A 230,686-nucleotide genomic window follows, 5' to 3' on the forward strand; every position below is an offset into this window, starting at 1 on the left:
GGCAAAAACCAGCGATCGCATTCACTTCGACGAAGCATGGTACGGCTATGCGCGCTTCAACCCGATTTATTGCGATCACTACGCGATGCGCGGCGAGCCAGGCGACCATAACGGTCCGACCGTGTTTGCCACCCACTCCACACACAAACTACTGAATGCGCTTTCACAAGCTTCCTACATTCACGTCCGTGAAGGCCGTGGCGCGGTGAATTTCTCCCGCTTCAACCAGGCATATATGATGCATGCCACCACCTCTCCGTTATATGCCATCTGCGCATCCAACGATGTGGCGGTATCGATGATGGACGGTAACAGCGGCCTGTCCCTGACTCAAGAGGTGATTGACGAAGCGGTTGATTTCCGTCAGGCGATGGCGCGTCTTTATAAAGAGTTTACCGATGAAGGCGACTGGTTCTTTAAACCGTGGAATAAAGACGTCGTCACCGATCCACAAACCGGTAAAACGTATGACTTCGCCGACGCGCCGGCAAAACTGCTGGCAACCGACCAGAACTGCTGGGTCATGCGCCCCGGGGAAACCTGGCACGGCTTTAAAGACCTGCCGGATAACTGGAGTATGCTGGACCCGATTAAAGTCAGTATCCTGGCGCCGGGTATGGGCGACGATGGCGAACTGGAAGCATCCGGCGTACCTGCTGCGCTGGTCACAGCATGGCTTGGCCGCCACGGTATCGTGCCGACCCGCACCACCGACTTTCAGATTATGTTCCTGTTCTCCATGGGGGTAACTCGCGGGAAATGGGGAACGCTGATCAACACGCTGTGCTCCTTCAAACATCATTACGACGCGAATACGCCGCTGGCGCAGGTGATGCCGGAACTGGTGCAGGATTATCCTGACACTTACGCGAACATGGGTATTCATGACCTGGGCGATAAAATGTTTGCCTGGCTACGTGAAAATAACCCGGGCGCCCGTCTCAATGCCGCCTATTCCACCCTGCCGGTTGCGGAGATTACCCCGCGCGACGCCTACAACGCGATTGTGAACGACAATATTGAAATGGTGGCGATTGAAAATCTACCGGGTCGCATTGCGGCGAACTCCGTTATTCCTTACCCGCCAGGAATCCCGATGCTGCTCTCCGGTGAAAACTTTGGCGATGAAAACAGTCCGCAGGTGGGTTACTTACGCTCACTGCAATCCTGGGATCATCACTTCCCTGGCTTTGAGCATGAAACCGAAGGCACGGAAATTATTGATGGCGTATATCACGTTATGTGCGTGAAAGCCTAATCACAAAGAGTCTTTTTTTTGAGGATGGCATGTATTCCCTGAGTATTGCTGCAAAACAATAATACTGTCATACCTTTTTGTGCGGGCCCCATCCCGCGCTTTTTTTATACAAAAATGACAAGTTGCCACTCGCGTACAACTTTTTGTACACCCTAATTCATCGTACAAATATTGTAATATTATTCAGGAAAGTTATTTTAGTGCAGTTTCAATTCATCACACAATTGACTCAGTCCCCGTTATCTCTCCCGTTTGGCGAGATCCGGTCTTTTATGTTCATATTCCAGGAGTTCGGGTATGAGGATTTGCAGCAACGAGCCTTGCATAGTGTTATTAACCGAAAAAGATACATGGTTACGAGTAAATGGTAAGGAGCCAATCAGTTTAAAAGCGAATCATATGGCCATTCTGGCTTGTGAAAATAACGTTATTGACATTTCATCATTAAATAGCGTGCTAGTAATACAAGTGAGTCGCAATAATATTAAAGACTATTTACAATTCCTGAATAAAGATCTCTCACACCTTCCCGTCTGGCAACGCAACGCCGATCCCTTATTGACCGCCAACTGTCTGACGCCGGATATCTTCAGGGTCGCCGCCCGCTACAGCGCGATGGAAGCACCGGATGAAATTGTTAGTGAACGTACCCGTGCGCTCCTTTTCACCGTTTTATCCCGCTTTCTTGACCACAAAAAATTTATTTCTTTGTTAATGCACATGCTGCGCAGCCGCATCAGTGACAGCGTTTACCACATCATTCAGAGCGATATTCATAAAGACTGGAATCTGAGCGCCGTTGCCAGCTGCCTGTGCCTGAGTCCAAGCTTGTTAAAGAAAAAGCTCAAAAACGAGAATACCAGTTATAGCCAAATAATCACGACCTGCCGAATGCGTTATGCCGTAAACCAATTATTAATGGACGGAAAGAATATCTCTCAAGTCTCACAGCTGTGTGGGTATAACAGCACATCGTACTTTATTTCCGTGTTTAAAGAGTTTTATGGTATGACCCCCCTGCATTATGTTAGCCAACATCGGGAACGATCGGCTGCCTAATTTTTCTACACTCAACGATAAGACACGATAATAACAGCATTGGCGATAACCCGTCTCCGATATAATTCAGCGGCATTCTGAGGGGGTATGATACGACGTAATTTATCGTAACGAAGTCACCTTTTCAGGAGTCCAAATTATGTCTTCGGATGCTGATGCTCACAAAGTGGGCCTAATCCCCGTCACCTTAATGGTATCGGGGAATATTATGGGTTCAGGGGTATTCTTACTCCCTGCCAACCTGGCGGCCACTGGCGGGATTGCAATCTACGGATGGCTGGTCACTATCATCGGCGCCCTGGCGCTGTCGATGGTTTATGCCAAAATGTCGTCCTTAGATCCCAGTCCCGGCGGTTCCTATGCCTACGCACGCCGCTGCTTCGGGCCGTTTTTGGGCTATCAAACGAACGTGCTGTACTGGCTGGCATGCTGGATCGGTAATATCGCGATGGTCGTTATCGGCGTCGGCTATCTGAGCTATTTCTTCCCGATTCTGAAAGATCCGCTGGTATTAACGCTTACCTGCGTCGCGGTGCTGTGGATTTTTGTTCTGCTGAACATCGTAGGGCCGAAAATGATTACCCGCGTACAGGCCGTCGCCACCGTACTGGCGCTGGTGCCTATCGTAGGGATTGCGGTCTTCGGCTGGTTCTGGTTTAAAGGCGAAACCTATATGGCGGCCTGGAACGTGAGCGGCATGAATACCTTCGGCGCAATTCAAAGCACGTTGAACGTTACGCTGTGGTCATTCATCGGGGTAGAAAGCGCCTCCGTTGCGGCCGGGGTGGTCAAAAACCCGAAACGCAATGTGCCTATCGCCACCATCGGCGGGGTACTGATCGCCGCCGTCTGCTATGTGCTCTCCACAACGGCGATTATGGGGATGATCCCCAACGCGGCGCTGCGCGTGTCGGCATCGCCTTTCGGTGACGCGGCGCGTATGGCGCTGGGCGATACCGCAGGGGCTATTGTTTCCTTCTGTGCGGCAGCAGGTTGCCTGGGCTCTCTCGGCGGCTGGACGCTGCTTGCCGGTCAAACCGCAAAAGCGGCGGCGGACGATGGTCTCTTCCCGCCAATCTTCGCACGGGTTAATAAAGCCGGTACGCCAGTGGCTGGGTTGCTTATCGTCGGCGTGCTGATGACTATCTTCCAGTTCAGCAGTATGTCGCCGAACGCCGCGAAAGAGTTTGGTCTGGTCTCCTCCGTGTCGGTTATCTTCACCCTGGTGCCTTATCTTTACACCTGTGCCGCGCTGTTGCTATTGGGCCACGGTCACTTTGGTAAAGCGCGCCCGCTGTATCTGCTGATTACCTTCGTCGCGTTTGTGTATTGCATCTGGGCGGTCATCGGTTCCGGCGCCAAAGAAGTGATGTGGTCGTTCGTCACGTTGATGGTGATCACCGCGCTGTATGCGTTGAACTACAACCGCATTCACAAAAACCCGTATCCGCTGGATGCGCCGGTTAAACAGGATTGACCACGTGTAGTTAATGTTATCGCAACAGGCCGGATAGCGCAGGTTATCCGGCCACCACCAACATTAAGTTCTTAAGGTTCACTTAATTTTACTTTGTCACGATTAGCGTCACCGAATCGATGGACGCATCAACATGTTAAAGCGCTTTCTTAAAAGACCTGTTCTTGGGCAAATCGCCTGGCTTCTGCTTTTTTCCTTTTATATTGCCGTCTGCCTGAACATTGCGTTCTACAAGCAGGTACTACAAGACCTACCGTTAAACTCGCTGCGCAATGTGCTGGTGTTTATTTCCATGCCGGTCGTCGCGTTTAGCGTGGTCAATAGTGTGCTGACGCTGGCCTCATTTATTTGGCTAAACCGACTGCTGGCCTGCGTTTTTATTCTGGTCGGCGCTGCCGCGCAGTATTTTATTTTGACTTACGGCATCATCATCGATCGCTCCATGATCGCCAATATGATGGATACCACGCCCGCGGAAACCTTTGCGCTGATGACGCCGCAAATGGTGCTGACGCTGGGATTAAGCGGCATTCTGGCAGCCGTGATTGCCTTCTGGGTCAAAATCCGTCCGGCGACGCCGCGCTTACGGAGCGGGCTTTACCGCCTGGCCAGCGTCCTGATCTCTATTTTATTAGTTATTCTGGTCGCCGCCTTTTTCTATAAAGATTACGCCTCGCTATTTCGAAATAATAAACAGTTGATCAAAGCGTTAAGCCCATCGAACAGTATTGTCGCCAGTTGGTCATGGTATTCGCATCAACGGCTGGCGAATTTGCCGCTGGTACGCATTGGCGAGGATGCCCATCGCAATCCATTAATGCTGAAAGGCGATCGCAAAAACCTGACGATTCTCATCGTTGGCGAAACCTCGCGCGGCGATGATTTCTCTCTTGGCGGCTATCCGCGCGACACCAATCCGCGGCTGGCGAAAGACGATGTGATCTACTTCCCGCATACCACCTCTTGCGGTACGGCGACCGCGATCTCCGTTCCCTGCATGTTTTCTGATATGCCGCGCAAACATTATGACGAAGAGCTGGCGCATCACCAGGAAGGGCTGCTGGATATTATCCAGCGCGCGGGGATTAACGTACTGTGGAATGATAATGACGGCGGCTGTAAAGGCGCATGCGATCGCGTTCCGCATCAAAATGTCACCGAGCTAAACCTGCCCGGACAGTGTATCGACGGCGAGTGCTACGATGAAGTGTTATTTCACGGTCTGGAAGACTATATCGACCATTTGAAAGGCGATGGCGTTATTGTATTACATACCATCGGCAGCCACGGCCCAACCTATTACAACCGTTATCCACCGCAGTTTAAAAAATTTACCCCAACCTGTGACACGAACGAAATTCAGAACTGTTCCCAACAGCAGTTGATCAACACCTATGATAATACTGTGCTGTACGTGGACTATATTGTGGATAAAGCCATTAACCTGCTGAAATCCCATCAGGATAAATTCACAACCAGCCTGGTCTATCTTTCCGATCACGGCGAATCATTGGGTGAAAATGGCGTTTATTTACACGGTCTGCCGTATTCCATTGCGCCGGATACGCAAAAACATGTCCCGATGCTCATTTGGCTTTCTAAAGATTATCAACAGCGTTATCAGGTGGATCAGGCCTGCCTGCAAAAACGGGCGAGCACGCTGGATTATTCACAGGACAATCTTTTCTCAACCATGCTGGGATTAACCGGCGTACAAACGACGTATTACCAGGCCGCAGATGATATTCTGCAACCGTGCAGGAGACTAAGCGAATGAAGATACTGATTGTTGAAGACGACACGCTATTATTACAGGGGTTAATACTCGCCGCGCAAACCGAAGGCTATGCGTGTGATGGCGTTTCGACAGCGCGTGCCGCCGAGCATAGTCTGGAGTCTGGTCATTACAGTCTGATGGTGCTGGATTTAGGGCTGCCCGATGAGGATGGCCTGCATTTCCTGACGCGAATCCGACAGAAAAAATACACCCTGCCGGTACTCATTCTGACCGCCCGCGATACGCTCAACGACCGCATTAGCGGGCTGGATGTCGGCGCAGATGATTATCTGGTAAAACCCTTCGCCCTGGAGGAGCTGCACGCTCGCATCCGCGCGTTGCTGCGCCGCCATAATAACCAGGGTGAAAGTGAACTGACGGTTGGCAATCTGACGCTCAATATAGGCCGCCATCAGGCATGGAGGGATGGACAGGAACTGACCCTGACGCCTAAGGAGTACGCGCTGCTCTCACGATTGATGCTCAAGGCAGGCAGTCCGGTGCACCGGGAAATTCTTTATAACGATATCTACAACTGGGATAACGAACCCTCGACCAACACTCTGGAAGTGCATATACATAATTTGCGCGACAAAGTCGGCAAGTCGCGCATTCGCACGGTTCGCGGGTTTGGCTACATGCTGGTTGCCACTGAGGAAAGCTAAGTGAGCCTGATGCGTTTTCAGCGAAGAGCGATGACCCTTCGCCAGCGTTTAACGCTGACAATTGGTCTTATTCTGCTGGTGTTCCAGCTAATCAGTACCTTCTGGTTATGGCATGAAAGCACTGAGCAAATCCAACTGTTCGAGCAGGCGCTGCGGGATAATCGCAATAACGATCGCCATATCATGCACGAAATTCGCGAGGCGGTCGCCAGCCTGATCGTCCCCGGCGTATTTATGGTTAGCCTGACGCTGCTAATTTGTTACCAGGCGGTACGGCGTATTACCCGTCCGCTCGCCGAACTGCAAAAAGAGCTGGAAGCGCGGACGGCGGATAATCTGGCGCCAATCGCCATTCACAGCTCCACGCTTGAGATTGAGTCCGTCGTCTCGGCGATCAATCAACTGGTTACGCGTTTGACCACCACGCTCGACAATGAACGCCTTTTTACCGCCGATGTGGCCCATGAGCTACGCACGCCGCTGTCGGGGGTGCGTTTGCATCTGGAATTATTGTCAAAAACCCACAATGTTGATGTCGCGCCGCTTATCGCCCGTCTTGACCAGATGATGGATAGCGTCTCCCAGCTTCTGCAACTGGCGCGCGTGGGTCAGTCATTCTCTTCCGGGAATTATCAGGAAGTAAAACTGCTGGAAGATGTGATCCTCCCTTCCTACGATGAGCTGAACACCATGCTGGAAACGCGCCAGCAAACTCTGTTGCTGCCGGAAAGTGCGGCGGACGTGGTAGTGCGCGGTGACGCGACGTTACTGCGTATGCTGCTGCGAAATCTGGTGGAAAACGCGCATCGCTATAGCCCTGAAGGAACCCATATCACTATCCACATTAGCGCCGACCCCGACGCTATTATGGCGGTCGAAGACGAGGGGCCGGGTATTGATGAAAGCAAATGCGGGAAGCTAAGCGAAGCGTTCGTGCGGATGGACAGCCGTTATGGCGGAATTGGCCTGGGGCTGAGTATCGTCAGCCGCATCACCCAGCTACATCAGGGACAGTTTTTCCTGCAAAACCGTATGGAAAGAACAGGCACCCGTGCCTGGGTGCTGTTGAAAAAGGCATAACAGGCGTTTAATACGTCGTGACCCACACATAGATAAAACTGCTGACAATCAGCATACTACACAGGGTCGTCAAACTTTTATAAATATAGCTTTTCATGACGCTCTCCTCCAAAGGTATGGAGGAGAGTATGCCCGCGAGAGATTAAGCGAACCTTAAGCGCGAAATTTATTCATCGATACGCGGATGTTGCTGTACCAGACGCGAACGTTTGACCTGCAGCTCCGCAATTTCCTGATCGATGTCGTCGATTTTCTGCTCAATATTATCGTAATGCTCGCCCAGAATTTCCTTCGCTTCCTGAATGTCCGACGCCGCTGGCGTTGCGCCTTTTAGCGGACGATTGGCCGTCTCTTTCATGGAAATACCGGTAATCAAGCCTATCACCGCGATGACCATCAAATAATACGCCGGCATCATCAGATCCTGCGAGCTTTCCACCAGCCAGGCCGCCAGCGTTGGCGTCAGACCGGCAATCAATACAGAGATATTAAAAGCCGCCGCCAGCGCGCTGTAACGAATATGCGTCGGAAACATCGCCGGCAATGTCGAGGCCATCACCCCGGTAAAGCAGTTCAGAATCACCGCCAGCATCAACAAACCGGCAAAAATCAGGCCAATAACGTTACTGTTAATCAGGATGAAGGCCGGGATCGCCAGCGCGAACAGCGCAATGCTGCCCATAATCACAAACGGACGACGACCGAAACGGTCGCTCAGCAGCCCCATCACCGGCTGCACAAACAGCATCCCGATCATAATGGCGATGATAATCAACACGCCGTGATCTTCAGAATAGTGCAGGTTATGCGACAGGTAGCTCGGCATGTAGGTGAGCAGCATGTAGTAGGTCACGTTGGTGGCAATCACCAGACCGATACATGACAACAGGCTACGCCAGTGTTTGGTGGCGATCTCTTTAAAGGAGACTTTCGGCCCATCCTGCAACCCTTCGCGGTCGCCCTGCTCCAGTTTATCCACGTGCTGCTGAAACGCTGGCGTCTCCTCCAGCGCATGGCGTAAGTAGAGACCAATAATCCCCAATGGCAGGGCGATAAAGAACGGAATACGCCAACCCCACTCAAGGAAATTCTCCTCGCCGACAATCGTTGAGATCAAGACCACCACGCCCGCGCCCAGCACGAACCCGGCGATGGAACCAAAATCCAGCCAGCTTCCCATAAATCCGCGTTTACGATCCGGCGAATATTCCGCGACAAAGATCGACGCGCCGGTATATTCCCCGCCAACCGAGAAGCCCTGCGCCATTTTACACAGCAACAACAGTATTGGCGCCCAGATACCGATCGTCGCGTAAGAGGGGATTAACCCGATACAGAAGGTACTGATCGACATAATCACAATCGTGATCGCCAGGATCTTCTGGCGCCCGTATTTATCGCCGAGCATACCAAAGAATAACCCGCCGAGCGGACGAATCAGGAAGGGAACGGAAAACGTGGCCAGCGCGGCAATCATCTGGACGCTGGGATCGGCGCCGGGGAAAAAGACTTTACCCAACGCGTAGGCAACAAATCCATAAACACCAAAATCAAACCACTCCATCGCGTTGCCCAGCGAGGCGGCGGTAATCGCTTTGCGAAGTTTACCATCATCAATGATGGTCACATCGCCCAGTGTAATCGGTTTTATTTTTTTCCTTTTCAGCATAGCTGTCCTCATAGGCTAAGCCCTGTAGCGCTATATACGGCGGGCACTGGCATACCGCGCCAGCGTCGCCGTCGAGCGGAGGGAGGGGCGCGAACGCTATCCCTCATACAAGCGTAGCAGGTTTACTTACACTGTCCGGTTACGGACTGTACAACCGAACCTGTTGACGCCTGAATGGGCAGTTAATGACCTTTTTACCCTAACAGGGTTTAAATATGTGATCAACTTCACACATATATGTCAATTTGGTCAAAAGGTGTAAACAAGGACGCCCTAATGCGCTGTGGTGGCAGTAAAAAAGCGGTTATTCGAGTGTAAACCATTGCTGACTGGCGTGGCGCAGCCCCTTTTATAAAAGCGGCAATAGTCCCGACAACACTAAGGATTTTGTGTATAATTGCGGCCTTTTTCGGCGATCTGCCATTTTTGGGCGCGTTTGCCCCCGCTGACTTTTTGAGGATACCAACATGTCATTACCCCACTGCCCGCAATGTAACTCCGAATATACCTACGAAGATAACGGCATGTTCATCTGCCCGGAATGCGCTCACGAATGGAACGATGCGGAACCCGCTCAGGAGAGCGATGAGCTGATTGTCAAAGACGCCAACGGCAACCTGCTGGCGGACGGCGATAGCGTCACCATCGTGAAAGATCTGAAAGTAAAAGGCAGCTCTTCCATGCTGAAAATCGGCACCAAAGTGAAGAACATTCGTCTGGTTGAAGGCGACCATAACATCGACTGCAAAATCGATGGTTTTGGCCCGATGAAACTGAAATCCGAGTTCGTGAAAAAGAACTGATTTACCGCGTCATTGCCCGGTAGCGCCTCGCTTACCGGGCCTGAGCGGCCCTGCCACCGACAATATTGTGCCAATTTCGAACTACACTTAACGAGCATCTCTTACCTGAGGTAACCATCATGCCGTTAAGTCCCTATCTCTCTTTTGCCGGCAACTGTGCCGACGCCATCGCGTATTATCAACAAACGTTAGGCGCAGAACTGCTTTATAAACTCAGCTTCGGTGAAATGCCCCCCTCGGCGGCGGATAACGAAGAGGGCTGCCCGTCAGGAATGCGCTTTCCCGATACTGCTATCGCCCACGCCAACATGCGCATTGCGGGCAGCGATATCATGATGAGTGATGCCAGCGCGTCGGGAACGGCGCATTATTCCGGCTTTACGCTGGTGCTTGATACCCAGGATGTAGCAGAAGGGAAGCGCTGGTTTGATAACCTTGCCGCACAAGGGCAAATCGAAATGGACTGGCAGGAGACTTTCTGGGCGCAGGGTTTCGGCAAGGTCAGCGATCGTTTCGGGGTGCCGTGGATGATTAACGTGGTTAAACATCAGCCTGCCACCTAACTCCCCGGGAGGCTCGCCCTCCCCCTTGCCATCAGAGTGATCTTTGGCTGCACGTTATCCGCCGTTTAGCTGCCATAGAATAAATAATGACGGTAGTTTGCTACAGTCTGGCGAAAGATGGTTGATCCTGATGAAGCGTCGGGAGGACATTATGCCAGTCTGTGAATTACGCCACGCGACAACAGAGGATACCGATTCTGTTTACGCGCTTATCTGTGAGTTACTTAAAAATGAGCTTGATTATCAGGCTTTCAGGGATGGATTCGCCGCTAATTTACTGGACCCCAACGTTCATTATCGTTTAGCGCTGCGCAACGGAGAGGTGGTCGGCATGATCAGCCTGCATATGCAGTTTCATCTCCATCATGCCAACTGGATTGGCGAAATTCAGGAGCTGGTGGTATTACCGCCGATGCGGGGACAAAAAATTGGCAGTCAGCTTCTGGCCTGGGCAGAAGAAGAAGCACGTCAGGCGGGTGCGGAGCTAACGGAGCTTTCCACAAATATTAAACGCCGCGATGCACACCGTTTTTATCTTCGCGAAGGTTACAAGCAAAGTCATTTCCGGTTTACGAAAGCATTGTGATCTGGCAACCGTCATCAGGAGATAAGGCATAACGTAATCAGCCGTCACCGGGTGAAGTAGCGGAGCCATCTCAATTCTACTGTCGACAAGCCTGGATAAAGGTTAAACGGGCTGACTCGCTTCTTTAACAAAAATGGCCCTTTTAAGTTGTAGAAATGTAAATTTATTGTCAACGAACTACACTTTTCTCTTTGGCATCACCGGGAGGGTTGCCTGAAAATCCCGGGATGAGGTTTTCTTAGAAGGACAGTGACGTTATGTTCGCAGCAATCATTATCGGTATTTTTATTATCAGCGTCATTTATGCGCATTCACGCGGGGTGGAAAAACAAAAACTTTCCCGTCAGCTCTTTGACCACTCGACGTTTATGGCGCCGATCAATATGTTCATGACTCGCTTCTCAACGTTACCGGCAAAGCAGCCGTACTTTGATACCACGGCATTTCCAGAGCTGCAGAAGCTGACGGAAAACTGGCAGGTGATTCGTGAAGAGGCGCTACGGCTTCAGCATCACATAAAAGCCGCGCAGTCCAATAACGACGCCGGATTCAACACCTTTTTCAAGCGCGGCTGGAAACGGTTTTACCTTAAATGGTATTCCGATGCCCACCCGTCGGCGGAAACGTTATGCCCGATAACGACAAAGCTGGTCAACAGCATCCCCTCTATTAAAGCGGCGATGTTCGCCGAGTTGCCTCCCGGGGCCTATCTGGGAAAACATCGCGACCCCTATGCCGGTTCAGTACGTTACCATCTTGGATTAAGCACACCGAATGACGACCGCTGTTTTATTGAAGTTGATCGACAGCGCCATAGCTGGCGCGACGGCGAAGCCGTCATCTTCGACGAAACCTACGTTCATTGGGCGGAAAATAAAACTGAGCAGACGCGTATTATCCTCTTTTGCGATATTGAGCGTCCAATGAAATGGCGCTGGGCGCAGAGCGTAAACCACTGGGTCGGCGCATCGTTGATGTCCGCCGCCAGTTCGCCAAACGACGAGAACGATCGCACCGGTGCGATTAATCGCATCTTTAAATACGTTCACGCAGCACGCGATGCCGGGCAACGGCTGAAAAAGAAAAACCGCACTCTCTATTACGCGCTGAAATATCTCGTTATTGCCGCTATTTTTGCCGCGATAATCCTTTTCAGCCTCCTCTGAAGCCGGGCCGCGGTATGGCACTGCCTGCCGCGGCCTGTTCTATCCTGGCGTTAGTCTCAACGCGTTCCCTGGCCTTGAGTCTATCCATCCGGGTAATTTCCACTTCAGGCAGAGCAGATTGCCGGATGGCGGCTCCGCCTTATCTGGCCTGCGCTCCGCGTTTCTCCCCATAATAAATGTCATGCGGTATTTTCTTTCGACACGTCAAAACTGACGATAGCCTGTTTTTCGTCAGGGTTTTGAGCAAAATTCGCCCGTAATATCAGGGAAAGCCCATACTAAAAAAGTGGCATAAAACATGCATACTGAGGGCGACAGCGCGTATGCGCGATTTGATTAACTGGAGCGAAACCGATGAAAAAAGTCGTCACGGTTTGCCCGTATTGCGCATCAGGTTGCAAAATCAATCTGGTGGTCGATAACGGCAAAATCGTCCGGGCTGAGGCGGCGCAGGGGAAAACCAACCAGGGTACCCTGTGTCTGAAGGGCTACTACGGCTGGGATTTTATTAATGATACCCAGATCCTGACCCCGCGCCTGAAAACCCCAATGATCCGTCGCCAGCGTGGCGGCAAACTGGAATCTGTTTCCTGGGATGAAGCGCTCAATTACGTCGCTGAACGTTTGAGCGCCATCAAAGCGAAGTACGGTCCGGATGCAATCCAGACAACCGGCTCCTCTCGCGGTACCGGAAATGAAACCAACTATGTAATGCAAAAATTCGCACGCGCCGTTATTGGTACCAATAACGTTGACTGCTGCGCTCGCGTCTGACACGGCCCATCGGTTGCAGGTCTGCACCAATCGGTCGGTAACGGCGCAATGAGTAATGCGATCAACGAAATTGATAACACTGATTTAGTGTTCGTCTTCGGGTATAACCCGGCGGATTCCCACCCTATCGTGGCGAATCATGTGATTAACGCTAAACGCAACGGGGCGAAAATTATCGTCTGCGATCCGCGCAAAATTGAAACCGCGCGCATTGCCGACATGCATATCGCGTTGAAAAACGGCTCGAATATCGCGCTGCTCAACGCCATGGGGCATGTCATTATTGAAGAAAACCTGTACGACAAAGCGTTTGTCGCCAGCCGTACCGAAGGTTTTGAAGAGTACAGTAAGATTGTCGAAGGCTATACGCCGGAGTCCGTCGAAGAGATCACTGGCGTGAGCGCACAGGAAATTCGTCAGGCGGCGCGGATGTATGCCAGCGCGAAAAGCGCAGCGATCTTGTGGGGTATGGGCGTCACCCAGTTCTATCAGGGTGTGGAAACCGTGCGTTCACTGACCAGCCTCGCGATGCTGACCGGCAACCTCGGCAAGCCAAGCGCGGGCGTTAACCCGGTTCGCGGCCAGAACAACGTTCAGGGCGCGTGCGATATGGGCGCGCTCCCGGATACTTATCCGGGCTACCAGTACGTTAAGTTCCCGGAAAACCGCGAGAAGTTCGCTAAAGCCTGGGGCGTAGAAAGTCTGCCTGCGCATACCGGCTATCGCATCAGCGAGCTGCCGCACCGTGCGGCGCATGGCGAAGTGCGCGCGGCGTACATTATGGGTGAAGATCCGCTGCAAACCGATGCGGAACTCTCTGCAGTACGTAAAGCGTTTGAGGATCTGGAACTGGTCATCGTGCAGGATATCTTCATGACCAAAACCGCGTCGGCGGCGGATGTGATTTTACCCTCTACCTCCTGGGGCGAGCATGAAGGCGTCTTCTCTGCGGCTGACCGTGGCTTCCAGCGCTTCTTTAAAGCCGTTGAGCCGAAGTGGGACCTGAAAACCGACTGGCAGATTATCAGTGAAATCGCCACCCGGATGGGCTATCCGATGCACTACAACAACACCCAGGAGATCTGGGATGAGTTGCGTCATCTGTGCCCGGATTTCTACGGCGCCACTTACGAGAAAATGGGCGAGCTGGGCTATATCCAGTGGCCATGCCGCGACACGTCGGATGCCGATCAGGGAACCTCGTACCTCTTTAAAGAGAAGTTCGATACCCCCAACGGTCTGGCGCAGTTCTTCACCTGCGACTGGGTAGCGCCTATCGATAAACTCACCGAAGAGTACCCGATGGTACTGTCGACGGTGCGCGAAGTCGGCCACTACTCCTGCCGCTCAATGACCGGTAACTGTGCGGCGCTGGCCGCGCTGGCCGATGAACCGGGCTATGCGCAAATCAATACCGCCGACGCCGCGCGTCTGGGCATTGAAGATGAAGCGCTGGTGTGGGTTCATTCGCGCAAAGGTAAAATCATCACCCGCGCGCAGGTCAGCGATCGCCCGAACAAAGGGGCGATTTACATGACCTACCAGTGGTGGATTGGCGCCTGTAACGAGCTGGTGACTGAAAACCTGAGCCCGATTACCAAAACGCCGGAGTACAAATACTGCGCCGTACGCGTTGAGCCGATCGCCGATCAGCGAGCCGCCGAGCAGTATGTGATTGATGAGTACAACAAGCTGAAAACCCGCCTGCGCGAAAGCGCAATGGGTTGATCTGCCGGATGGCGGCATCAGAATGCTTTATTCGGCCTGCGTCTACTGTAGGCCTGATTAGATGCATTAGCATCGCCATCAGGCATTTTCCCTATAACAGCCTCCGCCCGGAGGCTGTTTTTTTATCCATACGATCTCTTTATACTGTCTTTTCCGTACCCTAAATAAAATTCAAAATGAAACTACTTCTTGCATTGATGTTGTTTATGACATTCTTTGCCCATGCCGCAGATCCTGAGCCGGGTAGCCAGTATTTGCAGGCAGCAGAGGCAGGTGACAAACGCGCACAATATTTTCTGGCCGACAGTTGGTTGAGCTATGGCGATTTGAACAAAGCTGAATACTGGGCGCAAAAAGCCGCCGACAGTGGCGACGCCGACGCCTGCGCGCTACTGGCGCAAATCAAAATCACTAATCCGGTAAGCCTGGATTATCCCGACGCGAAAAAGCTGGCTGAAAAGGCGGCTAACGCGGGCAGTAAAGCGGGCGAAATTACGCTGGCGCGGATCCTGGTCAACACCCAGGCCGGGCGCCCGGACTACCCAAAAGCCATCTCGCTGCTGCAAAAGGCCTCTGAAGATCTGGATAACGACTCCGCGGTGGATGCGCAAATGTTGCTTGGCCTGATTTACGCCAACGGCGTGGGCATTGCCGCCGATGATGAAAAAGCCGCCTGGTATTTCAAACGCAGTTCCGCCATTTCCCGTACCGGCTATTCAGAATACTGGGCGGGAATGATGTTTTTAAACGGTGAACCGGGCTTTATTGAAAAGAACAAGCAGAAGGCGTTGCACTGGTTGAATCTAAGCTGTCTGGAAGGGTTTGATACCGGTTGCGAAGAGTTCGAAACGCTAACAAATGGCTGATGTTTATTGCCGGATGAACGTAGTCGTTATAGGCCTGATAAGCGTAGCGCCATCAGGCAACCCGGAGCAGGTTGCCGGATGGCAGCGTGAACGCCTTATCCGGCCTTGTATCCTGAACAGATAGCTGATTAGCTGTCAGCTATCTGAAACGGGAGAAGCTTGTATCCGGCCTGAAGACTCTGAGCTTCCGATGTAGCTTAAGCCTCCCGTTTCACCTTTCACGTCACTCAAAATCCGAACGGTAACCAGAAGCGTTGACTTCGTATGTACAAGGCTGGAATGGCGTGTTGGCTCAGGTGAAAGGAGGTGTTCTGTGTGTACTCTCGGTATTGATGTCAGTAAAAATAAAATCGATCTTTGTCTGCTTACTGCCGGCCCCGGCGGTAAAAAAAAGCACAAGGTTCTGACTAACGAACCCGCCGTTGCCCGTAAAGTTATCGACTGGCTGAACGCACAAAAATGTGTTCCTGAAAGCGTGACTGTCGTACTGGAAGCGACGGGTATTTACCATGAAAATCTGGCGTATGGCCTGCATGAGGCCGGTGTCAGCGTCTGCATGGCCAACCCCTGTCGTGTCCGCGAATTTGCCCACGGGATGGATATCCTCAACAAGAATGATGCTGTCGATGCCTTCGTGCTGGCCTGTTATGGCGAGCTGAAGTCCCCGGCTGTCTGGGTTCCTCCTTCGCCTGAAGTACGTAAGCTGAGGGCATTGCTGCGCCAGCGGGATGCGCTGAGAGAGGATGTACAGCGTACGGTGAACCGGCTGGAAAAAGCGAATTCCACATCCACACCACAGGAGGTCATCCGTTCACTTGAGCGAACAAAGAGCTGGCTGAACGAGGAACTGGCCCGGATAGAGAAGCTGATAACCGATCATACGGATAACGATCCGGGGCTGAAGGCTGATCTCGAGTTACTGAAATCAATCAAGGGAGTGAAAGATCAGGTCGGGCGGGAGATGCTGGCGTTGCTGAAAGACGGGACGTTCAAAAGCGCCTCACAGGTGGCGGCCTATCTGGGACTGACACCGGTAGAGAAAACGTCGGGGAGCTCAGTGCGTGGCAGACCACATATGTCAAAAACAGGACCGTCAGGAGTGCGGGCTAAGCTGTACGTTGCAGCGCTGACCGCGAGCCGCTGGAACAAACAGGCGAAGGCTATCTATGAAAGGCTGGTCGCAAAGGGCAAGGCGAAGAAAGCCGCGCTGGGAGCTGTGATGCGCAAACTGGTACATTTATGCTTCGGCGTGTTGAAAACGCGGCTTCCGTGGGATGAAAATTATGTAGCTACCGCTTGACGTTCAAGACGGTAGCTACATTCTCTTTCTCTGTAGGCTGGATAAGCAAAGCGCCATCCGGCAATCCGTTATTGGGCGGTCTTATCAAATTTGCCCAGTACGTCGCGCTCATAGGCCAGCGCTTTTTTACGGTCAAACTTGTGTTCCCACTTGGCGATCACCAGCACCGCCAGCGCATTCCCCACCACATTTAGCGCAGTACGCGCCATGTCGAGGATACGGTCGACACCGGCGATAAACGCCAGCCCTTCCAGCGGAATGCCCACGCTGCCCAGCGTCGCCAGTAACACCACGAAGGAAACGCCAGGCACGCCGGCAATCCCTTTCGACGTCACCATCAGCGTCAGCACCAGTACAATTTCCTGCCACAGCGACAGGTCGATACCGTATAGCTGCGCGATAAAAATGGCGGCGATGCTCTGGTATAACGTGGAGCCGTCGAGGTTAAATGAGTAACCGGTCGGTACCACGAAACTGGTGATAGAGGCTGGCGCGCCGTAAGCTTCCATCTTCTCGATAATGCGCGGCAGTACGCTCTCGGAGCTGGCGGTCGAGTACGCCAGAATCAATTCATCTTTCAGAATGCGAATCAGAATCCAGATACTTAACCCGCACAGGCGCGCCACGATGCCCAGCACTACAAGCGCAAAGAAGATAATGGCAAAGTGTACCAGCAGCACCAGTTTCGCCAGCGGCCACAGCGACGCGAAACCAAAATTCGCCACCGTGACGGCGATCAGCGCAAAAACGCCCACTGGCGCATAGCGCATCACCATATGGGTGACTTTAAACATGGTCTCAGAGATGGAACGAAATACCGTCACCAGCGGTTCGCGGTGCGTTGCCGGCAGGGATGACAACCCCAGCCCAAACAGGACCGAGAAAAAGATAATTGGCAGCATATCCCCTTTGGCCATCGATGCGATGATATTGGTCGGCACCAGCGACAGTATCGTCCCCATCAGCCCATGCGCATGACTTTGTACTTCCGCCGTGGTGTTCTGGTATTTCGAAATATCGACGGTCGCCAGTTGCGACATATCAATGCCTGAGCCTGGCTGAAAGACATTCGCCAGCGTAATGCCGAGGATAATCGCCACCGTGGTGATCAGTTCAAAATAGAGAATGGTTTTGGCGCCGATACGGCCTAGCTGTTTCGCATCGCCAACGCCGGCGATGCCGACAATCAGAGTCGAGATCACGATCGGCACGACGATCATTTTAATCAGGTGGATAAAGATATCGCCAGCAGGCGACAGCAGGTTGGCAATCAGCCATTCACGACTGTCACTGTGATAATGCAGATAGCTGCCCAACAGAATGCCCAGCACCATAGCCAGCAAAATTTGCCAGGCCAGGCTGACTTTCAAATTTTTCATAACAACAGACTTCCTCGATGAAGCGTTGCTCTCCGCCGAAAGCATGAGAGCAATACATACTGAAAGGGTATGATTTGTGTTGCGTTGGTTTGTAGAGTTTTTTAACGCGCATAATCAGTATCATTTGCATAGCGTCTTGCGCAACCCTTTCATAACAGGGCTTTTGGCTGTTTTTATGCATAATAACGCGAGTTTATGGCGTTAATGATGAATAACTATTTGTTATGGAAAGTTTTTTACTTCGTCAAAAACGAATAATACACTGAGGTAATTAATTTTTACTTGTGTCTCATTCGCCGTTTTTTTAAACAGCACACATGACAAAAGTCACAAAAAAGAAAAAATTATTTCTGCCGATTTTGTAACAATTTAGCCAAATTAATGGCCTCTACCAGCTGCGCGCGATTCACTCGCGGCGAGTTAGCATCCAGTAAGGTTTGCCACAGCGACACGGCTTGCGCATAATCCGCCTGCATAAACGCATCCGCCGCCAGCAGCATCTGCGCGGTCACTTCTGTCGCATCCAGCGCTAACGCTTTATTAATCATTTCACGCGTCGCAGGCGTCATATGTTGCCCGGCCTGGTAATACAGCACCGTTGCCAGCGCGGCGAAAAGCTGCGCGTTATCGCCTCGCAGACGCAACGCCTGACGATATGCCAGCAGCGCATTGTCATACGCATTGCGATAGAGATAATACTCGCCCAGCCGCGCCCATTGCTCGCTATCCTGCGGATTGGCGCGGATTTTTTCTTGCAGCCTGGAAAGCTGCGCCTCTGGCGTTTGCGGGTTCGTAAAGTCACGTAGCGGATCGGCCAGACGCTGTTGCTCGCTACGCACAGCCTGCCATTTCGGCGTCAACAGATAGCCGCCGATACAGGCAGCCACCATCAATACCGCCGCAGCCGCCAGGCGCTTTACGGGCATGGGACGTAACGGCGCAGTGGAGTGTTCAGACTGGCTCATTGTTCCCCCTCTTCTGCGTGCTGACGCTTTCTCACCCGCCAGACCACCACGCCCACCAGCAATAACAGCAGGCACGGCAGCGCCCACAACAGCAGCGTTTGCTCATTCAACGGCGGGTTGTAGCGCACGAAATCACCATAACGCTCGGTCATCCAGGCGGTGATTTCCGCTTCGCTTTTACCTTCGGCCACCATGCTGTAAACCTGATGGCGCATACTGACCGCCACGGGCGCATTGGATTCCAGCAAATTCTGGTTCTGACACTGCGGACAGCGCAGTTGACCGGCAATAGACAGCGCTTTTTCCTGCTGTTGCGGATTGTCAAAGCGCCAGGTATCCACCACCTGGGCGTTGGTGGCGAAGGTGATTAAAAACAGGACGATCGTTAAGAGTAAAAACTTTCTGCCGGATGGCGCTACGCTTATCCGGCCTACGGTTTGCGCATCCTGTAGGCCGGATAAGGCGTTTACGCCGCCATCCGGCAACGCTGTGAGTAATTTACGCATCACGCTTCCTCCCCCGCCATCCGCTCAGCAGCGCGCCACACACCATCAACAATCCCCCTCCCCAGATCCAGCGCACGCCGGTCTGCACGTATAAGCGCATGGCGTAACGGTCCGCTCCGGTTTTTTCGCCCATCACCGCGTACCAGTCATGTAGCAGGTTCCAGTGAATCCCCGGCTCCATCATTTGCTGGCGCCGCGCGACATAAAAGCGCCTTTCAGGCTGCAGGCTGCCAATGCGTTTTTCATTCCGCCACAACGCGATCAGCGCTTTTTCACTGGTGTAGTTGCCTTTGGCTTCCAGATCCAGACGCTCGAAACGAAAGGTATAGCCCGCCAGCACCACCTGCTGACCGGGGCTGAGGTTAAGGCTGATTTCATGCCGACTGCCGCTGGAAACCATGATCCCGGCGGCGAAGATAAATACGCCCGTATGCGCCAGCAACGCCGGAAGCTGACAACGCACAGAGACTTTGCGGCTTCTGATTGTCGCCAGCACGATAACCACCAGCATCAGCAGGCCAAACGGCAGCGTGACGCGATTAAAATAGGGCGCGCCCACCGAAAGCCTTCCCCAGCCCATCAAACCATAAATCATGGGGTAGAGCGTCCCGATTAGTACGATCAACAAGACGGCGCTAAAGAGCAGCAGCGTCGCCAGAATGAGCGTTTCGCACTTTCCGCCGCCCAAACGCGTCGCCGGATACGGCTCCCGCGCCCGCCAGCCGTACAGAGCAAGCGATGCCAGACTTAACGCGGCAAAAAGGATAAACAGCGGCACCGCTCGCACATTATCTAACGCAAAAGCATGGACGGAGAGCAGAATGCCGGAACGCACAATCAGCGTTCCCAGCAACGAGAGGATCAGCGTCAGTATCGCCAGCAGCAACGACCAGTGACGGAAGCCCCCGCGCTGGCGGCTGACATACAGACTGTGCAGCAACGCGCTGGCGGCAAGCCACGGCAACAATGAGGCATTTTCCACCGGGTCCCAGAACCACCAGCCGCCCCAGCCCAGTTCGCAATACGCCCACCACGATCCGAGAATGATCCCCAGCGTCAGAGCGCACCAACCGGGTAACGCCCAGCGCCAGCACACCCAGGCGGTTGCGGCGTTAAAGCCGCCGCATAGTAGCGAAGCCAGCGCTACGCTCGCCGCGGTCATCAGGCCGCCATAACCCAGATAGAGCAGCGGCGGATGTAAGATCAGCCCCAGATGTTGCAGCATGGGATTAAGGTCGCGCCCTTCCATGGCGGGAGGGAAAATACGCAGGAACGGATCGGACCACAGCACAATAAATAGCAGCAGCGAAGCCATAATGAGGGACAAGATGCTCAGGGTCAGCGGAAAAAGCGCGTCAGATTCATGCCGGGAGCGCCAGGCGAATAGCGCCGTCCACCCCGAAAGAAGCAGCGCCCACAGCAGGAGCGAGCCTTCATGACCGCCCCATACCGCCGCCAGTTTCAGCCCCCATGACAACTGACTATGGCTATGCTGCGCAACATAAACGACCGAAAAATCGCTGGTCAGAAAACAGCTAAACAGAATCGCAAACGCCAGTAGCAGCAGCGTGAACGCCGTCCACGCGCCGCAGGTCGTCAGGCGCATGACGCCACGCCAATGCTGCGCCATCCCGCACCACGTCGCCAGCGGGGTCAACACGTTGACCCCGAGACTCAACAACAGCGCCAGAAATCCGGCTTCAGGAAGGAAGATGTCCAGATTATGCAACCGTTAGCTGTCCCGCATAAAGAATGAAAAAGCGCAGCAGCAGCACGCCGGTCAAACTGGCGCCGCAAACGGCCAGCACGCCGTGAAACGTGACGCTACGATTTGCCCAGGGCTTCAGCAGCAGCGGGATAATCAATCCCAGCCCTACGACGCCGAGCCAGAACCACCAGCTCCAGAATCCGCCGCCCAGCGCCGCCGCCAGCGCGCGCATTTTGCCGTCATCGCCCAGCGCCAGCCCGATAAAAAAGGCCGCCAGCAGGAAGATCTCCAGCCATACCACTGGGGTTTCCATGCGATGTACAAAGCGCGCCTCGGTGCTGTGCGGGTTGCTACGATGGCGTAACGCCATAGCGATCAGCGCCACCGCCGCGCCGGAGGAGATGCCGGAGAACAGGAATAGTACCGGCAGGATCGGGTTATTCAGGAACGGGTAGGATTTCAGCGCCGACAGCAGAAAGCCGGTGTACGCCCCGAGCAGAACCGCCAGTACCAGCATTAACGTCTCCAGCGCGCGATGAAACGGCGCGATCAGCGTCAGCACTTTCTGCACGATCCCTGACCGCGGCAGCCAACGCTGTTGCAGGGCAATCACCTCTTTTTCAAAGATTTTTGCCAGCCACAGCACTAACACCACCATGTAGAGCTGGAACAGCATCACCCCCATCGACATCACCGAGGTAAAGCTGTAGTGGAACATCAGCTTCCAGAAGGTCCACGGACGCGTCAGGTGGAAGACCAGAATCAGCAGACCAAGAATAATCGCCCCCGGCCCTAACACCAGCGTAGTGCGCAGCAGCGTGCTGTCCGAACCGCCCGCCTCCGGATGGAAGCGGCGCAGCAGAATCGCCAACGTAACCAGTCCGGCGGAGATGCCAATCAGGAACAGATAGATGGCGATGGGCCAGTCCCACACCAGTGATGCAAAATGAAATGCAGAAGCGGATGTCATTGGCTCACCTCCCCATAGTTAAAGGGAACGCGGTAGACCTTCGGTTTTGTGCCCAGCGCCAGCTTGTAGCGGTAGGTGGTTTTCTGCCGCAACAAACGGGAGATATCGCTGTTGGGATCGTCCAGATTACCAAATGTCAGCGCCTTCGTCGGACATGACTCAACGCAGGCGGGCTGTTTGCCCGCTTTCAGGTTGGTTTTCCGGCAGAAATCGCACTTATCCGCCGTCTTACTGACCGGATGGATAAAGCGCACGCGGTAGGGACACGCGGCAATGCAGTACTGGCAGCCGACGCAAAGGTCCGGGTTCACGTCGACAATACCGCTGGCGGCATCGCGGAATGATGCGCCGGTCGGGCAGACGTCAACGCAGGGGGCATGGTCGCAATGCTGGCACGAGTGGCGGAAGAAGCGATATTTCACATCAGGAAACGTCCCCTGCGGCTCGCTGCGAATAATCGTCAGGCGCGATACGCCTTCCGGCACGTTGTTGACTTCCCGACAGGCATCCATGCAGGCCGTGCAGCCGATGCATAATGACTCATCGTGTACCATGCCATAACGCACGCCGTTAATATTCAACGTGTTCGCTACAACGCGTCCTGCCATCCCACTGACCGCCGCCAGCGCGCCGACACGGGTAATAAATTGACGTCGGGTGCAACTCATGGCTGCTCCTTAAGCAACGGAACGGACGCCGGATTAAAGTGCGGGTTAGTACGCTGATCGCTATGGCAATCCACGCATATTTTGATCCGCCCTTTCTCGCTTAGCGTCTGCATCGTGTCTTGCTGCGGATGCAGGGAATGGCAACTGGCGCAGGTCACTTTAGTAACATGAACATCGTGCGGCCAGAACGCTTTTTGCAGTTGTTCAGGCAAGTGGCAGGACATACAGACGCTGTTCTGCTGCTCTACCGTATACATCGGGTCGTTAAAACGCATCACATCTTTCACCCCTTCACGGTGGTGAAGCGACGGTTGACCGTGGCAGTTGGTACAGGTTATCGGCAATTTATTGTTCGGGTTGATAGCGCCCGTATGTTTACCGTGCATACCTTCGGTGTCCGGCTTGTGACAGTCCAGACAGGCAGCATCCGGATTACGCTGCTGGGTGACCGTCCAGCGTTGATCCGACTCCTGCGGCGTTGGCGTGGCAGTGATTCCACTCAGGCTCCAGAACAGGCCTGACGCCAGCACCCCAGCAGTTAATAACGAACGTAATACGCTCATATTCACTCCATTACATAATGCCTGATGGCGCGCAGCTTTAAGGCCTACAAGACTTCTGTAGGCCGGATAAAGCGCTTGCGCTGTCATCCGGCAAATTTGTCACATGTGAGGTTATTGGCTTAACAGACCGTTTTTACGCGCCTGATCTTCCCACTGCGGTACGACCGTTTTCAGGAAGTCCTGCTTCTCCGCGTTGATTTGTTGCATATTCAAACCAATCGCTTTCTGCGCCTTCTCTTTCGTCGAAATATCCGGCAGCGGAATTTCATGGGTAATGCCTTTGGTCGCCAGCAGTCGCGCCAGTTTAGTACGGGCATCCGCGGCTTTATCCATCGCACTGCCTAACATCCGTAGACCTTCTTCCGGGGCATGCATATGAATACCGTGTGACGCAATCGCCAGATCCCAGCGCCACTGCGCGTGGCGAATATCGTTCAGAATCGGTTTCATTTCCGCGTCTGTCGCCCCCGCATCCCATGCGGCTTTCGCTTCGAAGTGCGCATGTACCAGCTGATCTTCAACCTTGATTTTCAGGTCATGAATCGCCTGTTTACGCTCGGCGACCACTTTTTGCAGGGACGCTTTGTCCTGGGTGTGGCAGTTGGCGCAGGTTTGCGCGAAATTGTCGAACGGGTTGCCGATTTTATGGTCGGTGTAGAGCTTGCCTTCGGCGTTCTGTACTTTCGGCATGTGACAGTCGATACAGGTCACGTTGTTCTTACCGTGAATGCCCGCGCTCCAGGTTTCATATTCCGGGTGCTGCGCTTTGAGCATTGGGGTTTTCGACAGCGAGTTAGTCCAGTCAGAGAAGGCGATGGCGTCGTAGTATTGCTCCATATTTTCGACCTTCATGCCCTCATCCCACGGGAACTTAACGGCTTTGTTTTTACCGTCAAAGTAGTACTCCACGTGGCACTGGCCGCAAACCATCGATTGCTGATCAAACCGTCCTGCTTTATCAAACGGTTTGCCGATAGCCTCCATCGCCCGTTCAGCATAGGGGCGCGACAACGTTAACGCTGGCTTCCCCTGGGCGAAATCGTCCGACGCGGTGTTATGACAGTCGGCACAGCCCAAATCGTTGACAATTTCCGGGCCGCCGCGCGCCCATTTGCCATGGAAGTAGCCGTCTTCGCCTTCTTGTTGGATAAGGCGCGCGACATCGGGGCTTTTACAACTCCAGCAGGCCATCGGCAGCGGGCCGTCTTCCGCCGTTTTTGGCGCGCCGGTACGCAGTGTTTCGCGCACGTCAGTTACCGCATACGCGTGGCCGCGTGGTTTGTTGTAATCACGGGAGAAGGGATAGCCCGCCCACAGGATCACCAGACGAGGGTCTTCCGCCAGCGCAACTTCACGGGCAGACTGTTCTGACGTCGCTTTCCATGACTGATATTGGTCGGGGTGTTGAGGCGCGAACATTTCATTTTTCGCTTCAACAGTAACGGTTTTTGCGGATTCAGGCGTTTGCTCAGCGTAAACAGAGGTAATGAAGAAAAAAGGAAATATAAGGCTGAAGAAACGGCGTGCGCGTAGTGTTTTCCTTGCCATAGAGGTCTCATCCAGATTGCGCCATTATCTTTAATGGCGATTTTTTATCGTTTTCCATAACAGCAACCGCACAAATACTGTTATTACATTGCTCTCCTCTATGTGTAACAAATAACCACACTTAAAATGTTGTCTTTAATCAATTGTAAGTGTATGTAAAATACCACTTTAGAGTTAGTAACCTGGACAAAACTCCCTCTCTTTTCTGATTTCCGGACACGGATCACTTTTTTAAAAAATTTCATATAACGTCATGTTATCCCGAAAATTTATCTAATTTTGCGGGACACAATCAAAAAATAGATTGCTGCTTATTTGCACAGTTCCCTTTTTGCGTGATCTGTCGCCCAAATACTAAACAAAACTTATTAAGACCCTACATTTAACGTTTATGCGACATATTATTAACATCCTACAAGGAGAACAACAGCATGAGCCAAACACATAAACACGCCATTCCCGCCAACATTGCGGATCGTTGCCTGATAAATCCAGAGCAGTATGAGACTAAATATAAACAGTCTATTAACGACCCCGATACGTTTTGGGGCGAACAGGGAAAAATTCTCGATTGGATCACGCCGTACCAAAAAGTGAAAAACACCTCCTTTGCGCCAGGCAATGTGTCGATTAAATGGTACGAGGACGGCACGCTGAATCTGGCGGCGAACTGTCTTGACCGCCATTTGCAGGAAAATGGCGATCGCACCGCCATTATCTGGGAAGGCGATGACGCGTCGCAGAGTAAACATATCTCTTATCGCGAACTGCATCGCGATGTCTGCCGTTTCGCGAATACACTGCTGGATCTGGGCATTAAAAAAGGCGATGTGGTAGCGATTTATATGCCGATGGTGCCGGAAGCGGCGGTGGCAATGTTGGCCTGCGCCCGCATCGGTGCGGTGCATTCGGTGATCTTCGGGGGCTTCTCGCCGGAAGCCGTCGCCGGACGCATTATCGACTCCAGCTCGCGGCTGGTGATCACCGCTGACGAAGGTGTACGTGCCGGACGCAGTATCCCGCTGAAAAAGAATGTCGATGACGCGCTGAAAAACCCGAATGTCACTAGCGTTGAGCATGTGATCGTCCTGAAGCGCACCGGCAGCGACATTGACTGGCAAGAAGGCCGCGACCTGTGGTGGCGCGATTTGATTGAAAAAGCCAGCCCTGAGCACCAGCCTGAAGCGATGAATGCCGAAGATCCGCTGTTTATCCTTTATACCTCCGGCTCCACCGGCAAGCCGAAAGGCGTGCTGCACACCACCGGCGGCTATCTGGTCTACGCCGCGACCACCTTTAAGTATGTCTTTGATTATCACCCTGGCGATATTTACTGGTGTACCGCCGATGTGGGTTGGGTGACGGGGCACAGCTATCTGTTGTATGGCCCGCTGGCCTGCGGCGCGACCACCTTAATGTTTGAAGGCGTGCCGAATTGGCCAACGCCCGCTCGCATGTGCCAGGTGGTCGACAAACACCAGGTCAACATTCTTTATACCGCCCCGACGGCTATCCGCGCGCTGATGGCGGAAGGCGATAAAGCCATTGAAGGCACCGACCGTTCTTCACTGCGCATTCTGGGTTCCGTCGGCGAGCCGATCAATCCCGAAGCGTGGGAATGGTACTGGAAGAAGATCGGCAAGGAAAAATGTCCGGTCGTCGACACCTGGTGGCAGACTGAAACAGGCGGTTTTATGATCACGCCGCTACCAGGCGCTATCGAACTGAAAGCCGGTTCCGCCACCCGTCCTTTCTTTGGCGTACAGCCTGCGCTGGTGGATAACGAAGGCCATCCGCAAGAAGGCGCGACGGAAGGCAATCTGGTCATCACCGATTCCTGGCCGGGCCAGGCGCGCACTCTGTTCGGCGATCATGAACGTTTTGAGCAGACCTATTTCTCTACCTTTAAGAATATGTATTTCAGCGGCGACGGCGCTCGTCGCGATGAAGACGGCTATTACTGGATCACCGGTCGCGTGGATGACGTGTTAAACGTCTCCGGCCACCGTCTGGGTACGGCGGAAATCGAATCGGCGCTGGTGGCGCATCCGAAGATCGCCGAAGCGGCGGTGGTGGGTATTCCACACGCTATCAAAGGCCAGGCGATTTACGCTTATGTGACGCTCAACCACGGCGAGGAGCCGTCGCCAGAACTGTACGCGGAGGTGCGCAACTGGGTACGTAAAGAGATTGGCCCACTGGCGACGCCGGACGTGCTGCACTGGACCGACTCACTGCCAAAAACCCGTTCCGGCAAAATTATGCGCCGCATTTTGCGCAAAATCGCGGCGGGCGATACCAGCAATCTGGGCGATACCTCGACTCTCGCCGATCCTGGCGTGGTGGAGAAACTGCTCGAAGAGAAGCAGGCCATCGCGATGCCGTCATAACCATAAATGCCGGATGGCAACGCGAACGCGTTTTATCCGGCCTACGACCCTACCCCTGCCCTCTCTCAAACCGGGAGAGGGAAATATAAAAAACCCTCCCCCAAAGGATTTCGTGTTACAGGAAGGCGGCAAGCGAGCACACCCTCAGCAGCATAGTTCAAGTTCACTATGTGGCTGGGGCGCGCGAGTGCGGCCAACGCGCCTGTAGCGCGAAAGACGCAGGGGGACCTCTGGAGAGCTCTGTGATGAATGACCAAATTTATCAGCGGATAGAAGACAGTGCGCGTTTCAGGGAATTAGTTGAAAAACGGCAACGGTTTGCCACGATTCTGTCGGTTATCATGCTGGCGGTTTATATCAGCTTTATTTTACTGATCGCCTTCGCGCCTGGCTGGCTGGGCACGCCTCTACATGCGGGAACCAGCGTCACCCGAGGAATTCCCATTGGCGTCGGGGTGATTGTGATTTCTTTTGTGTTGACCGGAATTTATATCTGGCGGGCGAATGGCGAATTCGATCGTCTTAATAACGCCGTACTGCATGAGGTGAAAGCATTATGAAGAGAGTTCTGACGGCGCTCGCCGCCGCACTCCCCTTCGCCGCTCATGCGGCGGATGCCATTAGCGGCGCGGTTGAACGCCAGCCCACCAACTGGCAGGCGATTATCATGTTTTTGATTTTCGTCGTGTTTACGCTCGGTATTACCTACTGGGCCTCTAAACGCGTACGTTCCCGTAGCGACTACTACACCGCAGGCGGCAATATCACCGGATTCCAGAACGGCCTGGCGATTGCCGGCGACTATATGTCCGCCGCGTCATTTCTCGGCATTTCCGCGCTGGTGTTTACCTCCGGTTATGACGGGCTGATCTATTCGCTGGGCTTTCTTGTCGGCTGGCCAATCATCCTGTTTTTGATTGCCGAGCGCCTGCGTAATCTGGGACGTTATACTTTTGCTGACGTTGCCTCTTATCGCCTGAAACAGGGGCCAATCCGTATTCTTTCGGCCTGTGGCTCCCTGGTAGTGGTGGCGCTTTATCTCATCGCCCAAATGGTCGGCGCCGGTAAACTGATTGAACTGCTGTTCGGCCTCAACTATCACATCGCCGTGGTGCTGGTCGGCGTGCTGATGATGATGTACGTGCTGTTCGGCGGGATGCTGGCGACAACGTGGGTGCAAATTATCAAAGCCGTCCTGTTGCTGTTTGGCGCCAGTTTTATGGCCTTTATGGTGATGAAACACGTCGGCTTTAGCTTCAATAATCTGTTTACCGAAGCCATGGCGGTACACCCGAAAGGCACGGCGATTATGAGCCCAGGAGGGTTGGTGCAAGATCCGATTTCGGCGTTGTCGTTGGGTCTGGGACTGATGTTTGGTACGGCAGGCTTGCCGCACATCCTGATGCGCTTCTTCACTGTTAGCGATGCTCGTGAAGCACGTAAGAGCGTGTTCTACGCCACCGGTTTTATGGGTTATTTCTACATCCTGACCTTTATTATCGGCTTCGGCGCTATCATGCTGGTGGGGGCAAATCCCGCCTATAAAGATGCCGCGGGCGCGCTGATTGGCGGCAATAACATGGCGGCGGTACATCTGGCCAACGCAGTAGGCGGTAACCTGTTCCTCGGCTTTATTTCGGCAGTGGCGTTTGCCACCATTCTGGCGGTGGTCGCCGGTCTGACGCTGGCTGGCGCATCGGCGGTGTCGCATGATTTGTACGCCAACGTGTTCCGCAAAGGCGCAACCGAACGTGAAGAGCTGAAGGTGTCGAAAATCACCGTCCTGGTGCTGGGCGTGATCGCCATTATCCTCGGCGTCCTGTTTGAAAATCAGAACATCGCCTTTATGGTGGGCCTGGCGTTTGCTATCGCCGCGAGCTGCAACTTCCCCATCATTCTGCTTTCCATGTACTGGTCAAAACTGACCACGCGCGGCGCTATGCTGGGCGGCTGGTTAGGTTTACTGACAGCGGTGGTGCTGATGATTCTTGGCCCTACCATTTGGGTGCAGATCCTCGGCCACGAAAAAGCGATCTTCCCGTATGAGTATCCGGCGCTGTTCTCTATCAGCGTGGCGTTCCTGGGGATCTGGTTCTTCTCGGCCACCGATAACTCGGCAGAAGGCAACCGTGAACGTGAGCAGTTCCGCGCTCAGTTTATCCGCTCCCAAACGGGATTCGGCGTACAACAAGGGCGTGCGCATTAATCTTACCGTTTCCTCCGGCCCTGTGGGTCGGAGGAAAATCAGAACATCACCCTCGCCACCAGCGGGGCTGCCAGCACCATCACCACGCCGGACAGCATCATGACCAGACTGGCGACGACGCCCTCCTGCTGACCAAGTTCATAGGAACGCGCCGTGCCCGCCCCATGTGACGCCGCGCCGAATCCTGCCCCTTTTGCCATGCCTTCCCGGATAGAGAGACGCAAAAATAGCGCGTCGCCGACCGCCATGCCAAACACGCCAGTGACGACCACGAACAGCGCCACCAGATCTGGCTGCCCGCCCAGGGGTTCTGCCGCCGCCAGCGCAAATGGAGTGGTAACGGAACGTACCGCCAGACTACGCTGAATCTCATCCGATAACGTGAACAGACGCGCCAGCCAAACGGAACTGGTGACCGCCACCACCGTCGCCGTCACTACGCCCGCGGTGAGCGACATCCAGTGACGTTTGATAATCGCGAGGTTATCGTACACCGGCACCGCAAAGGCAATGGTCGCCGGGCCGAGCAGCCACAATAGCCAGTGCGATTCACCAATATAGTTTTGCCAGGAGATATGACCGAACACCAGCATTAACACCAGCAGTGCCGGCGTCAACACTAATGGCATCAACGGCAGTTTGCGAAAACGGCGATACAGACGCTTATTGGCGAAGTAAATTCCCAGCGTAATCACCAGGCACAGTACGCTTAACTGAACGTTATTCACGGTTTAGCCTGCTCATCTCATAGCGATACACTTTATCCACCACCCACGCCGTCGCACCGAGTACCATTAAGGTACTGATCGCTATCACCGAGAAGATGCGCCAGCCGTCCACCAGTAACAGATGGGCATAGTTCACTACCGCCACGACGGCGGGAACAAAGAATAACAGCATCTCCGCCAGCAGCCAGCGTGCGCCTGCGCGTACCCAGCTAAGCGGAATAATCCGGCAAACGATCAGCGCCAGCATAAGCACCATGCCGACCAGATTCGCGGGCAACGGCAGGTGTAGCCAGGAGACAAGATATTGGGAAAAAATGAATAAACCTGCATAGAGCAGTACCTGAACCGGTACCTGGAGTCGTTGCACAACGGCAGGCGTAACGCGGCTTATCGCCACAGCCATGAGGGAATGTCCTGAAAAATAATACGGAGCGCCAGTATAGAGAACCTCCGTCACGGGCAGAAATGAATTAAAATCATTGCAGGCATAGTCGGAAGGAATAATCATGGATATCAGAACGCTGCGTTATTTTGTCGAGGTGGTGCGCCAGCAAAGTTTCACCCGCGCAGCGGAGAAGTTATTTGTCACCCAGCCCACCATTAGCAAGATGCTGAAAAATCTTGAAGATGAGCTTAACTGTACGCTACTGATCCGCGACGGACGTAAGTTATTGCTGACCGATACCGGACGCGTGGTGTTTGAACGCGGTCTGGCGATCCTCGCTGAGTTTCGCCAGTTAGAGGCCGAGTTGAGCGATATTAACCATCTCAATAAGGGCGTGCTGCGGCTGGGTATCCCCCCGATGGTCGGCATGTTGATGGCCGGGCCAATCAGTTTGTTTCGACAACGCTACCCAGGCGTTGAACTCAAAATTTCGGAGTTTGGCGGCCTGACGGTACAGCAGGCGGTAATGAATGGCGAGCTGGACGTTGCGATGACCGCGCTCCCGGTGGAAGAAGCGAGCGGGCTAACGACATTATCGCTGTTCAGTCATCCGCTGTGCGTGCTGGTTCCCCGTTCAGGTCAGTGGACAACCTGCGACTCCATCGCGCCTGAAGCTCTGGCGGAGCATCCTCTTCTTATCTATAACGAAGACTTTGCCCTGAGCCGCCAGTTGATGACCTTATTTAGCCAGCATGACGTAAAACCACGGATTGCCGTGCGCAGCGGTCAATGGGATTTTCTCGCCGCTATGGTGCAAGCGGGCGTCGGCATCGCCATTTTGCCGGAACCGATTTGTCAGCGTCTGGATAAGGCCACACTGCGCTGGCTACCGCTGGAAAGCGATCTCCGCTGGCAGTTGGGCATGATTTGGCGCGAGGGCGTGTATCTGTCGCACAGTGCCCGGGCATGGTTAACCTGTTGCGAAGGGTTTTGGCTGAAACAACCGTAAACCATGGGTTAAAACCCTTGCCGGATGGCGGCGCAAGCACCTTATCCGGCCTACTTGTAGGCCCGGTAAGCATGGCGCCACCGGGCCACAAGGACTACTGATTTTCTATCAGTAGCGCTTCCATCAAATCCAGGTCGTGCAGCAGCTTTTGCAATGTTTCATTGCTGATTTCTCGCGTGGCGCGCAGATGATACAACTCGGCGCGTTCGGAACGCAGCGCCGCCAGACGGAAACGTCGCTCCAGGTTTTCTTCCTGTATGGAGCTTTCGACATCGTTTCGCCCATCGGCACGGCGACGCAAGTTACCAATGACACGCGAGCTTACTTCAGTAAGCAACTGATTATCGATGTTTTCTTCGGTATCCGCCGCCAGACGCTCTTCCATTTTCTGAATGGCGACAATCGCCACTTCCGCCGTCGCCGCGCGGGCGATACGCTCCTCTTTCAACTGTTGCGCATGATCGGCGACTTCCAGATGTTGCAACAGCAGCGGCAGCATGATCACGCCGACAAATAACGAGAACAGAATGACGCCAGCCGCCAGGAATACCAGTTCATAACGCGCCGGAAATCCGCTGCCATCCGGCAAAAGTAACGGTATAGAGAGCACACCAGCCAGGGTGATCGCCCCACGAACGCCAGCGAAGGAAGCAATCAGAATTTCACGCGACGTCCAGCTGGCGAACTCCATCGGTTTCTTCTTCAAAAAGCGCAGGCTGAACTTTTTCATGGTCCACAGCCAGCCGAAGCGAACCAGCATCAATGCTGCATAAATCAGCACGATATCGGTAAAGAGCATCCAGGTTTCGACATTCGGGTCAGCTTCCGCCGCCGCCAGCGAAGATTCCAGAATACCCGGCAATTGCAGTCCCAACAGCAGAAAGACCATACCGTTAAAGACAAATTCCAGCATCGCCCAGGTACTGTTCGCGCGCAAACGCATTGCCAGCGGCGCGCGGCGCATTACGCCAGAACGGGTGATGGTCATCCCGGCGGCAACCGCGGCCAGGATGCCTGAGACGCCAATATGTTCGGCAATCAGGTAAGACGCGAAGGGCAGCAGAAACAGCAGGACAATTTGCGTCGCGGGCTCATCGCCGCCCCAGCGGCTCAAAAAACGCAGCGAGCGGCCATACAGCCAACTGACCACAAAACCCGCCAGAATACCGCCGATAGCGACCTTAAAAAATTCCAGCGTCGCGCCGCCGACGGTAAAGACCATCGTCCCCATCGCCACCGCGACGGCGAATTTCAGCGATACCAGACCGGAGGCGTCGTTCATTAACGCCTCTCCCTGCAGAATGCCCATGATTTTTTTCGGGATGCGCCCCTCGCCCACAATTCCGGAGAGCGCTACCGCATCGGTCGGCGACAGCACGGCGGCCAGCGCAAAGGCGGGGATCAGCGGAATGCCGGGCACCAGCCAATAAATCAGGAAGCCGATTCCCACGACCGTTACCAGGACCAGCGCCAGCGCCAGCCCGAAAATCTCTCGTCCATGCTCAAGAAATTCACGGGTCGGCGTCTTCCAGCCATCCGCAAACAGCAGCGGCGGAATAAACAGCACCAGGAAGAGTTCCGGGTCGAATTCCACATGCAAACCAAACGTCGGCCACGCCAACAGCGCGCCAATGGCGATCTGCATAAGGGGTAAAGGAAGCTGGAAGGGTAATACACGCGTAAATACCCCCGACAGCGAGACCACAAGGGTCATGATGAGTATTGTGAAGAAAATTTCCATGCGTTCCCTGTTTGCGATGTTTTTTATGATGGAGAAAGGCATCATGCCTCGGTTTCACCTTCTTCAGATTAACGCAAAAGGTAACGTGATGTGTCCTGAAAATGAAAACGGGCGACCAACGCCGCCCGTTTTTCAGAATGAAGGCAGAACTAGATAGCCCAGCCGCCGGCATAAAAAGCGACCAGCGCGATCGCAATGACGACAGTTCCGATATTCAGCTTACGCCATTCGCCGGAAACCAGACGCCCGACGACCAGTGTGGCAAAGCCGATCATAATCCCGGTGACGATGTTACAGGTCAGTACAATAAATACGGCCGTTACCAGCCCCGCCATCGCATCGACGAAATCAGCAAAATCGATTTTCGCCACGTTACTCAGCATCAGCAGACCGACATACATGAGCGCCGGGGCAGTTGCGTAGACGGGAACGAGATAAGAGAGCGGCGAAAGAAACAGGATCAGCAAAAACAGCACGCCCACGGTAATCGCCGTCAGGCCCGTTTTACCGCCCGCCGCCGTACCGGCCGCAGACTCGATATACACCGCGGCTGGCGCCGCCCCGACCAGGCCGGAGAAAACGCTACTCAGGGAGTCGGTGGTTAGCGCTTTGCCGCCATCGATAATTTGTCCGTCTTTGTCCAGCAGGTTAGCCTGCCCTGCGACCGCACGGATCGTTCCGGTCGCATCAAACACCGCCGTCATCACCAGCGCCAGTACGCTTGGCAGAACGACAGGGTTTAACGCGCCCATAATATCCAGGCTGCCGATCAGTGAGTTGCCGTTTTCATCGCTCAACGAAGGCATGGCGAAAATGCCGGAAAAATGGACGTTAGGATCGAAGAGCAAACCCACAATAGAAATGCCAATAATGGTCAACAGAATGCCGCCGGGGACTTTCAGCTTTTCCAGACCGAGAATAACAGCCAGACCCACAAGCGACATAATCACCGGGAAGGTATCGAAATCGCCCAGCGCGACCGGCAGGCCATCCAGCGGGTTTTTAATGACCAGGCCGACGCCGTTGGCGGCAATCAGCAACAAAAACAGGCCAATACCGATACCGGTTCCGTGGGCCACGCCCTGCGGCAAGTTACGCAAAATCCAGCTACGAATGCCGGTAGCGGAGATAATGGTAAACAGTACGCCCATCAGGAATACGGCGCCAAGCGCGACCGGGACGCTAATATGCTGCCCCAGGACCAGGCTAAACGCGGTAAACGCCGTCAACGAGATAGCGCAACCGATAGCCAGCGGCAGATTCGCCCATAGCCCCATAACAATAGAGCCGACGCCTGCGACCAGGCAGGTCGCTACAAAGACGGCGGCAGGCGGGAACCCGGCTTTACCCAGCATCCCTGGCACCACGATGACGGAGTAAACCATCGCGAGAAACGTGGTTAAGCCAGCAACGACTTCCTGGCGAACGGTGCTCCCGCGTTGTGAAATTTTAAACCAGGCGTCGAGTGAACCGCCGGTACGCGCTGAAGGCGTAGACATAGAAAACATCCCCTGAGAATTTATTATTCGTCGGTATACGTGGGAGGTAATCCACTAACAGCGCAACGTTATCTCCTTGTGCTACATTTACGACAACCGGGGCGCCGCAAAAAAGCAAACGTTTAGCTCCACGTATACAAAACGGGTGGCAAAAAAAAGCAAACGATTATCCAGCGATCATCAACGCTTTTTCAACTGAACTTTGCCGCTTTTTATGCTTTTCTGCTTAATATGCTCAATAAATCGCCAGACGATGCGCAAACGTTATCGTCCCTGCGCAATCCAGCAACAATTTTTCGCATCGCTGTTAGCAAATACGTTGCGCAATCTGCTCACAAAAACGCCATTATCCGCCGGGAATGGTAAACGGACCGCCCTGCTGAATCGCTCGCTGCCAGGCTGGACGCATTTCTACCCGCGCTTTCCATGCGTTGATATGGTCGAGATGAGCGATTCCGCCTCGGGCAAGCAGCGCAAATAGCGGGAAGCTCATCTGGATATCCGCCATACTTAACTGCTCTCCGGCAAACCAGGGGTGATTTGCCAGATGCCCGTCAATAAAGCGCGCATGGGTTTCCAGTTGCGGATTGAGGTACGTTTTTTGCGCGCCCTTACCGATAACGCCGCCCAACGTTCGCAGGCCCAATGGTACCGGCGGTTTACCCAGAGAGGTAAAGAGCAGTCTCATCAATAGCAAGGGCATGAGCGAACCTTCAGCGTAATGTAGCCAGAATCGATAGTGTTGTTTTCCCTGCGCATCCGCAGGCTTAAAGCGTCCGATACTGTCGTAAGTGTCCTGCAAATATTCCAGGATGGCGCCCGATTCCGCAATAACCATACCGTGATCTTCGATAACCGGAGACTTGCCCAGCGGATGCACTTTTTTCAATGCCGGCGGCGCCAGCATGGTCTTTTCACGCTGGTAACGCACAATCTGGTAAGGCAACGCCAGCTCTTCCAGCGCCCAGAGGATACGCTGCGAACGAGACTGATTTAAATGGTGCACCGTCAGCATGGCTGTCTCCTGTAAGGTATGCCAACTAACTATAGAAAATTATGGCAGTTGCCGTAAAAATTTCGGCTAAAAAATCAGCATTTCGCTGGCGAACAGGGCGTCGTCGCTTACACTTACAGTATCAACACAAACCGGAACCTCCACCACGTGCTCGATATGAGGGGTGTTGACGTCGGGGGAAACCCTCCTGTAATCAGCGGGATAGAGCGAAAGACAAAGACCGGAAACAAACTAAAGCGCCCTTAGCGGCGCTTTAGTTTTAGGTGAACTCAGCCCGATGGCCGAGTGCATGTTAATCATCTTCAAGCAGCCGGGCACCCGTCCCGTGTTCGCCGAGCCTGTCGCCTGGATTTCGCAGCGGACAGTCGCTACGCGATAAACAGCCGCAGCCGATACAACCGTCCAGCTCATCGCGCAACGCCACCAGCGTATGAATACGTCGGTCTAACTCTTCGCGCCACTGCGAGGAGAGCTGCTTCCACTCTTTCGCGCTTAACGTATGTCCTTCCGGCAAGATACCAAACGCGTCGCCGATAGTTGCCAGCGGGATGCCGATACGCTGGGCGATCTTGATAATCGCGACATAACGCAACACGTCACGCTTGTATCGCCGTTGGTTACCGCTATTACGGATACTGGTAATTAGCCCTTTGCTTTCATAGAAGTGCAGGGCGGACACAGCAACACCGCTACGTTTCGCAACTTCCCCCGGCGTCAGTAAGGCTTTTAAACGGGGAGATTTTTTTTCCATAAATCGCTTTACCTCAAGTTAACTTGAGGAATTATACTCGCCCGCAGACAAAACGACGAATCGAATACTGTTTAAGAGGCAACAATATGTCGCATCAGCAGATAATTCAGACCCTTATCGAATGGATTGATGAACATATCGACCAACCGCTAAACATTGATGTGGTGGCAAAAAAATCGGGCTACTCCAAGTGGTATTTGCAGCGGATGTTTCGTACGGTAACGCATCAAACATTAGGCGAGTATATTCGCCAGCGCCGTCTCCTGTTGGCGGCCGTTGAGCTACGAACGACCGAGCGCCCGATTTTTGATATCGCGATGGACCTGGGCTATGTATCGCAGCAAACCTTCTCGCGTGTATTCCGCCGCGAGTTCGATCGCACTCCCAGCGATTACCGTCACCGCCTGTAGGGCGTCTGCCCGCGTATCGTCAGAGGCGCGGGCGTTTGTTGTAGCCAGGCGATGAATTCCTGCGGCGGTAACGCCTTCGCAAAGTGCCATCCCTGACAATACTGAACGCCGCGTTTTAGCAACCAGCTAACCTGTTCAGCCGTTTCAACCCCCTCCGCAATGATTTTTAGCCGCAAACTTTGCGCCATTTCAATAATATGTTCCACAATCAAATGGCTGGCGCTATTAGTGGTTAGCGTGTCGACAAAAGATTTATCAATTTTTAAAAGGTCGACATTTAATGAGTACAGGTTATGCAAGTTCGAATAGCCGGTACCAAAGTCATCAATTGCCACCTCGTATCCCGCCTGGCGAAACGCCTGAATAATCGGCGTCATTTTAGGCACATCAATAAATCCGCGCTCAGTCACTTCAACCTTTATCTGTTGCGCAAGCACTGAATGCTGACGCGTTTTTTCATGAATCATCACAATTAGTCGGGAAGAGAGAAAATCGGCGGCAGAGAGATTGATAGAGACATAAAGATGCGGGTGCGCGGCCAGAAAACCACCTAAATCATTAAATACCTCTTCGACGACATAATCGGTGATCTGCTCAATCATCCCCTCTTTTTCCGCCAGCGGAATAAATTCGCACGGGCTCATCACCGGACCGTGATAGCCCGGCCAACGCAATAGCGCTTCGGCACCTACACATGTCCCGTTTCGGATATCAATGATCGGCTGATAATGAAGGCAAAGCTGGTGCCTGGTAATGGCCCGTTGCAGCAATCGACGCGGTGAGTAATATGCCTGCCGGGATCGTGACCACATAAATAAGATGATAATGCTACAGATGATCCCTAACGGTAGCGTTAACGTAAGCTGATGAAAGAGGTTCTGGTAAAAGCGTTGCTTTGAGGTTGAAACAATCGCGGCAACCGGTCGTTTTGCTGATTTTACCAGAGTATAAAAACGCTCACCCTGTTGGAACACAGGTTCACTCCGTCGTACCAAAGGTAATAGCTGATCAGCCTGCGCCTGTTCACTCAGGGAGAAAAAGGTGTTGGTCACCGTATCATACATTCCCCAGGCCAACGCCGGATCGTCTGACATCACCTCGCTATAAGATAAGGGATTGATAACCGCGACATAGTTTCCCCGCTGCATATATGTCATTTTATAACCGTTGAAAAAAGGCGTATCACGATAGTAATAAATAGCGATGTCAGGCTTTCGTTTATAGTCAGCGCGGGGAATAAAATAAGGACTTGTTGGCGTCATAACCGTAGAGCATAGAAAGCGCTGGCCCTTAGCATAAATCAACTCATTAATGTACAAACGACCGCGGATAATATTCAGCATTCGCTGTTGATGGGCTGGCGTACAGGCTTGCCCCTGATATTGTTCAGCGGCATCGCGGGCTAAATCTGCTTGCAGGATAACCCGCTCCGTTTTATCTAATACCAACTGCGCAAATGAATGTAACTGATTTCTGGTTTCAGAGACTGCCCGGATATGAGCAAACCAGATCGCCAGCAATACAGGAAGTAACACCACAATGATCGTTCCGAGAAATCTCAACACCTTGCGTCGTGTGCTTTGACTCATTTTCAGCCTATTTCCCTGCATTATTTGTGACTATTGTTGGCAAAATAAGACGTGAACCAAACGGAGGTTTACGGTGCATGAATTTATCAATATTAGCAACAGACTTTTACCGATCAACATTTACCATTAATAACTACGCGCAATCTCTTTCGCATACCAGGCAGGACACTAAATATTTTTGATAATATCAGATTTATACCTAAGTAAACGATGGGGTATACATCTTTACTCCTTTCTTTTGATAAATAACTTGATATTTTTATCAGGTCTGAATTTCACGAAAAAAATAAAAGGGTAGTAATAATACATCTTTGCTTTCCGGCAGTTTCTCTACGGACGCGTAGAAGTCACACAAAAAATACGGTTATAAAACGCACAAAAAATACATTGCCGATCTGGCGAGCAAGCTTGTTTTTGTGATATAGTTCACAAAAACAATGAAATAGAAACAATGTTTCATTCGATGTTGATGTAACGTCCGTTGATAGCCAGAATGTCCCACGTTTCCCGGGAACAACGCCGAGCTGTCCTGGACAAAGGTCTATTCAGAGGAAATGTTTCATGGCTGCCATAACCACTGGTGTCGTTCTTCTCCGCTGGCAACTGCTGAGCGCCGTGCTCATGTTTTTAGCCAGCACGCTCAATATCCGTTTCCGTAAATCAGATTATGTTGGTCTGGCGGTGATCAGTAGCGGTCTGGGCGTGGTATCCGCCTGCTGGTTTGCCACCGGCTTACTCGGTATTACCATGATGGATCTCGCTGCGATCTGGCATAACATTGAAGCCGTAATGGTCGAAACGATGAGCCAGACCCCGCCAGAATGGCCGATGGTGCTGACCTGATACGCTATCGCTGCCGCTGAAGCCGCCCACCGGTTATCTCAACGCGGAATCGCGCGCCAGGGGTAGCCTTGCGAACCATCACGTCCCTCGCATTGCCGTTGATGAGGGCCGCCAGGTGTGGTTATCCAAAAATGGCAAGTGGAATAGCCCTAACAGAATCGAGCTAAACTTATTGAAGACATTGCCGACTTGTTAAATGACAAAAAAGACCCGTTTGTGCAACGGGTCTTTTTTATTAAGCAGTACCACCTGATAACAGCGACAAGCGCTGCTTATTTTACATTAATAATTTATCCGGAGAACAATCACGGATTATTTTTCCACCTTTCATTACCAGAACCCGGTCAAAATACTTTATCAGATATCGACGATGCGTCACCATGATCAACGTTTTCCCATGAATAAACTCATCTAAGTTATCAAAAATTTGCTTCTCGGTATTCTCATCCAGATTTGATGTTGGTTCATCCCATAAAAAGACGCTGGCGTTACTGCTCAGACTACGTGCTAATAATAACTGCTGCTGCTGTCCGGATGACAGGTTTTTAGCCATAAAATTCACCGGAAACTTCAGCCCCATAGGATGTTGCAAGATAAAACCACAGTTCGCCAGATGAAGCGCCTTGAGTACCCGGCCCCTGTCGTTTTGCGGTTTTAACGCGAAATTACTTTCAATGGTTCCGGTGAATAAAACATCATGTGTCGTCACCACACTTAAATGCTGAGAAAAAAAGTTCTGCGATAAATGTCCTAAGTTATATCCATCATATAAGATGGCACCGTCTGTTGGCGAAAGGTAGCCAGATAGCATTCCCAGTAATGAGCTTTTTCCTGCTCCGCATTCGCCTACCACCGCGACACGTTGCCCCGCAGGTATGTCTATAGACAGTCGGTTAATAATCATCGGAGATTGAGCATCATACTGATAACTCACGCCCCGGATAGAGATATCGCCATTGCACTTTGATATGGACTGTAATGCCGGTGTTTTTTCTGCCTGATCTTCATCAAAAAAAGAAAGCAGATCCTTACCGGTTTTTTCTGCTGATAAAATAGAGATTAATGTAGAAGAAAAATTCGAAATGATCCCGGAGATACGACCAGAGACAATGACAGATGAAACAATTGCGCCAGTGGTAACATCCCCCTTAATTACCATAAAAAAGGCTATTACCATAATGGTTATTTGGGTAATAGATGACATACTACCCAATATAGATTGATAGATAAGATTTAATTTCCTTATCTTCAGGTTAAGATACGACTGTTCATTTGATGTATTAACCCAATCAAAAAGTAAACCTTGATTATTTAAGGTATGGATCATTTTAATAGATAAGAAAACTTCTGAGATAAAAATATTCCTGTTCTTCTGTCCTTCTTTTTGTTTGTTCATTAACTCATTAGTATAATGGTGGTTAACGATGGAAATAATAATAGAGACGATAAACATGGTAACAGGTACAATAACGACCAGACCTAAATTTACATATATAACAATGAGAAATATAATAAATATTGGAATATCGGCTATACGTTGAAAGATCGAGTTTAATAAAACGGGTTTAATTTTCTGAAACTCATTCCATAGCACAAATGCTGATGACATGGATCTGCCATTTTTCTTTTTACTATAAAGTACCGCTTCAAGAAATGCGATATCAATATCGACGTCATCCTGCCTTGCTGTGATAGACTGATAAATATCTTTCGAAGTACGAAGGATAAACTCAAAAACAATAAATACAGCAACAATTATAGCCACGCCAAATAACGATGAAACCGAAGCGCTTGGAACAAGCTTATCATAGAACAGATTACTAAATACTGGGATAGTTAACGCAAAAATTGCCATAAAAAGAGATGAAAAGAAGTATTTAGTATAAAAAATTTTGTTCATCGATAAAGAGTTTTTTATGATATTTTTTACTCTTATACTATCAACAACTTTATTTAAAGGTAGTATACTAAATGCAGATAACTCTTTTAAATATTCATCTTCAATTTCAACATAACAGAGTTCACCGCGCGCGTTTACCAACTTTATTTTTTGCCCGCCGCTCACACACACCATCCACTTCATTTCTGGTGTTAATAGTAAAATCGGCATAGGCTCATTTAGTAAATCCTCACCATTATTAAATAATATATCCTGTAGAGAAAGCCCTAACGACAAAAAGAAATTCTTCATTTGTATAGAGTCATCAGTGTTATTTCTGTCGTACTTTTTAAATCTTAAATTTATATCATCCTCTTTGATGTCAATTTTTATGTTGAATTTTTTAGACACTATAGATAATGCCGTTTCCGCACTTAAATAATAAGGTTCTAGTTTTTTATCCATAAGTAAACCCCCTCACCCAAAGGTGAGGGGCCTCCGTTATTATGCGTGTTCTTCTTGATTATCTACAGGTAGCGTAACTTCATTAACGGCGAAAACATCAATAGCGCCGTTATTGTTGTGCCCTACAGAACTCGTGGAAGGGGAATCATTAATATCATCCTCGGTCTTTCCTCTTGCATTCATTGCGTTCACAATATCCGCCGAGGAGTGATCGACTGAGAATGTTTTTTCCTTAATCAGGAAATCATCGTCCTTATCAATGAATTTCACGTCCATAGTATATTCACCATCTTCCAAAGATAGCGGAACTTCGAATATTGCTTTCTGGTTAGTTATCGGCAGAGTAAACTCTTCTCCTTCAAACATAACACTGACATTAACAATATTCTCAGGTACTGATATTTCAAAAGAAGGTGTCTGACTAATTGAACGATCTATTTCATCCCCAGAGTTAGCGTTTAACAATGTAATACTATAGGCCGTCTCCTTCACCACGCTTTCTTCCGCCGCAGACGGCACTGTACGAAGATGCGTATCGCTTTCGGCATTCACTGTTTCAGACTCCGGTGGAGTAACCGCTGTTGGCGTGGCGTCATCGCTCGCATCGTCATGCTGGCTATCCGCTGTTACCGTCACCGTTGAGTCAACCGTCACCGCTAGCGAAGCAGATTGCTGTGAGTTCCCCGCGCGATCCACCACCGTCACGCTCAGCGTGTAGGTACCATCATTCCAGGCGGCTGGCGGCGTGAAGGTCCAGCCATCCGCGCCTTGCGTCGCCTGATAGGTGTCTGTCACGCCGTTATGCGTCACGTTTACGGTCACCCCGGTCACATCAGCATCAATATGCTGCAGCGTGAACTTAGGCTGGGTGTGATTCGTCACGTTATCGCTGTCTGAAACGCCATTGTCTTCACCTGCTGCCAACGCAATCTCCGGCACCGTCAGCGTACTGTCGATCGTAACGGTAATGGGTAACGAGTTTTTCTGATTACCCGCGGCATCGCTTGCGATTACCGATATCGTATAGGAACCATCAGCTAACGGTGTACCTGGCGTAAAGAACCAAACGCCATCGGCATTTTTTTCAGCATTATATACTGTCCCATTGATATCGACCTGAACGACCACAACATCGCTTTCCAGATTCCCGATAATAAAGGTAGGTTGCTTATCGCGCGTAATATTATCGCCCACCGTACCACTGTCTGAGTCTGGAGATAATGAAATAACGGGAACCTCTTTCATGATATCGAGAGGGACATCATCACTCCGGTTACCAATCGCATCCACACTCGTAATGGTAAACTTCCCTTCCGATGGATACGGGATCGCCATACTCCATTTACCATTATCAGGAACGGTTAACGTATAAGTATTCCCATTACTATCGGTTATTATTAGCTGAGATTTGGCTTCCGCCGTTCCCTGCATAATAATTAGATCGTTGACAATGTCTGAATAAGTTACGACCGGAGCGTTTGGCGGCGTTCGATCAATAAATATTTCATGTACCTCTTCCTTACGGTTGCCTGCGTGATCCTCAATACTCAAAGTGATATCGTATTTCCCTTCCGGAAGCTGATCGGTCGATAATTCCCACTGCCCATTAGCCGCAACGACAGCGGTTGCCAGCGTGACCCCTGCCACGATTAATGATACCGTAGCGCCAATTTCCCCCATACCTCTCATGGTAATAGTGGAGCTATTACTCCACCAGTCCGTTTTCGATGATGATTTATTGTCATCAAGCTCGCTGGTAAATACCTGGATATGCGTATCGACCCAAATGGAATACTTTTCCTGATTTACGTTACCAGCACGGTCCGTAGATTTAACAGTGATATCCAGTTGGCCTTCTGTGAAATAAAGCGGGTTCACCGGCATCTGCCAGTGGCCTTTTTCATTAACCCAAACTTCCCCCACATTTAAGCCATTAATGATGATTTCTATTTTGCTATTGGGCTCGGCACTGCCACTAAACAATAAGTTACGCGTCGTGTCCGTTATATATATTTTGCCATCACTACCGGTCATCTCTGCTAACGTTTGTCCACCGATAGAATCAATGGCGACAGGCGTCGTATTAAAGGTATCGATAGTAAAGTTTAGCGTTTTCGAGGTAGCCGTGTTGCCTGCTTTATCGGTGATAACATAATAAATGCTATGGGAACCATCGCCCAACGGTGACTCAGGTCGATAAACTTGATTTCTGTCCGTCACCGTGATCGTATCGACTAACACCCCATCAATGAAAATCTGAACACTCTGGTTCATTTCTCCAAAAATACTAAACGTAGGCCGGGTCTGACTCGTTATACTATCATTACTGAAAATACCGTTATCAGAACCTGCCACCATAGCAGGATTATCGATAAACGTACTGGTATCTATCGTGACGAGTAAGCGAGGCGATTCTGCCGTATTACCTGCCGGGTCTTCGGCAACCACACGGATAGAATATTCACCATCTTTTAACGCATTATCAAACTGATAGGACCAGGTTCCATCTTCAAGCACAAGCACATTTGCCACGATCTTTTCATCCACATAAATATGGATTGTGGCTCCCGCTTCTGCGGTGCCAACTAACACTGGCTTGTTGTGATTAGTAATCAGATCGTCAAGTGAACCAGAGTTGCTCGCATCTTCAAGGTTGAGCGTTGGGAAGTCGGTTGATGAATCGACATCCACACTGTAATTCTTGCTTACTTGAGTGTTGCCAGCAACGTCAGTAATGCTGAAATGAATATTAAACGTACCATCATCTTGCAGCAGTATCGGCGCGCGCCATGAGCCATCAGCCTCAACCATAACAACGTTGACTAATTTACCATCGACAAAGATGCTGACCTGAGAACCAGCCTCCCCGACGCCTGAGACTGACAACGCCCGGTTATTAGAGAGGGCCGGTAATGAATCTTCATCAATATCAAAGACAGCAATTTGAGAATCGATTGTCACGGTCGTAATCGCAGATTCAACCCGGTTACCAGCAGTATCCGTAGCAACAAATTGCACCTGATACTCGCCGTCGGCGCTATTTGCCGGCATGGTATAGCTAATATTACCTGACGAACTCGCCTCTACTGTGCCTTGTAACACACCATTAATATAAACCTGTACCGTCGCGCCGGGATCGGTCATGGCAACCAGTACCGGAGACTTATTATTGGTAATCAGATCATATTTATCACCGCTATTAGTATCCCGACTTAATGAAATATCGCTGATTTCAATCTGCGTATCATGTTCTATCAGAATATCTTTTTGTTGGCTGTTGCCCGCTTTATCTTCCGATACCACGACAAAGGCATTACTACCTTCACGCAGATCTAATTCTGCGCTCCATCGACCATCATTGCCTACCACCAGGGTAGCAATAACCACTCCCTGCGGATTCCTGATGGTCAAAGTACTTCCGGCTTCGGCAGTACCATCGATGGTGACATGAGATTTATTGGTGATCCAGTCGCCAACTTTGCCACTGTCATCAGCTTCGCGTAATACCACGGTTAACGGCGAAATTACCGTATCCAGTATCACATTCTGCGGACCAAACTCTCTGATATTGCCGGCAACGTCTTCAACTTTAAACGTTAATTCATAATTACCGTCATTACCCAAAGCGGGTAATACTACGCCCCAGTGTCCTGCGCCTGTCGTATAAGCAATCGCTTTTTCAACGCCATTCACAAAGATAGTGATTTTGCTGTTTGGCTCACTGGTGCCGCCAATCTCCGGCGTCACCGTGTTGATATATCCGCCCTCATGCATTCCAGATATATTCCATACCAGTTCAGCAACCTCGGTATCGATAGTGACATCAACGGCGGTGGAACGCAGTTCGCTATTATCGCGAGGGTTGACGATACCCACCTGGACGACATAATGGCCATCTTTCATTTCCGATAACTGGAAAGTATATCGGCCCGCTGTATCCGCTGTCGCCTCGCCGACCTTCACGCCATCCACATAAATACTCACAATCGTATTAGGTAACGTGCTCCCAATCAGGGTCGGCGTTTTATTATTCGTCGTAAAGTCTCCTAAGGCACCACTATCGCTCTCCTCGCTGAGCTTTATGGTTGGAGGCGTGACATCAATAACAGGTATTACTACAGGAAAGTCGACCTGCGACGATTCATTACCCGCTTTATCTTTGGCAACAATGCTCACAACATAGGAGCCTGGCGCTAATACTGATGGCGGCGTCCAACTCCATTCACCATTCGCATTGGCGTTTGCCGAGCCGACCACTTTCCCATCCCACTGAATCATAATCGTCGAGAACGCTTCGGCGAGCCCTTTGAACTCAGGACGCAGGCTGGTTGCCTCATACTGATCATCAATAGATGGATCCGAAAGGCGAATGGTGGGATCGATCGTAACCGTATCGATAGTGAATCTTTCCTGCGTTTGCGCAGTATTTCCCGCGACATCTGTTGCGACGACGTTGATGGTATACATGCCATCCGGCAGTATATTCGGCGTCACACTCCAGTTGCCATCGGCGCCAACCGTAATCGTGTGTTTTAAAACCTCCCGACCTGACTTATCGTCAACAATGGTAATCACCAGTTTCGCATTGGGCTCTGCAGTACCTTCGAATTTGGGATTTTGCTTATTCGTAAGGTTATCGCTATTGGAGCTGCCGGTATCAGACGCTGGCTCCATTCTGACACTGACGCTTGTCGTGGTATCAATGGTAAAGGGCAGCTTAGTTTCAGAAGTATTTCCGGCAATATCTCTGAAGACAACAACGGCTTCATATACGCCATCGTTTAACGCAACGGGAACCTGAAATTCCCAGAGGTTATTGCCATTTGCCGTAACCGGATAAGAAACGCCGTTAATTCTGATTACCACAGTATCAATATCGGCGGGTACATTGCCAATAACGAAACGTGGTTTAGTGACACTCGTAATATTATCAACAGCGCTTTCGCCAGTATCATCCGCGTCCAGCAAATCAATACTGGGATCAGAAACAATAGTGTCTATTGTGAATGATACCTCTTTGCTAATTTTATTACCTGCGATATCTTCAGCCACTATTTCTATTTTGTAAGTTCCATCCACTAACGGTGTATCAGGGGTAAACAGCCATTTATTACCTGCTCCCTGAGTCAGGGTGCTGGATTTCCCGTTTAAAATTACCGTCACGCTCTGCAACTGTTCTCTGGCTGAAATTTCAAAACGTGGAGAGGTAATATTCGTAATACCATCCGTAGAATCCTTTCCGGCGTCGTCCAGCATCACGACGCTCAGGCCGTCAATCTGCGTATCCACGGTAAAGCCCAGCGTGGAATTTGCCGTATTCCCTGCCCGATCCGTCGCCTGGACATGGAGAGTATAATGACCATCAGGCAATGCGCTACCTGCAGTAAATTGCCACTGCCCGGCCGCATTTTTACTGATGGGCGTCCAGTTTACGCCATCGAAAGAAACCAGCACCGATGTCACATCATCAGGCGTTGCAATTTCAAAAGAGGGACGGGTAGCATTGGTGACATTATCGTGATCGTTGACGCCGCTATCTGTTGTTAACGTAACACTGTCAATCTGAACCTGCGTGTCGATTTCAATCTTCAGTTCGGCCGATGTTTTGGTATTACCAGCAATATCCGTTACGGTAACAGAGATCGTATGCTGACCGTCAGACAGCGGTTGATCCGGCGTAAAGGTTAAATTCCCCCCTTTGTTTTCAATGGTGTAATCCCGACCATCAAGATGAACCACAATGTGTGATACATCATTATCGACATTACCGATAATAAACACCGGTTTGTTAATCCTGGTAAGATTATCATTAGTATCATCACCAGTATCATGGGTGGGATCGAGTACAATTGTCGGCTCTCGCAGAGTCGTATCAATCGTAAACTGCAGCGTTTCTTGCGCAACGTTGCCGGCGATATCAGTCACATCAACCAAGAGAGTGTGTTGCCCATCAGGTAATGCCGAACCGACATTAAATATCCAGCGACCATCCCCTCCTTTTGTGAGTTCAATCCAATTAGCGGCGTTATCGATTTTAACGCGCACATGGGTAATATCATCAGCGGTAACAATACTAAACTGCGGCTTGTCGACTTTGGTAATGTTATCTACATCGCTATCACCGCTATCTGTAACCAACGTGACGCTTTCAATTTCAGCCGTCGTATCTATCACAACAGGTAATGGTTTCGATGTCGCGGTATTTCCGGCCTTATCTTCAACCGTAACGGTAATATTATAAGAACCATCCGGAATGGCATTGCCTGGTGTAAATTGCCAACCAGCCCCAACCTTAGTCGCGTTATAATCATGACCATCAATCGTCACCACGACTTTGATAACATCGGGGTCAACATTACCAATCGTAAAGGTGGGTCGTGAAATATTAGTAATATTATCGGCTGTATTCGCTCCGGTATCTTGTCCTGCGTCTAAAGCAATAGTCGGAACCTGTATATTAGTATCGATATTAAATACTAAATCTTTATTCGCAATATTACCTGCCTCATCCGTGGCCTCTACGCGAAGGGTATATGTGCCGTCAACCAGAGTATTCGGGCTGTCAAAAATCCACTGTCCGTCGGCATTTTTGCGTATCACATTCCAGTTAGCGCCACCATCCAGGGTTACGCGTACCTGGACGACATCACCGGGAACGTCAATTCTGAATGACGGTTTGGCAACATTCGTTAATTGATCATTCTGCACGCCAGTATCATTAAGCAATACGATATTGTTAATGGTTGTCGTGGTATCAATACGTACCTCTAACGGCGCAGATTCTTTTACATTCCCCGCCAGATCTTCCACCACAACGGCTAACTGATATGAGCCATCAGCCCAGCTCGCAGAAGGCGTAAAGCGCCATTGACCATTGGTGAATACCGCCGCTTCCTCGTGCGTTTTACCGTTGTAAGTTACTTTGACCATCACGCGCGTAACGTCAGAATCAATCTGGCGTATGTCGAACACAGGCCGATCGTGATTGGTGAGGCGATCGCCAACAGTACCGCTATCTTCGCCGGCCGCCAGCTCAATCACCGGCGTAGTCAACGTACCGTCTATCGTCACCTTTAAAGGCGCGGATGTTTGCTGATTACCGGCCACATCTGTTACCGTCACGGTGAATGTGTAGCTACCGTCCGCCAAAGCAGAATCCGGTCGATAGCGCCAGCCGTCGGCTGATTCGGTGAGTACCACCGTTTTAAACGTGCCGTTATGCTCAATACTCAATTCCACGTGTCGAACATCTTTATCGATACTCCCCAACACAAATACCGGCTGAGTGACGCTGGTCAGATTATCGTTCTTATTCTGTCCGGTATCCTGATCGGGCGCTAGCTCAATGGTTGGCGTCAACAACGTGATGTCGATAGTGAAATCGAGCGTCCCCGTCATCTTATTACCCGCACCGTCAGTCACTTCCACGATCAGGGTATGCTGTCCCTCTGGCATATCCGTCGGCCAGGTGTAATCCCAAATGCCAGCCGTCGAACTCTTGATTGCAGTAACCCAGGTCGTGCCGCCGTCAATACTCAGAAGAACCTTTTCCACATCATCCGGTACCGAGATCTGGAACTGCGGACGCACATGTTTTGTCACATTATCGCCAGGGACGCCGCTATCGTTGACTAATTCAATATGATCAATGGCTATTTGCGTATCCACTGTCACCGTCAGCGGCGTAGACGGACGCGTATTTCCCGCCCGATCCTCCACTGTCACCGTCAGCGTATAATCACCGTCGCCCCACGGCGCTGGCGGTGTAAAGCTCCATCCTCCAGCCCCCTGTGTCGCGGTAAACGAGGTTGTCGTTCCATTATGCGTGACGCTGACTGTAACGTTGATAACATCCGAATCGATATTCTGCAGAATAAAAGTCGGCCGGGTGCGATTGGTCATATCATCGCCAGGCGTACCGGTATCATCCGTACTATCCAGCGCAATGGTCGGCGTCGACAACCGGGTGTCGATGAAAAATTCAAGCGTTTGCGTCGCCGTATTGCCCGCTCTGTCGGTGACCATGACGGTTAGGGTGTGTTTTCCATCGCCCATATCCGTTGGCCAGGTATAGCCCCAGACGCCTTCGATACCCTGCGTCGCGCTCACCCAGTTTGCGCCCCCATCAATGCTCAGTTGCACAGAATTCACATCCGCCGGCACCGTGATCTCAAACTGCGGACGGGTGCTATTAGTTAGATTGTCATCAGGCACGCCATGATCATTGACCAATGTAATATCAGTAATGCTGGTTTGCGTATCTACCGTCACTATCAGCGGCGTGGACTGACGAACGTTTCCTGCGTTATCCGTTACCTCTACCGTCAGTGTATAGCTACCGTCCGCCCAGTCAGCATCTGGCGTAAAGCGCCACTGTCCTCCAACCTGGGTTAGTGTCACTTCCTGGCTATTGCCGCCCTGTGTGATCCGCAAAATGACCGATTGCGCATCGGAGTCAATATTGCCAATGGTAAAGCCCGGTCTTTTGACGCTCGTAATATGATCGCCAATGGCACCTGTATCGTCCCTGCTATCCATAGCGATGGTAGGCGTTGACAGCCGGGTATCAATGGTAAAATCGAGCGTCTGCGTCGTCTTATTTCCCGCCTTATCGGTCGCTTCTACCGTCAGGGTATGTAGCCCGTCGGTCACATCTTTCGGCCAGGTGTAATCCCAGGTCCCTGCCGTGCCCTGTGTTGCACGAACCCACGTATTACCGCCGTCGATACTCAGACGTACCTCGTTGACATCCCCTGGCACCGTGACGCGGAAGTGTGGACGAACGTCATTGGTCAGGTTGTCGCCGGGAATACCGTTATCATTAACCAGTTCAATAACATCAATGGTGATTTGGGTATCAACCGTGACCGTCAGCGGCGCTGAGTATTTTACGTTCCCTGCATCATCCTCCACCCTCACCGTCAGCGTATAGTCGCCATCTGCCCATGTGCCGGTCGGTGTCACGCTCCAGATGCCGGTCGCGCCTTTGGTGGCCGTCAGCACTTCTTTCGTGCCGCCATGCTGCACCTCAACCGTGACATACCGCGCGTCTGCGTCAATATTGCCCAGTATAAACGTCGGCTTATTCGCGTTGGTCAGGTTATCGCCTTTTGTTCCGCTGTCGTCCGTGCTGTCCAGCACGATAGTCGGTTCTGACAGCATGGTATCGATGATGAAGTCCAGTTTCTGCGTCGTCTGGTTTCCCGCCTTGTCGGTCGCCTCCACTGTCAGGGTATGTTTCCCCTCTCCCACATCAGCCAGCCAGGTATAATCCCAGACGCCCGGCGTCGCGCTCTGGGTAGCGTTGAACCACGTCTTGCCGCCGTCAATGCTCAGGCGTACCTCGTTAACATCCGTCGGTACCTTCACCTGGAAGTGCGGACGCACGTTATTAGTCAGATTATCGTCAGGAATACCGCTGTCATTGACCAGTTCAATGTTATTAATGGCGATTTGCGTGTCCACCGTCACCGTCAGTGATGCAGAATGGCTGGTGTTCCCCGCTTTATCTTCGACTGACACACTCAGGGTATAATCGCCCGCTCCCCATGATGTCGGCGGCGTAAAGGTCCATCCGCCTGCGTCTTTAGTCGCGTCAAATGTGGTGGTGACGCCGCCATGCTCTACGCTGACCGTAACGCGAACGGCATCATCATCAATATGTTGCAGGTTAAATGTCGGCTGGGTGCGATTGGTCATGTTATCGCCCTGGATGCCGGTGTCGTCCGCGCTATCCAGTACGATGACCGGCGTCGACAGCGTGGTATCAATAGTGAAGTGGAGTGTCTCCGTCACCGTATTACCCGCATTGTCAGTCGCTTTCACATTCAGCGTATAGTCGCCATCCGGCACGGTGCCCGGCCAGGTATAATTCCAGACGCCCGGCGTCGCGCTCTGTGTCGCCTTAACCCAGGTCACGCCACCGTCAATGCTCAGACTGACTTCGTTAACGTCCCCCGGTACCGTCACGCGGAACTGCGGATGGGCGTCGTTAGTCATATTATCGCCGGGAATACCGTTATCATTAACCAGTTCAATAACATCAATGGTGATTTGGGTATCAACAGTGACCGTTAGCGACGCTGAGTGTTTTTCGTTCCCCGCCTCATCTTCCACCCTCACTGTCAGCGTATAGTCGCCATCTGCCCATGTGCCGGTCGGTGTTACGCTCCAGTTGCCGGTCGCGCCTTTGGTGGCCGTCAGCACCTCTTTCGTGCCGCCATGCTGTACCTCAACCGTGACATACCGCGCGTCTGCGTCAATATTGCCCAGTAAAAACGTCGGCTTATTTACGTTGGTCAGGTTATCGCCTTTTGTTCCGCTGTCGTCCGTGCTGTCCAGCACGATAGTCGGTTCTGACAGTAGGGTATCGATGATGAAGTCCAGTTGCTGCGTCGTTTTGTTTCCCGCCTTGTCGGTCGCCTCCACTGTCAGGGTATGCTTACCCTCTCCCACATCAGCCAGCCAGGTATAATCCCAGACGCCCGGCGTCGCGCTCTGGGTAGCGTTGAACCACGTCTTACCGCCGTCAATGCTCAGGCGCACCACGTTGACATCCGTCGGTACCGTCACCTGGAAGTGCGGACGCACATTATTAGTCAGATTATCGTCGGGAATACCGCTGTCATTGACCAGTTCAATATGGTCAATGGTGATTTGCGTATCGATGGTGACCGTCAACGGCGCTGAGTGGCGAATATTACCCGCCTCATCTTTCACCGTTACCGTCAGCGTATAGTCGCCATCAGTCCACGCGCTGCCGGGTACAAAACGCCACTGCCCGTTAGTCTGCGTCAGCTCCACCTCCTCGCTGTGACCATCGCGCATCACCTGCACGACGACCTGAGTCACGTCAGAATCAATACCGCCGATAATAAAACCCGGCGTTTTAACGTTAGTCTTATTATCGTTGGCGGTGCCGCTATCATCTGCGCTATCCAGCGTGATGGTCGGTGTCGACAATGTGGTATCAATGATAAAATTGAGCGTTTCCGTCGCCGTGTTGCCTGCAACATCGGTTGCTTTCACTGTCAGGGTATACGTATTTTCGACCAGATCTGTCGGCCATATATACTCCCAAACGCCGTCAGACGTCAGCGTTGCGTTAACCCAGTTGATGCCGCCATCAAGACTCAGTTGCACAGAGTTCACGTCCGTCGGTACCGTAATATGAAACTGTGGACGTGCTTCATTGGTCAGGTTATCCCCGACAATACCCGTGTCATTAAGAAGCTCAATGCGATCAATAGACGTTTGCGTATCGATAGTCACCGTCAGCGGCGCAGAATAATTTGTATTACCCGCCTTATCTTCTACCTTTACCGTCAACGTATAGTCGCCATCGGTCCAGGCTGCGCCCGGCGTAAAGCGCCACACACCGCCGTTCTTAATCAACTCTATCTGTTGGTTCTTACCATCATGCGCCACCGTCACCACCACTTTGGTCACGTCGGCGTCGATATTACCGAGGGTAAAGCCTGGCATCTTAACGTTGGTGATGTTATCGCCAGCGGCGCTATCATCCGCACTGTCCAGGGTAATCGTCGGTTCTGACAGAATGGTATCGATGGTGAAGTCCAGTTTCTGCGTCGTTTTGTTTCCCGCCTTGTCGGACGCTTCCACCATCAGGGTGTGAGGGCCGTTAGCCACATTCGTCAGCCAGGTGTAATCCCAGACGCCCGACGTCGCGCTCTGCGTGGCGTCAAACCACGTTTTGCCGCCATCAATGCTCAGTCTTACACCGTTAACATCCGCCGGTACTGTCACCTGAAAGTGCGGGCGCGCTTCATTGGTCAGATTATCGTCGGGGATACCGCTGTCGTTAACCAGTTCAATACGGTCAATGGCGATATGCGTGTCTACTGTCACCGTCAACGGCGCGGACTGCTTCACATTTCCGGCCCTATCTTCTACCTTCACCGTCAGGATATAGTCGCCGTCCGCCCAGTCGCTGGTCGGCGCAAAGCGCCACTGTCCGCCGGTCTGAACCAGTGGCACCTCCTGTTTAATGCCATTGTGCATTACCTCCACTATCACCCGGCTGACATCGGTATCAATATTGTTGAGGGTAAAGCCCGGCGTTTTAACATTGGTGATATTATCGCCCGCGATGCCGCTGTCATCTGCGCTGTCCAGCGAGAGGGTCGGCACAGACAGAGTGGTATCGATGGTGAAATCAAGTTCCTGCGTCGTCTTGTTTCCCGCCTTGTCGGTCGCCTCTACCGTCAGGGTATAGCCTCCGTCGGCCACATCATCCGGCCAGATATAATCCCAGACGCCCGGCGTCGCGCTCTGGGTCGCGTTGAACCACGTCTTGCCGCCGTCAATGCTCAGGCGCACCACGTTGACATCCGTCGGTACCGTCACCTGGAAGTGCGGACGCACATTATTAGTCAGATTATCGTTGGGAATACCGCTGTCATTGACCAGTTCAATGTTATTAATGGCGATTTGCGTGTCCACCGTCACCGTCAACGATGCAGAATGGCTGGTGTTCCCCGCTTTATCTTCGACTGACACACTCAGGGTATAATCACCATCCGCCCACGCCCCTGTCGGCGTAAAGCTCCATCCGCCTGTGCCTTTCGTGGCGTCAAATGTGGTGGTGACGCCGCCATGCTCCACGCTGACCGTAACGCGAACGGCATCATCATCAATATGCTGCAGGGCAAATGTCGGCTGGGTGCTATTCGTCATGTTATCGCCCTGGATGCCGGTGTCGTCCGCGCTATCCAGTACGATGACCGGCACTGACAGCGTGGTATCCACCGCGAAATCGATGGTCTTCGTCACTGTATTGCCTGCTTTATCAGTCGCTTCCACCGTTAGCGTGTATTGACCATCTGCCAGGTCTGTCGGCCAGATATACTCCCAGCTTCCTGCCACGCCCGGAGTTGCCTGAACCCACGAATTACCACCGTCAATGCTCAGACGGACTTCATTGACATCCGTAGGTACCGTCACACGAAAGTGGGGACGGTCGTCGTTGGTCATATTGTCGCCTTTCACGCCGCTATCGTTGACCAGTTCCACCCCATCAATGGCGATTTGGGTATCGATAACGACCGTCAGCGGCGCTGAATAGCTGGTATTTCCTGCCTTATCTTCTACTTTCACCGTTAACGTGTAGCTGCCATCCGCCCACGTATTCCCTGGTGTAAATAACCAACTACCATTGAGGTGGGAAAGTTCGATCTCTTCGCTCACGCCATTGTGCATCACCTGTACGACGACCCGATGCGCATCGGCATCAACACCGGAAATAGCAAAACCTGGCTTATTGATATTGGTCAGGTTATCGCCTGTCACCCCCGTATCATCCTTAGAAAGCAGGGAAATCACCGGCGTTGATACTGTGGTATCGATAGTAAAATCGAATACCGCGCTGTTCGCTTTATTACCCGCAATGTCCTCAACCTTGACATAAACCTGATGCAAGCCTTCCGTTAAATCTGAAGTAAAGGTATAGGCCCATGAACCATCAGGTTGTTGCGTGGCAACACCGATCTGCGTATCAGACGCGGCATCCCATACCTGAACGCTGATAATGTCCGGATCAATATCTTTTAGGTGCAAGGTAGGGTTAACGATATTCGTTAAATTATCATCTGCGATTCCCGAATCTGAATCCGGGCTCAATGAAACTATCGGTATTGAAATAGCAGTATCAACGCTAATTAAGAAAGGATCCGAATGCGCAATGTTGCCAGCGATATCTTCAACTGAAGCGGTTATTCTATGATCGCCATCAACCAAACCTTGATCGGCTTTCAGGGTATACTCCCATCTGCCATCTTTATTTGTTCTGACCTCAGCGATTAGTGCGCCATCAACATAGAGTTTAACCGTTGAATAGGGTGCAGCGGTCCCTGTCAGTGCAGGATTCTTTTCATTAATAATATGGTCTGTATTATCAACCCCCGTATCGTTGACCAACTCTATTGTTGGTTTTTGCGTTTGCGTTACGATTTGGAAATTATACGCTGATGAGGAGGCAGTATTACCGGCAATATCTTCTACCTTTACCGTTACGTCATGCGAGCCATCAGATAACGCTGTGGTAAATTGAAAATTCCATACACCATCATCGCCAGCAATAGCCTCACCACTTAACACACCGTCAACATAGATGGAAACCTTAGCATTAGCTTCAGCCATCCCGGTAAACAACGGCGTATTAATTTTAGTAATCATATCGCCTTTAACGCCAGAGTCAGCGCTATCATGCAACATAACAGTAGGGATCGGCGTAAAGCTATCAATGGTAAGCTGATAATCTACAGATGACGTTCTTCCTAAAGGATCGATGGATTCAACCGTAATCTTATAAACATTGTCAGACAGATTTCGGGAAATATCAAAATTCCAGTTACCGTCTGCATCCGCAGTCGTCACGCCTATCGTTTTACCATCAATAAGGATATTTACGGTAGCAAACCTATCCGCTGTTCCCAGTAATGTCAGAGCATTATGTTTATTGGTAATCCAGTCGCCTTTTGCACCGGAATCATCACTGGCATCGAGTTCCGCTTTTGGAGGTACAACTTCAGTTTGAATAGTAAAAGAATATTTAACAGTAGAGGATTTATTGCCGGCGGCATCCTGAGAAATGATTTCAATATCATAGGCGCCCTGAAGAAATTTATTACTAAACTGATAATTCCAGGTCCCGTTTGAATCAACCTCAATGCTGTCATATAATTTACCATCTCGCATCAATAAGATGGTAGACTTTGGCTCTGCCGTACCGACTAAAGCCGGTAAATCATTCCCTGATAAAATTATACCATTCGGCAAAACAACATAATCCTCCAAAGAAACCGTCGGAGGTACAGGGGCAATAGTATCAATAACGTAACTAAAGGAAAAATCCTTTTTGTTGCCAGCAACATCTTCAACAGTGAACGTAAGATTGTTAATCCCTTCCACTGAGTCGGAAGTGAAATTGAACGTCCATTCGCCCTTGTCATTCGCTTTAAAAATAACCTCTTCGCCAGTCTCACTATTTATGACACTGATAATAGCATTTGGCTCAGTTTTACCTGTAAAGGTTGGGCGAGTATTGTTAGTAACGTTATCTCCGACAATACCGCTATCATTCGTCGTTTCAATCTCAGCGCTGAAATAGCTGATACGGGTATCAATAGTAAAAGGCAGATTTGCCGTCGCTGAGGTATGCCCGGCAATATCAGTAGCAGTTGCTGTTATATTGTATTCGCCATCCTTGAGCGGCGTAGTAAGCGTATAGCTCCATGTCCCATCTTTAGCAACAATGACCTCACCAAGATGTTTAAGTCCAAGATAAATAGAGACTGTAGAACCGGGTTCCGCCACACCAATAAATGTTGGCAGGGTGCTATTTGTAATGTTGTCATTTTTAATGCCGGAATCACTACTATCATCCAGCTCAATCGTCGGCTTTTCCGGAGGAATGGTGTCGGTTATGATACTATCCGTCGTTTCGTTTTTATTACCTGCTTTATCCACGGCAACGACTTTTATACTATTTTCGCCCTCAGATAATTCATTATCTTTAAATTCATAACTCCAGTTTCCATCTTTATCGACATCAACGCTGGCAACCAGTTTATTATCTACATAAATGTCAACCTTAGCATTCTCTTCCGCCGTACCAACAATTGAAGGCGTCAAGGTCGGCGTTAAGCCCTTATGACCGGACACACTACTTTCAGGCGAAAGTTCAAATGTTGGTTTATCGGTAACGGAATCGATAGTAATGACAAGTTTGGCGCTACCGCTCCCATCAGCAGTCTTGGCCTCTGCCTCCAGATTGTATGTTCCATCAGTCAATGTTTCAGGCGCTGTGAAGGTGAAGTTACCCAAACTATCCGCTACAGCCTGACCGACAGCAATACCATTAATTTTAATAATAACCGTGGCATTGGGAGCAGTGCTACCTACAAACTGAGGTTTGGTAAAATTAGTTATACTATCATCTTTGCTACCGCTGTTACTCTCGGCCGCAAGCGCTAATGTGACTTTAAGCGGCTCTTTAACAGACTCGGCATCGAGCTTATTTTCCTCATTTTTACTGCTATTACTTTTGCCAGTACTGGTATTTTTATTAATAGGTTGAGGAAGAACTTTTTCAGCATCGTTCTGTTTAGAAGCCTGCGTTGCTTTAGCCTGTGTATTTTGCTGGGAAGCATCGCTTTGCTGAGCCAGATTATCTTTTGCTACATTGTCAGCCAAAAAGTTTTGCAGCATTTCTTCAATTTGCTTTGACGAGTTCTGTACTTCAAACGCTTCATTGAGCGCTTTTTCTGCTGCCTCCTTAGCTTTCTCTGCTTCTTCCTTCGCCTTATCAGCTTCTTTCTTTGCGTTTTCAGCATCGTCAAGCTGCTTTTTTAATTCCTCTTCTTCCTTCTTATTTCGTCGTTTGCCATTACCTTTCTTTTCTACCTGAGCAGAATCAACCAATGAGCTGTCAATTCTCTCCAGTTGAATATCTTTTAAATCTACGCTGCCCAGAATTTTAGCGCCGGTAATAGTCTTATCTTTAAATTTAACAGCGAGGTTATTGCCTTTGATACTTGAATAAAGGGCGCCATTGACAATGATCACTGAACCACGCGGCGTGGTAATGTTCATGTCTGGCCCGGAAAGAGAAACTTTTGCGCCTTTGGCATTACCCAAAGAAGATAAATCAATTACAGAATTTTGATCGGCAAAAAACTTTTGTATGCTTTTATTTCCCATAATATTATATTCACTCTCAAGGTGTATCTAATCGTTTAGTATTAACTGGTTCTGAAAAGGCTTTGTCCACGCCTTTCATCAAGGGAGATAACAGGTATTCCATAATGCTGTGTTTTCCGGTAATTACACTGGCGTCAACAGTCATACCTGGTTTTAACCACCGTAAATCATCTTCATTAACATCGAATGCAATAATTACTTTATAATAACGCTGAATTGTTCCTCCGGTATTTTCCTCATAGGAATCAGGGCTAATATTATCGATAGTCGCATTATACGATTTTATCTTTGGTTGGATAATTGACTACACATCCAGTTTAACGGCTTCATCTACATATATTTGGTCACGGTATTTGGGTAATATTTTCACATCGGCCAGCATAGTCCTTACTTTTGGTTTTATTTCAAAAAGTAAGTCCGCCGCCTGAATCACACCACCATGAGTAGTGGCACTTTTATTGATTTTATAAATTACACCGTCAACCGGTGAATAGATATCCTCCTCATTTATCTGCTTCTCTATTACTTTTAATGTAGAGTTAACAACCTCAAGTTCCTGAAGATTTTTAGATATTATTTTAGATAAAGATAGTCGCAATTCATTATTAAGCGCCTCAATATCATTAACAACCAACTCAATATCATCTTTTTTTAAAGTGATGCTACTTTCAATATCATTAATTTCAGACTTAACTTTTATATACGCCTGTTTCTTGTTAAGAAAATTGGTATATGGGCTAATTCCTTTTTTTACCAGTGGGGAAAGAATATTTATTTCTTCGGCAAGCAATGCGAGTTCTTTTTCTTTCGAACTCAGCTTCTCTTGTAATCCGCTAATCTCAGAATCAAGAGAGGTTTTTTTTAACTCTTTAGCTCTTATCTGACTATGCACTAATTCAATATTCGCTTTTACCTCTTTATTGCTTAAAGAACGGGTGCCATCCAGGGTAATCAACCCACTCTCATTTTCTTTATCAAGAATGAAAGATATTTCGTTAACATCTTTATCCAGATACCCTTTTTGAGTTCTATACCTTTGATATTCTTTTTGCAGATCAAGGTTAACGACCTTTGCAAGGAGTTCTCCTTTTTTTACAGTATCACCCTCGGCTACATAAATATCTTGTATCGTCCCTCCTTTAGAAAGAGATATTAACTGAGCATTATCTTTAGTAGTGATAACGCCCTGACCATGAACCACTGAATTAATTTCTATAAAGTAGGTAAGGATAATAATTAAGATCGTCAAAGAAATAATTATCATCATGAGATGATCGCTTTGTCTTCTATTCATTTCATTACATTTAACTCACTTTCAGTATTTCCTTTTAAATAATCCATTAAATGAAAAATCAATGAGAGTTGCTGTAGCTTTAAAATATACAGGCTATATTTGCTGTCGATCATGCTTACATATGCCTGAAATGCTTCATTACGGCTTGAAATTAAATCAAGCAAACTTTTTTGCCCTAACTGAAACTCCTGCTCATATAATTCAGTAAGCTGTAACGCGTTTGTATGTGAACGTTCCGCCACTGAGTAAGTCTCTTTTGCAGCGGCGTATCTTGAAAGTTGTGAATCAATGTTATAACGCGTTTTAATCAAAAAATCGTCAATTTGCAGCTTAGCCTGCGAGTAACTTGCCACCATTTTTCTTTCCTGGGCTGAATTTCTGAACCCATTAAAAATGTTGAAACTGACATTGATACCCGTTTTAAATTCATCTTCATAATCACTTTTTTTGGCACTACCGCTCGGGTTATTCTGTACATAGCTGGAAACAAGATCTACAGTCGGAAAATAGGATGATTTTGCGGCATTAATATCTTCGGTCGCGGCTTTTCGGGTATTGACAAGCATCTTATAGTCATCGTTGTATTTCATCACCATGTCCATAAGTTTTTCAGGGCTTTCGACAAAGATATATTTTTTGAAGAGGTTGAATTTTTCATCGCTTTGAATCTGAACTGGCGATAAATTCAGACCAGTCATATTCTGCATTTTATACATTTCATCATCCAACATCGACTGATACATAATGCTTCTGGTATTTAATGCATCGATAGATACTTGTACTTTACGCATATCAGATTGCATCGCTACACCGGAAGATACCAGCAACGAAAAAGTTTCCAGCATCTTTTTATAAAACTCTTTCTCCAGATTTACGCCATCAATCATTTCACGATATTTACTGATGTTGTAATAGGTTGTCACAACCTCCTGAGACACTATATTCTTTGTTTTTTCATAGTCAGTTTTACTATTATCTCTTTCATATTCAGATTTCCTGATATTAGCCCCCCTCACTCCAAAATCCGTTATTCGGTATGATAAAGACACCTTATTTTCAACGTTCCTCTCGGTACCTGATGACTCTTTCCTGTTATTATTAAGGCCAGATGTTAGATCCAGGGTAGGATAAAGTGCTGCCCGTGAAAGATCTAAGTCACTGTTTTTCTTTTCAGTCTCATAATATGAAACAGCAACAGAGGGCTGATGCGTTAATGCGGCATTAACTAAATCTCTTAGAGGAATGACCGGAAGCTCGCTGGCGTATGTGCTTTGTGTAATAAAAGCAGTCGTCAGAAAAAACATCTTAATCTTCATTTTTTTCCTCCTTGTTTAACAAACGTTGCTTTACTATTTCCTGATGCATAGATGTTATTTTTTCCATTAATGGCATATAGGTATCACGGTAGCTAACCATTTCAGCACTAATCTCTTTAGTATTGGCAATAATCTTTTTATCAGTAGCCGATAGATCGGATAGCGCTAAATGAACATTATTCATATCCTCATCCATTTCTTTTCTCAGCCCATCGAGAGTATGGGAAATATCGGCACTGCCAGCGGCAATATCGTTTATGGTCTTACCATGTGAAAGAGATTCCTGATAGCATTTATCAACTGATGCCATTATTGAATCATTCTTTTTATCTATAATATTTTGTATTGTACTCATTGCCTCCAGTCGTGCATTATTATCAGCAAGCAGGATATTACCTTCAGATAAACGCGAGGTAATTGTTATTACACCGTCAGATAATTTTTTGAGATTTTCGTTACTGCTTACCAGATAACCATCAATCAGCGTAGAAATTTGTTCCAGTTTTGCTGAGTTATCCAATAGTCGGTTTTGCAAAGTGACAAAGCTATCTGATAGCATCTCTCGTTTCTTTTCTTCATCCTGCGTCCGTAAGTTTTCAACTGTCAGGTAGTTATCAAAAAACGCTTTAAACAACTCTTTAAATTCTACAAGCGTCTCTGATTCAACCCGCAGGCTTCGCTGTTTATTATTGGATCTGTTGCTTATGATTTTTAATTTTTTGATTTCCGTAGAAACAAGGGAATAGGAGCTGCGAACAAAAACACTTTGTGAGGTCAGGAGTATGGCGCAAACAACACCATAGATAGAAGATACAAATGCGGTATTCATCCCTTTCAATGGTTCAGAAAGCGACGCTACCATTGTCACGATCATATTGAGTGTATTACTTGCATTATCACCGCCAACATCTGATGGCGAGCTCAATAAGTTCCCGATTGAACCAATCGTAATAGACAGACCCGCAAACGTCCCCAACAGGCCAACAAGCGTCGACACATTGCTACAGCTCATAATAAATGACAATCGTTGATTACGGGCGGTAGACACATTGTCATCTAATTCCATCAGTAAATTGAAATCACACTGTTTGGGCTCCCCGGCAAACAAAACCTGATTGAGGTTAGAAAGAATGCTATTTTTTCTACTGGCGTCCTGAGCTATTAATATGTCTTTTGCTGAAATATTTTTAAGAATAGTGAATAATGCACACAAAGAACCTGTAATATAAATGGCAATAATGACTCCATTGTAAATTGCAGAAACCATGAAGTTATCAAAAACATACTCTCTTATACCGGGAAAAGATAAAGCGAAAAAAGGGAGTATGGCAAGGAAAAAACAGACAAACAAATAGCGGTAATGATTTATATATTTCACTCTGACACCTTTTTATTAATAGTCGTGATAATAGCTTTACTCGTTGTACTTGATGCTGCGGAGTTAACACTCATGTCAATAACTACATCAGGATATATTTTCTTAATCTCTTTCATCAAAATAATTCCCCGTTCATATCCCAGTCGTAGAGAGTCAGAGAAAGAGATGTCTACCTGAGGAATAACCATTTCTATCAATAAATTACTATTGATTTTGTCTTCTAACCAAGCCTTTATTTTATAAGTGTCCTCTTCTGAAAAGCTTCTCAGCCTGCCATGATACGTAATAACAAGCTCATTTTTTGTAGACGTTATATCAGTTTTCTGACCATCGGCGATATCGTATACTCCAACCTCCTTACCTGACATTGTAGTCATTCCGTCCGACACATCTTGGGTATTCACTTCCTTATTAACTATTTCATTAGCATTTGAATTGTCATTGGCTCCGTTATTTTGAGCAGTAGATTTAGTCTTATTCTCTATATTTGCTTTATAAACTTTAATTGAGTTGTCATACATAATAATCATATTATTAAGTGCAAACACCAACATAAGAAATATAAAAATGCACAATACCGTAGAGAATGTATCAACAAAACTAGGCCACGGATTACTTTCGTCTTCCATGTTGTCTCCTGATATTACATTGTGAATAAAATGTTTTTGTGGATTAGAAAGGATAAAGGATGCTCAACTTATTCAGAAAGTGAACGCTACCGCCCTTGGCTTCCTGCTACCAATACGCTTTATAGAGTTCAGTTTTCTTACATCTCGTAATCAGAAAAATAAAAACAACGACGCCATTTTTATGCGCCCACAACAAAGATGAGTGCTTTAATTAAAAACACTCTTCATTTTTTTAATTAGGTAGACATCAATTATTGCACTAACTATATCTTCCCCAATAATAGGTATCGCATAAGCTCTCAGCTCATAAATAAAAAATAGTCATCAGCAAATTAAAACCACCCGCCGATAAATAGATTTGTTAGCTAATCATTGAAACTCTAAATCATTTTAAGGACATATTTCTTTTTAATACTCGTTATAACCATACGTATTTAATAAATTTGCCTCCAGAGGATAAAATGAATTTTCACAATTAAAACATAGGGTCATAAGGACTTCAATATAACTTAAATCATTGAAAATATAATAAGTGGGGAGTAAAAAATCAGAATTGCGTAAAAAAATACACAAATAAAACCATTTTTTATATAAAGCCAGCTATAAGTAACAATTTTATCTTCAGCAATTAAAAATAAAGCAAGATACACATATCATATTTGAGCTCATCACAAGCTAAAGCAAACATTTAATTAACTATTGATAATACCGACCATTCTCTACCGTTATTTTATAATATCTTTTTGTTGTCAAAAAATGGCTATAAATTATATATTTTGCAGATGAGATTTCTCTTTCATATTTAAGACAATCCGGGTTATTGCAGTACATTTATGAACTTCGGCTGGATAATGATGTGCCGAGGCGAGTCGGCCAGAGGCGATAAGCGACATTTTTCCGTAAGTCATTCCGTGAGATATGCGCTTCTCTTTTTTGAAAGGGATACTAAGACAATAATACCAGGTAAGAAAATGCCTGGTTTACACCAGGCATTTCAGCAGACGAGAACTATAGCGAAAATGCAAATAACGCTTTGAGTTTTTTACCAAAAATCAGAACGGAATGTCGTCGTCAAAATCCATTGGCGGTTCGTTAGACGGCGCTGGCGCGGATTGCTGTGGACGCGACTGCGCGCCGCCGCTGAACTGGTTACCGCCCTGCGGCTGCTGAGGTTGTTGCGGCTGACCCCAACCCCCCTGCTGCTGACCGCCTGCCGGTGCGCCGCCGCCCTGGCGACCACCCAGCATCTGCATCACGCCGCCGATCTGCGGAACGTTAATTTCAGTCGTATAGCGTTCCTGGCCACTCTGATCGGTCCACTTGCGGGTACGCAATTGACCTTCGATATACACCTGAGAACCTTTACGCAGATATTCGCCGGCCACTTCCGCCAGTTTGCCGAACATCACCACCCGGTGCCATTCAGTCTGCTCTTTCATTTCGCCGGTCTGCTTATCGCGCCAGGATTCAGAAGTAGCCAGCGTTAAGTTGGCGACAGCGCCGCCACTCGGCATATAGCGTACTTCCGGGTCCTGGCCCAGATTACCAACGAGAATCACCTTGTTTACGCCTCTGCTGGCCATAATTGAGTCTCCTGAATACGTTTCATAAATAGTGTAAACGCGTGAGTGTACCATTTCCACGTAGCATTTTAATAGCTGCGATGCAGGTTCCAGGTCACTCGCGCGAACCTCATATTGTTGCATACTTTAGCTGAAGATGCATTCCAATACTGTATATTCAAACAGGTTAAATTGTGTCATAATTAGCCGTTTCTGCCGTTTGTCCTTCAAACAAACCAGGCATCCGAGTCTCTACCGGGAAAGGTGAATGGATAAGATCGAAGTTCGGGGCGCCCGCACCCATAATCTCAAAAATATTAACCTCGTCATCCCCCGCGACAAACTGATTGTCGTGACCGGGCTTTCGGGTTCAGGCAAATCCTCACTGGCTTTCGACACTCTGTATGCCGAAGGGCAGCGTCGTTACGTTGAATCGCTCTCCGCTTACGCGCGGCAGTTTTTGTCGCTCATGGAAAAACCGGATGTCGACCATATTGAGGGGCTATCGCCCGCGATCTCAATTGAACAGAAATCGACATCGCACAACCCGCGCTCTACGGTGGGTACTATTACCGAGATCCACGACTACCTGCGCCTGCTGTTTGCCCGCGTGGGCGAGCCGCGTTGTCCGGATCATGACGTGCCGCTGGCGGCGCAAACCGTTAGCCAGATGGTCGATAACGTGCTGTCACAGCCGGAAGGCAAACGTCTGATGCTGCTCGCGCCGATTATTAAAGAGCGTAAAGGCGAACACACCAAAACGCTGGAAAATCTGGCAAGCCAGGGTTACATTCGCGCCCGTATTGACGGCGAAGTCTGCGATCTCTCCGATCCGCCGAAGCTGGAGCTACAAAAGAAACATACCATTGAGGTGGTGATCGATCGCTTCAAAGTTCGCAACGATCTTTCCCAACGCCTGGCGGAGTCGTTCGAAACGGCGCTGGAATTATCCGGCGGCACGGCGGTTGTTGCCGATATGGACGATGAGAAAGCGGAGGAGCTTCTGTTCTCCGCCAATTTTGCCTGCCCGATTTGCGGCTACAGTATGCGCGAGCTGGAACCGCGTTTGTTCTCGTTCAACAACCCGGCAGGCGCCTGCCCGACCTGTGACGGCCTCGGCGTTCAGCAATATTTCGATCCGGACCGCGTGATCCAGAATCCCGACCTGTCGCTGGCAGGCGGCGCGATTCGTGGTTGGGATCGTCGCAATTTTTACTACTTTCAAATGCTCAAGTCGCTGGCGGAACACTATAAGTTCGACGTAGATGCGCCGTGGGCAAGCCTCAGCGCCAACGTACATAAAGTCGTGCTGTACGGTTCCGGCAAAGAGAACATTGAATTTAAATATATGAACGATCGCGGCGATACTTCCGTGCGCCGCCATCCGTTCGAAGGCGTGCTGCATAATATGGAGCGCCGTTATAAAGAGACGGAATCCAGCGCGGTGCGCGAAGAGCTGGCGAAGTTCATCAGTAATCGCCCCTGCGCCAGCTGTGAAGGCACGCGACTGAATCGCGAAGCGCGCCATGTATTTGTGGAAAATACGCCGCTGCCTGCTATTTCCGATATGAGCATTGGCCATGCGATGGATTTTTTCACTAATCTCAAGCTTTCCGGGCAACGAGCGAAAATCGCCGAAAAAGTGCTAAAAGAGATCGGCGATCGCCTCAAGTTTCTGGTGAACGTCGGCCTGAACTATCTCACGCTCTCCCGCTCGGCAGAGACGCTTTCCGGCGGCGAAGCCCAGCGTATTCGTCTGGCGAGCCAGATAGGCGCCGGGTTAGTCGGCGTGATGTATGTACTGGATGAACCGTCCATCGGTCTGCACCAGCGCGATAACGAACGGCTGCTGGGTACGCTGATTCATCTGCGCAATCTTGGCAATACCGTGATTGTGGTGGAACACGATGAAGACGCCATTCGCGCCGCCGACCATGTGATCGATATTGGCCCCGGCGCGGGCGTTCACGGCGGCGAGGTGGTGGCGGAAGGCCCGCTGGAAGCCATTATGGCGGTACCGGAATCACTGACCGGCCAGTACATGAGCGGTAAACGCAAAATTGAAGTGCCGAAACAACGCGTGCCGGCAAATCCAGAAAAAGTGCTCAAACTCACCGGCGCACGCGGCAACAACCTGAAAGATGTGACCCTTACGCTACCGGTAGGGCTGTTTACCTGTATCACCGGCGTCTCGGGCTCCGGTAAATCGACGCTGATTAACGACACGCTGTTCCCCATCGCCCAGCGTCAGTTAAACGGGGCGACTATCGCCGAACCGGCGCCGTATCGGGATATTCAGGGGCTGGAACATTTCGATAAAGTGATCGATATCGACCAGAGCCCGATCGGGCGCACCCCGCGTTCCAACCCGGCGACCTATACGGGCGTCTTTACCCCGGTTCGCGAACTTTTTGCTGGCGTGCCGGAATCTCGCTCGCGCGGCTATACGCCAGGGCGATTCAGCTTCAACGTGCGCGGCGGTCGCTGCGAAGCGTGCCAGGGCGATGGCGTCATTAAAGTCGAAATGCACTTTCTGCCGGATATTTACGTGCCGTGCGACCAGTGCAAAGGCAAGCGCTATAACCGGGAAACGCTGGAGATTAAGTACAAAGGCAAGACCATCCACGAAGTGCTGGATATGACCATTGAAGAAGCGCGTGAGTTCTTTGATGCGGTTCCGGCGCTGGCGCGTAAGCTGCAGACGCTGATGGACGTAGGGCTGACCTATATCCGTCTTGGTCAGTCGGCGACAACGCTTTCCGGCGGCGAGGCCCAGCGCGTGAAGCTGGCGCGCGAACTGTCGAAGCGCGGCACCGGGCAGACGCTGTATATTCTCGACGAGCCGACCACCGGCCTGCACTTTGCCGATATTCAGCAGTTGCTTGACGTTCTGCATCAGTTACGCGATCAGGGCAACACCATCGTGGTGATCGAACACAACCTGGACGTCATTAAAACGGCGGACTGGATTGTCGACCTCGGCCCGGAAGGCGGCAGCGGCGGCGGCGAAATTCTCGTCGCCGGTACGCCGGAAACCGTGGCGGAGTGCGAGGCGTCGCATACCGCCCGCTTCCTTAAACCTATGCTCAAATAACCTTCACGCCGCTTTCCGATTCGCCGGGAAGCGGCATCATTTTTCCTCATCCCACCTCATTGTATCCGTGTTGAGCATTTGTGATTTGCGTGCCGCCTCGCTCTGACATGTGATAGCGCAAACGGTCTGTTATGGAAAACACCATGAAGTTGCCCTACGCAATCACACTACTGCTGTGTCTGTTTTTATCCGCCTGTACGCTGCCTGACCGCTTTAGCGCCGTGGCTTTTCAACAACTGACGCTATTACAAGCGCGCTCAACCCGCTTCCTGCAGGACGCGGCGCGAATACCGTGGCAAAAAGAGACACTGCTCAAGGATGACCGCGATATCCGCCAGACATTTTTTCAGGCTGAGCGGGTCGCCCGTCAAGGTGGGGATAAACACCGACTCGATAATCTGGCGCTGCTGAAAAATCACTATTTGCGTCTTTATGCGCGGGTTATACAACGTAAGCAACCACTTACTTACATCCAGGCTGAGAGATACCAACAGCAAAATAATCAGGTCTGGAAATTAGCCATACAGGGTGAGTGCCTGCATTGGGGCGCCCGCTGTACTCAGGGAGAAGAAAATGGCGTCTATTAACGAAATACATTACCTGATGACCACCGCCCGGGCCGAACATCCTGTAGCCTCCTCGGCGATTGCCGAGTTTATCCAGACGTATAAGCAGGCAAGAGAAGACAGCGACGACGGTATCCGCGAGTCCGCCGCGTTTATCGCCCGCGCGCTTCAGGAACATGCTCGCGGCTGGCTGGACGACGACGATATGATTATTCTGCTGGAAGGACAGCGGGACCTCGCCAGGCTACGCGCCAATAATGCGCAAATCGCCCTCGGCAGCCGTATCCGGTCTACGGTCATCCGCCTCATTGATATCGCCCTGGCGTTGTTGGTCGGCGCGCTATAATCAGGACTGCGGCAACTGCTTGCGTTTATCTTCCGGCAGCGCATTTACCGCCTGTTGATAAGAGGCATCGACCAGATAATAGAGTTGTGAATCGGGCAGCGATCCGTCCAGATAGACCGTGCTCCAGTGCGCTTTATTAAGGTGCCGACTCGGTCGTACATCGCTGTGCTGCTGGCGTAACAACTCTGCCAGTTCCGGGCTGGTTTTGAGAGAGGCTGCCGGGCGCCCATCAACTTCTTTTACCATCGCGAAAAGTACATCTTCCACTTTAATTTGCGTCGCTTTCCAGTCGCTGTGAACGCTCTGCTCTGCGCCATGTTTTGCCATGCAGTATTGCAGTAATTCCGAAATGGTCATTATCATTCCCCTTGTAGTGTCGCGATGATTTTACGTGGACCGCCGTGAATACGGTGCTCTCCCAACCAGATACCTTGCCATGTTCCTAACTGTAAACGCCCCTGGCGTACAGGCAGCAGCAACGAGACGCCCAATACTGACGACTTAATATGCGAAGGCATGTCATCCGCGCCTTCGTAGTCATGTTCATACGCCGCATTATCGGGAACGGTTTTCAGGAAATGGCGCTCCATATCAGCGCGCACGGTGGGATCGCAGTTTTCGTTTAGCGTCAGCGAGGCCGAGGTATGTAGCAACAACAGATGCAGCAAACCCGTTTCGACAGGCGGTAAGCCAGACAATTTATCGATAATTTCATCTGTTATCAGATGAAACCCGCGCGGCTTCTCGCTCAGTGTAATGGTGCGCTGATACCACATAGGCTGCTCCTTCCTAAAAACAAACGTCTCCTGAATAGTGTGCAGCAAGTCTGGAAAAGGTAAAAGCCAGCGGGGCAAGTTTGTGCAAAAATCATGCAAAAAAGGAGAGCCTGTCGCTCTCCTGATTTTTAGTACTCCGAGTTGACAATGACTTCCTCGCCAAACGCTCCTGCCTGCGGCAGCGGTTTGTAGGTGGAGTTAGCCGCGCGCAGGATGCGAATACCGCGGATACCACAATCACGAGCCGCGGTAATATCGTTATCCGAATCGCCGTAGAAGATACGCATGTTCTTCTCCTGCAGCCACTGGACTTTCGTATTTTGTCCCGGTTTATCGCCGGCGAAAATCACCGGATTCATATTCGCCGCCGGAATATGGAAGTTATCCGCCAGCGTTTTCGACACGGTTTCCGTTTTCGTCTGACTACGACCAGTGACAAAGTAAATACTGTCGCCACGGCGAACATGCATATCAATGAGCTGTCGGGCCACTTCTTTTGGAATACTGAACTCATCCCAGCCGTTGTTCATTTTTTCCCAAAAGGCCGGATTTTTCAGATAATCGTCGCTGTCCGGGGAATAGGTTTTCTTTCCGCGCCAGAATCCGGGGCTGGAAAATAACACGGTGTCGTCAATATCAAAGCCGACCGCCATCGGCGGGCGTCCGGTGAGGCTGTTTTCAATCTGGGCGACAGAGACCCAATGGACAGGCGCTTGTTCCGCGAGTTTTGCAACATTAGTGCCCGGATTGAGCGTCGAAGGGGAAGATACTAACGCATTCGCGGAATGGTTTAGCGTAAACAATAAACAGACGGCGCTCAGCGCCAGGGTTATTTTTTTCATGCTTTTCCCTTAAAATTCAAAATATTATAATTATTAAGATGAGTCTTTGCTCAAAAAACTATCTGACCATAACGCCAGTAACGGTCAAAAGGAAGGATTATCTGCGGTTTTGTTACGAAAAAAGAGGATGATCACAACAGCTATTGTCAGGCCGGAGGGCACTGTTATCGCCGTCCGGCCTGAATATTACATGACAGCGGCAAATGCCTTCGCCACGCGGTGTACATTTGAAGCATTAAGCCCGGCGACACACATGCGGCCACTGGCAATCAGGTAAACGCCAAACTCATCTCGCAACCGCTCGACCTGCTCCTCGCTTAACCCGGTATAGCTGAACATACCGCGCTGCTGTAACAAGTAATCAAAGTTGCGGTCAGGCATCTCCGCCTTCAGCTCTTTCACCAGCGTCTGGCGCATCGATATAATGCGGGTACGCATCGCGTCGACTTCCGCCAGCCAGCTCGCTTTTAACGCCTCATCGCCCAGGACCGTAGCGACCACCTGAGCGCCGAAACACGGCGGACTGGAGTAAATTCGGCGCACCGTCGCTTTTAGCTGTCCCAGAACCCGCGCGGCAATTTCAGCATCTTCACACACCACGGACAGGCCGCCGACGCGCTCGCCGTACAGCGAGAAAATCTTCGAAAAAGAGTTACTGACTAACGCAGGTAACCCGGCGCTGGCAATGGCGCGAATAGCGTAAGCATCCTCGTCCATGCCTGCGCCAAACCCCTGATAGGCAATATCAAGGAACGGAATCAGATCGCGCGCTTTCACTATTTCAATCACCGCATCCCATTGCGAAGGCGTTAAATCCGCCCCGGTCGGGTTGTGACAACAGGGGTGCAGCAACACGATACTGCGCGCAGGTAACGTATTCAGCGTGGCCAGCAGATCGTTAAAACGGATGCCGTTAGTCGCGTCGTCATACCAGGGGTAAGTACTCACTTCGAATCCTGCCCCGGCAAATATCGCAATATGGTTTTCCCAGGTGGGGTCGCTCACCCATACGCCTGCGTCGGGGAAATAACGCTTAAGGAAATCCGCGCCTACTTTCAGCGCGCCGGAGCCGCCTAATGTCTGGATAGTGGCCACGCGCTGTTGCTGAAGAATCGGGTGATCGGCGCCAAAGAGCAAAGGCGCGATAGTATGGCGATAAGTATTGAGTCCTTCCATCGGCAGGTACAGCGAAGCGCCATGCGGCTGCGCGTTAAGCCGGGCTTCGGCTTCGGCCACCGTTTTAAGCTGTGGGATAATCCCGTCTTCGTTGTAATACAGGCCAATGCTCAGATTCACTTTGTCGTGACGGGAGTCGTCCTTAAAACGCTCCATCAGTGAAAGAATCGGATCGCCGGCATAGGCGTCAACTTTTTGAAACACGCGATGGTTCTCCAGGTTTACAGATGGCAGGAAATAACACAATAAACCGGAAGGACGAGAAGATCGAGAGGATGTTGTGGTGGATGCGCATATTACCGGATGGCGGCGTGAACGTCTTATCCGGCCTGCAGCCCATGCGCGATACAAGCCGGATAAGCGCAAGCGCCACCCGGCCCGCCGCGCATTTAATCAATATACTTCATCGCCACCCTTGAGGTCAGGCGCGTGATAAGTTCGTAAGCACTTACTTTTGTCATTTCAGCGATACGTTCAACCGGCAGACCTTCACCCCATAAGACCACCGGATCGCCCGCGTTATCCTGCGCGTTTGGCCCCAAATCTACGCAAATCATATCCATCGCCACCCGCCCGACAATCGGAACTTCACGACCATTGACCAGTACTGGCGTACCGGAAGGCGCCGCTCGTGGGTAGCCATCGCCATAACCCATCGCCACCACGCCCAGGCGCGTGTCGCGCTCACTCACCCATGTCCCGCCGTAGCCCACCGGTTCGCCCGCTTTGTGGTCACGCACCGCGATCAAACTGGAGGTTAAGGACATCACCGGCTGAAAACCAAAATCCGGCCCCCAGGGTTTGTGTTCCAGCGGCGATACGCCATACAAAATTATGCCCGGACGCGCCCAGTCAAAGTGAGACTGCGGCCACAGCAGAATACCGCCAGACGCGGCAATAGAGCGCTGCCCGGGTTTACCCCGACAGAAGGCATTAAAAATGTCGAGCTGATGTTCGGTAGCGCCGCATTCCGGCTCATCCGCACGGGCAAAATGGCTGACGATATTCACCGGCTGGCGTACATTTTTACAGTGCGTCAGACGCTGGTAGAACGCCTCCGCCTCTTCGGGACGCACGCCGAGACGATGCATACCGGTATCCAGCTTCATCCAGACCGTTACCGGCTCCGCCAGCTCCACCGCCTCCAGGGCGGCAAGCTGCTCTTGATTATGTACGGCGGTATGCAGACATTGCGCGGAAATGGTCGGCAAATCGGCGGCGTCGAAAAAACCCTCCAGCAGCAGGATAGGCTGCGTGATCCCGCCCGCTCGCAGACGTAGAGCCTCTTCAAGACGCGCCACGCCAAAAGCGTCAGCATCAGGGAGCGTTCGCGCGGTCTCCAGAAGACCGTGTCCATAAGCGTTCGCTTTCACCACCGCAACCAGCTTACTGGCAGGCGCCAGTTCACGCAGACGTTGCAGGTTGTGTCGCAGAGCGCGGCGGTTAATGACGACTGTTGCCGCTTGCATTTGAATTCCTTGTTAAAAGAATGACGGAGAGTTACTCATCATCGTATTGCGGTCCCGCATAGTTATCGAAGCGCGACCACTGACCATTGAACGTCAGACGAACCGTACCGATAGGACCGTTACGTTGCTTACCAATAATAATTTCAGCAATGCCTTTTAAGTCGCTGTTCTCGTGATAAACCTCATCACGGTAGATAAACATAATTAAGTCGGCATCCTGTTCAATAGAGCCGGATTCACGCAGGTCGGAGTTCACCGGACGTTTATCCGCGCGTTGTTCCAGGGAGCGGTTAAGCTGCGATAGCGCCACGACCGGCACCTGGAGTTCCTTCGCCAGCGCTTTCAACGAGCGGGAAATTTCGGCGATTTCCAGAGTACGGTTATCAGAAAGCGACGGCACACGCATCAATTGCAGGTAGTCGATCATAATCAGACTTAACCCGCCATGTTCGCGGAAAATACGCCGCGCGCGCGAACGGACTTCTGTCGGCGTAAGACCTGAGGAGTCGTCAATATACATATTGCGTTTCTCCAGCAGAATGCCCATCGTGCCGGAGATTCGCGCCCAGTCTTCATCATCGAGTTGACCGGTACGAATACGTGTCTGATCGACGCGGGACAGCGAGGCCAGCATACGCATCATGATCTGTTCGCCGGGCATCTCCAGACTAAAGATCAGTACCGGCTTATCTTGCAACATCGCCGCATTTTCGCAGAGGTTCATCGCAAAAGTGGTTTTACCCATGGAGGGGCGCGCCGCAACGATAATCAAATCCGAACGCTGTAACCCTGCCGTCTTTTTATTGAGATCCTGATAGCCGGTATCCACGCCTGTAACGCCATCGTGCGGTTGCTGGAACAACTGCTCAATACGCGCCACGGTAGCGTCGAGGATCTGGTCGATGCTTTTCGGACCTTCGTCTTTGTTGGCCCGGTTTTCCGCGATCTGGAAGACGCGCGACTCCGCCAGATCCAGCAGTTCGTCGCTATTGCGCCCCTGTGGATCGTAACCGGCATCCGCAATTTCATGCGCCACCGCGATCATATCGCGGACCACGGCGCGTTCGCGCACAATGTCCGCATAAGCACTGATGTTCGCCGCGCTTGGCGTATTTTTAGACAACTCCGCCAGATAGGCGAAGCCGCCGACGCTGTCCAGTTGGCCCTGCCGCTCCAGCGATTCCGCGAGCGTAATCAGGTCGATAGGACTGCCGCTTTCCTGCAAGCGCCCCATCTCCGTAAAGATATGGCGATGCGGGCGGGTATAGAAATCTTCCGCCACCACGCGCTCGGCCACATCGTCCCAGCGCTCGTTATCCAGCATTAAACCGCCCAACACCGACTGTTCCGCTTCAATCGAGTGCGGCGGCACTTTTATCCCGGCAACCTGCGGATCGCGGTCGCGGGCATCAGTCTGTGGTTTGTTGAAGGGTTTATTTCCTGCCATAGTGAATGGAGTTACCGAGATAGTGATTGGGTCGAAAGATTACCACATTTCTTTTGGAGGAAGCATGGCAACGCGTATTGAATTTCACAAGCATGGTGGTCCGGAAGTGCTTCAGACCGTGGAGTTTACGCCAACGGAACCGGCGGAACACGAAATCCAGGTTGAGAACAAAGCCATTGGTATCAACTTCATCGACACCTATATCCGTAGCGGACTCTATCCGCCCCCGTCGTTGCCTGCGGGCCTGGGAACCGAAGCTGCGGGTGTGGTCAGTAAAGTCGGCAACGGCGTGGAGCACATTCGCGTCGGCGATCGCGTCGTCTACGCGCAGTCAACGCTCGGCGCTTACAGTTCTGTCCATAACGTCCCCGCAGATAAAGCCGCGATTTTACCTGACGCCATTTCCTTCGAACAGGCGGCAGCCTCTTTTCTCAAGGGATTGACCGTTTTTTACCTGTTGCGCAAAACCTATGAAGTGAAACCCGACGAACCCTTCCTGTTTCATGCCGCTGCGGGCGGCGTCGGTCTGATCGCCTGCCAATGGGCAAAAGCGCTGGGCGCGAAGCTTATCGGTACCGTCGGTAGCGCGCAAAAAGCGCAGCGGGCGCTGGACGCCGGTGCCTGGCAGGTAATTAATTACCGTGAGGAGAGCATTGTCGAACGGGTAAAAGAGATCACCGGCGGCAAAAAAGTCCGCGTGGTCTATGACTCCGTGGGGAAAGATACCTGGGAAGCCTCACTGGACTGCCTGCAACGACGGGGACTGATGGTCAGTTTCGGCAATGCGTCCGGCCCCGTCACTGGCGTGAATTTAGGTATTCTGAATCAGAAAGGTTCCCTGTATGCCACGCGACCTTCACTACAGGGGTATATTACGACACGTGAAGAACTGACCGAAGCCAGCAATGAATTGTTCTCATTGATCGCCAGCGGCGTGATTAAAGTTGATGTGGCTGAAAATCAACGCTATGCGTTAAAAGATGCCCGTCGCGCGCATGAGGTACTGGAAAGCCGGGCCACACAGGGCTCAAGCCTGCTGATTCCGTAATAGCTCTGCAAAGAAATTGGGCTTCCACCCGGGAAGCCCTTTCTTTTTTTGTTCGGCTGTATGTAGGGTACAGCGCGATGAATTCGTTACCTGCGCAATCATGACAGATTTAATAATCGATTCCTATTTGCTTGTGAGGGCAAAGTTCCAGGTTGTGACGAACCGCTCAATACCTTAGTAAAACCGACGGTTATTGCGCTGATACTGTGGGATTTTTGGCGTTTTTACTGCTTTGATCACCCACACCACAGCCACCGCCAGCAGTAGCCACGGTAACAGCTTGATCATCAGGGCGAACATTCCACCCAGGAACATGACGGCAGTCGCTACAACCAGCGCGGCCAGAATGCCCAGCAAGGAGACGCCCGTCACCATTAACATCAGAAAAAAGCCAAGCACAAAAAGTAGTTCCAGCATAGTCGCTCCCCATAAAGATGGCATTGCCCGGCGGCACGGCGCTTACCGGGTTTGGTCAGGTAAGCTATTACAAAAATCATGCCAATATTTATGTTTTTGATATATAAAGAAAACGCCCTGCAAGACTGCACAGAGCGTGGTGAGATTGACTAATTTTTGGCGAACTTTTAACGCTTGTCTGCTACCAGTTTTAGCGCCTGCTCCAGTACAGCAACATCCGCGCCAGCTTTATGGGCGTTTTCGCTCAGATAGCGACGCCACTGCCGCGCGCCGGGGATGCCCTGGAACAACCCCAGCATATGGCGAGTGATATGCCCCAGATACGCTCCCTGGCTCAATTCACGCTCAATATAGGGATACATCGCGCGAACCACCGTAACCGGGTCGGCATCGGTGGTATCGGCGCCGAAAATCTCCCGATCTACCGCGGCCAGTATACCCGGATTCTGATAAGCTTCGCGGCCAACCATGACGCCATCCATATGGCGCAGGTGTTCCTTCGCCTCTTCCAGCGATTTGATGCCGCCGTTAATGGACATGGTCAGGTGCGGAAAATCCCGCTTTAGCTGGTATACGCGCGGGTAATCCAGCGGCGGGATCTCACGATTTTCTTTCGGGCTTAAGCCAGAAAGCCAGGCTTTGCGCGCATGGATAATAAACATCTCGCATTCGCCCCGACCGGAAACCGTATCGATGAAATCACACAGAAACGCATAACTGTCCTGATCGTCAATACCAATGCGGGTTTTTACCGTTACCGGAATCGAGACGACATCACGCATGGCTTTAACACAATCGGCGACCAGTTGCGCATTGCCCATCAAACAGGCGCCAAACATACCATTTTGTACGCGATCGGAGGGGCACCCCACGTTGAGGTTAATTTCATCGTAGCCACGCGCTTCCGCCAGCTTTGCACAATGCGCAAGCTGAGCCGGATCGCTTCCACCAAGCTGTAGAGCGACCGGATGCTCTTCTTCGCTATAAGCCAGATAGTCACCCTTACCGTGAATAATCGCGCCCGTGGTCACCATTTCGGTGTAGAGCAGCGTCTGGCGAGACAGCAAACGCAGGAAATAGCGGCAATGTCTGTCCGTCCAGTCGAGCATAGGCGCGATGGAGAAGCGATAAGCAGGGAAAGCGGAGGACTGGGTTTCAGGCTGCATGGCGAATAAATAAGCATCCGGTTAAAAAAGGGGCGTTACTATAGCATAACGCTAAACCGGAGGCGTAGCGCCTCCGGTGAAAGCACCTCAGAATGTCATCGTAAGCTGCGCGCCTGCCCCCCAGGTTTCATCTTCGCCGTACAGTCCCATTAAATCGAGATGCACACGGTTAAAGGGTGCAAAGCCAAGACCGCCGGTAACCACATTGCTATCGTTATTTTTCACATCCGCACGATACCCTGCGCGCACCGCCAGCCATGACAACGGTCGAACTTCAGCGCCGACACCCACGTACTGTGAATTGTCTTCGCTCTTAAAGCCTTTCGTTTCCGTCAGATCGCCATCGGCGCTTACGGTCAGCAAATCGTTATGCCATGCGATGCCCGCGGTAACCAGGGGGCGGATTTGGTATGTATCTTTGTAGTTGGTGGTTTCTCCCGTCATACCATTAGTGATGTAAATATCTTTCGTATCGATATCGCGAGATACCAGATTTTGCCCGCTCAGCCCCAACGTCCAGTTTTCACCGATATCGGCAGCAAGCCCCGCATCAATGTTAAAACCCGTATCGTCATTGCGATAACGGCTGCTATTCCAGTCGCTACTGTCGTAGTTATAAATTGAGGTGGTGTAGTTATAGAGCCAGGTTTTTTGCAGTTTTGGCGTAACGCCAATGGAAACAGGCACCTCGCCCACCACAAACTGCTTCGCCAGTGCAATACCGTAGTCAGACACAATCGCTACCCGCCCCGACGCGGTAGAGTTTAAATGCTTTGTAATTTCGTCAGACCCCAGCAAAGCAGCGCGTCCTGCTTCACGAAGCGCGACACGTTCATCATGCTGGATATCGCGCAGATACTGAATATCGTTCTGATCAATGGACGAACTCACGCGCCCATGCGCATAACCTTTGGCGATAAACGCCACGGAAAGCGTTTGCCCTGGAATACTTACCGCCAACCCGGCGCCGGCATTGGCGCGGGCGGTTTTTCCGTTGAGATATTCCAGCTCATCGGCCAGGTCGCGCGCGGCGCCCTGAAATTGATTCAGCACGCCTCGCGGATTGAGCAGAATTTGCCCCAACGTAAGGTTATCGACGACCTCATCGTAGTAATCCACTTTATCGCTGATATCGTCAATTTCATCCTGGAGATTGTCTTTATCCGTAATCTGGACGCCGACCGCAGGAAGGACAACAGTGATATTGTCTTCCGGTTTGGCTTTTGCCAGTAACGCCGGATTTAACAGTACTCCGCTGCCATAATTCGCGGACGCGACGCCCGTCCCGCCCATTGCGTCATTACGCGCTTCCGTCCAGGTATTGGCGGCGCCCGCCTGCTTTGCCATAAAAAGCGAGACCGCGATAGCAATCAGTGAAAGTTTGACGTTTTTGTTCACAGTTAGCCCATCTTATTATCAGGTGAAGTAATCCCTCCGCCACGCTTTACCGGACAGAGGCGAACTATTGCTGTGAAATAGTGATGTTAAATCCTGTTGTTATAATATCGACCCTCATTAGGTATAGATGAGAATACTGGCGCGGAAAAGCTTAGCAGGCGATATATTGTCGCGGGGTAATTTCAGAGTTTTAAGCAGCTCGTGGTAAAGTAACGGATTAGACTTTCATGCCATTCGAGGTGCTACATGGAAAAGACCACAACGCAAGAGTTACTGGCGCAAGCTGAAAAACTCTGCGCGCAGCGCAACGTGCGCCTGACGCCTCAGCGCCTCGAAGTGCTGCGCCTGATGAGTCTGCAACAGGGTGCCATCAGCGCATACGATTTGCTCGATTTGCTGCGCGAAACGGAACCACAGGCCAAACCGCCCACCATCTACCGCGCGCTGGATTTTTTGCTCGAACAGGGTTTTGTCCATAAAGTGGAATCCACCAATAGTTACGTGGTTTGCCACCTGTTCGACCAGCCAACGCACAGCTCGGCCATGTTTATCTGCGATCGTTGCGGCGTGGTGAAGGAAGAGTGTGCCGAGGGCGTGGAAGACATCATGCATACGCTGGCGGCTAAAATGGGCTTTGCGCTACGACATAACGTTATTGAGGCGCACGGTCTGTGCCCTGCGTGCGTAGAAGTGGAAGCGTGTCGCCATCCGGGCGACTGTGGTCACGATCACTCGGTGCTGGTGAAGAAAAAACCGCGTTAGCCTGAACGGAAAAACGGGCGGCAGTAGAGAGGGGCACGCCCGCATTCATAAGCAAACAGGGGGAAGCACATCCATGTACTCCTGGTAGGGGAAAACATATTACCAGCGATAGTTGTTACGGGTTTCCCAGTCAACAACCTCTTTTTCCGCCTGATCTTTCTGGTAACCGTAACGCTCCTGGATTTTACCTACCAGTTGGTCGCGTTTACCTTCGATAACGGTCATATCGTCATCGGTCAGTTTGCCCCATTGTTCTTTCATTTTACCTTTAAACTGTTTCCAGTTACCGCCGGCTTCGTCTTTATTCATCATCTTGTCCTCATCATTCGGTTAGGAATAGCAGGTGTTATTCGCCCAAATGCTCTGCAATTTCTGCTGGACGTGATAATAATTGTAGGCAGGAATTCGGCCTTCGGTTTTATATTCAGAATTTTTAACCGTCACGATCTGGCAAACCATGTACCCTCGCGCCAGTGACGACGCCAGATAAGGCTCAACGACAGACCGCGAAGCGCCAGGAACACGGTTAATGCCAGCCATAAACCATGATTTCCTAATACCGGCAGGGCGAAGAGCGTCAGCGCAAATCCTCCCGCGGCGACTGCCATGCTATTGCGCATTTCGGCGGCGCGCGTCGCGCCAATAAACATACCGTCGAGCAGATAGCACCATACGCCCACCAGCGGTAATACCACCTGCCAGATAAGATACCGATCCGCCAGTAGCTGTATTTGCGGCAATGAGGTCAGTAACGCGACAATATGTTCGCCTGCCAGGGCATAGACTGTGGAAAACAACAAGGCCACAATTCCTGACTGACGACACGCCGCTCGCCAGACGTCCAGTAGCTTGCTACCGTCACGCGCGCCGTAAGCCTGACCGGAGTGCGCCTCCACCGCATAAGCAAAACCGTCCAGCGCATAGGCCGTAAAGGTGAGTAAGGTCATCAGGACTGCATTTACCGCGATAATATCGCTGCCCAGCCGCGCGCCTGACACCGTGATTGCGCCAAAACAAAGCTGAAGGAGCAATGAGCGCAGCATAATATCTCGATTGAGCGCCAAAAGGCGGCGCACGTTGCCGCGCCAGGCCTGTTTTAGCATATCCAGCGACACACCGCGGAGATGGAGAACTTTACGTACCATCATGAGGCCGATCAGTAACGTGGCATATTCTGCGATGACCGTCGCCAGGGCGGCGCCCTGCACGTTCATATGAAGTCCCATCACCAGCCACAGGTCGAGCGCGATGTTGAGGATATTGCCCACGACCAACAAGATAACCGGCGCCCGCGCATACTGAACGCCTAACAGCCAACCGAGCAGCACCAGATTCGCCAGTGACGCGGGAGCGCTTAGCCAACGAATTTCAAGGAAGCGTCTCGCCTGCACCAGGACAGCGTCGTTCCCGCCGACAATATGTAAAGCCAGCTCGATAAGCGGCGTGCGAAATAGCACAATCATCACGCCAGCGCCCAGCGCCAGTAATAACGGTTGAATGAGCGCCCGGGCTAACGCCTGTGGATTTTTGGCGCCAAATGCCTGCGCCGTTAGGCCGGTGGTGCTCATACGTAGAAATAGCAGCAGCATGAAAAGAAAGCTGGTGGCAGTCGCGCCCACCGCCACGCCGCCCAGGAAAACCGGGCTATCCAGATGACCAATCACCGCCGTATCGACCAGCCCCAGTAAGGGGACGGTGATGTTAGAAAAAATCATCGGCAGCGCGAGACGCCAGAGAGCTTTATCAGAGGAGGTAAAAAGCGGCATGGAGAAAAGCCTGACAAGGAGTTAAACGAAACGAGCGCATTGCCGGATGGCGACGTAACGCCTTATCCGGCCTACAAATTAATCATCTCAGGAACTGCATTCCCGTAGGCCTGATAAGCGCAGCGCCATCAGGCTGCACGATTGCCGGATGACGGCTTACAAGGAAATGAAAAAGAGATTACAACCATTCCCCGTTGCGAATGACGCCTACCGCCAGCCCTTCAATCGTAAAGCTTTGTTCGCGCAGATCCACCACTATCGGTGTAAACTCGCTGTTTTCCGGCAGCAGTTCCACTTTATTGCCCTGCTTTTTCAGCCGTTTTACTGTCACTTCATCATCAATGCGAGCGACAACCACCTGGCCATTACGGACGTCCTGCGTTTTATGTACCGCCAGCAAATCCCCATCCATAATACCGATGTCTTTCATAGACATACCGCTCACGCGCAGCAGGAAATCGGCGCTGGGTTTGAACAGTGAAGGATCGACCTGGTAATGGCCTTCAATATGCTGCTGCGCCAGAAGAGGTTCACCCGCCGCGACACGCCCGACAAGCGGTAATCCGTCCTCTTCTTCCTGTAACAGACGGATACCTCGCGATGCGCCGGAAACGATTTCAAGCACCCCTTTGCGCGCCAGCGCTTTAAGGTGTTCTTCCGCAGCGTTTGGGGAACGGAACCCCAAACGCTGCGCGATTTCCGCACGCGTCGGTGGCATACCTGTCTGGCTGATGTGATCCCGGATGAGATCAAACACCTCTTGTTGCCTGGCCGTTAACGCTTTCATTCCGCCCCCTGGGTGTATATACAGTCATGCTGTGAGTATATACAGTTAAAGGTGATTTTGGAACCACAAACGGCGCAAAAAACAAGAGATTTATAAAATTTGGAACCTTTATCGAAAATGTGACCATAACAGGATGCCCCAGGTCATCAGGGCAACGAAAATAGACAGTAGCACCGCAGCCGATCCCATATCTTTCGCACGGCCGGAAAGCTCATGGTATTCAGAACCGATGCGGTCAACGACCGCTTCAATAGCGCTGTTGAGGATTTCAACAATCATGATAAGTAAAACGGAACCTATCAATAACACACGGGTAATCGCATCCACATCCAGCCAGCAGGCGATGATGACGCCCAGCAATACCGCGATACTTTCCTGGCGAAACGCCGCTTCGTGAGTCCATGCGGCGCGAAATCCTTTCCAGGAATATCCTGCCGCTTTGATAATTCTGGTGAATCCAGTGGTATTATTGGCCATCAAAAGAACCTTTTTACATTATTAACGTCAATGACATTATACGGTTGCCCTGCACGATTCGGACTGCCGTAACGCAGCGCGAAGTATGACGGGATACAACAGAAATTCGCTAAACTTTCTGATATCCTTGCACCGCATTTGCATTATTAACCAGAGGCTTTACATCGTTTATGTCCGGCTGGCCACGAATTTACTACAAATTACTGAATTTACCATTAAGCATACTGGTAAAAAGCAAGTCTATTCCGGCGGAACCCGCCCAGGAATTGGGGCTCGATACTTCTCGCCCCATTATGTATGTCTTGCCATACAACTCAAAAGCGGACTTACTGACGCTGCGGGCGCAATGTCTGGCGCACGATCTCCCGGATCCGCTGGAGCCGCTGGAGATCGACGGCGCGCTGCTGCCACGCTATGTATTTATTCACGGCGGACCGCGTGTCTTTACCTATTACACGCCAAAAGAAGAGTCGGTGAAACTTTTTCACGATTATCTCGATCTGCATCGGAGTAATCCGGCTTTGGACGTGCAGATGGTGCCCGTTTCCGTGATGTTTGGCCGCGCGCCGGGTCGTGAAAAGGGAGAAGATAACCCGCCTTTACGTATGCTGAACGGCGTACAGAAATTCTTTGCCATCTCCTGGCTGGGTCGCGATAGCTTTGTCCGATTCTCGCCGTCCGTCTCATTGCGTCGCATGGCTGATGAACACGGCACCGATAAAATCATCGCGCAGAAGCTGGCTCGCGTGGCGCGTATGCACTTTGCCCGCCAGCGCCTGGCGGCGGTTGGCCCACGCCTGCCCGCCCGTCAGGATCTGTTTAACAAACTGCTGGCCTCGAAAGCGATCGCCCGCGCGGTAGAAGACGAAGCGCGCAGTAAAAAAATCTCTCATGAAAAAGCGCAGCAAAACGCTATTGCGCTGATGGAAGAGATCGCGGCGAACTTCTCTTACGAGATGATTCGTTTGACCGACAGGATTTTGGGGTTTACCTGGAACCGACTGTACCAGGGGATTAACGTGCATAACGCCGAGCGCGTACGCCAACTGGCGCACGACGGGCATGAAATCGTCTATGTGCCCTGTCACCGCAGCCATATGGACTATTTGCTCCTTTCTTATGTGCTGTACCATCAGGGGCTGGTTCCGCCGCACATTGCCGCCGGTATTAACCTTAATTTCTGGCCCGCTGGCCCGATTTTCCGTCGTCTGGGCGCGTTCTTTATTCGTCGCACCTTTAAGGGGAATAAACTCTATTCCACCGTCTTTCGCGAATACCTGGGCGAGCTGTTCAGCCGCGGTTACTCGGTTGAGTATTTTGTCGAAGGAGGACGTTCGCGTACCGGACGTTTGTTAGATCCGAAAACCGGCACCCTGTCGATGACTATCCAGGCGATGCTGCGCGGCGGTACCCGTCCAATTACGTTAGTGCCTATTTACATCGGCTATGAGCACGTCATGGAAGTGGGCACCTATGCGAAAGAGCTGCGCGGCGCGACAAAAGAGAAAGAGAGTCTGCCGCAGATGCTGAAAGGCTTGAGCAAGCTGCGCAATCTGGGTCAGGGCTACGTTAACTTTGGCGAACCGATGCCGCTCATGACGTACCTGAACCAGCATGTGCCGGAGTGGCGCGAATCTATCGACCCTATAGAGGCCATACGCCCAGCCTGGCTGACGCCGACGGTAAATAGTATCGCCGCCGATCTGATGGTGCGTATTAACAACGCTGGCGCGGCAAACGCGATGAACCTGTGTTGTACCGCGCTGTTAGCGTCGCGTCAGCGCTCGCTCACCCGCGAGCAGCTCACCGAGCAGCTTGATTGCTATCTCGATCTGATGCGCAATGTCCCTTATTCCACAGACTCAACCGTTCCTGCCGCCAGCGCTGGCGAGCTTATCGCTCACGCGCTGCAGATGAATAAGTTTGAGGTCGAGAAAGACACCATTGGCGATATCATCATTCTGCCGCGCGAGCAGGCGGTGTTGATGACCTACTATCGTAACAATATCGCGCATATGTTGATTATGCCTTCGCTGATGGCGGCGATTATCACCCAGCATCGTCGCATTTCGCGTGATGCGTTGCAGCAGCATGTTGAAGCGCTCTATCCGATGTTAAAAGCGGAGCTGTTCCTGCGCTGGGAGCGCGAGGAGTTAGCCTCGGTCATTGACGCGCTGGCCAGTGAAATGCAGCGTCAGGGGCTAATTACCCTGCAGGATGATGAACTGCATATCAACCCGACGCATTCCCGTACGCTGCAACTGCTGGCGGCAGGCGCGCGCGAAACGCTACAGCGTTATGCCATTACGTTCTGGCTGTTGAGCGCCAATCCGTCCATCAACCGCAGTACGCTGGAGAAAGAAAGCCGTACCGTGGCGCAACGTCTGTCTGTCCTGCACGGTATTAACGCGCCGGAGTTTTTCGACAAAGCGGTGTTCAGTTCACTCGTGTTGACGCTACGGGATGAGGGTTATATCAGTGATACGGGCGATGCCGAACCGGCAGAAACGATGAAGATATATCAGATGCTTGCCGATCTAATTACCTCTGATGTCCGTCTGACGATTGAAAGCGCGACGCAGGGCGAGTAAGCCAGTGCCTGAAATGCCCGATAGTGCAAGCTCATCGGGCAACTGATATGACGTATTGAAAATTTTGGTTTTGTAGGCCGGGTTCGCCCGGCATGACATCAGAAGTGCCAGTAACTCATCGCCAGCCCTAAAAATAGCACCAGGCCAACGTAGTTATTGTTCATAAAGGCTTTAAAGCAGGCTTCACGTTCACGGTTCGCAATCAGTTTTTGCTGGTAGACAAACAGCGCGCCCGCCACCAGCACAGCCCAGTAATATCCCCATCCCAGACCATTCAACCAGCCGATCAGCGCCATTAACGCCATGACGCCAAGCTGCAGAATCCCGATAATCAATGTGTCATAACGACCAAACAAGATCGCAGTCGATTTAATGCCTATCTTGATATCATCATCTCTGTCGACCATCGCATATTGCGTATCGTAAGCCACCGCCCAGAGAATATTGGCGAGGAACATCAGCCAGCAGCTCAACGGCAGGGATTCGCTCACCGCGGCGAACGCCATGGGGATTGACCAGCCGAAAGCGGCCCCCAGCACGACCTGCGGCAGGTGGGTGTAGCGTTTCATAAAGGGATAAACCCAGGCCAACGCCAGCGCCGCTACGGAAAGCAGAATCGTCATGGCGTTCAGCGTCAGCACCAACAGAAACGCCAGCAGCACCAGCACCACAAACAGGTTGCGCGCTTCTTTCTCTGTCACGGCGCCGCTGGGTAAAGGCCGGTTGACCGTACGTTTTACATGTCCGTCAAATTTACGATCGGCATAATCATTTACCACGCAGCCCGCCGCGCGCATTAACCACACGCCAGCGACAAAAACCGCCAAAATCCACAGCTGAGGCATACCCGGCGTCGCCACCCATAGCGCCCAAAGCGTCGGCCAGAGCAGCAGCAACGCGCCAATAGGCTTATCTGTACGCATCAAACGGTGAAACGCCAGCAGCTTACTCTGCGTCAGACTCCACTCCATCTTTATCTTCCTCTCAGTACAGCGGCGATGCAGGTAAAAAAAGCTCGGTAAGCAACAGCGGTTTTCCGCTCAACCGCAGTCGAGAGCGGCGCCCCCACAGCGTTGCATCGCGTCCAATTTCAATAAAATCGCGGGTCAGTGTCGATGATGTAAATAGATAACGTCCAAGCGGGGTTTTACCCAGATGTTGTAAGACCTGTTCAGGTCCGCACAGCGTGGATTCCGGTACCACGGTACGTCCGGCAAGCCAGGGCTCGCCGTCAGCGCAAAGCAGTATCTCACGTAACCAGTAGCGGGATTCGGATGGTAGTAAACCTGATGCTTCCTCGACCTCACTTTGGCCGACAAACGCTTCCCGAATCAGAGTCACGCTTACCCGCTTTCCCTGCTGCTCAAAACGTTTAGTCATAGAATCTTCCAGCAACAGCCAGTCCAGTAAATGGGGCTCAAGCGCAGGAATCGCATCAAAATAGCGCAGCGCACGCAGTTGCGTTAACGCAGGGTGTGACATGCCTTACTCTCCGATTCATAACCTAAAGTCATTGTATCTCAGAAAAGACATTACGGGGGGCGCAATCACAATTAAGTGATCTGTTGCGCAACAAAAAAATAACAATTCGCATGAAATGATAAAAAAAAGGTGCGCCAGGAGACGCACCAGTTGCTGCAAAATCAGCACTGTGGGGAAACAATTACCCCTTGCCTTTTACACTGCTGATAAAGGTGGAACGGGCAGATGTCGATCCCAGACGTTCGGCCTCATCAAGCAGTTTCAGCGCTTTATCGACGTCGCCTTTCGCTACGGCATCCTTAATCGCTTTATTAAAGTAGCTTTCCGTATCGTTCAACATCGGCTCGCTTTTCTTCGGCGCGACTGGCGCTGGCGCAGCGACCGGCGCGGCGGTATTGCCTACCGTTACCGGCCCGGTACCGGACGAGCCAAACAACGGCCCGACCAATACGCTGGAGCTGCTGTTGGTTTTCACCTTCAGTTTCACCACGCCATCAGTGGTATGGCGAGCAACTGGATCGGGAATATCCGGGATAGAGTTACCGACGCCTTTGGCATAGGCTTTTGCCGGATCGAGCAGCGTAGTAGTTTGCTGAAGATCTTTTTCGGTCGTAAACACCAGAACATAGAGTTTCTGCTGCCCCAACGCAGGCGTCAGGCGCATCACGCCTTCCAGCCGATCTGCGCTCATGACGCCCGGCTGCTGATAAGTAAAGTAACTGCTGGGGAAGAACGCCGAAGGCGTCATATTTTGGTCAAGAATCAACACGTTTGGCGCAAAAACGCTGGCTTGCTTATTGACCTCGCTGGTCAGAGTTAATGTCAGCTCGCCGATATTCGCCGGAACGCTATAAGCGGCGACCGGGCCGGTAATGCCGGCGACGTCAAGGCGCTGGCCGCCCGTCGCCAGTTGGGTAGACTGCGTTTTTGACTGATCTACAGGCGTCCAGGTTAATTGCTGTAGCGCAGCAGCAGGAATAGCGGGCGCGGCGCTGGTATTTTGCGGTACATAGTTCACTTCCGCCAGGCTGATACCCGGCACGCTGGCGAACAGCCCTGCGGTTAAACAGAGGGCGACGAGACTTTTCTTCATTTTCATTATTCTCACCTCAATAAGGCGGGTTCAGCGGTAGCCAGGCAATAGCGCGCCAACCCAAACATATCGCCGAATGGCGGCTGGCGCCTTATTCGGCTTACAAGCATCATCAGACCTGATGTTTCAGAGGGGCTTGCGCCCCTCGTTACGTCAGATGACCATCGTATTACCACCAGATTTCCATCTGGGCGCCGAAGGTCCACTCATCGCTATCGCCACGGCTGTTGGTGGAAATGCCGGAGTTAGTCGCTGCGGCATAACGGGAAATGTTATCGCCGTCTTTGATATAGCCCCACTTCTCATCCCATTTCGCGTAGGTGGCGAAAATACGGATAGCCGGACGCGACCAGATGCTGTCGCCCGCCTGCCACTGTTGCGCCAGGGTGATTTTATATTGATTGTTACGATCGCCGGTCTGCTGAGATTTCACGTTGTCGTAGCCGACTTCCAGCAGGGTACTCATGATTGGCGTCCACTTGTACATTGGACGTACGCCCACGGTCCACCACTCAGTACCCAGGTTATTATCCCAATCGATATTCTGGTACATACCGACGTACATCAAATCCCATTTATCACCAAGCGAGATGGCGCCATGATCCAAAATACGCCACATATCGCCATTATTATTGATGACCTTATTGGCATAATTAATTTTGGTTCCATCAGGTAATTCTTCAGTGAAAGATGAAGAACCGTCGGAACCGCGCGCCTGGCCTTTACCCTGCGTGGTCATGGCATCGGTGGCATATTGCACGACAAACTTGTTATAGCCTTTCAACATGCTTTGCGTATGTTCGGCGGTGAACATCCAGCCGTCTTTCGATGCCCCATCAGCCAGCTTATAACCATCGGTCGTATTGGCGCGACCGTAATCAACGCCTAGCTCCAGTACGCCGTCCGGGTTCGTTTGCAGACCAGCCAGACGTACGTCAAAGACGTCGTTAGCGGTATCTTTCACTTCATCATAAATATTCTGGCTGCTGAAGGTGTAAGAGCCGCCCGCTTCAGTAGACCGGGTCGCCGCCAGTGAAAGCTTACCGAAGCCCAGATCGATATTTTCGATACCTGCGCCAGGACCTGAAATATCCCAGTAGTAGAAGTCGATCATGTGTACGTCATGACGCTGATAGAAGCGCTTACCGGCCCAGATGGTAGAGCCCGGCAGCCATTCAATCAGGTTTTTACCCTGCACGTTCGCTTCGCGGAAGGCGGGATCGGTCGATTCCCAGTCGTTCTGCTGGTTAACCGAATAGGCGACGTTGGTGTCGAAATAGAAGCTCTTATCGCCCTCTTTCCACACTTCCTGGCCCAGTTTCAGTTCCGCATAGGTTTCACATTCGTTACCGAGACGGTATTTACTTTGTGCACCGGTCACCTGGAAACACTGTTGTTCGCCGCCGCTTCCCGTCCAGCCAATACCGGAACGGGCGTAACCGTGGAAATCGACAGCCATTGCCTGAGCGGACATTACGCCCGCTGCGACAGCAACCGCCAGTGGGAGTTTGCGCAGAGTAATCATCATTCTATCTCCTGAGATCATTGCTTTTCTTTAAACGCTGCCACCTTCTAAAACTGCGAATGGTTTTGCGTTTCGTTTTTTTATGGAGGCCTTAAACACCCGGCTCTTGATGCAGACGACGACATGCGCTGCCATCCTCGCGGAACAGATGACAGCGCTCTGGCGGCAGGCCGATAGCGAATGTGGCGCCCTCTTCTACCAACACCACGTCATTCTGGCGATAAACCAGGTTTTGACGGATGGCGGGGATCTGGATATGAATTTGTGTTTCGTGCCCTAACTGCTCGACCACCTGGACTTCGCCTTCCAGGGTGACATCGGCGATATCGCTCGGCAGCAGGTGTTCCGGCCGAATGCCTAAAGACATATTGGCGCCGACCTGCACGCCGCGACTTTCGACCGGCAGCCAGATTTGCTGGCGATTCGGCAGTTCGACCTGGACTTGTTCAATCGCGGTGGCGGTCACTTTCACCGGCAGGAAGTTCATCTTCGGCGAGCCGATAAAGCCCGCGACAAAGCGGTCCGCCGGATAGTGGTACAGCTCCAGCGGCTTACCGACCTGCGCGACGCGACCGGCGTCCAGCACCACGATTTTGTCGGCCAGCGTCATCGCTTCGACCTGATCGTGGGTGACGTAAATCATCGTGCGGCCCAGACGTTTATGCAGGCGAGAAATTTCAATACGCATCTGCACGCGCAGCGCGGCGTCCAGGTTAGAGAGCGGTTCATCCAGCAAAAACACACGCGGCTCCGCCACCAGCGTGCGGCCAATCGCTACGCGCTGACGCTGCCCGCCGGAAAGCGCTTTTGGCTTACGTTCCAGCAGATGCGCCAGTTGCAGCACTTCCGCCACCTGGTTGACGCGTTGATTCATTACCTCTTTTTTGGCGCCCGCCAGCTTGAGGCCGAAAGACATGTTTTCTGCAACGGAGAGATGGGGATAGAGCGCATAAGACTGGAATACCATGCCCACGCCGCGCTCGGCAGGCGGAATATCATTCATACGGGTTTCCCCGATAAACAGGTCGCCACTGGTGATGGTTTCAAGCCCGGCGATCATACGCAGCAAGGTCGATTTACCACAGCCTGACGGTCCGACAAACACCACGAACTCCCCGTCATGGATATCGAGGTTAATATCTTTCGATACCACCACGTCACCCCAGGCTTTCGTTACATTTCGTAGCTGTACGCTCGCCATGCCTTTCTCCCTTCGTTACAACCTGTCATTGACAGCAACATTCATGATGGCCTGACTATGCGCGATCCCTGACTGGGGTAAATCCTCCACCCCCCGGCTTTTTTATGGGGGAGGAGGCGGGAGGATGAGGACACAACGCCTGAGACCACGGGCGCGGACAGAAAAGGAATTTCGTGATGCCGCCCGCAAAAATCGGCGTGTTTTTATGTGCGCCAGCACGCATTACTCACATTTATGCAACACAGATCACATAAAGCCGGGGTGGGGCGTAGGGGCGAGGAGGATGGAAAGAGGTTGTCGTATAAAGAAACTAGAGACCGTTAAACCACCTCTGTGTACATCACCAAAAAGGATGGGAGATATGAAGATTAAAACTGGCGTAGGCATCCTCGCATTATCCGCACTTACGACGATGATGATTTCCGCCCCGGCTCTCGCCAAAATTGAAGAAGGTAAACTGGTTATCTGGATCAACGGCGACAAGGGCTATAACGGTCTGGCCGAGGTCGGTAAAAAATTTGAGCAAGACACCGGCATTAAAGTGACCGTTGAGCACCCGGATAAGCTGGAAGAGAAATTCCCGCAGGTGGCAGCCACCGGCGACGGTCCTGACATTATCTTCTGGGCGCACGACCGTTTTGGCGGCTACGCGCAGTCTGGTCTGCTGGCGGAGGTCACTCCGGATAAAGCGTTTCAGGACAAACTCTATCCGTTCACCTGGGATGCGGTACGTTATAACGGCAAGCTGATCGCCTACCCCATCGCCGTTGAAGCCCTCTCCCTGATTTATAACAAAGACCTCGTCCCGAACCCGCCGAAAACCTGGGAAGAGATCCCGGCGCTGGATAAAGAGCTAAAAGCGAAAGGGAAGTCGGCGATAATGTTCAACCTGCAAGAGCCGTATTTCACCTGGCCTTTGATCGCCGCTGACGGCGGTTACGCGTTCAAATTTGAAAACGGCAAGTATGACGTGAAAGACGTTGGCGTCGACAACGCCGGCGCGAAAGCGGGCCTGACTTTCCTGATCGATATGATCAAGAACAAAAATATGAGCGCCGATACCGATTACTCCATCGCCGAAGCAGCCTTCAATAAAGGCGAAACGGCAATGACCATCAACGGTCCGTGGGCATGGTCGAACATCGACAAGAGCAAAGTCAACTACGGTGTCACCCTGCTGCCGACCTTCAAAGGTAAACCCTCGAAACCGTTCGTCGGCGTGCTGAGCGCGGGGATTAACGCTGCCAGCCCGAACAAGGAGCTGGCGAAAGAGTTCCTCGAAAACTACCTGCTGACCGATCAGGGTCTGGAAGCGGTGAACAAAGATAAACCGCTGGGCGCCGTGGCGCTGAAATCTTTCCAGGAGCAGTTAGCGAAAGACCCCCGTATCGCCGCCACCATGGATAACGCCCAGAAAGGCGAGATCATGCCGAATATTCCGCAGATGTCCGCCTTCTGGTATGCGGTACGTACGGCTGTGATCAATGCCGCCAGCGGCCGTCAAACCGTGGATGCCGCGCTGAAAGATGCACAAAGCCGTATCACTAAGTAATGCCGCGAGCCTGTGCCGGATGGCGGCATAAATGCCTTATCCGGCCTACAACACACCGTAGGCCTGATAAGCGCAGCGCCATCAGGCACATCTCCGGCCAGGAAGTTTCAACGCTGTAGAGGAAAATCCCCATGGATGTCATTAAAAAGAAACACTGGTGGCAAAGTGACCAGCTTAAATGGTCAGTAATTGGTCTGCTGGGCCTGCTGGTGGGTTACCTTGTAGTTTTAATGTACGTACAAGGGGAGTATCTGTTCGCCATCATGACGCTGATTTTAAGCTCTGCTGGCCTGTATATTTTCGCAAATCGTAAAACCTATGCCTGGCGCTACGTTTACCCTGGCCTCGCCGGCATGGGGCTGTTTGTGCTATTCCCCCTGGTGTGCACCATCGCTATCGCCTTTACTAACTACAGCAGCACCAACCAGCTCACCTTTGAACGCGCCCAGCAAGTGCTGATGGACCGTTCTTATCAGGCAGGAAAAACCTATAACTTCGGTCTTTACCCGGCCGGCGACGAGTGGCAACTGGCCCTCACCGACGGAGAAACGGGCAAACATTACCTGTCTGACGCATTTTCCTTCGGCGGTGAACAAAAATTACAGCTGAAAGAGACCGATGCCCTGCCGGGCGGCGAACGCGCCAATCTGCGGATAATCACCCAGAACCGTCTGGCGCTGAACCAGATAACCGCCGTCCTGCCGGATGAAAGTAAAGTGATTATGAGCTCGCTGCGTCAGTTTTCCGGTACCCGTCCGCTGTACACACTGGCTGATGACGGCCTGCTTACCAATAACCAGAGCGGCGTAAAATACCGGCCAAATAACGATAGCGGTTATTATCAGTCGATCAACGCCGACGGAAGCTGGGGTGATGAAAAACTCAGTCCTGGTTATACCGTTACTATCGGCGCGAAAAACTTTACGCGCGTCTTTACCGACGAAGGGATCCAGAAGCCCTTTTTCGCTATCTTCGTCTGGACCGTGGTCTTTTCGGTCCTCACTGTGGTGTTAACCGTGGCGGTTGGGATGGTATTGGCCTGCCTCGTACAGTGGGAAGCGCTGAAAGGTAAAGCTATCTACCGCGTCCTGCTGATTCTGCCCTACGCCGTACCGTCGTTTATTTCAATTTTGATTTTCAAAGGGTTATTCAACCAAAGCTTTGGCGAAATCAATATGATGCTGAGCGCGCTGTTCGGCATTAAACCGGCCTGGTTCAGCGACCCCAACACCGCGCGGGCAATGGTGATTATCGTGAATACCTGGCTGGGCTATCCCTACATGATGATCCTGTGCATGGGACTGCTGAAAGCGATTCCGGATGACCTGTACGAAGCCTCCGCAATGGACGGCGCTGGTCCATTTCAGAATTTCTTTAAAATCACCTTACCGCTGCTGATTAAGCCGCTAACGCCGCTGATGATCGCCAGCTTCGCCTTTAACTTTAATAACTTTGTACTGATTCAGTTATTGACCAACGGCGGGCCAGACCGTCTCGGCACCACCACGCCTGCCGGTTATACCGATCTGCTCGTCAGCTACACCTACCGTATCGCCTTTGAAGGCGGCGGCGGTCAGGACTTCGGTCTGGCGGCGGCCATTGCCACGCTGATCTTCCTGCTGGTAGGCGCGCTGGCAATAGTGAACCTGAAAGCCACGCGTATGAAGTTTGATTAAGGGAGATAATAACAATGGCTATGGTCCAACCCAAATCTCAGAAACTGCGTCTCTTCATCACGCACCTGGGGCTGCTGATTTTCATCGCGGCGATTATGTTCCCGCTGCTGATGGTCATCGCTATCTCGCTACGTGAAGGGAACTTCGCCACCGGAAGCCTGATCCCGGATAAAATCTCCTGGGAACACTGGCGGCTGGCGCTGGGTTTCAGCGTGGAACATGCGGATGGTCGGGTAACGCCGCCTCCCTTCCCGGTCCTGCTGTGGCTGTGGAACTCGGTGAAAATCGCCGGTATTACCGCCATCGGCATCGTGGCGCTCTCCACCACCTGCGCCTACGCTTTCGCACGAATGCGTTTTCCAGGTAAAGCAACACTGCTCAAAGGGATGCTGATTTTCCAGATGTTTCCGGCGGTTTTGTCTCTGGTGGCGCTGTATGCGTTATTTGACCGCCTGGGACAATACATTCCATTTATCGGTCTGAATACGCATGGCGGCGTGATCTTCGCCTATCTTGGCGGCATTGCACTGCATGTCTGGACGATTAAAGGCTACTTCGAAACTATCGACAGCTCGCTGGAAGAGGCCGCCGCGCTGGATGGCGCAACCCCGTGGCAGGCGTTTCGCCTGGTGCTGCTGCCGCTTTCCGTACCGATTCTGGCGGTGGTGTTTATTCTGTCGTTCATCGCGGCGATTACCGAAGTTCCGGTCGCCTCGTTGTTACTGCGCGATGTGGACAGCTATACGCTGGCCGTGGGTATGCAGCAATATCTCAACCCGCAAAACTATTTGTGGGGCGACTTTGCCGCCGCCGCCGTCCTTTCTGCTATTCCTATCACCCTGGTGTTCCTGTTGGCGCAACGTTGGCTGGTCAACGGCCTGACGGCTGGGGGTGTGAAAGGTTAAGTTTTATCGAAGTACCTGCCCGGCAACGGGCAATGCCACTGCCCTCAACTTATGTTATCCCCACTTATGGTCGTATTTTGGCGCTCTTCGGAGCGCTTTTTTTATGCGTTATAGACAGCGACTAATTTATTGCCACGCCATACGTCCATTACGGTGTGGCGACGCCTATTCTCGCCGTAGTCGGTTCGAATTACATAACCACAACGTGATAACCAACAGGAGGATCGCCGCCGAATAGAGTAATACATCCATTGGCGTTTTATGATCGACAATGATCAGGCGCACAATCGCCGTGATCCCAATGTACACGAAATAGCGCAGCGGAAAGTGAAGGCCAGACTTAAAGTACTTCACAATCAGCGCAATAAATTCGAAATAAAGAAAGTAGATCACCAGCCCTTCCACCAGTTCATATTTGCTGGCTTGCTCAGGCACGAATAATGCGTCCGCCAGATGCACCGTCTCTTTACCGAGAAAAACAACCAGGATCAGACCGAGGGTAAGCAGCCCCAAATTTAGTACGTTTTGTAAAATCGTGGCGATAAACTCAAGACGTGAGCGCGATAATGGCATCATAACAGCCCCCTCTTTCTCTGCGGCGAGGTTTCTGTATAACGCACAAATGTGACGGGCATCTATATTTTTTATTTATGTTTATATTTTGTTCAATAAGATAATTTGCCGGATAGCGCCGTGAACGCCTTATCCGGCCTGAGTATTAACGGAAATTTACGCTCCTGTCACTGGTCATATCATACAGGCCAAACTTACGGCCAAGCTGTTGACCACCGTCACGCGTCAGCGGCGTCCAGCCAATTGCCGCACGACTTCGGGTTGGGCCGGACGAGAAGAGATCCAGCGGCACGGAAACATATACGCCTTTGGTAAAATCCCCTTCCCCATATTCATCCGGCGACGCATCGGTAATCGTCGCGTAACCGCCGACAACGACGCCGCTATCGAAGCGTTTGGCGATCTCCAACGTACCGCCTTTATCGCCCGCCAGATATTGACCAACGCTGGCTTTCACCAGCACATCCTGGGCGAACGACGGCGTCCAGTATGCGGTCAAATGTCCGGTCTTCACGCTGTAATCGGTAAACTTCATCATATCCTGCGCGCTACGCCAGTCACGCTGTTTCACGTAGTTGGCATCCAGACCAAACGCCCAATTGCTGTCTACCGGGCGATACAGGACTTCCGCCCCGGCACCGCCAAACATGGTCTCCAGATAACCGCCATAGACCTGCCCATAGAAACCATTGCCAAGATACTGGAAGTAGTTGGCCTGTAGGTTATTCACATAAACATCATTCTGCACATACTCACGGACATGCGTACGCACCCGCGGCAGATGCGAGTCCTTCGGCGGATTGGTGTAGTTAAATTTGTCGTAGTTGTTGGCGATATTGGCAAACACGCTGCCCGTGGTGAGCAGATGATCCGTGACCCACAGATCCGCAGTTCCCATTACGCCCAACTGATACATATAGAAGTTTTCCGGGCCGCCTACCGACTGATTCAGCACGGGATCAAGATGAAAATCAACGCGCGACTTGTCGATATACCAACCCTGTTCAGTACTCTCTGGCACGATCGGCTCCACGCGTTTTTGCGCCAGCGGAGTTTCATGTCCCAGCGGTTCGCCTTCCAGATGGCGTTTCAGGCTGGCGACATCGGTTTCAGTGGTGACCTGCGGCAGATTAAGGCGGTTTTCCGTCACGCGGATCGTGCGGATCCCCTCCGGCAGATCGTTCATGACGATCCGGTTAGCACGCACGATCCCTTCACGGGAGTCGCGGTACTTCACCTGTTCGCCGGTAACGTACAGCGTATCGCCTTTGACCTGGATTTTCGGGTCCGCCAGACCAGCATTATATTTCAATAACGTTAATTGATTAGCCACTACCGAATGTTGCAGGATGGCATCCTGCGGCTGTGGTCGGTATTGCGGGCGTGAATTGTCATGATACGCGGGACGTAAATCGTTGAAATTGGTGCGCAGCGTAACGCCAAACATAAAGGTGTTGCCGCGCTCGTAGCTGAGGTTAACGTCGGCCCAATCGGTGACGCGGTAAATGGCGCCGACGTTAAACTTGCTCTTCTGTTCCAGTTTACCCGCAAAATCCTGCTGATAGTTATTGCCTTCATACTCCAGCTTCAGGCGTAGCGGTTGCCACGGGGTCTGGTATTCCACGCCGCCAAACAGCGAAGCCGGGCCGTGAAACATATCGCTACCGTCGACGGAACCTGCCTCTTTATAACTGTTATCACGCGAACAGAATTTATCACTATACGAACAGAAAGGATTAGACACATTGCCGCTGGTGCCAAGATAGCCCCAGCCGAGACCTAATGAAAAATCAAATGGCCCCCAGGCCTTACTCGCTACAATATATTCCGCATCAAACAGCCCCGTCCCGCCGATATCGCGCGCGCCAACCGCCACCTGCGGCATCCAGTAACTCTCTTCCCACAACCGCAGTTTCACATCAAACGCTTTATCTTTGTAAGTCTGGTCACCGGAGAATGATTCCACGCTGCTGTACTTTTTCGTACGGACATCGGTATAGCGCAACGTGGTTTCCAGCCACGGGAAAAGCTGAACCGAAGCCGAGTAGTAGCGGTACTGATCGTTATCGCGATAGTTCAGACTCATCTCCCCTTCACGCGCCATACGCGCTGTCGGCGTTTGCAGCAGGCCCACGCCGCCAAAGTCAGATTGTGAAGGTCCAACAGGGGCTGGATATGTTTCGGCATGGCAGGCCGCGCTAATACCCAGCGCCAGCACGCTGAGCAGATGTGTTTTTTTCATTATTCCGGTATCCGCTGCGTCAGGGTATGAAGAATGTCGGCATTCATCGCCTCCGGCGTGCCGCGCCAAAGGGAATCGGCAAAACCGACAAAAATAATGCTGCCGGGCATCGGCTCGATATGACGCTTATTCCAGTAAGCCACCGGCGCTTTTTGGCTGCGTCCATCAGGGTAAACCACCCAGGCATAGCTACGATCCGCGCCGCTGAGTAAGCGCTGACCCTCAAGATAACTGGCGACGTCCCGCCCAGGGACGAACGGCTGGCTGCCCGGCTGGCTAATCAAGCCAAAGAGCGTCACCTGCGTGGGTTGCGGCCCGACCCAGAGCGTGTAGTGACCTTGCAGCGGCGGGTTACCTCGTTCGCTCACCCGAACCACGTCAGGATCAAGGTTCACTAATTGTCTGCCCGTCACCTTCACCGCCTGAATCTGTCGGCGCAGTGTGTTTATCGCCGCCGCATCGCCATCTTCCTCAGCGCTGAGCGCCGCCAGTCGCCCGAGAAGTTCCTGCTGCTGTTGACGCGCCGTCACGGTCGCCTGTTCTTCGCCTATCACCGCCGCAGGCCACCAGCTCGTTGCCAGGCGCGGCTGTCCGACTAAATCGAGCAGACGCTCAGCGTCTGTCAGCGTTTTAGGCTCGCTATTACCTTGGGTAAAAACGGTAACAGTGCCGCTGGCAAAGGCGGATGACGCGATAAAGGCCAGCGCCAGCGCGCTTATCGTCCTTTTCATCATGATTTTGCCGCCTTAATCAGCGTGGTTTTCACCGGAAAGTAATTCGCGCCCAGATACTGTTCCGTCTGGCGAATTTGGCCTTCGCTATCAACCCAGTAGCGATTACGCCAGCGCGTTTGATCGGTCGTCACTTCTTCATCTAACACCCGCACGGCGGTTTCCTCACTGCCGACGTTCACTCTATCGGTCCCTCGCCATGTAAAAACGGAACGGGCGGTGGCGTAACGCACCTGGCGATGTTCGGTCCAGCCCAGGGTGCGAGTCCAGGTCGCGCCATCGATAATCTGTCCTGGTTTCGCCAGCGGGTCGGCCGCCAGATTATTCACATCGATCAGGTTGTCACCGCTGAGCAGAGTTTTGACCAGACGGCCATGCTGCGTCACGATCGTCGCGCCATCCTGCGTCACCCATTTCTGCTGCCCGTTTTCCGAGAAAGCGAGCACCACAAACAGTTGAGGACCGCCGTTAAGCTGCATGTACTGGCTGGCATAAGGCATGTTTTGAATATCGTCATCCGTTAGCTGTACGCCTGGCGTACCGAACAAACTGTCCCACAGTGAATCGCCCAGGCCTTTGGTGGTGGCCGAACACGCCTGTAATAGCAGGCAAATCAGGATAAGTGCGAGTCGCTTCACGACGCTTCTCCAGAGGGGCAAAATAACCACACCGGAGTGTGGTTATGGTTAAACGTACCGATACTACTGGGTACTGGTGGTCGTGGTGGTCGTGGTTCCGGTATTGGAACCATCGCCGCCGCCGGTTGCCGCTAACGCGACGCCCACCGCCGAACTTACGGTGCTAACGCTGGTAGCGGAGGAGCTTCCCGCCGATACCGACGTCGCTGCCGACCCTGCCGCTTCACCCACCTGAACGGGGGCTGCCGAGACAGATGTCGCCGCAAGCGCGGTTATGGCAAAAATGCCATACAGTACTTTTTTCATCATAATTTCCCTTCATTGAATGAATGGAGATTTACCCAAAAGAATTTCGGGCGCTACCGAGTATACACAACCAAAGCAGGCGGATTATGTCCGGGAGAAATAACAGCGAGGTTTTAGGATAATTAAACTTTAAAGAAGTAACGCCTACATTATTTAATTAACAAACAAATAAAATCAATAAGTTAAAATTAAACTAAAAGACATCAGCATCCGTATAATCTGAAAATAACGCAGAGTGATTTTCTGGTTATTGCTTATTTTAGGATTAAGCTCAATATAAAATTGTGGGGATAAAGACGGACAAGCGGAATTATCTTATAAAAAAAGCCGATGTGAATATCGGCCTTTTTATTATCTTATTCTCTTTTTGCCGGATGGCGGCGAAACGCCTTATCCGGCCTACAGACGCTATGCATTACGTAGACCGGATAAGCGCAGCGCCATCAGGCGCGCCAGGCTTTATAACGGTTAATCAGACCGTTGGTAGAGCTATCATGGGACGAAATAGCTTTATCATCGCCCAGCTCCGGCAGAATACGGTTAGCTAACTGTTTACCCAACTCAACGCCCCACTGGTCGAAAGTAAAGATGTTCAGGATGACGCCCTGCGTAAAGATTTTATGCTCATACAGCGCAATCAGCGCGCCCAGGCTGAACGGTGTAATTTCACGCAGCAGGATAGAGTTGGTCGGGCGGTTGCCTTCAAACACTTTGAATGGCACAACGTGTTCAAGCTGCGCCGGATCTTTACCCTGATCGCGATATTCCTGCTCAACCACTTCGCGGGATTTACCAAACGCCAGCGCTTCGGTCTGCGCGAAGAAGTTAGACAGCAGCTTCTGATGATGATCGGATAGCGGGTTATGGGTGATAGCCGGGGCGATAAAATCACACGGCACCATTTTAGTACCCTGGTGAATCAATTGATAAAACGCGTGCTGACCGTTGGTGCCTGGTTCGCCCCAGATAATTGGGCCTGTCTGATAATCCACGGCGTTGCCGTTACGGTCAACGTATTTACCGTTGGATTCCATGTTACCCTGCTGGAAGTAGGCGGCGAAACGGTGCATATACTGGTCGTACGGCAGAATGGCTTCGGTTTCCGCGCCGAAGAAATTGTTGTACCAGATGCCAATCAACGCCAGCAGAATGGGTAGGTTTTTCTCCGCCGGAGTGGTGGAGAAATGCTTGTCCATCGCGTGCGCGCCGGAAAGCAGCTCGACAAAGTTGTCGAAACCGACGGACAGAATAATGGACAGCCCGATGGCAGACCACAGCGAGTAACGACCACCGACCCAGTCCCAGAACTCGAACATATTGGCCGTGTCGATACCAAATTCGCCGACCGCTTTGGCGTTAGTGGAGAGCGCAGCAAAGTGTTTCGCTACGTGTTTTTCATCGCCTGCAGTTTTCAGGAACCAGTCGCGCGCGCTGTGGGCGTTGGTCATGGTTTCCTGGGTGGTGAAAGTTTTAGAAGCGACCAGGAACAGTGTGGTTTCAGGGTTCACTTTCTTCAGCACTTCAGCGATGTGGGTGCCATCGACGTTAGAGACGAAGTGCATGTTCAGATGGTTTTTATACGGACGCAGCGCTTCGGTCACCATGAACGGGCCGAGGTCGGAACCGCCGATACCGATGTTCACCACGTCGGTGATGGCCTTACCGGTGTAGCCTTTCCACTGACCGGAGATAATCGCTTGCGAGAAAGTTTTCATCTTCTCAAGCACGGCGTTCACTTCCGGCATCACATCTTTGCCGTCCACGATGATCGGCGTATTGCTACGGTTACGCAGCGCCACGTGCAGCACGGCGCGGTCTTCGGTGCGGTTGATCTTCTCGCCGGAGAACATGGATTTAATCGCGCCGGCCAGATCGGTCTCTTTCGCCAGATCCTGTAATTTTGCCAGCGTCTCTTCGGTGATGCGGTTTTTGGAGAAATCCACCAGCATCAGATCGTCAAACGTCGCGGAAAATTTAGCGAAACGGTCGCTATCGTTCGCGAAAAGCTCAGCGATCGTAACGTCTTTCATTTCATCGTAGTGTTTCTGGAGCGCCTGCCAGGCAGAAGTCTGCGTTGGATTGATGTTTTTCATTAGCAATACTCTTCTGATTTGAGAATTGTGACTGGGATCGATTGTAACGCCAGTCACAGAAAAGTGTGATTGTTTTAGTGCCGTTGCCCCAGGCACTGTCGAATGAGGATAAAAAGTATATACCCTAAATAATTCGAGGTGCAGAAAGGCGGCAAATGGGTAAGTCGCCGGGCGCATAGATAAGCCAACATACTACAAACGGGTATCGGGGTTATAAGCGCTGTTACTGAGCCTAAACTCAGCATAAAAAATCCGCATAATCCCAACGTTGACAGTCCAGTCCACAACTTTTATTTATAAATACGTTACTTGCATTTGCGCCTGCACCGGTTTCTGTTCTGCCTTTGTGCCATGGTCGCGTTTTTCATTTCCTGACACGAGGTTGATATGACAGAGATCGTTGTTTCCAAATTTGGCGGTACCAGCGTCGCTGATTTTGACGCCATGAACCGTAGCGCGGATATCGTACTTTCCGACGCCAATGTTCGTTTAGTCGTGCTTTCCGCGTCTGCCGGCATCACTAATCTGCTGGTGGCGCTGGCCGAAGGGATGGAGCCTGGCGAACGTTTCGCTACGCTCGACGCCATCCGTAAAATCCAGTTCGATATCCTTGATCGTCTGCGTCATCCGAATGTCATTCGGGAAGAGATTGAACGCCTGCTGGAAAACATCACTATTCTGGCGGAGGCAGCATCGCTGGCGACATCGGCAGCCCTGACCGATGAACTGGTCAGCCACGGCGAGCTAATGTCTACCCTGCTATTTGTTGAGATCCTGCGTGAACGCGACGTACAGGCCCACTGGTTCGACGTGCGCAAAGTGATGCGTACCAGCGATCGCTTTGGTCGTGCGGAACCGGACGTCGCAGCGCTTGCGGAACTGGCCGCGCAGCAGTTGCTCCCGCGCCTGAGCGAAACGTTGGTCATTACTCAGGGTTTTATCGGCAGTGAAAGCAAAGGCCGCACCACGACGTTAGGCCGCGGCGGCAGCGACTATACGGCAGCGTTGCTGGCTGAAGCGCTCCATGCCGCGCGGGTTGATATCTGGACAGATGTGCCCGGTATTTACACCACCGACCCGCGCGTGGTGCCCGTCGCGCAGCGAATTGATGAAATCGACTTTGAAGAAGCGGCGGAGATGGCAACCTTCGGCGCAAAAGTACTGCATCCAGCCACCTTACTCCCGGCCGTGCGTAGCGATATCCCGGTCTTCGTTGGCTCCAGTAAAGATCCGCAAGCGGGCGGTACGCTGGTGTGCAATAAAACCCAAAACCCGCCGCTGTTCCGCGCGCTGGCGCTGCGCCGCAATCAAACGCTATTGACGCTACACAGCCTGAATATGCTGCACTCGCGAGGTTTCCTGGCAGAGGTGTTCGGCATTCTGGCGCGGCATAATATTTCGGTAGATCTGATTACCACTTCGGAGGTGAGCGTCGCGCTGACGCTGGATACTACCGGCTCCACCTCCACGGGCGATACGTTACTGACCCAATCCTTATTGATGGAGCTTTCCGCGCTGTGTCGGGTCGAAGTCGAAGAAGGACTGGCGCTGGTCGCGCTGATTGGCAACAACCTGTCAAAAGCCTGCGGTGTTGGTAAAGAAGTGTTTGGCGTCCTGGAACCGTTCAACATTCGCATGATTTGTTACGGCGCCTCCAGCCACAATCTGTGCTTCCTCGTGCCGGGAGACGATGCCGAGAAAGTGGTGCAAAAGCTACATCAGAACTTATTTGAATAAATCGCCCTGGCACGACAGCAGGTGAGCGCTATCAGACAATACGCTGCCGGATAACGGCGCAAGCGCCTTATCCGGCGGTTCCCACGTCAGGCACTGCCGGCGGAATACTGCTCCAGAAAGCCAATTACAGAAGGCAGGAATCTGTACACCCTGCTCGTCCCATCAACATGGGCAGCTTTCCCCAATTTATGCCCTCCTCATTTTGAACCTCGTCACAAAACCACACAAAACAACATAAAGCAAAAACACAAATTGATCATTATATTTTAATAACTTACCTTTAAAAATTGAGATCGTTTGGTATAAAACCATTTTTTCATTGTTGCTTTATTTTGTTTTAGTTGGAATTATGATTGCACTACAACACAGATAACCCCCTTACCCTATTTGAGGCCGCTATGAAAAAAATTGCGATTATTGGAAGCAGTGGAGGCAACCTCTACAACCTGGGTGGCGCCGAGCCAGAGAAGTTACTCCAGGAGATTTATCAGCAGTGTGAGGCTGCGGGCGTGAATGTGGCCGCCGTACAATTTATCGCGGCAGAGGCCTCGATGGACGTCGCCAAACCGGATACCCCGGCATCGGTTTATGCATTAACCACAGAAAACCAACAAAAACCACAGCGCATATTTCAGGGTAAGCTTTCGGAGGTAAACACCTCGGTAGTAGAAAGCGATCGCCGAATCGCTGAGATGATCCGCCGCGGTGAGATCGATGGGATCGTGGTAATGAGCGCCGATCCGGTAAAGGCGAACCAGGCCGTTTTTGCCACCGCCGTTGAGATGAAAACACCGATTGTCGGCACCGGGGGAACCTCCATGGCGCTGGTGGCGGCAAAGGGGGCGAATGTGGTCGCGACCTCCGGAACAACCGGCACCACCAGCCGTACCCGCGCCGTCTCCTTCGTGGCGTCACTATGTAAACATTGGGGTATCAAGTACAAACCACAGTTGGGTAGCGCTTCGCCCTCGCAGAGCGGTTCCGGAAAAAGCCTGCTCAAACGTTTTAACATTCGTAGCATCATGATCCCTGCGCTACCAGGCTTTATCGCCATGGCGATTGTACTCGCCCTGAGCCACATACCAGGACTGGAAAAACTTAACGATATCTTTGAAATATTACTAAAAGGTCTGCCAGTGTTAGTCGCGGTACTGGCGGCAAAACAGATTTCCGAACTGGATGAAGTTTCAATTGTGGCTGGGGTCGTCGCTGGCGTGCTTTCCGTAGAGGGCGGACTGATCGGCGGCATTATCGGCGGTGTAATGGCGGGGATTTTCGTCCGTTGGCTGTTCGAGCTGTGCCTGAACTGGCGCTTCCCAATGACTACCGTCAACATCGTCGCCGGTGGGATATCGGGCCTTGCCGCTGGGTTAATCATGCACTATCTGCTGAGTCCGCTGGCGCTATCTGCGGGTAATTACATCAAACTGGCTATCGAAAGCACGCTGGCATTCAGCCCAATTCTTGCCGGGCTGCTGGCTGGTCTGGTTATCTGGCCTGCCATTCTCGGCGGCGTCTATCACGCGGTGATCCTGCCGTTGGTACTGCTGGAGATGGAAAAATCCGGCGTCAGCTTCCTCGGCGCGGTCGATATGGTCGGTCTGGTGATGGTGGCCGCAGGTATTAACCTTGCCAATGTGATCGCCCCGCGTGAAAAAAGCGAAGCTGCCGTTGCTACGCCGGGCCTGCTCATTAACCTGGGTTTTGGCACCTTTGTTGAATCCGCCTATCCCTTCATGTTCGCCAACAAAATTGTTTTTGGCTCCGCCATTTTTTGGGCCGGAATGGGCGGCATGATGCTGGGCTTTTTTAACGTCAAAGGCGTGGCCTATGTTCCGGCTTTCGCCTCACCGTTCTTATCCAGCAATGCGCTCCAGATGGCCATCGTAATGATTGCCACAATGGCGATGACCTGCCTTACCACCATTATTGCTAACCGTTTCAAACCTGTCGTACAGAGCGAATCAACAACGACAGCCGTTAATTAATGCACCAACACCAGAGGTACACCATGTTTAAAGGCGATATGAATAAAAAACGCGCCAAAGCGTTACAGAAAGTGAAAGAAGCCATCACGCTTCACGGTGGGCAAACTATCCTCAGCACAGGAATAACTGGCGACGATGCACGCCTGGCGAAAGCCGTGTGTGAGGCTGGCGTTAAGCTGCTGGAGCCGAACCACCCTGCGTTGGCGCTGGCGCGTGGACACAAAGGCGTGAGCAACATGCACGCGGCGGAGCAGATTCGTCACGAAATCACCAATAGCCAGATGGCTGAGGCCGTACACGGTGTTCGTAATGTGGTCCCGGACGATATTTTTATCACCGTTGGTATCGCCGGCGGTTTTACCGAAACCTTACCGGTGCCGCTCAGCGAAACGGAAATTCTGGAGATTGCCCGCGCTGGAGCCGACGGTTTACATACGCATAAATCCGACTGGGACGATCTGCAGGACATCGTTAATCTCGCCCATCAATATGGTCTGACCGTCGATGCCTACATTGGCCATCCTGACGATCTGCATACTTTCGGTATTCCTGCGCGCACGCCGGAAGAGGTCGCCAGCGTGGCGAAGCGGATGCAGGATATCGGCGTGGACATGATTGGTCTGATGACCGGCATGAGCTATGAAGGCGTAGCGGCAGGCGATATCCCGCAGATGATTAAAGATCGCCTGCGGGCGTTGGTCGGCGCGGTGGATGTTCCGACGCTGGCGGAAGGCGGGATTAACCTCGCCAACGCGAAAGCGTTTAAAGATACCGGAGTCAACATTCTGGTGGTCGGTACGGCTATCGACAACATGGTGTGCAACGCCGCCAAAGAAGCCGTTACGCCGTTTATTGTTCATTGATATCAGGGAACGAGAGATGTTGTTAATCACCGATCTGGATGGAACATTACTCACCTCGCAGAAAACAATCAGCCCGCGCACGCGCCAGGCGCTGATTGCGTTCCGCCAGAACGGTGGTCTACTGGCGGCATGTTCCGCCAGACCGGTCTCCTCAATGGTACGCCTGCTACGCCAGCAACAGGTTGATACGTTGTTTAGCTGGTGCGCCGGTTTTAACTGCGGACACCTGCTGGAGATGGCGGGGCAGCGCATTATTCATTCTGCTCCGTTGTCCGCCACAGATCTGTGGAATATTGACCAGCATATTTCTCTTTCCCGCTATCACCACCATTTTTTTAGCGCCGAAGCAATTCACCATCGTGACGATAGACTGATTGCGCCCTGGACAACATATGAAGCCCGTTTATTTGGGTTGCCGCTTATAACTGAAACTACAGAAAATATCTTTAATCGTCGCGATATATATAAAATTACCCTTGTTGCCGCATCTTCGGAGATAGATACACTGTGTACAGAAGTGAATAATCACCTGCCTTATGGATATTATGCGGTCGTCACGGGAGAAAATTATATTGATATTCAAAGAACCGATGTAAATAAAGGGTGCATAATAGAACAATTAATTCATTATTTAAATATATCTTCTGACAAGGTGGTCGTGATTGGCGATCAGCAGAATGATGTCAGCATGTTTGCCGCCGCCGGAATCAGCATCGCAATGGGCAACGCGCCGGATGCAGTAAAGCGGCAGGCCGGCTATGTGACTGCCACGAATGATGAGGAGGGTATCGTCCATGCGTTGGAGTGGTTGCGTTGCCTTACGCATCCAGTTACCATGCGCCAAAGGTTGACGGCGGCGAAAGATAATGAATCCAATTAAAAGACGAAAACATATTCTTGATGAATTAAACAAATTCGGTGAAGTCACCGTTATTAAATTATCGGAAATGCTCAACGTCACCTCGGAAACCATTCGTCGCGATCTCTCCTTACTGGAATCAGAAGGCAAAATCACTAAGATTCATGGGGGCGCGGTCAAAAAGCAAGTTGTCCAGGAGGATGCGTTTAGCGCAAGAATAGAGGCGCATCGCGAAGAGAAAATAGCGATTGGCAAACTTGCCGCCGAAATGGTCAGTGAACGGGATACATTGTTTATTGATTCCTGTACAACTAACCTTATTCTGGCCGAGCAATTACCGCCTCTCGCTTTTTCCGTGATTACCAATTCAGCACTGATTGCCGATAAAATTAAAGAGCATAACCTGCAGGCCCGCGTGTATGTATTAGGCGGCGAATATGATTACCATTTTCGCGCTAATCTCGGCGTCTCGGTATGTCAGCAGATTAACGCAATTCACGCGGATATCTGTTTTATTGGCGCTGGCGGCATTTCTCCCCAGCATGGCGTGTTGGTGAAGAGCTTTGAAGAAGCCTACGTTGCCAAAGCCATGATTGCGATGAGCAAAAAATCAGTGATTCTCGCCGACCATACCAAATTTGGTCAGGACGGTGTGATGTGCATCGCAAGCGTAAAAGAAATCGATAACATCATCACGGATAAAGGATTTACGTCAACGGGTTATACGCCACAGGATTTCGCCGGAAAGCTGCGGATTGCTGACTGAGCGCTATCCGCCCGTTGCGTATTGCCGTAGACTAAATGCATCGGCTAACTGAGGGCACCCGTATGGCACTCCCCCGCATTACCCAAAAAGAGATGACCGAGCGCGAACAGCGCGAACTGAAAACGTTGCTGGACCGCGCCCGTATTGCGCACGGTCGTCCGCTGACCAATTCTGAGACCAACAGCGTAAAAAAGGAGTACATCGATAAGCTGATGGCGCTGCGTGAGGCTGAAGCGAAAAAAGCCCGCCAGTTGAAGAAAAAGCAGGCGTATAAACCCGATACGGAAGCGTCATTCTCCTGGTCGGCGAATACGCCGACGCGCGGCAGACGTTAACGTCCTTTCTTCTTTCGTCCCGGCGAGGTAAAGCGCTTACCGCTTGATGCCGGGCGCGCTTTCTCATTGCTTTTTTCGATCGCAATAACCGGTCGCTTAATACCCGTGGTCTTCGGCTTCGCTTTGGCCTTTGGTTTGGCTTCGGAAGAGGAACGCTCAATCAATTTAAACAGATCGATCAGCTCATCGTCCGTCAGATCGCGCCACTCGCCCAGCGGAATCCCGCTCAGGCTGACGTTCATAATGCGCGTACGCTCCAGTTTCGTCACTTCATAACCAAAGTATTCACACATACGACGGATCTGACGGTTTAATCCCTGCACCAGGGTGATGCGAAAGACAAACGGCGCCTCTTTTTTCACCTTACATTTTTTGGTGACGGTACCCAGAATCGGCACGCCAGCGCCCATACCACGAATAAACTCGTCGGTAATCGGTTTATCCACCGTCACCAGATACTCTTTTTCGTGATCGTTACCGGCACGCAGAATCTTATTGACCAGATCGCCGTGGTTAGTCAGAAATATCAGCCCCTGCGAGTCTTTATCCAGACGACCAATCGGGAAGATACGTTTGCTGTGGTTCACAAAATCGACAATATTGTCGCGTTCGCCGTCTTCAGTGGTACTGACAATGCCAACCGGTTTATTCAGCGCAATCAGCACTAAATCATCCGCTTCTCGCGGCTCAATCAACCGACCATTTACTTTAACAATATCCCCTGCGACTACCTGATCGCCAATGGCGGCGCGTTTGCCGTTGATAAAGACATTGCCCTGTTCGATAAAACGGTCCGCCTCGCGACGCGAACAGATGCCGCTTTCACTGATATATTTATTAAGCCGGGTAGATGTGTCGGTCAGCATATTTACTCTCTGAGAAATTTTTCTACATAAACGTCGGGAATGTGACTTACCACATCAAATCGTCAGGAACTTTAAAATCGGCATACGGATCATCTTCGTCCTGCTCTTCCTGACTCAGCGCACTGTTTACGACAATACTGTCCGCATCTCGTTGTGCGATTTTATCGGCGACGCTCGCGGGAATAATCGCATATTCACATTCACCGCTGTTATTGATAACCAGGCGCGCAATCGCGAGACGCCCATTAATCAGTTGCGTCTGAGTGAGCTTATCCACGTCTATTTTTTTGATGACGTTATTATCGGTGAAGTTAAAACCAATATCGCCTTTAGATACATTGATTCTATTCATTTCAATAAGTTGCTTAACCTGAGCTTTAAACTCTTTCGCTAAAACCGCTTGTTTTTGCTGTTCACTGAGTTGTTTATCACGCTCAAGTTGCGCCTTTTTATTTTCTTCCACCGCTTCTCTGGCCTCACGAGCCTGAACGCGTGATTTTTTAGCCGTGCGTTGGACTTTGGCCATTTTTTTGCTGGTCACTAATCCCGCTTGTAGCAGTTGCTCTTGTAAGGTCAGTTTTGCCATTTTCGTCTCTAAACGTGTTAAATAATTTTGCGGATTATACCTGTAATTTTTCAGGCGATACCAGATGGCAGATCTGGCCTGTCGTCACTTTTAGCGACCGTGCGTTGCCTGTGACACGCATAACATCATGAGCCATATCAGTAAGACATTAAATGGATAATGGTAGCATTATTACGTTTTGACATTTCCTGATGAGGTGGAGAAGTAATGGAACTGCTTTTATTAAGTAACTCGACGCTGCCGGGTAAAGCCTGGCTGGAACACGCTCTGCCGCTGATAGCGAATCAGTTGAACGGTCGACGCTCAGCCGTGTTTATTCCGTTTGCCGGCGTCACGCAAACATGGGACGAGTACACGGATAAAACCGCAGAGGTGCTTGCGCCATTAGGGATAAACGTCACAGGGATTCATCGTGTCGCCGATCCGCTTGCGGCGATTGAGAAAGCGGAAATCATTATTGTCGGTGGCGGAAATACCTTTCAGCTACTGAAAGAATCGCGTGAACGCGGGCTGCTGGCGCCGATGGCGGACAGGGTAAAACGCGGCGCGCTGTATATCGGCTGGAGCGCAGGCGCCAACCTTGCCTGCCCGACTATCCGCACGACCAACGATATGCCGATCGTCGATCCAAACGGTTTCGACGCGCTGGATCTGTTCCCGCTGCAAATTAATCCTCACTTCACTAACGCCTTGCCGGAAGGTCATAAGGGCGAGACCCGCGAGCAGCGTATTCGCGAACTGCTGGTGGTCGCGCCGGAACTGACAGTGATTGGTTTGCCGGAAGGTAACTGGATTCAGGTGAGCAACGGCCAGGCGGTTCTCGGCGGCCCGAATACCACCTGGGTGTTTAAAGCAGGCGAAGAGGCCGTGGCGCTGGAAGCGGGTCATCGCTTTTAATCCCTGGCCACATTGAATGCCGAATGGCGGGCCTACGCGCATGTTCTCCGTAGGCCCCGCCATCCGGCATTTCACTTAATACTCGCCCCGTTCCTCGTCCTGATCCGGCTGTTCCAGTACGCTATAGGCGACCGAACAGAACAGTGAGTTAAGACGCTTCATATCGCCCAGCAGCCCTAAATGGAGCGAGCTGGTTTCAATGCTTTGCACGTTCTGCTGGTGCAGGCGGTCGACATGCGCATGTGAGTATCGGCGATTAAGTATACGGAAGCGATGTTTACTGCGGCGCAACCGACGGGCGCTGGTGACATCGCCGGAGAAAAAGACCGACATCGCCAGTTGCAGATTACTGAGCAGTTGATCGTAAAGCGCATCCAGCTCTTTCAATCCTTCTTCTGAAAATGCCCGACGCGCCGCCAGCGACTTGTCGGCAATCTCGCTGCCCATTCGCTCGATAATATCCGACGCCTGTTCGAGGTTCAGGGCCATCTCAATAATCTCCGCCCACCGGCGGGACTCCTCCGCCGCCAGCTCGTCTTTTGGCATTCGCGCCAGATAAAGCTTAATCGCGGTGTAGAGCACGTTAACGTCATCCGCCAGCTTGCGCAGCGCTTTCTCTTCACGCGGCTCGCCGTGCATGACCTTTTTTAGCCCTTCCATCATCTGTTCCATCGCATCGCCAATGCGCAACACCTCACGGGCAGCATTAGCCAGCGCCAGCGTTGGCGTATCCAGCGCGCTGACATCCAGATGTTTCGGCTTCAGATGGGTATCCAGTTCAGGCTCATCACGAATAATTCGTTTACAAAAACGCGCCATCAGCTCGGCAAATGGCACCATCGCCAGGCAGCGCACCAGGTTATAGAAAACGTGGAAATAGATCACCAGCTCTGACTTCGGTAGCGATAGCTCATCCATCAGATTCGCCAGCGGATGGACAAACGGCAGGATGACCAGGCTGCCGATCAATTTGAACAATAGGCTGCCGAGCGCTACGCGACGCGCGGCAGCATTGGCGGCGCTGTTGTTGAGCATCGCCAACAAGCCCGATCCCAGATTGGCGCCGATGACCAGGCACAACGCCACCGGGAACGATATAATCCCCGCCGCCGTCAGGGTCGCCGTCAGCAACACCGCCGCCAGGCTGGAATAACTGATAATAGCGAACATCGCGCCAATCAGCGCATCCAGCATAATGTCGCCCGTCAGCGACGCGAAAATGACCTGCACGCCATTAGCCTGAGTGATCGGCGTCACTGCCTGCACAATCAGCTCCAGCGCCAGTAGAATCAGGCCAAGCCCGATACCGACGCGACCCAGCTGCCCGGCGCGGGACTGCTTACGTCCCAAAAAGAAAATCACGCCAATAAAAATCAGCAGCGGCGATAGCCACGACAAGTCAAAGGTGAGAATACGCGCCATTAGCGCAGTACCCACATCGGCGCCCAGCACAATCACCAGAGCTGGCGTCAGGGCGACAAGATCCTGGGCGACAAACGACGTTACCAATAAAGTGGTGGCGTTACTGCTTTGTACCAGCGCGGTAACACCGATACCCGCACAAAAGGCGAGCGGTTTCTTTTCCACGCTGCGGCTGAGGACAGTGCGTAGACGCGCGCCAAACACGCGCATTACGCCAGTACGAACGATATGTGTTCCCCATACCAACAGCGCAACGGCAGAAAGTAGATGGAGCAAAGTTAACACGGCGTCAGGTTCTCCTTATCGTTATACGTTTTCCTGAAGCTCACTTGCGATAAATTGCCTGATGGCGCACAGCGTTAAGGCCTGGTGGCGTTGCACGCCACCAGGCTTACCATACATGCTGGATAAGGCGTTTACGCCGCCATCCGGCAAATTCAGCGTAGAGCCTTCCTTCAGTATAAGGGTTTAATTGTAAGAAAGAGACAAGGCACCCAATGAGTGCCTTGTATGTTGTAAGGAAAAGTGACGATTTTATGAATCAGTCCGCATCGTAACCCAGGTTCGGCGCGAGCCACCGCTCAACGTCCTCAACGCTCATTCCTTTACGGAAAGCATAATCTGTCACCTGATCGCGTTGGATCTGCGCTACCGCGAAGTATTTGCTCTCAGGATGGCTGAAGTACCAGCCGGAGACCGACGCGCCAGGCCACATGGCGAAAGATTCGGTGAGCTTCATCCCGGTGTGTTTTTCGACATCCAGTAGCTGCCAGATAGTGCCTTTTTCGGTATGTTCCGGGCAGGCAGGATAACCCGGCGCCGGGCGAATCCCCTGGTAGTTTTCGCGGATTAATTCGTCGTTACTCAGGCTCTCGTTCGGCGCATATCCCCAGTAAACCTTACGTACACGCTCATGCAGATACTCGGCAAACGCTTCCGCCAGACGGTCGGCAATCGCTTTCACCATGATCTTGTTATAGTCGTCGTGTTGCGCTTCGAAGGCGTCCGCCAGCGCATCCTCCTCCAGACCGCCGGTCACCGCGAAAGCACCGATGTAGTCCGCTTTGCCGCTCAGTTTCGGCGCGACAAAATCCGCCAGACAGTAGTTAGCAAAACCAACTTTCTCGGTCTGCTGGCGCAGGTGGTGGCTGACCGTCAGAACATGAGTACGGGTTTCGTCGCGATAGATTTCGATGTCGTCACCCACACGGTTCGCCGGGAACAGGCCCACCACGCCACGCGGATTCAACAGCTTCTCCGCGCTCAGTTTATCCAGCATATCATTGGCGTCTTTAAACAGACGCTGCGCCTCAACGCCCACCACTTCATCTTCGAGGATGCGCGGATACTTCCCGGCCAGCGACCAGGTCATAAAGAACGGCGTCCAGTCGATATAGTTGCGCAGAGTTTCGATGCTGGCTTCCACCTCCTGCACGCCCAGACGGTGGGCTACCGGCGGGGTGTAGCGTTCCCAATCGAATGCCAGATCGTTATCGCGCGCCGCCTCCAGCGTGACCGGCGGCGTGCGCGGTTTTTTGCGGGCGTGCTGAATACGCACGGTTTCGTACTCTTTGCGGGTACGGGCGACAAAGTCATCGCGCTGGGTGTCGGAGAGTAGCGCCGCCACCACGCCCACGGTACGCGAAGCATTCTGCACGTAGACCGTCGGACCGCTGTAGTTCTGCTCGATTTTCACCGCCGTATGCGCTTTCGAAGTGGTTGCGCCGCCGATCAGTAGCGGGATAGTAAAGCCCTGACGCTCCATCTCTTTCGCCACGTTGACCATTTCGTCCAGCGACGGGGTGATAAGCCCGGAAAGACCAATCAGATCGGCATTCACTTCACGCGCCGTTCTGAGGATTTTCTCCGCTGGCACCATCACGCCGAGATCGACGATTTCGTAGTTGTTGCATTGCAGCACCACGCCGACGATATTTTTACCAATATCGTGCACATCGCCCTTCACGGTGGCGATCACCATCTTGCCGTTGCTGGAACCTTTTTCTTTGCTGGCTTCAATAAACGGCTCCAGGTAGGCCACCGCTTGTTTCATCACGCGAGCGGATTTCACCACCTGCGGCAGGAACATTTTCCCTTCGCCGAACAGGTCGCCGACCACGTTCATGCCGTCCATCAGCGGCCCTTCAATCACCTCAATCGGGCGGGCGGCCTGCTGACGGGCTTCTTCGGTATCCTGTTCGATAAACTCGGTAATGCCTTTCACCAGCGAGTATTCGAGACGCTTTTTCACGTCCCAGCTACGCCATTCCGCCTGCTGGGCACTGGCAGCCTCGTCGGTTTTGCTGCCGCGATATTTCTCCGCCAAATCCAGCAAACGCTCGGTTCCGTCATCGCGACGGTTAAGAATGACATCTTCAACTGCATCGCGCAGTTCGGCAGGCAGGTCGTCATAAATCGCCAGTTGCCCGGCGTTGACGATGCCCATGTCCATGCCGTTGCGGATGGCGTAGTAGAGGAATACCGCGTGGATAGCCTCACGTACCGGGTCGTTGCCGCGAAACGAGAAGGACACGTTAGACACGCCGCCGGAGATCAGCGCGTGCGGCAGCTCGCGTTTGATGTCTTCACAAGCGCCGATAAAGTCCTGCGCGTAGTTGTTGTGCTCTTCAATACCGGTGGCGACGGCGAAGATATTCGGGTCGAAGATGATGTCTTCCGGCGGAAAGCCTACCTCTTCGGTCAAAATTTTGTAAGCGCGGCGGCAAATCTCGATTTTACGTTCGCGGGTGTCGGCCTGCCCCTGCTCATCAAAAGCCATCACCACCACTGCGGCGCCGTAGCGACGTAGCAACTTCGCATGATGAATAAAGGCTTCCACGCCCTCTTTCATCGAAATAGAGTTGACGATGCCTTTACCCTGAATGCACTTCAGCCCTTTTTCGATAACCTCCCATTTGGAGGAGTCGATCATGATTGGTACACGGGCAATGTCCGGCTCACCGGCAATCAGGCTGAGGAAACGCACCATCGCCGCTTCGGCGTCGAGCATCCCCTCATCCATATTGATATCAATAATCTGCGCGCCGCTTTCTACCTGCTGACGGGCGACATCCAGCGCTTCGCTGTATTTCTCTTCTTTGATCAAGCGTTTAAATTTGGCCGAGCCGGTGACGTTAGTACGTTCGCCGACGTTGACAAACAGGCTATCGTCGCCAATGTTCAGCGGCTCCAGGCCGGAAAGGCGGCAGGCGACCGGGATATCCGGCAGCTGGCGCGGCGGCAAACCGGCAACGGCGCGGCTCATGGCGGCGATATGCTCCGGCGTAGTGCCACAGCAGCCGCCAACGATATTCAGGAAGCCCGCTTCCGCCCATTCGCGAATCTGTTTCGCCATGGTGTCGGCGTCGAGGTCGTACTCGCCGAAAGCGTTCGGCAGGCCGGCGTTCGGGTGCGCGGTGACGTAGCATTCGGCAATCCGCGACAGTTCCTGGACGTACTGGCGCAGTTCATCTGGCCCCAGCGCGCAGTTAAGGCCAAAAGTGAGCGCCTCGGCGTGGCGCAGCGAGTTATAAAAGGCTTCGGTCGTCTGGCCGGAGAGGGTACGACCAGAGGCGTCGGTGATGGTGCCGGAAATCATGATCGGCAGATCAACGCCCAGCGCTTCAAACTCTTCTTTCACCGCAAACACCGCCGCTTTGGCGTTGAGGGTGTCGAAGACGGTTTCAATCAGGATCAGGTCCGCCCCGCCTTCCACCAGCGCTTTGGTGGATTCACGGTAGGCCGCCACCAGCTGATCGAAGGTGATATTACGAAACGCCGGGTCGTTGACGTCCGGCGAAATGGAGGCCGTGCGGTTAGTTGGACCAAGCACGCCCGCAACAAAGCGTGGTTTTTCTGGTGTTCGCGCCGTCCATTCATCGGCGCAGGCGCGCGCCAGTTTGGCCGCCGCATAGTTAATTTCCGCCGACAGGGATTCCATCCGGTAATCCGCCATCGCAATGGTTGTCGAGTTAAAGGTGTTGGTTTCGATGATATCCGCGCCAGCCTCAAAGTAGGCGTTGTGGATAGCGGCGATCACCTCCGGCTTGCTGAGGACCAGCAGGTCATTGTTGCCTTTCAGGTCGCAGGGCCAGTCGGCAAAGCGCTCCCCGCGGAAATCTTCTTCATGTAGACGATAGCTCTGGATCATGGTGCCCATACCGCCGTCCAGCACCAGAATACGTTCATTTAACTGCGCACGCAGTTGTTCAACTTTGCTGCTCACACTCGCTCCCGACAACGCTCCACGTAACGAGCCATACTGGCACAAAGCGTGCTGGCGGAAAAGAGAACAACGGGCAACATGAGACATGTTCAGCTTGCCACCCACTTCTGTCGCTTTGCCGGATGGCGGCGCAAGCGCCTTATCCAGCCTACAAATTACTTTGGCAGCTCCCAAAGCGTAGGCCTGATAAGCGAAGCGCCATCGGGCATCCTGTGATGTCACTCATCCGATCAGTTCAGGAACTCTTGCATTATAATTGAATAAAACGAAAATGATTTCCACGATACAGAAAAAGGAGTCTGCCATGGTTGCCCCTATTCCCGCGAAACGCGGGAGAAAACCTGCCGCTACCACTGCACCCGTAACCGGGCAGGTTCAGTCATTAACCCGTGGTCTGAAGCTGCTGGAGTGGATTGCCGAGTCCAACGGCAGCGTGGCGCTGACCGAACTGGCGCAACAGGCGGGTTTGCCTAATTCCACGACTCACCGTCTACTCACCACCATGCAGCAACAGGGTTTTGTCCGCCAGGTTGGTGAGCTGGGTCACTGGGCCGTAGGCGCACACGCGTTTATCGTCGGTAGCAGCTTCTTACAGAGCCGTAATCTGCTGGCGATTGTCCATCCGATTTTGCGCAAGCTGATGGAGGACTCCGGCGAAACGGTAAACCTTGCCGTACTCGACCAGAGCGACCATCAGGCTATTATTATCGACCAGGTGCAGTGCACACAATTGATGCGCATGTCCGCCCCTATTGGCGGCAAGCTGCCCATGCACGCCTCTGGCGCGGGCAAGGCGTTTTTATCACAGCTCAGTGAGGAACAGGTTACCAGTCTGCTGCACCGCAAGGGGTTGCACGCTTATACCCATGCGACGCTGGTATCGCCGATCCATCTGAAAGATGACCTCGCCCAAACACGCAAGCGCGGCTATTCCTTTGACGACGAAGAACATGCGCTCGGTCTGCGCTGCGTGGCCTCGTGTATTTATGACGAACACCGCGAACCGTTTGCGGCCCTCTCTATTTCCGGCCCCTGCTCACGCATTACCGACGATCGCGTCACCGAACTTGGCGCCATGGTGATTAAAGCGGCGAAAGAGGTGACGCTGGCCTATGGTGGAACTCGCTGAAATGAGCAGCCTGAAATTATACTGGCAGGAGAAGTACCCACAGGCCTTCTGTTGGTCTTTCGGTGATTCGCCGGCGCTGGCCGACGAGCTGGCGGCGCTAGTGGTCGCCGGTAAAAAGCGTGGCACCTGTAGCTCGCTGGTTAGCTATCAGAAAGAGCAGCCCCCTGTCACGCCCGGGTCATATCACATTGTGCTCAACGGCACAGGCGACGCCGTGTGCGTCATACGCACGCTGGCGCTCAGGCTGATCCGTTTTAACGAGATGAGCGCCGATCTCGCCGCACTGGAAGGCGAAGGCGATCTTAGCCTGGCGTACTGGCAAGCGGCACACCGGGCCTTTTTTGAGCGCGAGGGTAATTGGTCGCCGGAGATGGAACTGGTTTACGAAGAGTTCGCCGTACTTGAGATCGCGCCGTAACGCACGCTAAAGCGCTGGCGGCGACGATAGGCATACACATCTTCTACATGCCCTTCTTTAATACGCGTCTGTAGCGCGCGCCAGTAATCGGCGCGAAACAGGTCGGCATGCATCTCTTCAAACAATGGCCCGATACGCGGATCGGCACACAGCCAGTGGCGAAACTCCTCCGGGAAAACATCACCCGGCGAGACGCTATACCAGGGTTCGCTGGCCAGTTCGTCTTCCGGATAACGCGCTGGCGGAATATCGCGGAAATTCACTTCCGTCATGTAGCAAATTTCATCGTAGTCGTAGAACACCACGCGGCCATGACGGGTAACGCCAAAGTTTTTAAACAACATATCGCCGGGGAAAATATTAGCGGCGGCAAGCTGGCGAATCGCATTACCATATTCTTCTATCGCATCGCGCAACTGCTGGCCTTCTACCTGTTCCAGCCAGATATTGAGCGGCACCATGCGCCGTTCAATATAGAGATGGCGAATGACGATATGTTCCCCAAGCTCGGTAATCTTCTCTGGCACTTCTTGCCGTAACAGCGCCATCAGCGCCGGATCGATTTGCCGTTTATCCAGTACGAAATTCTCAAACTCCTGGGTATCCGCCATACGACCGACGCGATCATGCTCTTTTACCAGTTGATAACAGGCACGCACATGGGCGGCAGACATCTCTTTCTGCGGGGCGAATTTGTCTTTAATGATTTTAAATACCCGGTCGAAACCTGGCAGGGTAAACACCAGCATCACCATGCCGCGGATGCCAGGCGCCTCAATGAATTTCTCATTGCTTTCAGCCAGATAACACAAATATTCGCGGTAGCTTTCGGTTTTCGCATGTTTCTGGCAGCCAATCGCCATATACAGTTCGGCAGTGGTTTTACCCGGCAGGATTTCACGCAACCACTCAACCAGCGCGGCAGGCAGCGGCGCATACACCATAAAATAAGAGCGGGCAAAACCAAACACAATGCTCGCTTCTGCCGTGGTGGTCAGGCAGGTATCGACAAACAGTTCACCCTCATCAGTGCGATGAATCGGCAATAAAAACGGCAGCGTACCGTCAGGTGTGGTTAATTTACCTACCAGCCAGGCCGCTTTATTACGGTAAAACAACTCGTTCGCCACCTGGACATGGCAGCGAGGTAGCGCGTCCTCGCCCAGTGTTTCAGTCAGGTGCGCAATAATATAGCGGATATCCCGGCTTTTATTCTGCCAGGGCAGACGCAGCGGTAAATCACTGAGTATGCGCATCAACAGCGGCTCCCAACCGTGATCGGGAAAGAAGTCTTTGGCCAGCGGGCGCGGGATAGTACGGAAGCGACGCTCCGGTTGCGAACTGAAAATAAACAACCGCTCGGGTGTTAACGAGCGGTGGTCAAATAACCGGCAATAAACGGAGTTGAAAAAGCTCTCCGCAATCTCGAAGCGCGGGTAATCCGGCAACAGCCGGGTGTAATGCTCTTTAACGCGTAAAAGGAAATCCGCGTCGGTACTTTTGCCATCGGTAATACAGCGCAGTTGCTCCACCACCAGACCCACATGATGATCATAGAGGTGGATACGGCTTTTCATCGCCTGTTGGACGGCGTGCCAGTCGGCCTGTTCAAAACGCTGCTGCGCGCCGGAAGTCACTTCCAGAAATCGACCATACTGCGCGTCAAAGCCTTGCAGGATGGTTTGAGCAATCAGTAATTCCAGGCCACGCGGCATTTTTTTCCCTCATCCGGCACCACGTCATGCCGGATGGCGCGTTCGCTTATCCGGCCTACGCTATCTGTAGGCCCGGTAAGCGCAGCGCCACCGGGCATCAATCAAAACTGCGATTCTTCGGTGGAACCCGTTAACGCGGTAACGGATGACGCGCCGCCCTGAATAATGGTGGTGACTTTGTCGAAGTAACCAGTACCCACTTCCTGCTGGTGGGAAACAAAGGTGTAACCGTCTTTCGCCGCGGCGAACTCGGGTTGTTGAACCTTCTCAACATAGTGTTTCATGCCCTCACCCTGCGCGTATGCATGCGCCAGGTCGAACATGTTGAACCACATGCTGTGGATGCCCGCCAGGGTAATAAACTGGTATTTGTAACCCATGTCCGACAACTGCTGCTGGAAGCTGGCAATGGTCTTGTCGTCCAGATTCTTCTGCCAGTTGAAGGATGGCGAACAGTTATAGGCCAGCAGTTTGCCCGGATACTTCGCGTGGATAGCATCGGCAAAACGACGCGCCAGTTCGAGATCCGGCGTAGAGGTTTCGCACCACACCAGATCGGCATACGGGGCATACGCCAGACCGCGGCTGATCGCCTGCTCAATGCCCGCATGGGTGCGGTAGAACCCTTCGCTGGTGCGTTCGCCGGTAATGAAACCGCTGTCATAGGGATCGCAGTCGGAGGTGATCAGATCTGCCGCATCCGCATCAGTACGCGCAATCACCAGCGTCGGGACGCCCATCACATCAGCGGCCAGACGCGCAGCAACCAGTTTCTGAATCGCCTCCTGCGTGGGAACCAGCACCTTGCCGCCCATATGGCCGCATTTCTTCACCGACGCCAGCTGATCTTCGAAGTGAACGGCCGCTGCACCGGCTTCAATCATCGATTTCATCAGTTCGAAGGCATTCAGAACGCCGCCAAAACCGGCTTCCGCATCAGCAACGATCGGCAGGAAGTAATCCACATAGCGCGGATCGTTGGGTTCAATACCGGATGCCCACTGGATCTGATCTGCACGACGAAAAGTGTTGTTGATCCGATCCACTACCGCCGGAACAGAGTTTGCCGGGTACAACGATTGATCCGGATACATGCTGGATGCCAGGTTGGCATCTGCCGCCACCTGCCAGCCTGAAAGATAAATCGCCTCAATACCGGCTTTCGCCTGCTGCAACGCCTGACCGCCAGTCAGCGCGCCAAGGCTGTTGATATAGCCTTTTTTCGCTTCACCGTGCAACAGCCGCCACATTTTCGCGGCGCCGAGCTGCGCCAGCGTGCACTCCGGGTTAACCGAGCCGCGTAATTTCACCACCTCCTCCGCGCTGTACGGGCGGGTGATGCCTTCCCAGCGCGGTTGTGTCCACTCTTTCTGTAATTCTTCGATTTGTTGAGTACGGGTTTTCATGTGCAGATGCTCCATATTGTTATGTGGTGAATTAAGCCAGTAAGCGATAGCCCGGCAGGGTGAGGAAGTCGATTAAGTCATCTGAGGTGGTGATTTGCTCCATCAGACGTGCGGCATCGTCGAAGCGCCCGCTGCTGTAGCGGTGCTCGCCCAGTTCGTCCTGGATTACCCGCATCTCTTCCGCCAACATTTCGCGGAAAAGCGCTTTCGTTACGGGTTTTCCATTGCTCAGTGTTTTCTCATGGTGAATCCACTGCCAGATAGAGGTTCGTGAGATTTCCGCCGTCGCGGCATCCTCCATCAGACCGTAAATCGGTACACAGCCATTGCCGGAGATCCACGCTTCAATGTACTGCACTGCCACGCGAATATTGGCGCGCATTCCCGCTTCTGTGCGTTCGCCTTCACATGGCTCCAGTAACTGTTCAGCGGTAATCGGCGCATCTTCATCACGGGTAATGAACAGCTGATTTTTGTGCTCGCCCAGTACCTCGTTAAAGACGGCCATTGCGGTATCCGCCAACCCGGGATGCGCAATCCACGTGCCGTCGTGGCCGTTGTTCGCTTCCAGCGCTTTATCCGCTTTCACTTTGGCAAGGACCTGATTGTTGCGTTCAACGTCTTTGCTCGGGATAAACGCCGCCATACCGCCCATCGCGAACGCGCCGCGCTTGTGACAGGTTTTGATCAGCAGGCGCGAGTAGGCGCTCAGAAACGGTTTGTCCATCGTTACCACCTGCCTGTCCGGCAGGACGCGATCCGGGTGATTTTTCAACGTTTTGATATAGCTGAAAATATAATCCCAGCGACCACAGTTGAGACCGACAATATGATCACGCAACGCATGAAGAATCTCATCCATCTGGAAAACAGCTGGCAGCGTTTCAATCAACAGGGTCGCTTTGATCGTACCGCGCGGCAGGTTAAAGCGGTCTTCAGCGTAGCTGAAAACTTCACTCCACCAGGCTGCTTCCTGCCAGGCTTGCGTTTTCGGCAGGTAAAAATACGGGCCGCTACCTTTAGCGAGCAGCGCTTTATAGTTGTGGAAAAAGTACAGAGCAAAATCAAACAGGCTGCCGGGAATGGCTTCCCCCCGCCAGGTAACATGTTTTTCTGGCAGATGTAGACCACGTACACGACAAATCAATACGGCCGGATCGGGCTTGAGCTGATAGATTTTTCCGGCTTCGTTGGTATAGCTAATGGTGCCGTTCACCGCATCACGCAGGTTGATTTGACCATCAATAACTTTATTCCAGTCCGGCGCCAGCGAGTCTTCAAAATCCGCCATAAACACTTTCACATTTGCGTTCAGGGCATTAATCACCATTTTACGTTCAACCGGCCCGGTAATTTCTACTCGGCGATCCTGTAAATCCGCCGGAATACCACGAATCTGCCAATTACTTTCTCTAATGGAAGTGGTTTCCGAAATAAAATCAGGCAACTTACCGTTATCAATATCCTGCTGTTGCTGGATACGTGCAGCCAGGAGTTTATTGCGTTTTGGCGTAAAACGGGTGACTAACTCCGTCAAAAACTCGACTGCTTCAGCGGTCAGGACTTGCTTTTCCAGCTCGCCTTGCGGCCTGGTAAAGGTTAATTCATCAGTTGTGGTTGCCTGTGGATTCATCATGCAGCTCCTCGTTGTTGATCCAGATACATCCCCAATGCGAACGAAGGATCACTGTGCGCTTTTCGTTCAACACAACTAAGACTACTCAATTAAATTTCAAAATCAAAAACAATTTCCATTTTTAATTTAATTATGCATTAACCTATTGATAACAATGTAAATTAAATTTAATTACATGATGAGGTGCGTTTCGGAAATAAAAAAGGCACCCGAAGGTGCCTGATTCAACATGCTGAAACGCTTTAGGATCGTCAGAAGCAGAAGATTAATCCAGGGTTGGATTCATGTGACGCAGATCATATGGCGTAATCTGGTAGACATAATAGTTGAGCCAGTTAGTAAACAGTAAATTACCGTGGCTGCGCCAGGTTGCGCGCGGTATGTTTTGCGGATCGTTTTTTGGGAAATAGTTGTACGGAACCTCCGGATTTAACCCGGCCTCAACGTCACGAAAATATTCACCCGCTAACGTATGAGCGTCATATTCAGGATGACCGGTGACAAACGCAATACGTTTATCTTTGCTGGCAAACAGGTACGCATCCCCTTCTTCTGTTTCGGCCAGAATTTCAAGATCCGTATAATCCCGTATCAGCGCCGCCGGGAAATCGGCATAGCGTGAGTGTGGCGCCAGAAACGAATCATCAAAACCACGCGTTAACAGAGCATGTGGATGAAGGATGTGATGTTCATAGACGCCGGAAAGTTTATCTGTACGGGTCTGCTTAGGGATACCATACAGAATATTGAGTGCGGCCTGAACGGCCCAACAGACAAATAGCGTCGAAGTAACGTGATCTTTCGCCCATTCCAGCACCTGCCTAATCTGCGGCCAGTAAGCCACGTCATTAAATTCCACCAGACCCAGCGGCGCTCCGGTCACGATAAGCCCATCAAAGTTCTGATCGCAGATATCGTCGAAGTTACAGTAAAAGTTGTTCAGATGCTCGGCTGGCGTGTTCCTCGACTCGCGGGCATCTATCCGCAGTAGTTGAATATCGACCTGCAATGGCGAGTTCGATAGCAAGCGCAGAAACTGATTTTCCGTTTCAATCTTCTTCGGCATCAGGTTAAGGATAAGTACCTTTAGCGGGCGAATTTCCTGACCTGATGCGCGAGAAGTCGTCATGACGAAGACATTCTCCTCACGTAAAAAATTGACGGCGGGTAGCTCGTCCAGCACGCGAATCGGCATAACCTGATAACCTCACGACATACGTTTAAACGTTTAGACATCCAGATAGCTGAAGATACTCAGAAATCAGGCGAATGTCGAGTCTGCAAGTTCAAGGTGAGAAAGTTTCACGACAGCATTTGCATTAGAATAGAAGTAAGCAAAAAAGGAGTGAAGATGATGATTAACATTCGCCGTTCAAGGCATGAGGAAGGGGAAAAACTGATTGCGATCTGGCGTCGCTCAGTCGATGCCACGCACGATTTTCTGTCAAACGCTTATCGGGCCGAACTGGAAGAGCTGGTGAGCGATTTTCTGCCAGAAGCGCCACTATGGGTTGCCGTGACCGATCAGGATGAGCCGGTAGGATTTATGCTGCTTACCGGCGAACATATGGATGCGCTGTTTGTCGATCCGGACGTGCGTGGTCAGGGTATCGGTAAGAGATTAGTTGAACATGCGTTAACACTGGCGCCGGGGTTGACAACCAATGTTAACGAGCAAAACACACAAGCTGTTGGATTTTATAAGAAAATGGGATTTAAGGTGACAGGACGTTCGGAGGTTGACGATCTTGGGAAACCGTATCCATTGTTGAATTTAATTTATCCGTGAGTAGCGGTGCTGCCTGATAAGTGCATGCAGGCCGGATAAGGCGAAGCTGCCATCCGGCGGTGCCGGTTGCCTGATGGCGCTGCGCTTATCAGGCCTACATTTTTACAGTTACCACACACGCAAAGAAGCCCGTCCGTCAGAACGGGCTTCTTCACTTGTCTGATGCCTGGCAGTTTATGGCGGGCGTCCTGCCCGCCACCCTACGGGCCGTTGCTGCGCAACGTTCAAATCCGCTCCCGGCGGATTTCTCCTCCTCAGGAGAGTGCTCACCGACAGACCACAGATAAAACAAAAGGCCCTGTCTTCCGACAGGGCCTTTTGTTTTATTTGATGCCTGGCAGTTCCCTACTCTCGCATGGGGAGACCCCACACTACCATCGGCGCTACGGCGTTTCACTTCTGAGTTCGGCATGGGGTCAGGTGGGACCACCGCGCTAATGCCGCCAGGCAAATTCTTTGTGCTCAGTACGCAATTCTTTATCGCATCAGCGGCGTTGCCTGCGCTCGTAAACTCAGTCACATACTTCTGTATGCTCCTTCCTTTCTTTCGCTTGCCGCCTTGCTGCTGCGCAAATTATTGCGTACTCAACTCTGAATCTGAGCTGAAAATCGTCTCTCAACCGCCAAAACATCTTCGGCGTTGTAAGGTTAAGCCTCACGGTTCATTAGTACCGGTTAGCTCAACGCATCGCTGCGCTTACACACCCGGCCTATCAACGTCGTCGTCTTCAACGTTCCTTCAGGAGACTTTAAGTCTCAGGGAGAACTCATCTCGGGGCAAGTTTCGTGCTTAGATGCTTTCAGCACTTATCTCTTCCGCATTTAGCTACCGGGCAGTGCCATTGGCATGACAACCCGAACACCAGTGATGCGTCCACTCCGGTCCTCTCGTACTAGGAGCAGCCCCCCTCAGTTCTCCAGCGCCCACGGCAGATAGGGACCGAACTGTCTCACGACGTTCTAAACCCAGCTCGCGTACCACTTTAAATGGCGAACAGCCATACCCTTGGGACCTACTTCAGCCCCAGGATGTGATGAGCCGACATCGAGGTGCCAAACACCGCCGTCGATATGAACTCTTGGGCGGTATCAGCCTGTTATCCCCGGAGTACCTTTTATCCGTTGAGCGATGGCCCTTCCATTCAGAACCACCGGATCACTATGACCTGCTTTCGCACCTGCTCGCGCCGTCACGCTCGCAGTCAAGCTGGCTTATGCCATTGCACTAACCTCCTGATGTCCGACCAGGATTAGCCAACCTTCGTGCTCCTCCGTTACTCTTTAGGAGGAGACCGCCCCAGTCAAACTACCCACCAGACACTGTCCGCAACCCGGATTACGGGTCCACGTTAGAACATCAAACATTAAAGGGTGGTATTTCAAGGTCGGCTCCATGCAGACTGGCGTCCACACTTCAAAGCCTCCCACCTATCCTACACATCAAGGCTCAATGTTCAGTGTCAAGCTATAGTAAAGGTTCACGGGGTCTTTCCGTCTTGCCGCGGGTACACTGCATCTTCACAGCGAGTTCAATTTCACTGAGTCTCGGGTGGAGACAGCCTGGCCATCATTACGCCATTCGTGCAGGTCGGAACTTACCCGACAAGGAATTTCGCTACCTTAGGACCGTTATAGTTACGGCCGCCGTTTACCGGGGCTTCGATCAGGAGCTTCGCTTGCGCTGACCCCATCAATTAACCTTCCGGCACCGGGCAGGCGTCACACCGTATACGTCCACTTTCGTGTTTGCACAGTGCTGTGTTTTTAATAAACAGTTGCAGCCAGCTGGTATCTTCGACTGACTTCAGCTCCATGAGTAAATCACTTCACCTACGTGTCAGCGTGCCTTCTCCCGAAGTTACGGCACCATTTTGCCTAGTTCCTTCACCCGAGTTCTCTCAAGCGCCTTGGTATTCTCTACCTGACCACCTGTGTCGGTTTGGGGTACGATTTGATGTTACCTGATGCTTAGAGGCTTTTCCTGGAAGCAGGGCATTTGTTGCTTCAGCACCGTAGTGCCTCGTCGTCACGCCTCAGTGTTAAAGTGAACCGGATTTACCTGGAACACACACCTACACGCTTAAACCGGGACAACCGTCGCCCGGCCAACATAGCCTTCTCCGTCCCCCCTTCGCAGTAACACCAAGTACGGGAATATTAACCCGTTTCCCATCGACTACGCCTTTCGGCCTCGCCTTAGGGGTCGACTCACCCTGCCCCGATTAACGTTGGACAGGAACCCTTGGTCTTCCGGCGAGCGGGCTTTTCACCCGCTTTATCGTTACTTATGTCAGCATTCGCACTTCTGATACCTCCAGCATGCCTCACAGCATACCTTCACAGGCTTACAGAACGCTCCCCTACCCAACGAACGTATCCCTAAGCCAACTCGACTTTAATGAACGCTTTGACGTCGCTTCGCTCCGTCAATCGTCAACTCCGCAAAGTTGTCTTGGGTGATACGTTCGCTGCCGCAGCTTCGGTGCATGGTTTAGCCCCGTTACATCTTCCGCGCAGGCCGACTCGACCAGTGAGCTATTACGCTTTCTTTAAATGATGGCTGCTTCTAAGCCAACATCCTGGCTGTCTGGGCCTTCCCACATCGTTTCCCACTTAACCATGACTTTGGGACCTTAGCTGGCGGTCTGGGTTGTTTCCCTCTTCACGACGGACGTTAGCACCCGCCGTGTGTCTCCCGTGATAACATTCTCCGGTATTCGCAGTTTGCATCGGGTTGGTAAGCCGGGATGGCCCCCTAGCCGAAACAGTGCTCTACCCCCGGAGATGAATTCACGAGGCGCTACCTAAATAGCTTTCGGGGAGAACCAGCTATCTCCCGGTTTGATTGGCCTTTCACCCCCAGCCACAGGTCATCCGCTAATTTTTCAACATTAGTCGGTTCGGTCCTCCAGTTAGTGTTACCCAACCTTCAACCTGCCCATGGCTAGATCACCGGGTTTCGGGTCTATACCCTGCAACTTAACGCCCAATTAAGACTCGGTTTCCCTCCGGCTCCCCTATTCGGTTAACCTTGCTACAGAATATAAGTCGCTGACCCATTATACAAAAGGTACGCAGTCACCCCACCACTAAGCCCCCTCTGCTTGTTTTGAGGTTGAACGTCGCTTTCGCTCCGTTAACCGTCTCCTCAGCAAAGGATGCGTATGTGGAGTTCACCACTGGCTTAGTGGTGGGGCTCCCACTGCTTGTACGTACACGGTTTCAGGTTCTGTTTCACTCCCCTCGCCGGGGTTCTTTTCGCCTTTCCCTCACGGTACTGGTTCACTATCGGTCAGTCAGGAGTATTTAGCCTTGGAGGATGGTCCCCCCATATTCAGACAGGATACCACGTGTCCCGCCCTACTCATCGAGCTCACAGCACATGCGCTTTTGTGTACGGGGCTGTCACCCTGTATCGCGCGCCTTTCCAGACGCTTCCACTAACACACATGCTGATTCAGGCTCTGGGCTCCTCCCCGTTCGCTCGCCGCTACTGGGGGAATCTCGGTTGATTTCTTTTCCTCGGGGTACTTAGATGTTTCAGTTCCCCCGGTTCGCCTCATTAACCTATGGATTCAGTTAATGATAGTGTGACGAATCACACTGGGTTTCCCCATTCGGGTATCGCCGGTTATAACGGTTCATATCACCTTACCGGCGCTTATCGCAGATTAGCACGCCCTTCATCGCCTCTGACTGCCAGGGCATCCACCGTGTACGCTTAGTCGCTTAACCTCACAACCCGAAGATGTTTCGTAAAACATTCTCGTGTCGCGAAAATTTGAGAGACTCACGAACAACTTTCGTTGTTCTGTGTTTCAATTTTCAGCTTGATCCAGATTTTTAAAGAGCAAATATCTCAAACGTGACTCGTAAGTCAGTTTTGAGATACTGATGGCAACGCCTTTCACACATTACCGCGCAAGTGGCGTCCCCTAGGGGATTCGAACCCCTGTTACCGCCGTGAAAGGGCGGTGTCCTGGGCCTCTAGACGAAGGGGACACTGAAGTCTCAATCGCAAGACGCCTTGCTATTTACTTTTCATCAGACAATCTGTGTGAGCACTGCAAAGAACGTTTCTTTAAGGTAAGGAGGTGATCCAACCGCAGGTTCCCCTACGGTTACCTTGTTACGACTTCACCCCAGTCATGAATCACAAAGTGGTAAGCGCCCTCCCGAAGGTTAAGCTACCTACTTCTTTTGCAACCCACTCCCATGGTGTGACGGGCGGTGTGTACAAGGCCCGGGAACGTATTCACCGTGGCATTCTGATCCACGATTACTAGCGATTCCGACTTCATGGAGTCGAGTTGCAGACTCCAATCCGGACTACGACGCACTTTATGAGGTCCGCTTGCTCTCGCGAGGTCGCTTCTCTTTGTATGCGCCATTGTAGCACGTGTGTAGCCCTGGTCGTAAGGGCCATGATGACTTGACGTCATCCCCACCTTCCTCCAGTTTATCACTGGCAGTCTCCTTTGAGTTCCCGGCCTAACCGCTGGCAACAAAGGATAAGGGTTGCGCTCGTTGCGGGACTTAACCCAACATTTCACAACACGAGCTGACGACAGCCATGCAGCACCTGTCTCACAGTTCCCGAAGGCACAAATCCATCTCTGGATTCTTCTGTGGATGTCAAGACCAGGTAAGGTTCTTCGCGTTGCATCGAATTAAACCACATGCTCCACCGCTTGTGCGGGCCCCCGTCAATTCATTTGAGTTTTAACCTTGCGGCCGTACTCCCCAGGCGGTCTACTTAACGCGTTAGCTCCGGAAGCCACGCCTCAAGGGCACAACCTCCAAGTAGACATCGTTTACGGCGTGGACTACCAGGGTATCTAATCCTGTTTGCTCCCCACGCTTTCGCACCTGAGCGTCAGTCTTTGTCCAGGGGGCCGCCTTCGCCACCGGTATTCCTCCAGATCTCTACGCATTTCACCGCTACACCTGGAATTCTACCCCCCTCTACAAGACTCAAGCCTGCCAGTTTCGAATGCAGTTCCCAGGTTGAGCCCGGGGATTTCACATCCGACTTGACAGACCGCCTGCGTGCGCTTTACGCCCAGTAATTCCGATTAACGCTTGCACCCTCCGTATTACCGCGGCTGCTGGCACGGAGTTAGCCGGTGCTTCTTCTGCGGGTAACGTCAATTGCTGCGGTTATTAACCACAACACCTTCCTCCCCGCTGAAAGTACTTTACAACCCGAAGGCCTTCTTCATACACGCGGCATGGCTGCATCAGGCTTGCGCCCATTGTGCAATATTCCCCACTGCTGCCTCCCGTAGGAGTCTGGACCGTGTCTCAGTTCCAGTGTGGCTGGTCATCCTCTCAGACCAGCTAGGGATCGTCGCCTTGGTGAGCCGTTACCTCACCAACAAGCTAATCCCATCTGGGCACATCTGATGGCAAGAGGCCCGAAGGTCCCCCTCTTTGGTCTTGCGACGTTATGCGGTATTAGCCACCGTTTCCAGTAGTTATCCCCCTCCATCAGGCAGTTTCCCAGACATTACTCACCCGTCCGCCACTCGTCAGCAAAGCAGCAAGCTGCTTCCTGTTACCGTTCGACTTGCATGTGTTAGGCCTGCCGCCAGCGTTCAATCTGAGCCATGATCAAACTCTTCAATTTAAAAGTTTGATGCTCAATGAATTAAACTTCGTAATGAATTACGTGTTCACTCTTGAGACTTGGTATTCATTTTTCGTCCGAGGACGTCAAGAATCCGTATCTTCGAGTACCCACACAGATTGTCTGATAAATTGTTAAAGAGCAGGTGCGACGCGGCTTTCAGCTCATCGTCGCGAGGTGGCGTATATTACGCTTTCCTCTTTCAGAGTCAACCCTGAATTTCAGGATTTTTCTCTTCAACCGACCGGCTGTTTGTGTGAAGTGATTCACATCCGCCGTGTCGATGGAGGCGCATTATAGGGAGTTCTCTGCTGACCGCAATAGAAAAATTGCAGAAAAATGACTGTTTGCTGCATTCCCCAGCAAAACCCCTGGTTATACCCATTTACGCACAGACTTATCCACAAAATGCGCGTTCATCTCCTGGATCTTCTCACTCTGCAAATGATCTTTCAGGGATACAAGCCGGGCCAGAATTTAAAAAGAAAAATTCGCGAGCGTTGCGCAAACGTTTTCGTTACAATGTCGCCGCAAAATGAGAATGCCCCATAAGGGGCGTTAGCTGAGTTTTTCACGAAAAATTCAGCTAACGCTCTCTGTAATCGTCAAATCCAGGGGATTTACCATGCAACAACGTCGTCCAGTCCGCCGCGCTTTGCTCAGTGTTTCTGACAAGGCCGGTATCATCGAATTCGCCCAGGCACTTTCCGCACGCGGTGTGGAGCTGCTGTCTACGGGGGGCACCGCCCGCCTGTTAGCAGAAAAAGGCCTGCCGGTGACCGAAGTTTCCGATTACACCGGTTTCCCGGAAATGATGGATGGACGCGTAAAGACCCTGCATCCAAAAGTACACGGTGGCATCCTCGGTCGTCGCGGTCAGGACGATGCCATTATGGAACAGCACCACATCGCCCCTATCGATATGGTTGTCGTTAACCTGTATCCGTTCGCCGAAACCGTGGCACGCGAAGGCTGCTCGCTGGCAGATGCAGTAGAGAACATTGATATCGGCGGCCCAACGATGGTTCGCTCCGCCGCGAAGAACCATAAAGACGTCGCCATCGTGGTTAAGAGCAGCGACTACGACGCCATTATTAAAGAGATGGATGCTAACGAAGGTTCTCTGACCCTCGACACCCGTTTCGATCTCGCGATTAAAGCCTTCGAACACACCGCCGCCTACGACAGCATGATCGCCAACTACTTCGGCAGCATGGTTCCGGCCTACCACGGCGAAAGCAAAGAAGCCGCCGGTCGCTTCCCGCGTACGCTGAACCTGAACTTCATTAAGAAGCAGGATATGCGCTACGGCGAGAACAGCCACCAGCAGGCTGCCTTCTATATAGAAGAGAATGTGAAAGAAGCGTCCGTTGCCACTGCACAACAGGTTCAGGGCAAAGCGCTCTCTTATAACAATATCGCCGATACCGACGCGGCACTCGAGTGCGTGAAAGAGTTCAACGAGCCGGCCTGCGTGATCGTCAAGCACGCCAACCCGTGCGGCGTGGCGGTGAGCACCACTATTCTCGACGCTTACGACCGTGCGTATAAAACCGACCCAACCTCCGCGTTCGGCGGCATTATCGCCTTCAACCGCGAACTGGATGCCGAAACCGCGCAGGCCATTATCTCCCGCCAGTTTGTCGAAGTGATCATCGCCCCGTCCGCAACCGAAGAAGCGCTGAAGATCACTGCCGCTAAACAGAACGTTCGCGTCCTGACCTGTGGCCAGTGGGCACAGCGTGTGCCGGGTCTGGACTTCAAGCGTGTTAACGGCGGCCTGCTGGTTCAGGATCGTGACCTGGGTATGGTGAGCGAAGCTGAACTGCGCGTGGTTTCCAAACGCCAGCCGACCGAGCAAGAGCTGCGCGATGCGCTGTTCTGCTGGAAAGTGGCAAAGTTCGTGAAATCTAACGCCATTGTGTATGCCAAAGAGAACATGACTATCGGCATAGGCGCAGGCCAGATGAGCCGCGTGTACTCCGCGAAAATCGCCGGGATTAAAGCGGCTGACGAAGGTCTGGAAGTGAAAGGTTCCGCGATGGCCTCTGACGCCTTCTTCCCGTTCCGCGATGGTATTGATGCCGCTGCCGCCATGGGCGTGAGCTGCGTGATCCAGCCTGGCGGTTCTATCCGTGATGATGAAGTCATTGCCGCTGCCGATGAACACGGTATCGCGATGATCTTTACCGACATGCGCCATTTCCGCCATTAATCCACGGAGCAGACGATGAAAGTATTAGTGATTGGTAACGGCGGGCGCGAACACGCGCTGGCCTGGAAAGCCGCACAGTCGCCGCTGGTTGATACCGTTTTTGTCGCACCGGGTAACGCCGGTACCGCGCTGGAGCCTGCGTTGCAGAACGTGGCTATCGGCGTCACCGATATTCCGGCGCTGCTGAGCTTTGCCCAGAACGAGAAGATCGATCTGACCATCGTTGGTCCAGAAGCGCCGCTGGTGATTGGCGTGGTCGATGCCTTCCGCGCCGCTGGCCTGAAGATCTTCGGCCCAACTGAAGGCGCTGCGCAACTGGAGGGCTCCAAAGCCTTCACCAAAGATTTCCTCGCCCGTCATCACATCCCGACGGCGGAGTACCAGAACTTCACCGAGATTGAGCCTGCCTTGGCTTACCTGCGCGAGAAAGGCGCGCCGATTGTGATTAAAGCCGACGGTCTGGCCGCCGGTAAAGGCGTTATCGTGGCGATGACGCTGGAAGAAGCAGAAGCTGCCGTACACGATATGCTGGCCGGTAACGCCTTTGGCGACGCGGGTCACCGCATCGTTATCGAAGAGTTCCTCGACGGCGAGGAAGCGAGCTTTATCGTGATGGTCGACGGCGAGCACGTGCTGCCGATGGCCACCAGCCAGGACCACAAGCGCGTAGGTAACGGCGATACCGGCCCGAACACTGGCGGTATGGGGGCCTACTCACCGGCGCCGGTGGTGACTGATGAAGTGCACCAGCGCACCATGGAACGCATCATCTGGCCAACCGTGAAAGGCATGGCGGCGGAAGGTAACACTTACACCGGCTTCCTGTATGCGGGTCTGATGATCGACAAGCAGGGCAACCCGAAAGTTATCGAGTTCAACTGCCGCTTCGGCGATCCGGAAACCCAGCCAATCATGCTGCGCATGAAGTCGGATCTGGTGGATCTGTGCCTGGCCGCCTGTGACGGCAAGCTGGATGAGAAAACCTCCGAGTGGGACGAACGCGCTTCATTAGGCGTGGTGATCGCCGCGGGCGGTTATCCGGGCAACTACAACACTGGCGATGAGATCCACGGCCTGCCGCTGGAAGAAGTGGCTGACGGTAAGGTTTTCCACGCGGGCACCAAACTCGCCGATGACGACCGTGTGCTGACCAGCGGCGGTCGCGTACTGTGCGCCACCGCGCTGGGCCACACCGTGGCCGAAGCGCAGAAACGCGCTTACGCCCTGATGGCCGACATCCGCTGGGACGGCAGCTTCAGCCGTAACGACATTGGCTGGCGCGCCATTGAGCGTGAGCAAAACTAACGGCTGAGTTTAGCCAGCAGCGTTTTGCGCGTAATGCCCAATTGACGGGCGGCTTCCGTTTTGTTGCCGCCCGTTTTTTCCAGCGCCGCCAGAATGATCTCTTTTTCCACATCGACCAACGGTTGGATTTCGGCGCTGTTTTCCGCTTTTATCGGCGTCGCGGCAATAGCGAGAGGCAATTCGCGTTCAGAAATGTATTCTCCCGTCAGCAACACCACCGCCCGCTCGATAGCGTTTTCCAGCTCACGGATATTGCCCGGCCAGTCGTAGTGGATCAGCAGATCCATCGCCTGCGGCGTAAACCCCTTCACCACTTTGCGGTTACGTTCGGCAAAACGCCGCAGAAAATGGTCTGCCAGTAGCGGAATATCTTCCCGACGCTGGCGCAAAGAAGGCATTTCAATCGCCACCACATTCAGGCGGTAATAGAGATCCTGGCGAAAGCGACCGGCACTCACCTCTTCCGCCAGGTCGCGGTGGGTAGCGGCAATTAACCGAACATCCACAGATATCGTCTGGTTACTTCCCACGCGTTGCACTTCGCGCTCCTGAATCGCCCGCAGCAAACGTACCTGCATTAACGGCGAGATATCGCCGATTTCATCAAGAAACAATGTCCCGCCGTCAGCTTCGACAAAGCGTCCCTCCCGACGTTTATCCGCGCCGGTAAACGCGCCTTTTTCGTGTCCGAACAGCTCGGACTCCAGCAGCGATTCATTAAGCGCGGCGCAGTTGAGCGTGACCAGCGGTCTATCGCTCCTGGCGCTACAGGCGTGTAGCGCCCGCGCCACCAGCTCTTTACCCGTGCCGGAGTCTCCGTGAATCAATACCGTGGCGTCTGATGGTGCGACCATCGCGATTTCATTCAGTAAATGTTGCATCGCCGGACTGCTGCCAATCATGCCAAACTGCGCAGCCGACGCCGATGGCAATTCAGCGCCCGTTTCCCGCGTATGCGCCAACGCCTTTTCCAGCGTCTCCTGCAGACGGTCAAAATCCAGCGGTTTAATTAAATAGTCGAGCGCGCCGGCTTTCAACGCCTCTACCGCCGTTTCCACGCTGGAAAATGCCGTCATAATCAAAATCGGAATGGCGGGGTTGAGCGCTTTAATCTCCTTCAGCGTGGCGATACCGTCCATCTCCGCCATACGCACATCGCACAGTACCAGATCAAAGACTTTCTCACGCACCTGAGCCAACGCATCATGCCCACTGTAGGCCAGAGCGACGTTATAGCCCCAGCCCCGAAGCAGCGCCTGTAAAATCGTGCAGTGGCTTACATCATCATCCACAACCAGAATATCGATTTTTCCGCGTATCACCCTTGTTAATCCTGTTGTCTCGCTATCACTGGCAACCAGATAGTAAAGACCGCGCCTTTACCCTCAATACTTTTCACCTTAATCGCACCGCCATGCTGTTCGATGATATTTTGCACCACCGCCAGCCCCAGGCCTGTCCCGTCAGCTTTGGTCGTAAAATAAGGCGTAAAAATCGCCTCCAGCTGATCCGGGGCGATCCCTTTCCCGCTATCGGTAACAGTGATGATAACGCGGTCGGTCCCACTTTCTTTTGCCTCTACGGTAATCGTTCCCTGGCGGCCAATCGCATGAATAGCGTTCAGGTACAAATTCAATAGCACCTGAGTCAGCCTGTCCGGGTCAGCCTGAATACGCTTAAGCGTCTCATTCGCCGTGAATTTCAACTGAATCTCTCTGCTTTGGGCATCCTGACTGACCAGATTCAGGGAGTGAGTAATAATATCATTGAGGTTAACCGCCTGGAGCGTCAGATGCGCGGGCTTTACCAGTTCGAGCAATTCGCTTACCACCCGGTTCAAACGGTCGGCCTCTTTGGCCATCACCTGCGCCAGTTCATGCGACTCGCCGCCGGCAGGCGTGCGCTCGGCAAAGTATTTCGCCAGCCCTTTGATGGACGAGAGCGGGTTACGAATTTCGTGCGCGACGCCCGCCGCCAGATGCCCCATCGCCACCAGCTTTTCTTTACGCTTCATTGCATCAAGCAGTTCTCTGTGCGAGCGCTGATAACGCTGATGCCAAAAAAACGCCAGTAACGTTGCCAACAGCACCGCCGCTAACGCAGACAAAACAATCAGCGTATTACGCCACTCCCTTGCCTGTGTCGCGGCCAGCTCGCTGGCGTCAAAGGCAATAAAAATAGTTTGTTTCGCTGGTTCGTCGTCATTGGCGCTACGCGCCATGCCGTGCCCCCTCATACCGTGACCTCTCATACCGAAAAGCGGCTGGAACTGACGGTAAATTTCCAGCGCAGGCACCGTCTCGCCGTTAGCAGCAACGTCGACACGCCGCCAACGCTCCTGCGGCCCGGGGTTTAGTTGATGCATTTCAGATGCGGAATAGAGCGATTTGCCCACCATGCCAGGGTTGCTATGAGTGATGATTACCCCCTGCGCATCCGTTACGGCGAACCACAACACGCCTGGCTGACCCGCCATCTCTTCCAGCAATGTCTGCTGCTGCGCGTGATGCATCCGCATTCCCATACCTACTCGCGTGCCGGACTCCAGAGCGCGAATGAGTACATTTCCCTTTTCCAGCAGCGTCTGCCTGGCAGCAGCGCTCTCACGGCCATAGTCGCGAATGACCATAATGGAAAATAGCCCCACCAGAATGAAGATCGCCGCAGGTAACAGCCGACTCAACCACGTTGCAGCGGCATCTTTATGTAATCGTATAAAACTCACAGGCTTCCCCGGCTCGTTTTTATTTTCCTTACTTAAGCAGAGATCATGCCATTCTTCGCTCCGCATAACCGCGCGTTGCCGCACACCCTTTCGGATACGGATGGGTAAAAATGACTCGCCAGGCGGGTCATGCGAGTCATTTTTACTCGCTTTTTGCCGCCTGAGGCGGGTTAACTCGCTGCCCGACAAGGAATAGTTACCTGGCACGGAAGATGCAAGAGAGAGGATAAGATGAGCAACAGGAGAACGCAAAATGAAACGGAACAATAAATCAGCTATCGCGCTAATCGCCCTCTCTCTTTTGGCCCTGAGCTCCGGCGCCGCCTTCGCCGGGCATCACTGGGGCAACAATGACGGTATGTGGCAACAGGGAGGTAGCCCGTTAACTACGGAACAGCAGGCGACGGCGCAGAAGATTTATGATGATTACTATACGCAGACCAGCGCGCTGCGCCAGCAACTGATATCCAAACGTTATGAATACAACGCGCTACTGACCGCCAGTTCGCCGGATACTGCGAAAATTAACGCGGTTGCCAAAGAGATGGAGTCATTAGGCCAGAAGTTAGATGAGCAACGCGTGAAACGGGATGTCGCGATAGCGCAGGCTGGCATACCACGCGGCGCAGGAATGGGCTATGGCGGTTGCGGCGGCTATGGCGGCGGTTATCATCGCGGCGGCGGTCATATGGGTATGGGAAACTGGTAAAGCATGTTTGCCGAATGGCGGCTTCGCCATTCGGTATTCCATCAAAAGGTTTTCGCTTGCGGCTGCCAGTGACAGAAATCTGAATTCGCCACCAGCAAAAGTTGCGATCCTTCCGGCGCCTCCAGCCATGCTACGCTCACCTCTACCGATGAGTGGTTCTGGCGGCGCTCAATGTGGCTTATTGCCCAGGAATCCAGATCCGGTTTCAGCGTTTCACCTTCACAGGTGGTTACCGTATGGTCGGCGTGCCAGCGTCCCTGGCGTAGTATGACCCGCCCCAGGCGCAATGCGTCGCTGGTCTGACGGATTTGTTCGGCGCGATAGCGATACAAGGCAATCTGATCGTTGGAAAGCTGCTGCTTCTGCCCCCCGACTTCACGCTGCATAAAACTGAGTTCGCCATGAGCGTCGAAACGCGCGCGAATATGTTCTGGCGGTTTGCTGTAAATATTGAGTTCAATAAGCGAAAGCGTATCACCCTGCCAACGATATTCGCTGGTCGTCGTGCTACCACTATGCCACGGGCTAAAAACAGAAAGCAGATGGACTTCATCGTTCGTATCTTTACGCCAGATACGCACCGCGCCGTGATCGCCGGCAAAGCCGCTGGCAGTAAACGGAGGCGGTGAAGCGTTATGACTGCAGGCAGTCAGCAACAGCGCGCCAGAAAACAGAAACGCGCGACGCCAGACGGACAAAAGGGGCTGACAAGCCCCTTCGATAAAACTGTTCACAGTTACGCGTCTTACTTAACTGCGTCTTTCAGAGCTTTACCAGAAACAAACGCCGGTACGTTAGCGGCGGCGATTTTGATTTCTTTACCGGTCTGTGGGTTACGGCCAGTGCGCTCAGCACGGTGGTTCACTTTGAAGGTACCGAAACCAACCAGTTGTACAGCATCGCCTTCTTTCAGAGACTCAGTAATAGCAGCCAGAGTGGATTCCAGAGCAGCTTTAGCCTGGGTTTTGGACAGTTCTGCTTTGTCTGCAATTACATCAATCAGTTGAGTCTTGTTCATAAGTTATCCTTACAATGTGTTTATCGCTTGCTAAGCATCGAGTGCGACGGAAATGCCAGAAAAGCACTCTCCTGCATACACGCACCGATAGCCACTTTTTTTCGCCTCCCAAATGTAGACCAGACGGGGGGCATAAGGGAAGCCTTATGGCACGACAAATCAGACGTTAAATCACGTTTTCTGGTGTCATTGCTGAAAATTTATACCGATATTGCTCTCACCAGCCTCGCGCAGGTCTGCCCTGAGCCCTTTTATCAGTTCAATATCGCGTTCTTCGCAGTCGGCTAAAAGTCGGAATATTTCCCACTGAATATCCCATTCCTGTTCAACGGCAGGGTTCGTTTTGAGCTCCTCATCGGTCATTTCCCGACCAGCCTGAGTCATTTCCAACATCGCTACCGTAGTAATGGAAGTCTTACTAACCTCAATAGCGTGTTCCAGCGTTTCGCCGCTAAGGCGAGAATGCATTAATTCGCTTAATGCGACGCAGGCATCAATCGCCGGGTAAACGCCGTACAGATCATAGTCGTCAGCTGCCGGAATTGCCTCTTCAAACTTCTCCAGTTGGCTATCGAAATTGACCTTTGCATCTTTCACCGTCAGGGTTTCCCAGATCAGATCCAGAATGCGACGGTAGATCTGTCCGTCGCCGAATTCCGTCTGCTTGCAAAACATGGCGTAGTTCGGGTACATGCGCTCGCACAAGCAGGCCATAAAGGTAACGTGCTGCCAGCTTTCCAGCCGTTCCAGACGCAAATGAATCGGGTTTTGTAACATGATGGAATCTCGAATCGGAAATTAGCGGCAGTTTACCTGAATCAGCGCTGAATTTCTTGCCAACGAACAAACGCCGGACGCCCGGAAGCGACGGCATCCGCCCAGCGCGTCGGCTCCGGCAGGCGATACCCTTTCATACAGCGCTGTACCCACGCCAGCGCGCTGTCAGTACTGACCCGGTGCCCTGTCGCGATAAACAGCGGATTACAGCGCGCCTTGCTGCGCCATACCCACGCCAGTTGCTCGCCTTTATCCATTAAGGGGCTAAGTGCGCCAGGTTCGGTGGAAAGTGGTTCAAATTTACCGCATAGCCGTTTTTTCGCTACGCCGATGGTCGGCACGTCCACCAACAGTCCAAAATGACTGGCGACGCCAAGCCGACGCGGATGCGAAATACCGTGACCGTCCACAAACAGCAAATCGGGCTTTTGCGAGAGCTGTTCCCACGCTGCCAGCAGCGCAGGATATTCACGAAAAGAGAGAAAGCCGGGGATATACGGCATGGTGGTGGCAATACGCGCCACCTTGTACTCTACCAGCTCAAGCGACGGATATTTCAGCAATACCATCGCCGCCCGCGTCACCTCGCCGCCCTGCTCAAAACCGACGTCCGCCCCGCCGATAAACGCTGGCGGATCTTTGTCCAGGCGATCTTCGCGGCAAACCGATGAAGCAAGTTCTATCTGTTGAGCGCGTAGCGACGCGAGATCCATACTAACTCCTTAGCTGTGATACTGCGCAGAAAGTCGGTGCACTGCCTCCACAAATGCGCCAGCATGTTCTGGCGGCACATCCTGATGGATGCCATGTCCAAGGTTAAAGACGTGCCCTTCTCCCTGACCGAAACCAGCAAGTATAGTCGCTACTTCGTCTTCGATCCGTGCCGGCGGCGCATACAGCATCGAGGGGTCCATATTGCCCTGCAGCGCCACTTTATGGCCAACGCGACGGCGCGCATCGGCGATATCTGTCGTCCAGTCGAGACCCAGCGCGTCGCAGCCGGTTTCCGCCATCGCCTCCAGCCACTGACCGCCACCTTTAGTGAACAGCGTTACCGGCACGCGGCGACCGTCGTTTTCACGCAGCAGGCCATCGACGATTTTATGCATGTAGTAGAGGGAGAATTGCTGGTAATCGCGGCCAGTCAGCACGCCGCCCCAGGTGTCGAAAATCATCACCGACTGCGCGCCCGCTTTGATTTGCGCGTTGAGGTACATCGTGACGCTTTTCGCCAACTTATCCAGCAGCAGATGCAACGCCTGCGGGTCAGCGTACATCATCTTTTTAATCACCGTGAAGGCTTTGCTACTGCCGCCTTCCACCATGTAAGTCGCCAGCGTCCACGGGCTGCCGGAGAAGCCGATCAGAGGAACCTCGCCTTTTAGTTCGCGGCGGATGGTCCGTACCGCATTCATCACATAGCCCAGTTCATCCTCCGGATCGGGAATGGGCAGCTTATCGACATCGGCTTTGCAGGTGACAGGGGCCGTAAAGCGCGGGCCTTCCCCGGCTTCAAAATAGAGCCCCAGGCCCATCGCGTCCGGAATCGTCAGGATATCCGAGAAAAGGATCGCCGCATCAAGCGGATAACGGCGCAGCGGCTGTAAAGTGACCTCGCAGGCCAGTTCGGCATTTTTGCACAGCGACATAAAATCGCCCGCCTGAGCGCGAGTGGCTTTGTACTCCGGTAGATAACGGCCCGCCTGGCGCATCATCCACACTGGCGTAACATCAACGGGCTGGCGCAGCAGCGCACGTAGATAACGATCGTTTTTGAGTTCGGTCATTTTTACATTCCTTTAGCGTTGATGCGCCCAGTGTAACATGTCAATCATATTCAGCCCGACACATTGCCACCGTATCTTCGATCAAACGGCGCGCGACGGTGCCCGGCGGCGGCAGTAGCGGCAGATCGTCATAACGGTACCAATTTGCTTCCAACAGTTCTTTCGGGTCGATGACAATCTCGCCGCTGTCATACTCCGCCATGAAAGCAGTCATCAGCGACTGCGGGAAAGGCCACGGCTGGGAAGTCACATAGCGCAGATTTTTCACCTTAATCCCGCTTTCCTCCATGACTTCGCGCGCCACAGCCTGCTCCAGGGTTTCGCCGACTTCAACAAACCCGGCCAGTACCGTATGCACGCCGTTGCGGTGGCGAACATGCCGGGCAAGTAGAATAGAATCCTCACGGCGAATGGCAACAATAATGCAGGGGGCGATTTGCGGGTAGTAACGCTCGCGGCAATGGCTGCACAGCATCGCCCATTCGGTTTTACTCGGGTGCATAGGGTGCCCGCAATAGCCGCAAAATTTATGCGAACGATAAAACTCCGCCAACTGTACGCCACGTCCCGCCAGTTGAAACAGCCCGGCATCCTGATCGATAACCTGGCGAACCGATCCCATATCATGACGTCGATGCTGTAACACCAGCCAGACGGGCTCGCCTTGCCATTCACCTATCCGGAGTGCGCGCTGCCCCACAAGATCGAAATTTGCCGCCAGCCCGTGTGGTAATTCCCCATACGGCAACCATAATTTTTGTTCATGGCTGACGATCCACCAGCCACTCTCTAATTTTTCAATTATACGATCCATAGCTCTTGCACTACCTTTGCTTCACTGGCATGTTGTTAACATTATTTTTACATTCATGGCGAGCAGCCTTTATCTAACTTGCGGAGACAATCATGCTAAACCAGCTGGAAAACCTGACGGAGCGCGTTGGCGGAAGCAACAAACTGGTCGATCGCTGGCTGGATGTACGTAAGCACCTGCTCGTGGCTTACTACAATCTGGTTGGCATTAAGCCTGGCAAAGAATCGTACATGCGGCTGAATGAAAAAGCGCTGGATGATTTTTGTCAGAGCCTGGTCGATTACCTTTCCGCCGGGCACTTCAGTATTTATGAACGTATTCTCCATAAATTGGAAGGAAACGGTCAGCTTTTACATGCGGCAAAAATCTGGCCGCTGCTGGAAGATAATACGCAGCGCATTATGGATTATTACGACACCAGCCTGGAAACTGCCATCGATCACGATAATTGTCTCGAATTTCAACAAGCTCTGTCAGATATCGGCGAAGCGCTGGAAGCCCGCTTTGTGCTGGAAGACAAGCTGATTATGCTGGTGTTTGACGCGATGCACGACGGCGCCAGAGTCAAACGTCCCGCTTGAGTTCTGCGCGAGTAACGGGTAGTTTACTTCAGCCCCCTCTTCGGAGGGGCGGTTATCTTGTCGGAGTGCTAATTTTCCACAAAAGCGTTCGTGATGCGTCAAGGCGGCAAGTCGGTGAATCTCCAGGAGCTTACATAAGTAAGTGACTGGAGTGAGCGGACGAAGCCAACGAAGAGGCAGCGCGAAGGATGAAGTGGAAAAGGCTGAGACCGTTAATTCGGGATCCGCGGAACCTGATCAGGTTAATACCTGCGAAGGGAACAAGAGTAATTCTGCTTTATGCTGCTGCCTTTACGGGCGGCGCACATCCATTACTCCATCCGTCGTCTGACAAGCCACGTCCTTAATTTTTTGGAATGAGCTATGTCTACAACAACGTTAACCCGCCGCGAGCAGCGCGCTAAAGCCCAGCATTTTATCGATACGCTGGAAGGGACTGCCTTTCCCAACTCGAAACGCATCTACGTGACCGGTTCGCAGCATGATATTCGCGTACCGATGCGCGAAATTCAACTGAGCCCGACGCTCATCGGCGGCAGCAAAGACAACCCGCAGTTTGAAGAGAACGAAGCCGTGCCGGTGTACGACACCTCCGGCCCGTATGGCGATCCTGAGGTGGCGATTAACGTCCAGCAGGGTCTGGCGAAACTGCGCCAGCCATGGATTGACGCACGTAACGATAGCGAAGAATTAGACGACCGTAGCTCGGCTTACACCAGAGAACGTCTGGCCGACGATGGCCTGGACGATCTGCGTTTTACCGACCTGCTGACGCCGAAACGCGCTAAAGCGGGCAAGCGCGTGACGCAACTTCATTATGCCCGCAAGGGGATCGTCACTCCCGAAATGGAGTTCATCGCCATCCGCGAAAACATGGGCCGCGAGCGCATTCGTAGTGAAGTGCTGCGCCACCAGCATCCGGGCATGAACTTTGGCGCGCGCCTGCCGGAAAACATTACGCCGGAATTCGTGCGTGATGAAGTCGCCGCGGGCCGCGCGATTATTCCCGCCAACATCAACCACCCGGAATCCGAGCCGATGATTATCGGCCGCAACTTCCTGGTCAAAGTGAATGCCAACATCGGCAACTCGGCGGTCACCTCCTCCATCGAAGAAGAGGTGGAAAAACTGGTCTGGTCGACCCGCTGGGGCGCGGACACGGTAATGGACCTCTCCACCGGTCGCTATATTCACGAAACCCGCGAATGGATCCTGCGTAACAGCCCGGTACCGATCGGCACCGTCCCGATCTACCAGGCGCTGGAAAAGGTCAACGGGATCGCCAAAGATCTTACCTGGGAAGCGTTCCGCGACACGCTGCTGGAGCAGGCCGAACAGGGCGTCGACTACTTCACCATCCACGCCGGCGTGCTGCTGCGCTACGTGCCGATGACCGCCAAACGCCTGACCGGTATTGTCTCGCGCGGCGGTTCGATCATGGCAAAGTGGTGTCTCTCCCATCACAAAGAGAACTTCCTGTTCGAACATTTCCGCGAAATTTGTGAAATCTGCGCCGCCTACGACGTTTCCCTGTCGCTGGGCGACGGCCTGCGCCCCGGCTCCATTCAGGACGCCAACGACGAAGCGCAGTTCTCCGAGCTGCATACGCTGGGCGAGTTGACCAAAATCGCCTGGGAATACGACGTGCAGGTGATGATTGAAGGCCCGGGACACGTGCCGATGCATATGATTCAGCGCAACATGACCGAAGAGCTGGAGAGCTGCCACGAAGCGCCGTTCTACACCTTAGGGCCGTTGACCACCGATATCGCGCCGGGCTATGACCACTTCACCTCTGGCATTGGCGCGGCGATGATCGGCTGGTTTGGCTGCGCGATGCTGTGCTACGTGACGCCGAAAGAGCATCTCGGCCTGCCGAACAAAGAAGATGTGAAGCAGGGGCTGATCACCTACAAAATCGCCGCCCACGCCGCGGATTTAGCCAAAGGGCATCCGGGCGCGCAGATCCGCGATAACGCCATGTCGAAAGCGCGCTTCGAATTCCGCTGGGAAGACCAGTTTAACCTTGCGCTCGACCCCTTCACCGCCCGCGCTTATCACGATGAAACCCTGCCGCAGGAGTCCGGTAAGGTCGCTCACTTCTGTTCCATGTGCGGGCCGAAGTTCTGCTCGATGAAAATCAGCCAGGAAGTACGTGACTACGCCGCCGCACAAACCATTGAAGTGGGGATGGCGGATATGTCGGAAAACTTCCGCGCCAAAGGCGGCGAAATTTATCTCAAACGGGAGGAAGCCTGATGTATCAGCCTAATTTCCCAACCGTACCGTTCCGCCTCGGGCTTTACCCGGTGGTGGACAGCGTTGCGTGGATTGAGCGTCTGCTGGAGGCGGGCGTGCGCACGATCCAACTGCGTATCAAAGATAAACACGATGACGAAGTGGAAGCCGACGTTATCGCCGCCATTGCGCTGGGGCGTCGTTATGACGCCCGCCTGTTTATCAACGACTACTGGCGACTGGCAATTAAGCACAACGCCTACGGCGTGCATCTCGGCCAGGAAGACCTTGAAACCACCGACCTGAAGGCCATTCAGGCGGCGGGCTTACGCCTCGGCGTATCGACCCACGATGATATGGAGATTGACGTCGCACTCGCCGCTAAGCCTTCTTATATCGCGCTCGGCCACGTCTTCCCCACGCAAACCAAGCAGATGCCTTCCGCCCCACAGGGGCTGGCGCAGCTGGTGCGGCATATTGAACGACTGGCGGATTATCCCACCGTGGCGATCGGCGGCATCAGCCTTGAACGCGCTTCGGCGGTACTGGCGACCGGCGTCGGCAGTATTGCCGTGGTCAGCGCCATTACTCAGGCTGCCGACTGGCGCGACGCTACCGCGCAGTTACTGGCAATCGCGGGAGTGGGCGATGAATGACCGCGATTTTATGCGCTACAGTCGGCAAATCCTGCTCGGCGATATCGCCATTGAAGGCCAGCAAAAGCTGCTCAATAGCCATGTATTGATTGTCGGCTTAGGCGGATTGGGTTCGCCTGCCGCGCTGTATCTGGCGGGAGCAGGCATCGGCACACTGACGCTGGCGGATGATGACGATGTTCACTTGAGCAATCTCCAGCGGCAAATTCTGTTCACCACCGACGATATCGCGCGTTCAAAATCTCAGGTTGCCCAGCAGCACCTGACACGGCTCAACCCGGATATCGAACTGGTATCACTCCAGCAGCGACTAAAAGGCGAGGCACTGCGGCATGCGGTAGCGCGTGCCGACGTGGTGCTCGACTGTACCGACAACATGGCGACCCGTCAGGAAATTAACGCCGCCTGCGTGGCACTGAATACACCATTAATTACCGCCAGCGCCGTTGGTTTTGGCGGCCAAGTGATGGTCCTCACGCCACCGTGGGAACAAGGCTGTTACCGCTGCCTGTGGCCAGATGATGTGGAGCCTGAACGCAACTGCCGTACCGCCGGTATCGTCGGACCGGTTGTTGGCGTGATGGGCACCTTACAGGCGCTGGAAGCGATTAAATTACTCAGCGGTATTGAGACGCCCAGCGGAGAGCTACGCCTGTTTGACGGTAAAACCAGCCAGTGGCGCAGCCTGGCGCTGCGTCGTGCCAGCGGCTGTCCGGTATGCGGGGGGCGACATGCAAATTCAATTCAATGACGAGCCGATGCAGTGCGCCGAAGGGCAAACCGTCAGCAGCCTACTCGCTACGCTTAATCAGCTTAAACCAGGCGCGGCGTTGGCGCTCAATCAGCAGATCCTGCCGCGCGAGCAGTGGCGGCAACATATCGTGCAGGAAGGCGACCAGATCCTGCTTTTTCAGGTTATTGCAGGGGGTTGAGATGTTACGTATTGCCGACAAAACGTTTGATTCACATCTGTTCACCGGTACCGGGAAGTTTGCCTCATCGCAACTGATGGTCGAGGCAATTCGCGCTTCCGGCAGCCAACTGGTGACGCTGGCGATGAAGCGCGTGGACCTGCGCCAGCACAATGATGCGATTCTGGCGCCGCTGATTGAAGCGGGCGTCACGCTGCTGCCCAATACCTCCGGGGCGAAAACCGCCGAAGAGGCGATCTTCGCTGCCCAACTGGCGCGCGAAGCGCTGGGCACTCACTGGCTAAAATTAGAAATCCACCCGGACGCCCGTTGGCTGCTGCCGGACCCGATCGAAACGCTAAAAGCTGCCGAGGCACTGGTGAAGCAAGGTTTTGTGGTGCTGCCCTACTGCGGCGCGGATCCGGTGTTGTGCAAGCGGCTGGAAGAGGTCGGCTGCGCGGCGGTGATGCCGCTTGGCGCGCCTATCGGTTCGAATCAGGGGCTGGAAACCAAAGCGATGCTGGAGATTATTATCCAGCAGGCGACCGTGCCGGTGGTGGTTGATGCGGGCATTGGCGTGCCCAGCCACGCCGCTCAAGCGCTGGAAATGGGCGCTGATGCGGTGCTGGTTAACACCGCTATTGCCGTGGCGGACGATCCGGTGATGATGGCAACCGCTTTCCGTCTGGCGGTGGAAGCCGGATTACTGGCGCGTCAGGCGGTGCCGGGTAATCGTAGCACCTACGCCAGCGCCACCAGCCCGCTCACCGGATTTCTGGAGGCCCTGGCATGAAAACTTTCAGCGACCGTTGGCGGCAACTGGAGTGGGACGATATTCGCCTGCGCATCAACGGTAAAACTGCCGCCGACGTGGAGCGAGCACTGAACGCCGCGCATCTTAGCCGGGACGATTTGATGGCGTTGCTCTCCCCCGCCGCCGCCGATTATCTGGAACCGATGGCGCAGCGGGCACAAAGGCTGACCCGACAACGCTTTGGCAACACCGTCAGTTTCTACGTGCCGCTTTATCTCTCAAACCTCTGTGCCAACGACTGCACCTACTGCGGCTTCTCAATGAGCAACCGCATCAAGCGTAAGACGCTGGATGAGGTGGATATTCAAAGGGAGTGCGATGCTATCCGTAAACTGGGCTTTGAGCATCTGTTGCTGGTGACTGGCGAACATCAGGCCAAAGTAGGAATGGACTATTTTCGCCGTCATTTACCGGCTATCCGCCGTCAATTTTCATCATTACAGATGGAAGTCCAGCCCTTGTCGCAAGAAAACTATGCGGAGCTCAAAACGCTGGGGATCGATGGCGTGATGGTTTATCAGGAAACTTACCATGAGGCAATCTATGCACAGCATCACCTGAAGGGAAAGAAACAGGACTTTTTCTGGCGGCTGGAAACGCCGGATCGGTTAGGCCGGGCAGGTATCGACAAAATCGGTCTTGGCGCGCTAATTGGTCTGTCGGACAACTGGCGGGTGGATTGCTATATGGTGGCGGAGCATCTGTTGTGGATGCAGAAACACTACTGGCAGAGTCGCTATTCTGTTTCCTTCCCGCGTCTGCGTCCGTGTACTGGCGGTGTGGAACCCGCATCTGTGATGGATGAAAAGCAACTGGTGCAAACGATTTGCGCTTTCCGGTTATTGGCGCCGGAAATTGAATTATCACTCTCCACCCGCGAATCGCCGTGGTTTCGAGACCATGTGATTCCTCTGGCAATCAACAACGTCAGCGCCTTCTCAAAAACGCAGCCCGGCGGCTACGCTGACGATCATCCGGAACTGGAGCAGTTTTCTCCCCACGATGCCCGTCGGCCTGAAACAGTAGCAAGCGCGTTAAGCGCGCAAGGATTGCAGCCCGTCTGGAAAGACTGGGACAGTTGGCTGGGGCGCGCTTCGCAAACGCGGTGAACCCGTATGTAAACGCATTAGTATTTCACGAACGAGTACGTAATGCGAAAAACGGGAGATTGTTATCGACCTCCCGTTTTTTTATTTTGTCATCGTCAGCAATGGAAGCTGACCAGGGCAAATTATCCCTTCCTCATTTTTGCCCAGCCTTCTCCCCTTCATCAGTAACTGACGACCGGGGGCTGGCCACTGGATTATCGAAATAGCGGTGAACTTGAAGTTTTCGGGCAGCGTTCCTGACTGTAATTTCGCTGGCGACCCCTCTTCCAACCGTGTCTGCTGATCGTTTTTGTCCATAAAATGATGCCCCAGAACAACGGAATCAGGGGCGAACCCATCAGGGAAAAATGTGTTGCGGCCGGACGCCGATGGTAACGTTACTTGATGGAAAACGCATCTGGGCTGAGAAAAAGTTAAGCCAGATGTAATCTGACAGATATCTGTATAAATAACCGGTAACTGTCAGATCAGGTCTGAGATAATACATATCATTTTACCTATACGCACTACATCCTCGGACATCTGGGATTGATGTATTGTCCGATTATAAAGTCGTCTGTGTGTTTTTTTCGGCCTAAAGACCTTAATGGAATTAAATACTCCATTTAATAATTTAAAATATCCCGTGTAAACAATCAATAAAACAGGTTTATCATTTAATGTATGAACAGCAGGCATTTTATAATGGCGAGCCAATAGACTTTAATAACTTAGATTTATGGGATAAATTTAAAGTCACATTTGGACTCAATGTTACAGAAAAAATCAAACCCAATGGTAAAAAATTTCAATTTTGAGTATTGTGGATTCTCTACTTTTATTACGCAGGTTGATGGCGTTGGCGGGATTTTAGCAAAGTGGCTCTCAAACAAACATAATGTGATTGTCCCAACGCCTTATACATTCGGTCAAGACCCCATTCCTGGCGTCAATCTTTATCGTAATACAAAAGCAAAATTTGTTATGGCTAACGGCGGTAATAGTCTTCCCTGTGCGATGGCAAAATATAATGCAACAACTGGACAATTTATTCATATAACCAGTGACAATGAGTTTTCACAAATAATGCGAGAAACAAGAGTCATGAAAAAATAATTCATTTATTCATTAAATTTATAATTACAGATAAAATCAAGAGCCAGCATGGCATTGAAAAATAAAATACGGCTTTTTTATCCGCGCTGGTTTTGACTTGATGAAGAATAACGGTGGCGACAATAATAATAAGACAATAAATAAATATAAGTAATGATTTATGGTGAAGTATATATAACGATAGAAACAATAAAAAAGCGGACAGAACGTTTGAAATGGTTATCTTTTTTGTAAATACCAAAAGACTAAACATTAAATAGATTAATGAAATAATCGCTGGCATTTTCTTTCCTTGTAGGCAAGCGACCCGGGATTCGGTATCCAGCATGAAGCTGGTGGAGGGATAAATGCCCCTCCACCATTTAACGATTACTCGTTATCAGAACCGCCCAGACCTGCGTTCAGCAGCTCTGCCAGGCTTGCAGATGCATCTTCCGCAGTGACCTGCGGTGTTGCTGGCTGCTCGCCCGCGGCGCGACGGCGCATACGATCCTGGTGGTACGCGTAACCGGTACCGGCCGGAATCAGACGACCCACGATAACGTTCTCTTTCAGGCCGCGCAGTTCGTCGCGTTTACCCGCAACGGCTGCTTCGGTCAGGACACGCGTGGTCTCCTGGAACGATGCGGCAGAGATGAACGACTCGGTTGCCAGAGACGCTTTGGTAATACCCAGCAGATCGCGGGAGAAGGTAGCCCCCACTTTGCCGTTCGCTTCCAGCTCGCGGTTAGCGATCTTGACGCGAGAGTATTCAACCTGTTCGCCTTCCAGGAAGTCGGAACTACCGGCGCTTTCGATGGTCGCTTTACGCAGCATCTGACGAACGATAACTTCGATGTGTTTATCGTTAATCTTAACGCCCTGCAGACGGTATACATCCTGAACTTCGTTAACAATGTAACGCGTCACAGCATGAACGCCACGCAGACGCAGAATGTCGTGCGGCGCTTCCGGACCATCGGAAATCACATCACCACGTTCTACACGTTCCCCTTCGAACACGTTGAGCTGACGCCATTTCGGAATCATCTCTTCGTACGGGTCACTACCATCAACCGGCGTGATCACCAGACGACGTTTGCCTTTGGTTTCTTTACCGAAGGAAACGATACCTGCGATTTCAGCAAGGATTGCCGGCTCTTTCGGACGACGCGCTTCGAACAGATCCGCAACGCGCGGCAGACCACCGGTAATATCCTTGGTACCGCCGGATTCCTGCGGAATACGCGCCAGGGTGTCACCAGAACTGATCTGTACGCCATCTTCCAGCTGTACAATCGCTTTACCCGGCAGGAAGTACTGCGCAGGCATATCGGTACCCGGGATCAGAACGTCATTACCCTGAGCATCAACGATTTTCAGCGCCGGACGCAGATCTTTACCACCGGTAGTACGTTCAGCCGAATCCAGAACCACCAGCGAAGACAAACCGGTCAGTTCGTCGGTCTGACGCGTAATGGTCTGACCGTCGATCATGTCAGTGAAGCGGATGAAACCACTCACTTCGGTGATAACCGGCATGGTGTGCGGGTCCCAGTTTGCCACGGTTTCGCCGCCGGCAACCTGCTCGCCATCACCTTTCGCCATGACAGCGCCATAAGGCACTTTATAGCTCTCTTTGGTACGACCGAATTCGTCGATCAGCTTCAGTTCGGTGTTACGGGAAGTGATAACCAGTTTACCGCTGGAGTTCACAACCGACTTCACGTTGCTGAGCTTGATGCTACCTTTGTTCTTAACCTGGATGCTGGATTCAGCAGCCGCACGCGATGCCGCACCACCGATGTGGAACGTACGCATCGTCAGCTGTGTACCCGGTTCACCGATGGACTGTGCCGCGATAACGCCGATAGCTTCACCTTTGTTGATGATGTGGCCACGCGCCAGGTCACGACCATAGCAGTGCGCACATACACCAAAGTCGGTGTCGCAGGATACAACAGAACGCACTTTAACGGCGTCAACGGAGTTTGCTTCCAGCAGGTCACACCACTGTTCGTGCAGCAGCGTGTTGCGTGGAACCAGAATGTCCGCGGTACCCGGTTTCAGCACATCTTCCGCCGTCACACGACCCAGAACGCGGTCACGCAGCGGCTCTTTCACGTCGCCACCCTCGATAACCGGGGTCATCAGGATACCTTCGTGCGTACCACAGTCATCTTCGGTCACCACCAGATCCTGCGCGACGTCAACCAGACGACGGGTCAGATAACCGGAGTTCGCGGTTTTCAGTGCGGTATCCGCCAGACCTTTACGCGCACCGTGCGTGGAGATGAAGTACTGGAGTACGTTCAGACCTTCACGGAAGTTCGCGGTGATTGGCGTTTCGATGATGGAGCCATCCGGCTTCGCCATCAGACCACGCATACCTGCCAGCTGACGAATCTGTGCCGCAGAACCACGCGCACCGGAGTCGGCCATCATATAGATGCTGTTGAAGGAGACCTGCTGCTCTTCCTGGCCGTCACGGTTAATCACGGTTTCGGTTTGCAGGTTATCCATCATCGCTTTGGATACACGATCGTTCGCCGCAGCCCAGATATCGATAACTTTGTTATAGCGTTCGCCAGCGGTTACCAGACCAGACTGGAACTGCTCCTGGATCTCAGCAACTTCGGCTTCCGCTTCAGAGATGATCTCGTGTTTTTTCTCCGGGATGACCATGTCATCAATACCAACGGACGCACCTGAACGCGCTGCATAAGCAAAGCCGGTGTACATCGTCTGGTCCGCAAAAATAACGGTCGGTTTCAGGCCCAGAATACGGTAGCAAGTGTTCAGCATTTTGGAGATCGCTTTCTTGCCCAGCGCCTGGTTGACGATGGAGAAAGGCAGACCTTTCGGTACGATCATCCACAGAATGGCGCGACCAACGGTCGTGTCTTTCAGGCTGGTGTGCGCAACGAATTCGCCGTTTTCATCTTTTTCATATTCAGTGATACGCACTTTAACGCGCGCATGCAGAGAGGCCAGACCTGCGCGATAGATACGCTCAGCTTCTTTCGGGCCAGTCAGCACCATGCCTTCGCCTTTGGCGTTAACACAGTCACGGGTCATGTAGTACAGACCCAATACCACGTCCTGAGACGGAACGATGATAGGTTCGCCGTTCGCCGGAGACAGGATGTTGTTGGTAGACATCATCAGCGCACGCGCTTCGAGCTGGGCTTCCAGCGTCAGCGGTACGTGAACAGCCATCTGGTCACCATCGAAGTCGGCGTTATATGCCGCACAAACCAGCGGGTGCAGCTGGATAGCTTTACCTTCGATCAGTACCGGTTCAAATGCCTGGATACCCAAACGGTGCAGTGTTGGTGCACGGTTCAGCAGTACCGGGTGTTCGCGGATCACTTCGTCCAGGATATCCCAAACGACAGCTTCTTCGCGCTCAACCATTTTCTTCGCGGCTTTGATAGTGGTGGCCAGGCCACGCAGTTCCAGTTTGCCGTAGATGAACGGTTTGAACAGCTCCAGGGCCATTTTCTTCGGCAGACCGCACTGGTGCAGACGCAGGTATGGACCTACGGTGATTACAGAACGACCGGAGTAGTCAACACGCTTACCGAGCAGGTTCTGACGGAAACGACCTTGTTTACCTTTGATCATGTCGGCCAAAGATTTCAGAGGACGCTTGTTAGAACCGGTGATCGCACGACCGCGACGACCGTTATCCAACAGGGCGTCAACCGCTTCCTGCAGCATACGTTTTTCGTTGCGTACGATGATGTCCGGCGCAGCCAGATCCAGCAGACGCTTCAGACGGTTGTTACGGTTAATGACGCGACGATACAGATCGTTCAGATCTGACGTGGCGAAACGACCACCATCCAGCGGAACCAGCGGACGCAGATCTGGCGGCAGAACCGGCAGAACGGTCAGGATCATCCACTCTGGCTTGTTGCCAGACTGAACGAAGGCTTCCAGCAGTTTGATACGCTTGGTCAGCTTTTTACGCTTGGTTTCGGAGTTGGTTTCGTTCAGCTCTTCGCGCAGAGTTTCACACTCTTGCTCCAGATCCATGCTCTTCAGCAGGGCCTGGATAGCTTCCGCACCCATCTTCGCGTCGAATTCGTCACCGAACTCTTCCAGCGCGTCCAGATACTGCTCTTCAGTCAGAATCTGTTGACGTTCCAGGTTGGTCATACCGCCTTCGATAACCACATAAGATTCGAAGTACAGTACGCGTTCGATATCGCGCAACGGCATATCGAGCAGCAGACCGATACGGGACGGCAGCGATTTCAGGAACCAGATGTGAGCAGTCGGAGACGCCAGCTCGATGTGGCCCATACGCTCACGGCGTACTTTAGTCTGGGTCACTTCAACGCCGCACTTCTCACAAATAACACCACGGTGTTTCAGGCGCTTGTACTTACCGCACAGGCACTCGTAGTCTTTTACCGGCCCAAAGATACGGGCGCAGAAAAGGCCGTCACGCTCAGGTTTGAACGTACGGTAGTTGATGGTTTCCGGCTTTTTAACTTCACCGAAAGACCATGAACGGATCATGTCTGGCGAAGCCAGAGCAATTTTGATCGCATCAAACTCTTCGGTTTTAGTCTGCGCTTTCAGAAACTTTAATAAATCTTTCACGGATTTGCTCCCGTCGGAGTTAGCACAATCTGGTGTCGGGTTTTACCCCGACACCAGTGACCTGTTTGAGCGAGAATTACTCGTCTTCCAGTTCGATGTTGATGCCCAGCGAGCGGATCTCTTTCAACAGAACGTTGAAGGATTCCGGCATACCCGGTTCCATCTGATGGTTGCCGTCCACGATGTTCTTATACATCTTGGTACGACCATTCACGTCATCAGACTTAACGGTGAGCATTTCCTGCAGGGTGTAGGCGGCGCCGTAAGCTTCCAGCGCCCACACTTCCATCTCCCCGAAGCGCTGACCACCGAACTGCGCCTTACCACCCAGCGGCTGCTGAGTAACCAGGCTGTAAGAACCGGTAGAACGCGCATGCATCTTGTCATCAACCAGGTGGTTCAGTTTCAGCATGTACATGTAACCGACGGTTACCGGACGTTCGAACTGTTCACCCGTACGGCCATCGAACAGGGTGATCTGACCGGAGGTCGGCAGGTCGCCCAGCTGCAGCAGCTCTTTGATTTCCGCTTCTTTCGCACCGTCAAACACTGGTGTGGCAATCGGCATACCTTTACGCAGGTTTTCTGCCAGACGCAGCACTTCATCATCGCTGAAGGTGCTCAGGTCGACTTTCTGACGAACGTCGGCGCCCAGATCGTAGGCACGCTGGATGAATTCGCGCAGTTTGGCGACTTCCTGCTGCTGTTTCAGCATGGCGTTAATCTTGTCGCCAATACCTTTCGCAGCCATACCCAGGTGGGTTTCCAGAATCTGGCCGATGTTCATACGAGACGGTACGCCCAGCGGGTTCAGTACGATGTCTACCGGCGTGCCGTTTTCATCGTAAGGCATGTCTTCGATCGGGTTGATCTTAGAGATAACACCCTTGTTACCGTGACGACCTGCCATCTTATCACCCGGCTGGATACGGCGTTTAACGGCCAGATAGACCTTCACGATCTTCAGCACGCCCGGCGCCAGATCGTCGCCCTGGGTGATTTTACGGCGCTTCGCTTCAAGTTTTTTCTCGAACTCGTGTTTCAGTTCGTCATACTGCTCAGCCAGCTGTTCCAGCTGATTTTGTTTCTCTTCGTCGGTCAGGCCCAGCTCCAGCCAGCGATCGCGCGGCAGTTTGTCGAGCTTCTCAGCTTCAACGCCACCGGCTACCAGCACCGCACGGATACGGCTGAACAGACCCGCTTCGAGGATCTGCAGTTCTTCAGACAGGTCTTTCTTCGCCTGTTTGAGCTGCATTTCTTCGATTTCCAGCGCACGTTTGTCTTTTTCTACGCCATCGCGAGTAAAGACCTGAACGTCGATAACCGTACCGGATACACCGTTTGGTACGCGCAGAGAAGAGTCTTTAACGTCAGACGCTTTCTCACCGAAGATCGCACGCAGCAGTTTTTCTTCTGGGGTCAGCTGAGTTTCACCTTTCGGCGTTACCTTACCAACCAGAATGTCGCCACCGGTCACTTCCGCACCAATGTAAACGATACCGGATTCATCCAGTTTGGAGAGCGCAGCTTCACCCACGTTCGGGATGTCAGCGGTGATCTCTTCCGGCCCCAGCTTGGTGTCACGGGACACACACGCCAGTTCCTGAATGTGGATGGTGGTGAAACGGTCTTCCTGAACAACACGCTCGGATACGAGGATGGAGTCTTCGAAGTTGTAACCATTCCACGGCATGAACGCTACGCGCATGTTTTGACCGAGCGCCAGTTCACCGAGGTCGGTGGATGGACCGTCTGCCAGCACGTCGCCACGTTCTACCGGTTCACCCAGAGACACACACGGCATCTGGTTGATACAGGTGTTCTGGTTAGAACGGGTGTATTTGGTCAGGTTGTAGATGTCGATACCTGCTTCACCCGGATACATCTCGTCTTCGTTAACTTTGATAACGATACGGGAAGCATCCACGTACTGAACGACACCACCACGTTTAGCAACCGCAGTTACACCGGAGTCAACGGCAACAGCACGTTCCATACCCGTACCCACCAGCGGCTTATCAGCACGCAGAGTCGGAACGGCCTGACGTTGCATGTTCGCACCCATCAATGCACGGTTGGCGTCATCGTGTTCAAGGAACGGGATCAGGGACGCACCGACGGATACCACCTGCTGGGTGGATACGTCCATGTAGTCAACTTGGTCGCGGCTGAACAAGCTGGATTCGCCTTTGCTACGGCAAGTTACCAGGTCTTCTACGAAGTGGCCTTCTTCATCCAGGTTGGAGTTCGCCTGGGCGATAACGTAGTTGCCTTCTTCGATAGCAGACAGGTAGTGAATTTCGTCGGTTACAACACCGTCGGTCACTTTACGATACGGAGTCTCAAGGAAGCCGTATTCGTTCGTCTGTGCGTACACAGACAGGGAGTTGATCAGACCGATGTTCGGACCTTCAGGAGTTTCGATTGGACATACGCGACCGTAGTGAGTCGGGTGTACGTCTCGAACTTCGAAGCCTGCACGTTCACGGGTCAGACCGCCTGGGCCGAGTGCGGAGATACGACGTTTGTGCGTAATCTCAGACAGCGGGTTGTTCTGGTCCATAAACTGAGACAACTGGCTGGAACCGAAGAACTCTTTCACTGCTGCGGAAATCGGCTTGGCGTTGATCATATCCTGAGGCATCAGGGTATCCAGATCGCCCAGAGACAGACGCTCTTTCACCGCACGCTCTACACGTACCAGGCCAACGCGGAACTGGTTTTCCGCCATTTCGCCGACGGAACGGATACGACGGTTGCCGAGGTGGTCGATATCATCCACTTCGCCTTTACCGTTACGGATATCGATGAGCTTCTTCATGACATCAATGATGTCGTCTTTGCTCAGGATACCGGAACCTTCGATTTCGTCGCGCAACAGAGAACGGTTGAACTTCATACGACCCACCGCAGACAGGTCATAGCGGTCTTCGGAGAAGAACAGGTTCTCAAACAGGCTTTCAGCCGCTTCGCGTGTCGGCGGCTCACCAGGGCGCATCATGCGGTAGATTTCTACCAGCGCGCTCAGACGATCGTTAGTTGGGTCGACGCGTACCGTTTCAGAAATGTACGGGCCGTGGTCCAGATCGTTGGTAAACAGCGTTTCGATACGCTTGTGGCCGGACTGGCTCAGCTTAGCCAGCAGATCCAGGCTCAGCTCCATGTTCGCCGCGCAGATCAGCTCGCCAGTAGATTCGTCAACGTAGTCTTTAGAGACGACTTTACCTGCGATGTACTCAACCGGAACTTCGATATGCTTGATATCGTCTTTTTCCAGCTGACGGATGTGACGCGCGGTAATGCGACGGCCTTTTTCAACGTACACTTTGCCGTTAGCTTCGATATCGAACGACGCGGTTTCGCCACGCAGACGTTCTGGAATCAGCTCCATCTGCAGTTTGTTGTCGCGAATTTCGAAGACGACTTTCTCAAAGAACAGGTCAAGGATCTGCTCAGTGGTGTAGTTCAGCGCACGCAGGATGATGGTCGCAGGCAGTTTACGGCGACGGTCGATACGTACGAACAGGTTGTCCTTCGGATCGAATTCGAAGTCCAGCCAGGAACCACGGTAAGGAATGATGCGCGCGTTATACAGCACTTTACCCGAAGAGTGGGTTTTACCTTTGTCGGAGTCAAAGAAGACGCCAGGGCTACGGTGCAGCTGAGAAACGATAACACGCTCAGTACCGTTGATAACAAAGGTACCGTTGTCGGTCATGAGCGGAATTTCGCCCATGTAGACTTCTTGTTCTTTAATGTCTTTTACGGTGCCTTCCGGCGCTTCGCGCTCATAGATCACCAGACGCAGTTTTACGCGCAGCGGTGCGGAATAGGTCACGCCACGGATCTGACACTCCTGAACGTCAAACACCGGTTCGCCAAGGCGGTAGCTGACGTACTGCAGCTCGGAATTACCGCTGTAGCTCTGAATCGGGAACACGGAACGGAAGGCTGCTTCCAGGCCGTACTGCCCTTCAGGATCTTGCTCGATAAACTTCTGAAACGAGTCAAGCTGGATAGAAAGGAGATAAGGTACATCCAGAACTTGTGGACGTTTACCAAAATCCTTACGAATACGTTTTTTCTCGGTATAGGAGTAAACCATAGGGTTCCTCAGCTCGCTGACAAGTCGACCCATCTGTCCTGCGGGGGACAGTTTGTGCAACACTATTTTGTTGACCGGAAAATGGATACTTTCCGCAATGCCTGTTGCTATCACGCTTAAACCATTTCATTGCGATTTACACAGAACGTACGCTCTGTCGCAGTATATTAAGTCGTCGATAGAAACAAGCATTGAAAGGCACAGCAGTAGTCAAACAGTGTGAAACGCTACTGGCGCCTTACAGCGCAAAAAGGCTGGTGACTAAAAAGTCACCAGCCATCAGCCTGATTTCTCAGGCTGCAACCGGAAGGGTTGGCTTATTTAACTTCAACTTCAGCGCCAGCTTCTTCCAGAGATTTTTTCAGTGCTTCAGCGTCATCTTTGCTCACGCCTTCTTTCAGAGCGGCCGGAGCAGATTCTACCAGGTCTTTAGCTTCTTTCAGACCCAGGCCAGTTGCGCCACGTACTGCTTTGATAACAGCAACTTTGTTAGCGCCAGCAGCTTTCAGAATTACGTCGAATTCAGTTTTTTCTTCAGCAGCTTCAGCCGGGCCAGCAGCTACAGCTACAGCAGCAGCAGCGGAAACACCGAATTTTTCTTCCATTGCAGAAATCAGTTCTACAACGTCCATTACGGACATAGCGGATACTGCTTCAATGATTTGATCTTTAGTGATAGACATTTAAATTGTTCCTGAATATCAGAATAAGTTTATACGTAAGCAAATGCTTGATAAAGACAACTGCGATTACGCAGCTTCTTTTGCATCGCGTACAGCAGCCAGTGTGCGAACCAGTTTGCCAGCCGAAGCTTCTTTCATGGTTGCCATCAGGCGTGCAATTGCTTCTTCGTAGGTCGGCAGAGTTGCCAGGCGGTCGATCTGAGACGCCGGGATCAGCTCACCTTCAAAGGCTGCAGCTTTGACCTCAAATTTTGCATTCGCTTTCGCGAACTCTTTGAACAGACGAGCAGCAGCGCCCGGGTGTTCCATAGAGTATGCAATCAGGGTCGGACCAACAAACGTGTCTTTCAGGCACTCGAACTGAGTACCTTCAACGACGCGGCGCAGCAGGGTGTTACGAACAACACGCATGTATACGCCAGCTTCACGACCTGCTTTACGCAGTTCAGTCATTTTATCTACAGTTACGCCACGGGAATCCGCAACTACTGCAGACAGCGCGCCTTTGGCTACTTCGCTGACTTCAGCAACAATCGCTTGTTTGTCTTGAAGATTTAAAGCCATTAGCTTTGCTCCTGGATGTTTGCCGGAACTCATGTTCCGGAACTCACTTCACTCATCTCAACGAGAAGAGCGTCTTAATACGGTGAGCAGAAACAAGCCAGAGTATCAAAAATAATCTTAGCGTTCTGTCACCGTCTACGCAGGGGATTAAGCCTCTTGCGAGACGCCTGCGGTCTTCGACGGAGGCCTGGATAGGCCAGGCTCCAACGAACAAATTCTTTCTATGACTTCGTCCTTTGAACCGCAGCTGTGTTAGCTGCGCTCGTTCACACCAGTCACATAGTTAACTATGCTCCTGGCGATTCACTCACTTGCTGCCTTGCTGCAATTCAAATGACTCGCATAGTGCTCTGTTATATTTCAACAGAATCGTGGGGGTAAGATTGTAGACAAAATCACCGCCCACGTAAAGACTAATCTTAGTTCGCAGATGCGCTCAGACCAGCCTGATCAACGGCAACGCCAGCACCCATGGTGGTGGAGATGCTAACTTTCTTGATGTACACGCCTTTCGCCTGGCTCGGTTTTGCTTTTTTCAGCGCAACCAGCAGAGCTTCCAGGTTTTCTTTCAGTTTGTCAGCGTCAAAGTCCACTTTACCGATGGTGGTGTGGATGATGCCGTTTTTGTCGTTACGGTAACGAACCTGACCTGCTTTAGCGTTCTTAACCGCTTCAGCAACGTTCGGAGTTACGGTACCGACTTTCGGGTTTGGCATCAGGCCGCGCGGACCCAGAACCTGGCCCAGCTGGCCAACTACGCGCATTGCATCCGGGGATGCGATAACAACGTCGAAGTTCATTTCGCCTTTCTTGATCTGGTCAGCCAGATCTTCCATACCTACCAGCTCAGCGCCAGCAGCTTTAGCTGCTTCAGCGTTCGGGCCCTGGGTAAATACGGCAACGCGAACAGAACGGCCAGTACCGTGCGGCAGTACAGTCGCGCCACGAACGTTCTGGTCAGATTTACGAGCGTCGATGCCGAGGTTAACGGCAACGTCAACGCTTTCGTTGAATTTAGCAGTGGCCAGCTCTTTCAGCAGGGCAATAGCTTCGTTGATGTCGTACTGTTTGGTCGCATCAACTTTTTCACGGATCACGCGCATACGCTTGGTCAGTTTAGCCATTTCTTAGTCCTCCACTACCAGGCCCATGGAACGTGCAGTACCTTCGATGGAGCGAGTCATCGCTTCAATGTCGGCACCAGTCATGTCGGCAGCTTTGGTCTGCGCGATTTCCTGCAGCTGAGCGCGGGAAATTTTACCTACTTTGTCTTTGTTCGGCTTGCCGGAACCAGACTTGATACCAGCCGCTTTTTTCAGCAGAACAGCTGCCGGAGGCGTTTTGGTAACGAAGGTGAAAGAACGGTCAGCGTAAACGGTAATAACAACCGGAATCGGCAGACCTTTTTCGATGGAATCCGTTTTTGCGTTGAACGCTTTGCAGAATTCCATGATGTTCACACCCTGCTGACCCAGTGCTGGACCAACCGGCGGACTCGGGTTCGCCATACCAGCTGCAACCTGCAGCTTGACGTAGGCTTGTACTTTCTTAGCCATTCTAAATTCCTCGAATTGGGTAGTATCGCTTCAAAGAAGCTCCCCGTGATAAATATCGCTTTATGGGCATAAGGCCCATAAAAACAAAAGGCGCGAAATTGTATGTCAATTTCGCGCCCTATGCAACGATTAGATCGCTGCTTTTTTGATCGCAGCCTTACGCTTTCTCAACCTGGCTGAAGTCCAGCTCTACCGGGGTCGCACGACCGAAGATAGAAACAGACACTTTCAGGCGAGACTTCTCATAATCGACTTCTTCGACAACGCCGTTAAAGTCTGCGAACGGACCGTCGTTAACACGAACCATTTCACCCGGTTCAAACAGAGTTTTCGGCCGCGGCTTATCGCCAACCTGCTGCAGGCGGTTCATGATCGCATCGACTTCTTTGTCGCTGATCGGCGCCGGACGGTCAGACGTACCGCCGATAAAGCCCATCACACGCGGCACGCTGCGCACCAGGTGCCAGCTTGCGTCGTTCATGACCATCTGGACCAGAACGTAACCCGGGAAGAATTTGCGTTCGCTTTTGCGACGCTGGCCGCCACGGATCTCAACGACTTCTTCAGTCGGCACCATGACTTCGCCAAACAGCTCTTCCATATTGTGTAATTTGATATGCTCGCGCAGCGATGTGGCTACGCGGCCTTCAAAACCGGAAAACGCCTGAACGACGTACCAGCGCTTTTTAGGTGCTTCAGACATCTCAGAACCTCAGGCCAGTGATAAAGGATACCAGGCGAACCAGAATACCATCCAGTCCCCACAGGATCAGTGACATAACTGCGGTAACCGCAGCGACGATCAGCGTGGTGTGCAGCGTTTCCTGGCGAGTCGGCCAAATGACCTTACGGACTTCGGTTCTCGCTTCACGGGCAAAAGCAACGGTTGCTTTACCTTTTGTCGTCAACAGCGCGACACCACCCGCTGCAGCAATCAGAATTACTACGGCCAGCGCACGCAGCGGCAGCATCATGTCGCGATAGAGGTAGTTGCCGACGATTGCGACGATCAGCAATATGGCAACAACTATCCACTTCATCGCTTCCAGGCCGCGCCCGCTCCCTTGAGCTTCGGTATTCGCACTCATAAACCAACCTGTCAGAAGTATTCTACAAACATTTTCACCCCGCAATCGCGAGGCAATCCAAATCGAAACGCTTATTCGCCTTTCGGATTATACGCCCTCTACAGAGCCTGTCTCAGCAATGATTATGACAAATAAAATCACTGATGAGCCAGGTTCTGGTGTGAAAGCGTGCAAAAAGGGCATCAAATGATGCCCTTTTATTGCGCATTGCGTCAAATGTTATCAGCGATTAGCCGAGAACTTTAGCAACAACGCCCGCGCCAACGGTACGGCCGCCTTCACGGATTGCGAAACGCAGACCGTCGTCCATCGCGATCGGGTGGATCAGGGTAACAACCATTTTGATGTTGTCGCCCGGCATTACCATCTCTACGCCTTCCGGCAGTTCGATGGTGCCAGTCACGTCAGTAGTACGGAAGTAGAACTGCGGACGGTAGCCTTTGAAGAACGGAGTATGACGGCCGCCTTCATCTTTGGACAGAATGTACACTTCAGATTCGAACTTGGTGTGCGGCTTGATGGTGCCTGGCTTAGCCAGTACCTGACCACGTTCGATTTCTTCACGTTTGATACCACGCAGCAGAACACCTACGTTCTCACCGGCACGGCCTTCGTCCAGCAGTTTGCGGAACATTTCAACGCCAGTACAGGTAGACTTCTGAGTCTCTTTGATACCAACGATTTCAACTTCTTCGCCCACTTTGATGATACCGCGCTCTACACGACCGGTAACAACGGTACCACGACCGGAGATGGAGAATACGTCTTCGATCGGCAGCAGGAACGGCTTGTCAATCGCACGCTCTGGTTCCGGGATGTAAGAATCCAGGAAGCCAGCCAGTTCGATGATTTTCGCTTCCCACTCTGCGTCGCCTTCCAGCGCTTTCAGAGCAGAACCACGAACGATCGGCGTGTCGTCGCCCGGGAAGTCGTACTGAGACAGAAGTTCACGAACTTCCATTTCAACCAGTTCCAGCAGCTCTTCGTCATCAACCATGTCGCATTTGTTCAGGAACACGATGATGTACGGAACGCCTACCTGACGACCCAGCAGGATGTGCTCACGGGTCTGCGGCATCGGGCCGTCAGTCGCAGCAACAACCAGGATCGCGCCGTCCATCTGAGCAGCACCGGTGATCATGTTTTTAACATAGTCGGCGTGCCCCGGGCAGTCTACGTGTGCGTAGTGGCGGGTCGGGGTATCGTATTCAACGTGAGAAGTGTTGATGGTGATACCACGCGCTTTTTCTTCCGGCGCATTATCGATCTGGTCGAATGCGCGGGCGGCACCGCCGTAGGTTTTAGCCAGTACGGTAGTAATGGCAGCGGTCAGCGTTGTTTTACCATGGTCAACGTGGCCGATAGTACCGACGTTAACGTGCGGTTTTGTACGTTCAAACTTTTCTTTAGACATCGATTGTCCCTCTAAGACACGGATAAATCGGTGATATCACCACATCAACCAGGCAACACGCCCGACTTGTTGAATGCTAATAAACAGAAGAGAAAAACAGGAAGGAGAAAAGAAGTGGTGCTGATAGGCAGATTCGAACTGCCGACCTCACCCTTACCAAGGGTGCGCTCTACCAACTGAGCTATATCAGCACATCTTGGAGCGGGCAGCGGGAATCGAACCCGCATCATCAGCTTGGAAGGCTGAGGTAATAGCCATTATACGATGCCCGCATCCTGGAACTCGGCTACCTGATTTTCATTCTGCACTGAATATCGAGAGAAACTCTCTTTATTCGAGCCGGTAAGCGAACTTATCGTCTCGGGCTGCGCCATCGCGCGGCCGAAAATGGTGGTGGGGGAAGGATTCGAACCTTCGAAGTCTGTGACGGCAGATTTACAGTCTGCTCCCTTTGGCCGCTCGGGAACCCCACCGGACTTGATGGTGCCGACTACCGGAATCGAACTGGTGACCTACTGATTACAAGTCAGTTGCTCTACCTACTGAGCTAAGTCGGCATCAAGTAGCGCGCATTCTATGGAGACCTGCGTGCTCATGCAACTAAAAAATTGCATAAAATGTTCTATCGCTCACATTTTGCGCTATAAGAGACAAAAATGCTCTAATTTCAAACAAGAGAGCATAAATTTTCGGCATTTTACCGACCGTCTGACCAAGATACGACGCGGCATTTCAACGTTCCGTCGATAGAAAGCAATCTTCTGTATCTGGTATATTCGTCACATTGCTTCTCAGGGATAGCTTTCACAGCGAGATTTTTTCTTATTATTCCTCCCCATCTGGTGTTACCCTCCTGCCCATTGTCCAAATTAACTTAAATGTGACGTGCCGTTGCATGTCAGGGATGGCCCTCGTTCATCGCTGAACTGATGTAGCAATAGCAGCCAGAAACATGCTTATGAGTATAAAAGAGCAATCGTTAATGACGCCTTACCTACAGTTTGATCGCAGCCAGTGGGCTGCGCTTCGCGATTCTGTGCCGATGACCCTGACCGAGGATGAGATCGCGCAGTTAAAAGGCATTAATGAAGATTTATCGCTGGAAGAAGTTGCAGAAATATATTTACCTCTCTCCCGTTTGCTAAATTTCTATATCAGTTCAAATCTGCGTCGTCAGGCTGTCCTGGAACAGTTTCTGGGCACTAACGGCCAGCGAATCCCTTATATCATCAGTATCGCGGGCAGCGTCGCAGTGGGTAAAAGCACGACAGCACGCGTTCTGCAAGCGTTGCTGAGTCGCTGGCCGGAACACCGCCGTGTTGAATTGATTACCACTGACGGCTTCCTCCACCCAAACCAGGTGTTGAAAGAACGCGGGTTAATGAAGAAAAAGGGGTTCCCCGAATCGTATGATATGCACCGACTGGTGAAATTCGTTTCTGACCTCAAGTCGGGCGTACCGAACGTGACGGCGCCAGTCTATTCTCATTTGATTTACGATGTTATTCCTGAAGGGGATAAAACTGTCGCTCAGCCTGATATATTGATTCTTGAAGGTTTGAATGTTTTACAAAGCGGTATGGATTATCCTCACGATCCGCACCATGTATTTGTCTCTGATTTCGTTGATTTCTCTATTTACGTTGATGCGCCAGAAGAACTTCTTCAGACATGGTATATCAATCGCTTCCTGAAATTCCGCGAAGGGGCGTTTACCGATCCTGACTCTTATTTCCACAATTATGCGAAATTATCTAAAGAAGAAGCTGTTAATACAGCGACTTCGCTTTGGAAAGAAATTAACTGGTTGAATTTAAAACAAAATATCTTACCTACACGAGAACGTGCCAGCCTTATTATGACCAAGAGCGCTAACCATGCGGTGGAACAGGTAAGATTGCGGAAATAACAGAAAAAAGGGGAGTACCGACTCCCCTTTTTTACTATTCGGCGCTTCGCAGCGATATTTCTCCGCCCATCCAGGGTTTAATCACACCATCCTGTTCAAGCAATAATGCGCCCTGAGTATCAATGCCGCGAGAAATACCAAATATTTCTTTGTCACCAATAATTAGTTTTACCGGGCGATCAATAAAATTATCCAGTTTTTTCCAGCGCGAAAGATAAGGAGAAAGACCTTCTTGCTCAAAAAGCTCAAGCGCAGCACGTAACTTATAAATCAGCTTTGCGGCTAGCATATTGCGGTCGAGCGTAATTCCGGCCTCTTGTAGTGTGATCCATCCCTGATTTATCACGTCCTCTTCTACGCGACGCATTGCCATGTTAATACCAGCGCCAATCACTATTTGTGCGGCATCGCCCGTTTTACCGGTTAACTCGACCAGAATACCCGCCAGTTTGCGATCCAGCAGGTAGAGGTCGTTAGGCCACTTCACACGAACTTTATCTGCGCCCAGTTCACGCAGCACTTCCGCCATCACAATTCCAATGACCAGACTCAAGCCTATTGCCGCCGCAGGCCCCTGCTCCAGACGCCAGTACATTGAAAGATATAGATTCGCACCAAACGGTGAGAACCATTTACGCCCGCGACGACCACGCCCCGCCTGTTGGTATTCTGCTACACAGGCATCGCCTGAACGCAGCTCGCCAATTCGATCAAGTAAATACTGATTGGTTGAATCGATAACGGGCAATACCGCCACGTTTCCGCTATCCAGTTGGCTATGTATACGGTCAGCATCCAGTAACTGGATGGGTTCCGGTAAGCTATATCCTTTCCCGGGAACGGTAAATACATCTACTCCCCAGTCGCGTAATGTCTGGATATGTTTATTAATAGCCGCACGGCTCATTCCCAGCCGTTCACCCAACTGCTCGCCTGAGTGAAACTCTCCGTCGGCAAGTAGTGAGATCAGCGTCAGGGGAACGGTAGTATCTTTCATGCAATGCTCTCCACAGCGTTCACCTCTCCGAACTGACCAATAAAGCGAACCTCAGGCTCCAGCCAGACATTAAATTTTTCACCCACTTTTTGCCGGACATGATGCGCCAGCGCCACCACATCTTTACTTGTCGCATCATTCGCATTAATCAATACCAGCGCCTGTTGGCGATGCACCGCAGCGCCGCCAATGGTGACGCCTTTCAACTGACATTGATCTATCAGCCAGCCTGCCGCCAGCTTCACTGAGCCGTCTGCCTGAGGGTAATGCGGCGCGTTGGGAAATCGTTCTAACAGTTCCATAGCGATATCGGCTGCGACAACGGGATTTTTAAAAAAGCTGCCCGCATTGCCATTCACTTTAGGATCCGGCAATTTTGTGGTGCGCATATGGCATACAGCATCAAACACCTGTTGCGCGGTGACCGTTTTCGGGTCCAGACGAGTAAGATCGCCATAGGTCAACACCGGCTGCCATTGCTTTGACAAACGCAGACCCACCGCGACGATCGCAACGCGATCCTGATATTCATTTTTGAAGATGCTGTCACGATAGCCGAAACGGCATTCCGCCGCGGACAAACGCAGACGTTTTCCCGCTTCCAGTTCAACGCAGTCAACATAGTCGCAGACGCGCTGTAGTTCTACGCCATACGCGCCAATATTCTGTATAGGCGAGGAACCAACGCAGCCAGGGATGAGCGCCAGATTCTCCAGGCCGGGCATGTTGTTGTCCAGCGCGTAGCGAACCAGCTGATGCCAGTTTTCGCCTGCGCCGACGTGTAGGTGCCAGGCGTCCGCGGTTTCATTCACCTCAATGCCTTTCAGGCGGTTAAGGATCACGGTGCCGGCGTAATTTTCCAGAAACAGAACATTGCTTCCTTCACCCAGGATCATAACCGGCAGTCCCTCACGAGTTGCTTGCTGCCAGGCGCTCAGTAGTTGTTGTTCGTTTTCAGCGCATACGATGTGCTTTGCACAATGATCAATGCCGAAGGTATTCCAGGATTTTAGGGAGTGGGTCATGGCTGCTTTCCTGATACTCAATCGGCAATAGTTTACCGTATCTGTGTTGGGAAGGCTTGTGGTTATATTGAGGGTGGATCGGCGCGTCCCTGTAGGCTGGATAAGGCGGAGCCGCCATCCGGCAGACTACAGATAAAACAAAAGGCCCTGTCTTCCGACAGGGCCCTTCGTTTTATTTGATGCCTGGCAGTTCCCTACTCTCGCATGGGGAGACCCCACACTACCATCGGCGCTACGGCGTTTCACTTCTGAGTTCGGCATGGGGTCAGGTGGGACCACCGCGCTAGTGCCGCCAGGCAAATTCTTTGTGCTCTGTCCTGTGTCTTTTACACTGATACCGCGTTGGCTGCTCTTGCGAGCGTCAGTCACATACTTCTGTATGCTCTTTCCGTCGCTGCGTTTGCCGCCTTGTCTCAGCGTAAAATCCTTCGGACTCTGAATCTGAGCTGAAAATTGTTGTCTTCTCAATCCGCCAAAACATCTTCGGCGTTGTAAGGTTAAGCCTCACGGTTCATTAGTACCGGTTAGCTCAACGCATCGCTGCGCTTACACACCCGGCCTATCAACGTCGTCGTCTTCAACGTTCCTTCAGGAGACCTAAAGTCTCAGGGAGAACTCATCTCGGGGCAAGTTTCGTGCTTAGATGCTTTCAGCACTTATCTCTTCCGCATTTAGCTACCGGGCAGTGCCATTGGCATGACAACCCGAACACCAGTGATGCGTCCACTCCGGTCCTCTCGTACTAGGAGCAGCCCCCCTCAGTTCTCCAGCGCCCACGGCAGATAGGGACCGAACTGTCTCACGACGTTCTAAACCCAGCTCGCGTACCACTTTAAATGGCGAACAGCCATACCCTTGGGACCTACTTCAGCCCCAGGATGTGATGAGCCGACATCGAGGTGCCAAACACCGCCGTCGATATGAACTCTTGGGCGGTATCAGCCTGTTATCCCCGGAGTACCTTTTATCCGTTGAGCGATGGCCCTTCCATTCAGAACCACCGGATCACTATGACCTGCTTTCGCACCTGCTCGCGCCGTCACGCTCGCAGTCAAGCTGGCTTATGCCATTGCACTAACCTCCTGATGTCCGACCAGGATTAGCCAACCTTCGTGCTCCTCCGTTACTCTTTAGGAGGAGACCGCCCCAGTCAAACTACCCACCAGACACTGTCCGCAACCCGGGTAACGGGTCCACGTTAGAACATCAAACATTAAAGGGTGGTATTTCAAGGTCGGCTCCACGCAGACTGGCGTCCACGCTTCAAAGCCTCCCACCTATCCTACACATCAAGGCTCAATGTTCAGTGTCAAGCTATAGTAAAGGTTCACGGGGTCTTTCCGTCTTGCCGCGGGTACACTGCATCTTCACAGCGAGTTCAATTTCACTGAGTCTCGGGTGGAGACAGCCTGGCCATCATTACGCCATTCGTGCAGGTCGGAACTTACCCGACAAGGAATTTCGCTACCTTAGGACCGTTATAGTTACGGCCGCCGTTTACCGGGGCTTCGATCAGGAGCTTCGCTTGCGCTGACCCCATCAATTAACCTTCCGGCACCGGGCAGGCGTCACACCGTATACGTCCACTTTCGTGTTTGCACAGTGCTGTGTTTTTAATAAACAGTTGCAGCCAGCTGGTATCTTCGACTGACTTCAGCTCCATGAGTAAATCACTTCACCTACATGTCAGCGTGCCTTCTCCCGAAGTTACGGCACCATTTTGCCTAGTTCCTTCACCCGAGTTCTCTCAAGCGCCTTGGTATTCTCTACCTGACCACCTGTGTCGGTTTGGGGTACGATTTGATGTTACCTGATGCTTAGAGGCTTTTCCTGGAAGCAGGGCATTTGTTGCTTCAGCACCGTAGTGCCTCGTCGTCACGCCTCAGCCTTGATTTTCCGGATTTGCCTGGAAAACCAGCCTACACGCTTAAACCGGGACAACCGTCGCCCGGCCAACATAGCCTTCTCCGTCCCCCCTTCGCAGTAACACCAAGTACGGGAATATTAACCCGTTTCCCATCGACTACGCCTTTCGGCCTCGCCTTAGGGGTCGACTCACCCTGCCCCGATTAACGTTGGACAGGAACCCTTGGTCTTCCGGCGAGCGGGCTTTTCACCCGCTTTATCGTTACTTATGTCAGCATTCGCACTTCTGATACCTCCAGCATGCCTCACAGCACACCTTCACAGGCTTACAGAACGCTCCCCTACCCAACGAACGTATCCCTAAGCCAACTCGACTTTAATGAACGCTTTGACGTCGCTTCGCTCCGTCAATCGTCAACTCCGCAAAGTTGTCTTGGGTGATACGTTCGCTGCCGCAGCTTCGGTGCATGGTTTAGCCCCGTTACATCTTCCGCGCAGGCCGACTCGACCAGTGAGCTATTACGCTTTCTTTAAATGATGGCTGCTTCTAAGCCAACATCCTGGCTGTCTGGGCCTTCCCACATCGTTTCCCACTTAACCATGACTTTGGGACCTTAGCTGGCGGTCTGGGTTGTTTCCCTCTTCACGACGGACGTTAGCACCCGCCGTGTGTCTCCCGTGATAACATTCTCCGGTATTCGCAGTTTGCATCGGGTTGGTAAGTCGGGATGACCCCCTAGCCGAAACAGTGCTCTACCCCCGGAGATGAATTCACGAGGCGCTACCTAAATAGCTTTCGGGGAGAACCAGCTATCTCCCGGTTTGATTGGCCTTTCACCCCCAGCCACAGGTCATCCGCTAATTTTTCAACATTAGTCGGTTCGGTCCTCCAGTTAGTGTTACCCAACCTTCAACCTGCCCATGGCTAGATCACCGGGTTTCGGGTCTATACCCTGCAACTTAACGCCCGGTTAAGACTCGGTTTCCCTGCGGCTCCCCTATGCGGTTAACCTTGCTACAGAATATAAGTCGCTGACCCATTATACAAAAGGTACGCAGTCACACAGGTAAACCTGTGCTCCCACTGCTTGTACGTACACGGTTTCAGGTTCTTTTTCACTCCCCTCGCCGGGGTTCTTTTCGCCTTTCCCTCACGGTACTGGTTCACTATCGGTCAGTCAGGAGTATTTAGCCTTGGAGGATGGTCCCCCCATATTCAGACAGGATACCACGTGTCCCGCCCTACTCATCGAGCTCACAGCACATGCGCTTTTGTGTACGGGGCTGTCACCCTGTATCGCGCGCCTTTCCAGACGCTTCCACTAACACACATGCTGATTCAGGCTCTGGGCTCCTCCCCGTTCGCTCGCCGCTACTGGGGGAATCTCGGTTGATTTCTTTTCCTCGGGGTACTTAGATGTTTCAGTTCCCCCGGTTCGCCTCATTAACCTATGGATTCAGTTAATGATAGTGTGACGAGTCACACTGGGTTTCCCCATTCGGAAATCGCCGGTTATAACGGTTCATATCACCTTACCGGCGCTTATCGCAGATTAGCACGTCCTTCATCGCCTCTGACTGCCAGGGCATCCACCGTGTACGCTTAGTCGCTTAACCTCACAACCCGAAGATGTTTCTTACGATTCATCATCGTGTTGCGAAAATTTGAGAGACTCACGAACAACTTTCGTTGTTCTGTGTTTCAATTTTCAGCTTGATCCAGATTTTTAAAGAGCAAAACTTCGCAGTGAACCCTTTCAGGTACACTCTGAAGTATTTTTTCGTAAACACTCACGAGATGGTGGAGCTATGCGGGATCGAACCGCAGACCTCCTGCGTGCAAAGCAGGCGCTCTCCCAGCTGAGCTATAGCCCCATCGTGTAGTCAGAACCTCTTTACCGATAATTTTTCCTGAGACAAGGCGTGGAATAACGAAGCATACATCAGTATGTGAGTTATTTCACAACGCAGTATTCAGGGAAAATTTGGTAGGCCTGAGTGGACTTGAACCACCGACCTCACCCTTATCAGGGGTGCGCTCTAACCACCTGAGCTACAAGCCTGTAGAGGTTTTACTGCTCGTTTTTCATCAGACAATCTGTGTGAGCACTGCAAAGAACAGTTCTTTAAGGTAAGGAGGTGATCCAACCGCAGGTTCCCCTACGGTTACCTTGTTACGACTTCACCCCAGTCATGAATCACAAAGTGGTAAGCGCCCTCCCGAAGGTTAAGCTACCTACTTCTTTTGCAACCCACTCCCATGGTGTGACGGGCGGTGTGTACAAGGCCCGGGAACGTATTCACCGTGGCATTCTGATCCACGATTACTAGCGATTCCGACTTCATGGAGTCGAGTTGCAGACTCCAATCCGGACTACGACGCACTTTATGAGGTCCGCTTGCTCTCGCGAGGTCGCTTCTCTTTGTATGCGCCATTGTAGCACGTGTGTAGCCCTGGTCGTAAGGGCCATGATGACTTGACGTCATCCCCACCTTCCTCCAGTTTATCACTGGCAGTCTCCTTTGAGTTCCCGACCTAATCGCTGGCAACAAAGGATAAGGGTTGCGCTCGTTGCGGGACTTAACCCAACATTTCACAACACGAGCTGACGACAGCCATGCAGCACCTGTCTCACAGTTCCCGAAGGCACCAATCCATCTCTGGAAAGTTCTGTGGATGTCAAGACCAGGTAAGGTTCTTCGCGTTGCATCGAATTAAACCACATGCTCCACCGCTTGTGCGGGCCCCCGTCAATTCATTTGAGTTTTAACCTTGCGGCCGTACTCCCCAGGCGGTCTACTTAACGCGTTAGCTCCGGAAGCCACGCCTCAAGGGCACAACCTCCAAGTAGACATCGTTTACGGCGTGGACTACCAGGGTATCTAATCCTGTTTGCTCCCCACGCTTTCGCACCTGAGCGTCAGTCTTTGTCCAGGGGGCCGCCTTCGCCACCGGTATTCCTCCAGATCTCTACGCATTTCACCGCTACACCTGGAATTCTACCCCCCTCTACAAGACTCAAGCCTGCCAGTTTCGAATGCAGTTCCCAGGTTGAGCCCGGGGATTTCACATCCGACTTGACAGACCGCCTGCGTGCGCTTTACGCCCAGTAATTCCGATTAACGCTTGCACCCTCCGTATTACCGCGGCTGCTGGCACGGAGTTAGCCGGTGCTTCTTCTGCGGGTAACGTCAATTGCTGCGGTTATTAACCACAACACCTTCCTCCCCGCTGAAAGTACTTTACAACCCGAAGGCCTTCTTCATACACGCGGCATGGCTGCATCAGGCTTGCGCCCATTGTGCAATATTCCCCACTGCTGCCTCCCGTAGGAGTCTGGACCGTGTCTCAGTTCCAGTGTGGCTGGTCATCCTCTCAGACCAGCTAGGGATCGTCGCCTTGGTGAGCCGTTACCTCACCAACAAGCTAATCCCATCTGGGCACATCTGATGGCAAGAGGCCCGAAGGTCCCCCTCTTTGGTCTTGCGACGTTATGCGGTATTAGCCACCGTTTCCAGTAGTTATCCCCCTCCATCAGGCAGTTTCCCAGACATTACTCACCCGTCCGCCACTCGTCAGCAAAGCAGCAAGCTGCTTCCTGTTACCGTTCGACTTGCATGTGTTAGGCCTGCCGCCAGCGTTCAATCTGAGCCATGATCAAACTCTTCAATTTAAAAGTTTGATGCTCAAAGAATTAAACTTCGTAATGAATTACGTGTTCACTCTTGAGACTTGGTATTCATTTTTCGTCCGAGGACGTTAAGAATCCGTATCTTCGAGTGCCCACACAGATTGTCTGATAAATTGTTAAAGAGCAGTGCCGCTTCGCTTTTTCTCAGCGGCGCGGGGTGTGCATATTACGCTTTCCCGCTTCAGAGTCAAGCGTTTATTTTCGCTTTTCTCCGTGAGGTTCTGGTCTGAACCCCGCTGACCCGGCGGCCTGTGTGCCGTTGTTCCGTGTCAGTGGTGGCGCATTATAGGGAGTTATTTCTGCCTGACAAGAGGAAATTTAAAATAATTTCTCAAGTGCCTGGTATTTACCCAAAACGCCATTAAACCGCCAGTTTTTCGAGCGTTTCAAAGCCATAACGCTGTAAAACGGGTAATAATTGTTCAGCTCCTGGCGTCATTGCCATGCAATAAGCAATATTGGCATCGGTTGATTTCGCATCCGGCGCTTCATGTTCCAACAGCCAGGCTGTACGACGCGCTATCGCCGCGCCGGAATCCACTAACCGCGTCCCTTCGGGCAGGACTTGCAAAAGCTCGTCCCGTAATAGAGGGAAATGCGTACACCCCAGAACGACCGTGTCAGGCGGCTCCGGCATTCGTAGCCATGGGCGTAATATACGGCGCAGTTCTTCCAGCGATACCGAATCGCCATGTAATTTAGCTTCCGCCAGTTCCACCAGTTCTGCCGACCCCAACATCGCTATCTGACATTCATTGGCGAAGCGCGCAATCAGCTCGTGAGTATAAGGACGTTTGACCGTGGCTCTCGTCGCCAGTAGCCCGACGACGCCATTGGCGGTAAGCCGCGCCGCTGGTTTAATCGCAGGCACAACGCCCACCACCGGGAAGGCAAACTTTTCACGTAATGCGGGAAGTGAGACCGTACTGGCGGTATTACAGGCAATCACCGCCAGTGAAAGGGGATAGCGCTGCTGTACCGCAGTCACAATCTCGACAACGCGCTCAACGATAAACGTTTCGCTCTTTTCCCCGTAGGGGAAAGCCACGTTATCGAAAGCATATATATAGTGGAGATCCGGCAGGAGCCGCCGAATCTCATCATAGACCGACAATCCACCGACGCCGGAATCAAATACCAGCACGGTGGGACGTGGTTCAGAAGGTGTAGCTGCCAGACAAGGTGTATTCTCGTCCTGCAGTTTGGTAGCCATAAACTGTCTCGTAATCTTTGTCGAACAGGTTGGCTATTTTACCACGAACTGTCAGATGTGAGGTGACCGGATATGCAACCGTAAGATCCCATAAACTGACGCCGCCCATTTTTACTGTCCGGTATGGGTAAGCGGAGTAATCCGAATCATAGCGGGAACCAAGGTATTGATATGTCACCCCCCAGTCAAAATCGTAAACGTCCCAGTCAAGTTGATATTTTGCCATCTGTTTGGAACGCCGCGGTAATGGCGTATCGGTAATCGCATTACGCGCATCAACGTAATCGTAACTGACCGTATGCGTTAACGGTCCGGTATCGAAATTCGCCGTCGCCTCAATACCTTTAATGCGCGCCTTACCTTCGTTGTAATATTTTTGCAGATGATCGTCATAATCGATCATGTCATTAATATCGTTACGATAACCTGAAATACGCCAGCTGACGCCAGCGGTTAGCCCTTCAAATGCGCCTTCCCACTGTTTACTCTTTTCAGGATTCAGGTTCGGATTACCGTAATAACCATACAGTTGGCCCAAATTAGGCGCTTTGTAGGAGGTTCCGTAGGAGGCAATAAAGCGATAACCTTCTATAAACTCCCATCCCGCGCTGGTTTGCCATGTACCATGACGACCAAACTGGGAGTTGTCATCACTGCGCGCCGCCGCTTCCAGAGTGAAGTCACCCAACTGTTGTAATCCTGTCAGGTAAACCCCGGTATTACGCTGGTCATATCCCTCGGGCACATAGCCGGTACCTGGCGTGGTAGTCTGTTTCTGCCAGTCTACGCCCGCCCCAACATTACCGTGCCCCACGACCACACTGTTGGTCCATTGAACATTGTACTGTTTCATCTCATCCAGCGTGGCGGAGGTATCATACCGGCCATAGTGCGGATCATAGTTGTAATCTTTACTGTGGCTATAGCTTGAAACCAGCTGAGACTGAATACGTTCGCCATTAAAGCGCAGCCCGGCGTCCCAGCTTTGGCTATAAAGTTTGCGTGTATCAATTAGCGGCGAGCCCGGCGAGTAATAGGCGTCGTAATCGGTACGGTTATCGTAGCCATAACCACGCACGAATCCGCTCCAGCGATCAGAAAAGGTATGCTCTAACGCGCCATAAAGCGTTTTACTCAAAAAGCCGTCCCGGTCAGGCTGCGCCTGCATCCCGGTACCGCCTTTCGCTACCACGTCAAACCCTTTGGTGTATTCGTAATCGCCGATCAACGTCGCCCGCGTGTTTTCGCCAAGTTGCTGTTGCGTCGAGATGTCGTAATTCTGGTAGCTATTGCTTCCCCATCCAGCGGTTAATTCTGTGCCTGGGTTATCGCGCGTCGTAATGATATTCACTACGCCGCCGATAGCATCGGAACCATAAATAGCGGAGCGCGGACCGCGAATATATTCAATGCGCTGTACCAGCGACACCGGGAACTGGCTGAGATCGGCGGACCCGCTCACGCCTGCTAAATTCAGACGCACGCCGTCAATCAATACCAGTACATGGCTGGAGTTGGTGCCGCGAATGAAAATGGAGGAGTTTTGTCCGGCGCCGCCGCTCTGCGCAATATCGACGCCAGGCAAACGGCGCAGAACATCATTTACGGAGGTCGATTGCCAGCGTTCAATATCCTGACGCGTCACGATGGTAACGGGCGCCAGAACCGCGCTGCGCGGCTGCTGAAAACGGTTGGCGGTGACAACCAGGGTATCCGGGCTAGTGTCCTGCGCCCAAGCGGAAAAGGCCGTGACGGAGAACGCCGTCAGCAGCGTAGCTTTTTTAATCATTGTAAAGCATCCACAATATAAGAAGGATGCCGCAGGCTTCATCGATAGTACGCGATGATGAAAAACCAGATGCGACGTTAGCCGGCAGGTCTTCGGGCTTGGAGGGTTATCCGTTGACTGGATAGCAGAAATGATGACTTCCCGCCGGAGGCAGTGTCTGCTTACGCTCTCATCTCACCTTTCCTTACCGCTGCGCGTCAGCTCCAGATTTTCACTGGATTCCCTATTAACTCACAGGACCGGCCCACGGATGCTACCGTCTGTCACAACACCCTGTCCAGACCGCGCATCACAAATCAGAAATCATCAATAGCTGGACATCCACTGAGCAATCCCTACAATCCCCGCGTACTTTTATTATTCAGGATGCGATATGACCCCCGAACATCTTCCGACAGAACAGTATGAGGCGCAGCTGGCCGAAAAAGTGGCGCGCTTGCAGAGTATGATGGCGCCGTTTTCTGGCCTGGTTCCGGAAGTATTTCGCTCGCCGGTCAGTCACTATCGTATGCGTGCGGAATTTCGCCTGTGGCATGACGGCGATGACCTGTACCACATTATGTTTGATCAGCAGACCAAAAGCCGCATTCGCGTTGACACCTTCCCGGCGGCCAGCCAACTGATTAATACCTTAATGAAGGCGATGATTGCCGGCGTGCGCGATAATCATGCACTGCGGCATAAGCTGTTCCAGATCGATTATCTCACGACCTTGAGCAACCAGGCGGTAGTGTCGTTGCTGTACCATAAGAAGCTGGACGAAGAGTGGCGTGAAGCCGCCACTGCGTTACGCGATGCTTTACGCGCGCAAGGTCTGAACGTACACCTGATTGGCCGGGCCACTAAAACTAAAATCGAATTGGATCAGGATTATATTGATGAGCGTCTGCCTGTGGCAGGTAAAGAGATGATCTACCGCCAGGTCGAAAACAGCTTTACGCAGCCAAACGCCGCCATGAATATTCAGATGTTAGAGTGGGCGCTAGAGGTGACGAAAGACTCAAAAGGCGATCTGCTTGAGTTGTATTGCGGCAACGGCAATTTTTCTTTAGCGCTGGCGCGCAATTTTAACCGCGTGCTGGCAACCGAAATCGCCAAACCGTCCGTCGCTGCCGCACAGTACAATATTGCCGCTAATCATATTGATAATGTGCAAATTATTCGCATGGCGGCGGAAGAGTTTACCCAGGCGATGAACGGCGTTCGTGAGTTTAACCGCCTGCAGGGGATCGACCTGAAGCGCTATCAGTGCGAAACCATTTTTGTCGATCCGCCGCGCAGCGGTCTGGACAGCGAAACAGAAAAAATGGTGCAGGCTTATCCACGTATTCTGTACATTTCCTGCAATCCGGAAACGTTGTGCAAAAACCTGGAAACGTTAAGCCAGACGCACACGGTGTCTCGCCTGGCGCTATTCGATCAGTTCCCGTATACGCATCATATGGAATGCGGGGTATTACTCACCGCAAGGTAAAATGTACGTCGGATGGCCGGTTATACCGCCATCCGGCCTTCGCACACTACTCTGCGGTGTCCTGCTTGCGGTTACGCAGTTTAAAGCCAATCCAGAATACCAGAATCACCGACAGCACCGCCGGGAAGAAATTAGAGCCAATATCCGGATATTCTGCACGCACGACGGTGCTATACAGTAAAACGCCAAGAATGAAACAGGCGGCGGCCAACCCCGGCAAACCTACCGGCATAGTACGATTTTGGTAGCGCTGATGCAGGCAATATACCGTCAGCACCAGCGAGATAACCGGGAATACGGAGAACGGCACAATAGCGCTAAACAGCGCCGCGAATGTGCCGTTAATCGATAAGCCAGCGATGAGCGCCAGCAACAGCGTACCTTTATCTTGACCTGACTGTTTCATTACTCGTCCTTCACGTTATTCGGAATGTTGTGCTATTTTCTCTTGCTCACGGCGATACCAGTAATACGCCCCTTTCGCAATCATGCGCAGTTGCAATACCAGCCGCTCTTCTAATTGCCGACGCTGTTCAGCGCCGATGTCCAACGCCTCTGCGCCCGCGCTAAAGACAATAGTCACCATCGCTTCGGCCTGGGCTTCAGTAAACGCGCGCGGCATATGGTTTTCGAGTTCCAGATAGTCGGCAAGTTCCGCAATAAAATGCTGAATCTCCCGCGCGACGGCGGCACGAAACGCCGCGGAAGTGCCGGAACGCTCGCGCAACAACAGACGGAAGGCGTTGGGATTGTTGCCGATAAACTCCATAAATGTAGAGACCGACGTGCGAATGACGCTGCCGCCTTTCGCGATACGCTGTCGCGCCTGACGCATCAACTGACGCAGCATCAGACCGCTTTCATCCACCATCGTCAGACCGAGTTCATCGACATCGCGAAAATGACGGTAAAACGACGTTGGCGCAATGCCCGCTTCACGCGCCACCTCACGCAAACTCAGGCTGGCGAAACTCCGCTCAGCGCTCAGTTGGCTGAATGCGGCTTCCACCAGCGAACGCCGGGTTTTTTCTTTTTGTTGCGCTCTAACACCCATCACAATGTCTGAATCCTTCCATATGCCTTATTCGGCACTATACCAGAGAATAAAAGTAACGGGTTCACACTGGATTGTGAATGATTGTTTACAGACAGTTTGTGCTCCGGCTTCGCAAAAAAGCACAACGATAATTGGGTTAAAGCTGGGCAAATGTTATCATCGTGTTTATTTTATGTATAAAAACAGGTGAGTAATACCATGCCACATTCCTGGGATTATGATGCAGTCGTCATAGGGTCAGGCCCCGGCGGTGAAGGCGCTGCAATGGGTCTGGTTAAGCAAGGAGCACGCGTCGCGGTGATTGAGCGTTATCATAACGTTGGCGGCGGATGTACCCACTGGGGTACCATCCCATCCAAAGCCCTTCGCCACGCCGTCAGCCGCATTATTGAATTTAATCAAAACCCGCTCTATAGCGACCACTCCCGTCTCCTTCGTTCTTCTTTCGCCGATATCCTTAATCATGCCGATAACGTGATTAATCAACAAACGCGTATGCGTCAGGGGTTTTATGAGCGTAACCACTGTGAAATCTTGCAGGGCAACGCCCATTTTATTGACGAACATACCCTGGCGCTGGAATGCCATGACGGCACGGTTGAAACTCTGACGGCAGAAAAATTTGTTATTGCCTGTGGTTCGCGTCCTTACCATCCCAGTGATGTGGATTTCTCGCATCCGCGCATTTATGACAGCGACTCAATCCTGAGTCTCCACCATGAACCGCGCCACGTTATTATTTACGGCGCCGGCGTTATCGGCTGCGAATATGCGTCCATCTTCCGCGGTATGGATGTGAAAGTGGATCTGATCAACACCCGCGATCGCCTGCTGGCCTTTCTCGATCAGGAGATGTCCGACTCTCTCTCTTACCATTTCTGGAATAGCGGCGTGGTTATTCGCCACAATGAAGAGTATGAGAAAATCGAAGGCTGCGATGATGGCGTCATCATGCACCTGAAATCCGGCAAAAAACTGAAGGCTGACTGCCTGCTCTATGCTAATGGTCGTACCGGTAACACCGATTCGCTGGCGCTGGAGAATATTGGTCTGGAAACAGACAGCCGTGGACAGCTCAAAGTCAACAGTATGTACCAGACCGCCCTGCCGCACGTCTATGCGGTGGGCGACGTGATTGGCTATCCCAGTCTGGCCTCCGCCGCCTACGATCAGGGGCGTATTGCAGCGCAGGCGCTGGTGAAAGGCGAAGCGACCGCGCATCTTATCGAAGATATCCCCACCGGGATTTATACCATTCCGGAAATCAGTTCTGTCGGCAAAACCGAGCAGCAGTTAACGGCAATGAAAGTGCCTTACGAAGTGGGCCGCGCGCAGTTTAAGCATCTGGCGCGAGCGCAAATCGTCGGCATGAACGTCGGCACGCTAAAAATTCTCTTCCACCGCGAAACCAAAGAAATTCTGGGGATTCACTGCTTTGGCGAACGCGCCGCCGAAATTATTCATATCGGCCAGGCGATCATGGAGCAGAAAGGTGGTGGTAACACCATCGAATACTTCGTTAACACCACCTTTAACTACCCAACCATGGCGGAAGCTTATCGGGTTGCGGCGTTGAACGGCTTAAACCGCCTGTTTTAACGCCTTGTCGAAATGGCCATCCATTGCGCCACGGATGGCCTCTGCCAGTTGCTCATAACGGCTACGCAGCGGCGATCCCGGGCGATAAACCAGCCCCACGGTACGACGCGGCTCCGGCTTAATGCATGGCAGATAAACCACGCCGTCGCGCTTACGCTCCTGCGGTACGGCCAGCGCGGGGAGTAGTGTAATACCACTGCCCGCCGCCACCATGTTACGCAGCGTTTCCAGACTGGTCGCCCGGAAATGGGTATCTTCATCCGCTCCCGCTTCAAAACAGAACCCCATCGCCTGATCGCGCAGACAGTGGCCATCTTCCAGCATCAGCAATTTCTCGCCCGCCAGATCGGACATCGGCACGCGATCGCGATTCGCCCACGGATGATCCTCATAAATAGCCAGCATCATCGGTTCATCAAACAGCGGCACTTCGATAAACGCCTCGCTCTCTTTCACCAGCGCCAGAATAGCGCAGTCAAGCTTGCCGCTATCGAGTTGCGCTAACAACTGATGCGTTTGCGCCTCATGCAGATACATTTCCAGCTTCGGGAAAGTCTGGTGCAACATTGGAATGATAAGCGGCAGCAAATAGGGACCAATTGTTGGGATTAAACCAATATGCAGCGGGCCGGACATCGTCTCGCCTTGTTGGCTTGCCATCTCCTTGAGCACCTTGACCTCACGCAGTACGGTACGCGCCTGATCCACCAGCAGTAAGCCCGCCTGGGTAAACAGCACCTTACGGCTCGTACGCTCCAGCAGCATAACGCCCAGCTCATCTTCCAGCTTGCGTATTTGCCCGCTAAGGGTTGGCTGGCTGACGTGACAGGAGTCCGCCGCTCGCCGGAAATGGCGATGTTCGGCTAACGCCACCAGATATTCAAGATCACGAATATTCATTATTCATCCTCCGTCGCCACGATAGTTCATGGCGATAGGTAGCATAGCAATGAACGATTATCCCTATCAACCTTTCTGATTAATAATACATCACAGAACGGAGCGGTTTCTCGTTTAACCCTTGAAGACACCGCCCGTTCAGAGGGTATCTCTCGAACCCGAAATAACTAAAGCCAACGTGAACTTTTGCGGACCTCTGGTCCGCTTTTTTTTGCGTAAAAAAGCCCGGCGTCGCTGATGCTCGGCCGGGCAGTATTACCTGATAGCGCTGCGCTTATAAGGCCTACAACGCGAGGCGCGCCCTGGCATCGTCGATGGCCTGCGCCACCTGCTGCGGAGAAACGCCGCCTTTTGCCGCCCGTTTATCCAGACACGACTGCAAAGACAATATCGGATACACATCGTCGCCAATCACGCGGCTGAATTTCTGTAAATCGGCCAGCGGCAACGCTTCCAGCGGCTTACCCTGGCGAATGGCTTCTACCACCGCTTCGCCGACAATATGGTGCGCTTCGCGGAACGGCACGCCTTTCGCGACCAGGTAATCCGCCAGCTCCGTGGCGTTGGCATACCCCTGTTGCGCCGCGTCCTGACAACGTGGGCGTTTCACCTGAATACCGTCCAGCACCAACGCCGCCATATGCAGGCAGTCAAGCCAGGTATCGAGCGCATCGAACAGCCCTTCTTTGTCTTCCTGCATATCTTTGTTGTACGCCAGCGGCAGACCTTTTAAGGTCATCATCATGCCGGTTAGCGCCCCTTGTACGCGACCGCACTTACCGCGAATCAGCTCCAGCGCGTCCGGGTTTTTCTTCTGCGGCATTAACGATGAACCGGAAGTCACGCGGTCAGAAAGCTCTACAAAACCCGCTTCACCAGAATTAAAGAAAATCAGATCTTCCGCGAAGCGTGACAGATGCACCATGCCGATAGCCGCATCAGAAAGCAGTTCCAGTACGTGGTCACGATCGGACACGCTGTCCAGGCTGTTGCGGGTCGCAGACGTAAAGCCCAGCCAGCCTGCCAATTGTTCACGGTCAATTTCATAGGCCGTTCCCGCCAACGCGCCGCAGCCTAGCGGACTCACGTCCAGACGTTTAAGCGTGTCCTGCAGGCGGCTTTCATCGCGCGCCAGCATTTCGACATACGCGAGACACCAGTGGGCGAAAGTCACTGGCTGCGCGCGTTGCAGATGGGTATATCCCGGCATTACCGCGTCCTGGTTCGCCTGCGCGGTTTCCACCAGCGCGCTCTGTAGCTGGCGGTTAGCGGTAAGCAGTTCCCTCACCGTCTCTTTGCACCACAGTTTCAGGTCCGTCGCCACCTGATCGTTACGGCTGCGCCCGGTGTGCAGCTTTTTACCCAACTGACCCACTTTGTCGATGAGTTTACCTTCCGCCCAACTATGGATATCTTCCGCATCGCTTTGCAGGATTTGCTGCGGATTCGCGCGAACCTCTTCCAGCAGCACGTTCAGCGCTTCTTCCAACTGTCGTTGCTCATCGGCAGTCAGTACGCCTACCGTGACCAATGCTTTGGACCAGGCCACAGAACCGACAATATCCTGCTCTGCCAGACGGTAATCGAAGCGCAACGAATCATTGAATTGTTTAAACCGCTGGTCTGCCGCCTGTGTAAAACGCCCACCCCAAAGTGCCATAATAGACTTCCTTAAATTCTTCGAATTTCACTGCCGGATGGCGCTACGCTTATCCGGCCTATAATTTCTGTTCACGTAGGCCCGATAAGGCGCAGCCGCCATCAGGCGAACAAATAGTTAAGCCAGAATACGCGTGCCAATCGGCGTGCCGTTAAACAGCGCCGGCAGTTGCTCCGCATGACGCCAGGAAGCGATATCCACCGGGCGCCCCAGCGCCCGCGCAGCATCGAGAGCCGCATTCACTTTCACAATCATCCCGTCGGTAATAATGCCCTGGTCGATAAGCTGCTCGGCTTTGGACGCCGTCATTTCGGCGATACGCTGGCCTTTGCCGTCCAGAATACCGCTCACGTCGGAAAGCAGGATCAGATCGGCCCCCAGCGTCGCCGCCAGCGCGGTTGCCGCCTGATCGGCGTTGACGTTCATCAGTTGGCCGTCGTCTGTTACGCCAATGGAGCTGACCACCGGCAGAAAGCCGTTTTCCAGCAGCATGTTAATCAGCTTCGGCGACCCCGGCTGCGCCAGCCCGACGTGGCCTAACGCTTCATCGAGTTGGGTCACGTTTACGCTGTCGCCATCGCCCAGAAACAGACCAACAGAGGCGATATGGTGTTTCTTCGCCCAGGCCAGCAGAGTCTTGTTAGCGGTTCCCGCCAGCGCGCCGGTAATGATGCCAATCTGATCGGCAGGCGTCACGCGCAGGCCGTCTTTCTTTTTCACTGGCAAATTAAGCCCTTTCATCAGCTCATCCACCACGCAACCGCCGCCGTGAACAATCACCAGCGGACGCTGATGGGACTCACGATAGTTGACCAGCGCGGTAAAAAGACGTTCCAGAGCCTCTTCGCTATCCAGTAATACGCCACCCAGCTTGATAATTAATGGATTCATCATTTCACCCTTAAATAAGAGACTGCGTTTCAGCGAAGCCAAAACGAATATTAGCGCACTGCACCGCCTGCGCCGCTGCGCCTTTCAACAAGTTGTCTTCGGTTGCCACCACAATCAGATGTTCGCCCTGGACGGCAAAACCAATATCGCAGAACGGCAGCCCGACGACGTTCTTTAACGCCGGAACGCCTTTGTCATACAGGCGCACCAGCGGTTTGTCGCCATAGGCTTTTTGCAACACGTCGGCGACCTGCGCATGGGTTACTCCCGCTTTCAGGCGGCAGGTAATGGTTTCCAGAATCCCGCGCGGGAAATTCCCCAGATGCGGGGTGAAGATGACCTCCGCGCCCAGATGGACGGCGATTTCCGGCTGATGACGATGCGTAAACACGCCATACGGTTGCAGACTCACTTCACAGAAACTGTTCGAAATTGCCGCTTTGCGCCCCGCGCCGCTCACCCCGCTGGTGGCATTAATTACCGGCCACTGCGTCAGATCCAGAAGCCCGCCGTCAATCAGCGGTTTTAGCGACAACTGCGCTGCGGTTGGATAGCAACCAGGAACCGCAATCAGATTCGCCGTGTTCAGTTTATCGGCATTCCACTCCGCCAGACCGTACACCGCCTGCTCCAGCAGCTCAGGATACTGATGAGTAAATCCGTAATACTTTTCATAGAAGGCGCGATCGTTTACCCGAAACGCGCCGGAAAGATCGAATACGACGCATCCGGCCTGTAAAAATTGCGGCGCCAGATCGTGGCTCACTTCATGCGCTGTCGCCAGGAACACCACATCAACATCTGCGCTAAAGTCACGTACATCCGACATCGGTTGCAATGGCAGGTCGACAATCCCTTTTAACTGCGGATGTAAATCAGAAATTAACTTTCCTGCATCATTGCTTTGCGCTGAGACGGTCAAAGCGGTTATGGTCATATGTGGGTGGCGATTTACGTAGCTTACAAGCTCTGCGCCCGCATAACCGCTAGCGCCTACAATCAGCGTATTCAACATCGGGTTCCTTTATGCTCAACGTTAATGTATTTTTATTCATAATTAATGCATGAATATTGATACTATCATGACCTGAGGTGTGTCAACAATGAAAAACGTTTTACCGCCATTTATCGAGATTTACCGCGCTTTGATTGCCACACCGTCGATAAGCGCAACCGAAGAATCCCTGGATCAAAGTAATGCGTCTTTAATCACTTTGCTTGCAGGCTGGTTCAGCGATCTTGGTTTCAACGTAGAGGTTCAACCGGTTCCAGGAACGCGAAACAAATTTAATATGCTCGCCAGCACCGGACATGGCGCGGGCGGTTTGCTGCTGACCGGCCATACCGACACGGTTCCCTTTGATGACGGACGCTGGACGCGCGACCCGTTCACGCTGACCGAGCATGACAATAAGCTCTATGGCCTGGGCACTGCGGATATGAAAGGCTTCTTCGCTTTTATTCTGGACGCGCTACGTGACGTTGACGTCACAAAGTTGAAAAAGCCGCTCTACATTCTGGCGACCGCCGATGAAGAGACCAGCATGGCGGGGGCGCGTTATTTTTCCGAAACCACGGCATTACGTCCGGACTGCGCGATCATTGGCGAACCGACGTCGTTGCAACCGATACGCGCGCACAAAGGGCATATCTCTAATGTCGTTCGCGTCCTGGGGCAGTCCGGTCATTCCAGCGACCCGGCGCGTGGGGTTAACGCCATTGAACTGATGCACGATGCGATTGGCCATATCATGCAACTGCGTGACTCGCTGAAAGCGCGGTATCACTACGAGGCGTTTACCGTTCCGTATCCAACGCTGAATCTGGGCCATATCCACGGCGGCGATGCCTCAAACCGTATCTGCGCCTGCTGCGAATTGCATATGGATATTCGTCCACTGCCGGGCATGACGTTAAACGACCTTAATGGACTGCTTAACGACGCGCTGGCCCCGGTAAGCGAACGCTGGCCGGGCCGCCTGACGGTGGCGGAATTACATCCGCCGATTCCAGGTTACGAGTGTCCACCGGACCACCAACTGGTTGAAGTAGTAGAAAAACTGTTGGGAACAAAAACCGACGTGGTGAACTACTGTACTGAAGCGCCGTTTATGCAGACATTATGCCCAACGCTGGTGCTTGGTCCGGGCTCAATTAATCAGGCGCATCAGCCGGATGAATATCTCGAAACGCGTTTTATTAAGCCAACCCGGGAATTGATTACCCAGGTAGTACACCATTTTTGCTGGCATTAATGCATATTGCCCGGTGACGCGATGTTTACCGGGCCTCCCCCGTCTTGTAGCTACCGTCTTGAACGTCAAGCGGTAGCTACATAATTTTCATCCCACGGAAGCCGCGTTTTCAACACGCCGAAGCATAAATGTACCAGTTTGCGCATCACAGCTCCCAGCGCGGCTTTCTTCGCCTTGCCCTTTGCGACCAGCCTTTCATAGATAGCCTTCGCCTGTTTGTTCCAGCGGCTCGCGGTCAGCGCTGCAACGTACAGCTTAGCCCGCACTCCTGACGGTCCTGTTTTTGACATATGTGGTCTGCCACGCACTGAGCTCCCCGACGTTTTCTCTACCGGTGTCAGTCCCAGATAGGCCGCCACCTGTGAGGCGCTTTTGAACGTCCCGTCTTTCAGCAACGCCAGCATCTCCCGCCCGACCTGATCTTTCACTCCCTTGATTGATTTCAGTAACTCGAGATCAGCCTTCAGCCCCGGATCGTTATCCGTATGATCGGTTATCAGCTTCTCTATCCGGGCCAGTTCCTCGTTCAGCCAGCTCTTTGTTCGCTCAAGTGAACGGATGACCTCCTGTGGTGTGGATGTGGAATTCGCTTTTTCCAGCCGGTTCACCGTACGCTGTACATCCTCTCTCAGCGCATCCCGCTGGCGCAGCAATGCCCTCAGCTTACGTACTTCAGGCGAAGGAGGAACCCAGACAGCCGGGGACTTCAGCTCGCCATAACAGGCCAGCACGAAGGCATCGACAGCATCATTCTTGTTGAGGATATCCATCCCGTGGGCAAATTCGCGGACACGACAGGGGTTGGCCATGCAGACGCTGACACCGGCCTCATGCAGGCCATACGCCAGATTTTCATGGTAAATACCCGTCGCTTCCAGTACGACAGTCACGCTTTCAGGAACACATTTTTGTGCGTTCAGCCAGTCGATAACTTTACGGGCAACGGCGGGTTCGTTAGTCAGAACCTTGTGCTTTTTTTTACCGCCGGGGCCGGCAGTAAGCAGACAAAGATCGATTTTATTTTTACTGACATCAATACCGAGAGTACACACAGAACACCTCCTTTCACCTGAGCCAACACGCCATTCCAGCCTTGTACATACGAAGTCAACGCTTCTGGTTACCGTTCGGATTTTGAGTGACGTGAAAGGTGAAACGGGAGGCTTAAGCTACATCGGAAGCTCAGAGTCTTCAGGCCGGATACAAGCTTCTCCCGTTTCAGATAGCTGACAGCTAATCAGCTATCTGTTCAGGATACAAGGCCGGATAAGCGCAGCGCCATCCGGCATCTCTACGCCACATGTTCATAAGCATTTCTTATTTGGCACGATGCGAATTAACTTTAATAAATTACCGCCATTTTTTCGTTTGCTGAACCGATTTCGCAGTAATTGACGCCACGGGTTTTACGTGGCTTTATAAAAGACGGCTAAAAAGCAAAGTCCGAAAAATTTCACGTCACAGCAAGGCGGCAAACGAGCCCATTCCGCAGAACTGGCATACGGGCGAGCGCAGCCACTGCCGCTGTGGCATGAAAGAGACAGGGCAATTACATTAAAGATGGGGTGTCTGGGGTCATATGAACGAACAATATTCCGCGTTGCGTAGTAATGTCAGTATGCTCGGCAAGGTGCTGGGAGAAACCATCAAGGATGCGCTGGGAGAACACATTCTTGATCGCGTAGAAACAATCCGTAAGCTATCCAAATCTTCACGCGCCGGCAATGAAGCTAATCGCCAGGAGCTGCTCACCACGCTACAAAATTTGTCTAATGACGAGCTGCTGCCAGTTGCGCGCGCGTTTAGTCAGTTCCTGAACCTGGCCAATACTGCCGAGCAATACCACAGCATTTCGCCAAAAGGCGAAGCCGCCAGCAACCCGGAAGTGATTGCCCGCACTCTGCGCAAACTGAAAAACCAACCGGACCTCAACGACGCAACCATCAAAAAAGCGGTAGAGTCGCTGTCGCTGGAGTTGGTGCTAACCGCCCACCCGACAGAAATTACCCGCCGTACGCTTATTCACAAGATGGGTGAAATCAATAACTGTCTGAAACAGCTTGATAATACCGATATCGCCGACTACGAACGCCACCAGGTGATGCGTCGCCTGCGCCAGTTGATTGCCCAATCCTGGCATACGGATGAGATCCGCAAGCAGCGTCCAAGCCCGGTGGATGAAGCCAAATGGGGCTTCGCCGTGGTTGAGAACAGCCTGTGGCAGGGCGTACCTAACTATCTGCGTGAACTGAACGAACAGCTGGAAGAAAATCTCGGCTACAAATTGCCGGTGGATTTTGTGCCGGTACGTTTTACCTCCTGGATGGGCGGCGACCGTGACGGCAACCCGAACGTGACGGCGGATATCACCCGCCACGTGCTCTTGTTAAGCCGCTGGAAAGCCACCGATCTGTTCCTGAAAGACATTCATGTTCTGGTATCAGAACTGTCGATGGTCGACGCCACGCCGGAGCTGCTGGCATTAGTGGGCGAAGAAGGCGCGTCTGAGCCGTATCGCTACCTGATGAAAAAATTACGCGCCCGTCTGATGGCGACCCAGTCCTGGCTGGAAGCGCGTCTGAAAGGCGAGAAGCTGCCCAAACCGGCTGGCCTGCTGACGCAAAACGAGCAGCTCTGGGAACCTCTGTACGCCTGCTACCAGTCGTTACAGGCCTGCGGCATGGGCATTATCGCCAACGGCGAGTTACTCGACACGCTCCGCCGCGTGAAGTGTTTCGGCGTACCGCTGGTGCGTATTGATATCCGTCAGGAGAGCACCCGCCATACCGAAGCGCTGGGCGAAATTACCCGCTACCTCGGTATTGGCGACTACGAAAGCTGGTCGGAAGCCGACAAGCAGGCCTTCCTGATCCGCGAGCTGAACTCCAAACGTCCGCTGCTGCCGCGTAACTGGGAGCCGAGCAACGATACCCGCGAAGTGCTTGAAACCTGCAAGGTTATTGCCGAAGCACCAAAGGGGTCGATCGCCGCCTACGTGATTTCAATGGCGAAAACGCCGTCTGATGTGCTGGCTGTGCATCTGCTGCTGAAAGAGGCTGGTATCGGCTTTGCCATGCCGGTCGCGCCGCTGTTTGAAACCCTCGACGACCTGAACAATGCCGACGACGTGATGACCCAGTTGTTGAATATCGACTGGTATCGCGGACTGATTCAGGGTAAGCAGATGGTCATGATCGGCTACTCCGACTCGGCGAAAGACGCCGGCGTTATGGCCGCGTCATGGGCGCAGTATCAGGCGCAGGACGCCCTGATCAAAACCTGTGAAAAAGCCGGCATCGAGCTCACTCTCTTCCACGGCCGCGGCGGCTCTATTGGCCGTGGCGGCGCGCCAGCCCACGCGGCGCTGCTTTCGCAACCGCCAGGCAGTCTGAAAGGCGGTCTGCGCGTGACCGAGCAGGGCGAGATGATCCGCTTCAAATACGGCCTGCCGGAAGTCACCGTCAGCAGCCTTTCGCTCTACACCAGCGCAATTCTGGAAGCAAACCTGCTGCCGCCGCCGGAACCGAAAGACAGCTGGCGTCATATTATGGATGAGCTTTCCGTCATCTCCTGTGAAACCTACCGCGGCTACGTGCGCGAAAATAAATACTTTGTACCGTACTTCCGCTCCGCGACGCCGGAGCAAGAGTTGGGCAAATTGCCGCTCGGCTCACGTCCGGCGAAACGTCGTCCAACTGGCGGCGTCGAATCGCTGCGCGCGATTCCGTGGATCTTCGCCTGGACGCAAAACCGCCTGATGCTGCCAGCCTGGCTGGGCGCGGGTACTGCGCTGCAAAAAGTGGTGGAAGACGGTAAACAAAGCGAACTGGAAGCCATGTGCCGCGACTGGCCGTTCTTCTCCACGCGTCTTGGGATGCTGGAAATGGTGTTCTCGAAAGCCGACCTGTGGCTGGCCGACTATTACGATCAGCGTCTGGTGGCGAAAACGCTATGGCCGCTGGGCAAAGAGCTACGAGACCTGCTGGAAGAAGACATTAAAGTGGTGCTGGCGATTGCCAACGATTCTCACCTGATGGCCGACTTACCGTGGATTGCGGAGTCCATTCAGTTAAGAAACGTTTATACCGATCCATTAAACGTGTTGCAGGCCGAGTTGCTGTATCGTTCCCGTCTGACTGAAGAGCAGGGCAAATCGCCCGATCCTCGCGTCGAACAGGCGTTGATGGTCACGATTGCGGGCGTCGCCGCCGGTATGCGCAACACCGGCTAACGCAAAAAGAGAGCCGCTCTCACGCAGTTATGTGGGGGCGGCATGAAATACTGCTGTCATCCTCGTCATTTTTTCAATATATTCCTGTCTGCATTTTATGCATTTGTAAATCTTTCTTAGCAAAACGTGCGGCATAAAGCAGGTTTGCTTCAGATTCTTTTAAGGTTCAGGCGTTACGTTTGGCGCTACGATTAAAGACAGGCTCTCATTATGCAATCCACATTACTCCAGACTAAACCCGCGTTTAGCTGGAAAGCCCTGGGCTGGGCACTGCTCTACTTTTGGTTCTTTTCCACCCTCCTGCAGGCCATTATTTATCTCACCGGATACAGCGGGACAAACGGTCTGCGGGATTCGCTACTGTACAGCTCACTGTGGCTGATCCCGGTCTTTCTGTTTCCAGGCCGCATCCGGGTTATTGCTGCCGTTATTGGCGTCGTACTCTGGGCCGCCTCGCTGGCGGCGCTGAGCTATTACGTAATCTACGGGCAGGAGTTCTCGCAAAGCGTGCTGTTTGTGATGTTTGAAACCAACGCCAATGAAGCCAGCGAATATTTAAGCCAATATTTCAGTCTGAAAATTGTTCTTGTCGCGCTGGCTTATACGGTGGCGGCGATTTTGCTGTGGACACGTCTGCGCCCGGTTTATATTCCATCGCCCTGGCGTTATCTGGTGTCGTTTGCCCTGCTGTACGGGCTGATCCTCCATCCCATCGCGATGAATACCTTTATCAAGCATAAGTCGATGGAGAAAACGCTGGATAGCCTGGCGTCACGAATGGAACCCGCCGCGCCGTGGCAATTTATTACTGGCTACTATCAGTACCGTTTACAGCTCGCCTCGCTGAATAAACTGCTGAATGAAAACGATGCCCTGCCGCCGCTGGCTAACTTCCAGGACCACTCCGGCGATGCGCCGCGCACACTGGTACTGGTGATTGGCGAATCGACCCAGCGTGGCCGTATGAGTCTGTACGGTTATCCGCGCGAAACCACGCCGGAACTGGACGCGCTGCATAAAACCGACCCCGGGCTGACCGTGTTTAATAATGTGGTAACTTCGCGACCGTACACCATTGAGATCCTGCAACAGGCGCTAACGTTCGCGGACGAAAAGAACCCGGACTGGTATCTGACGAAGCCATCGCTGATGAATATGATGAAACAGGCCGGGTATAAAACCTTCTGGATCACTAACCAGCAGACGATGACGGCGCGTAATACCATGCTGACCGTGTTCTCTAAGCAGACTGATAAGCAGTTCTATATGAACCAGCAGCGCACTCAAAGCGCGCGCGAATATGACAGCAACGTGCTGGCGCCGTTTAAAGCGGTGTTAGCCGACCCGGCGCCGAAAAAATTCATTATTGTGCATCTGCTGGGAACGCACATTAAATACAAGTTCCGCTATCCAGAAAACCAGGGCAAGTTTGATGGTAAAACCGACCATGTTCCGCCGGGATTAAGCAGCGACGAACTGGAATCGTATAACGATTACGACAACGCGAACCTGTATAACGACTATGTTGTCGCCAGCCTGATTAAGGACTATAAAGCGACCGATCCGAACGGTTTCCTGCTCTACTTCTCCGACCACGGTGAAGAAGTGTATGACACGCCGCCGCATAAGACGCAGGGACGAAACGAAGATTCGCCAACCCGTCATATGTATACGGTGCCGTTCCTGCTGTGGACCTCAGAGAAATGGCAGGCAGCGCATCCGCGCGACTTCTCACAGGATGTCGATCGTAAGTACAGCAGTTCCGAGCTTATCCATACCTGGTCTGACTTAGCGGGCCTGACCTATGATGGCTACGACCCGACGCGTTCCATCACCAACCCGCAGTTCAAAGAGACCACGCGCTGGATTGGCAACCCGTATAAGAAAAACGCGCTGATTGATTATGATACGTTGCCGTATGGCGATCAGGTCGGTAATCAATAGCCTATATGCTGCCCGATAACGCTAACGCTTATCGGGCCTGGCGTGCTTCTCTCCCGTAGTCCGGATAAGGCGCAAAGCGCCGCCATCCGGCAATAATCGCTTGAGGACATCGGTTTTCGACGTTACTGTTTCCTCTGTTTGCGATCGGCAGGGGATTATCATGTATCACGACGTCAGCCACCTTCTCTCCCGTCTCATCAACGGCCCGCTGCCGCTGCGCCAGATTTATTTTGCCAGTGCCAGCGGCCCAGCGCCGGAACTGGCGTACCAGGTGGATTTTCCGCGGCTGGAGATTGTGCTGGAGGGCGAGCTTACTGACATGAGCATTACCGCCCCGCTCATTCCTTGCGATGTTCTCTACGTTCCGGCTGGCGGCTGGAACATCCCGCAGTGGCAAACGCCCGTCACCACCCTGAGCATTCTGTTTGGCAAACAGCAGTTAGGTTTCAGCGTAGTCCACTGGGATGGTCAGCAGCATCAAAACCTCACGAAACAGCACGTTGCGCGCCGTGGCCCGCGTATCGGCTCTTTCCTGTTACAAACGCTTAATGAGATGCAGATGCAGCCGCAAGAGCAGCAAACGGCCAGATTGATTGTCGCCAGCCTACTAAGCCATTGCCGCGATCTGCTCGGCAGCCAAATCCAGACCGCCTCCCGCAGCCGCGCGCTTTTTGAAGCCATTCGGGAGTATATTGATGAACGCTACGCCGCGCCGTTGACGCGTGAATCGGTAGCACAGGCGTTTTATATCTCGCCAAATTACCTCTCGCACCTGTTCCAGAAAACGGGGGCCATCGGCTTTAACGAATACCTGAACCATACGCGACTGGAACACGCCAAAACGTTGCTGAAGGGCTATGACCTGAAAGTGAAAGAGGTGGCGCACCGCTGCGGCTTTGTCGACAGTAACTATTTCTGCCGCCTGTTTCGCAAAAATACGGAACGTTCGCCGTCGGAGTATCGCCGCCAGTATCACAGCCAGCTAACGGAAAAATAATCCACACGCCAGTAAAGAGAATACAGTAGATAAAACGCGCATTTACTGGATTATTGTAATATCAATGCAAAAACCTCACTCCCCCACATGGCATACAACAGCACGTTATACGTTAACCATCACCAACTTGTGAAGTAAATCACACTTTACCAAGAGCATCACATTTGTCCAGTTTTTGGCAGATTTGTCACATAGCGCATCCGGGGCACGCTCCTTTATCCTGTCCATAACGAAAACTCACGAAGAGAAAGACTATGGAACTCTATCTGGATACCGCTAACGTGGCGGAAGTTGAACGTCTGGCGCGCATTTTCCCGATTGCCGGCGTCACCACCAATCCAAGCATTGTGGCAGCCAGCAAAGAATCTATCTGGGATGTGCTGCCCAGGCTGCAAAACGCCATCGGCGAAGAAGGCACTTTATTTGCGCAGACCATGAGCCGCGACGCGAAAGGGATGGTGGAAGAAGCCAAACGACTGAATAACGCCATCCCCGGCATTGTGGTTAAAATTCCGGTGACCGCCGAAGGTCTTGCAGCGATTAAATTGCTGAAAAAAGAAGGCATCGTGACGCTGGGCACCGCCGTCTACAGCGCATCGCAGGGCCTGCTGGCGGCGCTGGCGGGCGCAAAATATGTCGCTCCCTACGTCAACCGCGTTGATGCGCAGGGCGGCGATGGCATTCGTATGGTTCAGGAGCTGCAAACGCTACTGGAACATCACGCGCCCGACAGCATGGTACTGGCGGCCAGCTTTAAAACGCCGCGGCAGGCGCTGGATTGCTTACTGGCAGGTTGCCAGGCGATTACCCTTCCTTTAGATGTAGCGCAACAAATGCTCAATACGCCTGCGGTAGAGTCGGCAATAGAGAAGTTTGAGCAAGACTGGAAAAACGCTTTTGGTAATCTGAACCTGTAGGAGAGAAATGTATGGATCGCATTATTCAGTCACCAGGTAAGTATATTCAGGGTGCAAACGTCATCGCGCGTCTTGGCGATTATTTAAAACCAATGGCGAACAACTGGCTGGTTGTGGGCGATAAATTCGTGCTGGGATTTGCCGAAGAGACGCTGCGCAAAAGCCTGACGGATGCCGGTTTGTCAGTAGAAATCGCCCCGTTTGGCGGCGAATGTTCGCAAAATGAGATCGACAGGCTGCGCGCCGTCGCCGAAAAAAGTCAGTGTGGCGCCGTACTGGGTATCGGCGGCGGTAAAACGCTGGATACTGCCAAAGCGCTGGCGCACTTTATGAACGTCCCGGTCGCTATCGCGCCGACCATCGCCTCTACCGACGCACCGTGCAGCGCACTCTCGGTTATTTATACCGATGCCGGTGAGTTTGACCGTTATCTGCTGCTGCCGCATAACCCGAATATGGTTATTGTCGATACGCAGATAGTGGCGGGCGCGCCGGCGCGTCTGCTGGCAGCCGGTATCGGCGATGCGCTGGCGACCTGGTTTGAAGCGCGCGCCTGCTCACGCAGCGGCGCCACCACAATGGCGGGCGGCAAGTGTACACAGGCCGCGCTGGCGCTGGCGGAGCTATGCTATAACACGCTGATCGAAGAAGGCGAAAAAGCCATGTTGGCCGCCGAACAGCACGTCGTCACGCCAGCGCTGGAGCGCGTCATCGAAGCCAACACCTACCTGAGCGGGGTCGGTTTTGAAAGCGGCGGTCTGGCCGCAGCGCACGCGATTCATAACGGTTTAACGGCGATTCCGGATGCGCACCACTATTATCACGGTGAGAAGGTCGCTTTCGGTACGCTGACGCAACTGGTGCTGGAAAACGCGCCAGTCGAAGAAATCGAAACCGTTGCGGCGCTGTGCCATTCCGTTGGCCTGCCGATTACGCTGGCGCAACTGGATATTAAACAGGATATTCCGGCCAAGATGCGCACCGTCGCGGAAGCCTCCTGCGCAGAAGGTGAAACTATTCATAACATGCCTGGCGGCGCAACGCCGGATGAAGTGTACGCCGCGCTGCTGGTCGCCGACCAGTACGGTCAACGCTTCTTGCAGGAATGGGAATAAGGTCTGAGCAATACTCCTGACGATAGTCAGGAGTATTTCAGCTTGCTGACACAACAGAATTCATTTGCCGAATGTCGACACAGGCACCTTATCTGGCCTTGTTATCCAATCATCCAGGCCGGGTAAGCGAAGCGCCATCATCAGGTATTCCATAGCCTGGAATCAGTCCATTTTGTCCTGAAATAGACTTTTTTATCACGCACCATTCTCTCCGCGGAAAGTCAAATGACGTACTGACACACTTCACGGACGAAGAAGATGAAATTCGCACAGGCGCTTATCGGTATTCTTGCTGCTTTTTTTATTAGCCATATCTCTCATCATTCGCCACGCTCTGATACCAGACCAATAACCGTTCAGGCGCAAACTAATGCTGCAATCGCCCAAAGTGCCGGGACGCAAATAGGTAAGACGCTATTTTATGATGCTGCCTATGTTCGTCTGGATTATCCGAATGGCGATCTTCCGCTGGAGCGTGGCGTATGTGCAGATGTCGTCATCCGCGCGCTGCGCAGTCAGCAGGTTGATTTACAGAAACGGGTACATGAAGACATGCAGGCGCATTTCTCTGCCTACCCGAATAACTGGAAGCTGAAACGCCCGGACAGCAATATCGACCATCGCCGCGTTCCGAATCTGGAAACCTGGTTCCAGCGCCACAACAAAGCGTTGCCGGTGACAGATAAATATAGCGATTATCAACCGGGAGATATTGTCTCCTGGCGACTGGATAACGGCCTTGCGCATATTGGCGTGGTATCCCTGAACGTCACGCCTGAAGGGGTGCCGCTGGTTGTGCATAACATAGGCGCGGGAGCACAGGAGGAAGATGTATTATTTAACTGGAAAGTAACGGGGCACTTTCGTTATTTTTCGCATTAAACGCGGAAAACGTCAGCGACTACCGAATAGCAGCCGCTGACGAATTAACCTGTCAGATTATTGCAGATCGAAACGGTCCAGGTTCATCACTTTCACCCATGCCGTGACGAAGTCCTTCACAAACTTCTCGTGCGCATCGCTACACGCGTAAACTTCCGCCAGCGCGCGCAGTACGGAGTTGGAACCAAACACCAGATCGGCGCGGGTCGCCGTGTATTTCACCTCGCCAGTCAGACGATCCCGGCCTTCGAACAGCTCATTAGATTCGTCGGTCGGTTTCCACTCGTAACGCATATCCAGCAGATTAGCGAAGAAGTCTGTGCTGAGCACGCCCGGTCTGTCGGTAAAGACACCGTTCTGGCTGCCGTCAAAGTTGGTTCCCAGCACACGCATCCCGCCAACCAGTACCGTCATTTCCGGCGCGGTCAACGTTAACTGCTGCGCTTTATCAATCAACAGCGATTCGGTCGTCGACACATCCAGACGCGCACGATAGTTACGGAATCCATCGGCAATCGGTTCAAGCAGCGAGAACATCTCGATGTCGGTCTGATCCTGACGCGCATCCACCCGGCCCGGCGCAAAAGGTACACTGATGCTGACACCCGCAGCAGCGGCCGCCTGCTCGATACCGACCACGCCCGCCAGCACAATAATATCGGCCAGCGAAGCTTTATTCGTCGTTTTCTGGATCTCTTCTAATACCGGCAGAACACGAGCCGCAACGGCGTTGACATCCCAGTCGCGCTGAGGCGCTAATGCCAGACGCGCGCCGTTAGCGCCGCCACGCTTATCGCCGCCGCGGAAAGTAGACGCGGATGCCCAGGCAACCGAAACCATCTCGCTAATAGAAAGCCCGGATGCAGCGATCGCCGCTTTCAGGTTGATAATGTCTTCCTGCGTTGGCTGGTAGAGCGGTTGCGGCAACGGGTCCTGCCAGATCAGATCTTCTTTCGGCACTTCCGGTCCGATGTAACGCGCTTTTGGTCCCATATCTCTGTGCGTCAGTTTGAACCAGGCACGAGCAAAGGCTTCATTAAAGGCCTGCGGATCGTTAAGGAAACGACGGGAAATCTTCTCGAACTCCGGATCAAAACGCAGCGTCAGGTCGGTGACCAGCATGGTTGGCTTACGTTTTTTCGACGGATCGAACGGGTCCGGGATGATGTCCGGCGCGTCTACCGCTTCAAACTGGATAGCGCCAGCCGGACTACGGGTTTGTACCCACTCATATTTGAACAGGTTCTCGAAGAAATAGTTGCTCCACTGGGTCGGCGTCTGCGTCCAGACCACTTCCAGCCCGGAGGTGATAGCATCCGCGCCAACGCCGCTACCATAGCTGCTGGCCCAACCTAAGCCCTGCGCTTCAATCGGCGCGGCTTCCGGATCGGCCCCTACATGGGATGCCGCTGCCGCGCCGTGGGTTTTACCGAGGGTATGCCCGCCAGCGATCAACGCCACGGTTTCTTCGTCGTTCATCCCCATATTGCCAAAGGTAGCGCGAATAGCGGCGGCGGCAGAAAGTGGTTCGCCGCTGTGATCCGGCCCTTCCGGGTTAACGTAGATAAGGCCCATCTCGGTCGCGCCCAGCGGCGCTTTTGCCAGCGCTTCAGGGTGTCGGTGAGTCAACCAGGCTTTTTCATCGCCCCAGTTCACATCCAGATCCGGTTCCCAGACATCTTCACGCCCGGCGCCGAAACCGAAGGTACGGAAGCCGGAGTTTTCCAGCGCCACGTTACCCGCCAGAATAAACAGGTCGGCCCAGGAAATTTTCTGGCCATATTTCTGCTTAATCGGCCACAACAAACGACGCGCCTTATCCAGGCTGACGTTATCCGGCCAGGAGTTAAGCGGCGCAAAACGCTGTTGACCACGACCCGCGCCGCCACGACCATCAATAGAACGGTAGGTGCCAGCGCCATGCCAGGCCATACGAATAAACAAACCGACATAGCTGCCCCAGTCGGCGGGCCACCACGGTTGTGAATCGGTCAGCAGCGCCTTGAGATCCCCTTTCAGGGCGGAGTAGTCTAACTTGCTAAACTCTTTGCGGTAGTCAAAGTCTTCACCCAGCGGGTTAGAACGGTTGGAATGTTGATTCAAAAGATCCACGCGAAGCTGGTTCGGCCACCAGTCGCGGCTGGCAGTCCCTGCGCCTGCGCTTCGGTCATGCCCCCCCTGATGGAAAGGACATTTTCCAGTGGATAACGTGTTATGGGTATCGTCGGTCGTGCTCATATCTCAGCTCCCTTTTAAAGTGTTACCGTTACGATATACACCAGGAGCAAATAGATATAGTTGAATTAATCCACAGATTCGATAGCTAATACCTTTTATATTTTTAGTTACAGAGATGTAGATCAATATGAGGTGTAATAAAGCTCCCGGCAGGGAGCTGGAGGTTATAAACCCGGTCTTACGCCCAGTGTGTGGCAAATGGCATAACTCATTTCCGCACGATTCAACGTGTAGAAGTGGAAATCCTTCACTCCTTCACGGCTTAAAATTTTCACCATGTCCATCGCAATGTTAGCGCCCACCAGCTTGCGGGTTTCTGCGTCATTATCCAGCCCCTCAAACATCAGTGACATCCAGGACGGAATGCGGACATTGGTCATATCGGCAAATTTTTTCGCCTGTTTAAAGTTAGACACCGGTAAAATGCCGGGAATAATTTCTACGTCGATACCGGCGGAAACACAGCGGTCACGAAAACGCAGGTAGCTTTCCACATCGAAGAAAAATTGGGTTATCGCGCGGTTAGCGCCAGCATCCACTTTACGCTTCAGATTAAGCAGATCGGCCTGCGCGCTTTTCGCTTCCGGATGTACCTCCGGATAGGCCGCTACTGAAATATCGAAATCGGCCACCTCTTTGAGCAAACCAACCAGATCGGCGGCGTACATCTCCGGCTTACCGCTGCCCGGCGGCAAATCGCCGCGCAAAGCGACAATGTGGCGGATACCGTTATTCCAGTAGTCGCGGGCGATGGTGCGCAGTTCATCGCGCGTGGCGTCAATACAGGTAAGGTGCGGCGCGGCCTCAAGCCCAGTACGCTCTTTAATGCCTTTAATAACGCTATGGGTGCGGTCGCGTTCCCCTGAGTTGGCGCCATACGTTACCGAAACAAACTTCGGTTTCAGACTGCTCAGGCGATCGATGGAGTTCCACAGGGTTTGCTCCATTTCACTGGTGCGCGGCGGGAAAAATTCAAACGAAACGTTAATCTGACCCTGTACTTCCGCCAGGCTCTGATTCAGGGCTTCCCGCTGGTTGGCGTGAAAAAAGCTCATACCTTACCTCATCAATCGCATGTTATTATTTGTTGTGTTGTAAACATCTATCCGTTTAGACGTCCAGATGTAAAAATGACGGAAAAGCGGAAGGACGTCAACTGAAAAATCACGCCAAAGAATGAGGAATATTCAGCAAAGATGAAAAAACTTCATTCTCCATCATCTTGAGCAATACCTTCTTCATACGGTTCCGGGTGTTCTTCAACACATAAAAAATAAGGCGTAAATGATATGATTCAACGGCTTTGGCGACGCAGGGACGGGGGAACCAGAAGATGAACACAGCGAATTTCGAGTCGATACATATCATGATCGACGCGCAAGTGTGGCGTAACCTGCCGCTGCATCTGCGCCTGTACCACGCTTTTCGTCAGTTGGTCATTTCCGGCGCGCTGGTCGATGGCGCAAAACTGCCGTCCGCTCGCGCGCTGGCGCAGCAGCTTCGCCTGTCCAGAGATACGGTTGAAAATGCCTATTCCCAGCTTCAGCGCGACGGCTTTATGACCCGCAGGCAAGGGGCCGGGAGTTTCGCCAGCCGCCAGGGGATTCCGCATATTCAGGGGCAGCACAGCCTGCCGCCATCGCCTCGCCAGACGCCCACACTTAGCGCCCGCTGGCAGACGATTGCCGATCGCGCCGTATCTTTCGATGCCCGCCGAGTGCAGACGTTTACGCTCGGCCTTGCGGAAACGCGAAACTTCCCGCAAACCATTTGGCAGAATTTTGCCCGCCAGATCCAGCGCGAGCGGGCGCATACGCTAATGCTGCATGGCGATCCGCAGGGAGAGCCGGAACTGCGCCAGCAAATTGCTCATTATCTCAATTTTGAACGCGGCGCGAAGGTCGACGCGCAGCAGATTGTGATTGTCAGTGGCGCGCGTCAGGCATTCTGGCTATGCGGGCAACTGCTGGCAGAGGCCGGACAGTCGGTGGTGATGGAAAATCCAGGCTATCCCGGCGCACGTCAGGCATTCTCTGCCGCACAGCTCAACCTTCTTCCCATTGAAGTCGATAGAGACGGTATTCGGGTGGATAAACTGCCGCCTGCGCCGCTGGTTTACGTTACGCCGTCGCACCAGTTTCCCTCCGGTCATTTGCTCTCTCTGGCGCGGCGTCATGCCCTGATTGACTGGGCGCGGACGCATAATGCCTGGATTATCGAAGATGACTACGACAGTGAATTTCACTACAACGGCGCGCCCGTCGCCTGTATGCAGGGGTTAGATCGCGAGCAGCGCACCCTGTATGTCGGCACCTTCAGCAAAACGCTCTACCCCGGTCTGCGCATTGGTTATCTGGTGGTGCCTGAGTCGCTGGCCGCGCATTTTGCCGCTGCGCGCAATTTGCTTGATGGCGCAACGCCCGCGTTGACCCAATTGACGCTGGCGCGATTTATCGCATCCGGCCATTTTGCCGCCCATATCCGCACCATGCGCAGTATGTACGCGGTGCGGCAGGCGTGCCTGGCGCAGGCCATCAATCAGCATCTTAGTGACTGGGTGACGCCGGTCGTGACGCCCGGAGGATTACAAATGCCCTGCTGGCTGCATGAAGGTATTGACGAACAACAGACCCTTAACGCCGCGCGGCGGGCCGGGTTAAACATCGCCGGGATGCGCCAGTTCTGGCTGACGCACCCCGCGCCCACGGGCTGGCTGCTGGGATTCGCCGCGTTTACCCCCTACGAGATTGAAAATGGAGTCAAGCTTCTGCGGGCTGCATTATGCGCCGAAAACGCCCGCCAAGCCGGGTCATAATCTCATAAGGGATGGTATCGCAGGCGGCGGCAACCTCTTCCAGCGTCTGACTCACGCCAATAAACTCCACAACATCGCCAGGCGTTGGCATGATGGCGCTGGCGTCCACCATAAAGCTGTCCATGCAAACCCGTCCCAATACCGGTAACCGAACCCCGCGCCAGCACACGCCCGCCGGAGGACGCAAGTTACGTGGAATCCCATCAGCGTATCCGGCGGATACCGTGGCGATATGCAGCGGGCGAGTGGTAGTAACCGTACTGCCGTAGCCAATCGGCGTCCCAACTGGCACGTCTTGCACACGCAGAATGCTCAGCGTCAGCGTAAATGCCGGTTTTAACGGCGTTGAAAACCACGGCTGGGCGACGCCGAACAGCGCAACGCCCGGACGGCAGAGATCTTCCCGCCAGGCCGGATGCAGAAACATACCGCAGGAATTTGCCAGCGAATAACGGCTGGTTGGGAATGCCTCTTTTGCCTGCTGGAGTAGCGTATGCTGATAGGCATTTAACGCATGATCCGGCCTGTCGGCGTTCGCCAGATGGCTGATGATATAGTCTGGCGCAGCCCAGCCACGCTGGCGAAAAATCGCGGCCAGCCGCGCCAGTTGCTCCGGCGTCACCCCCAGCCGCGACATGCCGGAATCAAGCTGGATCAAAACCGGACGCCGCTGCGACCGCGCCTCCTGTAGCGCCAGCCACGCCATCACCTGGTCAACGGAATTCAGCAACGGCGTGATCTGTTGCGCGCAACAAAACGGCATCGCCTGCGGCATGACGCCATTAAGCAACACCACCATCGCGTCAGCCGACAGGATTTTACGTAGCGCCACCCCTTCAGAAAGTTGCGCGACAAAAAAGATCCGGCAATTGGCCGCATACAGGGCTGGCGCAATCGCCTCCGCCCCCAGACCATAGCCATTGGCTTTCAGTACTGCGCCGCATTGCGCGGGGGCGACATGGCGCGCCAGCGTTTGATAATTGTCAACGACAGCGGCGAGATCTACACAAAGAACGCCGCACGCCGCCTGAATTTCAGCAAGTTTCATCATTGGTAAGGCAACGGATAGTTGGTGGTTAATTTAGTCACTTTTTGCCGAATATCGGCGCAAATATCTGTAATATTCGGCGTCTTGATGGCAAAAATAATTTCACTGATCCAGTCCGCGATCAGCGCGAAATCATCGGCATTCATTCCGCGGGTGGCGCAGGCTGCGCTGCCAATGCGAATCCCGGAGGTAATCGACGGCGGCTGTGGATCGCCTGGCAGCATGTTTTTATTGACCGTGATCCCCGCCAGTTCGAGAAAGTATTCCACCTGAGCGCCGGTTAACCCCTGCGGGCGCAGGTCGATAATGCCCAGATGGCAGTCGGTGCCGCCCGTTAACAGCGTCAGGCCGCGCTGCGCCAGTTGCTGACACATCGCTTGCGCATTTTCGATTACCTGCCCGGCGTAACGTTTAAATTCAGGCTGTAGCGCTTCGCCAAGCGCCACCGCTTTAGCCGCGATAACGTGCATCAACGGCCCGCCCTGCAAGCCGGGAAAGATGGCGCTGTCGATTTTTTTTGCCAGCCGGGCGTCGTTGGTCAGAATCATGCCGCCACGCGGCCCGCGCAACGTTTTATGCGTGGTGGTGGTAATTACATCGGCATACGCCAGCGGCGAGGGGAAACAGCCGCCCGCCACCAGCCCGGCAAAATGCGCCATATCTACCAGCAGTATCGCGCCGACGGCATCGGCAATGCGGCGAAAGCGGGCAAAATCATAGTGTCGTGGGTAGGCCGATCCCCCGGCGATAATCAGCCGCGGGCGCTCACGCTTCGCGATCGTCTCGACCTCATCCATATCAATAAGACCGCTATGCGCATCGACGCCATAGTGAAAGGCGTTAAACCATTTGCCGGATTGATTGACCGGCGAGCCGTGAGTGAGATGGCCGCCGCATTGCAGGCTCATGCCCAGAATTTTGTCGCCGGGTTTCAGCAGCGCCAGATATACCGCCTGATTCGCCTGGCTGCCGGAGTGAGGCTGCACGTTAACGTAACGCGCGCCGAAAAGTTGCTGCGCGCGGGTTATCGCCAGCATCTCAACCTCATCAATGAACTTACAGCCGCCGTAGTAGCGGTGCTGGTAATAACCTTCGGCGTATTTATTGGTTAATACCGACCCTTGTGCCGCAAGAACGGCAGGGCTGGCGAAATTCTCCGAGGCAATCAGTTCCAGCGAGTGCTGCTGGCGCTGTTGCTCTTTGTTAAGCAGATCAAAAAGCGGATCGTTGTTTATCATGCGGTTCCCCCGAAAATTCATCATGCGATGATTTTCGCAGGGAAAGTTTCCCCCGCACCCCGCCACTTTTTACGCAGGACGCAGACCACCGGACAGAGGGGGAAATTTCGGCAGAAACATGCCGGGCACGCGGCGCGTAACCCGGCAAAATTACAGGCGCTGCGCCAGACGGTTGATATCCGCGGCCCACGAATGATCCAGGCCAGACATACCGTCGTCCGGCCTGAATGCGCTAAAGGCCATTGCGCACAGGCAAGTAACCCCTTACTTCTTCACATCCGCAACGCGCATCCCTTTGAGTTGCTCATCCGTGATGGTGTTGCCCGCCTTAAAGTAATCAACTATCGCATTCGACACATAGTAGCCGCCGGAGGTGTTCCGCGCCTGGCCTTCCGTGAATGCCGCAAAACCGTCGCCGCCGTCGGCAAGGAAGCTGTTGGTAGCGATGTGATAAACCGTAGCATCGTCAATCGGCTTGCCATTGAGCGTCAGCACGGTAACCCGCTGGCCGACAGGTTTGCTGCTGTCATACTTCATCTCCAGCCCTTTAGACACCTGCAATACGCCGTTGCTTAAGCCGGCGCCATGCTCCATCAGGCTGCGCAATTGTTTACCGGTTAAATCCATCGTGACCAGTTCATTAGGGAACGGGAAGGTACTGATTACCGCCCCCATCGTCACCGCGCCAGCCGGGATTTCGTTGCGGATACCGCCAGAGTTAGTAAGCGCTAACTGGGTGTCTTTCCCCGCCGTAAAAAGCAGCGCATCCGCCGCCAGATTCCCCAGCGACGACGATTCGCCATACGCGCGGGTCAGCTCAACCGGCGATTGCGCCACCGTCTGCTGCACGACTTTATCGAGCTTTTTGTTCCAGCCGTCGATCACCTGTTTCGTTTGCGGATCTGGCTTCCACTCATCAGCAAAAATGGTCTTCAGCTCGAAGTTCTTCACGGTAAACTGATGCGGCTTTTCCTGGTAGTCCAGCACCAGTTTGCCGACATCAATGCCGCCGCTGTCCGTTGAGAGGATCAGCGTATTGCCGACTTTAATCGGTTCCGGCGTACCGACATGCGCGTGGCCGGTAATCAAAATATCCAGCCCTTTTACCTGACTTGCGGTCTGAATATCTTTATCCAGCGCGCGTCGCACATCGGTATTCCCCATGCTGGACTGGCGGGCCGGGGTACCTTCGTGAATCAGCGCCACGGTCAGATCGACTTTACCTTTAAGTTCATCAATGTAACGTTGCAGCCACTTAATTTCATCGCGTGCCTCAATGCCCACGCGCGTCGCGGCAGAAACCGTATCATTAAAAGCAAAGACACCGTGTAAGCCGATCACGCCAATCTTGACGCCATCTTTTTCAACAATGGTGTACGGCTTATCCCAGAAGGATTTACTGCTGTCCTCATAAAAAATATTGCCCTGCACGATAGGGAATTTTGCCCGGCTCAGTTGCAACAATGTATTGTCCCAGCCATGATCGAACTCATGATTACCGATAGTGGCAGCGTCATACTGCATGGTATTCAAAATATCGATAATCGCTTTACCCTTCGTCAGGCTGCTGATATACGGTCCGGTAAAGTAATCTCCGGCATCAAAAAACCACGTCGCCTTATTTTTGGCTTTTTCCTGCTTCACCAGCGTAGTGATATTGGCCCAACCGCCAATATCGCGTTTACCGTCAGCAATCCACGGCACTTTATAAGGCTCCACATGAGCGTGTAGATCGTTGGTGTAAATAATGGTGACATCTTTGGCGCAGGCCCAGAACGGCAGCGTGAACAAAATACCGGCAGCAAGCAGTTTTACTTTCATAAATAAGTCCCTTTCAGTCATATAAAGATTCGCTACGTTACATTCTGAAAGGTTTTTTTATGTGAGAGTCCTCACACCCGCGTACCGTTTTATGAAGGCAGAATCAACGACCTGCCAAAATCGTTGGTAAAATGTATGCCGCCTCTGTTCACCATTAATGCCTGCAAAAGCGCTGGTTGTCGCAATCTTGGGCTGCCTGACTCGCCGGATTATGTGTGGCCGGACTATCGCCTGGGTTATCCGGCATTGCATTGTCGAGCCTGCGGCAGTTATCCGCCGCTCTTCAACGAGGTGGAATTTCGCCGCTGGGCGTCTGCTTATATCGCGCAATATGCCAAAGAGCATGGTCACTTTTGCCCCGACTGCTATCAAAAAACATGGATTCGTTATGGACGTAATCCCGGCGGAACGCAGCGACTTCAGTGCCAGTACTGTAAGAAGGTCTGGACGCCAAAACAGCACGCGCTGAATGTCGCCGAAACGCCGGAACAGATTTGCAGTATTCCGCTGCTCGTACCGTTTCAGGGAGCGAATGCCTTCCAACAATTGTACTTTTTATTCAGTTTTGACGCTGTTCGCGGCAATGTTCTTCACCTTTCCAGCAATTTTACGTTACTTTCTGCCGGAAAGAGTTTGCATTACCACTGGAAAGGAATTGCGCCGCCCGAGGGTGAGAATGGCGATATTATTCACCGTATCGCCATTAAAGAACGGCAATTTTTACAGCGCAGTCAGTTCGATGAGATTCAGTATGGCCCGGCGGCGCTTAAACGTAACGCGCAAGGGACAATACTTCGCCCGGTCATTACGGCGCATGGTCATTTTCGGGTGCTGAAAAACCGCTTTCCTGATGTCACGACACACATCATTGCCCATGAGTGTTTTTTGCGCGGCGCGGTCATTACGGCATGGGCGGAGCGGTTTCGCCAGCGTCTCTCCTCGCTGTGGTTCGTTGAGGAAGAGATAAACGATGACGATTGCCGCGCAGAGTGGCAACTGTTAGGCAAAACATGGCAGGGATGGTGGCAAAATCAGTGGCAACTCTGGGGGCAAGGTCACAACCGCAAAATGGTCTGTTCGTTAACCGGTTCCCACTTAGAACAAGGTGTCGCCGTTAATCTGGCGGCCAGTCGCCGCTTTGTTACCTGGCTATGGCAACAACCTGAATTCCAGCAAAGCGCCCACTATTCCGCCAAACGCGTCACGCAAATTCTGTATTTGCTGACGGAAAAATATAACTCACAATGGAATCACATTTAACCCAATGATGTAATGCCACGCATAAAAAATCACAGATTATCATTCAGAAGGCGCTATAGATTTAATCACCTCACATCCTGCTTTTATACGCTGAAAAAGAATAGAACTATTTGATAAAATGGCCCTTCGTTTTAAGTTAAAATCGGCTATAAACGTTATTCACATAATCAATATTTATTATCAATTTAAATAGTTCTATACATTCTTATTTTCTATGGAAAACAAGGGATAAATATGGAAATTACTTTACCGTCAATGTCAGATAAAAAATGGACCTGCGCCGATCTCCTGAGTAGCTATCAATTCTGGGGGATCACTTTTTTCTTTTTGGTGCTCTCTTTTATCAGTTCGCTGGGATCGTCGTATGGTGTTTATTTTTGGAGTAAATCACTGTCTATTCCAGCCGATCGTATTGGTGTTATTCTCGTTTGCGGCCAACTGGGATACCTCCTGGGTATGGTTGCCAGCTGGTTTGTCTGCCGTATAAAAAATTGTTACCCCTTCTACTTTGTTGCGCTCCTGTTAATCATTAGCGTGGTCTGTTCCTTCTGCGTAAATGGCCCGTCTGACGTAGTCAGGCTTATCATAGCGCAGTTTTTAATTAGTCTGGGTGTGGGGATCGTAACGCTGTTAGTCCCCATGCTGCTTTTCAGCGCTATCGGCAGTACACAGACATTTGTTATTTTATTTAGCCTCTGCTTACTGTTCAAATTTATCATCGCTAGCTGTCTGTCTATATTTATATACTCAATTCCTTATATAGGAATAATCGCGATTACTTTAGCGGTTATCGCATTTTTGCTACTATTACCGCTCAAAAAAGAACTTTTCTATATTGCACCGCCCAAAAGGTTCTCATCAACCCAGCGACCTGAGTGCGCAGAACCCGTTGTCGTCGCATTATTGGCCTTTTTCATTCCATTTTATATTATTTATTGGTTCTTCAGAATTCACCGGGAAATGCAATTTGTGGCGCCTTCGCCCCGACTCATGACCGCATGTGGCGCGGGATGGCTGTCAGCAATTATGCCGTTTGGCACAGCCATATTGTGTCTGACGCTTAGCGACGAAATCCGCGCTCTGCTGGCGAATAAAAACGAAGATGGCGGAATACGAACCGGCTGGACACTATTCTGGGCGTTACTGCTGCCACCCGTCGGCGCGGCGATTATCCAGGCAAAAATGAACCGTTTTATTACCGCTAATACCGCGGATACTGCTGACAGAGGATAAACATGGAAGGTTTTGAGTTATTTCCAAAAATTAAAGGCGCGATCAAATGGATGGCCGAGCACAGTGACTCGGTAATTCATTTTGGCTGGAATGTTGTTGCCGCCATCATTCTACTTTTCATCGGTAAGTTAATAGCTCGCTTACTATCGAGGGGGCTGGAAAAATTACTTCTCAGGCGGCAAGTGGATGCCACTATTGTCCACTTTTTCTCCGCGCTGGTTCGCTACATCACGATAGCTTTCACGGCAGTAGCCGCTCTTGGCCGTATCGGTATAGAAACCTCCTCAATTATTGCCGTTATCGGCGCGGCGGGTTTAGCCATTGGCCTGGCGTTGCAAGGGTCACTTTCCAACTTTGCCGCAGGCGTACTGCTTGTCTCCCTGCGTCCTTTCCGCGCCGGGGAAATTGTACAAATTGGCCTGGTTATCGGCACAGTAGAAAAGGTCCATATTTTCTCCACCACTCTGCTCACTGCGGATAGCAAAGAAGTTGTCATCCCGAATGGTAAAATTATTGCTGATAATATTATCAACTATTCACGACACCCCTATCGACGTATTGATCTGATTATTGGCGTGGATTACCAAAGCCGTATTGCTGACGTAAAAAGCGTGATACATCGTATTATTGAACAAGATCATCGCATTGATAAAACCCGCGATATTACGGTCCGCCTGGGCGAACTTGCGCCCTCTAGCCTGAATTTCTATGTTCGCGTATGGGTGCCCAACGCTCAGTACTGGAGTACTTACTACGATCTTCTGGAAAATATCAAGGAAGCAATGGATGAAAATGGCATCAATATTCCTTACCCCCGGATGGATGTCCGGGTTGAGAATGTAAAAAGCATCACGCCATAATGTTTCGTCAGCAATCGGATGGCGCTTCGTATATCAGTATCTACAGAATGACAGCATAACGTATTGATGAGGGAGCGAAGCGCAACCCGGCGCTTCGCTCACGAACTTGCCTTTATTACAGCAACTGCGCCAGACGGTTGATATCCGACTGAATCGCCCCGGCGGTCACATCGCGACCCGCGCCCGGCCCACGGATCACCAGCGGGTTATCGCGATACCAGCGGCTTTCAATAGCAAAGACATTATCGCACGGCAGCAGCGCCGCCAGCGGATGTTCCGGACGCACCGCTTCAACGCCGACGCGCGCTTTGCCATTGGCGTCGAAACGCGCCACGTAACGCAACACCAGCCCCAGTTCGCGGGCTGCCTCCAGACGCTGCACCATCTGTTCATTCAGCGCGTCGCCGTTTTCGAAAAAGTGATCGATAGACCCTTCTTCACAATGCGCCGGCACCAACGATTCTACACGCACCTGATCCGGCTCGATGTCGTATCCCGCCTCGCGCGCCAGAATCACCAGCTTACGCATGACATCTTTTCCGGAAAGATCGACGCGCGGATCGGGTTCGGTCAGCCCCTGCTGCCAGGCCTGATCCACCAGATCGGTGAACGGCACCGTACCGTCAAATTGCAGGAACAGCCAGGATAGCGTCCCGGAGAAGATCCCGCTGATCGAGAGAATCGTATCGCCGCTGTCAATCAGATCCCGCACCGTGTGGTTGATCGGCAATCCCGCACCCACGGTGGCGTTATACAGCCAGTAACGCCCGGTTTTTTCAAACGCGTCATGAATCTGGCGATACTTATCGCTGGCGCTTGCGCCCGCCAGTTTATTGGCGCTAATCACATGAAAACCGTGGCTGGCGAAATCAAGGTACTGATCGGCCAGTTGCTCGCTTGCTGTCACATCCAGCACCACTAAATCATCATACGGATGCGCACGCATCCACAGGAATAGCGACTCTTCGTCCTGCTCAACGGCTTCATCATCAAAGAATGCCAGCGCGCGGCTGGCGTCCAGCCCTTCATAATTCAACAGGCTACGGCGGCTATCCACCACGCCCGCCAGCACAAATTCAAAACCAGTACGCGCGGAAAGCGTGCTTTGTTCACGGGCAAACAGTTCCAGCCAACGGGAGCCGATGTTCCCCTTACCGAACAGCATCAGGCCAATGCGTTTTTCGGCGCGGAAAACCGACTGGTGCAGCCCCTGAATCAGGCTCTCAGTCGGGCCGGTACGCAGCACCGCCACCAGACTGATGCCCTCCTCCGACTGCCAGGTAAACTCCACTGGCTGACCTTTCAACTGCTGCCAGAAGCGATGGCAGTGTAGCGGATTGCGAGTGACGCCCGCACCGACCATCGCCACCAGCGCCAGCCCCTGCCGCAGGCGCAATTCGCCCGGCAGCCCGACATCGTCGAGGAGTTTCAGTACGCTATCCGCTACCTCGGCGGTATAGCAGAACTGTAATAACTGGCGATCGCGATGCACGCCCACCGCCAGCGGACGCGCCTGCGCCCGTTTTAAAATGTGGTCGAGCTCTTTATGCGCCAGCCTGAAATCCTGGCTGGCAGGCACCTGAAACTCAATCAGACAGATATCATCGTGACTGGTCACGATACGCGCGCCCGTCCCGGAAGCCAGCACTCGTTCAATTCGGGTTGACCCTTGATCCGGCGTGTAGCTACAGCGCAACTGCAAATCGATATCGCTGCCGGACACTGGCTGTAGCGTGCGGGCGTGCAGAACAGGCGCCGCCAGACGCGCCAGCTCGCTGGCTTCGTCCAGACGCAGCAACGGCAGCAGGCAGGCATCTTTCACTTTGCGCGGGTCGGCGCTATAAACGCCCGCGACATCGCTCCAGATGGTCACACGGGAAACGCCCGCCAACGCGCCGATTTGCGTGGCGGAATAGTCGGAACCGTTACGGCCTAACAGGACTGTTTCGCCGTCGTGATTGCGGCTGATAAACCCGGTCACGACCAGACGTTTGCCAGGATGCTGCGCCAGTAGCTGTTGCAATAAAGGATAAGATAGCCCTTCATCAACCTGCGGCTGTGCGGCGCGTTCGGCGCGTAAAAATGCGCGCGCGTCCAGCCAGGCGGCATCCAGACCCTGCTGATTCAGGACGGCGGACATCAATCTCGCCGACCAAATTTCGCCGTGTCCGACAATCTCAGCATAGACGGCATCCGTTACGCCGCCGTCGAGCAAGGCGGCAAGACGTTCCAGATCGCTAATAAAAGCGCTGGTTAAGTCATCTGCCGCGTCGGCGGGAAGCAGCCCGCTAATCAGATCGCACTGGTAGCGGCGTAACGTCTGTAATACCTGATGCGCAGAAAGGCGATCGGTCTGGCTTAACTTGAGCCAGCTAATCAACTGGTTGGTGGTACTGCCTGCGGCGGACACTACCATCATATCGTCAGGCTGCGAATACTCCGCCATAATGCCTGCGACACGCAGGTAACACTTCACATCCGCCAGACTACTGCCGCCAAATTTATGCAGTTGACGACCTTTCGCCCCTGCCTGCGCAATCACACTCATGTTTACCCCTTGTTTGCAGCCCGGAAGCCATTTTCCAGGTCGGCAATTAAATCTTCGCCATCTTCAATACCGGTGGAGATACGCAGTAGCGTTTCGGAGATCCCGGCGGCGGCACGCGCCTGCGGCGACATACCGGCATGCGTCATGGTGGCGGCGTGAGAGATCAAACTTTCCACTCCCCCTAAAGATTCCGCCAGCGTAAACAGCGACAGCCCGCCCAGAAAACGACGCAGCGTCTCCTCATCCCCATCCAGTTCAAAACTCAACATTGCGCCAAAGCCTTTTTGCTGGCGCGCGGCAATTTCATGCCCCTGATTTTCCGGCAGCGACGGGTGATACAGTTTTTTCACCAACGGCTGGGTTTGCAGATATTTCACAATCGCCTGCGCGTTGCGCTGCGCCAGCTCCATACGCGGCACCAGAGTTCGCAAACCGCGCAGCAGCAGATAGCTATCAAACGCCCCGCCGGTCACGCCAATGTTGTTCGCCCACCACGCCAGTTCAGTGACCATTTCCGGATCTTTTGCAATCACCACGCCGGCCACGACATCCGAATGACCGTTGAGATATTTCGTGCATGAATGCAACACCAGATCGGCACCCAACGCCAGCGGATTTTGCAGCGCCGGGCTTAAAAACGTGTTATCAACGACGCTCACTGCGCCCGCCTCGCGCGCCAGCCGACAGATTTTCGCAATATCCACCACGCGTAACAATGGATTACTTGGACTTTCTACCAGTACCAGCTTCGGTTTTTCTTCCAGCGCCGCCTGTAAGGCGCGTTCATCGCCCTGATCGACAAACCGCACACGATAACAGCCGCGTGTCGCCAGACTGTCAAACAGACGATAACTGCCGCCGTAGCAATCATGCGGCGCGACCAGCAGATCGCCCGGCTTGAGGAAAACGGTGGTGACCAGATGAATCGCCGACATGCCGGTATTCGTCAATACCGCGCCCGCGCCGCCTTCCAGTTCCGCTAATGCGCGCTGAACCACATCACGCGTGGGATTACCGCGGCGGGAATAATCATGCGCGCGCGGCTCATTGAAACCGGTAAAGTTATAGGTACTGGAGAGGTGGATTGGCGGCACAACGCAGCCGTATTGCTCGTCGTCGTTTAATCCGCTACGCACTGCGATAGTGGCCTGTTTACGCGTCATATGAAGATATTCCTGGCTGAGTCGGTGAAAGTCAGACCACAGATTAACCACTACCACAATAGACGTCAATACATCTGGACATCTAAACTTCTTTGCGTATAGATTGAGCAAACCGCAAATAGCCGTTAAAATTATATGCATTAGCGCACATCTGCGACCGCTAACTTCGTGTCAGGGCCGCGCCACTACGGTAAACTACGCGCGATTATGGTCCGGGCTCAGGTTCAGACCTCAATATTAATGACGAAGAGGATTAAGTATCTCATGGCTGAATGGAGCGGCGAATATATCAGCCCATACGCTGAGCACGGTAAGAAGAGTGAGCAAGTCAAAAAAATTACGGTTTCCATTCCTCTGAAGGTGTTAAAAATCCTCACCGATGAACGTACGCGTCGTCAGGTGAACAACCTGCGCCACGCCACCAACAGCGAGCTGTTGTGTGAAGCATTTCTGCACGCCTTTACCGGGCAACCCTTGCCGGATGATGCCGATCTGCGAAAAGAGCGCAGCGATGAAATCCCGGAAGCGGCAAAAGAGATCATGCGTGAGATGGGGATTGACCCGGAAACGTGGGAATACTGATAGCAAAGCATGCGGTCAGAACGCCTCTGGCCGCGCTTTTTTAACGATTCCCCCTGTACACGGCTATCTCCGACATTGTTCTAAACGTTCATCTTCCCGAATAGCCCTCGGTGGATAAATTTGTCAGACATGATAAGTTTCTCTTCGTTATTTTCCTGAAAAAAATTCCCGGCATGCCATAACCGATATAATTTTATTATATTTAAACTTCCAATCTTTATTTAAAGTTTCACGTAGCACAGCGTACATGAATAATAATACACCGCCATATATTTACTGAACAAATAGTATAACGATGAGTATTGTTAAAAAGACCATGGACACCTCATATTTGTGACCAACATCATTATTCCCCTTCGCGGATTGTTTTACTTTTTTAAATGTTTTTTCATCTCCGATAAATAAGAAGGTTAATATACATTCATTTTATCGATAATATCGAATGGGGAAATAAATATGTTATTTACAAGGAAAGTCTTACCTGTATTATGCTGCCTGTGTTTGAGCGGCAGCGTTTTGGCCTCAGGCGTTTTAGACCCAAACAGGCCAATGGTCGCATCAGCAGATGTCATTCCAGTACATGAAGGGCCATTAGGTATGGTCGATGTCGCCCCCTACGGCGGCGTTTTCCCATTAACAGCAATCATTAATAAAGCCAATCATAATGTACAGAACGTGAAGGTTACCGTTTTAGGGAAAGGGGAAAAAGGTATCCCGATCAGTTATGATGTCGGCCCGCAGGCTATAAATACCCATGACGGCATACCTGTATTTGGCTTGTATCCAGATTATGTCAATAAAGTTAAAGTTGACTGGACTGAAGAAGGTAAAAAACAAACTTATACGTGGTCCATTTACGCCGCACCGGTATCATTACCCTCTACTACCGGGCAAACTGCCGTTCTTCCTACGGTAGAACCGGTTAAAGTCGATAGCTCGCTTAAAAATCGCTTATATCTTTTTAACCATATAACGGGGATGCCAAGAGCCGGCCACATTATGCATGTCGCAGGCGGCGCGGCGAACTGGGATTATACCGGTATCAACTGGATTAGCGATACGAATGGCGATGTTCGCGGCTATATGAATATTGATAAATTCCGTAACCAGGATGATATAACGCGCTTTGGTTCCATGATGAGCTTCCATCAGGTTAACGATGGCAATCTTATTTTTGGCCAGGGTCAACGTTACTTTAAATATGATTTCTTAGGCCGCGTTATTTCTGATAAACGACTGCCAAAAGGATTTATTGATTTTTCGCACGCCATTACCGAAACGCCGAAAGGCACCTACCTGCTGCGTGTCGCAAAAGAAAATTATCCATTAAATGGTAAATACACCATCAATACTGTGCGTGATCATATTCTTGAAGTTGACCAGAACGGCGATACCGTCGATTACTGGGATCTGCCAAAAATCCTCGACCCCTATCGTGACGACGTTATTCTGGCGATGGATCAGGGGGCGGTATGTTTGAGCGTCGATGCCGAACATTCCGGTCAGGTCATGACCAAAGAGCAGCTTGCAAAACAACCCTTCGGCGATATCGCGGGCTCCGGCCCGGGCCGCAACTGGGCGCATGTTAACTCCGTCAGCTACGATCCTCGCGACGACAGCATTATCATTAGCTCGCGCCACCAGTCTGCCATCATCAAAATTGGCCGCGATAAAAAAGTGAAATGGATACTTTCCGATCCATCCGGCTGGAAAGGCGAACTGGCGAAAAAAGTGCTGAAACCCGTAGACAGCAACGGTAAACCGCTAACCTGCGAAGCGCACCACTGCGACGGTGGATTTGACTGGACATGGACACAACATACCGGTTGGTTAGTGCCATCCAAAAGCACCGGAGGTAAAACCGTCGTGACCGCCTTTGATAACGGCGATGCGCGCGGCATGGAACAACCGGCCATGCCGTCAATGAAATATTCCCGCGGCGTGGAATATCAGATTGACGAAAAAAATATGACGGTTTCCCAAATGTGGGAATATGGTAAAGAGCGCGGTTTTGACTGGTACAGCGCCATTACTTCCGTCACGGAATATCGCCCGGAAACCAAAACGATGTTCATGTACTCGGCCACAGCGGGAATGAGCGGTACAAAACCGATCGTTTCCGTTCTGGATGAAGTCAAAGACGGTACTCAGGATGTGATGCTGGAGCTAAAAGTACACAGTAACCGTGCCGGTATGCTGGGTTATCGGGCGCTGATTATCGATCCAGAGCAGATGTTTAAAAAATAAAGCGAGATAGTAAAAGTAAAACAGGCGGAAGCTAACTTCCGCCTGAATGGTTAAAACGTATTGTAGTTATGACATTCGCTTTATTACCCTCGAAGAGGAATGCAAAAATATCAATGAATTACCAATCCGGCACCGACCCGATAAGCGCAGCGTCATTAGACAAACGCCACAACATACCGCGCCTTTGCTGGTGATATGTCATGAAAAATCTCTTTATCGCCTGGATAAGTTTATTGCTATATGGCTGCACAACCTTTCCACAAGCCGTAAAACCTACGACAGGCGGACAGCCCTCCCCGACGGAAATCTATATCGTCAGTCATGGCTGGCACACGGGAATTATTGCGCCGGCCCATGATGTTAATACCGTTCTGCCACAGCTTAAAAAACGGTTCGCTCAGGAGACGCAGTGGTATGAAATCGGCTGGGGCGATAAGGGCTTTTATCAGTCACAAGAAATAACCACCGCGCTTACGCTCCAGGCCATGTTCTGGTCATCCGGCGCGGTTATGCACATCGTCGCCTTTTCCGGTCAACCAGAACGCTATTTCGTCGGTAGCGAGATAAAATCACTGCTCCTGCACACAAACCAGCGTAACAGTCTGATGCGCTATCTGGGCCGCAGCTTTGCGCGTGACGAAGGGGGTAATCTGATTCCGTTAAAACAAGGAATTTACGGCGATAGCCAGTTTTACGCCGCGAATGGCCGCTACGGCATACTCAATACCTGCAATAAATGGACAGCGAAGGGGCTGGAAAGCGCGGGACTGACTATAAATCCTTCGTTAAAACTCACGGCAGGAAGCGTAATGAAAGCGATTACGGATCACAGAATGTGTCTGAACAAATACTGTTATCCCTAGAAAACAAAAAAAGCGCCCTGCGGCGCTTTTTTTTCTGGCGGTAACTTATTTGCTGCCAGGGATGCTGAAGCGCTTGTTGAAGCGCTCAACACGACCACCGGTATCAACAACACGCTGCTTACCAGTGAAGAACGGGTGGCATTTGCCGCACACGTCCAGGTTCAGGTCGTGACCCACGGTAGAGTGGGTTTTGATAACATTACCGCAAGAACAGGTTGCAGTAATTTCTACGTAATTCGGGTGAATACCTTTTTTCATGGGGAACCTCAGTGTAAGGCCGCGTCGCTCTTCCAGCCCTAACGCCAGACACCACGCGAAGTTAATAGTAAAGGGTTTGATGCTCACAACACGCACCAAAGGCGGCGAATCATACAGAATTTGACCACCGTATGCAAACTGATCCGCGCTCCCTTATCGTAATGTGTATACTACCCGACGAAATTTCAAGTCAGGAAGATGCTATGTCCGTCGCGCACGTTGCCTTGCCCGTTCCGCTTCCCCGAACCTTTGATTACCTGCTGCCGGAAGGCGGGGTCGCCAAAGCCGGGTGCCGCGTGCGCGTGCCATTCGGCAAGCAGCAAGAGCGCGTGGGCATTGTCGTCTCGGTTAGCGACCACAGCGAATTGCCGCTCGATGAATTAAAATCGGTCATTGAAATCCTGGATAACGAGCCAATCTTTTCTCCCTCCATCTGGCGCTTACTCCTCTGGGCGGCGGATTACTACCACCATCCCCTCGGCGACGTTCTGTTTCACGCTCTGCCGGTTTTATTGCGTCAGGGAAAACCAGCCAGCAACGCGCCCCTATGGTATTGGTTCGCCACCGAAGAGGGGCAAGCCGTCGATATCAACAGCCTGAAACGCTCCGCCAAACAACAACAGGCGCTGGCGGCGCTACGGCAAGGAAAGATCTGGCGCTATCAGGTAGCCGAGCTTGATTTTACTGACGCCACGCTGCAAACGCTGCGGCGTAAGGGACTTTGTGAGCTTGCCAGTGAAACGCCCGCGTTTACCGACTGGCGGGAGCATTATGCCGTCGCAGGAGAGCGCCTGCGGCTGAATACCGAACAGGCGACAGCGGTCGGCGCAATTCACAGCGCGTCGGACGGTTTCTCCGCCTGGTTGCTGGCAGGCGTAACCGGTTCCGGCAAGACCGAGGTGTATCTGAGCGTGCTGGAAAACGTCCTCGCCCAGGGCAAACAGGCGCTGGTGATGGTGCCGGAAATCGGCCTGACGCCGCAAACGATCGCCCGTTTTCGCGAACGTTTTAACGCGCCGGTGGAAGTGCTGCATTCCGGGCTAAACGACAGCGAGCGTCTTTCGGCATGGCTGAAAGCGAAAAACGGCGAAGCGGCGATTGTCATCGGCACGCGCTCCTCGCTGTTTACGCCGTTTAAAAATCTTGGCGTGATTGTCATCGACGAAGAGCACGACAGCTCTTATAAACAGCAGGAAGGGTGGCGCTACCATGCCCGCGATTTGGCAGTGTATCGCGCCCATAGCGAGCAGATCTCGATTATTCTCGGCTCCGCCACCCCAGCCCTGGAAACGCTATGCAACGTGCGGCAGAAAAAATACCGGATGCTGCGTCTGACGCGGCGCGCAGGCAACGCCCGCCCAGCCCTACAGCATGTGCTGGATTTAAAAGGCCAGCGTCTTCAGGCGGGACTGGCGCCCGCCCTTATCGCCCGTATGCGCCAACATCTCCAGGCCGACAATCAGGTAATTTTATTTCTTAACCGCCGGGGATTCGCGCCCGCGCTGCTTTGCCACGACTGCGGCTGGATTGCAGAGTGCCCGCGTTGCGATCACTACTACACGCTGCACCAGGCGCAGCATCATTTACGCTGTCATCACTGCGACAGCCAGCGTCCGGTACCGCGTCAGTGCCCCTCCTGCGGCTCCACACATATGTTACCGGTTGGGTTAGGGACGGAACAGCTGGAGCAGGTGCTGGCGCCCTTCTTCCCCGGCGTGCCGATCTCACGAATCGACCGTGATACCACCAGTCGTAAAGGCGCGCTGGAGCAGCATCTGGCGGAAGTTCACCGCGGCGGAGCGCGCATTCTGATAGGCACACAAATGCTGGCGAAAGGCCATCACTTTCCGGACGTCACGCTGGTGGCGTTGCTGGACGTCGATGGCGCGCTTTTTTCCGCAGATTTTCGTTCGGCGGAACGCTTCGCCCAGCTCTACACTCAGGTTTCCGGCCGCGCCGGGCGCGCGGGCAAACAGGGCGAAGTGGTGCTCCAAACGCACCATCCTGAGCATCCCCTGCTGCAAACGTTACTGTATAAAGGCTATGATGCGTTTGCGGAGCAGGCGCTGGCGGAACGGCAAACGCTCCAGCTTCCGCCGTGGACCAGCCACGTCATTATTCGCGCAGAGGATCACAACAATCAGCAGGCGCCCGTCTTTCTCCAGCAGTTGCGTAATCTGATTCAGGCCAGCCCGCTATCAGACGATAAGCTGTGGATCTTAGGTCCGGTTCCGGCCCTCGCGCCAAAACGCGGCGGCCGCTATCGCTGGCAAATTTTACTTCAGCATCCTTCACGGATTCGCCTGCAACACATCATCAGCAGCACGCTGGCGTTGATCAATACGCTCCCGGAAGCGCGGAAAGTTAAATGGGTTCTTGACGTCGATCCGATTGAAGGATAGTCCTCACGATGCGAGGCGGATCGTAAAATTAAAGATCCATCACACTTTTTATGAAAATTCTGTAACCGCTTCCACGCACTATCTGATAAAAATGTTTTCGATGAGTGTTACCAGGGATAGATCTGCGCCAGCAGTTCCCAGGCGAGGAGAAAGAGTGAAATCGAACAAGCAGGTTACTGCCGCTACGATGAAGGATGTTGCGTTGAAGGCGAAAGTCTCTACGGCAACCGTATCCCGCGCGTTAATGAACCCCGATAAAGTCTCCCAGTCGACCCGTAGCCGGGTTGAACAGGCCGCGCTTGAAGTGGGTTATTTCCCGCAGTCGATGGGGCGAAATGTAAAACGCAATGAATCCCGTACGATTCTGGTGATTGTCCCGGATATTTGCGATCCCTTCTTCAGTGAAATTATCCGCGGTATCGAAGTGACCGCGGCAGAACAGGGGTATCTGGTGCTGATTGGCGATTGCGCCCATCAAAACCAGAAAGAAAAAACCTTTCTTAATCTCATCATCACCAAACAGATCGACGGCATGGTACTTCTCAGTTCCCGACTGCCCTTTGACGCCAGCGTTGAGGAGCAGCGCAATTTGCCTCCGATGGTGATGTCGAATGAGTTCGCGCCGGAGCTTGAACTACCGACGGTACATATTGATAACCTGACCGCCGCGTTCAACGCCATGAATTACCTGTTGGATTTGGGCCACAAGCGGATTGGTTGTATTGCGGGGCCGGAAGATATGCCGCTCTGTCACTATCGCTTACAAGGTTACGTACAGGCATTAAGACGCAGTGGCATTGTGGTCGATCCGCATTACATCGCCCGTGGCGACTTTACCTTTGAAGCCGGGGCAAACGCATTAAAGCAGTTGCTTGAGCAACCGTTGCCGCCTACCGCCGTCTTTTGTCATAGCGACGTAATGGCGCTGGGCGCCCTCTCCTGGGCCAAGCGCCAGGGTCTGAAAGTGCCTGACGATCTGTCGATTATCGGCTTTGACAATATCGCGCTAGCCGAGTTTTGCGACCCTCCGTTGACAACCGTGGCGCAGCCGCGTTTTGACATTGGTCGCGAGGCGATGCTGCTGTTGCTCGATCAGATGCAGGGGCAAAATGTGAGCAGCGGCTCGCGTTTAATGGATTGCGAGCTGATTATTCGCGGTTCTACGCGCGCTTTACCCTAAAGTAAATAGCTTTAAGACTCACTTGTCTGGTCAAAGGCCCGCCGCTTCAGTAACATGACGGGCTGACGAACGAATAAATACAGCGAAACGATAGTGGCACAACGAGATTATGTACGTCGCGGCCAACCGGCTCCTTCGCGGCGCAAAAAGAGCACCTCACGGAACTCACGGAAGAAGCAAAGCAACATGCCTGCCGTCTCGCCGGCAATGGTCGCAATTGCGGCAGCCGTCCTTGTGACCTTTATCGGCGGTCTGTACTTCATTACTCACCATAAGAAAGAAGAGTCCGAAACGCTACAAAACCAGAAAGTCACCGGCAATGGGCTTCCGCCAAAACCGGAAGAGCGCTGGCGTTACATCAAAGAGCTGGAAAGTCGCCAGCCGGGCGTGCGTACGCCAACGGAACCGTCCGCCGGCGGCGAAGTCATGAACCCGAATCAGCTCACCAGCGAGCAGCGTCAACTCCTGGAACAGATGCAGGCGGATATGCGTCAGCAGCCGACGCAACTTAACGAAGTGCCGTGGAACGAGCAGACGCCAGAACAACGCCAGCAAACGCTACAGCGCCAGCGTCAGGCGCAGCAGCAGCAGCAGCAGCAGCAGCAGCAGCAGCAGCAGCAGCAGTGGACTCAAACGCAGCCTGTTCAGCAACCACGCACGCAGCCGCGGGTAAACGAACAGCCGCAAACGCGCACGGTACAATCCGCCCCAGCGCAACCTGCGCGCCAAAGTCAGCCGCCGAAGCAGACGGCCTCGCAGCAACCTTATCAGGATTTGCTGCAAACGCCGGCGCATACCAGCGCGGCAGCGCCGAAAGCCGCGCCAATTACGCGCGCGCCTGAAGCGCCGAAGGCGACAGCAGAGAAAAAAGATGAACGTCGCTGGATGGTGCAATGCGGTTCATTCAAAGGCGCCGAGCAGGCAGAAAGCGTCCGCGCTCAGCTGGCGTTTGAAGGCTTTGACTCCAAAATTACCACCAATAACGGCTGGAATCGCGTGGTTATCGGGCCGGTGAAAGGTAAAGAAAATGCCGACAGCACCATTAACCGTCTGAAGATGGCGGGCCATACAAACTGCATTCGACTCGCCACCGGGGGTTGAAACCCTCAAAATCTCCCCCATCTATACTTGCATTATGCCCCGTACGCCGTACGGGGCCGCAATTCAGCATTAGTAACCAAGGGGTCTGCTCGTGACAACAATAGTAAGCGTACGCCGTAACGGCCACGTGGTAATCGCCGGTGATGGTCAGGCCACACTGGGTAACACAGTAATGAAAGGCAACGTGAAGAAAGTCCGCCGCCTCTACAACGACAAGGTCATTGCGGGCTTTGCGGGCGGTACTGCGGATGCATTCACGCTGTTCGAGCTGTTTGAACGTAAACTGGAAATGCATCAGGGGCACCTGGTCAAAGCCGCCGTTGAACTGGCGAAAGACTGGCGTACCGACCGTATGCTACGCAAACTGGAAGCGTTGCTGGCCGTCGCGGATGAAACCGCCTCGCTCATCATCACGGGTAACGGCGATGTCGTGCAACCTGAAAACGATTTAATTGCTATCGGCTCCGGCGGTCCTTATGCCCAGGCTGCCGCTCGCGCTCTGTTGGAAAATACCGAGCTCGGCGCGCGCGAAATTGCTGAAAAGGCGTTGGATATTGCAGGCGATATCTGCATTTACACCAACCATTTCCACACCATTGAAGAATTGACCGCCAAAGCGTAAGGACCTCTCATGTCTGAAATGACCCCACGCGAAATTGTCAGCGAACTGAACAAACACATTATCGGCCAGGATAACGCAAAGCGTTCCGTGGCGATTGCATTGCGTAACCGCTGGCGTCGTATGCAGCTTGATGAAGAGCTGCGCCACGAAGTAACGCCGAAAAATATTCTGATGATTGGCCCGACCGGCGTCGGTAAAACCGAAATCGCCCGTCGTCTGGCAAAACTCGCCAACGCGCCGTTCATTAAAGTCGAAGCCACCAAATTCACCGAAGTGGGCTACGTCGGGAAAGAAGTGGACTCTATCATCCGCGATCTGACCGATGCCGCGGTGAAAATGGTTCGCGTACAGGCTATCGAGAAAAACCGCTATCGTGCGGAAGAGTTGGCGGAAGAACGTATTCTCGACGTACTGATCCCACCCGCAAAAAATAACTGGGGCCAGGCCGAACAGCAGCAGGAGCCTTCTGCCGCCCGTCAAACGTTCCGCAAAAAACTGCGCGAAGGCCAGCTCGACGATAAAGAGATCGAGATTAACCTCGCCGCCGCGCCGATGGGCGTAGAGATTATGGCGCCTCCGGGCATGGAAGAGATGACCAGCCAGTTGCAGTCTATGTTCCAGAACCTGGGCGGTCAGAAACAGAAACCGCGTAAGCTGAAAATTAAAGACGCGATGAAACTGTTGGTTGAAGAAGAAGCTGCTAAGCTGGTCAACCCGGAAGAGCTGAAACAGGACGCTATCGACGCGGTTGAACAGCACGGCATCGTGTTTATCGATGAAATTGACAAAATTTGTAAGCGTGGCGAAACCTCCGGCCCGGATGTTTCACGCGAAGGCGTACAGCGCGACTTACTGCCGCTGGTAGAAGGCTGCACGGTTTCGACCAAACACGGGATGGTCAAAACGGATCATATTCTGTTTATCGCCTCTGGCGCGTTCCAGGTGGCGAAGCCGTCTGATCTGATCCCGGAACTGCAGGGCCGTCTGCCGATTCGCGTTGAACTTCAGGCGCTGACCACCAGCGATTTCGAACGCATTTTGACCGAGCCAAACGCCTCCGTCACCGTGCAGTATAAAGCGCTGATGGCAACTGAAGGCGTCAATATCGAGTTCACCGATTCCGGTATTAAACGTATTGCCGAAGCCGCCTGGCAGGTTAACGAAACCACCGAAAACATCGGCGCGCGCCGTCTGCATACCGTACTGGAGCGTCTGATGGAAGAGATTTCCTATAACGCCAGCGATCTGCACGGCCAAAACATCACAATTGATGCGGAATATGTGAGCAAACATCTGGATGCGCTGGTCGCAGATGAAGATCTAAGCCGTTTTATCTTATAATCGCGTCCAATGCATTTTCATCACTGTTGATGGGGCTGAAAAGCCCCATTTTTATTGGCGCTAAATATGACTGAACAACAACAAATTAGCCGCACCCAGGCCTGGCTGGAAAGCTTACGACCCAAAACCTTACCCCTCGCCTTCGCGGCGATTATCGTCGGTACGGCCCTGGCATGGTGGCAAGGCTATTTCGATCCTCTGGTCGCGCTGCTGGCCCTTATCACCGCCGGGCTGCTGCAAATTTTATCCAACCTCGCCAACGATTACGGCGACGCTGTCAAAGGCAGTGATAAACCGGATCGCATCGGGCCGCTGCGGGGGATGCAAAAAGGCGTCATCACCCGGCAGGAGATGAAGCGGGCGTTAATCATTACCGTCGTGCTGATCTGTATCTCCGGACTGGCGCTGGTGGCGGTCGCGTGCCATACGTTAACCGATTTTGTCGGCTTCCTGATTTTGGGCGGGCTGTCGATTATCGCCGCCATCACCTACACCGTGGGTAATCGGCCCTACGGCTATATCGGGCTGGGTGATATCTCTGTCCTGGTATTCTTTGGCTGGCTAAGTGTCATGGGGAGCTGGTATCTCCAGGCGCATACGCTGATTCCGGCGCTGATTCTCCCGGCCACCGCCTGCGGTTTACTGGCGACGGCGGTGCTGAATATTAATAACCTGCGCGATATTAATAGCGACAGAGAGAACGGCAAAAATACCCTTGTGGTACGACTGGGCGATGTCAACGCGCGTCGTTATCACGCCTGCCTGTTGCTAGGCGCGCTGCTCTGTCTGGCGCTGTTTAATCTGCTCTCGCTACACAGTCCGTGGGGATGGTTGTTTATTCTGGCCGCGCCCTTGCTCATTAAACAAGCGCGCTACGTAATGCGCGAAAGGGAGCCTGCGGCAATGCGCCCGATGCTTGAACGTACCGTTAAAGGCGCGTTGTTAACCAACCTGTTATTTGTGATTGGGATACTCTTAAGTCAGTGGGCCGTTTAACTGACAAATATCAATTAACAATTGATGATTTTGCCAACAGTATACTTAGCGCGATATACTAAAAATTCTCGCAGCAACTGAACGTTAAGCCTATGAAATACGATACTTCCGAGCTTTGTGACATCTATCAGGAAGATGTCAACGTCGTGGAACCGCTGTTCTCTAATTTTGGAGGGCGGTCGTCGTTTGGCGGACAAATCATCACGGTAAAATGTTTCGAGGACAACGGGTTGCTGTACGATCTGCTCGAACAAAATGGCCGTGGTCGGGTTCTGCTGGTCGATGGCGGCGGTTCTGTCCGTCGTGCATTAGTCGATGCGGAGCTGGCGCGTCTGGCCACGCAAAATGAATGGGAAGGGCTGGTTATCTATGGCGCGGTGCGTCAGGTGGACGATCTGGAAGAGCTGGATATCGGCATTCAGGCGATCGCCGCCATTCCGGTTGGCGCCGCAGGTGAAGGCATTGGGGAAAGCGATGTGCGCGTCAATTTCGGCGGCGTGACGTTCTTCTCCGGCGATCATCTCTATGCCGACAACACCGGGATTATCCTTTCCGAAGACCCGCTTGATATCGAGTGATCAAAAAAGGCGCCGTAAGGCGCCTTTTTTATGCGTTGTCGCTGATTGCCAGATGGCAGCTTACGCCTTATCCGGCCCACCGGTGTCCGCATTCTAAATCCTCTATAGATTTCGCGTCAGGGCAAGGCGGCAAGTAAGTGAATCCCCAGGAGCATAGGCCACTATGTGACTGGGGTGAACGCACGCAGCCAACGCCGCCATAACGTGAAATATGACGAGGATTAGACTTCTTCCATACGACCAAGCAGCGCCTGTAAACGTTCCTGCCAGCCGCTCTGCTGTTCCTTCAGAGAATTATTTTCACGCTCGAGTTCTTCACGCTGATGCTGTGCAGACTGCACTTCCTGCGTCAGGCTGTTGTTCTTTTCTTTCAGCTCTTCAATTTCCATCTGTAACAGGGTGATGGTGTCAATCGCCTGCTGTACTTTTGCTTCCAGTTTCTCAAACACTTCTAAAGACATGATCTTACCTCTCCTGAATTGCAAGGCGACGCTTCACGTAAACGCGCACAATATATAGTGTCGATTGTATGAAGCCCCGCTCTCGCTGTCCAGCGACATACCGCGTAGATCGCGGTTTGCAGCAATTTTCATCCATCTCCTGGTAACATTCATTCAATAACTTAAAAGTGTTAACATATTGGTTAATGAAATGATTCAATTCACTCTCTTCTGCTGTCTCAAAATGCGCCTCATGGCGCGATAACGCTCATTTTATTGACGCAGTACACACATTTTGATTTCGATATTTCTCGTTTTTGCTCGTTAACGATAAATTAACAGTGTGCCTACAGGGCATCGTGGATGTCCATGACCTCCTCGCATACCAATAAACATTACATACTCTTCAGGATCCGATTATGAGTCAAACATCAACCTTAAAAGGCCAGTGCATTGCTGAATTCCTCGGTACCGGGTTGTTGATTTTTTTCGGTGTGGGTTGTGTCGCTGCGCTTAAAGTTGCCGGAGCTACTTTTGGACAGTGGGAGATCAGCGTCATCTGGGGTCTGGGAGTAGCGATGGCTATCTACCTGACGGCAGGTGTTTCTGGCGCACACCTGAACCCGGCAGTGACCATCGCACTCTGGCTATTTGCCTGTTTCGACAAACGTAAAGTTGTTCCTTTTATTATTTCTCAAGTTGCCGGCGCCTTTTGCGCAGCGGCGTTAGTTTACGGGCTTTATTACAATCTTTTTGTGGACTTCGAACAAACCCACCATATCGTCCGTGGCAGCGTTGAAAGTCTCGATCTCGCAGGCATTTTCTCAACTTACCCGAATCCTCATATCAATTTTGTGCAGGCCTTCGCGGTTGAAATGGTGATTACCGCTATTCTGATGGGGCTGATTCTGGCGCTGACCGACGACGGCAACGGCGTACCTCGCGGTCCGCTTGCGCCACTGCTCATTGGTTTACTGATCGCCGTTATCGGTGCCTCTATGGGGCCGTTGACCGGGTTTGCGATGAATCCGGCGCGTGACTTTGGCCCCAAAATGTTCGCCGGGCTTGCCGGCTGGGGTGAAATTGCGTTTACCGGCGGTAGAGACATTCCTTACTTCCTGGTGCCGCTGTTTGGCCCCATCGTCGGCGCCATTCTGGGCGCGTTTGCTTATCGCAAATTTATTGGCCGTCATTTGCCGTGCGATACCTGCGTCGTGGAAGAGAAGGACTCCACCGCGACCACACAACAAAATGCTTCGCTGTAATCTGATTACGGGACAAAATTATGACTGAAAAAAAATATATCGTTGCGCTCGACCAGGGTACCACCAGCTCCCGCGCGGTCGTTATGGATCATGACGCGAATATCGTCAGCGTATCACAGCGTGAATTTGAGCAAATTTATCCTAAGCCAGGCTGGGTAGAACACGACCCGATGGAAATTTGGGCGTCCCAAAGCTCAACGCTGGTAGAAGTGCTGGCTAAGGCCGATATCAGTTCCGATCAGATTGCCGCTATCGGTATCACCAACCAACGTGAAACCGCGATCGTCTGGGAACGTGAAACCGGCAAACCGATATACAACGCTATTGTCTGGCAGTGCCGTCGTACCGCCGATATTTGCGAACAGCTTAAACGCGACGGCCTGGAAGATTACATCCGCGACAATACCGGTCTGGTCGTCGACCCGTACTTCTCTGGCACTAAAGTGAAATGGATCCTTGACCATGTGGAAGGTTCGCGCGAACGCGCGAAGCGTGGCGAGCTGCTGTTCGGTACGGTGGATACCTGGCTTATCTGGAAGATGACGCAGGGCCGCGTCCACGTTACGGATTACACCAACGCCTCACGAACCATGCTGTTCAACATCCATGATTTGGACTGGGACGATAAAATGCTGGACGTGCTGGATATCCCACGCGCGATGCTGCCCCAGGTACGTAAGTCCTCCGAAGTCTACGGCCAAACCAATATTGGCGGTAAAGGCGGTACACGTATTCCTATCGCCGGGATTGCCGGGGATCAGCAGGCCGCGCTATTCGGCCAACTGTGCGTAAAGGAAGGGATGGCAAAGAATACCTACGGCACCGGCTGCTTTATGCTGATGAACACCGGCGAGAAAGCGGTAAAATCGGAAAACGGCCTGCTGACCACCATCGCCTGCGGCCCAAGCGGCGAAGTCAACTATGCGCTGGAAGGCGCGGTGTTTATGGCGGGAGCGTCCATTCAATGGCTGCGTGATGAAATGAAGCTCATCAGCGACGCGTTCGACTCCGAATATTTCGCCACGAAAGTGAAAGATACCAACGGTGTCTACGTGGTTCCGGCCTTCACCGGTCTGGGCGCGCCGTACTGGGACCCGTATGCCCGCGGCGCCATTTTTGGCCTGACCCGCGGCGTGAACTCTAATCACATTATCCGCGCGACGCTCGAATCCATCGCTTACCAGACCCGCGACGTACTGGAAGCTATGCAGGCCGACTCCGGTATCCGCCTGCACGCTCTGCGTGTGGACGGCGGCGCAGTGGCCAACAACTTCCTGATGCAGTTCCAGTCAGATATTCTCGGCACGCGGGTGGAACGCCCGGAAGTGCGCGAAGTGACCGCGCTGGGCGCCGCCTATCTGGCTGGTCTGGCCGTCGGTTACTGGCAGAACCTGGACGAGCTGCAGGAAAAAGCCGTCATTGAGCGAGAATTCCGCCCCGGCATTGAAACCACCGAGCGTAACTACCGTTATAGCGGCTGGAAGAAAGCGGTTAAACGCGCAATGGCGTGGGAAGATCACGACAAGTAAGGTCGCCATCCGGCAAAATCTTTGTGCGGGGGCAACTCCGCACACACATCAATTATTCCCTCCTTCCCCTGTGCTACACTGCGCGCCACTCCTTTTTGCTACGAGTTTGTTATGAGACGAGAACTTGCCATCGAATTTTCCCGTGTGACCGAAGCGGCGGCGCTGGCTGGCTACAAATGGCTGGGACGCGGCGATAAAAATACCGCGGACGGCGCGGCAGTCAACGCCATGCGTATCATGCTCAACCAGGTCAACATTGACGGCACCATCGTGATTGGCGAAGGCGAAATCGACGAGGCCCCGATGCTCTATATCGGCGAGAAAGTCGGTACCGGCCACGGCGATGCGGTAGATATCGCCGTCGATCCGATTGAGGGCACGCGCATGACGGCGATGGGTCAGGCGAACGCGCTGGCGGTGCTGGCGGTCGGCGATAAAGGCTGCTTCCTGAATGCGCCCGATATGTATATGGAAAAACTGATTGTCGGTCCGGGCGCCAAAGGGGCGATCGATCTCAATCTGCCGCTGGCGGATAACCTGCGCAACATCGCGGATGCGCTGGGTAAACCGCTTGGCGATCTGACCGTGACCATTCTGGCAAAACCGCGTCATGACGAGGTCATCGCAGAGATGGCTAAACTGGGCGTACGCGTGTTTGCCATTCCTGACGGCGACGTCGCGGCCTCAATTCTGACCTGTATGCCAGATAGCGAAGTCGACGTGCTGTACGGGATTGGCGGCGCACCAGAAGGCGTGGTATCCGCAGCGGTGATCCGCGCGCTGGACGGCGATATGCAGGGGCGTCTGCTGGCGCGCCATGATGTGAAAGGCGACAGCGAAGAAAACCGCCGCATTGGCGAACAGGAACTGGCGCGTTGCAAAGCAATGGGCATTGAAGCGGGCAAGGCGTTATGCCTAGGCGATATGGCGCGTAGCGATAACGTTATTTTCTCCGCGACCGGCATCACGAAAGGCGATCTGCTGGAAGGAATTAGCCGGAAAGGCCATATTGCCACGACGGAAACGCTGCTGATCCGCGGCAAATCACGCACCATCCGCCGCATTCAGTCTATCCACTATCTTGATCGTAAAGATCCGGATGTACAGGCGCATATCCTCTAGCGCATTTGTTAGTTAGAGCCTTCCAGCCTCGCGGGGCTGGAAATCTTTCTCCTGACGAACGAAGATAAGGTTAGCGATTCAGAACAGGAGAAAACCATGGCCGATTGGGTAACAGGTAAAGTCACTAAGGTGCAAAACTGGACTGACGCACTGTTCAGCCTGACCGTTCACGCCCCCATTAATCCTTTTACTGCAGGCCAATTTACCAAACTCGGACTGGAGATCGATGGCGAGCGCGTTCAGCGCGCGTATTCCTATGTCAATGCGCCTGACAATCCGAATTTAGAGTTTTATCTGGTGACGGTTCCGCAAGGAAAGCTCAGCCCGCGGTTGGCGGCGCTAAAACCTGGCGATGAGGTACAAGTGGTCAGCGACGCGTCGGGTTTCTTTGTACTGGATGAAGTGCCTGACTGCGAGACGCTATGGATGCTGGCGACCGGAACCGCTATTGGCCCGTATTTGTCTATTTTGCAATATGGCCAGGATGTCGCGCGCTTTAAAAATTTGGTCTTAGTCCACGCCGCACGCTTCGCCGCCGATTTAAGCTATCTGCCGCTAATGCTGGAACTGCAACAGCGTTATGAAGGCAAGCTGCGCATCCAAACGGTGGTCAGCCGGGAGAGCGTGCCAGGCTCGCTCACCGGACGCGTGCCTGCGCTCATTGAAAACGGCGAGCTGGAAAAAGCCGTTGGATTGCCGATGGATAAAGAGACCAGCCACGTCATGCTGTGCGGGAACCCGCAGATGGTGCGCGATACGCAGCAACTGCTGAAAGAGACCCGACAGATGACTAAACATCTGCGCCGCCGACCGGGGCATATGACGGCTGAACATTACTGGTGATGTTTTACCGAATGGCGGCTAGGGCTTATCCGGCCTGCAAATCATCACCAATCTGTAGGCCCGGTAAGCGTCAGCGCCACCGGGCAAATTACGGTTTACCGCCCGTTTACGGTTCTGCTTTAAACTTCACGTCCTGTGTCGCTTTCCCAAACTTATTTTCCCCCTGAACACCGACAAACGCGCCCAGATCGATAAGCATCATCACCAGGATCAGCGTCGGAATAAATCGCCCGACGACCCACTGCCACATCCCCGGCAGCATCACCCAGTTTCCGGCCAGCAGCATCCACGCCAGAATCATTAGCAACGCCCACGCGCCGGAGCGTCCCCGGTCATGCAGACGTTTGACCATGACGGCGGCGGTCGGCCACAGCAGGCACACCAGGCAAAATGCCGCCGTTTGGATATCAAGCAGGTTTTTCCCCGCCAGCGAAAATAGCGCCAGCATCGCGGCAAACCAGAGGCCGATCCAAATCCAGAAATCACGGCGTCCGATACGCCCTTTAAATGAGAATAACCATTGCTGTATGGTCATGTAAGTTCCTTATATTTTGCCTTCCGCTACAGTTTACCCTTTTGACAAGCCCGACAGTTATCGTTTTAATCGTGAGCAGTCCTAACGAAAGGTAAGATTGATGAAGCCAGGATGTACTCTGTTTTTACTGTTGTTTTCTGCTCTCACCGCCAGCATAACGGCGCACGCGCAGCTCTCTTCATCGACCACGACAGCGCCCTATCTGCTGGCGGGCTCGCCAACCTTTGATCTTTCTATTAGCCAGTTTCGTGAGAACTTTAACCGCCAGAATCCCGATCTGCCGCTCAATGAATTTCGCGCCATTGAGAATAGCCGCGATAAGGCGAATCTGACCCGCGCCGCCAGTAAGATTAACGAAAATCTGTATGCCTCCACGGCGCTGGAGCGCGGTACGCTCAAAGTGAAAAGTATGCAGATTACCTGGCTGCCCATTCAGGGGCCGGAACAGAAAGCGGCGAAAGCGAAAGCGCTGGAATATATGGCCGCCATTATTCGCACTGTCGCCCCGTTACTGACAAAAGAGCAAAGCCAGAAAAAACTGCAAAAGATGCTTATCGCCGGTAAAGGTAAACACTATTACGCCGAGACCGAAGGCGCGGTACGTTATGTTGTCGCAGATAACGGCGAAAAGGGGCTGACCTTCGCGGTTGAACCGATTAAGCTGACGTTATCTGAAAATCTGGAAGGGGCGAATTGATGACAAAAAGCAAAGCCTTTCCGGGGATGAATCTCTATACTGTTTCACAGACCATGCTGCTCTGACGAGCGGCCATCTTCCTTAATTCGCTGACTAAGCGTGGAGAAATGAAATGCGACATCCTTTAGTGATGGGTAACTGGAAACTGAACGGCAGCCGCCACATGGTAAACGAACTGGTGGCTAACCTGCGTAAAGAACTGACGGGCGTAGCAGGCTGCGACGTGGCAATCGCTCCGCCGGAAATGTATATCGATCTGGCGAAACGCGCTGCTGCCGGCAGCCACATCATGCTGGGCGCGCAGAACGTTGATCTGAATCTGTCTGGCGCATTCACCGGTGAAACTTCGGCTGAAATGCTGAAGGATATCGGCGCGCAGTACATTATTATCGGCCACTCCGAGCGTCGTACTTATCACAAAGAATCTGACGAGCTGATCGCCAAAAAATTCGCCGTACTGAAAGAACAAGGTCTGACGCCGGTACTGTGCATCGGTGAAACCGAAGCGGAAAACGAAGCGGGCAAAACAGAAGAAGTATGCGCACGCCAGATCGACGCGGTACTGAAAACGCAGGGCGCGGCAGCCTTTGAAGGCGCGGTTATCGCTTACGAACCCGTATGGGCGATCGGTACCGGTAAATCTGCAACTCCTGCGCAGGCGCAGGCAGTGCACAAATTCATCCGTGACCACATTGCTAAAGCTGACGCGAAAATCGCTGAACAGGTCATTATCCAGTACGGCGGTTCTGTTAATGCCTCCAACGCAGCCGAACTGTTCGCGCAGCCGGACATCGACGGCGCGCTGGTAGGCGGCGCTTCTCTGAAAGCTGACGCCTTCGCGGTGATCGTGAAAGCAGCAGAAGCTGCTAAAAAAGCGTAATTCGCTTTAGCGGGTCTTTCCCCGGTCGCGCTTCGCAACCGGGGTTATCGCCTGGTAGCCCGGACAGGCGCGTAGCACCGCCTCCGGGAAAATCCCCAAGCGGAACAGGCTACAGTTTCCCCAACGCCTGATACCACAGGTAGTCCAGCGGCAGCAGAATCAAATAGCTCACCACCGCTAGCGCGATACATAACAGCATTCCCGCCCGCGCAGGAACTTTCCCTAGTCCCATCGCCACCACAATCGGTGACGCCTGATACGGCAGCAGCGGCGTGGAATACCCCAGTACTTGAATCATGATCGCGCTCAATAGTGGAAAACCGGTAGCATCGGAAAAGCTCTGCGCGAAGGTGGTATACAGCGCCGGTACGCCATTAGCGGTCATAATAAAGTTCAGCGCGCTGGTAATTCCGGTCAGCGCGAGGAAGCTGGTAAACGGACTCTCTTTATCCAGCGGCATAATATGCAGCAGCGCATTTCCCACGACGCTGCCAATACCCGTGTGAGTGACGGT

At 52.5% G+C, this 230,686-nt stretch carries 175 protein-coding genes, 7 tRNA genes, 6 rRNA genes, 5 pseudogenes and 2 riboswitches (2 of these 195 cut by a window edge); of the genes and pseudogenes, 81 read left to right on the plus strand and 112 right to left on the minus strand.

Annotated features, from left to right (window positions below):
- The 6 genes from adiA to pmrB form a co-directional block, all read left to right on the plus strand.
- Nucleotides 1–1,258 carry the 3' portion of an arginine decarboxylase gene (gene adiA / locus HU143_RS20560; protein ID WP_088759405.1) on the plus strand. The gene continues 1,010 nt to the left of window position 1, outside the view, so only the last 1,258 of its 2,268 coding nucleotides appear in the window; its start codon lies off the left edge, out of view; the stop codon is at nt 1,256–1,258.
- 297 nt (nt 1,259–1,555) lie between these two features.
- Nucleotides 1,556–2,317: an AraC family transcriptional regulator gene (locus HU143_RS20565; RefSeq protein WP_001217074.1), complete on the plus strand. Its 762-nt coding sequence runs from the start codon at nt 1,556–1,558 to the stop codon at nt 2,315–2,317.
- Nucleotides 2,318–2,456: 139 nt separating this feature from the next.
- On the plus strand, nt 2,457–3,794 hold the full coding sequence (adiC, locus tag HU143_RS20570; RefSeq protein WP_000093130.1) for an arginine/agmatine antiporter: 1,338 nt from the start codon (nt 2,457–2,459) through the stop codon (nt 3,792–3,794).
- Nucleotides 3,795–3,927: 133 nt separating this feature from the next.
- Nucleotides 3,928–5,571 (plus strand): phosphoethanolamine transferase EptA, encoded by a 1,644-nt coding sequence (eptA, locus tag HU143_RS20575; RefSeq protein WP_023227451.1) that lies wholly within the window; start codon nt 3,928–3,930, stop codon nt 5,569–5,571.
- The gene (gene pmrA / locus HU143_RS20580) at nt 5,568–6,236 is read left to right on the plus strand and encodes a two-component system response regulator PmrA (RefSeq protein ID WP_000697894.1); all 669 of its coding nucleotides are present in this window, start codon (nt 5,568–5,570) and stop codon (nt 6,234–6,236) included. Before eptA ends, pmrA begins: the two co-directional genes overlap by 4 nt.
- A gap of 9 nt (nt 6,237–6,245) precedes the next feature.
- Nucleotides 6,246–7,316 (plus strand): two-component system sensor histidine kinase PmrB, encoded by a 1,071-nt coding sequence (pmrB, locus tag HU143_RS20585; RefSeq protein WP_077909995.1) that lies wholly within the window; start codon nt 6,246–6,248, stop codon nt 7,314–7,316.
- Between the two features lie 7 nt (nt 7,317–7,323).
- Here pmrB and pmrR read toward each other — a convergent pair whose 3' ends face one another.
- Both pmrR and proP read right to left on the minus strand, forming a co-directional pair.
- Nucleotides 7,324–7,413 carry an LpxT activity modulator PmrR gene (gene pmrR / locus HU143_RS20590; protein ID WP_000844397.1) on the minus strand — a complete coding sequence of 30 codons (90 nt, stop codon included), beginning with the start codon at nt 7,411–7,413 and terminating at the stop codon, nt 7,324–7,326.
- Nucleotides 7,414–7,482: 69 nt separating this feature from the next.
- Nucleotides 7,483–8,985 carry a glycine betaine/L-proline transporter ProP gene (proP, locus tag HU143_RS20595; protein WP_000919710.1) on the minus strand — a complete coding sequence of 501 codons (1,503 nt, stop codon included), beginning with the start codon at nt 8,983–8,985 and terminating at the stop codon, nt 7,483–7,485.
- Between the two features lie 467 nt (nt 8,986–9,452).
- Here proP and HU143_RS20600 point away from each other — a divergent pair, with 467 nt between their 5' ends.
- The 7 genes from HU143_RS20600 (at nt 9,453) to HU143_RS20630 (ending at nt 16,771) form a co-directional block, all read left to right on the plus strand.
- On the plus strand, nt 9,453–9,788 hold the full coding sequence (locus HU143_RS20600) for a zinc ribbon domain-containing protein YjdM (RefSeq protein WP_000056482.1): 336 nt from the start codon (nt 9,453–9,455) through the stop codon (nt 9,786–9,788).
- 119 nt (nt 9,789–9,907) lie between these two features.
- Nucleotides 9,908–10,351 carry a VOC family metalloprotein YjdN gene (gene yjdN, locus HU143_RS20605; protein WP_001131301.1) on the plus strand — a complete coding sequence of 148 codons (444 nt, stop codon included), beginning with the start codon at nt 9,908–9,910 and terminating at the stop codon, nt 10,349–10,351.
- A 151-nt stretch (nt 10,352–10,502) separates the two neighbouring features.
- On the plus strand, nt 10,503–10,937 hold the full coding sequence (gene phnO / locus HU143_RS20610; RefSeq protein WP_001526214.1) for an aminoalkylphosphonate N-acetyltransferase: 435 nt from the start codon (nt 10,503–10,505) through the stop codon (nt 10,935–10,937).
- 257 nt (nt 10,938–11,194) lie between these two features.
- A complete protein-coding gene (gene lpxO / locus HU143_RS20615; RefSeq protein ID WP_000457035.1) occupies nt 11,195–12,103 on the plus strand; it encodes a lipid A hydroxylase LpxO in 909 nt (302 codons plus the stop codon).
- A gap of 354 nt (nt 12,104–12,457) precedes the next feature.
- The gene (locus HU143_RS20620; protein WP_011233236.1) at nt 12,458–14,605 is read left to right on the plus strand and encodes a formate dehydrogenase H subunit alpha, selenocysteine-containing; all 2,148 of its coding nucleotides are present in this window, start codon (nt 12,458–12,460) and stop codon (nt 14,603–14,605) included.
- 176 nt (nt 14,606–14,781) lie between these two features.
- Nucleotides 14,782–15,471, plus strand: coding sequence for a Sel1 family TPR-like repeat protein YjcO (yjcO, locus tag HU143_RS20625; protein ID WP_000771448.1), 690 nt, complete (start codon nt 14,782–14,784; stop codon nt 15,469–15,471).
- A gap of 313 nt (nt 15,472–15,784) precedes the next feature.
- On the plus strand, nt 15,785–16,771 hold the full coding sequence (locus HU143_RS20630) for an IS110 family transposase (protein WP_023226548.1): 987 nt from the start codon (nt 15,785–15,787) through the stop codon (nt 16,769–16,771).
- A gap of 68 nt (nt 16,772–16,839) precedes the next feature.
- Here the strand turns inward: HU143_RS20630 and gltP are convergent, their stop codons facing one another.
- The 7 genes and pseudogenes from gltP to nrfA all read right to left on the minus strand — a co-directional run bounded on the left by gltP (nt 16,840) and on the right by nrfA (nt 25,078).
- The gene (gene gltP, locus HU143_RS20635; protein ID WP_000793278.1) at nt 16,840–18,150 is read right to left on the minus strand and encodes a glutamate/aspartate:proton symporter GltP; all 1,311 of its coding nucleotides are present in this window, start codon (nt 18,148–18,150) and stop codon (nt 16,840–16,842) included.
- 344 nt (nt 18,151–18,494) lie between these two features.
- Complete coding sequence (gene nrfG / locus HU143_RS20640) at nt 18,495–19,115, minus strand: heme lyase NrfEFG subunit NrfG (protein WP_000083224.1); 621 nt, start codon at nt 19,113–19,115, stop codon at nt 18,495–18,497.
- Nucleotides 19,112–21,350: pseudogene (nrfF, locus tag HU143_RS20650) on the minus strand (heme lyase NrfEFG subunit NrfF). The gene nrfG and the pseudogene nrfF overlap by 4 nt, the downstream one beginning before the upstream one ends.
- Nucleotides 21,343–22,299 carry a cytochrome c nitrite reductase subunit NrfD gene (nrfD, locus tag HU143_RS20655; protein WP_023227576.1) on the minus strand — a complete coding sequence of 319 codons (957 nt, stop codon included), beginning with the start codon at nt 22,297–22,299 and terminating at the stop codon, nt 21,343–21,345. The pseudogene nrfF and the gene nrfD overlap by 8 nt, the downstream one beginning before the upstream one ends.
- Nucleotides 22,296–22,967 (minus strand): cytochrome c nitrite reductase Fe-S protein, encoded by a 672-nt coding sequence (gene nrfC / locus HU143_RS20660; protein WP_001278025.1) that lies wholly within the window; start codon nt 22,965–22,967, stop codon nt 22,296–22,298. The genes nrfD and nrfC overlap by 4 nt, the downstream gene beginning before the upstream one ends.
- A complete protein-coding gene (gene nrfB, locus HU143_RS20665) occupies nt 22,964–23,530 on the minus strand; it encodes a cytochrome c nitrite reductase pentaheme subunit (RefSeq protein ID WP_000115065.1) in 567 nt (188 codons plus the stop codon). Before nrfB ends, nrfC begins: the two co-directional genes overlap by 4 nt.
- Before the next feature lie 111 nt (nt 23,531–23,641).
- Nucleotides 23,642–25,078: an ammonia-forming nitrite reductase cytochrome c552 subunit gene (gene nrfA / locus HU143_RS20670; protein WP_023227577.1), complete on the minus strand. Its 1,437-nt coding sequence runs from the start codon at nt 25,076–25,078 to the stop codon at nt 23,642–23,644.
- Nucleotides 25,079–25,509: 431 nt separating this feature from the next.
- On the opposite strand from nrfA, the gene acs reads away from it, so the two are divergent.
- The 3 genes from acs to actP all read left to right on the plus strand — a co-directional run bounded on the left by acs (nt 25,510) and on the right by actP (nt 29,674).
- Nucleotides 25,510–27,468 carry an acetate--CoA ligase gene (gene acs, locus HU143_RS20675; protein ID WP_000083877.1) on the plus strand — a complete coding sequence of 653 codons (1,959 nt, stop codon included), beginning with the start codon at nt 25,510–25,512 and terminating at the stop codon, nt 27,466–27,468.
- A gap of 245 nt (nt 27,469–27,713) precedes the next feature.
- Nucleotides 27,714–28,028, plus strand: coding sequence for a DUF485 domain-containing protein (locus HU143_RS20680; protein ID WP_000999620.1), 315 nt, complete (start codon nt 27,714–27,716; stop codon nt 28,026–28,028).
- The gene (gene actP / locus HU143_RS20685; protein WP_000832536.1) at nt 28,025–29,674 is read left to right on the plus strand and encodes a cation/acetate symporter ActP; all 1,650 of its coding nucleotides are present in this window, start codon (nt 28,025–28,027) and stop codon (nt 29,672–29,674) included. The genes HU143_RS20680 and actP overlap by 4 nt, the downstream gene beginning before the upstream one ends.
- 38 nt (nt 29,675–29,712) lie before the next feature.
- Here the strand turns inward: actP and HU143_RS20690 are convergent, their stop codons facing one another.
- Both HU143_RS20690 and HU143_RS20695 read right to left on the minus strand, forming a co-directional pair.
- A complete protein-coding gene (locus HU143_RS20690) occupies nt 29,713–30,402 on the minus strand; it encodes an LrgB family protein (RefSeq protein WP_001067096.1) in 690 nt (229 codons plus the stop codon).
- The gene (locus HU143_RS20695) at nt 30,395–30,805 is read right to left on the minus strand and encodes a CidA/LrgA family protein (RefSeq protein ID WP_000257347.1); all 411 of its coding nucleotides are present in this window, start codon (nt 30,803–30,805) and stop codon (nt 30,395–30,397) included. The genes HU143_RS20690 and HU143_RS20695 overlap by 8 nt, the downstream gene beginning before the upstream one ends.
- Before the next feature lie 103 nt (nt 30,806–30,908).
- On the opposite strand from HU143_RS20695, the gene HU143_RS20700 reads away from it, so the two are divergent.
- Complete coding sequence (locus tag HU143_RS20700; RefSeq protein ID WP_000354962.1) at nt 30,909–31,796, plus strand: LysR family transcriptional regulator; 888 nt, start codon at nt 30,909–30,911, stop codon at nt 31,794–31,796.
- 94 nt (nt 31,797–31,890) lie between these two features.
- On the opposite strand, the gene HU143_RS20705 is transcribed toward HU143_RS20700, so the two are convergent.
- The 4 genes from HU143_RS20705 to soxR all read right to left on the minus strand — a co-directional run bounded on the left by HU143_RS20705 (nt 31,891) and on the right by soxR (nt 36,802).
- Entirely contained in the window at nt 31,891–33,537 is a 1,647-nt protein-coding gene (locus HU143_RS20705; protein ID WP_000402189.1) for a Na+/H+ antiporter, read from the minus strand.
- 149 nt (nt 33,538–33,686) lie between these two features.
- Nucleotides 33,687–35,036 (minus strand): guanine/hypoxanthine transporter GhxP, encoded by a 1,350-nt coding sequence (ghxP, locus tag HU143_RS20710; RefSeq protein WP_023227579.1) that lies wholly within the window; start codon nt 35,034–35,036, stop codon nt 33,687–33,689.
- A 346-nt stretch (nt 35,037–35,382) separates the two neighbouring features.
- Complete coding sequence (locus HU143_RS20715; RefSeq protein ID WP_000958578.1) at nt 35,383–36,051, minus strand: glutathione S-transferase family protein; 669 nt, start codon at nt 36,049–36,051, stop codon at nt 35,383–35,385.
- Nucleotides 36,052–36,343: 292 nt separating this feature from the next.
- The gene (gene soxR / locus HU143_RS20720) at nt 36,344–36,802 is read right to left on the minus strand and encodes a redox-sensitive transcriptional activator SoxR (RefSeq protein WP_000412686.1); all 459 of its coding nucleotides are present in this window, start codon (nt 36,800–36,802) and stop codon (nt 36,344–36,346) included.
- A gap of 86 nt (nt 36,803–36,888) precedes the next feature.
- On the opposite strand from soxR, the gene soxS reads away from it, so the two are divergent.
- Nucleotides 36,889–37,212 (plus strand): superoxide response transcriptional regulator SoxS, encoded by a 324-nt coding sequence (gene soxS, locus HU143_RS20725; protein WP_000019483.1) that lies wholly within the window; start codon nt 36,889–36,891, stop codon nt 37,210–37,212.
- On the opposite strand, the gene HU143_RS20730 is transcribed toward soxS, so the two are convergent.
- Nucleotides 37,200–38,801, minus strand: a complete 1,602-nt coding sequence (locus HU143_RS20730) for an EAL domain-containing protein (protein WP_000083650.1) — start codon at nt 38,799–38,801, stop codon at nt 37,200–37,202. The genes soxS and HU143_RS20730 overlap by 13 nt on opposite strands.
- A 561-nt stretch (nt 38,802–39,362) precedes the next feature.
- Here HU143_RS20730 and HU143_RS20735 point away from each other — a divergent pair.
- Nucleotides 39,363–39,644, plus strand: a complete 282-nt coding sequence (locus tag HU143_RS20735; protein ID WP_023227580.1) for a YjcB family protein — start codon at nt 39,363–39,365, stop codon at nt 39,642–39,644.
- A 277-nt stretch (nt 39,645–39,921) separates the two neighbouring features.
- Here HU143_RS20735 and siiF read toward each other — a convergent pair whose 3' ends face one another.
- The 7 genes and pseudogenes from siiF to ssb1 form a co-directional block, all read right to left on the minus strand.
- Nucleotides 39,922–41,988 (minus strand): SPI-4 type I secretion system protein SiiF, encoded by a 2,067-nt coding sequence (gene siiF, locus HU143_RS20740; RefSeq protein ID WP_000358571.1) that lies wholly within the window; start codon nt 41,986–41,988, stop codon nt 39,922–39,924.
- A gap of 39 nt (nt 41,989–42,027) precedes the next feature.
- On the minus strand, nt 42,028–58,707 hold the full coding sequence (siiE, locus tag HU143_RS20745) for a non-fimbrial adhesin SiiE (RefSeq protein WP_023227581.1): 16,680 nt from the start codon (nt 58,705–58,707) through the stop codon (nt 42,028–42,030).
- Nucleotides 58,708–58,723: 16 nt separating this feature from the next.
- A pseudogene (siiD, locus tag HU143_RS20750) lies at nt 58,724–60,001 on the minus strand (SPI-4 type I secretion system protein SiiD).
- Nucleotides 59,998–61,317 carry an SPI-4 type I secretion system protein SiiC gene (siiC, locus tag HU143_RS20755; protein WP_001541306.1) on the minus strand — a complete coding sequence of 440 codons (1,320 nt, stop codon included), beginning with the start codon at nt 61,315–61,317 and terminating at the stop codon, nt 59,998–60,000. Before siiC ends, siiD begins: the two are co-directional and overlap by 4 nt.
- The gene (locus HU143_RS20760; RefSeq protein WP_023227582.1) at nt 61,307–62,695 is read right to left on the minus strand and encodes a MotA/TolQ/ExbB proton channel family protein; all 1,389 of its coding nucleotides are present in this window, start codon (nt 62,693–62,695) and stop codon (nt 61,307–61,309) included. The genes siiC and HU143_RS20760 overlap by 11 nt, the downstream gene beginning before the upstream one ends.
- On the minus strand, nt 62,692–63,324 hold the full coding sequence (gene siiA, locus HU143_RS20765; protein ID WP_023227583.1) for an SPI-4 type I secretion system auxiliary protein SiiA: 633 nt from the start codon (nt 63,322–63,324) through the stop codon (nt 62,692–62,694). Before siiA ends, HU143_RS20760 begins: the two co-directional genes overlap by 4 nt.
- Before the next feature lie 1,052 nt (nt 63,325–64,376).
- A complete protein-coding gene (gene ssb1, locus HU143_RS20770; protein ID WP_000168322.1) occupies nt 64,377–64,907 on the minus strand; it encodes a single-stranded DNA-binding protein SSB1 in 531 nt (176 codons plus the stop codon).
- A gap of 247 nt (nt 64,908–65,154) precedes the next feature.
- On the opposite strand from ssb1, the gene uvrA reads away from it, so the two are divergent.
- The 3 genes from uvrA (at nt 65,155) to HU143_RS20785 (ending at nt 68,892) form a co-directional block, all read left to right on the plus strand.
- Nucleotides 65,155–67,980, plus strand: a complete 2,826-nt coding sequence (gene uvrA / locus HU143_RS20775; protein ID WP_000357724.1) for an excinuclease ABC subunit UvrA — start codon at nt 65,155–65,157, stop codon at nt 67,978–67,980.
- 131 nt (nt 67,981–68,111) lie between these two features.
- Complete coding sequence (locus tag HU143_RS20780) at nt 68,112–68,567, plus strand: hypothetical protein (protein WP_001609612.1); 456 nt, start codon at nt 68,112–68,114, stop codon at nt 68,565–68,567.
- On the plus strand, nt 68,554–68,892 hold the full coding sequence (locus HU143_RS20785) for a hypothetical protein (RefSeq protein ID WP_000146600.1): 339 nt from the start codon (nt 68,554–68,556) through the stop codon (nt 68,890–68,892). Before HU143_RS20780 ends, HU143_RS20785 begins: the two co-directional genes overlap by 14 nt.
- Here the strand turns inward: HU143_RS20785 and HU143_RS20790 are convergent, their stop codons facing one another.
- The 6 genes from HU143_RS20790 to dnaB all read right to left on the minus strand — a co-directional run bounded on the left by HU143_RS20790 (nt 68,893) and on the right by dnaB (nt 74,602).
- A complete protein-coding gene (locus tag HU143_RS20790) occupies nt 68,893–69,249 on the minus strand; it encodes an MmcQ/YjbR family DNA-binding protein (protein ID WP_023227584.1) in 357 nt (118 codons plus the stop codon). It abuts the gene before it with no gap.
- A 2-nt stretch (nt 69,250–69,251) separates the two neighbouring features.
- Nucleotides 69,252–69,668, minus strand: coding sequence for a secondary thiamine-phosphate synthase enzyme YjbQ (locus HU143_RS20795; RefSeq protein ID WP_000270392.1), 417 nt, complete (start codon nt 69,666–69,668; stop codon nt 69,252–69,254).
- A gap of 128 nt (nt 69,669–69,796) precedes the next feature.
- Nucleotides 69,797–70,510 carry an acid phosphatase AphA gene (aphA, locus tag HU143_RS20800; protein ID WP_000724436.1) on the minus strand — a complete coding sequence of 238 codons (714 nt, stop codon included), beginning with the start codon at nt 70,508–70,510 and terminating at the stop codon, nt 69,797–69,799.
- 186 nt (nt 70,511–70,696) lie between these two features.
- Nucleotides 70,697–71,890, minus strand: coding sequence for an aromatic amino acid transaminase (gene tyrB / locus HU143_RS20805; RefSeq protein WP_023227585.1), 1,194 nt, complete (start codon nt 71,888–71,890; stop codon nt 70,697–70,699).
- 185 nt (nt 71,891–72,075) lie between these two features.
- Nucleotides 72,076–73,155 carry an alanine racemase gene (gene alr, locus HU143_RS20810; protein WP_001147301.1) on the minus strand — a complete coding sequence of 360 codons (1,080 nt, stop codon included), beginning with the start codon at nt 73,153–73,155 and terminating at the stop codon, nt 72,076–72,078.
- A 31-nt stretch (nt 73,156–73,186) separates the two neighbouring features.
- A complete protein-coding gene (gene dnaB, locus HU143_RS20815; RefSeq protein ID WP_000918353.1) occupies nt 73,187–74,602 on the minus strand; it encodes a replicative DNA helicase in 1,416 nt (471 codons plus the stop codon).
- Between the two features lie 64 nt (nt 74,603–74,666).
- Between dnaB and HU143_RS20820 the strand changes: the two genes are divergently transcribed.
- Nucleotides 74,667–75,650, plus strand: a complete 984-nt coding sequence (locus HU143_RS20820) for a quinone oxidoreductase (protein ID WP_000235555.1) — start codon at nt 74,667–74,669, stop codon at nt 75,648–75,650.
- Between the two features lie 174 nt (nt 75,651–75,824).
- Here HU143_RS20820 and pspG read toward each other — a convergent pair whose 3' ends face one another.
- The 3 genes from pspG to HU143_RS20835 all read right to left on the minus strand — a co-directional run bounded on the left by pspG (nt 75,825) and on the right by HU143_RS20835 (nt 78,631).
- Complete coding sequence (gene pspG, locus HU143_RS20825) at nt 75,825–76,067, minus strand: envelope stress response protein PspG (RefSeq protein ID WP_000891414.1); 243 nt, start codon at nt 76,065–76,067, stop codon at nt 75,825–75,827.
- A 167-nt stretch (nt 76,068–76,234) separates the two neighbouring features.
- Complete coding sequence (gene dusA / locus HU143_RS20830) at nt 76,235–77,233, minus strand: tRNA dihydrouridine(20/20a) synthase DusA (RefSeq protein ID WP_001182228.1); 999 nt, start codon at nt 77,231–77,233, stop codon at nt 76,235–76,237.
- An 87-nt stretch (nt 77,234–77,320) separates the two neighbouring features.
- Nucleotides 77,321–78,631 carry a conjugal transfer protein TraF gene (locus HU143_RS20835; protein WP_023227586.1) on the minus strand — a complete coding sequence of 437 codons (1,311 nt, stop codon included), beginning with the start codon at nt 78,629–78,631 and terminating at the stop codon, nt 77,321–77,323.
- A gap of 246 nt (nt 78,632–78,877) precedes the next feature.
- On the opposite strand from HU143_RS20835, the gene zur reads away from it, so the two are divergent.
- Nucleotides 78,878–79,393 (plus strand): zinc uptake transcriptional repressor Zur, encoded by a 516-nt coding sequence (gene zur / locus HU143_RS20840; RefSeq protein WP_000416271.1) that lies wholly within the window; start codon nt 78,878–78,880, stop codon nt 79,391–79,393.
- 99 nt (nt 79,394–79,492) lie between these two features.
- Here zur and HU143_RS20845 read toward each other — a convergent pair whose 3' ends face one another.
- The 5 genes from HU143_RS20845 to HU143_RS20865 all read right to left on the minus strand — a co-directional run bounded on the left by HU143_RS20845 (nt 79,493) and on the right by HU143_RS20865 (nt 82,423).
- Nucleotides 79,493–79,702: a CsbD family protein gene (locus tag HU143_RS20845; protein ID WP_001030592.1), complete on the minus strand. Its 210-nt coding sequence runs from the start codon at nt 79,700–79,702 to the stop codon at nt 79,493–79,495.
- 21 nt (nt 79,703–79,723) lie between these two features.
- Nucleotides 79,724–79,837, minus strand: coding sequence for a hypothetical protein (locus HU143_RS20850; RefSeq protein WP_010989093.1), 114 nt, complete (start codon nt 79,835–79,837; stop codon nt 79,724–79,726).
- Nucleotides 79,834–81,159, minus strand: a complete 1,326-nt coding sequence (dinF, locus tag HU143_RS20855) for an MATE family efflux transporter DinF (protein ID WP_001128113.1) — start codon at nt 81,157–81,159, stop codon at nt 79,834–79,836. Before dinF ends, HU143_RS20850 begins: the two co-directional genes overlap by 4 nt.
- A gap of 178 nt (nt 81,160–81,337) precedes the next feature.
- Nucleotides 81,338–81,946: a transcriptional repressor LexA gene (lexA, locus tag HU143_RS20860; protein ID WP_000646079.1), complete on the minus strand. Its 609-nt coding sequence runs from the start codon at nt 81,944–81,946 to the stop codon at nt 81,338–81,340.
- A gap of 108 nt (nt 81,947–82,054) precedes the next feature.
- A complete protein-coding gene (locus HU143_RS20865; protein ID WP_000002900.1) occupies nt 82,055–82,423 on the minus strand; it encodes a diacylglycerol kinase in 369 nt (122 codons plus the stop codon).
- A 170-nt stretch (nt 82,424–82,593) separates the two neighbouring features.
- Between HU143_RS20865 and plsB the strand changes: the two genes are divergently transcribed.
- Entirely contained in the window at nt 82,594–85,014 is a 2,421-nt protein-coding gene (gene plsB, locus HU143_RS20870) for a glycerol-3-phosphate 1-O-acyltransferase PlsB (RefSeq protein WP_000017360.1), read from the plus strand.
- Between the two features lie 98 nt (nt 85,015–85,112).
- Here plsB and ubiA read toward each other — a convergent pair whose 3' ends face one another.
- The 5 genes from ubiA to malK form a co-directional block, all read right to left on the minus strand.
- Nucleotides 85,113–85,985: a 4-hydroxybenzoate octaprenyltransferase gene (ubiA, locus tag HU143_RS20875; RefSeq protein WP_000455249.1), complete on the minus strand. Its 873-nt coding sequence runs from the start codon at nt 85,983–85,985 to the stop codon at nt 85,113–85,115.
- A gap of 13 nt (nt 85,986–85,998) precedes the next feature.
- Nucleotides 85,999–86,496: a chorismate lyase gene (gene ubiC / locus HU143_RS20880; protein WP_000019219.1), complete on the minus strand. Its 498-nt coding sequence runs from the start codon at nt 86,494–86,496 to the stop codon at nt 85,999–86,001.
- A 181-nt stretch (nt 86,497–86,677) separates the two neighbouring features.
- Entirely contained in the window at nt 86,678–87,595 is a 918-nt protein-coding gene (gene malM, locus HU143_RS20885) for a maltose operon protein MalM (protein WP_000782497.1), read from the minus strand.
- Nucleotides 87,596–87,758: 163 nt separating this feature from the next.
- On the minus strand, nt 87,759–89,117 hold the full coding sequence (locus HU143_RS20890) for a maltoporin (RefSeq protein WP_000973678.1): 1,359 nt from the start codon (nt 89,115–89,117) through the stop codon (nt 87,759–87,761).
- Between the two features lie 88 nt (nt 89,118–89,205).
- On the minus strand, nt 89,206–90,315 hold the full coding sequence (gene malK, locus HU143_RS20895) for a maltose/maltodextrin ABC transporter ATP-binding protein MalK (RefSeq protein ID WP_000179176.1): 1,110 nt from the start codon (nt 90,313–90,315) through the stop codon (nt 89,206–89,208).
- 361 nt (nt 90,316–90,676) lie between these two features.
- On the opposite strand from malK, the gene malE reads away from it, so the two are divergent.
- Entirely contained in the window at nt 90,677–91,867 is a 1,191-nt protein-coding gene (gene malE, locus HU143_RS20900; protein ID WP_000695415.1) for a maltose/maltodextrin ABC transporter substrate-binding protein MalE, read from the plus strand.
- Here malE and HU143_RS24870 read toward each other — a convergent pair.
- Nucleotides 91,816–91,956 (minus strand): annotated as a pseudogene (locus tag HU143_RS24870) (hypothetical protein); the annotation flags it as partial. The gene malE and the pseudogene HU143_RS24870 sit on opposite strands and share 52 nt — an antisense overlap.
- 42 nt (nt 91,957–91,998) lie before the next feature.
- Between HU143_RS24870 and malF the strand changes: the two are divergent.
- Nucleotides 91,999–93,543: a maltose ABC transporter permease MalF gene (gene malF / locus HU143_RS20905; protein WP_000382565.1), complete on the plus strand. Its 1,545-nt coding sequence runs from the start codon at nt 91,999–92,001 to the stop codon at nt 93,541–93,543.
- Between the two features lie 14 nt (nt 93,544–93,557).
- On the plus strand, nt 93,558–94,448 hold the full coding sequence (gene malG / locus HU143_RS20910) for a maltose ABC transporter permease MalG (RefSeq protein ID WP_001252081.1): 891 nt from the start codon (nt 93,558–93,560) through the stop codon (nt 94,446–94,448).
- 165 nt (nt 94,449–94,613) lie between these two features.
- Here the strand turns inward: malG and psiE are convergent, their stop codons facing one another.
- The 6 genes from psiE to pgi form a co-directional block, all read right to left on the minus strand.
- On the minus strand, nt 94,614–95,024 hold the full coding sequence (gene psiE / locus HU143_RS20915) for a phosphate-starvation-inducible protein PsiE (RefSeq protein ID WP_000982752.1): 411 nt from the start codon (nt 95,022–95,024) through the stop codon (nt 94,614–94,616).
- Nucleotides 95,025–95,166: 142 nt separating this feature from the next.
- Nucleotides 95,167–97,263 (minus strand): YjbH domain-containing protein, encoded by a 2,097-nt coding sequence (locus HU143_RS20920; protein WP_023226540.1) that lies wholly within the window; start codon nt 97,261–97,263, stop codon nt 95,167–95,169.
- Entirely contained in the window at nt 97,263–97,997 is a 735-nt protein-coding gene (locus HU143_RS20925) for a capsule biosynthesis GfcC family protein (RefSeq protein ID WP_023226541.1), read from the minus strand. Before HU143_RS20925 ends, HU143_RS20920 begins: the two co-directional genes overlap by 1 nt.
- Nucleotides 97,994–98,632 (minus strand): YjbF family lipoprotein, encoded by a 639-nt coding sequence (locus tag HU143_RS20930; RefSeq protein WP_000824803.1) that lies wholly within the window; start codon nt 98,630–98,632, stop codon nt 97,994–97,996. The genes HU143_RS20925 and HU143_RS20930 overlap by 4 nt, the downstream gene beginning before the upstream one ends.
- A 63-nt stretch (nt 98,633–98,695) precedes the next feature.
- Nucleotides 98,696–98,938 carry an exopolysaccharide production protein YjbE gene (gene yjbE / locus HU143_RS20935; RefSeq protein WP_001541297.1) on the minus strand — a complete coding sequence of 81 codons (243 nt, stop codon included), beginning with the start codon at nt 98,936–98,938 and terminating at the stop codon, nt 98,696–98,698.
- Nucleotides 98,939–99,381: 443 nt separating this feature from the next.
- On the minus strand, nt 99,382–101,031 hold the full coding sequence (gene pgi, locus HU143_RS20940) for a glucose-6-phosphate isomerase (protein WP_000790028.1): 1,650 nt from the start codon (nt 101,029–101,031) through the stop codon (nt 99,382–99,384).
- Nucleotides 101,032–101,418: 387 nt separating this feature from the next.
- Here pgi and lysC point away from each other — a divergent pair, with 387 nt between their 5' ends.
- The 6 genes from lysC to HU143_RS20970 all read left to right on the plus strand — a co-directional run bounded on the left by lysC (nt 101,419) and on the right by HU143_RS20970 (nt 107,579).
- Complete coding sequence (gene lysC, locus HU143_RS20945) at nt 101,419–102,768, plus strand: lysine-sensitive aspartokinase 3 (RefSeq protein ID WP_000136394.1); 1,350 nt, start codon at nt 101,419–101,421, stop codon at nt 102,766–102,768.
- Between the two features lie 398 nt (nt 102,769–103,166).
- Nucleotides 103,167–104,756, plus strand: coding sequence for a hypothetical protein (locus HU143_RS20950; protein ID WP_023226542.1), 1,590 nt, complete (start codon nt 103,167–103,169; stop codon nt 104,754–104,756).
- 23 nt (nt 104,757–104,779) lie between these two features.
- Nucleotides 104,780–105,619 (plus strand): hypothetical protein, encoded by an 840-nt coding sequence (locus tag HU143_RS20955; protein ID WP_000472332.1) that lies wholly within the window; start codon nt 104,780–104,782, stop codon nt 105,617–105,619.
- 16 nt (nt 105,620–105,635) lie between these two features.
- Nucleotides 105,636–106,499 carry a Cof-type HAD-IIB family hydrolase gene (locus HU143_RS20960; RefSeq protein WP_023226543.1) on the plus strand — a complete coding sequence of 288 codons (864 nt, stop codon included), beginning with the start codon at nt 105,636–105,638 and terminating at the stop codon, nt 106,497–106,499.
- Nucleotides 106,486–107,244: a DeoR/GlpR family DNA-binding transcription regulator gene (locus HU143_RS20965; RefSeq protein ID WP_001068171.1), complete on the plus strand. Its 759-nt coding sequence runs from the start codon at nt 106,486–106,488 to the stop codon at nt 107,242–107,244. Before HU143_RS20960 ends, HU143_RS20965 begins: the two co-directional genes overlap by 14 nt.
- Before the next feature lie 62 nt (nt 107,245–107,306).
- Nucleotides 107,307–107,579: a DUF3811 domain-containing protein gene (locus tag HU143_RS20970; RefSeq protein WP_001207628.1), complete on the plus strand. Its 273-nt coding sequence runs from the start codon at nt 107,307–107,309 to the stop codon at nt 107,577–107,579.
- Here HU143_RS20970 and rluF read toward each other — a convergent pair.
- The 3 genes from rluF to HU143_RS20985 are packed head-to-tail and all read right to left on the minus strand — an operon-like array spanning nt 107,576 to nt 109,167.
- Nucleotides 107,576–108,445, minus strand: a complete 870-nt coding sequence (gene rluF / locus HU143_RS20975; RefSeq protein ID WP_023226544.1) for a 23S rRNA pseudouridine(2604) synthase RluF — start codon at nt 108,443–108,445, stop codon at nt 107,576–107,578. The genes HU143_RS20970 and rluF overlap by 4 nt on opposite strands.
- A gap of 46 nt (nt 108,446–108,491) precedes the next feature.
- Nucleotides 108,492–109,031, minus strand: coding sequence for a DUF2058 domain-containing protein (locus HU143_RS20980; protein WP_001096724.1), 540 nt, complete (start codon nt 109,029–109,031; stop codon nt 108,492–108,494).
- Between the two features lie 34 nt (nt 109,032–109,065).
- Entirely contained in the window at nt 109,066–109,167 is a 102-nt protein-coding gene (locus HU143_RS20985) for a hypothetical protein (protein WP_001594821.1), read from the minus strand.
- Between the two features lie 71 nt (nt 109,168–109,238).
- Here HU143_RS20985 and pepE point away from each other — a divergent pair, with 71 nt between their 5' ends.
- Entirely contained in the window at nt 109,239–109,928 is a 690-nt protein-coding gene (pepE, locus tag HU143_RS20990) for a dipeptidase PepE (protein WP_000421776.1), read from the plus strand.
- Between the two features lie 75 nt (nt 109,929–110,003).
- Here pepE and HU143_RS20995 read toward each other — a convergent pair whose 3' ends face one another.
- Together HU143_RS20995 and metH are read right to left on the minus strand one after the other, a co-directional pair.
- Nucleotides 110,004–111,635, minus strand: a complete 1,632-nt coding sequence (locus tag HU143_RS20995) for a Na/Pi cotransporter family protein (RefSeq protein ID WP_000956811.1) — start codon at nt 111,633–111,635, stop codon at nt 110,004–110,006.
- Nucleotides 111,636–111,891: 256 nt separating this feature from the next.
- Nucleotides 111,892–115,575 carry a methionine synthase gene (gene metH, locus HU143_RS21000; RefSeq protein ID WP_051129181.1) on the minus strand — a complete coding sequence of 1,228 codons (3,684 nt, stop codon included), beginning with the start codon at nt 115,573–115,575 and terminating at the stop codon, nt 111,892–111,894.
- A 304-nt stretch (nt 115,576–115,879) separates the two neighbouring features.
- Here metH and iclR point away from each other — a divergent pair, with 304 nt between their 5' ends.
- Both iclR and HU143_RS21010 read left to right on the plus strand, forming a co-directional pair.
- The gene (gene iclR / locus HU143_RS21005) at nt 115,880–116,704 is read left to right on the plus strand and encodes a glyoxylate bypass operon transcriptional repressor IclR (protein ID WP_023226546.1); all 825 of its coding nucleotides are present in this window, start codon (nt 115,880–115,882) and stop codon (nt 116,702–116,704) included.
- A 10-nt stretch (nt 116,705–116,714) separates the two neighbouring features.
- On the plus strand, nt 116,715–117,122 hold the full coding sequence (locus HU143_RS21010) for an ASCH domain-containing protein (protein ID WP_010989091.1): 408 nt from the start codon (nt 116,715–116,717) through the stop codon (nt 117,120–117,122).
- On the opposite strand, the gene aceK is transcribed toward HU143_RS21010, so the two are convergent.
- The 4 genes from aceK to metA form a co-directional block, all read right to left on the minus strand.
- Nucleotides 117,086–118,837 (minus strand): bifunctional isocitrate dehydrogenase kinase/phosphatase, encoded by a 1,752-nt coding sequence (gene aceK / locus HU143_RS21015; protein WP_023226547.1) that lies wholly within the window; start codon nt 118,835–118,837, stop codon nt 117,086–117,088. The genes HU143_RS21010 and aceK overlap by 37 nt on opposite strands.
- 101 nt (nt 118,838–118,938) lie before the next feature.
- Entirely contained in the window at nt 118,939–120,243 is a 1,305-nt protein-coding gene (gene aceA, locus HU143_RS21020) for an isocitrate lyase (RefSeq protein WP_000857882.1), read from the minus strand.
- 31 nt (nt 120,244–120,274) lie between these two features.
- Nucleotides 120,275–121,876: a malate synthase A gene (gene aceB / locus HU143_RS21025; RefSeq protein ID WP_001069371.1), complete on the minus strand. Its 1,602-nt coding sequence runs from the start codon at nt 121,874–121,876 to the stop codon at nt 120,275–120,277.
- A 268-nt stretch (nt 121,877–122,144) separates the two neighbouring features.
- Nucleotides 122,145–123,074, minus strand: a complete 930-nt coding sequence (gene metA, locus HU143_RS21030) for a homoserine O-acetyltransferase MetA (RefSeq protein ID WP_001122767.1) — start codon at nt 123,072–123,074, stop codon at nt 122,145–122,147.
- 156 nt (nt 123,075–123,230) lie between these two features.
- On the opposite strand from metA, the gene HU143_RS21035 reads away from it, so the two are divergent.
- Nucleotides 123,231–123,668 (plus strand): acetyltransferase, encoded by a 438-nt coding sequence (locus tag HU143_RS21035; RefSeq protein WP_000973248.1) that lies wholly within the window; start codon nt 123,231–123,233, stop codon nt 123,666–123,668.
- 332 nt (nt 123,669–124,000) lie between these two features.
- On the opposite strand, the gene rrf (HU143_RS21040) is transcribed toward HU143_RS21035, so the two are convergent.
- From rrf (HU143_RS21040) to HU143_RS21055, 4 genes are all read right to left on the minus strand, one after another.
- Nucleotides 124,001–124,116 (minus strand): 5S ribosomal RNA (rrf, locus tag HU143_RS21040).
- Nucleotides 124,117–124,312: 196 nt separating this feature from the next.
- A 23S ribosomal RNA gene (locus tag HU143_RS21045) occupies nt 124,313–127,403 on the minus strand.
- A 191-nt stretch (nt 127,404–127,594) separates the two neighbouring features.
- Nucleotides 127,595–127,670 (minus strand) — tRNA-Glu (locus tag HU143_RS21050).
- Nucleotides 127,671–127,755: 85 nt separating this feature from the next.
- A 16S ribosomal RNA gene (locus HU143_RS21055) occupies nt 127,756–129,297 on the minus strand.
- Together the 16S, 23S and 5S rRNA genes with 1 tRNA gene alongside form the textbook arrangement of a ribosomal RNA operon.
- A gap of 625 nt (nt 129,298–129,922) precedes the next feature.
- Between HU143_RS21055 and purH the strand changes: the two genes are divergently transcribed.
- Together purH and purD are read left to right on the plus strand one after the other, a co-directional pair.
- On the plus strand, nt 129,923–131,512 hold the full coding sequence (gene purH / locus HU143_RS21060; RefSeq protein WP_023226528.1) for a bifunctional phosphoribosylaminoimidazolecarboxamide formyltransferase/IMP cyclohydrolase: 1,590 nt from the start codon (nt 129,923–129,925) through the stop codon (nt 131,510–131,512).
- Between the two features lie 15 nt (nt 131,513–131,527).
- The gene (gene purD / locus HU143_RS21065; protein ID WP_023226529.1) at nt 131,528–132,817 is read left to right on the plus strand and encodes a phosphoribosylamine--glycine ligase; all 1,290 of its coding nucleotides are present in this window, start codon (nt 131,528–131,530) and stop codon (nt 132,815–132,817) included.
- Here purD and zraR read toward each other — a convergent pair.
- Both zraR and zraS read right to left on the minus strand, forming a co-directional pair.
- Nucleotides 132,814–134,139, minus strand: coding sequence for a sigma-54-dependent response regulator transcription factor ZraR (gene zraR / locus HU143_RS21070; RefSeq protein ID WP_001621493.1), 1,326 nt, complete (start codon nt 134,137–134,139; stop codon nt 132,814–132,816). The genes purD and zraR overlap by 4 nt on opposite strands.
- 5 nt (nt 134,140–134,144) lie before the next feature.
- Entirely contained in the window at nt 134,145–135,542 is a 1,398-nt protein-coding gene (zraS, locus tag HU143_RS21075; protein ID WP_023226530.1) for a two-component system sensor histidine kinase ZraS, read from the minus strand.
- 253 nt (nt 135,543–135,795) lie between these two features.
- Here zraS and zraP point away from each other — a divergent pair, with 253 nt between their 5' ends.
- Nucleotides 135,796–136,251, plus strand: coding sequence for a zinc resistance sensor/chaperone ZraP (zraP, locus tag HU143_RS21080; RefSeq protein WP_023226531.1), 456 nt, complete (start codon nt 135,796–135,798; stop codon nt 136,249–136,251).
- Between the two features lie 41 nt (nt 136,252–136,292).
- Here the strand turns inward: zraP and HU143_RS21085 are convergent, their stop codons facing one another.
- The 6 genes from HU143_RS21085 to nudC form a co-directional block, all read right to left on the minus strand.
- The gene (locus tag HU143_RS21085) at nt 136,293–136,985 is read right to left on the minus strand and encodes a DUF1481 domain-containing protein (protein ID WP_001083923.1); all 693 of its coding nucleotides are present in this window, start codon (nt 136,983–136,985) and stop codon (nt 136,293–136,295) included.
- Nucleotides 136,986–136,996: 11 nt separating this feature from the next.
- Nucleotides 136,997–137,269 carry a nucleoid-associated protein HU-alpha gene (gene hupA / locus HU143_RS21090; RefSeq protein ID WP_001044509.1) on the minus strand — a complete coding sequence of 91 codons (273 nt, stop codon included), beginning with the start codon at nt 137,267–137,269 and terminating at the stop codon, nt 136,997–136,999.
- A gap of 186 nt (nt 137,270–137,455) precedes the next feature.
- A complete protein-coding gene (locus HU143_RS21095) occupies nt 137,456–138,046 on the minus strand; it encodes a YjaG family protein (protein ID WP_000940092.1) in 591 nt (196 codons plus the stop codon).
- A gap of 41 nt (nt 138,047–138,087) precedes the next feature.
- Nucleotides 138,088–138,759 (minus strand): deoxyribonuclease V, encoded by a 672-nt coding sequence (nfi, locus tag HU143_RS21100; RefSeq protein ID WP_000362363.1) that lies wholly within the window; start codon nt 138,757–138,759, stop codon nt 138,088–138,090.
- Nucleotides 138,760–138,768: 9 nt separating this feature from the next.
- Nucleotides 138,769–139,833, minus strand: a complete 1,065-nt coding sequence (hemE, locus tag HU143_RS21105) for a uroporphyrinogen decarboxylase (RefSeq protein WP_051129342.1) — start codon at nt 139,831–139,833, stop codon at nt 138,769–138,771.
- 40 nt (nt 139,834–139,873) lie between these two features.
- Nucleotides 139,874–140,647, minus strand: coding sequence for an NAD(+) diphosphatase (nudC, locus tag HU143_RS21110; RefSeq protein WP_000373960.1), 774 nt, complete (start codon nt 140,645–140,647; stop codon nt 139,874–139,876).
- Nucleotides 140,648–140,739: 92 nt separating this feature from the next.
- Between nudC and rsd the strand changes: the two genes are divergently transcribed.
- From rsd to thiH, 7 genes are all read left to right on the plus strand, one after another.
- Nucleotides 140,740–141,228: a sigma D regulator gene (gene rsd, locus HU143_RS21115; RefSeq protein ID WP_000934315.1), complete on the plus strand. Its 489-nt coding sequence runs from the start codon at nt 140,740–140,742 to the stop codon at nt 141,226–141,228.
- A gap of 52 nt (nt 141,229–141,280) precedes the next feature.
- Nucleotides 141,281–141,505: riboswitch (TPP riboswitch) on the plus strand.
- Nucleotides 141,506–141,591: 86 nt separating this feature from the next.
- A complete protein-coding gene (thiC, locus tag HU143_RS21120; protein WP_023226532.1) occupies nt 141,592–143,487 on the plus strand; it encodes a phosphomethylpyrimidine synthase ThiC in 1,896 nt (631 codons plus the stop codon).
- A complete protein-coding gene (gene thiE, locus HU143_RS21125) occupies nt 143,487–144,122 on the plus strand; it encodes a thiamine phosphate synthase (protein WP_023226533.1) in 636 nt (211 codons plus the stop codon). The genes thiC and thiE overlap by 1 nt, the downstream gene beginning before the upstream one ends.
- Nucleotides 144,115–144,873, plus strand: coding sequence for a HesA/MoeB/ThiF family protein (locus HU143_RS21130; protein WP_023226534.1), 759 nt, complete (start codon nt 144,115–144,117; stop codon nt 144,871–144,873). Before thiE ends, HU143_RS21130 begins: the two co-directional genes overlap by 8 nt.
- Nucleotides 144,854–145,054: a sulfur carrier protein ThiS gene (thiS, locus tag HU143_RS21135; RefSeq protein WP_001166846.1), complete on the plus strand. Its 201-nt coding sequence runs from the start codon at nt 144,854–144,856 to the stop codon at nt 145,052–145,054. The genes HU143_RS21130 and thiS overlap by 20 nt, the downstream gene beginning before the upstream one ends.
- Nucleotide 145,055: 1 nt before the next feature.
- Nucleotides 145,056–145,826, plus strand: coding sequence for a thiazole synthase (gene thiG, locus HU143_RS21140; RefSeq protein WP_000944068.1), 771 nt, complete (start codon nt 145,056–145,058; stop codon nt 145,824–145,826).
- On the plus strand, nt 145,823–146,956 hold the full coding sequence (gene thiH, locus HU143_RS21145; protein ID WP_023226535.1) for a 2-iminoacetate synthase ThiH: 1,134 nt from the start codon (nt 145,823–145,825) through the stop codon (nt 146,954–146,956). Before thiG ends, thiH begins: the two co-directional genes overlap by 4 nt.
- Nucleotides 146,957–147,109: 153 nt before the next feature.
- Here thiH and HU143_RS21150 read toward each other — a convergent pair.
- Nucleotides 147,110–147,294, minus strand: a pseudogene (locus HU143_RS21150) (hypothetical protein); the annotation flags it as partial.
- On the opposite strand from HU143_RS21150, the pseudogene HU143_RS24875 reads away from it, so the two are divergent.
- Both HU143_RS24875 and HU143_RS21155 read left to right on the plus strand, forming a co-directional pair.
- Nucleotides 147,277–147,384, plus strand: a pseudogene (locus HU143_RS24875) (IS481 family transposase); the annotation flags it as partial. The pseudogenes HU143_RS21150 and HU143_RS24875 overlap by 18 nt on opposite strands.
- 322 nt (nt 147,385–147,706) lie before the next feature.
- The gene (locus HU143_RS21155) at nt 147,707–148,051 is read left to right on the plus strand and encodes a hypothetical protein (RefSeq protein WP_001627468.1); all 345 of its coding nucleotides are present in this window, start codon (nt 147,707–147,709) and stop codon (nt 148,049–148,051) included.
- 1 nt (nt 148,052) lies between these two features.
- On the opposite strand, the gene HU143_RS21160 is transcribed toward HU143_RS21155, so the two are convergent.
- The 14 genes from HU143_RS21160 to HU143_RS21225 form a co-directional block, all read right to left on the minus strand.
- Nucleotides 148,053–148,379 (minus strand): hypothetical protein, encoded by a 327-nt coding sequence (locus tag HU143_RS21160; protein ID WP_015675457.1) that lies wholly within the window; start codon nt 148,377–148,379, stop codon nt 148,053–148,055.
- A gap of 41 nt (nt 148,380–148,420) precedes the next feature.
- The gene (rpoC, locus tag HU143_RS21165) at nt 148,421–152,644 is read right to left on the minus strand and encodes a DNA-directed RNA polymerase subunit beta' (protein WP_000653965.1); all 4,224 of its coding nucleotides are present in this window, start codon (nt 152,642–152,644) and stop codon (nt 148,421–148,423) included.
- Nucleotides 152,645–152,720: 76 nt separating this feature from the next.
- The gene (rpoB, locus tag HU143_RS21170) at nt 152,721–156,749 is read right to left on the minus strand and encodes a DNA-directed RNA polymerase subunit beta (protein ID WP_023226537.1); all 4,029 of its coding nucleotides are present in this window, start codon (nt 156,747–156,749) and stop codon (nt 152,721–152,723) included.
- A 317-nt stretch (nt 156,750–157,066) separates the two neighbouring features.
- Nucleotides 157,067–157,432, minus strand: coding sequence for a 50S ribosomal protein L7/L12 (gene rplL / locus HU143_RS21175; RefSeq protein ID WP_000028882.1), 366 nt, complete (start codon nt 157,430–157,432; stop codon nt 157,067–157,069).
- Nucleotides 157,433–157,498: 66 nt separating this feature from the next.
- Nucleotides 157,499–157,996: a 50S ribosomal protein L10 gene (gene rplJ, locus HU143_RS21180; protein WP_001207203.1), complete on the minus strand. Its 498-nt coding sequence runs from the start codon at nt 157,994–157,996 to the stop codon at nt 157,499–157,501.
- Between the two features lie 419 nt (nt 157,997–158,415).
- Nucleotides 158,416–159,120 (minus strand): 50S ribosomal protein L1, encoded by a 705-nt coding sequence (rplA, locus tag HU143_RS21185; RefSeq protein WP_001096676.1) that lies wholly within the window; start codon nt 159,118–159,120, stop codon nt 158,416–158,418.
- Nucleotides 159,121–159,123: 3 nt separating this feature from the next.
- Complete coding sequence (rplK, locus tag HU143_RS21190) at nt 159,124–159,552, minus strand: 50S ribosomal protein L11 (protein WP_001085926.1); 429 nt, start codon at nt 159,550–159,552, stop codon at nt 159,124–159,126.
- Between the two features lie 157 nt (nt 159,553–159,709).
- A complete protein-coding gene (gene nusG, locus HU143_RS21195) occupies nt 159,710–160,255 on the minus strand; it encodes a transcription termination/antitermination protein NusG (RefSeq protein ID WP_001287521.1) in 546 nt (181 codons plus the stop codon).
- 1 nt (nt 160,256) lies between these two features.
- Nucleotides 160,257–160,640: a preprotein translocase subunit SecE gene (gene secE / locus HU143_RS21200; protein WP_001275691.1), complete on the minus strand. Its 384-nt coding sequence runs from the start codon at nt 160,638–160,640 to the stop codon at nt 160,257–160,259.
- A gap of 229 nt (nt 160,641–160,869) precedes the next feature.
- Nucleotides 160,870–162,054: an elongation factor Tu gene (gene tuf / locus HU143_RS21205; protein ID WP_000031748.1), complete on the minus strand. Its 1,185-nt coding sequence runs from the start codon at nt 162,052–162,054 to the stop codon at nt 160,870–160,872.
- A gap of 115 nt (nt 162,055–162,169) precedes the next feature.
- Nucleotides 162,170–162,245, minus strand: a tRNA-Thr gene (locus tag HU143_RS21210).
- A 6-nt stretch (nt 162,246–162,251) separates the two neighbouring features.
- Nucleotides 162,252–162,326: transfer RNA gene (locus HU143_RS21215), tRNA-Gly, on the minus strand.
- A gap of 116 nt (nt 162,327–162,442) precedes the next feature.
- Nucleotides 162,443–162,527 (minus strand) — tRNA-Tyr (locus tag HU143_RS21220).
- 8 nt (nt 162,528–162,535) lie between these two features.
- Nucleotides 162,536–162,611, minus strand: a tRNA-Thr gene (locus tag HU143_RS21225).
- 19 nt (nt 162,612–162,630) lie between these two features.
- Between HU143_RS21225 and HU143_RS21230 the strand changes: the two genes are divergently transcribed.
- Nucleotides 162,631–162,804, plus strand: coding sequence for a hypothetical protein (locus HU143_RS21230; protein WP_051129267.1), 174 nt, complete (start codon nt 162,631–162,633; stop codon nt 162,802–162,804).
- 208 nt (nt 162,805–163,012) lie between these two features.
- Nucleotides 163,013–163,963, plus strand: a complete 951-nt coding sequence (gene coaA / locus HU143_RS21235; RefSeq protein WP_000023069.1) for a type I pantothenate kinase — start codon at nt 163,013–163,015, stop codon at nt 163,961–163,963.
- A 34-nt stretch (nt 163,964–163,997) separates the two neighbouring features.
- On the opposite strand, the gene birA is transcribed toward coaA, so the two are convergent.
- The 9 genes from birA to btuB all read right to left on the minus strand — a co-directional run bounded on the left by birA (nt 163,998) and on the right by btuB (nt 174,545).
- The gene (birA, locus tag HU143_RS21240) at nt 163,998–164,960 is read right to left on the minus strand and encodes a bifunctional biotin--[acetyl-CoA-carboxylase] ligase/biotin operon repressor BirA (RefSeq protein ID WP_000655746.1); all 963 of its coding nucleotides are present in this window, start codon (nt 164,958–164,960) and stop codon (nt 163,998–164,000) included.
- Entirely contained in the window at nt 164,957–165,985 is a 1,029-nt protein-coding gene (gene murB / locus HU143_RS21245; RefSeq protein ID WP_051129266.1) for a UDP-N-acetylmuramate dehydrogenase, read from the minus strand. Before murB ends, birA begins: the two co-directional genes overlap by 4 nt.
- Nucleotides 165,986–166,166: 181 nt before the next feature.
- A 5S ribosomal RNA gene (gene rrf / locus HU143_RS21250) occupies nt 166,167–166,282 on the minus strand.
- 196 nt (nt 166,283–166,478) lie between these two features.
- Nucleotides 166,479–169,468 (minus strand): 23S ribosomal RNA (locus tag HU143_RS21255).
- A gap of 182 nt (nt 169,469–169,650) precedes the next feature.
- Nucleotides 169,651–169,726: transfer RNA gene (locus HU143_RS21260), tRNA-Ala, on the minus strand.
- Nucleotides 169,727–169,837: 111 nt separating this feature from the next.
- A tRNA-Ile gene (locus tag HU143_RS21265) sits at nt 169,838–169,914 on the minus strand.
- A gap of 69 nt (nt 169,915–169,983) precedes the next feature.
- Nucleotides 169,984–171,525: ribosomal RNA gene (locus HU143_RS21270) — 16S ribosomal RNA — on the minus strand.
- Between the two features lie 379 nt (nt 171,526–171,904).
- Nucleotides 171,905–172,756 (minus strand): glutamate racemase, encoded by an 852-nt coding sequence (gene murI / locus HU143_RS21275; RefSeq protein WP_000201804.1) that lies wholly within the window; start codon nt 172,754–172,756, stop codon nt 171,905–171,907.
- Nucleotides 172,701–174,545 carry a TonB-dependent vitamin B12 receptor BtuB gene (gene btuB / locus HU143_RS21280; protein ID WP_000591403.1) on the minus strand — a complete coding sequence of 615 codons (1,845 nt, stop codon included), beginning with the start codon at nt 174,543–174,545 and terminating at the stop codon, nt 172,701–172,703. Before btuB ends, murI begins: the two co-directional genes overlap by 56 nt.
- A gap of 65 nt (nt 174,546–174,610) precedes the next feature.
- A riboswitch (cobalamin riboswitch) is annotated at nt 174,611–174,804 on the minus strand.
- A gap of 114 nt (nt 174,805–174,918) precedes the next feature.
- Here btuB and trmA point away from each other — a divergent pair.
- A complete protein-coding gene (trmA, locus tag HU143_RS21285; RefSeq protein WP_000186981.1) occupies nt 174,919–176,019 on the plus strand; it encodes a tRNA (uridine(54)-C5)-methyltransferase TrmA in 1,101 nt (366 codons plus the stop codon).
- Between the two features lie 46 nt (nt 176,020–176,065).
- Here trmA and HU143_RS21290 read toward each other — a convergent pair whose 3' ends face one another.
- Nucleotides 176,066–176,425, minus strand: coding sequence for a YijD family membrane protein (locus HU143_RS21290; protein WP_000813838.1), 360 nt, complete (start codon nt 176,423–176,425; stop codon nt 176,066–176,068).
- Between the two features lie 15 nt (nt 176,426–176,440).
- Complete coding sequence (gene fabR / locus HU143_RS21295) at nt 176,441–177,076, minus strand: HTH-type transcriptional repressor FabR (RefSeq protein WP_000971959.1); 636 nt, start codon at nt 177,074–177,076, stop codon at nt 176,441–176,443.
- A 198-nt stretch (nt 177,077–177,274) separates the two neighbouring features.
- Here fabR and sthA point away from each other — a divergent pair, with 198 nt between their 5' ends.
- Complete coding sequence (sthA, locus tag HU143_RS21300; RefSeq protein WP_001120791.1) at nt 177,275–178,675, plus strand: Si-specific NAD(P)(+) transhydrogenase; 1,401 nt, start codon at nt 177,275–177,277, stop codon at nt 178,673–178,675.
- Here sthA and oxyR read toward each other — a convergent pair.
- From oxyR to argC, 4 genes are all read right to left on the minus strand, one after another.
- Nucleotides 178,658–179,575 (minus strand): DNA-binding transcriptional regulator OxyR, encoded by a 918-nt coding sequence (gene oxyR / locus HU143_RS21305; RefSeq protein WP_001025919.1) that lies wholly within the window; start codon nt 179,573–179,575, stop codon nt 178,658–178,660. The genes sthA and oxyR overlap by 18 nt on opposite strands.
- A gap of 283 nt (nt 179,576–179,858) precedes the next feature.
- Nucleotides 179,859–181,235 carry an argininosuccinate lyase gene (gene argH / locus HU143_RS21310; RefSeq protein WP_051129331.1) on the minus strand — a complete coding sequence of 459 codons (1,377 nt, stop codon included), beginning with the start codon at nt 181,233–181,235 and terminating at the stop codon, nt 179,859–179,861.
- A gap of 117 nt (nt 181,236–181,352) precedes the next feature.
- Entirely contained in the window at nt 181,353–182,129 is a 777-nt protein-coding gene (argB, locus tag HU143_RS21315) for an acetylglutamate kinase (protein ID WP_001575262.1), read from the minus strand.
- A gap of 7 nt (nt 182,130–182,136) precedes the next feature.
- The gene (gene argC / locus HU143_RS21320) at nt 182,137–183,141 is read right to left on the minus strand and encodes an N-acetyl-gamma-glutamyl-phosphate reductase (RefSeq protein WP_000935336.1); all 1,005 of its coding nucleotides are present in this window, start codon (nt 183,139–183,141) and stop codon (nt 182,137–182,139) included.
- Between the two features lie 88 nt (nt 183,142–183,229).
- Between argC and argE the strand changes: the two genes are divergently transcribed.
- A complete protein-coding gene (argE, locus tag HU143_RS21325; RefSeq protein ID WP_000800208.1) occupies nt 183,230–184,381 on the plus strand; it encodes an acetylornithine deacetylase in 1,152 nt (383 codons plus the stop codon).
- A gap of 65 nt (nt 184,382–184,446) precedes the next feature.
- Here the strand turns inward: argE and HU143_RS21330 are convergent, their stop codons facing one another.
- On the minus strand, nt 184,447–185,433 hold the full coding sequence (locus HU143_RS21330; RefSeq protein ID WP_023226548.1) for an IS110 family transposase: 987 nt from the start codon (nt 185,431–185,433) through the stop codon (nt 184,447–184,449).
- Nucleotides 185,434–185,960: 527 nt separating this feature from the next.
- Between HU143_RS21330 and ppc the strand changes: the two genes are divergently transcribed.
- From ppc to HU143_RS21360, 6 genes are all read left to right on the plus strand, one after another.
- Entirely contained in the window at nt 185,961–188,612 is a 2,652-nt protein-coding gene (gene ppc / locus HU143_RS21335) for a phosphoenolpyruvate carboxylase (protein ID WP_064441826.1), read from the plus strand.
- A 210-nt stretch (nt 188,613–188,822) separates the two neighbouring features.
- Nucleotides 188,823–190,556, plus strand: coding sequence for a phosphoethanolamine transferase CptA (locus HU143_RS21340; RefSeq protein ID WP_001192092.1), 1,734 nt, complete (start codon nt 188,823–188,825; stop codon nt 190,554–190,556).
- Nucleotides 190,557–190,716: 160 nt separating this feature from the next.
- Entirely contained in the window at nt 190,717–191,553 is an 837-nt protein-coding gene (locus tag HU143_RS21345) for a helix-turn-helix transcriptional regulator (RefSeq protein WP_000274595.1), read from the plus strand.
- A 254-nt stretch (nt 191,554–191,807) separates the two neighbouring features.
- Entirely contained in the window at nt 191,808–192,470 is a 663-nt protein-coding gene (gene fsa, locus HU143_RS21350; protein WP_000424866.1) for a fructose-6-phosphate aldolase, read from the plus strand.
- An 11-nt stretch (nt 192,471–192,481) separates the two neighbouring features.
- Nucleotides 192,482–193,585: a bifunctional L-1,2-propanediol dehydrogenase/glycerol dehydrogenase gene (gene gldA / locus HU143_RS21355; protein WP_000374031.1), complete on the plus strand. Its 1,104-nt coding sequence runs from the start codon at nt 192,482–192,484 to the stop codon at nt 193,583–193,585.
- A 258-nt stretch (nt 193,586–193,843) separates the two neighbouring features.
- Entirely contained in the window at nt 193,844–194,467 is a 624-nt protein-coding gene (locus HU143_RS21360) for a DUF1287 domain-containing protein (RefSeq protein ID WP_000666688.1), read from the plus strand.
- Nucleotides 194,468–194,524: 57 nt separating this feature from the next.
- Here the strand turns inward: HU143_RS21360 and katG are convergent, their stop codons facing one another.
- The gene (gene katG, locus HU143_RS21365) at nt 194,525–196,705 is read right to left on the minus strand and encodes a catalase/peroxidase HPI (protein WP_023227093.1); all 2,181 of its coding nucleotides are present in this window, start codon (nt 196,703–196,705) and stop codon (nt 194,525–194,527) included.
- A 164-nt stretch (nt 196,706–196,869) separates the two neighbouring features.
- Nucleotides 196,870–197,760, minus strand: coding sequence for a methylenetetrahydrofolate reductase (metF, locus tag HU143_RS21370; RefSeq protein ID WP_000007508.1), 891 nt, complete (start codon nt 197,758–197,760; stop codon nt 196,870–196,872).
- A gap of 278 nt (nt 197,761–198,038) precedes the next feature.
- Here metF and HU143_RS21375 point away from each other — a divergent pair, with 278 nt between their 5' ends.
- A complete protein-coding gene (locus HU143_RS21375; RefSeq protein WP_023227092.1) occupies nt 198,039–199,520 on the plus strand; it encodes a PLP-dependent aminotransferase family protein in 1,482 nt (493 codons plus the stop codon).
- On the opposite strand, the gene HU143_RS21380 is transcribed toward HU143_RS21375, so the two are convergent.
- From HU143_RS21380 to HU143_RS21390, 3 genes are all read right to left on the minus strand, one after another.
- Nucleotides 199,465–200,571: an alanine racemase gene (locus HU143_RS21380; RefSeq protein WP_023227091.1), complete on the minus strand. Its 1,107-nt coding sequence runs from the start codon at nt 200,569–200,571 to the stop codon at nt 199,465–199,467. The two genes, HU143_RS21375 and HU143_RS21380, sit on opposite strands and share 56 nt — an antisense overlap.
- Nucleotides 200,568–201,806 (minus strand): serine hydroxymethyltransferase, encoded by a 1,239-nt coding sequence (locus HU143_RS21385; protein ID WP_023227090.1) that lies wholly within the window; start codon nt 201,804–201,806, stop codon nt 200,568–200,570. The genes HU143_RS21380 and HU143_RS21385 overlap by 4 nt, the downstream gene beginning before the upstream one ends.
- A 264-nt stretch (nt 201,807–202,070) precedes the next feature.
- Nucleotides 202,071–203,627: a bifunctional metallophosphatase/5'-nucleotidase gene (locus tag HU143_RS21390; RefSeq protein ID WP_000865261.1), complete on the minus strand. Its 1,557-nt coding sequence runs from the start codon at nt 203,625–203,627 to the stop codon at nt 202,071–202,073.
- A gap of 135 nt (nt 203,628–203,762) precedes the next feature.
- Between HU143_RS21390 and HU143_RS21395 the strand changes: the two genes are divergently transcribed.
- From HU143_RS21395 to mscS, 3 genes are all read left to right on the plus strand, one after another.
- Nucleotides 203,763–204,887 (plus strand): hypothetical protein, encoded by a 1,125-nt coding sequence (locus HU143_RS21395; RefSeq protein WP_023227089.1) that lies wholly within the window; start codon nt 203,763–203,765, stop codon nt 204,885–204,887.
- 234 nt (nt 204,888–205,121) lie between these two features.
- Nucleotides 205,122–206,120 carry a hypothetical protein gene (locus HU143_RS21400; RefSeq protein ID WP_001621441.1) on the plus strand — a complete coding sequence of 333 codons (999 nt, stop codon included), beginning with the start codon at nt 205,122–205,124 and terminating at the stop codon, nt 206,118–206,120.
- Nucleotides 206,121–206,122: 2 nt separating this feature from the next.
- Nucleotides 206,123–206,980 (plus strand): small-conductance mechanosensitive channel MscS, encoded by an 858-nt coding sequence (mscS, locus tag HU143_RS21405; RefSeq protein ID WP_000398244.1) that lies wholly within the window; start codon nt 206,123–206,125, stop codon nt 206,978–206,980.
- Nucleotides 206,981–207,095: 115 nt separating this feature from the next.
- Here mscS and HU143_RS21410 read toward each other — a convergent pair whose 3' ends face one another.
- Both HU143_RS21410 and metB read right to left on the minus strand, forming a co-directional pair.
- Entirely contained in the window at nt 207,096–209,528 is a 2,433-nt protein-coding gene (locus HU143_RS21410) for a bifunctional aspartate kinase/homoserine dehydrogenase II (protein ID WP_000110805.1), read from the minus strand.
- Between the two features lie 2 nt (nt 209,529–209,530).
- On the minus strand, nt 209,531–210,691 hold the full coding sequence (gene metB, locus HU143_RS21415) for a cystathionine gamma-synthase (protein WP_000197213.1): 1,161 nt from the start codon (nt 210,689–210,691) through the stop codon (nt 209,531–209,533).
- A 264-nt stretch (nt 210,692–210,955) separates the two neighbouring features.
- Here metB and metJ point away from each other — a divergent pair, with 264 nt between their 5' ends.
- The 3 genes from metJ to HU143_RS21430 all read left to right on the plus strand — a co-directional run bounded on the left by metJ (nt 210,956) and on the right by HU143_RS21430 (nt 214,383).
- A complete protein-coding gene (metJ, locus tag HU143_RS21420; RefSeq protein ID WP_000852811.1) occupies nt 210,956–211,273 on the plus strand; it encodes a met regulon transcriptional regulator MetJ in 318 nt (105 codons plus the stop codon).
- Nucleotides 211,274–211,729: 456 nt separating this feature from the next.
- On the plus strand, nt 211,730–213,520 hold the full coding sequence (locus HU143_RS21425) for an aryl-sulfate sulfotransferase (protein WP_000899644.1): 1,791 nt from the start codon (nt 211,730–211,732) through the stop codon (nt 213,518–213,520).
- A 200-nt stretch (nt 213,521–213,720) separates the two neighbouring features.
- Nucleotides 213,721–214,383 (plus strand): TIGR02117 family protein, encoded by a 663-nt coding sequence (locus HU143_RS21430; RefSeq protein ID WP_000792788.1) that lies wholly within the window; start codon nt 213,721–213,723, stop codon nt 214,381–214,383.
- Between the two features lie 45 nt (nt 214,384–214,428).
- On the opposite strand, the gene rpmE is transcribed toward HU143_RS21430, so the two are convergent.
- On the minus strand, nt 214,429–214,641 hold the full coding sequence (gene rpmE, locus HU143_RS21435; RefSeq protein WP_000715284.1) for a 50S ribosomal protein L31: 213 nt from the start codon (nt 214,639–214,641) through the stop codon (nt 214,429–214,431).
- A 203-nt stretch (nt 214,642–214,844) separates the two neighbouring features.
- On the opposite strand from rpmE, the gene priA reads away from it, so the two are divergent.
- The 7 genes from priA (at nt 214,845) to rraA (ending at nt 222,861) form a co-directional block, all read left to right on the plus strand.
- Nucleotides 214,845–217,043 (plus strand): primosomal protein N', encoded by a 2,199-nt coding sequence (gene priA, locus HU143_RS21440; RefSeq protein WP_023227088.1) that lies wholly within the window; start codon nt 214,845–214,847, stop codon nt 217,041–217,043.
- Nucleotides 217,044–217,197: 154 nt separating this feature from the next.
- Nucleotides 217,198–218,223: a DNA-binding transcriptional regulator CytR gene (gene cytR, locus HU143_RS21445; protein ID WP_000841337.1), complete on the plus strand. Its 1,026-nt coding sequence runs from the start codon at nt 217,198–217,200 to the stop codon at nt 218,221–218,223.
- Between the two features lie 93 nt (nt 218,224–218,316).
- Nucleotides 218,317–219,324 carry a cell division protein FtsN gene (gene ftsN / locus HU143_RS21450; protein WP_000068789.1) on the plus strand — a complete coding sequence of 336 codons (1,008 nt, stop codon included), beginning with the start codon at nt 218,317–218,319 and terminating at the stop codon, nt 219,322–219,324.
- Nucleotides 219,325–219,415: 91 nt separating this feature from the next.
- Nucleotides 219,416–219,946, plus strand: coding sequence for an ATP-dependent protease subunit HslV (gene hslV, locus HU143_RS21455; RefSeq protein ID WP_000208240.1), 531 nt, complete (start codon nt 219,416–219,418; stop codon nt 219,944–219,946).
- A 9-nt stretch (nt 219,947–219,955) separates the two neighbouring features.
- A complete protein-coding gene (gene hslU, locus HU143_RS21460; protein WP_001293360.1) occupies nt 219,956–221,287 on the plus strand; it encodes an HslU--HslV peptidase ATPase subunit in 1,332 nt (443 codons plus the stop codon).
- A gap of 66 nt (nt 221,288–221,353) precedes the next feature.
- Nucleotides 221,354–222,283 carry a 1,4-dihydroxy-2-naphthoate polyprenyltransferase gene (gene menA, locus HU143_RS21465; protein ID WP_000139639.1) on the plus strand — a complete coding sequence of 310 codons (930 nt, stop codon included), beginning with the start codon at nt 221,354–221,356 and terminating at the stop codon, nt 222,281–222,283.
- Nucleotides 222,284–222,375: 92 nt separating this feature from the next.
- Nucleotides 222,376–222,861 (plus strand): ribonuclease E activity regulator RraA, encoded by a 486-nt coding sequence (rraA, locus tag HU143_RS21470; protein WP_000872918.1) that lies wholly within the window; start codon nt 222,376–222,378, stop codon nt 222,859–222,861.
- Nucleotides 222,862–223,082: 221 nt separating this feature from the next.
- Here the strand turns inward: rraA and zapB are convergent, their stop codons facing one another.
- The gene (zapB, locus tag HU143_RS21475; RefSeq protein WP_000051370.1) at nt 223,083–223,322 is read right to left on the minus strand and encodes a septal ring assembly protein ZapB; all 240 of its coding nucleotides are present in this window, start codon (nt 223,320–223,322) and stop codon (nt 223,083–223,085) included.
- A gap of 398 nt (nt 223,323–223,720) precedes the next feature.
- Here zapB and HU143_RS21480 point away from each other — a divergent pair, with 398 nt between their 5' ends.
- From HU143_RS21480 to fpr, 4 genes are all read left to right on the plus strand, one after another.
- Entirely contained in the window at nt 223,721–224,566 is an 846-nt protein-coding gene (locus HU143_RS21480) for an MIP/aquaporin family protein (protein ID WP_000084285.1), read from the plus strand.
- Between the two features lie 20 nt (nt 224,567–224,586).
- Nucleotides 224,587–226,095, plus strand: a complete 1,509-nt coding sequence (gene glpK, locus HU143_RS21485) for a glycerol kinase GlpK (protein ID WP_000136808.1) — start codon at nt 224,587–224,589, stop codon at nt 226,093–226,095.
- 111 nt (nt 226,096–226,206) lie between these two features.
- Complete coding sequence (glpX, locus tag HU143_RS21490) at nt 226,207–227,217, plus strand: class II fructose-bisphosphatase (RefSeq protein ID WP_001250624.1); 1,011 nt, start codon at nt 226,207–226,209, stop codon at nt 227,215–227,217.
- Between the two features lie 96 nt (nt 227,218–227,313).
- Nucleotides 227,314–228,060: a ferredoxin--NADP(+) reductase gene (gene fpr / locus HU143_RS21495; protein WP_000796303.1), complete on the plus strand. Its 747-nt coding sequence runs from the start codon at nt 227,314–227,316 to the stop codon at nt 228,058–228,060.
- Between the two features lie 106 nt (nt 228,061–228,166).
- Here fpr and HU143_RS21500 read toward each other — a convergent pair whose 3' ends face one another.
- Complete coding sequence (locus HU143_RS21500) at nt 228,167–228,595, minus strand: DUF805 domain-containing protein (protein ID WP_023227086.1); 429 nt, start codon at nt 228,593–228,595, stop codon at nt 228,167–228,169.
- Nucleotides 228,596–228,695: 100 nt separating this feature from the next.
- On the opposite strand from HU143_RS21500, the gene HU143_RS21505 reads away from it, so the two are divergent.
- Complete coding sequence (locus HU143_RS21505; RefSeq protein ID WP_000802242.1) at nt 228,696–229,292, plus strand: YiiQ family protein; 597 nt, start codon at nt 228,696–228,698, stop codon at nt 229,290–229,292.
- 112 nt (nt 229,293–229,404) lie between these two features.
- A complete protein-coding gene (gene tpiA / locus HU143_RS21510) occupies nt 229,405–230,172 on the plus strand; it encodes a triose-phosphate isomerase (RefSeq protein WP_017441865.1) in 768 nt (255 codons plus the stop codon).
- A 109-nt stretch (nt 230,173–230,281) separates the two neighbouring features.
- Here the strand turns inward: tpiA and HU143_RS21515 are convergent, their stop codons facing one another.
- A protein-coding gene (locus HU143_RS21515; protein ID WP_023227084.1) for an SLC13 family permease crosses the window boundary here: on the minus strand, nt 230,282–230,686 show its 3' portion. Its footprint extends 900 nt past the window's final position; the window shows 405 of its 1,305 coding nt (coding positions 901–1,305); its start codon lies beyond the right edge, outside the window; the stop codon is at nt 230,282–230,284.

This window comes from Salmonella sp. SJTUF14076, assembly GCF_015534835.1.
Classification (GTDB): Bacteria; Pseudomonadota; Gammaproteobacteria; order Enterobacterales; family Enterobacteriaceae; genus Salmonella; species Salmonella enterica.

Bases quoted from the DNA above. Each gene is read 5' to 3' on its own strand.
- HU143_RS20970 (WP_001207628.1), top strand. From the start codon at position 107,307: ATGGCACTCCCCCGCATTACCCAAAAAGAGATGACCGAGCGCGAACAG.
- nrfC (WP_001278025.1), bottom strand. From the start codon at position 22,967: ATGAGTTGCACCCGACGTCAATTTATTACCCGTGTCGGCGCGCTGGCG.
- tpiA (WP_017441865.1), top strand. From the start codon at position 229,405: ATGCGACATCCTTTAGTGATGGGTAACTGGAAACTGAACGGCAGCCGC.
- fpr (WP_000796303.1), top strand. From the start codon at position 227,314: ATGGCCGATTGGGTAACAGGTAAAGTCACTAAGGTGCAAAACTGGACT.
- plsB (WP_000017360.1), top strand. From the start codon at position 82,594: ATGTCCGGCTGGCCACGAATTTACTACAAATTACTGAATTTACCATTA.
- purH (WP_023226528.1), top strand. From the start codon at position 129,923: ATGCAACAACGTCGTCCAGTCCGCCGCGCTTTGCTCAGTGTTTCTGAC.
- HU143_RS20730 (WP_000083650.1), bottom strand. From the start codon at position 38,801: ATGAGTCAAAGCACACGACGCAAGGTGTTGAGATTTCTCGGAACGATC.
- rplK (WP_001085926.1), bottom strand. From the start codon at position 159,552: ATGGCTAAGAAAGTACAAGCCTACGTCAAGCTGCAGGTTGCAGCTGGT.
- argC (WP_000935336.1), bottom strand. From the start codon at position 183,141: ATGTTGAATACGCTGATTGTAGGCGCTAGCGGTTATGCGGGCGCAGAG.
- yjbE (WP_001541297.1), bottom strand. From the start codon at position 98,938: ATGAAAAAAGTACTGTATGGCATTTTTGCCATAACCGCGCTTGCGGCG.
- pmrR (WP_000844397.1), bottom strand. From the start codon at position 7,413: ATGAAAAGCTATATTTATAAAAGTTTGACGACCCTGTGTAGTATGCTG.
- HU143_RS20890 (WP_000973678.1), bottom strand. From the start codon at position 89,117: ATGATGATTACTCTGCGCAAACTCCCACTGGCGGTTGCTGTCGCAGCG.
- nrfB (WP_000115065.1), bottom strand. From the start codon at position 23,530: ATGAGCGTATTACGTTCGTTATTAACTGCTGGGGTGCTGGCGTCAGGC.
- malG (WP_001252081.1), top strand. From the start codon at position 93,558: ATGGCTATGGTCCAACCCAAATCTCAGAAACTGCGTCTCTTCATCACG.
- HU143_RS20790 (WP_023227584.1), bottom strand. From the start codon at position 69,249: ATGACCATTTCGGAATTACTGCAATACTGCATGGCAAAACATGGCGCA.
- HU143_RS20680 (WP_000999620.1), top strand. From the start codon at position 27,714: ATGAATGACCAAATTTATCAGCGGATAGAAGACAGTGCGCGTTTCAGG.
- gltP (WP_000793278.1), bottom strand. From the start codon at position 18,150: ATGAAAAATTTGAAAGTCAGCCTGGCCTGGCAAATTTTGCTGGCTATG.
- zur (WP_000416271.1), top strand. From the start codon at position 78,878: ATGGAAAAGACCACAACGCAAGAGTTACTGGCGCAAGCTGAAAAACTC.
- malF (WP_000382565.1), top strand. From the start codon at position 91,999: ATGGATGTCATTAAAAAGAAACACTGGTGGCAAAGTGACCAGCTTAAA.
- lexA (WP_000646079.1), bottom strand. From the start codon at position 81,946: ATGAAAGCGTTAACGGCCAGGCAACAAGAGGTGTTTGATCTCATCCGG.
- HU143_RS21505 (WP_000802242.1), top strand. From the start codon at position 228,696: ATGAAGCCAGGATGTACTCTGTTTTTACTGTTGTTTTCTGCTCTCACC.
- malK (WP_000179176.1), bottom strand. From the start codon at position 90,315: ATGGCGAGCGTACAGCTACGAAATGTAACGAAAGCCTGGGGTGACGTG.
- ssb1 (WP_000168322.1), bottom strand. From the start codon at position 64,907: ATGGCCAGCAGAGGCGTAAACAAGGTGATTCTCGTTGGTAATCTGGGC.
- menA (WP_000139639.1), top strand. From the start codon at position 221,354: ATGACTGAACAACAACAAATTAGCCGCACCCAGGCCTGGCTGGAAAGC.
- birA (WP_000655746.1), bottom strand. From the start codon at position 164,960: ATGAAAGATACTACCGTTCCCCTGACGCTGATCTCACTACTTGCCGAC.
- zapB (WP_000051370.1), bottom strand. From the start codon at position 223,322: ATGTCTTTAGAAGTGTTTGAGAAACTGGAAGCAAAAGTACAGCAGGCG.
- hslU (WP_001293360.1), top strand. From the start codon at position 219,956: ATGTCTGAAATGACCCCACGCGAAATTGTCAGCGAACTGAACAAACAC.
- fsa (WP_000424866.1), top strand. From the start codon at position 191,808: ATGGAACTCTATCTGGATACCGCTAACGTGGCGGAAGTTGAACGTCTG.
- HU143_RS20820 (WP_000235555.1), top strand. From the start codon at position 74,667: ATGGCAACGCGTATTGAATTTCACAAGCATGGTGGTCCGGAAGTGCTT.
- acs (WP_000083877.1), top strand. From the start codon at position 25,510: ATGAGCCAAACACATAAACACGCCATTCCCGCCAACATTGCGGATCGT.
- argE (WP_000800208.1), top strand. From the start codon at position 183,230: ATGAAAAACGTTTTACCGCCATTTATCGAGATTTACCGCGCTTTGATT.
- metB (WP_000197213.1), bottom strand. From the start codon at position 210,691: ATGACGCGTAAACAGGCCACTATCGCAGTGCGTAGCGGATTAAACGAC.
- thiS (WP_001166846.1), top strand. From the start codon at position 144,854: ATGCAAATTCAATTCAATGACGAGCCGATGCAGTGCGCCGAAGGGCAA.
- pgi (WP_000790028.1), bottom strand. From the start codon at position 101,031: ATGAAAAACATCAATCCAACGCAGACTTCTGCCTGGCAGGCGCTCCAG.
- HU143_RS21230 (WP_051129267.1), top strand. From the start codon at position 162,631: ATGGAGACCTGCGTGCTCATGCAACTAAAAAATTGCATAAAATGTTCT.
- glpK (WP_000136808.1), top strand. From the start codon at position 224,587: ATGACTGAAAAAAAATATATCGTTGCGCTCGACCAGGGTACCACCAGC.
- malM (WP_000782497.1), bottom strand. From the start codon at position 87,595: ATGAAAATGAAGAAAAGTCTCGTCGCCCTCTGTTTAACCGCAGGGCTG.
- rplJ (WP_001207203.1), bottom strand. From the start codon at position 157,996: ATGGCTTTAAATCTTCAAGACAAACAAGCGATTGTTGCTGAAGTCAGC.
- purD (WP_023226529.1), top strand. From the start codon at position 131,528: ATGAAAGTATTAGTGATTGGTAACGGCGGGCGCGAACACGCGCTGGCC.
- iclR (WP_023226546.1), top strand. From the start codon at position 115,880: ATGGTTGCCCCTATTCCCGCGAAACGCGGGAGAAAACCTGCCGCTACC.
- dnaB (WP_000918353.1), bottom strand. From the start codon at position 74,602: ATGGCAGGAAATAAACCCTTCAACAAACCACAGACTGATGCCCGCGAC.
- HU143_RS21385 (WP_023227090.1), bottom strand. From the start codon at position 201,806: ATGATAAACAACGATCCGCTTTTTGATCTGCTTAACAAAGAGCAACAG.
- sthA (WP_001120791.1), top strand. From the start codon at position 177,275: ATGCCACATTCCTGGGATTATGATGCAGTCGTCATAGGGTCAGGCCCC.
- HU143_RS20695 (WP_000257347.1), bottom strand. From the start codon at position 30,805: ATGGCTGTGGCGATAAGCCGCGTTACGCCTGCCGTTGTGCAACGACTC.
- mscS (WP_000398244.1), top strand. From the start codon at position 206,123: ATGGAAGGTTTTGAGTTATTTCCAAAAATTAAAGGCGCGATCAAATGG.
- trmA (WP_000186981.1), top strand. From the start codon at position 174,919: ATGACCCCCGAACATCTTCCGACAGAACAGTATGAGGCGCAGCTGGCC.
- thiG (WP_000944068.1), top strand. From the start codon at position 145,056: ATGTTACGTATTGCCGACAAAACGTTTGATTCACATCTGTTCACCGGT.
- HU143_RS21410 (WP_000110805.1), bottom strand. From the start codon at position 209,528: ATGAGTGTGATTGCGCAGGCAGGGGCGAAAGGTCGTCAACTGCATAAA.
- nudC (WP_000373960.1), bottom strand. From the start codon at position 140,647: ATGGATCGTATAATTGAAAAATTAGAGAGTGGCTGGTGGATCGTCAGC.
- aceK (WP_023226547.1), bottom strand. From the start codon at position 118,837: ATGCCGCGTGGCCTGGAATTACTGATTGCTCAAACCATCCTGCAAGGC.
- nfi (WP_000362363.1), bottom strand. From the start codon at position 138,759: ATGGATCTCGCGTCGCTACGCGCTCAACAGATAGAACTTGCTTCATCG.
- ghxP (WP_023227579.1), bottom strand. From the start codon at position 35,036: ATGTCTACGCCTTCAGCGCGTACCGGCGGTTCACTCGACGCCTGGTTT.
- lysC (WP_000136394.1), top strand. From the start codon at position 101,419: ATGACAGAGATCGTTGTTTCCAAATTTGGCGGTACCAGCGTCGCTGAT.
- zraP (WP_023226531.1), top strand. From the start codon at position 135,796: ATGAAACGGAACAATAAATCAGCTATCGCGCTAATCGCCCTCTCTCTT.
- thiC (WP_023226532.1), top strand. From the start codon at position 141,592: ATGTCTACAACAACGTTAACCCGCCGCGAGCAGCGCGCTAAAGCCCAG.
- secE (WP_001275691.1), bottom strand. From the start codon at position 160,640: ATGAGTGCGAATACCGAAGCTCAAGGGAGCGGGCGCGGCCTGGAAGCG.
- HU143_RS20950 (WP_023226542.1), top strand. From the start codon at position 103,167: ATGAAAAAAATTGCGATTATTGGAAGCAGTGGAGGCAACCTCTACAAC.
- HU143_RS21375 (WP_023227092.1), top strand. From the start codon at position 198,039: ATGAACACAGCGAATTTCGAGTCGATACATATCATGATCGACGCGCAA.
- nrfA (WP_023227577.1), bottom strand. From the start codon at position 25,078: ATGGCAAGGAAAACACTACGCGCACGCCGTTTCTTCAGCCTTATATTT.
- HU143_RS20780 (WP_001609612.1), top strand. From the start codon at position 68,112: ATGGAAAACACCATGAAGTTGCCCTACGCAATCACACTACTGCTGTGT.
- HU143_RS21380 (WP_023227091.1), bottom strand. From the start codon at position 200,571: ATGATGAAACTTGCTGAAATTCAGGCGGCGTGCGGCGTTCTTTGTGTA.
- adiC (WP_000093130.1), top strand. From the start codon at position 2,457: ATGTCTTCGGATGCTGATGCTCACAAAGTGGGCCTAATCCCCGTCACC.
- HU143_RS20960 (WP_023226543.1), top strand. From the start codon at position 105,636: ATGTTGTTAATCACCGATCTGGATGGAACATTACTCACCTCGCAGAAA.
- phnO (WP_001526214.1), top strand. From the start codon at position 10,503: ATGCCAGTCTGTGAATTACGCCACGCGACAACAGAGGATACCGATTCT.
- HU143_RS21095 (WP_000940092.1), bottom strand. From the start codon at position 138,046: ATGTTACAAAACCCGATTCATTTGCGTCTGGAACGGCTGGAAAGCTGG.
- aceB (WP_001069371.1), bottom strand. From the start codon at position 121,876: ATGAATCCACAGGCAACCACAACTGATGAATTAACCTTTACCAGGCCG.
- siiE (WP_023227581.1), bottom strand. From the start codon at position 58,707: ATGGGAAATAAAAGCATACAAAAGTTTTTTGCCGATCAAAATTCTGTA.
- rplA (WP_001096676.1), bottom strand. From the start codon at position 159,120: ATGGCTAAACTGACCAAGCGTATGCGCGTGATCCGTGAAAAAGTTGAT.
- soxR (WP_000412686.1), bottom strand. From the start codon at position 36,802: ATGGAAAAAAAATCTCCCCGTTTAAAAGCCTTACTGACGCCGGGGGAA.
- pmrB (WP_077909995.1), top strand. From the start codon at position 6,246: ATGCGTTTTCAGCGAAGAGCGATGACCCTTCGCCAGCGTTTAACGCTG.
- soxS (WP_000019483.1), top strand. From the start codon at position 36,889: ATGTCGCATCAGCAGATAATTCAGACCCTTATCGAATGGATTGATGAA.
- HU143_RS20845 (WP_001030592.1), bottom strand. From the start codon at position 79,702: ATGAATAAAGACGAAGCCGGCGGTAACTGGAAACAGTTTAAAGGTAAA.
- hupA (WP_001044509.1), bottom strand. From the start codon at position 137,269: ATGAACAAGACTCAACTGATTGATGTAATTGCAGACAAAGCAGAACTG.
- HU143_RS20600 (WP_000056482.1), top strand. From the start codon at position 9,453: ATGTCATTACCCCACTGCCCGCAATGTAACTCCGAATATACCTACGAA.
- HU143_RS20955 (WP_000472332.1), top strand. From the start codon at position 104,780: ATGTTTAAAGGCGATATGAATAAAAAACGCGCCAAAGCGTTACAGAAA.
- pepE (WP_000421776.1), top strand. From the start codon at position 109,239: ATGGAACTGCTTTTATTAAGTAACTCGACGCTGCCGGGTAAAGCCTGG.
- HU143_RS20980 (WP_001096724.1), bottom strand. From the start codon at position 109,031: ATGGCAAAACTGACCTTACAAGAGCAACTGCTACAAGCGGGATTAGTG.
- HU143_RS21400 (WP_001621441.1), top strand. From the start codon at position 205,122: ATGGAAATTACTTTACCGTCAATGTCAGATAAAAAATGGACCTGCGCC.
- HU143_RS20920 (WP_023226540.1), bottom strand. From the start codon at position 97,263: ATGAAAAAAACACATCTGCTCAGCGTGCTGGCGCTGGGTATTAGCGCG.
- priA (WP_023227088.1), top strand. From the start codon at position 214,845: ATGTCCGTCGCGCACGTTGCCTTGCCCGTTCCGCTTCCCCGAACCTTT.
- siiA (WP_023227583.1), bottom strand. From the start codon at position 63,324: ATGGAAGACGAAAGTAATCCGTGGCCTAGTTTTGTTGATACATTCTCT.
- HU143_RS20785 (WP_000146600.1), top strand. From the start codon at position 68,554: ATGGCGTCTATTAACGAAATACATTACCTGATGACCACCGCCCGGGCC.
- HU143_RS21360 (WP_000666688.1), top strand. From the start codon at position 193,844: ATGAAATTCGCACAGGCGCTTATCGGTATTCTTGCTGCTTTTTTTATT.
- HU143_RS21035 (WP_000973248.1), top strand. From the start codon at position 123,231: ATGATGATTAACATTCGCCGTTCAAGGCATGAGGAAGGGGAAAAACTG.
- dusA (WP_001182228.1), bottom strand. From the start codon at position 77,233: ATGCAGCCTGAAACCCAGTCCTCCGCTTTCCCTGCTTATCGCTTCTCC.
- actP (WP_000832536.1), top strand. From the start codon at position 28,025: ATGAAGAGAGTTCTGACGGCGCTCGCCGCCGCACTCCCCTTCGCCGCT.
- ubiC (WP_000019219.1), bottom strand. From the start codon at position 86,496: ATGTCACACCCTGCGTTAACGCAACTGCGTGCGCTGCGCTATTTTGAT.
- pmrA (WP_000697894.1), top strand. From the start codon at position 5,568: ATGAAGATACTGATTGTTGAAGACGACACGCTATTATTACAGGGGTTA.
- HU143_RS20565 (WP_001217074.1), top strand. From the start codon at position 1,556: ATGAGGATTTGCAGCAACGAGCCTTGCATAGTGTTATTAACCGAAAAA.
- siiF (WP_000358571.1), bottom strand. From the start codon at position 41,988: ATGGATAAAAAACTAGAACCTTATTATTTAAGTGCGGAAACGGCATTA.
- argH (WP_051129331.1), bottom strand. From the start codon at position 181,235: ATGGCACTTTGGGGTGGGCGTTTTACACAGGCGGCAGACCAGCGGTTT.
- nusG (WP_001287521.1), bottom strand. From the start codon at position 160,255: ATGTCTGAAGCACCTAAAAAGCGCTGGTACGTCGTTCAGGCGTTTTCC.
- gldA (WP_000374031.1), top strand. From the start codon at position 192,482: ATGGATCGCATTATTCAGTCACCAGGTAAGTATATTCAGGGTGCAAAC.
- metF (WP_000007508.1), bottom strand. From the start codon at position 197,760: ATGAGCTTTTTTCACGCCAACCAGCGGGAAGCCCTGAATCAGAGCCTG.
- rplL (WP_000028882.1), bottom strand. From the start codon at position 157,432: ATGTCTATCACTAAAGATCAAATCATTGAAGCAGTATCCGCTATGTCC.
- rpoB (WP_023226537.1), bottom strand. From the start codon at position 156,749: ATGGTTTACTCCTATACCGAGAAAAAACGTATTCGTAAGGATTTTGGT.
- argB (WP_001575262.1), bottom strand. From the start codon at position 182,129: ATGATGAATCCATTAATTATCAAGCTGGGTGGCGTATTACTGGATAGC.
- ppc (WP_064441826.1), top strand. From the start codon at position 185,961: ATGAACGAACAATATTCCGCGTTGCGTAGTAATGTCAGTATGCTCGGC.
- HU143_RS20965 (WP_001068171.1), top strand. From the start codon at position 106,486: ATGAATCCAATTAAAAGACGAAAACATATTCTTGATGAATTAAACAAA.
- thiE (WP_023226533.1), top strand. From the start codon at position 143,487: ATGTATCAGCCTAATTTCCCAACCGTACCGTTCCGCCTCGGGCTTTAC.
- dinF (WP_001128113.1), bottom strand. From the start codon at position 81,159: ATGCCGCTTTTTACCTCCTCTGATAAAGCTCTCTGGCGTCTCGCGCTG.
- katG (WP_023227093.1), bottom strand. From the start codon at position 196,705: ATGAGCACGACCGACGATACCCATAACACGTTATCCACTGGAAAATGT.
- murI (WP_000201804.1), bottom strand. From the start codon at position 172,756: ATGGCTACCAAACTGCAGGACGAGAATACACCTTGTCTGGCAGCTACA.
- glpX (WP_001250624.1), top strand. From the start codon at position 226,207: ATGAGACGAGAACTTGCCATCGAATTTTCCCGTGTGACCGAAGCGGCG.
- aphA (WP_000724436.1), bottom strand. From the start codon at position 70,510: ATGAAAAAAATAACCCTGGCGCTGAGCGCCGTCTGTTTATTGTTTACG.
- murB (WP_051129266.1), bottom strand. From the start codon at position 165,985: ATGACCCACTCCCTAAAATCCTGGAATACCTTCGGCATTGATCATTGT.
- HU143_RS21160 (WP_015675457.1), bottom strand. From the start codon at position 148,379: ATGCTGGATACCGAATCCCGGGTCGCTTGCCTACAAGGAAAGAAAATG.
- yjdN (WP_001131301.1), top strand. From the start codon at position 9,908: ATGCCGTTAAGTCCCTATCTCTCTTTTGCCGGCAACTGTGCCGACGCC.
- rluF (WP_023226544.1), bottom strand. From the start codon at position 108,445: ATGCTGACCGACACATCTACCCGGCTTAATAAATATATCAGTGAAAGC.
- uvrA (WP_000357724.1), top strand. From the start codon at position 65,155: ATGGATAAGATCGAAGTTCGGGGCGCCCGCACCCATAATCTCAAAAAT.
- rpmE (WP_000715284.1), bottom strand. From the start codon at position 214,641: ATGAAAAAAGGTATTCACCCGAATTACGTAGAAATTACTGCAACCTGT.
- nrfG (WP_000083224.1), bottom strand. From the start codon at position 19,115: ATGAGCCAGTCTGAACACTCCACTGCGCCGTTACGTCCCATGCCCGTA.
- HU143_RS20700 (WP_000354962.1), top strand. From the start codon at position 30,909: ATGGATATCAGAACGCTGCGTTATTTTGTCGAGGTGGTGCGCCAGCAA.
- HU143_RS20715 (WP_000958578.1), bottom strand. From the start codon at position 36,051: ATGCTGACGGTGCACCATTTAAATCAGTCTCGTTCGCAGCGTATCCTC.
- lpxO (WP_000457035.1), top strand. From the start codon at position 11,195: ATGTTCGCAGCAATCATTATCGGTATTTTTATTATCAGCGTCATTTAT.
- siiC (WP_001541306.1), bottom strand. From the start codon at position 61,317: ATGAAGATTAAGATGTTTTTTCTGACGACTGCTTTTATTACACAAAGC.
- HU143_RS21395 (WP_023227089.1), top strand. From the start codon at position 203,763: ATGCCGCCTCTGTTCACCATTAATGCCTGCAAAAGCGCTGGTTGTCGC.
- rraA (WP_000872918.1), top strand. From the start codon at position 222,376: ATGAAATACGATACTTCCGAGCTTTGTGACATCTATCAGGAAGATGTC.
- pspG (WP_000891414.1), bottom strand. From the start codon at position 76,067: ATGCTGGAACTACTTTTTGTGCTTGGCTTTTTTCTGATGTTAATGGTG.
- psiE (WP_000982752.1), bottom strand. From the start codon at position 95,024: ATGATGCCATTATCGCGCTCACGTCTTGAGTTTATCGCCACGATTTTA.
- coaA (WP_000023069.1), top strand. From the start codon at position 163,013: ATGAGTATAAAAGAGCAATCGTTAATGACGCCTTACCTACAGTTTGAT.
- HU143_RS21480 (WP_000084285.1), top strand. From the start codon at position 223,721: ATGAGTCAAACATCAACCTTAAAAGGCCAGTGCATTGCTGAATTCCTC.
- ubiA (WP_000455249.1), bottom strand. From the start codon at position 85,985: ATGGAGTGGAGTCTGACGCAGAGTAAGCTGCTGGCGTTTCACCGTTTG.
- rsd (WP_000934315.1), top strand. From the start codon at position 140,740: ATGCTAAACCAGCTGGAAAACCTGACGGAGCGCGTTGGCGGAAGCAAC.
- HU143_RS21290 (WP_000813838.1), bottom strand. From the start codon at position 176,425: ATGAAACAGTCAGGTCAAGATAAAGGTACGCTGTTGCTGGCGCTCATC.
- proP (WP_000919710.1), bottom strand. From the start codon at position 8,985: ATGCTGAAAAGGAAAAAAATAAAACCGATTACACTGGGCGATGTGACC.
- metA (WP_001122767.1), bottom strand. From the start codon at position 123,074: ATGCCGATTCGCGTGCTGGACGAGCTACCCGCCGTCAATTTTTTACGT.
- HU143_RS21340 (WP_001192092.1), top strand. From the start codon at position 188,823: ATGCAATCCACATTACTCCAGACTAAACCCGCGTTTAGCTGGAAAGCC.
- HU143_RS21430 (WP_000792788.1), top strand. From the start codon at position 213,721: ATGAAAAATCTCTTTATCGCCTGGATAAGTTTATTGCTATATGGCTGC.
- metJ (WP_000852811.1), top strand. From the start codon at position 210,956: ATGGCTGAATGGAGCGGCGAATATATCAGCCCATACGCTGAGCACGGT.
- malE (WP_000695415.1), top strand. From the start codon at position 90,677: ATGAAGATTAAAACTGGCGTAGGCATCCTCGCATTATCCGCACTTACG.
- thiH (WP_023226535.1), top strand. From the start codon at position 145,823: ATGAAAACTTTCAGCGACCGTTGGCGGCAACTGGAGTGGGACGATATT.
- btuB (WP_000591403.1), bottom strand. From the start codon at position 174,545: ATGATTAAAAAAGCTACGCTGCTGACGGCGTTCTCCGTCACGGCCTTT.
- HU143_RS20705 (WP_000402189.1), bottom strand. From the start codon at position 33,537: ATGGAAATTTTCTTCACAATACTCATCATGACCCTTGTGGTCTCGCTG.
- HU143_RS21425 (WP_000899644.1), top strand. From the start codon at position 211,730: ATGTTATTTACAAGGAAAGTCTTACCTGTATTATGCTGCCTGTGTTTG.
- HU143_RS21130 (WP_023226534.1), top strand. From the start codon at position 144,115: ATGAATGACCGCGATTTTATGCGCTACAGTCGGCAAATCCTGCTCGGC.
- oxyR (WP_001025919.1), bottom strand. From the start codon at position 179,575: ATGAATATTCGTGATCTTGAATATCTGGTGGCGTTAGCCGAACATCGC.
- HU143_RS20985 (WP_001594821.1), bottom strand. From the start codon at position 109,167: ATGGCTCATGATGTTATGCGTGTCACAGGCAACGCACGGTCGCTAAAA.
- HU143_RS21390 (WP_000865261.1), bottom strand. From the start codon at position 203,627: ATGAAAGTAAAACTGCTTGCTGCCGGTATTTTGTTCACGCTGCCGTTC.
- HU143_RS20865 (WP_000002900.1), bottom strand. From the start codon at position 82,423: ATGGCCAATAATACCACTGGATTCACCAGAATTATCAAAGCGGCAGGA.
- yjcO (WP_000771448.1), top strand. From the start codon at position 14,782: ATGAAACTACTTCTTGCATTGATGTTGTTTATGACATTCTTTGCCCAT.
- HU143_RS21500 (WP_023227086.1), bottom strand. From the start codon at position 228,595: ATGACCATACAGCAATGGTTATTCTCATTTAAAGGGCGTATCGGACGC.
- HU143_RS20795 (WP_000270392.1), bottom strand. From the start codon at position 69,668: ATGTGGTATCAGCGCACCATTACACTGAGCGAGAAGCCGCGCGGGTTT.
- HU143_RS20925 (WP_023226541.1), bottom strand. From the start codon at position 97,997: ATGATGAAAAGGACGATAAGCGCGCTGGCGCTGGCCTTTATCGCGTCA.
- alr (WP_001147301.1), bottom strand. From the start codon at position 73,155: ATGCAAGCGGCAACAGTCGTCATTAACCGCCGCGCTCTGCGACACAAC.
- tuf (WP_000031748.1), bottom strand. From the start codon at position 162,054: ATGTCTAAAGAAAAGTTTGAACGTACAAAACCGCACGTTAACGTCGGT.
- HU143_RS21345 (WP_000274595.1), top strand. From the start codon at position 190,717: ATGTATCACGACGTCAGCCACCTTCTCTCCCGTCTCATCAACGGCCCG.
- aceA (WP_000857882.1), bottom strand. From the start codon at position 120,243: ATGAAAACCCGTACTCAACAAATCGAAGAATTACAGAAAGAGTGGACA.
- hemE (WP_051129342.1), bottom strand. From the start codon at position 139,833: ATGACCGAACTCAAAAACGATCGTTATCTACGTGCGCTGCTGCGCCAG.
- HU143_RS21155 (WP_001627468.1), top strand. From the start codon at position 147,707: ATGTTACAGAAAAAATCAAACCCAATGGTAAAAAATTTCAATTTTGAG.
- HU143_RS20735 (WP_023227580.1), top strand. From the start codon at position 39,363: ATGGCTGCCATAACCACTGGTGTCGTTCTTCTCCGCTGGCAACTGCTG.
- eptA (WP_023227451.1), top strand. From the start codon at position 3,928: ATGTTAAAGCGCTTTCTTAAAAGACCTGTTCTTGGGCAAATCGCCTGG.
- nrfD (WP_023227576.1), bottom strand. From the start codon at position 22,299: ATGACATCCGCTTCTGCATTTCATTTTGCATCACTGGTGTGGGACTGG.